Raw genomic sequence first — 228,917 nt, forward strand, 5'->3', positions numbered from 1 at the left:
GTTCTGTGCGGGCGGTGGTAGAAGATCACCCGTTCTACTGGATCTCCGTTCTCATGTGAGGACCTTCACGCCGATCCACCTCAACACACTTCGCAGGACCTTAACTACCCGGCATTGCGGCTAGCCGGCCGCCTACCGTCTGGCCGTGGCCTGCTCGCCCAGGGCGCTGATGCCGTACAGCAGGCCGCCCACCAGATCGCCGACGCTGAACGCGGTGGCCATCGACATCGCGGTCAGCCGGCAGGACGCATCGGTCAACCGGCGTCTGGTGCCGGCCCCGGTCACGATCTCCACGCCCCGCCCGGCGACGTCGACGAGGATGACGACGGCGTCGTCGGCCTCGTCCCCGAACACGGCGTGCAGCCGCTCGGCGAAGTGCCGCCGCGGACCCTCCGGCGGGCCGACGAAGAGGCCGAACCTCAGGCCGCTGCGGTGTTCGGCGACCAGGAGCGCCTTCCTGACGTCGTCGGCCTGTGCCGTGCTGAGCAGGCGCATCGTCACCACCCCGCCGAGGCGCCGCCGGTGCGGCCACCGGGCTCGGCCGTCCGGGCGGCGTCGAGCCAGTCGGACTCGGGGACCGGCGCCCAGCGCGGCACCTGGTCGTCCAGCACGAGGCCGGAGGTGCTCACGCCGTGCTCCCCGCGGCCGGGACCGCCCAGCCACACCGGGCCGGTCGTGGCCCGGTGGGACGGGCTCCTGCCAGGGGCCATCACGAGCAGGCTGATCAGCACGAACAGTCCCAGTGACATCCCGATGAGGAGGACCAGAGTCTCCTGCGCGCCGTTCACACCACGAACGTAATCCGGCTTCGCCCGTCCGGCCAGACCCGTCTGCGGGGAGCTACCAGACGGGTGGCCGCCGGTCGCCCCAGAATCCGCCCCTGGCGGCCTCCACCTGTGCCGACAGCGAGATCAGGGTGCCCTCGTCGCCGACCCGCCCGGCCAGCATGACGCCGATCGGCAGCCCTTCGGCCGTCCAGTGCAGCGGCAGGTTCACCGAGGGCTGGCCGGTGACGTTGTAGACGGCCGTGAACGTGGCGAACCTGCTCATGCGCTCGAGCGTCTCCTCGGCGTCCGCCACGTCCTCGAACCAGCCGACCGGCACGGGCGGCTGGGTGACCGTCGGGGTGAGCACGGCGTCGTAGCCGTCGGTCACCGCGACCCCCGCCCGGCAGGCGAGCTGGAGCGCGGCCTGGGCCTGCAGGAACGCCGGGGCGGGAGTGGCGAAGCCGCGCTCGCGCAGCCAGGCGGTGATCGGCCGCAGCAGGTCCGTCTGGTGGTCGGCGACGGGATGCATGCAGGCGAACGCGCACCACATGGTGATGAAGTGCGGCACCATGTCCGGCCCGTACGGCCGGGCGATGTCGACGACCTCGTGGCCCAGCGCGGCGAGCGTGTCGCTGGCCTCGTCGTAGGCGGCCAGCACGTCGGGGTGGACCTCGGCCCCCGGCACCACGGGGTCGGCGTAACGGGCGACGCGCAGCCGCCCGGGGTCGCGGCCGGCCCGCTCCAGGAAGGTGCCCTCGTGCCGCGGCGCGAGGAACGTGTCGCCGGGACTGTTGTGGGCCATCACGTCGAGCAGCGCCGCCGCGTCGGCGACCGTGCGCGCGATCGGGCCGTTGGTGGACAGTCCGGCGAGGTCGGGGATGATCGGCGCGAAGCTGATCCGGCCCCGGGTGGGCTTGATGCCGTACAGACCGCACACCGAGGCGGGGATGCGGATCGAGCCGGCGCCGTCACTCCCCTGGGCGGCGGGGGCGAGCCCGGCGGCCACGGCGGCCGCCGCTCCGCCGCTCGACCCGCCCGCGGATCGGCTGGTGTCCCAGGGCGAGCGGGCGGGCGGCGACAGGTCGGTCTCGGTGTAGCACGGCAGCCCGAACTCGGGGGTCGCGGTCTTGCCCAGCATGACGGTGCCGGCCTCGCGCAGCCGCTCCACCACCGTGTCGTCCAGGGGCGCGACGAACTCCCGGTAGGTGGCCGACCCGAACATGATCGGCACGTCCTTGACCAGGTTAAGATCCTTGACAGGGATCGGCACTCCGGCGAGCGGTCCGTCTGGCAGCTCCTTCGCCAGGCGGCGGGCCTGGTCGAGTGCCCTCTCCGCGGTCACGGTCACGTACGCGCCGACGTGCGGGTCGAGGCGCTCGATCCGATCGAGGTAGTGCTGGGTGAGCTCGACCGGCGAGATCTCCTGGTCACGGATCGCCTGCGCCTGCTCGAGAGCCGAAAGCTCGTGAAGGTCTCGCACGCTGCCTCAGCGTAGGGATCTCCGGCGAGGAACGTAATAGATACCCGGAAAACGGGCGTGGAACACAGTGAGCTGGGCCATAAAACTATGGACAGGGCAAGACTAGGAAACGACGAGAACCACGGGCTACGGTGATCTACGTGGACTCCGACCACCAGCGAGAAGACGGTCCCAACACCTCACCCATCTGGGTGAGCGACCGCCCCGAAGCGGACCAGACCACCGCGCGACCAGCGGCACCCGCCTCGACCTACGCGCCTGTCGAGCGCGCCTCACTGCGCAGCGTGCTCCAGCAACGCCGGTTCCGGCAGGTGCGCAACCGCGCGCTGCTGGCACTCGGGGCCGGCCTGGTCGTGGGATTCCTGGCGCTCGACTGGCGTGTGGGTGTGAGCGCGGGCGTGATCGCGGCCATCCTCGACGCCGTCTACCGCGCACGGTCCAACTCGACCGTGCCGGCCTGGCGTCGCGCCTCCGTCGCCGAGCGCCGTACCGAGGCCCAGCTCCGCAAGCTGGAACGCAACGGCTACCGCACCCTGCACGCCAGGGCGATCCCCGGCAGCGACGCCCAGATCGACCACCTGGTCGTGGGGCCGACCGGCGTCTACGCGGTCGACTCCGAGAAGTGGGACAAGCGGCTGCCGGTCCGTGTGCAGATGGGCAAGAAGCTCTTCCACGGTCCCTTCGACATGAAACCCCGCCTCACCGAGGCGAAGTGGGAGGCGACCCAGGCCAGCGAGCTGATCAGCAAGTCGTTCGGGCGGGAGATCTCGGTCGTGCCGTCGCTGGCCATCTACGGGCCCCCGGTACCGTGGAAGATCATGACGATCCGCGGCGTCGACGTCTACGAGGGCGCCCGCGCCCGCAAGTGGATCACCAAGCGCGAGCGGGCCCTCACCGATGCCGAGATCGAGCGGCTCCACGAGATCGCGGCTCAGGTGCTGCCCGCGCGATACGGCGAGGGTTGAGCCGACCGCCCGGCCCGCGCGGCCGGGCACGTCCTGAGGTCGCCCACCCACCCTGAGGTCGTCCAGTCTTCCGGCGGGCTTCCGCGCCAAGCGGGAGCCCGTCTGGCGTTCGCCCATGTTCTCGCGCGCGTCCTTTCTCCGGCTCGGGTCCATCCTCTGGCCCGCGTCCATGGAGCCGGCCCGGGCGCCGTGTCCACGCCGTGGACGGGCGTCTCAGCACCCGGGCGGTGGCCGTACCATGGGAAGACTCGCTAGCGATGGGAGAAGCTCAATGCCCGCCCTCAGGTCACGTACGGTCACCCACGGCAGGAACATGGTCGGCGCCCGGGCCCTGCTCCGGGCGACCGGCGTAGCGGGGAGCGACTTCGGCAAGCCCATCATCGCGGTGGCCAACAGCTTCACCCAGTTCGTCCCTGGCCACGTGCATCTGCGCGAGGTCGGCGACGTGGTGGCGAAGGCGATCCGCGAGGCGGGGGCGATCCCGCGCGAGTTCAACACGATCGCCGTCGACGACGGCATCGCGATGGGCCACGGCGGCATGCTCTACTCACTGCCGTCGCGCGAGCTGATCGCCGACGCCGTCGAGTACATGGTCAACGCCCACTGCGCCGACGCGCTGATCTGCGTGTCCAACTGCGACAAGATCACGCCTGGCATGCTGCTGGCCGCGTTCCGGCTGAACATCCCCACGATCTTCGTCTCCGGCGGGCCGATGGAGGCCGGCAAGACCCCGGGCCGCAAGCTCGACCTGATCGACCCGATGATCGCCGCGGCGGACGAGTCGGTGTCCGACGCCGACCTGCTGGAGATGGAGGAGAACGCCTGCCCGACCTGCGGGTCGTGCTCCGGCATGTTCACCGCCAACTCCATGAACTGCCTGGCCGAGGCGATCGGCCTGGCGCTGCCCGGCAACGGCACGATCCTGGCCACCCACAAGCGGCGAGAGCGGCTGTTCCAGGACGCCGGCCGCCAGGTGGTCGAGATCGCCCGGCGCTACTACGAGGACGACGACGAGTCGGTGCTGCCGCGCTCGATCGCCACCCACGAGGCGTTCGAGAACGCGATGGCGCTCGACGTGGCGATGGGCGGGTCCACCAACACGATCCTGCACATCCTGGCCGCGGCGCGCGAGGCGGGCGTCGACTTCGGGCTCAAGGAGATCAACGAGATCTCGCTGCGGGTGCCGTGCCTGTGCAAGGTGGCGCCCGCGACGAACAAGTACCACGTCGAGGACGTCCACCGGGCGGGCGGCATCCCCGCCATCCTGGGCGAGCTCGACCGGGCCGGGCTGCTCCACCGCGACGTGCCGACGGTCAACGGCGGCACGCTCGGCTCCCTGCTCGCCGAGTGGGACCCGTGCTCGCCCACCGTGCGGCCGGAGGCCGTCGAGTTGTGGCACGCGGCCCCGGGCAACGTCCGCACCGTGAAGCCCTACTCCCAGGACAACCGCTGGGACGACCTCGACCTCGACCGCGCCGAGGGCTGCGTCCGCGACCGCGAGCACGCCTACACGTCCGACGGCGGCCTCGCGGTCCTGTACGGCAACATCGCCCGCGACGGCGCCGTGGTCAAGACGGCCGGCGTGGACGAGTCGATCTGGAAGTTCAGCGGGCCGGCGGTGGTGTTCGAGTCGCAGGAGCAGGCGGTCGAGGGCATCCTCGGCGACCGCGTGCGCGAGGGCGACGTCGTGGTCATCCGTTACGAGGGGCCCAAGGGCGGGCCAGGCATGCAGGAGATGCTCTACCCGACCTCGTTCCTCAAGGGCAGAGGTCTCGGCAAGGCGTGCGCGCTGGTCACCGACGGGCGCTTCTCGGGCGGCACGTCCGGGCTGTCGATCGGCCACGCCTCTCCTGAGGCCGCCGAGGGCGGGATGATCGCGCTGGTCGAGGACGGCGACATCATCGACATCGACATCCCGTCGCGGACCCTTGAGCTGCGGGTGCCCGAGCCGGAGCTGGCCGCGCGCCGCGAGCGGCTGCTGGCCGACCTCGGCGGCTACCGTCCGCGTGACCGTCACCGGCCGGTGAGCGTGGCCCTGCAGGCCTACGCGGCCATGACCACGTCCGCCTCCACGGGCGCCTCACGCGATCTGACGCAGCTCTCCCGCTGACCGTCGGGCCCGCCGGCCCGGCCTTCTCCGCCCTCTCCGCCCTCTCCGCCCTCGCCGTCCGACCTGTACGGCGAGGGCAGGGTTACCTTGCTTGCCGTACACGTTTTCGAAAAATGTCAGTGGCCATCTCTATTGTGTGGGTATGGCTACAGTCGTGAAGCCCACCACCCGCCCGCTGACGACCGCCGAGATCGCCGCCCTCGCCCTCTCCCTGGCCCATCTGGGATCGGGCCCCCAGGCCGTCACCGCCCGGCGCGGCCTGCAGCACGTGTTCGAGCATCTGGACCTCGACGACGAGGTCATCGCCACCACCCTCGCGACGCTCACCGAGCCGCTGCCCGTGGAGATCGCCGCCCGGGCCAGGCTCATCGCCGACGCCATCACCAGCAGACTCATGATCCGTCTTCACTACCGCGACGCCTCCGGACAGGTCACCAGCCGTGACGTGGAGCCGGTGACCTGTCTGGTCCACCGCGAATACTGGTATCTGGTGGGGGTGTGCCGGATGCGCCGGGGCATCCGGGCGTTCAGGTTCGACCGGATCATCGCGGTGGAGCCCACGCTGTCTCCCTCCAGGCCCCACCTGGCCGACCGCTTTCTGCCGTTCCAGCGGCGCAAGCGCCCCAAGGCCCTCCAGCGCGCCATCTGAGCCCACCCCGGGGACACGCGCGTCGCCCTGCTCGGCGGTGAAGGGCGTCACTGCCGAGCAGGGCCAGAAACACCAGGTCAGGAGCAGCAGCCGCCGCCGCAGCAGCCGCCCCCGCCTCCCGCGGGCCGGGGCGCGGCGGCGCCACCGGTCATGGCGACCGTCGAGAGGAGCTTGACCGTGTCGTCATGGCCCTCCGGGCAGGAGGCCGGGTCGTCGGACGCCGACATGGGACGGGACACTTCGAACGTGGAGCCGCAGGCGCGGCAGCGGAAGTCGTAACGCGGCATGGGCACAGATTACGTCAGAGCGGGAACGTCGCCTGCGCGTAGTCGGCGACCGGCCGGTATCCGATCGACTGGTAGACGGCGTTGCTCGTCGGATTGGCCAGATCGGTGAAGAGCACCACCTCCTCGCACCGCTCGTCCAGCGCCGTCCGGCTCGCGAAGGCGGTCACCGCGGCGCCGTAGCCTCGCCTGCGGCTCGACGGCGGGGTGTAGACGGGCCCGATGCGGCAGACCCCGCCCGCCTGCGGCGACACCGCCGCCAGCGACACCGGCGCGTCGTCGTCCCACAGGAAGAGCTCCCCCGCGGCCATTCGCCGCTGGACCCTCGCGACCGTGTCGGCGCCGCCAGTCAGCCGCACCTCGGTCTCGAACGCCTGCATCCAGCTCACCAGCAGCGGGAAGTCGGCCGCCGTCGCCGGCCGGCCCCGGCCCGGCACGTCGGGCGGGGTCAGCGTCTCCAGACGGTAGAGGCGTTCGGCGCGGACGTCGCCGGTGCGGCCGAGCGCCTCGGTGACCGCGCCGACGAGATCGACCGGCCCGACGACCTCGGGGATCGCGCCGTCCAGCGCCGCCACCAGCGGTCCGATCGCCTCGACCGGCATGCGGGCGAGCCCGACCGGGTGCGGCGGGGTACGGAAGGCGGCGCCCCGGACCTCGCCCTCGTCGGTCCACCAGCCGAAGCAGGCCCCCTCGGCCGGCATGCCCGCCCGCACATTGGCCAGGACGGTGAGCAGCACCGTGTTGCGCACCGGGTCGGCCAGCAGGAACGGCTCGGCGGCTCGGGCATAGGCCTCGACGTCAGCGGTGAAGCTCCACATGCGTGGATCCTGCCAGCCGCCGGCTCGCGGCGGCAAACGTCATCGGGCCCGGATCCAGCCGGATCCGGGCCCGGAGGTCAGGCCGCCGCTTCGAGGTAGGGCGCCCATTGCGGGTCACCGATGAGTGAGGCACCGATCAGCCGCCAATGAGCGCCCCGTGGCACCGCCGGGGCGACGCGCAGCGTCCACCCCAGCTCCTCCAGGAACTTGTCGGCCTTGCGGTGGTTGCAGGTCGTGCACGAGGCCACGCAGTTCTCCCACGTGTGGGGACCGCCACGGGACCGGGGCACGACGTGGTCGATCGTCTCGGCCCGCTGGCCGCAGTAGGCGCAGCGGTAGTCGTCGCGCCGCATGAGCGCCGCCCTCGTCAGCGGGATGCGCGAGCGGTAGGGGATGCGGACGTATCTGCGCAGCCGGATCACCGAGGGGACGTCGAGCGTGCGGCTGGCCGAGCGCAGGACCGCGCCCCGGCCGTCACGGTGCACGACGTCGGCCTTCTCCCGCAGCACGAGCACGATCGCGCGGTGCAGCGAAAGCGTGGTGAGTGGCTCATAGGTGGCGTTGAGCAGCAGGACTTGGCGCATCATCGTGCCTCTTCCCGCTGCGGGCGTATCAAGGGGGACATGCCGCGGCATGTCCCGGCTGTCGGCCCCTCCTGGGGCATGGACGCTTCCGTCACGTGGACCTCCGCCGGACGGTCCAGCGGATCGACACCACGGCACCGTCCTTCTCACCAAGTCTGGCGTTTCGAGCGTGGTCCCCGCCACCCCATAACCTCCAGCCGGAATGACCAGAGGGACGCACGATACGTTTTATGCCCGTATCACCCAGGCTTTACGCGTCCCCGCTGCCAGTAGGGTTCGGGACATGACCCGTGAGCCTTACCCAACCGCACGCCGCGAGGAAACCGTCGAGCTCCTGCACGAGACCCCCGTGCCGGACCCGTACCGGTGGCTGGAGGATCCCGACAGTCCCGAGACGAAGGGCTGGCTGCTCGCGCAGGCCGATCTCTTCCGGCGGGAGTCCGGGCGACAGCGCTTCAAGGAGCGCATCGGCGAGCTGCTCAGGTCGGGCTCGGTGGGCACGCCGGTCTGGCGCGGCGACCGTCACTTCTTCAGCCGCCGCACTCCGGACCAGGAGCACGCGGTCTACTACGTCGTCGACCCCGACGGCACCGAGCGGGCGCTGATCGACCCGATGGCGATCGACCCGTCGGGCCTGACCACGCTCGACGCCGTGCAGCCCGACAAGGAGGGGCGCCTGCTCGCCTACCAGCTCTCGGTGGGGGGTGACGAGGAGTCGGTCCTCTACCTCCTGGACGTGGCCACGGGGGTCCGGATCGAGGGTCCGATCGACCGCTGCCGCTACTCCCCCATCGCCTGGCTGCCCGGGGGCGGGGCGTTCTACTACGTGCGCCGGCTCCCGCGCACCGAGGTGCCCGAGAACGAGGCGCAGTTCCACCGCCGCGTCTACCTGCACCGGGTCGGCACGTCCACCGAGGACGACGTGATGATCTTCGGCGAGGGCCTGAAGATGACCAACTACTACGGCGTCTCGGTGTCGCGTGACGGCCGCTGGCTGCAGATCTCCGCCAGCGAGGGCACCGCCCCACGCAACGACCTGTGGGTGGCCGACCTGGAGGCGTCGCCGGCCGACCGGCCCGAGCTGCGGGTCGTGCAGGAGGGCGTCGACGCCCAGACCGGCCTGGTGTTCGGCCGCGACGGCAGGCTCTACGTGCACACCGACCGTGACGCGTCGCGGGCCCGGGTCTGCGTCACCGACCCGGCGACGCCCGGCGCCGACGCCTGGCGTGACCTGATCCCCGAGGACCCCGAGGCGGTGCTGTCCGACTTCGCCATCCTCGACGACCTGGAGCGGCCGGTCATGCTGGTCGGCTGGACCCGCCACGCCATCAGCGAGATCACCGTCCACGATCTGGAGACGGGCGAGCGGCTCGGCGAGGTCCCCACGCCCGGCCTGGGCACCATCGGCGGCATCTCCGAGCGGCCCGAGGGCGGTCACGAGGCGTGGTTCGGCTACACCGACAACGTCACGCCGCCGACGATCCAGCGCTACGACGCCAGGACGGGCGAGACCACGCTCTGGGCCGCCTCACCGGGCGCCGTCGACGTGCCGCCGGTGCGCACCTCCCAGGTCGTCTACCGCTCCAAGGACGGCACGCCGGTGCGCATGCTGGTGATCGCGCCCGTCGACGCCGAGGGGCCGCGGCCGACCATCCTGTACGGCTACGGCGGTTTCGGCCTGTCGATGACCCCCGGCTACTCCGCGTCGATCCTGGCCTGGGTCGAGGCGGGCGGCGTCTACGCGATCGCCAACCTGCGCGGCGGCGGCGAGGAGGGCGAGGACTGGCACCGAGCGGGCATGCTGGCGCACAAGCAGAACGTGTTCGACGACTTCCACGCCGCGGCCGAGCACCTCATCGAGACCGGCGTCACCACGCCCGCCCAGCTGGGCATCTCCGGCGGCTCCAACGGCGGCCTGCTCGTGGGCGCCGCTCTGACGCAGCGCCCGGAGCTCTACGCCGCCGTCGCGTGCTCCGCGCCGCTGCTCGACATGATCAGGTTCGAGCTGTTCGGCCTGGGCGCCACCTGGAACGTCGAGTACGGCTCCGCCGCCGACCCCGAGCAGTTCGGCTGGCTGCGGGCCTACTCCCCCTATCACCACGTCCGCGAGGGGGTCGCCTACCCGGCGACGCTCTTCACCGTCTTCCAGTCCGACACCCGCGTGCATCCGTCGCACGCGTGGAAGATGTGCGCGGCGCTGCAGCACGCCTCCACGTCCGACCGGCCGATCCTGCTGCGCAACGAGACGGAGGTGGGCCACGGCGCCCGCTCGGTGAGCCGCACGGTCGACCTGTCGGCCGACACCCTCACCTTCCTGGCCAGGCACACCGGCCTATAGTCCAAGGCATGAACGCGCTGGGGCCGGCCATGGTCGAGGCCGCCCCCGGCCCGGCTCTGCGACCCTACGTCACCCGGCTGACCGCCTATCGCGAGCACTACGGGCGGCCGGTGACGCGGAGCGAGGCGGCCATGCCGGGGGCGGTGCTGATCCTGGGGTTCGGCGCGCCGACGGAGGTGGCCAGCCGGCTGTTCACCTCGTTCGCCGGCGGGCTCGGCGACCGGTTCACGGTGACCCGCACGAGCGAGCCGACCGAGGGCGTGCAGGTGTTCCTCACCCCGTTCGGGGCGCGGCGGCTGTTCGGCCTGCCGATGCGGCAGCTGGCCAACGTGGTGGTGCCGGCCGAGGACGTACTGGGACGGTGGGCCCGTGACGCCGTCACCCTGCTGGCCGAGACGCCGTCGTGGCGCGACCGGCTGGCGCTGGCCGACCGGCTGCTGACGCGGCGCATCCTGGCGGGCCCGGAGCTCGGTCCCGAGGTGCCGTGGGCGTGGGCGCGCTTGGTCGGCTCCGGCGGCGCCCTCAGGGTGTCGTCGCTGGCCGACTCGCTCGGCTGGAGCCATCGCCACCTCGTCGCCCGCTTCCACGACCAGGTCGGGCTGACGCCCAAGGCGGCTGCCCGGGTGATCCGCTTCGACCGGGCGGCCCGGCTGGTGCGGGCGGGCGTCCCCATCGCCGAGGTGGCCGCCTCGTGCGGCTTCTACGACCAGGCGCACCTGAACCGCGAGTTCAGGACGCTGGGCGGCCTGACCCCCGGTCAGATTCGTCCAAGACCCGGCAAGCCGCCGCGCGCAGACTGAGGTCATGCAGCGAACCGTCTACGCACTCGCCCGTTATCACGACTGTCCGGCCGCGCTCGACTTTCTGACCTCGGCGTTCGGCTTCCGGGCGCACGAGGTGACCAAGAACGACGAGGGGGTCGTCACCCACGCCGAGCTCCTCGTGGAGAACGACATGATCATGATCGGGGAGGGTGCTCCGGGCGGGCCCGGCGTCTACATCGCCGTGGCCGACCCGGACGCGCACCTGGACCGGGCCCGGGCCGCGGGGGCCGAGATCACCATGGATCTCGTCGACCAGCCCTACGGGTCACGGGAGTACGCCTGTAAGGACCCCTTCGGCAACGTCTGGTACTTCGGGACGTACCGGCCCTGAAGCGGGGCCCAGCGGCCGTCAGCGGGGGAAGACGATGGTCTTGTGGCCGTCGAGCAGCACCCGCTGCTCGCAGTGCCACCTGACGGCCCTGGCCAGCGCCACGCACTCCACGTCACGCCCGATGGCCGCGAGGTCGTCGGGCGAGTGGCTGTGGTTGACCCGGGCCACCTCCTGCTCGATGATCGGGCCCTCGTCCAGGTGGGACGTGACGTAGTGGGCCGTCGCGCCGATCAGCTTGACACCGCGGTTGTGGGCCTGGTGATAGGGCTTGGCCCCCTTGAACGACGGCAGGAACGAGTGGTGGATGTTGATCGCCCTGCCCGCCAGCTTCGCGCAGAGATCCTCCGACAGCACCTGCATGTAGCGGGCCAGCACCACCAGATCCACCTGGTAGTGCTCGACCAGCGCCAGCACCTCGGCCTCCTGCCTGGCCTTGGTCTCGGGGCTGATCGGCAGGTGGTGGTAGTCGACGCCGTACGACTGCGTGAGCGGACGCAGGTCGGGGTGGTTGGAGGCGACGGCGACGATCTCGATGTCGAGGCTGCCGGAGCGGACCCGGTAGAGCAGGTCGTTGAGGCAGTGGCCGAACCTGCTCACCATGATCAGCACCCGCGGCCTCCTGGCCACGTCGCGCAGCTCGAACTCCATGCCGAACTCCGGCGCGAGCGCGGCGAACGCGGCCCGGAGCTCGTCCTCCGACAGCGGCGAGGCGAACTGCACCCGCATGAAGAACCGCTGCTCGACCCGGTCGCCGAACTGCTGGCTCTCGATGATGTTGCCGCCGTGCCCGGCGAGCAGCCCGGAGACCGCGGCGACCACACCCGGCCGGTCGGGACAGGACAAGGTCAGGACGTACTCGGCTGAGGTCATGGTTCACTTTCGCGGACATGGATCGGAGGGGCGTCGCCCGGGCTGATCCGGGCAGGTTACCCGGCGTCACCACCGGGCCGCCGGTGAGTACGAGATTACCCGTCGCCTGTTCGATCCCGGCATGGGCCATGATGGGATGGTCGGCCGGGAGAGAGGAAGCGGGCGCCCGTGGACCTCGCCATACTGATCGCGGTCGCCTCCCTGTTCGCGTTCGTGTCAGGCATGAACGACGGGGGCGCGCTCCTGGCCACCGGGCTCAAGCTCCCGACAGTGCGTCCCGTGACCGGCATCGCCGCGCTCGTCGTGATGGTGGCGCTGGTGCCGCTGGCCACCCACGCGGTGGCCCTGACGTTCGTCAACAGGCTGGCCACGTTCGACGGGCCGGGCGGCAAGACGGCGATGACGATCGCGGTGCTGGCGTCGCTGGTCGTGGTGATGGTGCTGAGCTCCAGGGGCCGTCCGACCAGCCTCACCCTGGCCATCGTGGGCGGTCTCACCGGCGCGGGGCTGGGCTGGGGGCTGCCCGTGTCCGGCGGCTCCGTCGCGCTGGTGCTGTTCTTCGGGCTGGCCGCGCCTTTCGTCGGCGGGCTGCTGGCCTGGGTGATGACGCGGCTGCTGGTCCAGCTGACCTCGGCGCGCGGGCTGGGGCACTGGCACTGGGCGGGCTTCCTGCTGCAGACCGTGGCCTACGCCGCCAACGACGGGCAGAAGATGCTGGCCATCTTCATGATCGCGCTGGGCTTCTCGGACGCGCCGCTGCCGTACACGGCGCTGGTGGCGCTCCTGTTCGGGATCGGCACCCTGTACGGCCTGCCCAAGGCGGGACGCACGCTGAGCCGCGAGATCATCGTCTCCCGTCCCCTCCACGGCGTGGCGGCCGAGCTGGCCTCGGGCGTCGCGGTGATCGGCTGTGCCCTGATCGGCATGCCGGTGAGCATGACCCAGGCCGTCGCCGGCGGTCTGATCGGCGCCGGCGTGGCCCAGGGAGGTGGCCGGGTCCGCTGGTACGCCGCCGTGAAGATCGTCGTAGCCTGGATGCTGACGCTCCCCGCGAGCGCCCTGCTGGCCGGCCTCGTGGCCTTCATCCTGGCCAGGACATGAGCGGCGAAAGGAGCCCGATGAAGCGACTTCGACGCATCCGCGATCTGATGACCGGACGCATGGACAGCGCGCTGACCGAGGCCCTGCTGGGGCAGCTCGAAGCCACCAAGGAGGGCGCGTGGCTGGCCATGGCCATGATCGGTGGTGAGGTCGGCCGGACGGGCGCGCACGAGCAGATGCGCGCGATCGAGCACCTCGGCGACGAGGAGCGCCGCCGCCTGGTCGAGGAGTTGCGCACCGCGCTCGTCACCCCCATCGACCGCGAGGACCTGTTCCGGCTCTCGCGCTCGATCGACGACGTGCTCGACTCGCTGCGCGACTTCGTCCGCGAGTCGCATCTCTACCGGGTGCCCGACCAGATCCGGTTCACCCCACTGCTCGACCAGGTCATCACCGGCATCGACGCGCTGGAGAACGCCGTGCGCGACTTCGCCTCGCGCCCGTCGGCCGTGGTGCACGACGCCCTGGAGGCGAAGAAGACGGGCGGCGCGATCAGGCGGATGTACCAGTACGAGATCTCCCGCATCTTCTCCGGCGAGCTGACGGCCGACGCGATGAAGGAGCGTGAGCTGGTGCGGCGGCTGGAGATCGTCGGCATGGCCATCGGCGAGGCGGCCGACGCCATCGCTGATGGCGCCATGAAACGCTGACCCCGCGAAAGGTGAGATGGGTGGAGGATAACGATCGGCGCGCGGCGCGAGTGGTCTGCCTCGACGGGCAGGGCCGGGTGCTGCTGATGCACTGGCATGACCGGGTGAGCGGCGAGACCAGCTGGGAGCCGCCGGGGGGCGGGCTGGAGCCGGGTGAGACGGCGCTGGACGCGGCCAGGCGTGAGCTGACCGAGGAGACCGGGCTGTCCGGCTCGGCCGTGGAGGACGTCTGGGTCGAGGTGCGTCGCGATTTCCGGTGGCTCGGCGTGCGGTACGTGAAGACCGAGCCGTTCTATCTGGCGCGGTTCGAGGAGTCCAGCCCGGAGGTCGACCCGGGTGAGCTGACGCCGGAGGAGAGCGCGGCCTATCTCGGCTACGCGTGGCTGGAGAGCATGCCGGACCGGGTCGAGCCGCCCGAGCTGGCCGAGGTGGTGGCCGAGCTCACCGGCCGGCGCCGACCTGCCCGCCCGCCCGGACGGTGACCCGCGCATTGACCCGCGCGGTCGCCCCTGGTGGCTCGCCGTCGGCCCGTCATGACGCCCGCTGGCCCAGCTCGGCCAGGGTGGTGGCCATCAGCCGGCGCAGCAGGGGCCCCGCGACCGCCTCGTGCTCGGTCTCGACCGGCAATCCCTCGCCCACTCTGGCCTGGTAGATGTCACGCTCGCGCTCGTCGGTGTAGGGCTGGGCGGTCATGCCCACCACGACCGTGGCGCGGGTGCCGCCTCTCGGCAGCACGGCCACGGCGTGGGTGCGCAGGCAGCTCTCCTCGGGCGCGCCGTACCAGCCGCACTTGATCCCGGCCTCGGGGGCGGCCAGGGCCTCCCGGGTGCCGAAGGTCTGCGCGCCCTCGACCTGGCGCATCCACTCGAGCACGGTCGCCGCCACCGGGTCGCCCGCGACGGCCGACTGGGCGAGCGCGGCGTAGGCGGTGGCGACCTCGTCGGCGGCCACCTCGACGGAGCCGAATCTCGACGGGTCGCCGTTGGGCGGTGTCCAGACCACGCCGGTGCGCTGGTAGAGGTCGTCAAGGATGACGCGGGGGCCCACGGCGAGCCACAGGTTGAGGGTGTCGGTGTTGGAGGAGACCACCACCGCGGGCTCGGCGTGCCGCCGCCAGCGCTCGTCGTCGGGGATGTGGCCGGCCGTCACCCACGCGTACAGCGGTTTGAGCAGCGAGGCGCAGCGCAGCCGGGCCAGGCCGGATTTGACGCTCACGGAACGGGCGGGCGGCCCGCCGTAGCCGCGGCTGATGCCCGCGGCCTGGGCGCTGGCTCCCTGCTGGAGATCGCGTAGCAGCTCGTCGAAACCCACGCGTCCCACCGTAGTCCTACGTACCGGTCCGCCAGCGACCTTCGTACCAGTCGAGGTCCGGCGGGTCGTCCGGGAGCGGGGTGGCCCCGGGGGCGCGCAGGCCGTCGAGGGCGATGGTCAGCAGGCGCCGCTTGATGGGCCGGTGCCGCTCGCTGGGCGGGCCGGGCGCGGGGCGGCTGAACTGCTCGATGAGCAGCGAGATGTCCAGCGCGGTCACGTCGTCCCTGAGCACGCCGGCCTCGCGGGCCCGGCCCACCAGCCGGTCGGCCGTCTCGCTGGCCCGGCGGAAGGTGGCCCCCATCTCCTCGGTGACCTCGATGGTGCCGGCGACGGGGGCGAGCGCGCCCGATCCGAAGCCCACGCAGGTCCGTATGTAGTGCGCCAGCCCCTCCCAGGGCTCCGGGTGGGCCAGGCCGTCCTCGGCCGCCGACACGACGCGCTCCATGGCGATGACGCAGAGGCGCTGGAGCAGCTCCTCCTTGGTGCGGTAGCGGCGGTAGAGGCTGCCCATGCCGACGCCGGCGCGCCGGGCGATGGCCGACACGGGCGCGTCGAAGCCCTGCGTGGTGAACACCTCGTGGGCGGCCTCCAGCAGCCGGAGGTCGTTCCTGGCGGCCTCGGCCTGTCTGCCTCGCCTGCCCGCGCCTGGCGTACTCATGGGGTCAGGATAACCGCGTTGCGGAGCGAGACGCTCCGATATAGATTCCTATCGGAGCAGATCGCTCCGATTAAGGAGGTCTCATCGTGCGCGCGGTGGTGTTGAGGAAATACGGCGGACCTGAAGCGCTGCTCGTGGAGGAGGTGCCCGACCCGGTCCCGGGGCCCGGCCAGGTGCTGATCGAGGTGGCGGCGGCGGGCATCACGTTCGTCGAGACGCAGTTGCGGGCCGATCGCGGCCCGCGCCGCGTCGAGCTGCCGGTGATCCTGGGCAACGGGGTCGCGGGCGTCGTGCCCGGCACCGGCGCCCAGGTGGTGAGCACCCTGGGCGGCTCGGGCGGCTACGCGGACCTCGCGGTGGCCGACGCGGACGACCTGATCGCGATCCCCGAGGGCCTGTCACCGCGGCACGCGGTGGCGCTGCTGGCCGACGGGCGCACCGCCGTCGGCCTCATGCGCGCCGCCTCGCCACGGCCCGGCGAGTGGGTGCTGGTCGAGGCGGCCGCCGGGGGTGTCGGCGGCCTGCTCGTCCAGCTCGCCGCCGCCGCGGGAGCGCGCGTGGTGGGCGCGGCGAGCAGCCCGGCGAAGCGGCGGCTCGCCGAGGAGCTGGGGGCCGAGGTCACCGTCGACTACACCGACCCCGCCTGGGTCGACCGGGTACGTGCCGTGGCCGGGGAGCTCGACGTGGTGTTCGACGGTGTGGGCGGTGACATCGGCGCGGCGGCGCAGGGTCTGCTTCGCGACGGAGGCCGGCTGAGTGCGTACGGCATGGCGGGCGGCCCGATGACCACCCCTGCCCCCCGGGTGACCGAGGCGCCCTGGCCGGACGCCGACCTCCGCGAGCTGGCCCGGGAGGCGCTGACCGCGGCGGCCGAGGGGCGCCTGCGGCCCACGATCGGCCTCGTCCTGCCGCTGGAGTCGGCGGCCGAGGCTCACGCCGCCATCGAGGCGCGCACGGTGACCGGCAAGACCCTGCTCCTCCCCGGCACGCGCTGACCCGGCACGCGCTGACCCGGCACGCGCTGACCCGGCACGTCGTCAAGGCCGTCGCGACGCGCGTTCCTCGTCGGCGTCGGCCTCCGCCGTCCGGCCCAGCGCGCGCAGCGCGACCGCGCGGTTGGCGTACAGGTCCGGCATCGGTTCGAGGCCGATGGCCCGCGACAGATCCTCCAGCGCGCCCTCCGGATCCCCCTCCGCGAAGCGCAGCACGCCCCGGCTCCCCCAGGCCGACGCCAGAGACGGAGCCGCCTCGACGGCCCGGTCGAGCGCCCGGCGGGCCTCCTCCAGCCGCCCGGCGGCGGTCTCCAGCTGACCGAGCACCACCAGCAGGTGGGGGTCGCCGGGCGCCAGCGCCAGCCCGGCCGTCACCTCGGCCCTGGCCTCCTCGTCGCGGTCCAGCCCGGCCAGCAGTCCGGCCCGGTTGACGCGAGCGTCCAGGTAGCTCGGATCGAGGTCGATCACCCTGTCCAGGTCGGCCAGGGCGCCGTCGAGGTCACCTCGCGTGATCCGCAGCTCGGCCCGGTTGTAGTGGGCCTCGGGCAGCGGCGGGCCGGCCCGCATGGCGCACTCGTAGTCCTCCAGCGCCTCGTCGTGGCGGCCGAGCTTGACCAGCAGGTTGCCCCGGTCCAGGTGGTGGTCGGGGAACATCGGGTCGATCGCGATCGCCGCCGCGTAGTCGTCCAGCGCCTCCTTGACCCGCCCGAACCCGGCGAGCAACCGGGCGCGGTTGGCCAGCAGCACCATCCGGTGCACGGGATGCCGCTCTCCCAGCTCGCGGGCCAGCTCCAGGGCCGACTCCACCAGCGCGAGCGCGGCCGCCCGGCGGCCTTCGCGCAGCTCGATCAGCGCCAGCCCGTTGCGGTCGAAACCCAGCTTGAACGCCCGCTCCACCGGGTCGGGCAACAGCCCGGAGATGGCGATGGCCTCGTTGATCCAGCCCCGGGCCGCGGCGAGGTCGCGCCGCGCGGGGTCGGGGTGACGGGCTTCGAGCATCGCCATGCCGTACGCGGCGGCGGCGTGCATGGCCGGATCCTGGCTCGCCCGGCGTACGCGTCCCCACACCTCGCGGGCCTCGTGGACGCGGCCGAGCCCGCCGAGCGCGGTCGCGGTGCGCTGGGCGAAGCGCCACCACGGCGGGCCACCAGGCTCGGTGCGTGTCAGCCCACGCCTGCCCAGCTCCACCACCGCGTGCAGGAACCCCTCGCGCACACACCGGTCGACCAGCTCCCACAGCGTGCCGGCGTCGCGCGCGTCGTCGGGAGGTCGCGGCCCGTCCGGCTGGACCACGATCGTCAGCAGCCGTGGCGGGATCCTGCGCGCCATCACCTCCAGCAGCTCGGTGTCCGTCGGGTCGGCCTCGGCGCCGTTGCACACCACCAGCGTCCGGCCGGCGGGCACCACCGCGCGCACGAACTCCGTGACCCCGTTGGCCAGCCGCAGCGTACGCCGGGGCGCGGGCACGAGGATGCGCTCCTCGTCGGGCAGGTCCGCGTCGACGGTGACCCTCCGGACGGCCACCCGATCTCTCAGACCGGGCGCGACGGCCCGGATCTCGATGTCGTGCGCCGCCACCTCGCCGGGGGAACGTTCCAGAGCCGGGGGAACGAGGTGGTGCAGCAACGCCGATCCCACCGTGTAGGGGCCGCGCGGTCCCCGATGCCCGTCGATCATCGGCATCAGCAACCGCACGGCCCCGGATCGGGCGTCCGGCACGCCCTGAGCCTTGAGGTGAGACCCGCCCTCGGTCATCCCTTGTGGATGACGCTGGAGGTCCCGGTGAGCTTCGCCATGCCCGGCTTTCGAACGAGAATACGTTTCATGATGCGCCTTCCGCGCGGGGATAAGCCCCATTATTCGGACACTTCACCGATTATCAAGTTTCGCGACTAATAAGTGCGATGCTAAATGCCGAAAAGCGCCTACTATTCGGCCACGGCGAGCTGCCTACCGGAAACGAAACCAGCAGGGCTTCGCCGCCTGTCTGGCCTGCTCGGACTCCTCCAGGAGGTCGCAGAGACAACGCCCCAGGAGCGTGATCGACCGGCAGCAGCCGGGACCGGGCATGTTGCGCGCCCGGACGATGAGAGTGGCCCTTTCGATCAGCCTCTCCAGGCTGGGCTCTCTGGCGCCTTTGATCGAATGCGTGTCCCACTGGCACGGCCGGTCTTGCACACAGGCGCTCTTCGCGATGAACGGCGGAGGTTCGACGCCCAGCTTCAGCGGATCGGTCCGTTTGATCTTCAGGTCGGCCAGCCGTTTCGACGCCTGCCGCGACACGGCGAGCAGGTCGCGGTCGCGGGTGTCCGCGGGCTTGACCGGCGCCGAGGCGCCGACCGCCGGCACGGCCAGCAGCATCGCGCCCGCCATCAGCGTGCCGCCCACGATCATGCTCCAGCCGAGCGGCTCGTGGAACCAGATGACCGCGATGACCGTCACCCACAGCGGCTGCGACGACATCAGCACCGCGCTGGGCACGGCCGACACGTACGCCTGGGCGTACGAACGAGCCAGGAAGCCCAGGGCGCAGGACACGACCGACAGGTGCGCCAGGATGGCCCAGTCGGACCCCGTTTCCGGCAGGTCGACGCCGTCGCGGACCGCGAAGGCGCCGTTCATGATGCCGATGGTGGCCAACTGGATGACGGTCAGCGCGTACGCGTCGAAGGCCTTGCCCGAGCGCGAGAACCAGGCGAGCAGCAGCGTGTGCCCGGCGTAGAGCGCCGCCGCGCAGAGCGTCATGCCGAGCGCCAGCATCGAGATCTCCTGGTCGTCGACCCCGCGCAGCAGCGTGAACACCGTCATGCCCGCCAGCGCGAGCCCGACCCCCACCCAGACCCGGAACAGGAGCCGGGTCCGGAACAGGACCAGGGCCAGCAGCGGAGTGATCACCACGCTGCAACCGACGGCGAACCCCGACACCGCCGACGGCAGGTTCTCCAGCGCGATCGCCTGGGACGTCTGCCCGACGCCGAACATGACGCCAAGGAGCGCCCCGTTGCCCCACGTGCGCCATGGCAGCCTCCGCAGGCATCTGGGCCGGAGCGCGAGCAGCGTCAGCGCCGCGATCGTGTAGCGCTCGGCCAGCAGGTCCTCGACCGGTAACCGGAGGATGAGATCTTTCATCAGCGGGAACGCCGACCCCCAAGCGGCGCTGACGAACAACAGAAGCACGGCTCCCAGGAGGGGTCGGGGAGCGGGCACGACTGCCATGGCCGAAGCATCTCACTACAAAACGCAGCCAGGGATGTACAGCCAGCAGCCGGTGATGTTCCTCTACCACTCGGAGGTAAGTGCCTCACCCGCAGGTTCGTACATCCCTATCCGCGATCGTCGCCGAACCGGCCATTACTGTCGAATGTCCGCCATCGCTCCGGCTTTCCGCAGGTAACGCGGGCGGGAACCAAGGGGACCGTCAGTGGTCGACGGCGGCGGGCACGAGCCGCTTCGCCAGGTAGACCACGACGTTGTCACCCAACGGACACCTGGAGATCTCACGCCAGCCGTGCCGCTCGTAGAGCGCCAGGGCGGCCTCCTGCCGGGTCGTGGTGTCGCCGCGCAGGCCCTGGAAGCCGAGCTCCACCGCCCTGCTCTCGATGGCGGCGAGCATGGCGGTGCCGAAGCCGCGCCGCTGGAACGCCGGATGGACCCGGAGCCGGCACAGCTCGGCCGTCTCGGAGTCGATGGGCCGCAGCCCGACCATGGCCATGACCCGCCCGCCCACCTCGCCGACGAGAAAGTCACCGCCGCAGGCCAGGTAGAGCTCCTGGATGCGCGGGAAGTCGTCGTCATAGTAGACGCCGTCGCCGGGGGCGAGGCCCACCTCGGCGAGGCTGATCTGGTGCAGGGCGAGGATCGTGTCGAGGTCAGACCAGCGATAGCGCCGGATCGTCAGCGTCATGCACCGCCACTCCCCTCGCCGCGGGCGGCCACCGGCGGGCGGAGCTGGGCCTGGAAGGCGACCAGGCCGGGGTGGTGCTTGTCGCGCGCGAGAATGGCCTGCTCCAGCGCGAGGGCCGGGCGCATGATGAAGTCGGTGCGGTATTCGGGGCCGAGCATGGCCAGCGCCTTGGTGCCGATGTCGAGGGCGTCGGTGAGGTCGCCCTCGATCAGGCGGCACTGGGCGCGGTCGAGCCTGATCAGCGTCTGGTCGAGGATGTGGTCCTGGTATTTGTCGAGGGCCTGGTCGAGCACGACCTCGGCCTCCAGGGTCTGGCCCAGCTTGGTCAGCACGTCGCCCTGGTAGAAGTAGAGCTGGCGCTCGGTATAGCCGAAGGCCATGTCCTCCTGCTCGTTGCTCTTCATGTGGGTGAAGGCGTTGCGGGCGCGGGCGAGAGCGCGTTTGGCCTGGTCGACGACTTCTTTCTTGCTGTCGGTGCCCGACAGCATGGCCAGTGCGCGGGCCTCGACGACCGGGGCCATGGCCTGGGCGGCGCAGGGGGTCTGGCCGGCCAGGTCGCGGCTCTTCTTGGCGAGGTTGAGCGCCTCGCGGGCGTCTCCGTAGTAGAGCGGGACGAGCGCCTCGCGGGCGGTCACCCAGGCGCGCAGCGCGCGGTCGCCGGTCTCGTCGGCGGCGGTGCGGCCGGTACGGAAGAACGAGCGGGCCAGCCGGTGGTCACCCAGATTGATCATGATCATGCCGCTCAGCCCGGACAACTGGGCGCTCATCCGGCACAGGCGTTCCTGCAGGTCGATCGGCTGGCGGCAGGACATGGCGCTGCGCACGGCGCTCAGCTCCAGCAGCACGTCGCAGAGCAGGCGGAGAGGGGCGGTGGTCGAATACTGCCGGCCGAAGCTGAGGGTGGCCTCCTCCCACTGGTCGAGCATGGCGGCGGACACCGTGGCCGAGACGAGCGTGTCGTCCATCCGCCGCCTGATGCCCTCGATCGCGCCGAGCACCGGCCCGTCGAGCCTGGCGTCGGGGTTGTTGGCCAGGAGTTGCAGCAGGGTGCGCCGCAGGACGTTCTCGTCCTCCTCGTTGTCGGGCCGAGGCTCGTCGCGGTCGGGGGCCAGCAGGTCACGCACCGGCGTGGACGGGCCGGGCCGCTCGACGACGTCGCCGCCGACCACGCCGGGCATCCGGTGCCCGTGACCGCAGATGCACGGACCGTCGTAGCCGAGCACCGTGGGCTCGACGCGGTAGACGGAGCACAGGTAGTGGAGGTATTCGGGGCCCGGCCGCTTCAGACCGCTCTCGTAGGCCGACAACAGCGTCTCGCCGATGCCGGGCGGGCCCTTGGAGTCACGCTCGAACAGGGCTCTCACCTGCTCGATCACGTCAGCCAGCGCGATGCCGTGAGAGAGCCGATGACTCTTGATCTTCGTGGTGCCGAACTGCGGCGAGCACGCTTCGTGGATCTCTTCAGCGATCTGCGCGGCGGTGCGGCCGACGGCCAGGCCCCTGGCCCGGATCCGCCGTGCCATCTCAGTTTCCCTGTGCTGCCTGCCGGACATCCCGGCCCCTCTCACACACGTACCTACCGGTCCGCTACCGATGACTGAGCGTAGCCTGCACGTTGCGCTGTGACTACCTAAGACTATGAACCAGTGTTGACTGGAAGAAAACGCCCGCCAGAAGTTTACGGATAAGGATCGTCCTCCGGCGGACTGTTTCTTACATCCCATGAGGGAGATAGCGACTCCCTGTGCATACGGGGGCAGCATTGCGTAGCGAACCGAAGTGAGTCATCTTGGGCCCACCACTAGCGATTCAAGGGAGGGACGAAAGGTGGGGGACGACAATTTCGGGCACCTCGAGCGTCTGGTCTCAGAGCTCGGCGCACGCGGGTTGCTCGCACGGGTGGTCCGGACCCAGAGCGGACGGCTGTTCGTGCGGGTGATAAATCCGAACGCGACGAGCCTCTCCGAGAACGTCACCTGTCGGCCGACCGCGGTCTCCGACCTCCCCGACTGGTGGTACTGCTGGTCGTGGGGCGAGCGGATGCACACGGCCGACGACCCTGCCGGTGCCGCGACGAAGGTCGCGCGCGTGCTCGCCGCAGTGGGGGAATGACAGGGCGGTGACCCTGGTGGAGCGCAGCCACCACGGCTCACCGCGACCGCTGCGGCCCCAGGGAGCCGGCGGGGTGATCGGTGCGGAGGGCCTCCGGGGTCCTGGTCATCCCGCCGGTTCCGGCCCAGGAACCGATCAGAGGCGCGTACGGCCGGCGAGCCGTACGGAACGAGCCCGCCCTCCGGTGGGCGACCCACTCCCCAGAACGGCGCGGGACATGCTTCCGGGTGCGTGTCCCGTCCGAGCCGTACGTCACCGGAGCGTCAGGATCTCGCCCTCCGCGGCCACGAAACCCTGACGACCCCGTCTTCCCCGGCGTGATGTGACGGCGGCCGGTTCGGTCGGCGGTATTCCCTGGGCCAAAATAGGCCCAGAGAACCGCCGACCGAATCGCTTTACGGAGAGGGCTTCACCCCGTGATCATGCTGGCGACCGCCACCCCATCGCCGAGTCCGAGTCCGAGCCCGAGCCCAAGCCCGAGCGACGAGCTTCTCGACCTGGACAAGGTGGGCCAGCAGATGGCGACGATCTGTCAGGACGACACGCTCCTCTGCTCCACGTTCGCCAACCTGTTCAACGGCGCCACCTGGGCGCCCATCGCCGCCAGCGCCATCACGATCCTGCTGATCGTGGTCTTCGGGTTCGTCATCCGCAACATCGTGCACCGGCTGATCACCAAGGTGGTCAACCGCGCGGCCAACACCGGCTCGATCGCCACCCGCTGGCGCAAGGGCGCGGCCACCGAGGGCATCGACGCCCTGCTGCACGAACGCCGCAAGCAGCGAGCCGAGACGATGGGCTCGGTGCTCAGGCACGTCGCCACGATCGTCATCCTCGGCACCACGGTGCTGACCGTGCTCGACCGGCTGACGATCCCCATCGCTCCCCTGCTGACCAGTGTCGGCATCCTCGGCGTCGCCGTCGGCTTCGGCGCGCAGGAGCTGGTCAAGGACTTCATCGCGGGCATGTTCATGCTGATGGAGGACCAGTACGGCGTGGGCGACGTGGTCGACGTGGGCGCCGCGATCGGCACGGTGGAAGCGGTCACCCTGCGCGTCACCCGGCTGCGCGACTCCGACGGCCGCGTCTGGTACGTCCGCAACGGCACCATCACCCGGGTCGGCAACGAGTCGCAGGGCTGGTCGCGCGCCTACCTCGACGTGCCGGTCGGCTACGCCACCGACATCGCGGCGGTGCGCGACATGCTGGCGAAGGTGGCCGACGAGCTCTGGGACGACCCTGAGTTCCGCCAGACGGTGATCGTGGAGCGCCCCGACGTGTTCGGCGTGGAGCAGTTGTCCGACAGCAGGCTGGTGTTCCGCATCTCGGTCAAGACACTGCCCGCCAAGCAGGCCGAGGTGGCCCGGGAGCTCAGGTACCGGGTCAAGCTGGCGCTCGACTCCGCGGGCATCGCCATGGTCCCCAACGCATAGGCTTGGGGCGTGACTGAAACCTCCTTTTACGACGCTGTCGGGGGCGAGGAGACCTTCCGCCGCCTCGTTCACCGTTTCTACGAGGGCGTCGCGAAGGACCCGCTGCTGCGCCCGCTCTATCCGGAGGAAGACCTCACAGGTGCCGAGGACCGGCTTCGGGGTTTCCTGATCCAGTACTGGGGCGGCCCCAATACCTACAGCCAGGAGCGGGGCCATCCGAGGCTGCGCATGCGGCACGTGCCGTTCGTGATCGGCGAGGCCGAGCGCGAGGCGTGGCTCAAGCACATGCGTGACGGGGTCGACTCGCTGGACCTTCCCGAGGAGCTGGAGAGCCGGCTCTGGACCTATCTCGTCAACGCGGCCCACAGTTTGGTGAACTCCCCGACATAGCGGGCATGACCGCCACATGGTTATCCCCTGGTGGCGTGACGCAGTCGTCTATGAGATCTACGTTCGCAGCTTCGCCGACGCCTCGGGTGATGGCGTCGGCGACCTGGCCGGCATCCGGCAGCGCCTCCCCTACCTGCGCGAGCTAGGGGTCGACGCCATCTGGCTGACGCCCTTCTACCCGTCCCCGATGGCCGACGGCGGCTACGACGTCGCCGACTACCGCGACGTCGACCCGTTATTCGGGTCGCTGGCCGACTTCGAGGAGCTGGTCGCCGAGGCGCACGCGCACGAGCTGAAGGTGCTCGTGGACGTCGTGCCCAACCACAGCTCCGCCGAGCATCCCTGGTTCCAGGCGGCGCTGCGTGGCGAGGGCCGCGACCGCTACCTCTTCCGTGACGAGCCCAACAACTGGCAGTCCACGTTCAGCGGCCCGGCGTGGACCCGGCTGCCCGACGGGCAGTGGTACCTCCACCTGTTCGCCCCCGGGCAGCCCGACTTCAACTGGCGCAACCCCGAAGTCCACGACGAGTTCCTCGACGTCCTGCGGTTCTGGCTCGACAGAGGCGTCGACGGGTTCCGGATCGACGTGGCGATGGGCCTCTACAAGGAGGAGGGGCTGCCGGACGTCAAGGACCAGTCGTTCAAGGCGGTCTCGCCGATCTGGGGCCGGCCCGAGGTGCACGACGTCTACCGGGCCTGGCGCAAGCTGCTCGACGAGTATCCGGGCGAGCGGATGGCCGTGGGCGAGGTGTGGACCGACGACCTGGCCGACCTCGCGCTGTACGTCCGCCCGGACGAGCTGCACCAGAGCTTCAACTTCGCCTGGCTGCAGGCTCCCTGGTCGGCGACGGCGTTCCGGAAGGTGATCGACGACACCCTGGCGACCGTCCCGTTCGCCACCTGGGTGCTGTCCAACCACGATGTCGTACGGCACCGCACCCGTTACGAGGCGACCGAGCCCGGCCTCGGTCTCGCCAGGGCGAAGGCGGCGTTGCTCGCCATGCTGGCGCTGCCCGGCTCGGCCTACCTCTACCAGGGGGAGGAGCTGGGCCTGCCCGAGGTGCTGGATCTGCCGGCGGAGGCGCGCCAGGACCCGGTCTTCCTCCAGTCGGATGGCACGCTGCCCGGCCGCGACGGCTGCCGGGTGCCGTTGCCGTGGTCGTCCGGCGGGGCGTCCCACGGGTTCTCCCCCGACGGAGCGCGGCCCTGGCTGCCCCAGCCGCCGGACTTCGCGGCGCTCAGCGTCGAGGCCCAGACCGGCGACCCCGCGTCGACGCTGGAGTTCTACCGCAGGGCGCTGGCCTGCCGTCGCGAACTGGCGGGATCGATTCCTTACACCATCGAGTGGCTGGATTCCACCCCGGATGCGCTTTTCTTCACCCGTGGGCCGCTGACCTGCGCCATCAACTGCGGTGTGGAGCCCGTACGACTGCCGCCGCACGACCGGGCGCTGATCGCGAGCGGCCCGCTGGAAGGGAAGATGCTGCCGCCCGACACCGCGGTCTGGCTGCGCACCGGCTGATCACGGCGGCCGTGGCACGACATGGGCGTTCGGTTCGCCGCGGGCGGGGATGACGGGCAGCGAGAGCAGCGTGCAGGCCAGCCCCGCGGCGAACCCGGCCCAGTAGCCCACGCTCGTGATGAGCAGCCCGGCCAGCGGGGCGGCGGCCAGGGCGACGCTGTTCTGCAGCGTGTTGTGGGTGCCGAGCACCCGCCCGGCCCAGCCGGGCCCGGCCAGCTCCCCCGCGGCGAGGTAGGCCAGGCCGTTGCCGGCCACGGTCATCAGCGCGGCCAGGGCGAGCATGACGGGGCCGAGCCAGGACCGCGTGGCCGTGCCCAGCACGAGCAGCGCGAGCACGGCCAGCGATCCGCACGTCAGGATTCGCATGGGCGCCATCCGCAGGCCCGAGCGGTCGGACCAGCGGCCCACCGCGACGCGTGCCACCGCGCCGCCGATCGCGGCCACGCCGAACAGCTGTCCGGCGTGCACGACGTCCCAGTGGTAGACGCCGACCAGGCAGGTGACGCCGTACGTGCTGATCGCGATCTGCGGCACCACCTGCAGTGCGCTGGTGGCGTGCACCCGCCAGAGCGTGACCTGCCGGTACGGCGAGGCGGCCGGCGGCGGCCGGGTGCCGGAGACCGTGTGCGGCGGGTCGGCCAGGAACAGCCCGGCAAGCACGGCGGCCAGCAGGCTGACGGCGGCGCAGACGGCGAGCACGCCCGGGATGCCGTGGGCCCGCGAGACGGGCGGCAGGACGAACGCGGCCACGGCCATGCCGAGCGTGTAGGAGACCTGGCGCAGGCCCATGGCGACGCCGCGTTCGGGCGGCTGGAACCAGCCGAGCACGATCCGGCCGCCGCCCACCATCGCGGCCGAGCCCGCCGCTCCGGCCAGTGCCAGCAGGCCGATCACCGCCCACGTCGCGGTGACCTGGGTCAGGCAGGCGAGCAGCACGGCCGCCAGCCCGACGCCGAGGCCGAGCACGAGCCGTTCGCCGCGACGGTCGGCCAGCATGCCCCAGGGGACGAGGGCGAGCAGGATGCCGAGCGCGGGCGCGTTGCCGATGAAGCCGGCGACGGGCAGCGAGACGCCGAAGAAGCGCTGGATGTCGGGCATGACCAGGGGGAGGCCGAAGAGGCCGAGCGTGACGCTGGCGTGGGCGTTGACCCCCAGCGCGAGCATCAGCCAGCGCCGGCGGTGGGCGTCCTTCACGGCACGGCGGCTAGCCCGCGGCCTGAAAGCGCCTGAGGTAGGCGACCTCGTCGTCCGTCAGCCTGCGGGGAGCCGCGCGCTCCACGTCGTAGGCGACGATCACCGAGGTGGCGGTCACGAACACCTCGTCCTCGTCGCGGATCTCGTACTGGAGCGTGAACCTGACCGGCCGCAGCTCGGTCACCCAGGTCTCCACCAGAACCGGCTCGGCGCGGAAGCCGAGCGGGCGGCGGTAGTCGATCTCGTGCCGGGCGACGACGAGGCTCTTGAAGGGGGCGTCACCCGCTTTGTACGGGTCGATGTGGAGCATCCCGAGCCGGGCGTCCTCCAGATAGTCGAAGAACCGGACATTATTCACATGTCCCAGCGAATCGATGTCCGCGAACCGCACCATTCTGGGAAAGACATGCCGCTGAGCCAGGGAGTTTCGTGCCACTGCGCCACCGTACCGGTTGCGGTCGGGCGCCCTTACTCCGGGCGGTGCACGCCGGCACGTCGAGCGCCGAGACCACGACCGGGCCGCCCGCGGCTTCCTGAGGACGAGGAGCGGGAGGCCTGGCGCGAAGCCCGCCGGGCCGGTCAGGATCAGAGGAGGCCCTATTATTTCTAGATTTCAATACTAGAATCCAGTTCACATCAGCAACCGGTCAAGGATCGAGGTGTCAGATGAGCGGGATCGTCGAAGGTCGCGTGGTGATCGTCACGGGCGCGGCCAGGGGCATCGGGCGGGGGCACGCGCTCGAGTTCGCCCGCCAGGGCGCGAAGGTCGTGGTCAACGACCTCGGCGCGGAGGTCGACGGCACGGGATCGTCGGAGGCCGCGGCGGCCGTCGTCGAGGAGATCGAGGCACTGGGCGGGGAGGCGATCGTCAACGGCGAGGACGTCTCCGACTTCGACGGCGCGGCCCGGCTGGTCCAGTCGGCCGTCGACCACTTCGGCGACCTGCACGTGCTGGTCAACAACGCCGGCATCCTGCGCGACCGGATGCTGGTCAACATGACCGCCGAGGAGTGGGACGCGGTCATCAGGGTGCACCTGCGCGGCACGTTCGCGCCGCTGCGCCACGCCGCCGCCTACTGGCGGGGCCGGGCGAAGTCCGGCGAGCCGGTGGACGCGCGGATCATCAACACCACGTCCTCCTCCGGCATCTACGGCAATCCCGGGCAGGGCAACTACGGCGCGGCCAAGGCCGGCATCGCGGGCCTGACCGTCATCGCGGCCAAGGAACTGGCGAGGTACGGCGTGACGGTCAACGCCGTCGCCCCCGCCGCGCTCACCCGCATGACGGAGGGCCTCATCCCGAGCGGCGCCGCGGCCGACCCCGACGACATCGCCCCGCTGGTGGTCTGGCTGTCCAGCGCCGAGGCCCGGGGCGTGACCGGCCGGGTGTTCAACGTGCGGGCCGGGATGATCAGCGTGGCCGAGGGCTGGCACGCCGGCCCGGCCGTGGACAAGGGCGGCCGGTGGGACCCGGCCGAGCTGGGCGCGGTCATCCCCGCCCTGGTCGACAAGGCCGCGCCCAACGCGCTGACCAACGGCCAGATCCCCGGACGGGAGAGCTGACATGCCGCTCGACCACGGATCGATCGGCGTCGAGAGCCCACCGCACGAGCGCTCGTGGACCGCCAAGGACACCATGCTGTACGCCCTCGGGGTCGGCGCGGGCGTGCGCGAGACGGTCTTCAGCACGGAGAAGGACCAGCGGGTGCTGCCCACGTTCGCGGTGCTGGCCGCGCAGGCGCCGGGCGGGCGGCGGATCGGCGACTTCGACCCGGCCATGCTGGTCCACGCCGAGCAGGGCTTCGAGCTGCACCGCGAGCTGCCGCCGGCGGGCCGCGTGCGGACCACCTCGAAGGTCACCGGCATCTACGACAAGGGGTCCGGCGCGCTGGTCACCAGCGAGTCGCTCGCCGTCGACCCCGGCACCGGCGAGCCCGTGGTCACCTCTCGCAGTGCCGTCTTCATCAGGGGCGAAGGCGGATTCGGCGGCGACCGGGGCCCGCGTGACGACTGGTCCGTGCCGGAGCGGGCGCCCGACCACAAGGTGACCTATCCGACCACGCCCGACCAGGCGCTGATCTACCGGCTCTCCGGCGACTACAACCCGCTCCACTCCGACCCCGAGTTCGCCGCACGGGCCGGGTTCGACCGCCCGATCCTGCATGGTCTGTGCACCTACGGCGTGACCGGGCGGGCGCTGCTGCACGCCGTGGCGGGGTCGGATCCGGCCAGGTTCGGGGCGATGTCGGGCAGGTTCACCAGCCCGGTCTTCCCCGGCGAGTCGCTCACGGTGTCGATCTGGGTGGACGGCCCGGCCGTGCTCTTCAGGACGGCCAAGGACGACGGGACCGTGGTGATCGACAGGGGGCGGGCCGCGATCAGCGCCCGTCCAGCCCCCTGAGCGGGTCGAGGCGGCGGATCAGCGTCATCGCCGCCTCGATGATCTCCTGCGCCTCCTTCTCGGTGTCGCTGGTGGCGACCTCTCGGGCGGCCTCGGCGATGATGCTGGTCAGCACGGCCACGGTGAACCGGTCGAGCGGCTCTCCCCCGGCGCCGAGCAGCACGGCGTTCTGGCGTACCCACTCCCTGCCCCGGGTGCGGCGGATCAGCTCGAAGCCCGGCGGGCCGTCGCCGTTCATGAACAGTCTGACCAGATCGCGCCGGTCCCAGGCGCCGGCGAGGTAGGCCCGGGCGCCGGAGATCAGCAGCTCGACCGGGTCGTCGACGCCGGTCTGCCTGGCCCTGGCCACGCTGGAGGCCGAGGCCTCCTCGTGGGCGGCCTGGTGGTCCTCGTACAGCGCGAGGAACAGCTCCGTCTTGCCGCCGAAGTGATGGTAAAGGCTGCCCACGCTCGACCCGGCGCGGGCCACCACGTCGGCCACGTTGGCCTCCGCGAAGCCGTGCTCACTGAAGATCTCGCGGGCCGCCCTGAGCATGCTCTTGCGGGTCTCGGCCGTACGACTCCACTCCCACGAAGACTTGCGCGCCATCGGACCATCGTAGCCGAGCAAATTCTAGAATCGTGTTCTTGACAGCCCGCCGGGGCGACTCTTTGCTAGAAGCAAATTCTAAAATCTGGGAGGCGGCTGTGGACTTCTCGCTCAGCACCGAGGAACGGCAGATCCGCGACACGGTCCGGTCCTTCGTGGAGAAGGAGATCATGCCGCTGGAGCCCGGCGTCCTCCGCAACGAGCGTGAAGGCCGCCCCGGCCTCGACCCCGAAACCGTCCGCGACCTGCGCGCCAAGGCCAGGAAGAGCGGCTTCTGGGGCATCAACACCCCCGAGGAGTACGGCGGAGCCGCGCTCGGCCCCGTGATGTCCGCGATCATCGCCATGGAGGTCGGCAGGACGTTCGTCCCGTTCACCTTCGGCGGCAGCGCCGACAACATCCTCTATGCCGGCACCGAGGAGCAGAAGCGGCGCTACCTCGTCCCGACGATCGAAGGCGAGCGCCGCTCCTGCTTCGCGATCACCGAGCCGGGCGCGGGCTCCGACGCCCGCAACATCCGCACCCGCGCGGTCCGCGACGGCGCCGAATGGATCATCAACGGCGAGAAGACCTTCATCACCGGCGGCAACGAGGCCGACTTCGTGATGGTCTTCGCCGTGGCCGAGCCGTACGGCGTCACCTGCTTCCTGGCCGACCGCGACATGGGCTGGCGATCCGAGCCGATCCCGACCATGGGCCAGTGGGGCCCGGCCTCCCTGGTGTTCCAGGATGTACGGGTGCCGGAGGAGAACATCCTCGGCGAACTCGGCAAGGGCTTCGAACTGGCCATGCAGTGGATCGGCCAGGGCCGGTACATGATCCCGGCCAGGGCCATCGGGGCCGCCGAACGCATGCTCGGCATGGCGATCGACTACGCCAGGATCCGCGAGTCCATGGGCCGGAAGATCTCGGAGTACCAGGCGATCCAGTGGATGATCGCCGACTCCCAGGTGGAGATCGAAGCGGCCAAGTGGCTGACGCTGTACGCGGCCTGGCAGGTCCAGCAGGGCATGGACGCCCGGCACGCCTCGTCCATCGCCAAGCTCAACGGCGCCCTCATGGCCAACCAGGTCGTCGACCGGGTGCTGCAGATCCACGGCGGCATGGGCTACACCAAGGAGCTGCCGATCGAGCGGTGGTACCGCGAGCTGCGCCTGCTGCGCATCTTCGAGGGCACCGACGAGATCCAGCGCCGCACGATCGCCCGCAACCTGATCAAGGGCCACGCCCGCCTCGGCACCATCGGCGAGTGAACCGCGGCGGCGGCCGGGGGGAGAGATCGCCGCCGCCGCGGGGCTCTAGGGGAGCCGGTTCGCCAGGACGAGCGTGGCGGCCGAGGCGAACATTCCGCCGTTGCCCAGCACCACACTCACCTCGGCGTCCGGCACCTGGGCCGCCGCCTCGCCGCGGAGCTGCCGCACGGCCTCCTGGATGGCGAACATCCCGTACATCCCGGTGTGCGTGTACGAGAGGCCGCCACCGTTGGTGTTGAGCGGCAACCGGCCACCCGGCGACGTGTGGCCCTCGGCGATGAACGCCCCAGCCTCGCCCCGCCCGACGAACCCGAGGTCCTCCAGGCCGTAGATCGGCACGTGCGCGAAGGCGTCGTACACCATGAGATGGTCCACCTCGTCATGCGAGATCTTCGCCTCGGCGAACGCCGCCTCGCCCGACAGCCGGAACGCCTTTGAGGTGGTGAAGTCCTCCATCTGCGAGATGATCGGCGACTCGGCCGCCTCTCCGGACCCCAGCAGATGGACCGGGCTCCGGCGGGCCCGTTCGGCCGACGTCACGACCAACGCCCCGCCGCCGTCGGTCACCAGGCAGCACTCCAGCAGGTGGAACGGGTAGGCGACCAGCCGCGAGGCCAGCACGTCGTCCACCGTGATCAGGTCGCGGTACATCGCCCTCGGGTTGAGATGCGCCCACCGCCGCTGCGCCACGGCGACCTCGGCCAGCTGCTCGTGCGTGAGCCCCGTCGCCTTCATGTAGCGCAGCGCCGTCAGCGTGAACATCGTGGCGGGCCCCATCACGCCGTACGGCACCTCGAACTGCCCCGCCAGCGAGTCGGCCGCCATCCCGAACCTCGACGCGCCGACCCGCGACCTGCCCGACTCACCGTGGGTGATCAGCACCGTGTGGCACAGGCCGGCCCGGATGGCCGCCGCGGCGTGCCGTACGTGGAACAGGAAGGACGACCCGCCCACCGCCGTGCCGTCGAGCCAGGCGGGGGTGATGCCGAGCGCGTGCGCGAGCTGGATCGGGCCCGGGTTGCCTACGGTGGCGATGCCGTCGACGTCGTCCTTGGTCATGCCCGCGTCGGCGAGCGCGTTGCGGGCCGCCTCCAGGTGCAGCGCGGTGGTCGAGTGTCGCGGGAGCCGCCCCACCTCGTCGGTCTCGGCGGCGCCGGCGATCACGATGCTCACGCCGCTCCTCCCGCGGGCTCGAAGAGCGGCACGCTGACGTCGCCGCGCCGCTCGAAGACGACACGAAGCGGCAGGTCGAGCGGGAGGTTCTCGGGCGTGATCTCGACGCCCACGATGTTCGTCATCATCCGCACGCCCTCCTCCAGCTCCACCACGGCGATCGCGTACGGGCCGTCGTCCTCGAACCCGCGAGCGGGCCGATGGTTGATCACGTACGAGTAGAGGGTCGCGCGGCCGCTGGCCCGCACCCATTCGACCTCGTTGGCACCGCAGTGCGGGCAGCTCGGCCGGGGATAGAAGTAGTGCCGCGCGCACGCCTGGCAGCGCTGGATCCTGAGCTCGCCCGCCGCCGCGCCGTCCCAGAAGGGCTGCGTCTCCGGCGTGGGCTTCGGTACCGGCTTCATCGGCCTCCCCATCTTTCTAGAATCACACTCTAGAGTCAGATGCGGAACCACGGGAGACCTTTCCGGGGTCGTGGAGGTTCACGCCGGAATGCTCACGGGCTGGGGATGCTCACGGGCTGGGAATGCCGTCTCCGTTCCGGCCCCGTCCGGCCAGCACCTCCTCCAACGTCGCCCGCCAGTCGTCGGGGTCGCGCTTGCCGGGCTGGGCGAGCTGGATCAGCACACCCTGCGCCTCCTTGGGGTGCAGGAACACCTCCTTCCAGCGAACATCCCCGATGTTCAGGCCGTGCAGCCGGTAGCCGCGTCCGGCCAGCCGGGCCACGGCGGCCTCGATGTCGTTGACGTGGAAGTTCAGGTGGTGAACGCCGCCCCTGCCCCGGGTCAGCTCGAAGAACGTGTCGAAGAACGTCGATCCGGACAGCGGCTCCATGAGCTCGACCTTGCCGCCGTTGGCGTAGGTGAGTTGCAGGGTGCGGTAGCCGCTCACCCGGTTGTCTCCGCCGCCGCCGCGATGCTCGCCGCCCAGCAGGTCGCGGTAGATCGGGAGCAGGTCCCTGATCCTCGGCGCCGCCACGGCCGTGTGGTCGAAGGTCACTTCGAGTCCGTCCAGTTCCAGATCCACGCACGGCCCCTTCCGCCTCAATCCTAGAATTTGATTCTAGACGGAAGTCCTCCGCGTCGCACGCCCACTCACGCGACATCTCCCGAAGACGAACGCCGAAAGGTCAGGCGGTGGACACCCTCGACGCCCACCGCCTGACCTCCCTCACCTCGCCCGCCCGACTCGCCCCGCTCTCGCCGCGACCGGTCGGCCGTTACCTTCTAGCAGGAGGCCAGGCCCCACGACTGAGAGCCACTGACCTTCTTACTGTGCAGGATCGTGCTTTCCAGGCGGGGAACGGAAATGCACCATCCCCAACTGCCGCCGATGTGCGCCTTGAAGCGGACGATGCTGTTGCCGCAGTTGCGGTACGCGACGTACTGCGTGCCGCCGGAGGTGTAGCTACTGGCACCGCACGGGTCGGCCGAAGCGGCCCCCGCCGGAACAACCAGAGCGGACGAAATCACCGCCGCGACAAAAACACCCTTGAGAAAACGGGACATGGCCATCCTTTCCTCATAACTGTCGTCATGTAATGGCCGCCCCCGCCAGGCCTCAACGGCTTGACCTGGCCGCGGCCAGCGAACGTCGCTAGCTCGCAAACGCGTTGCGGCCGTTCCTCGGCTCCTCGTCGATGAGGCACTGGGCTATCGACGGGCCTGCGCCGACCCGCTTCCACACGCCGTATCTCGTGGTGTACGTCGACTTGCCGATCCGGTAGCAGTCGACGATCGCCCTGAAGGACCCCGTGCCCTTCGTGCAGTTGAACCAGTAGGCGTTGTCCTTGTACAGGCTGCTGCAGCTGGAGGGGGCGGCAGACGCCGCGCTCGCCGGCATGAGCATCGCCCCGGTCGCCAGCGCGCTGACCGCCATGAGCTTGACAGCCTTACTGAACATGTTGAGCAAACCAATCTCCTGACAGAGGATAGGGAACAACGTGCGGGCCGCATCGCGTCGCGCACTCCCGAATTCACGCACCACGAACCCGGGAAACGGCACTCGAAAGCAAGCCCGATCTCCAGGCACGCATGCGATGCGTTCGAACGGCTGTTTCCGTGAACGTGGTCACCGGGAACGGTGCCCCGTGAACAATGGAAGGCGAGGGCCCGAACACGGCCCGTTCACGCGGGGCCGATCAGCTGCGATCGGCCCGTCTCATGGGCTGTGCCGCCCGTCCGTGGCCGGCCTGTTCGCAGGCTTTCGGCCCATCTGTTGCGGATCTCGTCGCATGGTCGCCGCAGTCACCGTGCAGATGAGCGCGGCCCCACAGGGACGGCATCGCACCGGCGCCGAGGCCCCCTGAGGGAGATCGACGCCCACGAAAATCCGGGTGCGGGACGTGGTGTAACTGCCGGCAACCGCGATGCGGCCGACGACCTGGCCGCCTCGGCGAAAGCGCCCTTGAGCATGCGCGTCATGGCCATCCTTCCAGCTACCGCCGTAGCGGTTTCGGTGGTCACGAAGATCAGCCTGCCAGGTTCCTTCGCGGGGAACAACGCATGTTTCGGCCACACAACGGCTGATTCCGGCCAGCGAGGAGCACACGGCGCTGATCACGCCATTTCACGCCGGGACCTCGTCACGGCACCCCAACCTGGACTCACTCCGAATCGGCGCATGATGACGCGCACATCCGATAGGGACGCGTTGGCCATCGGTAATCGCCGCAGGATGCGCATCATTTTCCGCGTACCGAGTCGGCGAGATTCCCGCCACGACGTGTGCCCAGGTCTGGCTCATGCACCTGCGGTTGCACCGGTCCTTCTGCCGCACTGACGCGTCCGCGAATCGCGTCGAGCGGGGCCATGCGGCTTTGTCGGTAGATATCGCCTTGCCGGTTCCGTTAAGAATCTGAACAATCGCCTAGCGTGATGGGGATCTCCGGCTTCGAGCCGACCTTTCTTGTCGGGCTTGGAGCCGTCCGAAAGGAACATGGACCGGGCCTGGCCGCGCTTGCCGGCCGGCGTCTGACGGGGTTCGCGATCGTGTGTTTCGCCGAGGACGGGGACTGGTTCGCCGACTGTCCCGTCGTCTTGGACTTCGACGGTGTCCAGGCAGAGATCTGCCACTGGAAGCTCGATGAGCTGTCGATCGGCTGGAACAGCATCGACACGACGGGCGCGATCAGTGGCTGGGAGTGGTTCGAGCTGACTCCGGCATGGTCCAGCGCCGACGAACGGCTTGAGCCGTTCGTCGGCCAAGAACTGCGCCAAGTCGCTCTGCTCGAGTGGCGTCCTTCGGGTCATGACCTGGCGGACGGCAGCGTCGCGGTGGAGTTCGTCTTTGATGCAGGTCGTTTCCACATCTCCAACGCTCTTGATGAGAACAGCATCGATCTCGGCGACGCTCATCCAGAATTCGTGCGGCACCGGTTGGACTTCGGCGCGCAGCCTGATCAGGTCGCCTCCGGTTGATCTCGATGACCGGCAGAAGGGTCGCCCGACCCCGCGTGCTCATCCGGTGTGGGGCCCCAGCAGCGCTACGACCGCCGGGCCGTCCACCGCGACTCGGCTGGAACCTTGCCACCCTCGCCGGAAGATCATCAATTCCCTCAGGAGAGGATGCGTATGCCATGCACGCGGATCGTCACGTCCGTCGCGGCCGCCATCGGCGGAATTCTGGTCGCGCTCGCCCCAGGCTTCACGCAACCCGCCTGTGCCGCGCCCAAAAGGCGGGGCTCCAGGCTGCGTCGTCCGGGAAAGGAAACCGGGAGAAGTGCCGACTCACGGAATTCGCGATCCGGGATTCGAGCGGCGTTGACACTGCCGCACTTCGCTGAATCGGCCTCTCGTCCAGAAGGCCGAGCGTGCGTACACAGCTGAGTACATAGCGGAAAATGGGCGTATCCATGGCTGCGCTGTGGCCTGCAAGCGCAGGTCGGGGTAGTGCACACCGCATGACGAAGAAGCGGAAGGAAGACCCGTCGGTAGGCGACGAGGTCACCTGGCGAAGCCACGGATCAACCGCCCACGGCAAGGTCGAGAAGAAGATCACCGGCAGGCGGAAGGAAGCCGGTCGCACCGTGGCCGCCTCGCCCGACGACCCCCAGTACGTGGTGCGCAGCGAGAAAAGCGGCAAGCAGGCCGTGCACAAGCCGTCGGCCCTGCGCAAGGACAAGGGTTCGGATTGACCTCCTCCCGGCTCTGAAGATCCGGGATTCCAACCGTCGCCGGTTGGGCTTCCTGCTTCACCGCCGGTCGCCCGCCCGAGAGAGGACTCTCGTTGAGGTCTTACACCGGCTCCACAGGCGTTTCGCCTCTCCGCAAGCCCTGCGGCGAGGGCGTTTCCGATCGTTCGTCCGGTGGCTTGGGTGTCGCCACCGTCGAACACATTACCGAACCGTGCGGTGTCGTGCGGCGTTTTGATGGCGGTCCGCCTGGCGGCGAATCGCCTGCCCCTGCCCTGCTCCGCAGGGGTCCGATCCCTCCCCCGCCTGAACGCGGGGGTCTCCACGGAGGTTCCCGATGACCGAGGAGGAGCGGGCGGTCGCGGCCGAGTTCGACCAGGTGGTGAACATGACCGCCAAGGAGCTGGAACGCTGGCTCGCCACGGACGACTCCAAGACGGTGGGCCAGAAGAAGGACGGCGGCGGCGAATCCACCGGACACGAGTCCGGCCGCAAGATCGTCGGACTGCTCCAGGCGAAGAGGTCGTCCCTCACCGAGCAGGACTACGCACACATGCGCAAGGTGATCGGCTACATCCACCGGCACCTGGCGCAGCGCCCCTCCGGCGACGTCCGAGAGACCAAATGGCGTTATTCGCTGATGAACTGGGGCCACGATCCGCTCAAGTGAGCCCAGTCCGGCCGAGGACTTCGGCTCCCGACATTCCCGTCCGGCGGGCCGCCCGCGGCGATCCGCCCATGGCGCGATTCGAAGCCGGCCCGGGTGCGTGTTCACCCAGGTCACGTAGCGATACGGGTGCTCACTTCCCATCCGGAGATCGTCCTCCCCCAGTGAAAACCGGGTGACATTTCACAGCGCTTGCCGCAGTGTGGGGCGCGGTCGATGAGTTTTGTCGGTGGCGCCCGTCAGTCTGTCCATGACCACAAAGCCTTGGGCGACCGCGGGCCGTGACACCAGCCATGACCGCGTTCCGCCAGCCAATCCCGATCGAGGTACCGTGCCCAGCCCACAGCTCGACTCACTCCCCAAGCCCGCGGCCGCTGCTTCAGGTCGCACGCCGCCCGTGATCCGGCTGCTGGTGCTCGCCACATTCGTGGTCATCCTCAATGAGACGATCATGATCAATGCGATCCCGAGAATGATGGACGCGCTGCACATCACCGAGCAGACCGCGCAGTGGCTCTCCACCGCCTTCATGCTCACCATGGCCGCGGTCATCCCGACCACCGGGTGGTTCCTGCAGCGGGTGACCACCCGTCGCGCGTACGCCACCGCGATGGGTCTGTTCCTGATCGGCACGGCGTTGGCGATCGTGGCGCCGTCTTTCGAGGTGTTGCTGGGCGCCCGCATCATCCAGGCGTCCGGGACGGCGCTGATGATGCCCCTGCTGATGACCACGCTGATGCAGGTGGTGCCCGAGCAGGACCGGGGCCGGGTGATGGGCAATGTCACCCTTGCCATCTCGGTCGCGCCGGCGATGGGCCCGACGATCTCGGGAGTGATCCTCCAGTTCGGGTCCTGGCGCCTGTTGTTCGTCGTGGTGCTCCCCATCGCCGCCGTGATCACCTGGCGTGGCCTGAAGCGGCTCGAGAACATCGGCGAGCCTCAGTTCAGCAGCATCGACTGGCTCAGCGTGACAACGGCCGCCGCCGGCTTCGGCGGCCTCGTCTACGGGCTCAGCCAGTTCGAGGGCGGCGACGTCCGCGTCGCCGCCGCGATCGTGGCGGCCGGGCTGATCACCATCGCCGTCTTCGTCGTCCGCCAGCTGTCGTTGCAGAAGCGCGGCGTGCCGCTCCTGGACCTGCGCACCCTGCGCCATCGCACCTACACGGTCGCGCTGATCCTGATGGCGGTGGCCTTCATGGCGATGCTCGGCTCAATGATCTTGCTGCCGCTGTACCTGCAGAGCGTCCGCGAGCTCAATCCCCTGGAGACTGGGCTCCTCGTGATGCCGGGTGGCCTCGCGATGGGGCTGCTGGGTCCGGCCGTCGGCCGCCTGTTCGACAAGTTCGGCGGCCGGGTGCTGGTCATCCCCGGCGCGATCGGGATCATGTTCGCGCTCACCGGCTTCACCCAGGTATCGATGACCATGCCCTACTGGCAGATCCTCGGTCTGCACGCGCTGCTGATGGTGAGTCTGGCCGCGACCTTCACGCCGGTGTTCACCCTCGGGCTCGGAGCGGTCCCCCCACGGCTCTACTCCCATGGCAGCTCGATCCTGAGCACGCTGCAACAGGTCTCCGCGGCCTTCGGCACCGCACTCGTGATCACCGTCATGAGCGCGCGAGCCGATGCCCTGAGATCCGCCGGAGCCACCGAGGCGCTCGCCACCCTCGGCGGCATGCGGCTGGCCTTCATCATCGGCGCGGTGCTGTCCGTGATCGTGGTCGTCACCGCCCTGCTCCTACCGGCGCGGGCGGCCAACGCCGACGAACTCGAGGGCCCCCGGGCGGCCAACCCTGCATGACGGCGGCGCGACGCCGTAACGTCGGGATGCCCGAGATGGTCCGCCAACTGCCACGAGTTCGTGCGCCGTACATCGGCCAGCAGCCCACGGACCAGGCCCCCGAGGGTCGCCTTCGGCTCGGGCCGCTTCATCAAACGATCAGCGATCGCGCGGTCACCGCCGTGCGCCCGGCATCCCACGACACGACCAGCTCGTTAGGTGAGGCACGAGGCCACGCGCGGACCATCGCCGACACCACCACGCGGGTGAGCGGCTCAGAGATCTACCGGCGTAGTGCCGGAGCCCGGCATGACGTACCGGCTGGGATGACGCCGATCCAGCAGGCTGTCGTGGAAGGACCACACGATCCGCACCTGGCGGGAGAGCCGCGAAGCACTCACGGGCCGGGCGTCTGACCTGAGTGGCCGAGGCCGACGACGACCGTTCACGGTGGCCGGCCTGCCCCGCGCTGGGCAGCGGGGACGGCGGACCCTCCAGACGGCCAACCGTTCGTGTGGATCCACGGGCCGCCCGTCACAGCAGGCTGAACGGGTGATCCCGTGTGCCTCGGGAGGGTGCCGTCGCGGCGGCCGGCCACGTGAACCTCGTAAGCGTCACCCTGGACAGGCCCCGACCACGGGCGGCGGTTGGGCCTTCCCGTGCTTGCCGTACAAGCTGGAAACGGCGGCGAACGACGGGTACGCACGAGCCGGAACGGCGGCGAGAGACATGTCCCAAGCACGAGCCGGAACTGCGGTGAGACGCATGCCTCGCCAACGAGCCGGAACGGCGGTGAAAGACATACCTCTCCCACGAGCCTTGAAGGCGGTGAGAGGTATGCCTCGTCCACGAGCCGGAACGGCGGTGAGAATCACGCGCCGCCCAGCGGACGTGGACGGCGGCGGGACGGCGAGCGGCGGCTAGGAACGGAAGTCGCGTGCCGCCGAGCGAGACCGGCGGCACGCTGTCACGCTCAGGCGCGGTGGAGCTTGCGGTAGGTGACGCGGTGGGGCCGGGCGGCGTCGGCACCGAGACGCTCGATCTTGTTCTTCTCGTAGTCGGCGAAGTTGCCCTCGAACCAGAACCAGTTGGAGCCTTCCTCCCACGCCAGGATGTGGGTGGCGATCCGGTCGAGGAACCACCGGTCGTGGGATGTGATGACCGCGCAGCCCGGGAAGTCGAGCAGGGCGTTCTCCAGCGAGGAGAGCGTCTCGGTGTCGAGGTCGTTGGTGGGCTCGTCGAGCAGCAGCACGTTGCCGCCCTGCTTGAGGGTGAGCGCCAGGTTGAGCCGGTTGCGCTCGCCGCCCGACAGGACGCCGGCCTTCTTCTGCTGGTCGGGACCCCTGAAGCCGAACGCGGCGATGTAGGCCCGCGACGGCATCTCGACATTGCCGACCTTGATGTGGTCGAGGCCGTCGGAGATGACCTCCCACACGTTCTTGGCGGAGTCGATGCCGCCGCGGCTCTGGTCGGCGTAGGAGATCTTGACCGTGTCGCCCACCGTGATCGCCCCCTTGTCGGGCGTCTCACTCCCGGTGATCATGCGGAACAGGGTGGTCTTGCCGACGCCGTTGGGACCGATCACACCGACGATGCCGTTGCGCGGCAGGTCGAAGGTGAGGTCTTCCATGAGCAGCCGGTCGTCGAACCCCTTGGTCAGGCGCTCGGCCCTGATCACCGTGGTGCCGAGGCGGGGCCCCGGCGGGATCTGGATCTCGTCGAAGTCGAGCTTGCGATGCTTGTCGGCCTCGGCCGCCATCTCCTCGTAACGCTGGAGACGGGCCTTGCTCTTGGTCTGGCGGGCCTTGGGGTTGGACCGGACCCACTCGAGCTCGTCCTCAAGCCGCTTCTTGCGCTTGACGTCCTTCTGCCCCTCGACCTTGAGGCGCTGGGTCTTGGCCTCCAGGTAGGTGGAGTAGTTGCCCTCGTAGGCGTAGGCACGGCCTCGGTCGAGCTCGAGGATCCAGCCGGCCACGTTGTCGAGGAAGTAGCGGTCGTGGGTGACGGCCAGCACTGTGCCGGCGTACTTCTCCAGGTGCTGCTCCAGCCACTGGACGCTTTCGGCGTCGAGATGGTTGGTCGGCTCGTCGAGCAGCAGCAGGTCGGGCGCCTCCAGCAGCAGCTTGCACAGGGCGACCCGGCGGCGCTCACCACCGGAGAGCTTGCTCACCTCGGCGTCGGGCGGCGGGCAGCGCAGGGCGTCCATGGCCTGCTCCAGCTGGCTGTCGAGCTCCCACGCGTTGCGGTGCTCGAGCTGCTCCTGCAGCTTGCCCATCTCGTCGAGCAGCTCGTCGCTGTAGTCGGTGGCCATCTGCTCGGCGATCTCGTTGTAGCGCTCAAGCAGCGCCATCGTCTCGGCGACGCCTTCCTGAACGTTGCCGAGGACGGTCTTCTCCTCGTTGAGTGGAGGCTCCTGCTGGAGCATGCCGACCGAGAAGCCCGGCATGAGCTTGGCGTCACCATTGGACGGCTGCTCCAGACCGGCCATCATCCGGAGCAGCGTCGACTTTCCGGTGCCGTTAGGGCCCAGGACGCCGATCTTGGCACCTGGCAGAAACGACAGCGTGACGTCGTCAAGGACAACCTTGTCGCCGTGCGCCTTGCGCACGCGCTGCAACGTATAGATGTACTCCGGCATGGTATCTAGCTTAGGGGCTCCTGACCCGGGCTTCTGCCTCTGGGGCGACAGGGATGGATTCAGGCCGGGGAGGCGTCGGCCACCGGCGGCGGCGGTGCCTGGACGACGGGCACGCAGATGCGGTCACGGCCAAGCTCCTTGGCCCGGTAGAGGGCCAGATCGGCGGCGGCGAGCAACTCGATGAGATCGTCGCCGTGCAGGCTCATGACGGCGACGCCCGCCGAGATGGTGACGCTTATCATGACGTCGTCGGCGGCGATCGTCATCCGGCCGATGCGCCTGCGGAGCCGCTCGGCCACCTGGCGGGCCTCGTGGATGTCGGCGCCCGGGAGCAGCACCACGAACTCCTCGCCGCCGAAACGGCCGACGACATCGTATTCGCGCAGTTGGCCGCGGAGTGTGGTGGCGATGCTGACCAGCACCTGGTCGCCCACGAGATGGCCATGATTGTCGTTGACGCGCTTGAAGTGGTCGATGTCGATGATCAGCAGCGCCAGGGTGTCGCCGCTGCGCCGGGCCCGGACGATCTCGGTGTCGGCTTCGCGCTGCCAGGCCGCGGCGTTGAGCAGGCCGGTCTTGGAGTCGGTGCGGGCCGCCGCCTGGAGCTGGGCGTGCAGGAGGCTGCGCTGCAACAGCACCACCGGCGGCAGGGTGAGGACGAGCAGGGCGAGGTTGAGCCCGCAGGCGATCGCCACGATGACGCCCAGGCACAGCTCCACGACGTCCAGCAGCACACTCTCCCTGTCCCACAACACGTCGCGCCAGGGCCCCTCGGGATCGGCGGTGTGCGCCGCGATCGCGATGAGCCCGGTGTTGAGCAGCGCGAACACCACCGCCGCGCCCACCGCCAGCGCGATCGCGGACCCGCCACCCCGTGTCAACGCCGACGAGTCCGGGACCACCCGGTGGAACAGCACCGAAGCGGCGCACCCCGCCAGGCCGATGGCGGCCGAGCTGAACACCCTGCGGTAGAGCACCGTCGCCCGGACCCGCCACTGCAGCAGCGCCTGTAGCACGATCGGCGCGAACAGGGCGTAGACCGGCGGCAGCAGCAATGCCACCGGCAGCCACCACGCTGACAGCAGGTCACGCGCGACGCCCGCGGGCATGCCGAGCCGTCTGGTGGCCTCGATGCAGACCGCGCCGCACGCCATGAGGGCGGCGAAGGTCAGCAGGTGCGGCCAGCGGACGTCGGTGACCGTCGCGAGCAGCACCATCGCGGCGACATCGAGGGCCACGATGCCGCAGAGATAGACGACGAGCGGACGACGTTGCCCGAGCAGCGGCCAACGGCCGACCAGACTTGACACACCGTCGCGAGACTTGATCGAGGTGTGACTGGTCGCCGCCATACCGACTCCTCTCCGCCTAACGATGTGTAACACAATATTTGCGGAGTGTGCGTCGTGCGATGGGAACCGATACGTTGGCAGCCGGGGTCACATGTTCCATGTGGTCCGGGAATGTGGATGCGGTTCGCTCCGCCTGCGGGCCGTGCCGGAAAGGAGAAGCCATGGCGCGGGGCGTCACCTGGACCTGACAGGTGCACCAGCCACCCGTTCGACATGACATGCGCGGCGTCATCGGCCGCTTGCCGTTGCCGCGGCCTTCGGGGGACTCGCGGCATGCAAGGGTCAGTCCCCCTCCACCCCCACTCCCTCCTTTCTTTCAGCCTTCCTCTTCTCACGTCGGTGTCTCAGTCCCGATGTCTCAGCTCGGGCCTCTCAATTCCCGCCTCTCAGGTCCGGCCTCTCAGGTCCGGATGTCTTTCCGCCCGAGGTCGCTCGCCCTTCTGGATCTCCCCTCGCCGGTCAGCATCCATACGGCCCCATACGACTCCGGTGACGTCTGCCTCGGTATCCATCGAGCTTCTCCACCAGCGGCGCGGTCGGCACCTTGCCAGCCGGATGGTCTGCGGCCCCCCTGACGGTCGTCGTCTCGCGCTGTGCTCCGGCCTGACCTTCAGGCTTCCCCGTCATCAGGAAGCGGCCTGCCGCTCGGAACAGCGCCCGGCGGCTGCTTCCAACAGGTCGTCAGCCTCACGTCGCGCTCCGAAATGGGCCATCTCGAATCCCATCTAGTGCTCTGACCGGGAAGGTTCGCCGGGTCGCTGGTGCGGTGAAGAGCCGGGCCTGGCGAAGAAAATTGGTTGTGGGGGTGGGGCATGCCTGGCAGGGTGCGGGTCTCCGTAACTTCCGCGAGGGTTCCATGACGATCTACTTCTACGGCGCTGACGAAGTCCCTTACGGATGCTTCTCGAACTTTTCTGATCATGGCTTCGATCTCGACGGGGTTTATTGGCCAACCTCGGAGCACTACTTCCAGGCGCAGAAGTTCAAGGGAACTCGCCACGCGGATCTCGTCCGGCGTGCTCGCACGCCGCTGCGGGCGGCGGAGCTGGGACGTGACTCATCCAAACCTCTGCGGAGGGACTGGGAGCGGGTCAAGGACGACGCGATGCGCCGTGCGGTGGCAGCCAAGTTCCGCGCGCATGCCGATATCCGTGACATTCTGCTGTCCACCGGTGACGAAGAGATCGTCGAGGACACCACCACCGATCACTACTGGGGTCGGGGCAGGACCGGAACCGGCAAGAACATGCTCGGGCGGATTCTGGTCCGCACCCGTAGCCAACTGCGCGCCGAACTCGCCGAAGCTCTCGACAGTGATGGCCGCAGCCTGAGGCGGTGATCCGGGAAACGTGTGCGGTGTGCCGCATGTGTAGGACGGCTCAGGCCGCGGTCTCGAGGACGGAGCGTCCTCCCCAGCGGATGCCTTTCTCGCTGCGGATGCGGGCGCGTTCGCGGCGCTGCGCCGCGAGGACGTCGGGGTGGCGGGCGTTGACGTTGCGCCAGCGCAGGTAGGCGTGCAGGGCCCGGGTCTGCACGCTGTGGTTGCGGTGGTTGGAGTTGGCGATCGTGGACTGCCGCAGTGGCCCGAAATGGGCTTCGATCGGGTTGGCCCAGGAGGCGTAGGTCGGGGTGAAGCACAGCTCGACGCGGTTCTTCTTGGCCCAGCGACGGATCTTGTCGCCCTTGTGGGCGGACAGATTGTCCAGGATGACGTAGATCGGGGCGCCGTCCGGGCGCACGGCCCGGATCGACCTCAGTGCGGTCAGGGTGTTCACCGCACCCTTCTTGCGGCGGTTGACACCCCACAGCCGGTCGTCGCCGACGGAGTAGCAGCCGTGGAAGTACCGCACCCCGTGGGTGCGATGGTAGGTCGCGGGATGGCGCTCGGGGTGACTGGCGAGAGCCCAGCCAGCTCCGGCGGTGGGGCGGATGATGAGCGGGCCGAACTCGTCGAACGCGAACACGCGGCCCGGGAAGCGTTCCAACGACTCCTCGATGCGGTCGAGCTTGGTGTCGCGCTCGGGGTCGGGCGACTCCTTCCAAGTCTTGGTGCGTTGGAAGGTGATGCCGCGGCGGGCGAGCAGGCACCGTAATGCCTCGCGGCCGATCCGGATCACGCGGCCGTGGACTTTCCGCAGGTAGGCGGCGAGTTTACGGATGGACCAGTGGGTGAAGGGCTGGCCGAGGTTGGTCGGGCGGGTGGTGGCCGTCGCGGCGACGAAGTCCTCGTCGTCAGGACTGAGCAGGCGGGGACGGCCTCCCGCCCATCGAGGGTCCAGGCAGGCCAGGCCGATCTCGTTGAACCGGTGGATCACGTCCCGGACGGTGTCCTCGTCGGCCTGCACCAGCTTCGCGATCACCGGGACCCGGTTCCCGCCAGCCGAGGCCAGCAGCATCATCGCGCGCCGGTATCGCACCGAACTGGTGCTGCCACGACGCACGATCTGCTGCAGCTTCTGACCCTCTTGGTCGGTCAACCTGCGCACACGAACAGGCTCAGCCACCACACCCCAACGGTCGGATAGGACGCCTCCGGACATCCAACCGCCGGAACCAGCGACCCGGCGAACCTTCCCGATCAGAGCACTAGTTCCGTCGTGCGGTGGGCGGCACTCCGCTCAGGGCTGCACCCGAGGACAGCCTCCAACAGGTCGTCGGGCTCACCTCGCGCTCCAAAAGGGACCATGTCGAATCCCATCGAGCCCCGTCGAGCCTTAAGCGGCACTCCGCTCAGGACAGCGCCCGGCGACCGGTTTCGGTGAGCACGCCGGTGAATCTCCGAAGGGGGCCGGGCGCGGTCTTGTCAGGCGGCGGCGCGTTCCTCTGTGGGCCATTCGGCGTCATCGGCGTCGCTTTCGTTGTCGCCATCCCCGAGGATGCGGACGGTCGCGTGGTCGTCGAGCGCCCTGCCCTTCCCTACGTCGCCGTTCGCGGCGTCCGCGTTCACGGCGTGGCCCTTCGCGGCATCACCATGCGCGGCAACACCATGCGCAGCGTGGCCGTTCGCGGTGTCACCCTTCTCGGCATCACCATGCGCGGCAACGCCGTTCGCAGCATCACTGTTCGCGGGATCGGCGGAGCTCAGGGCTCGCAGAGGTGGGTCCTGCCGCGCGCCGGCGGTGAGCGGGAAAGGCTCCGCTCGATCCCGGCCCGGGCGCTCGGACGCGGCACCGCCCATGGCCCAGTCCTGGGTCTCCTCGTCGAGCCGGTCGCGCATCTCCCTGCTGACCAGGGCGGCACCGCCACCGCGGTCGGGCTTGGCGAAACTGCCCGTGCCCCACCTCAGGTCGTGGCCCACCGCGCTGGCCTCCACCTCGGGCATGAACCGGCGGTCGCCCTCGGGGCCGAACTCACGGATGCGCAACTTGCCGGACACCACGACGGGCTGCCCGACCTTGACCGACTGAGCCACGTTCTCGCCCAGGGTCCGCCAGCAGCGCACCGCGAAACACACCTTCTCGCCGTCGGTCCACTGCCCGGTCTTCCTGTCGAAGTAGCGGTGAGCGGTCAGCACCCGCAGTGAGGTCACCCTGGCGCCGTCTTCGAACGTGTGCTGCCTGGGCTCTGCCGCGACATTGCCGGTGAGCGTGATGTAGATGTCGTTCATCCCGTTGCCTCCCATGCGGCGGGCGGAATGCCCGCGCCCTGGGAACACGGTGCCGGAGCGGCCCTGACTCATGGGCGGCCGAACGGAGTTCTGTGGACAACGCCGACCGGCGGACGAATGCCTGTGGAAAGCTAACGCGCCAGGTTGTTCATGGCCGTGTAGAAGGCGTGGTGCCGGCCCAGCTCGCGCTCCACCGGCTCGACCACCATGGTCTCGGCGATCGCGGCCACCCTGCGGCGCATCTCCCGTTCGAGGCGTTCGCGCTCCCTCGACGCACCCAGCTCGACGAAGTTGCGCGACGCGATGCCCGAGAGCGCGCCGAGCCCCAGCACGGACGCCATCATCAACCCCACCCACGGCAACGCCGCCGTGTCGCCCAGCAACTGGATGCCCAGCGGCGCACGGCCGGGGAAGAAGACGCCCACGGCCAGCCAGGCCAGCCCGAGGACGAACGCCGCCACCAGCACGTACTGCCACACCTTGAGCAGCCACCACCAGCCCGGCACCCGGTCGAGGCGGGGCGCGACCTCGGCGAGGTCCTCTGTCAGCGCCTTTGGCAGCTGCGCCGCGCGGGAACGCGCCGCGTGATGCACCGACGTGCGCCACACCGGGTGCATCCCGGCCGACAGCCCGTCGGCGAGCGCCTGCACCGCGTTGACCGTCTCGGCCGTCTGGGCGCTGACCGAGCTGGTCGTGATGCCGTGGATCTCGTCGCTGACGTCTTCGAGGTGGAGGCTCCTGAGCGGGTCGGGCCGCAGCTTGGCGACCCAACGGGAGTAGGGCCAGCCCACCCAGCGCATGGACCGCTCGGCGTAGACGTTCTCCATCGCCTCTCCGACGGCCGGGACGCCCACGGCGTCGCAGAGCGCGTCGGTGAGCCCGAGCCTGCGAGCCTCGTCGACCGACGACGGCGCGGACAGGACCTCGCCCACCGGCATGGTCTCGGCCAGGCGTTGTTCGAGCCGGTGGAGGTCGGCCTCCAGCTTCTGGATGGCGGACCGGCGCCGGGAGACCGCTCCGGCGAGGACGCTCTTGAGGCTGTCGACGCCCCGGCCGGTCACCGCCGAGGTGGGCACCACGCTGGGGTGCTCGACGCCTTCGCGGCGGAGCAGGTCGTTGAGGTCGATGACCAGCTCGGCGAGCTCCTCGGTGCTCAGCAGGTCGGCCTGGTTGAGCGCGAACACGGTGACCGCTTCGTGCCCCGCCAGCTCGGTGACGTAGCGCCGGTGCGTGGAGGCGTCGGCGTACTTCTGCGGGTCGAGCACCCAGACCACGAGGTCGGCCTGACCGATGAGCCGGTCGGCCTCGGTGTCGGTGAGGGCCCTGATCGAGTCGTGGTCGGGCAGGTCGAGCAGGATCAGCCCGTGGAGCTGGCTCTCTCCCTTGTCGAGCGCGCTGGCCCGGGCGAACCGGTGACGCCACTGCACCTGCAGCCAGTCGAGCAGCGGAGCGGCGCCCTCCAGCCCCCACACGCAGGCGTGGGTGCGGGCCGTGGTGGGCCTGCGCACGCCGGTGGGCGAGAGCTCCAGCCCCGACAGCGCGTTGAACAGCGATGACTTGCCGCTGCCCGTGCCACCTGCCAGGGCGACCACGGTGTGCTCGGAGGACAGCTTGAGCCGCTCGCCTGCGCGGTTCAGCAGCGTGCTCGCCTCGGCGAGCAGCTTCGGTTCGAGCCGTCCAGGCCCGAGCTCGACGATCTTGGTGAGTGCGGCGAGCCGCTGCGCGAGGCCCGGCTTGGTGGTGACTGTGCTCATCGAGCGACCTCAAGGTTGTACGTCGCCTGGTAGAGACGCGTCGCCATGGACTCGTCCGGGATCCCGGCGGAGTCGAGCGCTTGCACGTAACGCATGGATTCCTCGTCGAACAGCATGCCGATGCGGGCTCTCAGGTCGCTCAGCGCCTTGGTGCCGATGCCGCGCAGCGACTCGGCGCCGAGCAGCGCGTTGACCAGCCGGTGCGGCACGCCCTCGGCCGCGCCGCCGGTGAACATGGCGACCATGAAGATCAACGACAGCGAGTCGGCGTCGAACGAGACCAGCTTCGACACCGAGCGCTTGGCCACTCCCTCGGTCCGCACCAGCTCGGTGACGTGCTCCTGCCAGGCGGCGATGGCCCTGCTCGCGTGCCGTACGAGATCGTCGGAGGGGCGGTCGAGGTCGGCTCCGAGCGCGGCGCCGAGCGGGGCGCGGCGGCGCCAGCGCGCGACCACCTCCTCGGCGGCGCGGCTGGCACCGATGACGATCACGGACTCGAGGCCGGCGCGCAGGGCCGCTCTGAACGCCATGATCCGTTCGGGGGCCTGCCTGGCCGACCTGCCGCGCTTGCGCAGCTGGATCGTGCGCATGAGGTCGCCGGATCCCACGAAGTCCTGCCAGCGGGCCAGCACCTCGCCGTGGATCAGCGAGCCGTTGCGGAACGCCTTGTCGATCTCGGTGAGCGCGCTCAGGTAGGCGGCCTCCACGTCCGTGCGCAGCTCGCCGCGGAAGTTCACCTGGCTCTCCATCTGCCGGGCGAGCGCGGGGACGCGGGTGCGGAAGCTGTCGAGCACGCCGTTGAGGGTCTCTCGTACGGCCAGTGCGCGGCGATCCTCGTCGACGGAGAGCTCGGCCAGCCACAGCCGCAGGTCGGTGACCTCGTGGTCGGGCAACCGGCCGTCCGTCACGTCGGTCTCTCCGATGACGAACCGGTCTATGTCACCCAGGCCGTATTCGGTGAGCATGCGGACGAAGTGCTTCAGCACCACCTCGCGCGCCTTGGGCTGCACCCGGGACAGCACGATGGCCAGCCGGGCGCCGCGCTCCTTGGCCAGCCTGAGCAGATTCCAGGCGGGAGCGTCGGCGTAGCGGGCGGCGGTGGTGACGAAGATCCACAGGTCGGCCGCGTCGAGCATGCGCTGCGCGATCGCGTGGTGCTTCTCGACGACCGAGTCGATGTCGGGGGTGTCGAGCAGCGCCACGCCCTGCGGCAGCTTCTCCGTGGGGACCACGATGAGGGTGTCGGGCCCGGCCTCGGGTGACGCCTTGTCGATCCGCCGGAGGCCGCTGAGCAGCTCTCCCTCGGCGAACCACTTGTGGTCGTCGGGGTGGCAGGCCAGGACGGGGATGCCCGTGGTGGGCCGCCGCACGCCGGTGCGCGAGACGTTCTTCTCCGCGAGCGAGTTGACCAGCGTCGACTTGCCCGCGCCGGTCGAACCGGCGATCACGATGAGGGCGGGCGCGGTGTTCGTCCGCACCCTGGGGAGTACGTAGTCCTGGAGCTGGGCGAGCAGGTCGGCCCGCGCCTGCCTGGCCTCGTCGGCGCCCGGCAGATCCAGGCCGAACCGCAGCTCGGCGACGCTCGCCCGCAGTGTGTCCAGTGCCGTCATGAGCGTCTTGGCCGCCTCGGCCGGCAACGCCGCGCCCTGTCCGGTCTTCTCTCCTGCCGGGGTGTGCGGGGTTCGCCCGCCGCTCTCCTCGTCCGCGCCGGAACCGTGCCGCTCATCCTGGCCCGGTGGTGCCTTCGGCCCCTGCTCGGCCCCTTCACCGGTCGACGCCTTGCGCTCCCACAGGGACGGCCGCTCCTGCTCGGACGGCTCGTCCTCGGCGGCCGCGGGCTCCTCGTCCGATGACGACCTGGTGTCCCACAAGGACGGGCGCTTCGGCTCCGCCTCGGGCTCCTCGTCCGGCGACGACTCGTCCTGCTCCTCTACCGGCGCGGACTCGCGAGCTTCCCACAGGGAGGGCCGCTCCGCGCCGGACGACGACTCGTCCGCACCGGGCACGCGGCCCTCGTCCGGTGACGATCTGGTGTCCCACAGGGACGGGCGCTTCGACTCCGGCTCGGGCACGCCGTCCTCGTCCGGCGCGGACCTGGTGTCCCACAGGGACGGGCGCTTCGGCTCCGGCTCGGGCGCGCCGTCCTCGTCCGGTGATGATCTGGTGTCCCACAAGGAGGGGCGCTTCGGCTCGGGCGCGTGGTCCTCGGCGAGCGAAGGGGGCCGCTCCCACAGGGAGGGGCGCTTGCGCTCCGGCTCGGGATCCGACGCCGGCCGATGGTTCTCATCCGGCCCGTCGGAGGCGGAGGGCGGGGCCTTCGAGGCTGCTGCGGAGGTGGAGGCCGGTTTTCTGGAGGTCGGCTTGCGGCGCGGCAGCGGCTCCACCGGGGCGGGACGCTCCTCGGGGGCGCGCTGCCGGGCGCGGTCGTCCGGGGTGTCGTCGGGTGGGACGACGTCCTCCTCCGTGATGGGGCGGAAGCTCAGGGTCTGCTCCCCTGGTGACTCCTGACGCCCGTCATCCTTGGCGGTGTTCACGGCAAGCGCTCCGCTCGAACCATCTCGACCTCCTGGCCGACCCTTACGACATCGCCGACGATGACGATCGCCGGCGGTCGTATCCCAGCCGCGGACACGCGATCGGCCACGGTGGAAAGTGGAGCGATAACCGCCCGCTGGGTCGGAAGGGTACCGTCCTGCACCACCATCACGGGAGTCTCCGGTGAACGTCCGTCTCGAAGGAGGGCTTCGGCCACCTTGGCCAGCCGTTCCAGGCCCATCAGGAGGACCAGAGTCCCCTGGGAGCGGGCCACCGAGGGCCAGTCGACGGTCGATTTCGGATCATCCGGCGCCACGTGCACGGATATGACGTGGAATTCCTGACTTATCCCCCGATGCGTCACTGGGACGCCGGCCGCGGCGGGCACCGCCACGGCACTGGTGATGCCCGGCACCACGAGCACCGGGATCCCGGCCCGGGCGCAGGCGATCATCTCCTCGCCACCCCGGCCGAAGACGAACGGGTCGCCGCCCTTGAGCCTGACCACGAACTTTCCCTGCCTGGCCCGATCGACCAGCACCTCGTTGATCGAGTCCTGCGACAGGGCCCTGCCGTAGGGCACCTTGGCGGCGTCGATCAGCTCGACATCCGGCGCCAGCTCGTCGAGGAGAGCGCGGGGCGCGAGGCGGTCGGCGACCACCACGTCGGCCTGCGCGAGCAGCTGCCGCCCACGCACGGTGATCAGGCCGGGATCGCCGGGCCCTCCACCGACCAGGGCGACGCCGACCGGTCTGGCGCGGTCGCGCCGGGCGTCGACGGTGCCGTCGCGGAGCGCGCCCACCACGGCGTCCCTGATGCCGGCCGCCCTGCGCGGGTCACCGCCCGCGGTGACGGCCACGATGATCTCGTCGACCCGCCCGGAGGCCGGGGTCCACGCGGCGGAGGCGTCCTTGTCGTCGGCCCGGACGCACCAGATGCGCTTGGCCTCGGCCTCCGCGGCCACGGCCGTGTTGACGCCCCGGTCGTCGGTGCACGCCTGGACGAGCCAGGCGCCGTCGCAGTCGCCCACTTCGTACGGTCTGGCCTGCCAGGCGACCCTGCCCGAGGCGATCAGGTCGTCGAGCGCCGGAGTCACCACCGGCGACACCAGGGTGACCACCGCACCGGCCTCGAGCAGGGCGGGCACCCGGCGCTGGGCGACGCGACCGCCGCCCACGACGAGCACCCGGCGGCCGGAAAGCCGCAGGCCGAGGAGGTAGGGGCCCATGCTGGGGAAGCTCCAGTCTGCGAAGATTGGTGTGTCTGGAGGTAAACCTACCGGTTCTTAACCCGGCAATTGCTTCGTGTGAGTTAACGCCCGTCAAGAAGGGGCTGGAGAGGATCCCAGCGAGGCCCGCCCTCGTCGTCCTTGCGGCGTCTGGCCATCGCTGACAGAGCCTCGAGGATAACGCGGTTTCCGAGGAACGCGGTGATGTCCGCGTGATCGTAGGGCGGAGCCACCTCGACCACCTCCATGCCTGCGACGGGCAACTCGTAGCAGATGCGGCGAACGGCATCGAGCAGTTGCCGGGCCGAGAGCCCGCCCGGCTCGGGGGTGCCGGTGCCGGGCGCGTGCCCGGGGTCGCACACGTCGATGTCGACGGACAGGAAGATCCGGTCGCACTCGTCGAGGGCGATCCGGAACGACTCGGTCAGGCACTCGTCGAGCCCCCGGGCCACGATCTCGGTCATCTCGTAGGAGCGCATCCGCTGCTCGGCCATCCAGGAGAGCGTCTCGGGCCCGGGCCAGTAGCCGCGCAGTCCGATCTGCAGGAACCGGTCGCCGCGGATCGCGCCCGACTCGATGAGCCGGCGCATCGGCTGGCCGTGGCCGTACAGGTGGCCGAACTCGATGTCGCCGGTATCGGCGTGGGCGTCGAAGTGGATCATCGAGACGCGGCCCGGTTCGTACGCACGGGCGGTGCCGCGCGCGTCGGGCAGCGCGACCGTGTGGTCGCCGCCGAGCACGAGAGGGATCGCACCGGAGGAGGCGACCCGGTGGACCGCGTCCTCGATGGCCGCCAGCGAGCCCTCGACGTCGCCGGAGTAGCACTCGACGTCGCCGGCGTCGAGCACCCGAAGATCGCGCAGGGCGTCGACGCGCAGCGCCAGGCTCGGCCGGGAGCCGTCGTGCGGCAGGTAGCAGGCCTGGCGCAGGGCCATCGGGCCGAACCTGGCGCCGGGCCGGTTGGAGGTGCCGCCGTCGAACGGCGCGCCGATGATCACCACGTCGGCGCCGGCGTAGGTCGCCGGATCGGCGACGTCGCACCGGTCGACGCCGAGAAACGTGATGTCAGGGCCGTACATCGGGCCGTACCTGGACACACTCACCTCACTCGCTGGTCAACGTGTCCCATCATCACACGGGCTTTTCCGTCACTCCCGCCGAGTCGAACGTCGCGACGTCGTGCATGACGCGTACGGCGGCGCAGACCAGCGGGTGGGCGAGCAGCCCGCCGGTGCCCTCGCCGACACGGAGTTCGAGCTCGACCAGGGGACGCAGCCCGAGGTGTTCGAGCGCGGCGGCGTGGCCGGGCTCGGCCGAGCGGTGGCCGGCGACGCAGTGGTCGGCGACGGCCGGGTCGAGGGCGGCGGCGACCAGGGCGGCGGCGCCCGCGATGACGCCGTCGAGGATCACCGGCACGCGGGCGCGGGCGCCGCCCAGGACGAATCCGGCGATCGCGGCATGCTCGAATCCGCCGACGCCGGCCAGGACGCGCAGCGCGTCGCTGGGCTGGGAGCCGACGGGCGTCGCGGAGTTGACGGCGAGCGCCTCGCGGACAATGGCGATCTTGTGGGTGTGCGTGTCGTCGTCGATGCCGGTGCCCCTGCCGGTCACCTCGGCGGGGTCGCGGCCGGTGAAGGCGGCGATCAGCGCGGCCGAGGCGGTGGTGTTGGCGATGCCCATGTCGCCGGTGATGAGGCAGCGGGCGCCCTCGGCGACCAGGTCCAGGGCCACCGAGATGCCGGCTTCCAGCGCCTGGACCGCCTGGTCGACGGTCATCGCGGGCCCGGCGGACAGGTCGGCCGTGCCGTACGCGATCTTGCGTTTGACCAGCCCCGGCGCGTCGGGCAGGTCGGCGGCGACGCCCACGTCGACCACGGTCACCGACGCCCCGGCCTGTGCGGCGAAGGCGTTGGCCACGGCGCCGCCGGCCAGGAAGTTGGCGACCATCTGGACCGTGACCTCCTGCGGCCACGGGGTGACGCCCCGCGCGTGGACGCCGTGGTCGGCCGCGAAGATGGCCAGCGCCGCCGGCACGGGCATGGGCGGCGGAACGGCGCCGGCCGCGCCCGCCAGGCGTACGGCGACGTCCTCGAGCGCGCCCAGCGAGCCCTTCGGCTTGGTGAGGCGGTCCTGGTAGGCGCGGGCCTCGGCGAGCGCCCGCGGGTCGGCGGGACGGATCGCGGCGAGCGTTTCAGCGAGCAAGTCGAACCTCCAGGGACGGATCAGGGGACCAGCCGGAGTGCTTCCTCATAGCGGTCGATCACGACGTCGGCCAGGGTCTCACAGTCACCGATCACCTCGGCGCACCGGATGTCGAGCTCGGGGTGGCCCGCGCCGTAGGCCAGAGCCTGCGCCCACACCCGTTCGAGCAGGCCGCCCGCGAACAGCAGGTAGGGCACCACGATCACGCGCTTGGCGCCCAGCCGGCGGCAGCGTTCGAGGCCGCCCGGCACGCCCGGCGGGGTGACGGAGACGAACGCGGTCTCGACGGTCATGAAGTCGTAGGCGTGCGTCTCCCAGAACAGCCGTGACACCCGGTGGACTTCGGCGTTGGCCGACGGGTCGGTGGAGCCCTCGCCGACCAGCACGACCGCGGTCTCTCCCGGCTCGACGTGCACCGGAAGGGTCTCGGCGAACGCCGCGTCGACGGCCCGCAGCCGGGGCCTCGCGCCGGCCAGCTCCAGCGGGCGCGGGCGGGGCATCTCGAGGGCGGCGTCGTTGAGGCGCTCGGCCAGCAGGGCGAGCACCCGGGGGTCGGGCCCGAGCGGGCGCCCGTAGTCGTACATGAGCGTGGGGTGTCGCTTCTGTTCGCGCGCCATGGCCTCGGGGTATTCCTCGCCCACCCGGTTGAGGCTCAGCGGGAGCGCCACCAGGCGGTGGTGCCCGCGGGCGACCAGGGAGGCGACGGACTCGCTCAGCCGTGGCGTGGCGCGTTCGAGGTAGCCACCGGAGACGTCCACGGCTGTGCGATCGAGGCGGCAGCGCAGCCGATGGACGAACCTGCCGAACTCCGCGGAGTCGGCGTCGTCGTTCGAGCCCTGCCCGATCAGCAGGAGCGGGGGCTTCATTTTGAGGGTTACTCCGGTACGTAGTCGGACACGCGAGGATAACCGATGCGTGCCGATAACGACAGGTCACATGGGATGAGCCAGGACGGCGTGGACGACGAAGACGGGGTCGGGCGCGGCCAGGCCGTGTGAACCGTCGGGCTGGATGGTGAGTTTGGAGGCGAGGATCTGGGTGCCCTCCGCACGATAGCCGTGCTCGCGCAGCCGGTCGAGCACGGCGGGCACCTGTTCCAGCGACTTGAGCGCGCACACCAGCGTCCGGGGACCGCGGGCGGCGCAGGCGACGATCACGTCGGGGCCGCCGCCGCCGACGAAGACGGCGTCGGGATCGGGCAGGGGTTCGAGGGCGGGCGGCGCCTGCCCCCGGGTCAGCGCGACCTTGACGCCGTGCTCCAGCACGGCGGCGCGGAGCCGGGCGCACGCCTCGTGATCGCGCTCGACAGCCATGACGGCCGCGCCGAGCCGGGCGCACTCGACCGCGATCTCGCCCGAACCGGCGCCCACGTCCCAGACCAGGTCACCGAGCCGGGGACCCAGTTTGGCCAGGATGTACGCCCGCACCTCGGCGGGGAGGTGGCTCTCGGACGGCAGCGCCCACTCGGCCGGCCCCGGCTGCGCGCCGGCCACCCAGCCGTGCTCGCGCGGCCGGTGCAGGGGGTCGATGACGAGCACCACGTCGGGGTCCTTCCACGGCCGGGTGGTGGCCTCGCCCATGCGGCTGTGGGTGACGCGTTCGTCGGGGCCGCCCAGGTCCTCGCAGACGATGAGCTCGCGCGGGGTGGTGGGGGCCAGCTCTCTGGCGATCTCGGCGGGGCCGACTCCCGGCGTGACGAGCAGGGCCACCTTGGGATGCGCCCGGCAGGCGTTGACCACCCGGTTGAGCTGGTGGACGCCGGCGGGGGCGACGACGAGCGCGTCCTCCCAGTTGAGGCCGGCGCGGGCGAAGGCACGGGTCACCAGGGAGGTCGCGGGGAGCACGTCGGGCTTGTGGCCGCGGGCGCGCAGGGCGCGGAGCACGCCGAAGAAACCGGGGTCGCCCTCGGCGATCACGACGGCCGGGCCGTCACCGTGTTCGAGGTGCTCGTCGAGGGCTTCGAACAGCCGGTCGTCGGCCACGGTCGACGCGGTGAGGCTGAGCCGCCCGAGCAACGCGCCGGGCCCGACGACGAGCGTCGCCGAGCGCAGCCGCTCGATCACCCCGCCCGGCAACTCTGAGCCGTCCCACCCGACCACCGTGATCATGGCACTCACCGTCCTCACCACCCAGGGTGACTGCTGCCGGAGTGTTTCACCAGTCAGTACGTCCTCCCCCTGGCGTTCGTCTCAGGCCAGGTCGGACGGGATGAGACTGTAGACCACGAGATCGTCCCCGTGCAGCGCGTTGCGGGCGACGCCCTCGCGGACGAAGCCGGCCTTCTCGGCGACGCGTTGCGAGGCCGTGTTGGGGACGGCGGTCCGGAGCGTCAGCCGCTGGAAGCCCTGGACGCCGAACAGCCAGCGGGCGATGGTCAGCACCGCCTCACCCGCGTAGCCGTTGCCGCGGGCCCAGGGGGCGGTCATGTAGCCGACCTCGGCCGTCCGGTTGACCCAGTCCAGGTCCCTGAGGTCGATGTTGGCCGCGAAGCGCCCGCCGTCGAGCTCCACCGCCGCCCAGGCGATGCCCTGGCCCCTGGTCCTGATCCGCTCGGCGAGGGCGACGAACGCCCGCGCGTCGGCCTGGGTGTAGCCGCGCGGGATCCCGGTCATGGCCTGGGTGAGCGGGTCGGCGCCGGTGGCGGCCAGGTCGGGCACGTCCTGTTCGACGAGCGGGCGCAGCAGCAGCCGAGGGGCGCGCAGCTCGGCCCGGGGCAGTTCCTCGGCGGGCACGCGGCTGTCGCCGCGCAGCAGGCCGAAGATCACCAGGTCGTGCGGGCCGTCGTCCTCCAGGCTGGCGTCACGGAGCACGCCCTCCCAGGTGAAGCCGGCTTTCTGCGCGACGCGCAAGGACGGGAGGTTGTCCAGGTTGGCCGTCAGGTCGATCCGGCGCAGCTCGGTGGTGGCGAAGACCCAGTCCACTAATCCCCGTACGGCTTCGGGCGCGAGGCCGCGGCCCCGGTAGAGGGGGTGCACGCCGTAGCCGATCTCGGTGGTGCCCGCGCCCCAGGAGGTCTTGAACAGGCTGATGGCGCCCACGATGTGGCCGTTCGCGTCGGTCATGGCGAGGTGCACGCCCTGGCCGCTGTGCCGTAGCTCGTGAACGCCGGTCGCGAGCCAGGTGGTGACGCCGGCCACATGGGTGGGAGCGCCGGGCGGCAGGAACCGGACACCCGACTCCACGATGGATCTGATCCGGGGCGCGTCCGCCGGTCCGAAGGGCCGGAGCAGGAGACGCTCGGTGACGACGCTCACGTCGGGATCGAACACGCTCGGCAGGCTACACACTTGCCATGTTTGTCCCAAAAAACGGGGGTAGAGAGCGCAATCGGTAAGGATGAGGGGCGGAGGTGGTGACCGGTGCGGCTCGACTTCATCCGGCCGCTCTACGAGCGCCGCGGGCCGTACGCGTCGGTCTACGTGGGGGAGCGGACCGGGACCGGGCGGACCAGCCACTGGCGCGGGGTGCGTGAGCGGATCCCCGACGCGGACCCGGCGACGTTGGACGCCCTGGAGAGGGCGGCGACCGGATCCTCGGCCCTGTTCGGCACCCACGGCGACGTGGTGATGGCCGAGCGCCTCGCCGAGCCGCCGCCGCGTGAGCTGGCCGCCTGGGCGCCGTTGCCGCACGTCACCCCCATGCTGATGCAGCGCGGCGAGAACCTGCCGCACCTGCGGGTCGTCGTGGACCAGGCGGGCGTGGAGCTGACAGTGGTCGGCGGCGGCTCGCCGCGCAGGGCCGCCGAGAGGGCCGAGCCGTGGCCGCTCGCCAAGACCGCGCAGGGCGGGTGGGCGCGGCGGCGTTACCGCGCCGCGCACGGCGTCTGGGACGCGGGGGCCGTCGCCCGGGAGATCGACGAGCAGGTGCGGCGGATCGGCACCGAGCTCATCCTGGTGGCGGGCGAGCCCCGGTCGTGCGCGCTGCTCTGCGACAGGCTAGGCACCAAGTCCGCGGACCGGGTGATGATGGTCGAGCACGCCAGCCGCGCGGACCACCAGCGCGACCTGGAACGAGCGCTCGACCTGTGGCTCGACGGCCGCCGGGCCGAGCTGCTCGATCGGCACCGTGACTCGGCGGGGCCCGTCGGGGTGGCCCGGGTCGCCCTTGCCCTGCGCGAGGGCCGGGCACAGGCGGTGCTGTCACCCGGCGAGCTGCCGCAGCCGGTGTGGATCGGCGGAGGCGGCACCCAGATGTCGGTCGACGCCGCCGAACTGCGCCGGTGGGGTGTCGAGGAGCCGATGCGCGACCGCGCCGACTCGGCCCTGGCCAGGGCGGCGGCGATGACGGACGCCGAGCTGTGGTTCACCGACGAGATCACCGACGTGGCGGCCGTGATCAGGAACTGATGATCACTTCGAGCGTCCTGGGGCCGTGGACGCCCTCGACGCGGTTCAGCTCGATGTCGCTGGTCGCCGAGGGACCGCTGATCCAGGTCAGCGGCCGGGCCGGGTCGAGCCTGGCGACCGCCTCGGGCACTCCGGGGACGATCTGGCCGGCCCGCACCACGCACAGGTGGTAGTCGGGCACCAGCGTCTGCGCCCTGTTCCCCTGCCCGGGACCGGAGTCGAGGACGATCGTGCCCGTCTCGGCGATCGCCACCGCGCAGCCGGTGACCACCCCGTCGGCGTCGTGCAGGCCGGCCGGGACGCCGGCGGCCCACTCCCGGGGCAGCCCGTCAGGGATGATCATGCGCCGGTCGCCCACGAGCCCGGCGATCCTGGCGGGCACCTCGGCCGCCGGGATCACGTGCACGATCGCCCGATAGTCGTCCACCCTCTCGGCGAACAGTCGCACCAGGTCGGCGACCTCGCTCGTGGTCCGGTAGGCGCGGAGGATCTCCACCTCCGGGGCGCCGTCGACGGCCCGCCTGATCCGGGCCAGGATCTCCTCACGCGCGCTCATCGCGTTCCCACCAGTCTCTGAAGGATTCGGCCGGGATCTCGGGCAGGTCCCTCGTGTCGGTCCACGCCGACGCCGGGCCCGGCAGGCGTCTGGGCACCAGCTTGCGGAGGCGGCCGGCCAGGCGTTGCGCCTTGGCCAGGCGTACGTGGTCGTTGAAGATCCAGCCCGCCACGCGCATGCCCGCGCGCTCGGCCGGCCTGTGCGGCGCCTTGGCGCGCAGGTCGACGAGCACCTCGGGGATGTCGATGGCGACCGGGCACACCTCGAAGCAGGCGCCGCACAGGCTCGACGCGTACGGCAGCGAGGCGTCCAGGGCCGACGACATGCCCCTGAGCTGCGGGGTGAGGATCGCGCCGATCGGGCCCGGATAGACCGACCCGTACGCGTGGCCGCCGGCGCGTTCGTAGACCGGGCACACGTTCAGGCAGGCCGAGCAGCGGATGCAGCGCAGCGCCTGGCGGCCGACCTCGTCGGCCAGCACGTCGGTGCGGCCGTTGTCGAGCAGCACCAGGTGGAAGTCCTGGCCTTCGACGGAGCCGGTCCACGTGCTGGTGTAGGGGTTCATCCGCTCGCCGGTGGAGCTCCTGGGCAGCAACTGGAGGAAGACCTCCAGGTCGCGCCAGCTCGGCAGCAGCTTCTCGATGCCGACGACGCTGATCAGGGTCTCGGGCAGCGTGAGGCACATGCGGCCGTTGCCCTCGGATTCGAGCACCACCAGCGTGCCGGTCTCGGCGACCATGAAGTTGGCCCCCGAGATCGCCACCTTGCTCCGCAGGAAGCGTTCGCGCAGGTGCAGCCGGGCGGCCTCGGCCAGCGCGGCGGGCTCGTCGGTGAGGTCCGGCGGGGCGTCGCCCATCCGGTCGAGGAAGATGTCGCGGATCTCCGCCCGGTTCCGGTGGATGGCGGGCACCAGGATGTGGCTCGGGAAGTCGTCGCCGAGCTGCACGATCAGCTCGGCCAGGTCGGTCTCGTAGGCGGTGATGCCCTGCTCGGCCAGCGCCTCGTTGAGCCCGATCTCCTGGGTGGCCATCGACTTGACCTTGACCACCTCGGTCTCGCCGGTGGCCTGGACCAGGCCGGCGACGATGCGGTTGGCCTCGGCGGCGTCCCGGGCCCAGTGGACGGTGCCGCCCGCCCGGGTGACGGCCTCCTCCAGCTGGATCAGGTAGCGGTCGAGGTGGCGCAGGGTCTCGTCCTTGATCGCTTTGCCGGCGGCCCGCAGTTCTGCCCAGTCCGGCAGCTCGCCGACGACCGTGGCGCGCTTGCCACGGATGGTGTGGGTGGCTTTGCGGAGGTTGTAGCGGAGCTGCGAGTCCTGCACGGCCAACGCCGAGTTCTGCGGGAAATTTCCGGGCATGCCGAGGAAGGTGGCGCTCATGTGGATGTGCCCTCCATGGCCGTTTCGGTCGCGGCGAGGATCTCGGCCAGATGCATGACGCGGACGCCGGTCCGCTGCCGGCCGAGCGTGCCGCCGATGTGCATGAGGCACGAGTTGTCGGCCGCACAGAGCACCTCGGCGCCGGTGTCGAGGACGTTGCGCACCTTGTCGGCGCCCATCGCGGCGGAGACGGCCGGGTTCTTGACCGCGAACGTGCCCCCGAAGCCGCAGCATTCGTCGGCCGCCGGGAGCGGGACCAGGTCGAGGCCGCGGACGTTCCGGAGCAGCCTGGTGGGCCGGTCCGCGAGGCGGAGGCCGCGGAGAGAGTGACACGTCGGGTGATATGTCACCCGGTGCGGGAAATATGCGCCTACGTCGTCGACCTGCAGGACGTCGATCAGGAACTCGGACAGCTCGAAGACCTTGGGCGTCACCTCGGCGATCGCCGCGGCTCCCCTGCTGCCCGGCCGTACCAGCTTGGGGTACTGCTCCCGGATCATGGCGGCGCACGAGCCCGACGGCGCGACGACGGCGTCGTACCCGGCGAACACCTCGGTTAAGTGGCGCGCGAGCCGTACCCCCTCCTCGCGGTAGCCGGTGTTGACGTGCATCTGGCCGCAGCAGGTCTGGGCGACGGGGAACTCCACGTCGCAGCCGAGCCTGCGCAGCAGCGAGACGGCGGCCTTGCCGGTGCCGGGGAAGAGCGTGTCGTTCACACAGGTGATGAACAGGGCGACTCGCACCGCTCTCCTTCCAGGGTTGCCGAGGTATGGTCAGACCACAATATGGTCAGACCATACCTAATCCACCACCTCGCCCCAAGAACCAGGGGGAAGCGTTGACCGACACCCACTGGCGGCCCGTCAAACGAACCCGCACGTTCGAGGACGTACTCGCACAGATCGAGCACCGCATCGCCGAGGACGGCCTGACCGCGGGTGACCGGCTCCCCGCCGAACGCCGGCTCGCCGAGCAGCTCGGGGTGAGCCGCTCGTCGGTGCGCGAGGCGATGCGCGTGCTGGAGACGCTCGGCGTGGTGTCGTCGCAGGCCGGGCGCGGCCCGGACGCCGGAGCCGTGCTCACCTCGCGCCCCGACAGCGCGCTCACCGACGTGCTCAGGCTGAACCTCGGCCTGGCCACGCTGGAGCTGCGCGAGGTGATCGACACCCGGCTGATGATCGAACGCTGGGCGGCCGCCCAGGCGGCGCGGGCAGGGGCCGGCACGTCCGCGCTGGCCGAGGCGCTGAAGGGGATGGACGAGGCCGGCTCGGCCGAGGAGTTCGTGGAGCACGACACCGCGTTCCACTGCGCGATCGCGGAGATCGCCGGCAACCGGCTGATCGCCGCCTTCATGCGCTCGCTGCGCGAGTCGATGAGCAGGTACGCGGTGGAGGCCGTGGAGCGCCTGGGCGACACGTCGGGACTCCAGGCCGACCACCGGCGCATCCTGCGAGCCGTCCAGGAGGGTGATCCGGAGGCGGCGGCCCAGGCGGTGACCGACCACCTGGCCCACGCCTACCCGGCGGAAGGCTGATGTCTCACATGAACGTGAAAGTCGCCCACATCGAACCGCGGATCCGGCTGACAAGGCGGGCAGGCAGGACGCGGTAAACATTTTCGTCGGCCCGGGCCGCCCGCAAGTGCGGATGGTGCCAACATGGGACCTGCTGTCTTTCCGAGAGCAGGGTATTCAATTGGCGAAACGTCCGAAATATCCACGGAATCGGCGTACGAGCCGACCGAGAAAGTGGTGGAATCGGCCGGGTGCGAAATGGGCCGGAAGTGCGATTGCTGCCCCGGTGCTCGTTGGTGTGCTCGTCTGGCTGATACAACGGCCTTTCACCCCGCCGACATCGCCCACCGCCACAGCCACGCCTCGCACTTTCACATCTCCCCCCAAACCGGCAGAAGGCTCACCGGTGGGAGTGGATCTTGTTCTGCTGGAACGCCCACGCGACGCCCCTACCTGGGCTTTCCCACACGCGGTGCGCCTCTCGGACGGCGAACTGGGCCGGCTCAACGAGATGTCCAGCTACTCCGAGGAACAGCACCAATGGCTCCGGCGGAAGGGCGCGGTCGATCCAGTCGACACGAACATCAAAATCGTCGTGCACGGCAACCGGGATCGGCCGGTGCGCATCGTGGACATGAAGGTCGTCCCGCGCTGCGGCGCGCCTCTCTCGGGCACCTTGTTCGAGAGCCCGACCGCCGGCAGCGAGGAAAGCGTCCAACTCGGGTTCGATCTGGACGAAGAAAGTCCGCGCGCGAGAACCATCGTCAACAAGTCGCGCTGGGGAGGCGACTACTTCCAGCGGAAGACCATCTCTCTCAAACGTGACGAGGAGATCGCCTTTCAAGTGCTCGCCAGAACGCTGAAGCACTACTGCGAATTCTCCCTGGCGCTGGAAATTCTCGATAACGGGACCCTGGTCCGGCAGGCCATCGACGATCACGGCAAGCCGTTCAAGGTCAGCGCTCTTCGTACCAGGCCGGACAAGTACGGCACTCCGGCCACCGACTACGCCGCCTACCAGGAGGTGTATGTGGGCGGGCTGATGAATCTGGAGAACGACGGCAAGTGGCGCAGAGAAGATCCCGGGGCCCGGCGTCCCGCGTGAGCCGGGCCATCAGTGCGGCGGGCCCGTGCCCGTCTCCAGATCGGGCGCGAGGTGAGACGTGGACCGCTCAGTGGGACAGCGCCGACTTCGCCACGAAACCGATCCTAGCCTGCGGCTATGACGTTGAACCTGGCGAACCTGTTCGAAGCCGTGGCCTCCGAGATTCCGCGACGGACGGCCCTGGTCTGCGGTGACCAGCGGCTGAGTTTCTCCGAACTGGACGAACGGGCCAACGCCCTGGCTCATCATCTGAGGTCGGCGGGGGTCGAGCCACACCAGCACGTGGGCATCCACCTGCTCAACGGGACCGAGTTCGTCGAATCACTCCTCGCCTGCCTGAAGATCCGGGCGGTGCCGATCACGATCAACTACCGCTACACCGACCGTGAGCTCCAGTACCTCTACAACGACGCGGATCTGGTGGCCCTGATCGTCGCCGACGAGTTCGAGCCGTCGGCCGCCGCCCCCGCCGACCAGTGCCCGAAACTGCGTCATGTCACGGTGCTCGGAGACCCGGGTTCCCACGGCACGGCATCCGGCGGCACGCAGGTGGCCTGGCCGGACCGGATCGAGGTCGTCTCCTACGAGGAGGCCCTCGCCGGGCGTCCGCGCACCGCGCCGCCGGCCGACGGCCGCGCCGCCGACGACCGATACATCCTCTACACCGGTGGCACCACCGGGATGCCCAAGGGCGTCGTGTGGCGGCACGAGGACTTCTACTTCGCGGCCCTGTCCGGCGCGAACCCCTATGGGGAGCCGTACCGGACGGCCAAGGAGCTCGCGGCGGCGGCGACCGCGAACCAGACGCCGATGAGCTACCTGATCACCGCTCCCCTCATGCACGGCGCCGCCGGGTACACGCTGTTCACCGCCCTGTTCTCCGGCTCCCCCGTGATCCTGATGCGGAGGTACGACCCCGTCGAGACGCTGCGGCTGGTCGAGCGGGAGTCCGCCGTGATCGTCACCGTCGTCGGGGACGCCATCGCCCGCCCGCTGGTCGACGCGGTACGGGAGCACGGCCCGAAGTACGACCTGAGCTCCTGGAAGATCCTCGGCTCCGGGGGCGCGCTGCTCTCGCGGAGCGTGCGGGAGGACCTGGCCGGGCTGATCCCCGGGATCTACGTCAGCGACGGGTTCGGCGCCTCAGAGTCCGGCGTGGACGGCAGGATCAGCGTGGGGCAGGACGGCCTGCTGCGCCTGGCCCCGAACCCGCGGGTCTCCGTCGTCGACACGACCTTCACCCCGCTCGCGCCGGGCTCCGGCGAGGTCGGATTCATCGCCCGCACCGGGCACGTCCCGCTCGGCTACTACAACGACAGCGCGAAGACGGCCAAGACGTTCCCTGTCGTCGACGGGGTCCGCTGGGTCGTGGGCGGGGACATGGCCTACGTCGAGGCGGACGGGACCGTGGTCCTGCTCGGCCGGGGCTCCAACTGCATCAACACCGGCGGGGAGAAGGTCTTTCCCGAGGAGGTCGAGCAGGCGCTCAAGTCCCATCCGGCGGTGATGGACGTGCTCGTCGCGGGAGTGCCCGACGAGAGGTACGGCGAGCGGGTCGCCGCCGTGGTCGAACTCCGCGCGGACGCCGCCCGTCCCACGGTCGAGGAGCTCCAGGCGCACTGCCGCGCGCAGATCGCCGGCTACAAGGTCCCGCGCTCGTTCACCTTCGTCGACGGCATCGTGCGCTCCCCCAGCGGCAAGGCCGACTACCGGTGGGCCAAGCGGGTGCTCTCCGGGGCGACCAGCTGACGGCCGGGCGCGTCAGCGGGAGTCGGCCTCCCGGCAGCCGGCCCCGGAGCAGGAGGCCATGGCCTGCAACCGCTGGTCCAGCCCCTGCATCAGCGCCGGGTCGGCGATCCGGGCCAGGTTGTGCAGCTGGTGGGGGTCGGTGACCACGTCGTAGAGCTGGAGCTCTCCGGTGTCGTACTTGACGTACGTGTACTGCTCGGTGCGCAGCGCGGTGTAGGGCGGCACGGGCGTCTGGGCGGCCGACGCCTGGTTGAGCGGCCTGACGAACTCGATCAGCGCGTTCTTGCGCCACGGGACCGGGCGCTGCCCCCGCAGCAGCGGCTCCAGCGAGCGTCCCTCGGCGAAGGACGGCGTCGAGGCCCCGCCGAGCGCGGCGAACGTGGGCGCCAGGTCGACCGTGGCCGCCATCTCGCGGATCACCGACCCCGGCGCCACGCCGGGCCCCCGCACCACGAGCGGCACTTTGATGGCCTCGTCGAACGGAGTGGTCTTGCCCTGCTTGAGGCGGTGCGTGCCGAGATGGAAGCCGTTGTCGGAGCTGAAGAAGATGTAGGTGTTGTCGAGCTTGCCCGTCTCGCGCAGCTTGTCGATGACCGACCCCACCAGGTCGTCGACGCCCAGCATGGACCGCAACCTGCTGCGGTAGCGCTCGTCGATCCGCTCGATGGCCTGCGCGGTCAGGGGTGGCCGGGCCTGCAGCCAGGCGGGCTCGCCGCTCACGTCGGCCTGGTCGAACGACGGGGTGCGCGGCGCGACGGCGTCGGAGAACGCGTCGGCGTGACGCACCGCCGGGTTGGCCGGATTGTGCGGGCCGGTCGGCGCGAGGTAGAGGAAGAACGGCTCCGAGCCGGCCGCGATGAAGTCGCCGGCCTTGCGGGCGAGCACATCGGACAGGTAGTCGCCCTCCGACCAGCCGTAGTCGACCAGGCCGCCGTTCTCGTTGAGGCGGTAGCCGTACTCGGTGTAGAGGTTGCGCACCGGCACGGCCCACTCGTTCCAGCCGGACGGCACGTACGTCTCCTCGGCGGTCTCGCCCGGGTAGTGGTTGAGGAACTTGCCCATCAGCCCGGTGCGATAGCCGGCCTGCTGCATCCAGGTGCCGACCGTGGAACGTTCCAGGGCCAGGTTGTTGAAGCGGTCGAAGCCGCCCTCGGGCGCGGTGTTGGTGAGCACGCCGTGGCTGTGGACGTACTGGGAACGCAGGATGGACGCCCGCGAGGGGCAGCACCACGAGTTGGTCACGAAGAACCGGTCGAACGAGGCCCCCTGCCTCACCAACTGCTGGGTGATGTTCGGGAAGTAGGGCAGTGTCCCGGATTCGAGGTCGTCGGCGAGCACGAAGACGATGTTGGGCGGGGACTTGCGCGCCTCTCCGGCGGCCACCGTGGGCCCGGCTGCGATGACGATGAGCAGCAGGATGCACACGAGACGGCAGAGACCTTTGACCACAGACTTCACGTCCCCGATAGCGGCGCATTGACACCATGAGCTTCTCATGACCGTATAGAACTTAATTCGGGAGGTGTCATGAAGCTCGGCTTGAACCTCGGCTACTGGCAGCGCAACGCCGACGACGCGACGGAGACCGTGCTGGCGGCCGAACGGCTCGGCTACGACTCGGTGTGGACCGCCGAGGCCTACGGCAGCGACGTCTTCACCCCCCTGGCGTGGTACGGGGCGCGCACGTCACGCATCAAACTCGGCACCTCGATCGCGCAGATCTCGGCCCGGCCGCCGGTCACGACGGCGATGACCGCGATGACGCTCGACCACCTCACGGGCGGGCGGCTGCTGCTCGGCGTCGGCGCCTCGGGGCCCCAGGTCGTCGAGGGCTGGTACGGCCAGCCGTTCGCCAGACCCCTGGCCAGGACCCGCGAGTACGTCGAGATCATGCGCAGGGTGTGGCGCCGCGAGGAGCCGGTGACCAGTGACGGCCCGCACTACCCGCTCCCCCTCCCCGACGGCCTGGGCAAACCGCTCAAGCTCATCACCCACCCGCTCCGCGCCGAGATCCCCGTCTACCTCGGCGCGGAGGGCCCGAAGAACGTCGCCCTGGCCGCCGAGCTCGCCCAGGGCTGGCTCCCGCTGTTCGCCTTCCCCACCAAGATCGAGGAGATGTACGGCGAGTCGCTCGCGGGCCGGGACCCGGACTTCGACATCGCCGCCATGGTCATGGTGATCGTCTCCGACGACGTCCAGGCCGCGCTGGACGGCGTCAAGATGATGCTCACCCTGTACATCGGCGGCATGGGAGCCCGGCAGCGCAACTTCCACGCCGACATCATCGGCCGGATGGGCTACGCCGAGGCGGCCGAGCACATCCAGGCCCTCTACCTGTCGGGCCGTAAGGACGAGGCGTTCCGGGCGATCCCTGACGAGCTGGCCGACGGCATCTCGCTCGTCGGACCGCCCGGCCGGATCAAGGAACGCCTGGAGCTGTGGCGCAAAAGCCCGGTGACGAGCCTGCTCGTCATGGGCCCGCGCGACGAGCCCACGCTGAAGCTGGTCCGCGACCTGGTCCTCGGCTAGCTTGTTCAGTCCGGACGGGGCGCGGGGTCGGCCGTGACCGACCTCAGCAGCGGCCGGCTCAGCGCCCCCGCCCCGATCACCCCGGCGAACCCGAGCACCACACAGACCACCAGCGTGACGACCCCGGCCACGCTGACCCCGCCGATCATGAACGGCGTCGCGCAGAACGCCCCCACCAGGATCGCGCCGCCGCCCATCACCCCCAGCGGGATCAGCGTCTCGGCCCGCCTGGCCCGGTCCAGCACCTCCAGCGGCGTCCCGGCCAGCCGAAGCAGCCCGTACGTCTGCCGCCGGTCGAGGACCGACGAGGCGGCCGTGATGCCCGCGCTGGCGATGGCCACCAGGAACGACACCGACAGCACCACGATCGTCCCCACCCGCACGTCGGCCAGCAGCTGATCGCCGAAGCCCCGCTCGTCGGCCTCGGTCGTCGGGGTGCGGCCTGGGACGAGCCCGGCGAGCGCCGTACGCGCCTGGTCCATGGCCGCGGCGTCGAGCGGGCCCGACGGCGCGGCGACGACGGTCCGCTTGACGACCGTGACCACGGCGGGCACCTGCGCCGCCGCCAGCCGCTCGCGGGCCTGCCTTGCCACCTGCTCGGTCTGCCCGGCGGGCGCGAGGACGCGCAGCTGAAGCGGCCCGTCGTCCCCCGCGAACGCGCCCGGGCTGAGCAGGCCGAGGAAGCCCGCCACGAACCCGGTCAGCGCCACGCCGCTCACCGTCCGCCAGGCCGAACGCGGATCGTCCACCAGCCTGCGCCCGGCCAGCAGCCGGGCGGGGCGGCGGGCCGTACCCGCCGTGATCCGGCCGATGAGGCCCACCACCCACGGCCCGGCCAGGTTCAGGCACAGGAACGCGAGCCCCAGCGCCACGGCCACGATCGCCACGCTGGTCCCCTGGGTCAGCATCGGGAACGCGGCCAGCACCACGAGCAGCGCGAGCACCCGGACGAAGCGCATGCCGGGCGGCGTCTCCCGCTTGGCCACGCCGAGCGGGCTCACCACGACCCGCCGCAGCCCCGCCACTGCCGACAGCCCCACCAGCAGCGGCACCGCCACCAGCACCCCGGCCAGCACCGCCAGGCCGGGGAACAGGTCCCCTGCGAACCAGGCGCCCCCCTGAATCTCGATCTGCGTCAGATGCGGCACGGCCAGCGCGAACGCCACCGCCCCCGCCAGTGCCCCGGCCAGCGCCACGAGCACCGCCTCGGCCACCGTCATCCGCACGACCTGCCCCGGCGTCGCGCCGACCAGCCGGAGCGCGGCCAGCCGCCGGTCCCGCCTGGCCACCGTGAGCCGGGCCGCCGCGCCCCCGAACACCAGCAGCGGCACCACCATGAGCACGCTCGCGATGACCGCGAGCACCTTGTACGCCTCCGCGTCCTCGCTCGGCGTCCCCGCCAGGCTCGCGACCCTGACCGGCGGCTTGCCCACGATCCAGTCGTCACTGCGCTCCGCGGTCATCGCCGGCGCGTCCGGCGCGTGGCCGACGACCGCGACCAGCTCTCCCGGATACACCAGGGCCTCGTCCCCGATGACGCCCGCCCGGCGCGGGTAACGGTCGCCCAGCTCGGCGGGAGGCAGCTCACGAGCCAGCTCCGCGAGTGCGGGCGACAGCCACGTCTCCCCCGGCTTCGGGAAGCGCGGCAGGCCGGGCGGCGGAGCGGCGTCGGGCCGGAGCGCGGCGAGGTCCACGACGGTGATCACCCGGTCGCGTACGTAGTCGAAGCGGGACGCCTCGACGGCGAGCGCGTCGTCGGCGGCCGGCACCGGGTTGCGCCAGGCGCCGCGCTCGGCGCGGGCGTCGAAGGCCAGGTTCGCGGCCACGGCGAACAGCAGCAGCGCCGTGGACACGGCGACGGCCCCCAGCGTCAGCCAGACGCCCAGCAGGCCCTTACGGCCACCGCCCTTGAGCAGCCGCCACGTCAGGTCCAGGTTCACGCCGTCGCTCCGCTCATCGCCACCAGGTGGCCGTCGCGGACCTCGACGGTGCGGTCGCACCAGGCGGCCACGTTCGGGTCGTGGGTGACGACGATCAGCGAGGCGTCGTTGTGCCGGGTCGCCTCCACCAGCAGCCGCATCGTGTCCTGCCCGGTCCGCTGGTCGAGCGCCCCGGTCGGCTCGTCGGCGAACACCACCGCCGGCCTGGCGACCAGCGCCCTCGCGATGGCCACCCGCTGCGCCTGCCCGCCGGACAGCTCGCCCGGCCGCCGCGCCTGCATGCCCTGCAGTCCGAGCGGCGCGAACCACTCGCGCGCCTGCCGGACCGCCTGCTGCCTGGGCATGCCGCCCAGCATGAGCGGCAGGGCCACGTTCTCCTCCGCCGGCAGCTCCGGCAGGAGCTGCCCGAACTGGAAGACGAAGCCGAACCGGGTACGCCGCAGCGCGCTGCGCCTACGCTCCCCCATCGCGTCGATGCGCTGCCCCAGCAGGTGCACCTCGCCCTCGTCCGGCCGCATGATGCCCGCCAGGCAGTGCAGCAGGGTGGACTTGCCGGAGCCGCTCGGCCCCATGATCGCCACCGCCTCGGCGGTCCGCACCGCGAGGTCCACGCCGTCCAGGGCGACCGTCTGCCCAAAGCGTTTGGTCAGGTTCCGTCCAACCAGCACGTCGTTCATGCCGAAAAGGGTCTCTCCGTCGGCCGGGGCGGCGGATCGGCCGTGCGTCCGGTCCGCCTCGGCCGAACGGCCGATCCTGGACGTGTGGCCGTGACTATCAGCGTGCTCATCGCCGACGACCAGGAGCTGGTGCGCACCGGCTTTCAGCGGTCAAGGCGGCCGCCGACGGCGAGGCGCTGGTGTCGCTGTCGGTGACCGTGCGGCTGGCCAGCGCACGCCCTACGGGTGGCCTACGGTCATTCCGCCGGCACCACCCCTCCCGCCCGTCCCGAGCGGGATGTCATGCGGGAAGGTACCAGCCCGGCCCACCAGGTTCCCCCAGCCATACGCGCTGACTATCCGTGCTGATGGTGAGACCAAAGCCCGACTGATGGGGGCTGCCCGCACCCTGCCACGTCAGAATCGCCTCCTCCACCGCATCCCAGAGCCGCACTGGGCCGTGTTGGTGTACCGTCCAGCCGCCTGCGAGGTCCGGCCTGGTGTCGGCCCGTGATCCCGTGCTGACATCGATCAAAATCGTGGTGTCCTCGCCCCAAGAACACTGCGCCTGAGGCGCGGCGAGCTGGGCGACCCACAGGGCGGTATCGTTCCGGAGAATCGCCGGATCAATTCTCGACGGGCGGGCCTGACCAATGCCCGTGACGATCGGCGGGCGTGGCGGTGCCAGATGAGCGCGGGCGGTCATGAAGGACAGATCCTCCTTCAGGAACCGGCCGCTGGCCGTAGCGCCATCGGCCACCGTGAGATGCGCGAAGGCGACCCCGCCCATCCAGCCCCACATCGGGGTGGTGATGGTCCCACCGCTGCGAGCCTGCCACAACCACGGCAGCGGAATGACCCGCACCGAGCAGGTAGAGATCACCTTGTCGTACGCAGCGTTCGCGGCATAGCCGTTCAGCCCGTCTCCCACTACACACGTGGGAGCGTATCCGGCAGCAGAGATCGCCTTCTCAGCCCTGGCCGCAACCTCGGGATCGTATTCGACCGAGGTCACCGCCCCCTCTCCGAGCCGGGCGCACATCAGCGCCGTCGAGTACCCGGTGCCAGTGCCGATCTCTAGCACGTTGCTACCTTCACTGATGCGAGCCGCTTCCAGCATCAGCACGACCAGGCTCGGAAGCGTGGAGGAAGAGCTAGGCGACCCGATCACGACACCGGGCGCGTCCTCCGCGAGGACTCCACCGACCTGTGTGACCCATGTCTGGTCGGTGTAGGCCAGGCTCAGCCAATCCTCCCGGCTCATCTCCGATCGCCGGATGGGAACCCACCGATCAGCAGGAACCCCATCGGCGCGATACACCGCCTCGCCGAGGAACAGTTCGCGGGGGACCTTCGTCAGTGCCTCGTGCCAACCTGTAGACCCTAGGCGGTCGGCCAGGGCGAGCCGTAGTTCCGTGGCCGTGTCAGTCATTACCGCCATCCTTCCGTGAGCACGTCGGCGAATGCATGCGCTATCGCGTCGGAATCAGGCAACCAGCCCCACTGCCCGTTGGGGTTGCACTCGATGAACGTCCACGCCCCCGCTGTATGATCATTCGGGTCGGGCTCCAGGGCGAAATCGAAACATCCGAACGCCAACCCGAAGCCGTTGAGGTAGGCGTGCAACGCCCTCGTGACCGCGTCGGGAACAGCGATGGGCTCGTGAATCAGTTCATCCCAATTCCCGCGCCGCCAGTCGAGAGCCCCATCAGGTGTGGTGATCCTGCTTGCGAATACAGATCGTCCGACCACGGTCACCCTAGCATCCGCTGTCTTGTTCACCTCCCGCTGAAACATATGGGCAGTCACGGTGACCGACTCATCAAGGTCTTCTTCTTTGATGCGCTGCGTCCATATGGCAGCCGTATTCCCGTCCGCTGGACGTGGTGCGCCTCGGAACGACTTGTAGATGACAGGCCCATGTTTCGCCGCGAACTTCCGTGCCCTTTCCGGATCATTTGTAATCAGGGTGGCTGGAACGGAAAGGCCGTGCTGGACGGCCATTTGGAGCTGAGCAGGCTTGTAATCCGCACGAGTGACGGAGATGGGATGATTGACATATGTTGCCTTGAGGAGGCTATTCAAAACGCCGCCGAGCCCGTATCGAGCCTCGGTAGCGGCGAAGTCACGCGCCTGCTGGGGCAGATGGGAAAAGCGGGCGAGGTACGGGGTGGGGCGGCGAAAGTACACCGCCCCGATCTCGCCCAAGGCGACGTCCCGGCTCGGCGTCTGAAGGCGGCCCGTCCATTCCGCCTGCCCGTCGATCAAATATGCGCCGAACATCAGACCAACGCCGACGCTGGCCGGATCAACACGCACGACACACACCTGCCGCTCGTTCAACGCGTCGATGACCAGGTTCGCGGTGACGTCTTGCGCCGATGTGACCACCAAGACCACGCTGGGCGAGTTACCCATCCCCCTGCTCGATCAGTTGTCGTTCTGGGAGTCGTCGGCGACCTCAGGAGACCCAGACGAGCCATCCCCACCGCCCCCCTTGGACATGGTGACGGTCTGACCCATCTGAATCGGGAGGACTTCCCCGTCCGCGTTGTAGAACCGAGTGATCTGGGTTGCGGGATCGAGGCATACGCTCTCGTACCATGGCTCTTCTGCGAGACCGCTTACCGTCATCCGCCCCAAACCCCAGGGCACACGAAGACCTTCACACGTGCTCATTCACTACCTCCATCGGACGATTTTCTCGCATGTACATACACGCGATTTTCCGTTCGCTTACACCTTGATCGGCGCCTTCCGGTGCGTCAACAAACCTTAGCGCTCCAACGCCGATACCGCTGCGCATTCGCTTCTTTCCTTGAGATGACATCTCTTGGGTCGCATTCGATATTCAAGCGCACGTCAATACTGCCCAGTATATGCAGCACCTTCCTTTGTACTACATATGCCAAGGCCGGTCTTTACGTATGCTCAGTAATTCGAGCCGGATCCCCTTCGGTCACTTCGCAGCGATACATCTCGCCATGGACACGCCTCTCGGCCTGTTGGCTAATTGAACGAAGGATGGAATAGGCGGCAACGCGGGCGCCAACTCTCTCCCAAGGAGTATCAACCGCGCGATGTCCATTCGACTATCGCACATGCCCAAAAAGCAGCGCATTCCACAGACCCTCCGCAACGCGGTCTATCCAGCGATCTGTCTCATGTATCACCCTCTTTCCCTTGAGAGTCTGGATACGGCGGATGTAACGCACCCCACCGAGCGTGACCAACTCGTACACGACCGGCTGACAGTCGCAGGTCCACCGCAATACCCGCACTTCAGGCTCACCCTCGCGCGGAGACATCCACGTCAGCGGTTCGTACTCCGCCGAGTCGGGAACGTGTGGCGATTCGCAGCGCGGCGGATACTGCGTGAATCGGATCATCCAGCCCGCCCCTCGATCTCTCGCGTCAGAGCGTTGCTGGTGGCCTCGCACAGATGCGCGGCGTGCATCACCATAGGAAACTCCGACCAGACCGTGAGTTGCCGACCGCCCAACGCGCGCACACCCCATGCGGTCGAGAGTCGCGCCACCAGCCGCAGGCCCCGCCCGCGTGAGTCCAGGTCATCAGACAGGCGCGGACGAGGAACGGTGTCCGCCCCGTCATCGGTCACCTCTATACGTGCCAACTGTCCGCCGACGCCGAGGACATCCACCGCGACGAGACCACCAGCGCACCCCGAAGCGGTGTGCTGGAGCGCGTTTGTGACCAACTCGCTAACGATCAACTGTGCGTTGTCCACGTCTTCCGGGCAACCGGCCCCGAGCAGGATCGACCCGACGCAACGACGAGCCACCGGCACCACCCACCTCTCTCCCGGGAAGACCATCTCGCTCAGAAACCGCTCGCTCACCGCGTCTCCTCCCAGACCCGTGTAACCGCGTCTTCTTCGAACGCGGCCACACACCGACCCCGACCATGACCCCACGTGAAGACCCAGTGCTCACCCCTCAGCACGGCCCGCACCCGCAACACCCCGCGCGCCCGAGGAACGGAGATGAACGGCTCTTCCCGCCGTGGCCACTGCACCGCCAGCCCCACCCCGAGTTCCGCCAGATCCCACGCCAATCGCACTAAGTGAATGAACTGCTCCTCATCGTGATCGAAGTAACGCAACGTGGTCCTCCCTTGGCCTGTCGGGGCAAGGGGCCGGTTTTCGGGACCTCTTCCGGCCGCTTGCCTTCAAGTGCCTCTCTGCCGGGGCGAGTGCGAAGCGGCCTGCGCTCGGAGCCTGGAGGGGTATCTTCGACGCGCTAGGGCAATGATGCATCTTGCTTCATCCAATTGGCAATATCCATTCTGGATGAAGCCGTTTGCTTGTTGCTCGCCGGTACGCGACCCTCATAGGGTTCGCGAGCTTGAGGCCTACGTCTGTGCACTTGAGGTGGACCAATGACAGGTGAAGGTGGAAGCAGCCCCACCGTGAGGCGACGCCGGTTGGCGGCCGAGTTGAAGCGTCTACGCAAGGAATCCACTCTCACCGCTGAGCAGGTTGCCGAGCGACTGGAGGTGTCACAGTCATCGATCAGTCGCATAGAGAGCGGCCGTCGAGGCATCAAAGCGTCCGATCTCCGGCTACTCCTGGAGATCTACGGCGTTGACAGCACCGAAGTAGAGGAACTACTCACGCTCGCCCGCCAATCCCGGCAGAAAGGTTGGTGGCAGACCTACGGAGACGTCCTTCCGGAGTGGCTCCAGGTCCTCATCGGGCTGGAAGTCGAGGCAGAAGGACGGCGATCGTACGACGTGGAATTGATTCCCGGCCTGCTCCAAACCGCCGACTACTACCGGGCATACCTCGCGACCCAGCCAACCAGCTACAGCGCGGCCGAGATAGATCGAAAGATCGCGTTCAGGATGGCCCGGCAAGAGCGGATGCTTCAAGACGAGACCCGCAAGCTCTCCTTTGTCCTCAACGAGGCAAGTCTGCGATGGGCGGCGGCAGCCGCCAGCGCAGGTCCCCAAGCCCAGCTCAAGCGGTTGATCGAACTGTCCCAGCTTCCGCATCTGACGTTGCGGATCCTCCCCTTCGGCGCAGCTATGCACGCTGGGATGGGCGGCGGCTTCGTCATCCTGAGCTTCACGCCACCCGATCCCGATGTCGTCTACATCGAGAACGAAGTCAGTGGCCTCTACCTTGAAGAACCGGCTGATATAGACAGGTATAACCTGGTCTATGACCATATAGCGGCAAAGGCTCTCAATCCGGGGCAGAGCCGGAGCTTCATCGCGAAGCTAGGTAAGGAAGCGCCATGAACGATACCCCCAGCATCGACGGTGACCCGCCGCCCCTCATTTGGCGCAAGTCCCGCGCGAGCAACGCCAGCGGCGACTGTGTAGAGATCGCATCGTTGCCCGATGGTGGAGTAGCCGTGCGGGACAGCAAGAACCCTCAAGGGCCACACCTTCGGTTCAGCGCATCCGAGTGGGGCGCGTTCATCGGGGGGGCGAAGGCAGGCGAGTTCGACTCGCCGTCCATGTAGACAGCGCGCCAGCCGAAAAGCGCTCGGGCGCCTGTACAGCGATCGGGCGTGTCCGTGCGCTTGAGAGAAGCCGTCCGAGGCTAAATCATGCCTTGGCCAGGGGCTCCGCTACGAAGTAATAGTTTCTCGCCACAGGCGGCGAAGCTGATCATTTCCGCTCGGCCCCATGATCGCCACTGCTTCGGCGGTCCGCACCGCGAGGTCCACGCCGTCCAGGGCGACCGTCCGCCCAAAGCGTTTGGTGAGGTTCCGTCCAACCAGCACGTCGTTCATGCCGAAAAGCGTCTCTCCCCCGGCCGGGGCGGCGGATCGGCCGTGCGTCCGGTCCGCCTCGGCCGAACGGCCGATCCTGGCCGGGCGAACCTAGAGTGTGGGCCGTGACTATCAGTGTGCTCATCGCCGATGACCAGGAGCTGGTGCGCACCGGCTTCCAGATGATCTTGGACGCCCAGCCGGACATGCGGGTCGTGGCCGCCGTCGCCGACGGGGCCGAAGCGGTCGCCGCGGCCAGGCGGCTCCGGCCGGACGTGTGCCTGCTCGACATCCGGATGCCGAAGCTCGACGGGCTGGAGGTGACCCGGCTGCTGGCCGGCCCGGGAGTGGAGGACCCGTTGCGGGTGGTCATCGTCACCACCTTCGACCTCGACGAGTACGTCTACGGCGCGCTCCGGTCGGGCGCCACCGGGTTCCTGCTCAAGGACAGCGGTCCCGCGCTGCTGATCGAGGCGGTCAAGGCCGCCGCCGACGGCGAGGCACTGGTGTCGCCGTCGGTGACCGTACGGCTGCTGCGGCAGCTGGTCCAGCCCCGGCGGAGCGCCGTCTCGGCGGACCCCTCGCTGACCGACCGGGAGCTCGACGTCGTGCGGCTGGTGGCCAGGGGGCGCACCAACCAGGAGGTGGCCGCCGAGCTGTTCGTGTCGCTGTCGACCGTGAAGACGCACCTCGGGAGCATCACGGCCAAACTCGGTGTCCGCAATCGGGTGGGAATAGCAGCGTGGGCGTGGGAAAGCGGGGTCGTGAGCTGATTAACAACGAGGTCGGCGGGATACAAGTGAGTCAGAACCTCAGCGCATGGCACGGGGGGAGAACAACGTGCGCTACGCCCAGGCCCCGCCCACCAAAGCCGCCTCCGCCGTCTACGTGACCCTGGTCGCGCAGGTGCTCTCCCTCGGCTCTCTCGTGATCTTCGAAGCGGTCCGCGGCCGGCGGCTCGCGGCCCAGCTCGCCTCCTTCGGCGGCCGGCCCCACGGAGCCGACGCCGAGGCCGTCGTGGGCGCCGTGACCGTCTTCGCCGTTCTGATGATGCTGGTCGCCGGCACCACCGTCGCCGCCGCGATCGCCTACCTCACCTGGCTCGTACGGGCCCGGCAGGTCAACGACCGGTCCGCCCACTCGCGTCCGGTCCTGACCGCGTGGCTCGTGCCGGGGCTCAACCTGGTGGCGCCGCCGGTGTTCGTGGACGAGGTCTGGCGCGGCTCCCATCCGCAGATCGATCGCCGGGTCCGCTGGCTCGCGCTGCTGGGGGCGTGGTGGGTGAGCTGGCTGGCGACGCTGGTGCTGGTCGGGTCGCGGCTGTTCGAGTCGTCGCCGGGCGACCTCACCGGGATCGGGGTGCCGGAGCTCGCCTGCCTGTCGCTGGCCGCGCTGCTCTGCGCGGCCACGGTCCGCACGATCACCGACATCCAGCGCCGCCCCGCGCCGCTCGCCGCCGTCCAGCCTGTCCGCCCGCTGGTGCCCCCCGCCCCGGAGTCGGCGCCGCTCGGGCAGACGGGCTGAAACCCGTCAGGCCGCCGTGGGGCCCGAGCTGCCCTGGCTGGCGTGCCACAGCAGGCGGGGCGCGGTGGTGACCGCTGGGGGGAGGTCGGAGTAGGGCGAGAGCCGGAACCCGTTGGCGTACTCGATCGGGTGCCCGCCGACCCCTTCCCGGTCATCATCAGTGCGGGCGAGGACCGCCCGGACCGCCTCGATGCCGCGCGAGCGCCAGAGCGCGTCGAGGTCGGCCAGGTCCCAGCAGTCGACGGCGCGCATCGAGATCGCCCGGATGCCCGTCCGCCTGACCACTCCCCTGGCGACCAGGAGCCAGGCGCCGAACACCGTCGCCGCGCACCTGCCCTGCACCGATTCGAAGAACGTCAGATCGACCGGCCCCGTCGAGTCGTCGAGGGTGGTGAAGATGACGCGCCGGCCCGAGCGGACGGCCGGCGTCTGGGTGGCCACCTTGACCCCGGCGACCAGCACCTCGGCGCCGTTGCGCTGGGCCGGCAGGTCCTTGGAGCGCACCACCCCGAGCGCGTCGAGCAGCTCGTCGTGGAAGCTGATGACGTGCCGGCTGACGTCGATGCCCAGGATCTCCAGCTCGGCCTCGACCATCTCGGCCTCGGTCATCTCGGGCAGCTCGCCCGGCGGGACGTGCTCGGTGAAGCCCAGGGGGAGCTGCACGGCATCGGCGCCGATCGCGGTGGTCTCGGGGCGGGCGGCGGTGTAGCGCTTCGACGATCGCGCCGTGGCCGCGACCCCGGAGGCGGAGGCTCGGTCGAGGGTGCCGACCTGGGCGATCAGGTCGCGGCGGGTGAGCCGGCCGGGGCGCCAGCGGGGGCCGCCGGGACGCAGGTCGTGGAGCTCGTCCAGGCCGCCGACCTGGACGATCCGCTCGATGGTGGGGCGCGACGGGCGGGCCCGGTCCCAGAAGTCGGCGAGCGACGTGTACGGCTGGCCGGCGACCATGCGCCCGACCTCCGCCTCGCTCACCCCCTTGATCGCCGAGAACGGCACCCGCAGCGCGTAGCCCCTGCCGAGCTGCCCGGCGTCGAAGTCGGCGATCCGGCGCGGCGGGTCGTCCTCGCCCAGGGCGGCGGGGGTGACCCGGATCCGGGCGGCGGGGCGTGGCCCGAACCGCTCCACCCGCCAGTCGCGGGCCGACTTGTTGATGTCCAGCGGCAGGATCGCGACCCCGCACTGCCGGGCCTCGTCGATGATGACGCGCTGCGGGTACATGCCGGGCTCGTGCGTGAGCACCCCGGCGAAGAACGCCGCCGCGTGGTGCCGCTTGAGCCACGCCGACTGGTAGGTGGGCAGCGCGAACGCGGCCGCGTGCGCCTTGCAGAAGCCGAACCCGCCGAACGCGTCGAGCACCTGCCAGGCTCGTTCCACGGAGGCGTCGTCGAACCCGTTGGCCCTGGCCAGCGGCACGAACGCATTGCGGACCCGCTCCCGCCCCTCGGGCGTGCCCAGCGCGCGCCGCAACATCTCGGCGAACGACAGGTCCCTGCCGGTCATCACCGAGATGATCTTGAGCACCTGCTCGTGGAAGACCACCACGCCGTGCGTCTCCTTCAGCGCCTCGCGCAGCCTCTCGTGCGGATAGCGTGGCCGGCGCCACCCGTGCCTGGCCTCCAGGTAGGGCGTGACCATGTCGGAGTTGACCGGTCCGGGCCGGAACAGTGAGATGTCCACGATCAGGTCGTGCATCCTGCGCGGCTCCAGCTTGGCGACGAGCTCACGCTGCCCCGGCGACTCGATCTGGAAGCAGCCGAGGGTACGGCCGGCGCAGATCATGTCGTAGGTGTCCTGGTCGTCGTGGGACACGTACTGGACGCCCGGCTCGGCGCCGCTCTGCCGGTCGAGGGCGACCACGACGTCGTCGACCCGCTCGATCTCGCCCAGCGTGTAGGCCATCGCCGACTGCATCCGCACGCCCAGCACGTCGAGCTTGAGCAGGCCGGCCTCCTCCACGTCCTCCTTGTCGAACTGCGACATCGGGAACTCCAGCAGGCTCCGCTCCACCGGGGTGCGGTCACGCAGGCCGGAGTTGCCGATCAGCACCCCGCACGGGTGCAGCGCGATGTGCCTGGGCAGCCCGTCGAGCTTCTCGGCCAGCCGGAACACCCGCTCCAGCCCCGCCTCGCCGAGCCGGCTCTCGCGCAGCTCGGGCAGGTCGGTCAGCGAGGCGGTGATCTGCGCGGCCCGGATGTGCGGGAACGCCTTGGCGATCGCGTCGATCTCGTGCGGCGGCAACCCCATCGCCCCCGCCACGTCGCGGATCGCGCTGCGCGCCCGGTAGGTCTCCATCATGGACACGCAGGCCACGCGGGCCTCGCCGTACCTGTCGAAGATCGCTTTGTAGCAGTCGAGCCGGCGCGCGGACTCGACGTCGACGTCGATGTCGGGCAGCCCGACGCGGCCCTCGGACAGGAAGCGCTCCATGAGCAGGCCGTGCCGGAGCGGGTCGACCTCGCCGATGCCGATGAGGTAGTTGACCAGGCTGCCCGCGCCCGAGCCGCGGATCGCGCAGCGGACGTCCATGCCGCGGATCATGTCGGTGATGCCGGCCACGGCGATGAAGTATCCGGACAGGCGCTTCTTCTCGATGATGTCCATCTCGGCCGTGAGCCGCTCCCTGGCCTCGCGGGAGCGGGCCAGGCCGCGGGAGACCAGGCCGTCCTCGACGCGGTGGCGCAGCAGCGGCACCGGGTCGCGGCCGATCTCAGGCAGGTGCAGGTTGGGCGGGTCGCGGCGCAGCGCGAGCAGCTCGACCGGGTCGATCACGCACTCCTCGGCGACGCGCCTGGTGGTGCGCAGCAGGTCGGCGATCCGGGTCTGGTCGGAGCCGCAGATCTTGGCGGCCACCTGCCGCATGTCCTTCGTGCTCTTGAGGTAGGCGTGGGACGTGGCACGTTCCAGGTGGCGGGGGTGCAGCGGGACCAGCTGGCGGGCCGCGTCGAGCACGTCGCCCACCTGGTGGTCGGCGGGGTCGAGGTATCTGACGGCGTTGGTCAGCACGGCGGGCACGCCGAGCGACTCGGCCAGGGCCAGCATGCGGACGGCGGTGATGGCGTCGCGGTAGCCGTACTGGTCGACCAGCTCGACCACCACGCCGCCGGGGACCGTGGAGCGCCACAGGTCGAGCAGCGCCCTGGCGCGGTCGTCGCGCCGCTCGGCCACCGCGCGGCCCACGTCGGAGCGCGGGCCCAGGAGCACCACCAGCCCATCGGCGCCCGAGCCCGCCCAGGTCGCGACCAGCTCGCGGGTGATCCGGGGCGCGCCGCGCTCGGCCGCGTAGTGGGCGGCCGTGACCAGGCGCGCCAGCCGGGACCAGCCGCCCGAACGCGCCAGCACGGTGACCCGGTCGGCCGAGTCGGGCCCCGTCCGGGGCCGCCCGCTCCGGGAGCCCGGCCCATGGCCACCCGACCGGCCCGACCCGCGACCGGCCCCCCGCCCTGACCCGCGACCGGACCCGCTGCCGGGCCCGCTGCCGGACCGGGGCGCGAACCCGGGCAGCAGGTCGGGATCGAGACCGGCTTCGGCACCGGGGACCGGGTCGAAGCCGGTGCCCTGGGCGGCGAGCGCCAGGCTGACGCCGAGGACCGGGCCGATCCCGGCGTCCGCGCAGGCATGCGCGTGCTTGACCGCTCCGTAGAGGCCGTCGCGGTCGGTCAGCGCGAGGATGTCCATCCCGTCCTCGGCCGCCCGCCGCGCCAGGGCCTGGGGGAAGGCGGTGCCGTAGCGCATCGAGTAGGCCGAGCACACGTTCAGGTGCGGGAACGGCGCGGCCATCAGTCCCACGCCCTCAGCAGCAGCCAGCCGCTGCTGGCGGTGTCGAACCTCAGCTCGTAGGAGCCGGGCTCACGCCCCGGACTGGCCTCGACCCGCCAGAACTGGCGCTCGCCGGGGTCTCCCTCGCTGGTCTTCCACCACTCGCGCGCGACCACCCAGTGGTCGAGGACGCGGCGGACGAGGTAGAGGCGATCGCGCCAGACGAACTGGGTGGGCTCCCCGTCCCTGGTCCACACCTCGATCGGATCGCCATAGAGTCTGCTCAAGTCGCTTCTCCCCGCGGCTCTTGGTGCCTGTGCTGAGCCACCCGGGGGAAGGCGGGCGCTATGTATCGAACATATGTTCTCAGCCTCCGAAGCGCAAGTCGCCCGCCTGCCGCGCCAGCGGATTGGCGCCGATCGAGTTGCGCACACTGAACTCCACGCTGCCCGCCCGGTAGCGGTCGTCCGACCACTCCACCGGCCTGCCCTCGTGCGTGGTGGTGATCCGGCGCTGCCGCAGGAGCGGGCTGCCGCGCCGTACCCCCAGCAGGCGGGCGTCGTGCGCGCCGGCCGGGACCGCGTCGATGAGGTGCTCGCCGTAGGCGAAGACCAGCCCGACCGAGGCGCGCAGCGCCTCGGTGACCGACTCGCAGTCGGCCGGCAGCCGTTCGACGGCGGCGGCCGTCCAGCCCGCGTAGGCGGTCCGCTCGACCAGCACCGGCTCGCCCTCCAGCGAGCGCACCCGCAGCACCTCCAGCACCTCCTCGCAGCCGAGCCGGGCGGACTCGGCCGGCGTCGCCGGCCTGCGACGCTGACTGATCACCTGGCCGCCGAAGCGGTAGCCGTTGGCGCGGGCCCACTGGGCGAAGCTGTGCAGCTCGGCGAAGCTCTGGCTGCGGGCGTGGCCCAGCACGATGCGCCTGGCCCCCTGGCGCGACCCGACCAGCCCTTCGGCGACGAGCAGGGCCACCGCCTGCCGTACCGTGCCGCGGGCGGCGGAGTAGCGCGCGGCCAGCTCCGACTCGGTGGGCAGCTGCGAGCCGACCGGACGGACGCCGCCGATGATCTCGTCGCGCAGCTCGGCGGCGATCCGTTCATAGCGGGCGACCATCCGCGACCTTTCCCGTTCATGAAAGAGCAATCTTTATGGGACTTACTGGTGCTGGCTTGTTTGTACAAGCTCCCTTAAATTCTTTCCACACCCCCCGGAGAGTGGAGACGACGTGTTCACATCTCGCGCCCGTGTGGCAGGCGTTGTAGCAGCACTTGCGGCAGTCACCGCGGCCTGCGGCGCCGCGCCCGGCACCGAACACCAGGCAGCGAAGGGCGGCGTCAGCGCGCGCACCGCCACCTCCGCCGCCGACTTCGGCGGCCTGGACAAGCTGGTGGAGGCGGCCAAGGAGGAAGGCAACCTGCACGTCATCGCGTTGCCGCCCGACTGGGCCAACTACGGCGAGATCATCAAGTCGTTCGAGGCCAAGTACGGCATCAAGATCGAGAGCGAGGATCCCGACGCCGCCAGCGCCGACGAGATCAACGCCGTCAAGACCCGCAAGGGCCAGGACCGGGCGCCCGACGTGCTCGACCTCGGCCAGTCGTTCGCGATCAGCGGCGCCGCCGAGGGCCTGTTCGCCCCGTACAAGGTGCAGACGTTCGACAAGATCCCCGAGGGCCAGAAGGAGCCCACCGGACTCTGGACCAACGACTACGGCGGCTACATCTCGATCGGCTGCGACGCCAAGAAGATCGCCACCTGCCCGACGAGCTTCGCCGACCTGCTCAAGCCCGAGTACAAGGGCAAGGTCGCGCTCAACGGCAACCCCACCAAGTCGGGCTCGGCGTTCGCCGGCGTCTACGCCGCGTCGATCGCGAACGGCGGCTCCTTCGACGACATCCAGCCGGGCCTCGACTTCTTCAAGAAGCTGAAGGACGCGGGCAACTTCAACCCGGTCGAGACCACGCCGGCGACGATCGAGAAGGGCGAGACCCAGATCAGCATCGACTGGGACTACAACAACGCCGCCTACGCGCCGCAGATGGCGGCCAAGGGTCTCGACTGGAAGGTCAACGTGCCGAGCGACGGCAAGTACTTCCAGATGTACGCGCAGGCCATCAACAAGGACGCCCCGCACCCGGCGGCGGCCCGCCTGTGGCAGGAGTACCTTTACAGCCCCGAAGGCCAGAACCTCTACCTGAAGGGCTTCGCCCGGCCGGTGCTGCTGCCCGCGATGGAGGCCGACGGCACGGTCGACAAGGTCGCGGCCGAGGCGCTGCCCAAGGTCGAGGGCACGCCCACCTTCCCGACGAGCGCCCAGGTCGACGCGGCCAAGGCCAAGCTGGCCAGCGGCTGGGACGCCGCCATCTCCGGATGACGACCAGGTCCAGGGGGTGGCTCGGCACGCTGCCCCTGTTCGCCTTCTACGCGTTCGTCTTCGGCGTCCCGCTGGTCGCGCTGCTGGTGGGCGCCTTCACCTCGCAGGGACGGCCGACGCTCGAGAACATGCGGCAGAGCCTGCAGGGCGGCAACCTGACCTCGATGGCCGGCAGCGTCCAGGTGTCGGCCGTCGTGGCGCTGCTGGGCGCCGTGCTCGGCACGTTCCTCGCCTACGCGGTCGTGACCTCCAGGTTCGCGGCGCTGCGGCAGTCGGTGCTGACGGCGTCCGGCGTGCTGGCCAACTTCGGCGGTGTCCCGCTGGCCTTCTTCTGGGTGGCCACGCTGGGCAACTCCGGCGTGGTCAGCGGGCTGCTGGGGCTGCCCTCGGGCGCGCTCTACACCTTCTGGGGCCTGGTCGTGGTCTATCTCTACTTCTCGGTCCCGTTGATGGTGCTGGTCATGGCGCCCGCCCTCGACGGGCTGCGGCCGCAGTGGCGCGAGGCGGCGGCCGGCAACGGCGCCACCGCCTGGCACTACTGGCGCTACGTCGGCCTGCCGGTGCTGACACCCGCGCTGCTCGGCGGCGTGGTGCTGCTGTTCGGGTCGGCGTTCGCGGCCTACGCCACGGCGGCGGCCATGGGCGCCGGCACGGTCGTGCCGCTGGTCACGCTGAAGATCGCGAACGCGCTGACCAGCGACGTGCTGATCGGCCAGGAGAACGTCGCGCTCGCGCTCAGCCTCGACATGATCGTGATCGCGGGCCTGGTCATGGCGGTCTACCTGCCGCTGCAGAAGAGGAGCACCCGATGGCTGCGGTGACCGGCCTGGAGCGAACGCCGGCCACGGCCGCGCCCCCGGCGGCCCGGCCGCGCGCCTGGCGGGCGCTGGTCCTCGTGCTGGCCGGGCTCTACTTCCTGGTGCCGCTCGGGGCGTCGCTCTGGTACACGATCTACACCCCGACCGCCGGGGTGTCGTTCGCCGCCTACGGCGAGCTGCTGACCGCCGAGGGCTTCGCCGGGAGCCTGGCCCTCTCGCTGGGGCTCGGGCTCGCCACGATCGCGCTCGCCCTGCTGCTCACGCTGCCCGCGATGCTGGCCGTACGGCTCTTCACGCCGCGGCTGCGGCCGGTCATGGAGGTGCTCTGCACGCTGCCGCTGGTGGTACCGCCGATCACGTTCGTGGCCGGGCTCGGCACCTCGCTGCGCGCCGGGGCCGACGTGCTGGCTCCGACGCCGTTCTGGGCCACGCTCATCGCGGTGCAGGATCCGGCGTTCCCGATCGTGCTGGTCCTGGCGTACGTGGTGCTGGTGCTGCCGTTCGTCTACCGGTCGCTGGACGCGGGGCTGCGCACGATGGACGTGCGGACCCTGGTCGAGGCGGCCCGCAACCTGGGCGCGTCGTGGCCGCACGTGGTGTTCCGGGTGATCATCCCCAACCTGCGCTCGGCCCTGGCCAGCGCGTCGTTCCTCACGCTCGCCCTGGTGTTCGGCGAGTTCACCGTGGCCAGGCTGCTCGGCTACCAGCCGTTCGCGGTGTGGATCGTGACGATCTCCGGCTCGCGAGGGCAGCTGTCGGTCGCGGTCTCGATCCTCAGCCTGCTGCTCATCTGGCTGCTGCTGCTCGCGGTCTCCAGCGCGTTCGGGAGGGAGAAGAAATGACGTCCAAGGTGGAGTTCCGCGGGCTACGGCGGATCTTCGGCAAGACGGTCGCGCTGGACGGGCTCGACCTGACCATCGAGCCGGGCGAGTTCGTCGCCCTGCTCGGCCCCTCGGGCTGCGGCAAGACGACCGCGCTGCGGTGCGTCGCCGGGTTCGAACGGCCCGACTCGGGAGCCGTGCTCGTCGACGGCAAGGACATCACCGACGTCCCGGCCAGCAAGCGCGACGCGGGCATGGTCTTCCAGTCCTACTCGCTCTTCCCCAACCTCAACGCCCGCGACAACGTCGCCTTCGGCCTGCGGGTCCGCCGGGTGCCCGTCGCCACCAGACGGGCCAAGGCCGCCGAGTTGCTGGAGCTGGTCGGGCTGCCCGACCACGCCGAGCGCTACCCTCATGAGCTGTCCGGCGGTCAGCAGCAGCGCGTCGCCCTGGCCCGCGCGCTGGCCCTGGAGCCGCGGGTCCTGCTGCTCGACGAGCCGCTGTCGGCGCTGGACGCGAAGGTACGCGTCTCGCTGCGCGAGGAGATCCGCCGCCTCCAGCTCGACCTCGGCATCACCACCGTCTTCGTCACCCACGACCAGGAGGAGGCCCTGTCGATCGCCGACCGGGTCGCGGTGCTGCGCGAGGGCCGGCTGGAGCAGGTCGGCCCGCCCGCCGAGGTGTACGACCGGCCGGCCACGCCGTTCGTCGCCGAGTTCGTCGGCACCATGAACCACCTGGCCGGGCGGGTCTCCGGCGACCAGGTGACGGTCCTCGGCCAGCTCCTGCCCGTCGACGGCACCGCCCCGGCCGACCCCGACGTGGACGTGCTGATCCGCCCGGAGGCGGTGCGGGTCACACCGGCCGCAGACGGCGCCGCCGAGGTGATCGCCGCGTCCTTCCGCGGCGCGTCCGTCCGGCTGCGGCTGGCCCTGGAAGGCGGCGAGGTGCTCGCCGACGTGCCCGGTCACGAGGCCGTGCGCCTGACGCCCGGCGCCCGGGTCGGCGTGCGGCTGGTCGAGCGGCCCGTCCTGGTGGCGGCCCGGACGGTCACGGTCCCGGCGCCCGCCACGGCCGATGCCGTCTGAGGTGCCCGCCCAGCCGCCTCCAGAGCCTGCTTCCGTGCCACCGCGGGCCGTCCTGTTCGACCTGGACGGCACCCTGGTGGACACCGAGACCCTCTGGTGGCAGGCCACGGAGGCGGTGGCCGGTTCGCTGGGCGTGACGCTCGGGCCCGCCGACGTGCCCCACGTCCTCGGCCGCATGATCGAGGACGTGGCGGCGTACTTGGTGGAGACCGCCGGCGCCGGTGAGCGGGCCGAGGTCGGCCGGCGCCTCACCGACGCCTTCGCCGACCGCGTCGGCCGGGGCGTCGACGTCGTGCCCGGCGCCGTCGACCTGCTCGCCGCGCTGTCCGCGCAGGGCATCCCCACCGCCCTGGTCAGCGCCTCGCCCCGGAGCATCGTCGAACTGGTGCTGCCCCGGCTCCGCCACGAGTTCGACCTGGTCATCGCCGCCGAGGACGCCGTCCGCGGCAAGCCGTCCCCTGACCCCTACCTGGAGGCGGCCCGCCGGCTCGGCGTGGACCCGCGCCGCTGCGTCGCCGTCGAGGACAGCCCGCCCGGCATCGCCGCCGCCACCGCCGCCGGCTGCCACGTCCTCATCGCCGACCCCGCCGGATTGCCATGGGTATGTGATTTCATGCTTCCTCGCGGGGAATCCCTTCACAAGCACGGTTGAATATGTAGTCTGGCCGCAGACTTGTGCAGGGAGAAGATCGTCATGTTGTTGCGCTTCAGAGTGGCCAATCATCGGTCCATCCGTGATGAGCAGACACTCTCCCTCGTCGCCGTTCCTCGCCGGGGTGAGACGAAGGATCTCGGCACGGTCCGAGTGGCCGGCATCTACGGAGCGAACGCCTCTGGCAAGTCCAACGTGCTCAGTGCCTTGATCTGGATGATCGACGCGATCCGATCGTCACATACCCGATGGGGGCCGGTCGGCGGAGTGCCCCGACAGGCGTTCAAGCTCTCGGAGACAGGCCTGGCGACCGCGTCGTTCTTCGAAGTGGACTTCCTGCACGACGAAACGCGGTATTCCTACGGCTTCGAAGTGGACGACACCCGGGTCTTGGGCGAATGGCTCTATACGTTCCCCCACGGCCGAAAGAAGAGGTTGTTCGAGCGATCCGCGGCCGACGACATGGCCTTCGGCCGCGGACTCACCGGCGAGATTCAGCGCATCCGGCGACTCACCCGACCCAATTCGCTCTACCTGTCCGCCGCGGCGTCCAACAACCACCCGTTGCTTGGCGATCTGTACGCGAGCCTGGTTGGGAAGGTGCTGTTCGCGCAGCATGGCGAGGAAGACCAGAAGCTGCGCCTTCACCTGGCGAAATTCCTGCTGAACGAAACGGACTTCGCCCCGGCCCTCAACAAACTCCTGCGCATCGCGGATCTCGGCGTGGAGCGAGCCGAGTTGGTCGAGACACCGGACGACCCCGTGCTGGATGAGTTCGCCAGGCTCTACCCGGAGGATTTCGCCGTACCGTCGTCAGAAGCCGCGTTGCGAGCGGTTCGGGCGCGGGTCGTGCTGCGCAGATCGACCGGTGGCGTGTCGCTCGGCCTTGACGAGGAAAGCGCCGGCACCAGGGCCTGGCTCTCCCTGCTCGGCCACGCGCTCATCACCCTCCGCGGAGACTGTGTGCTCATCACCGACGAGATCGACTCCAGCCTGCACCCCCTCCTCAGTTCCAGTCTGATCCGCATGTTCAAGGATCCAGAGATCAACAGACACGGAGCCCAGTTGGTCTTCGCCTCTCACGACACGACGTTGCTGGGCTCGATGCTCGAGGACGAGATCATGGCCAGGGACGAGGTCTGGTTCACCGAAAAGGACGACTCAGGCGCCACCAGCCTCTATGCCCTCTCCGAATTCCATCCGCGGCGCGACGAGAACGTCGAACGCGGCTACCTTCAGGGGCGCTACGGAGCGGTGCCCTACCTCAACTTCGACAGCATCCGCGAAGTCTTCCGGGAGAGGGACGACGAGACACGATGAGTCCCAGGCGTACCCCCCGCGCCTTGATCGCCCCACCGGCAGACGAGCACCGAAGAAGCGCGTCCTCATCGTCTGCGAAGGTCAGGTCACCGAGGTCGAGTACTTCGAAGGAGTTCGCGACCACTTTCGCTCCCTTCCCGTCGAAATCCGCAACTGCAAGGTGATCGGTCTCGGCCGCGACCCGGGTTCCTTGGTGGGCTACGCGATTCGCGAGCGCGACAGGAAAGACAGGGAGGCCCGTGCCCAGCGAGATGGCGACATCGCCTACGACGAGGTCTGGTGCGTAGTCGACGTCGACGACCACGACACGCTCGACCAAGCGCTGATCGCGGCGCGCAGGGAACAGATCAATCTGGTGGTCTCACTGCCGTGCTTCGAACTGTGGATCCTCTACCACTTCGAGTCGTGCGCCGCGGCGCACGACTCCGACCAGATCAGGCGCAAACTCCGAAGACACATCAAGGACTATGACAAACACCTGGGCCGAGACTTCCCTTTCGCCCGTCACGAGGCCGCCCGCGAGCGCGCCCAGCGCGTGGATCCGCAGCATTGCGAGCCCAACCGCCGGGGCCGAAATCCATCCACCAACGCGTGGCTGATCGTGGACGTCATACGCCAGTCGGGCAGGAATCGGTAAGCTAGCGCGCCGTGAGCCGTGAATCATCCCACATCGGGCGCTACAAGCTGTTGAGCGTGCTGGGCCGGGGCGGAATGGGCACGGTCTACCTTGCCGAGGACGCCACGGGGCAGCAGGTCGCCGTCAAGGTGATCAATCCCGAGCTCAGCCAGCACGAGCAGTTCAGGATGCGTTTTCGCAGGGAGGCCGACGCCGCCCGGCGAGTGCGCAGGTTCTGCACGGCCGCGGTGCTGGAGGCGGCGCTCGACGGCGACCAGCTCTACGTCGTCACCGAGTACGTCCCGGGGCCCAGCCTGGAGGACGCGGTGCGGCAGTCGGGGCCGCTCAAGGGGTCGAGCCTCGACGCGCTGGCCGTCAGCGTGGCGACCGGCCTGACCGCCATCCACGGGGCCGGGGTGGTGCACCGCGATCTCAAGCCGTCCAACGTGCTGCTGTCACCGGTCGGGCCGCGGGTCATCGACTTCGGCATCGCCAGGGCGCTCGACACGCTGGGCGGGGTCACCGGCACCGGGGAGCTCGTCGGCACGCCCCGGTACATGGCGCCCGAGGTGCTGCGCGGCATGCCGGTCTCGCCGGCCTGCGACGTGTTCTCGTGGGGCTGCCTGGTGGCCTTCGCCGCCAGCGGGAAGGCGCCGTTTCCCGGCGACTCGCTGCCCACGATCGTCTACCAGGTGCTCAACACCGAGCCCGACCTCGACGCCGTCGACCCGGCGATGCGCGACCTGGTCAGGGCCGCGCTGCACAAGGACCCGGCCAGGCGGCCGACCGCGCAGCAGTTGCTCGACCATCTCGTGGGCCGCTCGGCCGAGCCGGAGCAGGCCGCCAGAAACGTACAGGTGGCGTGGCAGCAGCACACCACTCCGCTGACCCAGATCGGCCCCTACCGTGCCGGCAGGGCCCGGCTCGTCATGGGGCTCGCCGTGGCCGCGGCTGTCGTCGTGGGCCTGGGCGTGGGGGCATGGGCGTTGCTCGCGCCCAGCGGCCCGCCCGAATTCCCGATGCTCTACCAGGAGGACTTCACGCAGACCTCCGGCGGCTGGAACGGCAGATACGACCCCGAGGACACGACCAGCTACGGCTATCGGACCGACGGCACCTACGGCCTCGACGTCGGGGAGAACCGCGAGGAGCGCTGGGCCCAGGCCCCGCTGCCATTCCTGTACGAAAAGCCCACGTCCTCCCCCAATCCGACGGCCAGCCCGACGCCGATGCTGCCCGAGACCGTGGTCGTAGCCGTCACCGCCGAGGTCAAGCACATCACCGGCAGCGGCGAGTACGGCGTCTACTGCCACGCCGTCGATGCCGACACCTACTACGAGTTCGGGCTCGACACGACGGGCAACGCCCGTATCCGGCGGGTCTTCGACGGCTCGGGCGGCACCCTGGCCCAGCCGGTCATGGTCGACGACCTGCCGGGCAGGGCCCGCATCGAGGCCGCCTGCGAGCGGCGCGGCAACGGCGTGCGGCTGACGATGTGGGTGAACGGCGACCGGATCCACCAGGTCGACGACCCCAACGGCATCGGCAACGGCGCCGTCGGGGTGTTCGCGCGCACGCCGAAGGGCGGCTCGTCACTGATGAAGACGGCGTTCGACGACTTCGAGCTGCGCGGCCAGAAGGACCCCTGATTCGCGGTGCCGTCGGTCGTGGCCGCCTGGTGGGAGATCGGGTGTTCCTGGTCGCCGCGCCGGCGGTGGCGTTCCCGCTGCCCGCCGGGCCGGTCTACCGCCCCCGCTTATTGGCTCGCGACCCCGGGCAGTACCAGCCTCATGTGCAAAACTCCCGGGTAGCGGGCCACCTGGTGGGCCTGTCCGGTCTTGACGTTGACCGCGTACGTGCGGACGTCGTCCCGGCTCTGGTAGACGACCGCGACCTCGGATCCGCTGGTCCACAGAGCGGTGCCCATCACAGCTCCGCCACGGCCTGCGGGCAGCCCGCGGATGGGCACTTTCCGAAGGGGCTGTCCGCTCTTGGCGTCGAGCACGGTGAGCCTGCGCTTGGCGTAGTCCGAGAACTCGAAGGCGGCCACCGTGCGGCCATCTGGGGCGATCTCGCTGAACATGATGAACTTCCCGTCGAAGCGCACCGGCCGGCCTCCGCCGGTGACCGGCATCCGCCACAGGTCGGTTTTGACGTAACGGACCAGCACGGCGACGCCGCCCTTGATGCTGACCACCTCGTAGTTGCCGTCCACCGGCCGGCTCTTGCCGGTGCGCACGTCGATCAGCAACCCGGGATCCTTGGTCCCCTCGCGCGGATCGAAGATCAGGTAGCGGCCGTCGTCGGAGAGCGCCAGCGTGGAGCCCATGCTGATCCGCTCCTCCTTCACGGTGACAGGCGAGGTCGCCTGCGTGCCGCCCACCAGGTCGCGGACCACGTGCGCCTGGGCCTGGCGGCTGTAGTAGGCGAGCATGCGCCCGTCCCGGCTGATCGCGACGGGCACCTTGTGGTCCTTGGCGGTGCTGACCAGCGCCTGCGGCACCCGATACGTCCTGCCGCTCCGGGTGACCACCCGCCACTCGACCGTGCCGCAGTCGATACGGACCGGATTTCTCTGTTTCTCGCAGGGCGTCTGGAACGCGTACGCGATCGGCCCCACCGCCCCGTCCGGCAGGTCGGGAACGGTGTCCACCCCCTGCGGCGTGGCCGTACGGTCGGCTCGCTGCCACGGCGGTGCGACGGCGATGCTCGCCGCGCCCACCACCGCGACCGTCGCGGCGGCGGCCAGCACGGCGGTGGCCCGCCGCCGGCGCCGGTGGCCCGCCACGGCCACGTCGGCCAGGTTCACCAGAGGCGCCTCCGCGGCGATGCCGTCCAGCGCCTCACGCAGCCTCGTCATCGGGCTACCTCCTCCATCTCCGAATCGTTCAGCAGACACGCCAGTTCGGGCGCGAACGCCCGCAGGCGGGCCAGCGCGTGATGGGCCTGGCTCTTGACGGTGCCGGGCGAGCAACCGAGCGCCTCGGCGGTCTGCGCTTCGGTCAGGTCCTCCCAGAACCGCAGCACGATCACGGCCCGCTGCCTGGGCGCCAGCCTGGCGAGAGCCTGGCGCAACACGATCCGATGGAGCGCGGCGTCGTCATGGGAGGCACCACGCTCTGGCAGCTCGGTGCTCGGCACCTCCGGCCGCGGCCGGCGCTTCCACGAGATGTACTGGTTGACGAGCGCCTTGCGGACGTACGCCTCGGGGTTGCCGCCGGACAGCTTGGGCCACTTGCCCGCGACCTTGATCAGGACGCTCTGCAGTAAGTCCTCGGCGAGGTGCGCGTCTCCCGTGAGCAAGTACGCCGTCCGCATCAAGACCTGCTGGCGGGCGAGCACGAACTCACGGAAGTCGTCGTGACGATCCAATGTGATCTCCTCTCACCCGTTCCAACGCGACCTTCCGGGCGAAAGGTTGTCGCCCATTTCCGAGGCGTACGGGGAGCCCCGTGGAATACGCGGTTATGGGCGGGGTTGACTAGAAGCATGCGTGCCATAGTCATCACCGCCCAGGGCGGTCCAGACGTCCTCGTATACGCCGAGCATCCCGACCCCGTGCCGGGAGAGGGTGAGGTGCTGGTCGACGTCGCGGCGAGCGGGGTCAACTTCATCGACATCTACCACCGCTCCGGGGCCTATCCCCTGTCCCTGCCGAGTCCCATCGGGACAGAGGGAGCCGGTGTCGTGTCCGCCGTGGGGCCGGGCGTGCGCGGCGTGGCCGTGGGCGACACCGTGGCCTGGGTGAACGTGCTCGGCAGCTACGCCGAGAAGGCCGTGGTGCCCGCGGCCCGGGTGGTGCCGGTGCCGGACGGGGTGCCGGCCGAGGTGGCCGCCGCCGCGATGCTCCAGGGGATGACGGCCCACTACCTCACGCACTCCACCCACGAGGTGCGCGAGGGCGACAACGTGCTCGTGCACGCCGCCGCCGGAGGCATGGGCCAGCTGCTCACCCAGCTGGCCAAGCTCAGGGGCGCCCGGGTGTTCGCGACGGTGTCGACCGAGGAGAAGGAGAAGCTGGCCCGCGAGGCGGGGGCCGACGAGGTGCTGCGCTACGACGACTTCGCCGAGGCGCTGCGCGACCGGATGGACGTCGTCTACGACGGCGTGGGGGCCACCACGTTCGACGGCGGGCTGGTGGCGCTCCGCCCGCGCGGGCTCATGGCGCTGTTCGGGGCGGCCAGCGGGCCGGTGCCGCCGGTCGATCCGCAGCGGCTCAACCAGAACGGGTCGCTCTTCCTCACCCGGCCGACCCTGGTCCACTACATCGCCGAGCGGGACGAACTGCTGCGGCGGTCCTCCGACGTGTTCGGCTGGATCGCCTCCGGCGAACTGAAGATCAACATCTCCCACCGCTACCCGCTGGTGGAGGCCGTACGGGCTCACGAGGACCTGGCCGCCCGCCGCACCACCGGCAAGCTGCTGCTGGTCCCGTAACCGATCGCCTGAGGCAGCAGCCGGGAACCCGCCCACGACGTCCGGCTGTCGTGGGCGGGTCCGGTCCGGGAGGTCCACCGCCGGCACCGTCCGGCCGGCGCGGGCACTACTTCTTGGGGCCGTGCTTGTAGTCGACCTTCCAGGTGATCGAGGTGGTCAGGGTGTCGGCGCGGTACCCGGGGTCGCGCACGAAGTCGGTGGAGTCGGAGACGGTGACGGTGTAGGCGCACTCGCCCTTCTTCCGCTCCAGGTCCTTACGGCCGCACCACGGGCCCTCGGGCTTCCCCTTCGGCTTCTTGGCCAGGACGTCGACCGAGGTGGCTCCGGCCCACTCGGCGATCTCCTCGCCGTTGACGAACCAGCGGGTGGACACGGTCGGGATGTCGACGTGCGTGACCGACAGCCTGGCGGGCGCCCGCACCGGCTTGTCGCTCGGGGTGGCCGCGTCGACGAGACCGGTCGTCTCGTAGAACCTGCGGGTCATCTCCTCGCTGCCGACCAGGTTGAACGGCTTGCGCAGGGACCGCATCAGCGAGTTGTCGCTGGGCCGGTAGATGCCGAGGTTGTTGTAGTACGCGCCCTCGAAGGTGCCGATGGCGCCGCCGTCCGGAGTCGGGGCGCCCAGCCAGCGCCACCACTTGGCCTGCTGGGCCGCCTGCCGCTCGGCGTTGTGGATCGAGATGTTGCGCTCCGCCGGCTCCGGGCCGGTGTAGGTGCTGCCGTCGTCGGGATAGGCCCAGTAGGGGTACTCGTCGGCCAGGTCGCCGAGGGAGTGGCCGAGCTCGTGCGGCAGGATCTCCGCGCCGGAGACATGGCCGCCGGAGAAGGTGACCAGCTCCTCGTCGGTGTAGCCGGCGCCGCCGTACGTGGTGCTGTTGATGACGACGGCGATCTGGTCGTAGGCCGGGGCGAGCGCGGCGTAGGACTGGGCGATGGGGACGTCGATGCAGATCAGACGGGCCAGGCCCTCGCAGTAATACTCGCCGTTGAGCGCCGTGTCCTTCCGCACGCCCTCGGTCGGGTCGTTGTCGGAGCCGGACTCGTTGGAGACGACGTTGACCTGCCAGACGTTGAACAGCTTGCGGTAGGTCTTGAACGGCTCGCGCTGCGCGAGCACCTCCCAGCTGTGCGCCACCTGGGAGGTGTAGAGGTCCTGCTCGGCCGCGGTGAAGCCGTCGCCGAGATAGACCAGGTCGATCCGCTTGTCGCTGGGACCGTTGACCTCGATGGGCGTCACGGTTCCGGTCGGCGCGGCCAGGCCCCTCCGGTTGGCGTCGGCCTTCGGGATCTCGACATAGCCCTGGGGCGCGTCCTCGCCGAAGACCTCGACCCGCCGGGTGTCCGGGTCGTCCGCGTACGCGGGTGCGGCCGACAGGCAGGTGGCCAGCAGAATGCTCCCGACAGCCAAGCTTAGTTTGCGCATGGAGTTCCTCCATTAGGGGGATATGGCGCAGATTGTTGGCGGTCGCGGATCACGGGGCGGTAACGCTGGGATGTCGAGCCGGTGGGCCGCAAAAGCACACTCCGCGAACACCCAGCTCAGGCCGGGAGATAACCCGGGAGTTATCCGTGTTCGGGATGAGGGCGACGCCCTCTGCCATAACCCGGTGGTTATGGCAGATCGGGAGCTATGCGACCGTCCGGCGAGGAGCGACGATGGCGGGGGCCGGGCTCACCGCCGCGCCATCGCGATGAGCCGGTCGAGGACGGCCACGTCCGCCTTCAGGCCGTCGTGGGCGTACTCGTTGGTGATCCACCAGGACAGGTCGCGCACCATGCCCGCCGTACGGAGGGAGTGGTCGCGGTCCACGTACATGTCGTCGTAGTAGATCACCGCGGACACGGGCACCTCGTTGCGGGCCAGCCGTTCCAGGTCGTACAGGGGCGGCCAGGATCGGCAGGCGGCCAGCTCCTCGGCGCAGGCGCGCAGCGGGACGAGCGCCGGATCCTCCTCGAAGTGCCACGGAAAGATCATCTCACCGAGGAACCGGACCTGCCCGCCCAGTTCCACGTCGAACTCCGGAAACTCGCCGAGCACGCGGTGCGCGGCCCAGCCGGAGGCGGCGCCCTGGCAGTAGGCGGCCTCGTGCAACAGCGCGTACAACGGATACTCCGTGTAGGACACCAACGCGTCCACCCGGCGCAGGAACACGTCGGACAGCGTCTTCTCGTCGGCGAACGCCTCCTCCAGCAGGTGGTGGAGCGTGTCGAAGGACGACTCCCCGCCGAAGGTGATGCCGAGGCTTTGGAAGCGCCGCGGGGTCAGCCGCCCGCCACCGGGCAGGAGCTCCTCGCATCGTGCGAGGTGGTCGGCCACCCGGCGGGCGATGGCCTGGTCCTCCGGGTAACGGGCGAAGAACCGGTCGTTGTGCGCCAGGACCCGGGGATAGGCGGCCCGGTACACCTCCTCGGGACCCGCCGTCAGGGAGGGCAGCCCGCCCGCGATCATGACTTCGCGCAGCCCCTCCGGGGCCAGGGACAGGTAGGTGAGCGCGCAGAAGCCGCCGAAGCTCTGCCCGAGCACGCTCCACGGACGGTCGCCGGCCAGGTGCCCCCGGAACAGCTCGGCGTCCCTGACGATGGAGTCGGCCCGGAAGTGCCGCAGGTGCGCGGCCGGGTCGTCGAGGCGGGCCAGCGACCTCCGGTTGGCGGGCGTGCTGCGTCCGGTGCCCCGCTGGTCCAGCAGCAGCACCCGGTAGTCGCGGGTGGCGCGGCGCACCCAGGCGGCCGGCGACCGCGGCGCGCTGTGGCCCGGACCGCCCTGCAGGTAGAGCAGCCAGGGCAGGTCCCTCCCACCGCGGTCCGCGGCGACCACCTCGCGCCCGAACACCTCGATCACCGGCCCGTCCGGGCGCGTGTGGTCGAGCGGGACGGTGATCGTGTGCTCGGTGAAGACGAGACCGGAGCGGTGGTACGTCACAGGCATGAAGATCCCTTCTGGGAATCGGCGGGTCACCCTGAACTCTGCGGCAGGCGAGCGGGCCGCGTCTTATCCCAGGGAGGGATAAATCATGCGTTATATCGCAGGCGATCTCGCACTAGGTTGAGAACATGCAGCTGGAGTTACGGCATCTGCGGACCTTGTGCGAGATCTCTGACGCGGGCAGCCTGAGCAAGGCCGCGGTCGCCCTGGGCGTCTCGCAGCCCGCCCTCACCGCCCAGTTGCAGCGGATCGAGTCGACGCTCGGCGGCCAGGTCTACCGGCGCAGCCGGCTGGGCGTGACGCCCACCCCGTTCGGGCAGTTCGTGCTCATCCGGGCGCGGTCGGCGTTGCAGACCGTCGACGAGCTGATGACGGGCGTCATGCCGTCGACCGGCCACGCGGCCCAGGCCCGGCTCGGTGGCTATGCCAATCCGGTGCTCAGCGGGCTGCTGCGGCGGCTGTTCGAGGTGCCGGGCGCCGCCATCACCGTGCACACCGAGCACTCCCCCCGGCTGCTGCTCGACCTGCTCGTCTCGCGGCGGCTGGACGCCGCCACCCTGGTCGACTATCCGGGCCACGAGCTGCCCATCCCCGCCTCGGTGGGCGCGCGTCCCGTCGCCGTGGAGCCGGTCTTCGTCGCCATGGCCGCCGCCCATCCCCTCGCCTCGCTGGACGAGGTGCCTCTCGCCCGGCTCGCCGACGACGACTGGGTGTTGTCGCCCCCGGACGGAGCCGGCTGGCCGGAGTGCTTCGTCGCGGCGTGCCGGGACGCCGGGTTCGCGCCGAACGTGCGGCACATCATGATCGAGGTGCCGATGATCCGCGTCCTCATCGCCGGCGGGCAGGCCGTCTCGCCCTGCCAGGCCACGTTCGCGCCCGGAGACGGCCTCGTGGTCCGCCCGCTGGCTGGGACGCCCCTGTGGATCCGGCACCTGGTGGCCTGGCGGCACGACGGCTCGCTCGCGCACCGCGCCGACGAGCTGGCGGCTCTGGCCGCCGAGGCCCACGAGGAGGCGCTGTCGGGTCACCCCGTCTACGCCTCCTGGCGGGCCCGCCGGTCCGGCGCGGCGCCCGGCCCGCAGCCTGCCCACCCGGCCTCCACCGCCCCTCCGGCCTTGAGCGGCCGGTGAGCCGGGGTCAGGGCCAGGGCCAGTCGAGCAACCGGGCGCCGAGAACGGCCGTCTCCAGCGTGAAGCGCTGCGTGGGGTCCTCGGGCGAGAAGCCGGTCAGGCGGCGGACGCGTTCGAGCCGGTAGGTGATGGCGCGCGTGCTGAGCCCGAGGCGGCGCGCGGCCGCCGCGTGGTTGCCGTGCGAGGCGAAGACCGCCTCCAGGGTCTCCAGCAGCGGCTCGTGCCCGCCCCGCGTGTGCAGCAACGGGCTCAGCACGCTGGTCACCAGGTCCTCCATGGCGACCCGGTCACGCAGCAGCACGGGGAAGACGAGCAGGTCGGCGGCCTTGACGACGTCGGACCGCAGGCCGAGCCGGTCGGCCAGGTCGAGCGCGCCCACGGCCTCCCGATAGGAGGCGACCACGCCGCCGGGGCCGCGCTGCGGGCGGCCGATCCCGACCCGCCAGCCGGGCGCGAACCGGGCCCGCACGTGGTGGGTGAACTCTCCCACCGCCGCCGGGAGCGTGGCCGGGACCACGCAGACCAGCCGGCCGTCGCGGACCGCGACCAGGACGTTGTGCGAGCCGAACCGGGCGATCAGGTCACGTTCGATCCGGTCCTGGTCGCCGTCCTCGAGACCGCCGGCCACCGCCACCACGTACGACTCAGCCAGCCGCAACCCGAAGTGCTCGGCCCGCTCGGCCAGCCGTTCGGCCCGGCCCAGGAGCAGGTCGTCGACGAACTCCCTGCGTGCCGCCTCCTCCTCTCGGAAGGCGACCAGCTGCGCCCGCTCGTACCCCTCCATCAGCGCCGAGACGGCGCGGCGCAGAGCGGGCAGGACCGCGTCGCCGGCCAGGCCCTCGGCCGCCGCGAGGGCGGCGTCGACCAGCGACCGCAGCGGCACCCCGAGCCGGGCGGCCCGGCCGCCGGCCTCGCGGTAGCGGTCGAGCGCCGCCCGGCCGGGCCGCCGTCCGGTGGCGGCCGCCTCGGCCAGCACCTGTAAGTGCTCGCCGAGCAGGTCGGCGGGCGCCTCTGAGGTCACCGTCAGACTCCTACGTCGCGCCTGTCGAAGGCGAGGACCGCCGTGAGCGCCAGCACGGCCGTCGCGGCCGCCAGCACCAGGTAGTCGCCGGCCGGGAGACCCTCGTACAGCGGCCTGCCCTCGGCGTAGTAGTGGAACGGCGAGACCCACTTGAGCCAGGCGATGGCCTCGACGTTCCGGCCGATCGTGACGACCATGTAGCCGAGCACGGCCCAGACGCCCATGACCGCCGAGCCTGCCGCCTTGCGGCCGGTGGCCGCGCCCACGGCCAGCGTCACCGTGCCGAAGAGCAGCGCGAGCAGGTAGACCCCGAGATGGGCGGCGAGGATCCGGTCGAAGCCGACGCCCATGCCGACGGCCTCCGCCATCGCCCAGGTCACCAGCAGGGTCACGGCGGCCACGGCGAGCAGGCCGAGCGCGATCGAGGCGAACCTCTCCAGCACCAGCCGCCTGCGGTCGACGGGCAGCGTGACGATCAGCTCTAGCGTGCCCGCCTCCTCGGGGCCGGCGAGCGCCCGGCCCGCCAGGACCATCGCGCAGACGATGAACAGGAGCGGCACGAAGAGCTGGTAGACCACCGACTGGAGGTAGCCGGTGCCGGAGGTGAAGTCCTCCAGGCCGCCCATGAGATCACGGAGCGCGCCGGGGAACTTGGCCAGGCCGGCCGGGCCGTAGATCTCCGGGGACTGCTTGATGCTCTGGTAGGTGCCGAGGTAGAGCGCCATGAAGGCGCCGATGCCGATCGTCCACCAGATGAGCGTCCTGCGCCAGTCACGCAGACACTTGGCGATCATGATCGTGGTCCTCCCCGCTGTAGTAGGTGAGGAAGATCTCCTCCAGGTCGGGCTCGGCGCTGACCATGTGCACGACGGTGAAGCGGGCGGCGGCCTTGATCAGGGGGTCCGGCCGGCCGTCGATGGTGCAGCGTACGCTGGCGCCCGCCACCCGCAGGTCGCGCACCCCCGGCAGGTGCTCGAACGCCTCGCGCGGCACGGGGGCGTCGAAGTGGAACTCCACGCGGCGCACCGCCTTCTCGCGCAGCGCGGCCACGTTCTCGACCGCGACCAGGCGGCCGGCCCGTACGATGCCCACCCGGTCGGAGACGTGCTCCACCTCGGCGAGCACGTGCGAGGACATCAGCACCGTGCGGCCGGAGGTGCGCACCTCGCGGACCATGGCGAGGAACTCCTGCTGCACCAGGGGGTCGAGCCCGCCGGTCGGCTCGTCCAGAATGAGGAACTCCGGCTCGTGCATGAACGCCTGGATCAGCCCGATCTTCTGCCTGTTGCCCTTGGAGAGCTTGCGCATGGGCACCGACAGGTCGGCGTCCAGCCGTTCGGCCAGCGCGTCGATCCGGCCGGCCGGCACTCCGCCGCGCACCTTGCCGAGAAACCGCAGGTAGGCGCGTCCCGGCTCACGTTCCTCCAGCGCCAGATCGCCCGGCAGGTAGCCGATCCGGCGCCGCACCGCGGCCTCCCGTGAGTCGGCGCCGAGGACGCGGACGTGGCCGCGGGTCGGCCTGATCACGTCGAGCAGTAACCGGATCGTGGTCGTCTTGCCCGCGCCGTTCGGCCCCAGGTAGCCGAAGATCTCGCCCGGCCGGATGTCGAGCGTGAGATCCTCCAGGCCCCTGCGCCTGCCGTAGTACTTCGTCAGCCCTTCGGCCCGCACCACTGCTGTCATGCCGACATGGTCCCGCTCTGGGGGCGGCGGCGTCACGGGCGCATCTCGGCAGCCGCCGGGGCGCTTGCCTTCCGGCATCCGGCAACGCCGCCGGCGTGGATGGGCGGGTGCCGTTCGTTTCACGAGTCACCCATTTACGAATCCTGTGACTTCTGCCACTCTGGCTAGAACGTTCACCTAGAACGAGATTCTAGAGTTGCCTCGTGAAAGGACTCGTATGGTCGGGACGTTCGGATCGCATCGCACGGGGGAGATCGACGCGGACAAACCCGCGCCATTCGGTTGGGCGCCGCTCGTCGTCCTGTTCATCGTCGGGCTCGTCGACCGCATCGAGTACAACCTGCTGTCCGGCGTGCTGCCGCTGGTGCAGCAGGAGTGGGGCTTCAGCGACACCGCCGCGGGCTCCATCCCCACGGCCGCCGCGCTCGCGGGCGCGCTGGTCGCGCTGCCCGCCGGCTACCTGGCCGACCGGCGCAACCGCACCCGCATCATCGCCACCGTGGTCGTCATCTGGGCCGTGGCGACGCTCGGCTCGGGCCTCGCGACGGGGTTCGCGATGTTCTACCTGATGCGCGTGCTGCTCGCCGCGGCCGAGAACATCGACAACCCCGCCTCGGGCAGCTTGCTCGCCGACTACTACCCCCCAGTCAGCCGGGCCAAGGCGTACGGGCTGACCCGGGTCACGACCTACCTGGGCGGTGTCGGCACCCTGCTCGGCGGTGTCCTCGGGCAGGCGTACGGCTGGCGCAGCGCGTTCCTCATCATGGTCGTCCCGGGGCTGGTGACGGCCTGGCTCGTCTGGCGACTGCGTGAACCCGGCCGAGGCGAGCTGGACCGGCTGGTCGCCAGGCTCGCCCCGGCCTCCGGCACGGCGACGCCGGGCGCGCCCCCCGTGACGCCGCCGACCGTACCGCCTGACGGGCACTCGGACGACGCCGTGCCCGCCGCGAAGCCGCCGTTCTGGCCGCAGATCCGCCAGGTGCTGTCCATCCCCACGCTGCTCTTCGTCTGCGCCGGGCTCAGCCTGCTCACGCTCGGCCTGGCCGGTGTCTTCTACTGGCTGCCGTCGCTGATGGTGCGCACCTTCGGCGTGGGCGCAGGCGCCGCCGGGTCGCTCAGCGGCCTGATCACCATCGCGGGCACGCTCGCGGGCACCCTGATCGGCTCCTGGCTGGGCCGCAGGTGGCACGGCACCCGCAAGGGCGGGCGGCTGCTCGCCGGTGGCGGCGGCATCACGATCGGCTCCGCCGTGCTGGCGCTCGCCCTCTCCGTGGACTCGATCGCCGGGCTCACGGTCCTGACCCTGCTGGCCTGCTCGCTCATGTCGATCGCCATCCCGAACATGATGGCCTGCGTCGCGGACGTCGTACCGGCCAGCGCGCGCGGGCTCGGCTTCGGCGTGCTGCAACTGCTGATCACAGCGGGCGGCGCGTTCGGCTCGCTGATCGTGGGCATCGTCTCCGACCGGATGGGCTCGCTGCTGTCCGGCATGTACATCCTGGTGCCGGCGATGGTGATCGGCGGCCTGCTCACCCTCGGCGCCCGCGCCTCCTTCGAGCGCGACGCCGCCAAGGTCCTGGACGCGGCACGCGGCTGACGGCCCCTGCCGGGGCGGTGGACGCGCTGCGCGACCGCCCCGGCAGCCGTGACTCAGGAAGAACGGTCACCCGCCGCCGGAGCCTTACGCCCGCGGCGAGGTGACCTCCCGCGTTCTCTCCTCGCCCCCCGCCGACCTCCGGCACGATCTTGCCCGCGTGACCTCATCGGGCCCTCGCGAGGGCCGAACTCCGGTCCAGGCAAGGGCTGGTACGCGGAGAGTCAGCGAAGTGGCGTGCTTTGCCGGATTTCAGGCCATGGACGCGGCCCTCAAAACGCGGTATTGGTAATGGACCCACTACTGAGAGTAATTAGGGCTTGTCAAGTTCGAAGCGGTGAATCCGAGACGGGGAGAACGTAGATGAAAGAGGCGCTCAAGGCCCGTACGGCACTGGCCGAGCACCGCCCCGTGCCCGACCGGCTCCTTCCCGTGCTCGGCGACAGGTGGATCCCGCGCGCCGACAGGTGCCTCTCCTCCGCCCGCCGGTTCGTGCGCGACGTGGCCCTCGACTGGCAGGCCGGGCAGGACGTCGCGGAGGTGGCCGAGCTCCTGGTCTCCGAGTTGGTCACCAACGCCATCACGCACGGGGGCGCGGGCGCCGTCCGCGTCTCGGTCCTGCGCGAGCGCGAGCTGATGGTGGTCGACGTGCACGACTCCTGCCCCACGCTCCCCTGCCTTCGCCTGGCCGGCCGGTTCGACGTCGGCGGCCGGGGGCTCGCCATCGTGCAGACCCTCTCCCACGACTGGGGCTGGACCGTCGCCCAGCAAGGCAAGTCCGTCTGGTTCCAGCTCATCGCCTGGCCCGAGTGCTCCTGACGGTCACGCGCGGGACAGCCGGCGCACGACCACGCCCACGAGCCGGTCCGGAGTCACGTAGCCCGACTGGCGCGAGTCGAAGGAACGGCTCGGGTTGTCGCCGAGCACGACCAGGTGCCCGGGCGGCACCGCCGCGTCGGCGACGGAACGCAGCGCCGGGCACCGCTCGCGCGGCACCGGGTCGCCGGGCACCGCGATGGCCCGCTTGAGCATCCACCGGGGAGCCACGGGAGTGTTCGCGTCAGCGTCATCACGAGCCTGGAGACCGGCGCCGTCCGGGTCGGCGGCGTGATGGGCCTCGAAGCCTTGCCAGGTGCCGGGTGGCGCGGCGGCGAAGACCACGACCTGGCCGGGCCGCACCCGGGTGACCGGGACGCGCCGGATCAGCACCCGCTCGCCGTGATCGTACGTGGGCCGCATGCTCAGGCCCGACACCGTGATCACGACGTACCTGCGACGCGCCCACAGCAGCACGCCTGCCGGCAGCGCCAGGGCGCAGGCCGCCGCCAGGGCGACATACCAGCCCGTCATCCCGGCTCCCCGGAGAGCGCGGCGTATCCGGCCGCCTGCAGGGTGAACATCCGGGCGTAGACGCCGTCGGCCGCCAGCAGGCGGGCGTGGTCGCCCTGCTCGACGATCTCGTCACCGGACAGGACGACGATGACGTCGGCCTCCCGGACGGCGCCGAGCCGGTGCGTGATGAGCACGTTGGTGCGCCCGGCCCGCAGCCGGCGCAGCCGGGTGTGGATGTCGTGCTCGGCCTCGGCGTCCAGCCCCGCGCTGGGCTCGTCGAGGATCATCAGGTCGCGCTCGTCGCGGACGAGCGCCCTGGCCAGGGCCAGGCGCTGCCACTGCCCGCCCGACAGTGTCACGCCCGTCTGCGGATCGCCGTCGATGGAGTCGCTCGAGAACATCCGGGTCAGCAGCGTGTCGTAGCCGCGTGGCAGCTCGGTGACCATGTCGTGGATCCCGGCGTGGCGGGCCGCGGCCTCGATCCGGCCCTGGTCGCCGCGCGCCGTCAGATCGCCGACGGCGATGTTGTCGGCGGCGCTGAAGTCGTACGCCATGAAGTCCTGGAAGACGGCGCCGATTCGGGCGCGCAGCCGGTCGATGGGCACGTCACGGATGTCGACGCCGTCCCACAGGATCGCCCCCTTGGTCGGGTCGTAGAACCGGCACAGCAGCTTGACCAGCGTGCTCTTGCCGGCCCCGTTGCGGCCGACGAGGGCCACCGTGGCGCCGCGCGGGATGGACAGGTTGATGCCGCGCAGCACCCAGGGATGGTCGTCGCTGTAGCGGAACCACACGTCGCGCAGCTCGATGCCGTCGCGCAGCGGCGCCAGCTCCCGTGGCGTCGCCGGGGACGGGAGATCGCGGCCGGCCCCGGTGACGGCCGTGTAGTGGCCGAACATCAGCAGCAGCCGGTGCGTCTCGGCGGTGGCGTGGACCAGCCCGTTGAGCGCGCCCTGCACACCCGCGACCGCGGCGACGAACACCGACACGTCGCCCACGGTGAACCCGCCCCTCCCGGCGGACACCAGGATCCAGATCAGCCCGCCGCCGGAGACGAGCGCCGCCAGCAGCGCGAGCGCCCCCTGCGCCCCGAGCTCGCGGCGGTCCAGGACCCGGTGGGCGTGGTTGGTCTGACGCAGCTGGGAGTTCATCCGGCCGCGCAGATAGCCGCCGAGGTCGAACAGCCGGATCTCCTTGGCCGCCTCCACCGTCGTCAGCAGCTCGCTGTAGAAGAACCGCCAGCGTTCGGCCGGCTCGATGCGCAGCATCGTCTCGGCCCGCTGCCGGGAGATGCGGAGCTCGATGACCAGGGCGGGGGCCGCCGCCACCAGCACGATGACGGTGAACAGCGGGCTGATCAGCGCCAGCGAGGCGACGAACCCGGCCAGGGTGACCGCGCCACGGCCCAGGCCGAACATCGCGCCGGCGATCTGCCCCGGCGACCGGGCGCTGTGCTGCGCGAGCCGCAGCCGGTCCAGGAACGCCGGCTCCTCGAACCGCCCCAGACCGACGAACCGCTCCACGGCGGCGAACAACTCGTCCTGGGCCCGCAGCCCGACGCGCCGGTCCACCTCGCTCTGGAGGTACTGGCCGAGTTGCGGGAGCACCGCGTTGACCACTCCTACGCAGGCCAGGCCGATCGCGAGCCCCACCACGGCGCCGATCGGGCCCGGCGCGACGAGCCGGTCGAGGACGATTTTGGTCAGCCAGGCCGCCACGACCGGGACGACGCCGCCCGCCAGCGTGATCGCCGAGAAGCCGGCCAGTTGCCCAGGCGCGGCCCGCCAGACCAGGCGGAGCGCCTTGGCGCCACTGACCAGCAGCTCGCGGCGGCCGGGCCGGGCATCGCCGGTGGCGGCCCGGCCCGCGCTCACGCCTCCGCCGAGACGAGGAGCTGGTCCAGGTCACCTCCGATGACGCGCACCACGCCCTCGGCGTCGACCACGCAGAAAGCCGGGAAGGCGTGCACCTTGAACGCGTTCGCCAGGGGATGGTCGGCGCTTTCCACGACGACCCGGGCGACGGTGGCCAGCGCCTCGGCCATCTCCTTCACGCCGGCCGCCTCGGGCTCACCCGACTCGTTGACGACGACGGCGAGCACCTGCTGCCGGTCGAAGTCCCGCGCCCGCGCCTGCTCGACGAACACCGGCATCTTCTCCCGGCAGGGGGCGCAACTCGGGCTGAAGAAGGCCACCACGGTCTCCCCGGCCAGCAGGGCCCGGGACACCGGCTCGCCGTCCGTGGTCGTGGCGGCGAACTCGCCGACCTGTTCGCCGAGCATCTGCAGCGCATCGTCACGACCGCCGCTGAGAACCTTCTCCAGCTGTGCCGTGTGCTCCTTGAGCCGGCGGATGACGCCGAACGTCAGGAGCAGGTTCAGCAGGCACAGCACTCCCACCAGGACCACTGCGGCGACGAGAAAGGGCATCGTGCTTTCCTCTCTGCGCTCCGCGGCCGACGGCGGCGGGAGGCGCGAACAGCTCGGCCAGATCATCAATGCGGGTCAACAACACGGCCACCACCAGAGCCGCCACGGCCGCGATCGCGATGCCGCCGGGATGCGGCGAGCCGAGCTGCCCGCCGGCGGTGACCAGGCCGGCGAGCGAGGCCGCCAGCAGCACTCCGTTGCGTACGAGGTGGCGGCCGGAGAGCGGCGCCGACGACGCGCCGAAACACCGGCAGGACGTGCTGACACCACGGCGCAAGGAGGCCGCGATGGCGACGCTGAAACCGGTCAGCAGCACGACGGCGAGGGCGAAGCCGGCCCGCGCGGTGTACGGCACTGCGACCAGCAGGGCCGTCGCCGCCTCCGCGACGACGACCACCAGTGCGGTTGTTCTGGCGACGGAATCACTTATCCCACGCGCCCGTACGGAGCCGGCGAGGACGCGCGTGGCGGCGGCGAACTCGCGGAACGCCGCGCGACCGCGCACCTTACTCCATGCCGACAGCGCGAAAACGAGAGCCACGAGACAGGCGCAGCCGATCGCCGGATAGTCCACTGCGTTCAGCAGCAGGCGGCCTTGTAGGAGCACTGCAGGCAGTTGCCGCCGGCCGTGCAGTCGGTGCAGCGGTAGCAGCGGGTGCACTCCCTGCAGGAGTACCAGTAGTTGTAGGCACAGTTGCACGTGCAGCTTCCGGCGGACGCCTCCGCCTTCGGCACGAACAACGTGAGCAACCGGTCGCTGATGCTTTGGATGGCCGACACCATGATTGTTCTCCTCGCGCCTTCAGGTGTGTGCTAGCGGATTCGTGCGTCAAGCTCGTCGGGGCGTCGGCATGGTCGACTCGCGGACGGAAATCCGTTTCCGACTCACTTGACCAGATCTCAACCACGAGGGTGACAAAGTCCCCTTTTTTCGGCATTTCCCCCTTTCTGGGACGTCAGGAAGATTATTAAGGGCGGCCCACTTCTCGATCAAGAGGACCGCCGCCATTGGTGCCGTTCTACCGCGCCGACCACCCCGCGCCGTTCGGATGTCTCAACACCTCGACCACCGCCACTTGTCGAAAGGCACCAGAGGCCGTCGCCTCACCCCTGCTGACGCTCCTTCATCTCCGCTTCGTAGATGTGCCGCACGCCTCCCGCCAGCTCGTCCCTGATCTTCCGCTCCAGCTCGGTGAAGTGCCGGTGGTAACCGTCGTCGTACTCCTCGACCACCTGGAACGTCCACCGGCCGGCCAGCACGTCGCGGCCGAGGAGTTCGGCGGTCAGCAGGTCGGCCTGCGCGTCGCGTCCCGCCGCGCGCAGCGCCTCAATGGCCTCTTCCAGCTCCCGATGGGCGGTCCCGGTCAGCTGGTGGAAGGCGTACAGGTGCCCGCGGGCCCGCTGGACCGTCTCCAGCGCGCACGACAGCATGCCCAGCGCGTCGACGGTCGCGTCGTCGAGTCCCCGGGGGCGGCGACCGCGCCAGTCGGCTGTTTCGTCACTCATGCGGGACCCGTTCCCCGCGCGCGTCACCCGTACCGTCGCCCCGCCGCGGCACCGCTCCGGCTCACGGAGCTCGCCGCGCGGCACTACCCTGGCGACCATGCCCAGCAACTCCCTGATCGACTGGCTCGCCACGCGCAGCCCCGAGCAGCTCGGGTTGATCGCCAACCGCGCCGCCCTGCGCCGTCGCGGTCGGGAAGTGTCGCTGCGCGACTTCGCTCATCTGCTCACCCAGGACCACGTGGCCGCCGAGCTGGTGAAGTTCTGCACGCTCCCGGACGTCCAGGCGCTGGGCGCCGTCTCGTGGCTGGCCGACCAACGGCACGGTCCCTTCCCCGAGGAGCGCTGGCGCTCCCCCGACCCCTACGATCGCGCGGTCCCCCGGAGCGCGGTGCTGGACCTGCTGGCCGGCGACGACCCCGGCCTGCGGGCCGATGCGGAGGCGACGCTGGACCGGCTGGCGGACCAGGCGCTCCTGCTGCCGCCACACGGCGAGCAGGTGGTGGCCCACACCTACGTCCACCGCTCGATGATGGGCGGCATGGCGCTGGGCCGGCCTGCCCATCAGCTCATCTCCCGCCACTTCAACGCGCCCGAGGTGCACCACGTGGCCGCCGGGCTGGGGCTGGAGAAGGCGGCCAACCGGTCGGCCGCCGAGCGGAACGTCGTGACGGTTCTCACCGATCCCGAGCGGCTGCGCGCGCTGCTCGACCGGGCGCCCGAGGCGGCCACGCGACTGCTGGAGCTGCTCGCGCACGACGGCCCTCTGCTGGAGACCCGCTGCTTCCACCCCGCGGGCGTCTACGGCTACAACTCCACCGGCAAGTACACCTTCTTCCCGGGCGGGTCCGGTCACCAGGGGGTCGACTGGCTGGCCGCCCGGGGCCTGCTCCTGCCCTCCGGTCTGCCCGGCGTGGCCGAGCTCCCGCTGGAGGTCGCGCTGGCGGTCCGCGGCGAGGTGCGGGCCACGTTCCATCCCCGGCCGCCCTCCCCGCCCGAGCTGCCGCCGGCCGAGCGGGCCGAGGCGGCCTCCCAGGGCGCGGTGGTCGCCGTGGCCTGGCAGCTCGAACGGCTGCTGGCCGCCTGCGCCGAGCGGCCACTCGCCGTGCGCAAGGCCGGCGGAGTGGCGGTGCGCGACACGAAGCGGCTGGCCAAGCAGGTCGGCCAGCCAGAGGAGACCGTCCGCTTCCTGCTCGAACTGTGCGTCCGGGCCGACCTGCTGGGCCCGCTGGCCGAGCCGGCCGAACGCCCCGCCAACCGCCGGGCCAAGGCTCCCGACCCTACCTACGTGGTGCTGCCCACCACGTCCTACGACCGGTGGCTGCCACGTCCTCCGGCCGAGCGGCTGGTGCCGGTGCTCGCCGCCTGGGCCACCTGCCGCGATATCCCGCTGTGGTGGCCCGACCCCGACCAGACCCCGGTCGCCCTGACCGGGGCGGACGATCCCGACGCCGTCGGCCTCCGCTACGCGCTGCTCGAGGCGCTCGCCGCCGCTCCGGGCCGCCGCGCCGCCGCGGCGCCCGAATATCTGGTGGCCGCCGCGACCTGGCACCGTCCCATGCGCGTCGCCGAGGGTCTGCCCGGAGCCGAGCGGATCGGCGCCACCGTGCGCGAGGCCCGGCTCCTCGGCGTCGTCGCCGACGACACCCTGACGGCCCTCGGCCACGCCCTGCTCGGCCTGCTCCGCACCGGCCGGGCCTGGCGCGAGCCGGAGCCGGTCCTCACCCCCGTGCTCACCGACCTGCTGCCGCCGCCGCAGACGACCGCCCGTTTCCAGACCGACCTGACCGCCGTGGTGAGCGGCACTCCGGAGGCGGGCCTGGCCGCCCTGCTCAACGCGGTGGGCGCGCGTGAGTCCGAGGGGCACGCGGTGGTGTGGCGGATCTCCCCCGCCTCCGTACGGCACGCGCTCGACGCGGGTCACGACGCCGAGGACCTGGTCAGGCGGTTGCGAGCCGTGGCCCAGGGCGATCTTCCGCAGCCCCTCGAATACCTGATCAAGGACGTCGGCCGGACCCACGGCCGGATGCGGGTGGTTCGCTCCGGTTGCTGCGTCCGATCCGAGGACGAGGCCCTCCTCGCGGAGCTCGCCGGCGCCAAGGCGCTGCGCGGACTCGGCCTGCGCCTGATCGCGCCGACCGTACTGATCAGCGCGAGCTCCGAGCGGGAGACGATGGACGCCCTGCGGGCCGCCGGTTACGCCCCGGCCCTGGAGGCCGAGACCGGCGTCACGCTGGTCGAGCAGCCCGCCGCCCGCCGCGCCAAACCGTCCGGCCAGACCTCCCGCCTCTGATCGGCCTCCCCGGACCACCAGGTGTCACGCCTTGGCACTCCTGGCCACGAGCGCCTCGACGGGCGCCCCGTTCGTCCCGCGCCGAACGGAAGCGCGCCGAGGGCGCCAGGAGGCGACGAGGGCCAGTGCCAGCAGCAGTTCGGCGAGGTCTCCGCCGTAGTACATGATCTCGGCCGCGCCGCGCCGCTGCTCCACGGGCACGGGCAGGTCCACCCAGAGCCCGGCGTACATCAACTGCGACAGCCCGGCGTGCACGGCGATCGCCACTCCGAGCACCACCAGCCGCGTCGGCACCGACGGGCGGCGGGGAGCGGGGTCCGGCCCGGCGATCACCCACGCGAACAGGCAGCCGGCGAGCAGGAAATGCGCGTGCACCCCTTCGTGCAGCCAGCCGTAGGAGGTGGTCAGCCGGTAGAGCGGCGTGCAGTACAGGGCCACCATGCCGCCCACGCTCAGCACCAGCGCGGTAACCGGATTGGCCAGCAGGTGCATGGCCCGCCCGCGCAGCAGCGCGCCGAGGCGGCGGCCGTGGGCGGCGGGCAGCGACCGTAGCAGCAGGGTCATCGGCGCGCCGAGCACCAGGCACAGCGGCGCCAGCATGCCGATGAGCAGGTGCTGCAGCATGTGGCCGCGGAAGTCGGTGCCGGCCAGCGCGGCGACCGGCCCCACGAGCCCGGCCGCCACCAGCGCGCCGCCCGCGAGGAACGACGTGAGACGCCACCGGCTCCATCCCCTGGGCTCCCGGCTCCGGCGCGCCGCCAGCAGCAGGTAACCGGCCGCGGCCAGGCCGGTCGCCGCCAGGATCAGTGCGCCGCCGGCGTGCGAGTGGGCACCGTGGACCATCATGTTCTGGCCGCGGGCGCATCACCGCCGCACAGGTCGAGCTCCCCGCCGGTGCGCTGCAGGCCCCATCCGGCGGCCACCAGGAGCGCGCCGAGGAGCAGGAAGCCGAGGTCCCACCAGAGCTGGTGCGGGCCGAGCAGGACGTGGTGGATGCCCAGCAGGTGGTGGTCGATCACACCCTCCACAAGGTTGAACGCTCCCCAGCCGACCAGAATCCATCCCCACAGCGTCCGCGACGTCCACACCCGGCCGCGCGAACCGGTGACGCGGGAGTAGAGCAGACCGAGCCCGATCAGCACCGCCAGCCAGGTGACGGCATGGAACAGCCCGTCCCACAGGGTGTTCATCCGCAGGCCCGGCACCGTGTCGGGCGGGTAGTACCGCACTCCGATGTTGTCGGTGTCGGTGCTGCTCAGCATGTGGTGCCACTGCAGGATCTGGTGGAGCAGGATGCCGTCAAGGAATCCGCCCAGCCCGATGCCGAGGATCACACCGGGCAGCCTGATCCGCTGTCTGTTGTCGGCCACCGCCATGGGCTCAGGGGTTCTTGCCCATGGCCTGGCGGATGACGTCGCGGGCCCGGTCCATCATCGCCACCGGCGTGCCGACCAGCACGTTCTTAATGGCCGACTCGGTGCCGGGATGCGGGTGGGTGGGGGCCATCGCCTCGGCGGCCTTGACCCCGACGGCCATGCCACGACGCTCGGCCTCGCTGGTGTGGCCACGCAGCTTGGTGAACTCGTAGCGCTCCTCGGCGCGGGCGTGCGCCTCCACCGCGCCGCGCAGCAGCGCCAGGTTCTGCGTGAAGTCCGCCGCCTCCGGCCCCGCCTCGTCCATGCGCATGAGGAGTTGCTTGGCCTCGTTCTCCTCCTCCAGGCGATCGTCGACCACGGCATCACCCCCGTCGATCTTGCGGCGGGCGTACGGGTGGACGATCTCCTCCTCCGCCGTCTCGTGCACGGCCAGCAGCCGCACCAGCCGGCTGAACGTCTCGCCCCGCTCCGCCGCGGGCGCCTGCTCGACCTCGTCGAACAGATCCCTGATCATCGCGTGCTGGGCCACGAGCAGATCGATGACGTCCGTCTCGCCCATCATCTCCGGTGCCGTGTGCTGGTCGGCCATGTGAACCTCCTCTGGGATATGGGCCCCTGCCTACCCATCGCGGGAGGTGACACACCGGCGTACGGAGAGGGCGGTGTGGTGTTTGCCCTCCTTGGACTCTTCAGGGGGTGACCGCGGAGATTGGGGCGGGAAGCCTCGGGTAGGACGCGCGGGCAGCTTGCTGCGCCGGCACATTCGACCAGCGCGAAGGAGCGCACGCACATGACCTTCAACCCACTGCGGGAGCGGGGCATCCCGCTGGACAAGCAGCTGCGCAACTGGCGCGAGCTGGACGTCATGCCGATCGATCCCGACCACGCCGACCCGTACACGCGGTGCCGGATCATCGCGATGAACGGGATCGAGGTGGAGGCGATCCTGTTCAGCCACCAGCTCGCCCGCCACTGTCCCGACATCGAGCTCAAGCAGCAGCTCGCCCGGGTGCGTTACATCGAGGCGCAGCAGCAGAAGGTCGTCAACTGGCTGCTGCCCGGCCTGGCCTCCGTGCTGGAGACCACGATCGCCTACGAGCAGGTGGCCGTCGACCTGACCGCGTGGGTGGCCAGGATGGAGCCGGACCCGTACCTGAAGCAGGCCTACCAGTTCGGGGTGCTGGAGGACTTCGACCATCTCTACCGCTACGCCAACCTGTACGAGATGATCGAGCACCGCAAGGCCGAGAAGATCGTCGACAACCTCACCGAGGTCATGCCCGGCCGCCCGACCTACCTGCACCACCGCAACCCGGTCGACAACGTGCGCGAGCCCTACGACAAGAGCACGGCCGCGCCCCTCTCCAAGCTGCACGCCCTCACCATCATGGCCGCCGAGCAGCAGACCATGAACTTCTACATGAACGTCGGCCCCACCTACATGGAGCCCATCGCCCGCCAGCTCTACCAGGAGATCGGCCTCGTCGAGGAAGAGCACGTCACCCACTACGAGTCGCTCGTCGACCCGGGTGAGAGCTGGTGGGAGATGCTGCTCAACCACGAGTACAACGAGTGCTACCTCTACCACTCGTTCATGGAGACCGAGTCCGACCCCAAGGTGAAGGCCATCTGGGAGCTGCACCTGAACATGGAGCTGGAGCACCTGCGGCTGGCCGCCGAACTGTTCAAGAAGCACGACGGCCGCGACCCCGAGCAGGTCTGCGCGCCCGAACTGCCCGCCCCGGTCACCTTCGAGCCGAACAAGGGCTACCTGCGTGAGCTGCTCGCCACCCAGATCGACTACACCACCCTGGGCACGGGCTACGTCCAGGAGGCCCACGAGCGGTTCGAGAAGATGCAGGAAGCGATCATGGGCGGCGAGAAGGCGCCCTCCGAACGCGTCATCGAGGACAACCGGGCCAAGTCCGGCCACGAGTACCGCCTGGAGACCGAGGGCGAACATCCGGTCGGCAGCTTGGCGCGGGAGCGCTGACAGCGGCCCAGCGCGTCCCGAGGGCAGGGAGTGTCGCGGGGGATCAGCCGTCTCGCGCGACCTCGGCCGCCAGTCCACACTCCTTCATTAGAGTCATTTCTAGTCAATGTACTTCTGAAATCATGGCTGGCGATGACTGAGCAGAAGAAGCGACGCCCCTACGCCAGCGCGCTGCGCCATGAACAGGCCCAGGCCACCCGGCAGAGGATCGCGACGGCGGCGCGGGAGTTGATGATCAGGAAGGGCTACGCCGACACCACCATGGCCGAAGTGGCACGTCAGGCCGGCGTGGCCGTTCAGACGCTGTACACGTCCTGCCCCGGCGGCAAACCCGCTCTGGCCAAGCTCGTCTACGACATCACCCTGGCCGGGGACTCCCAGGCCCTGCCACAGAGCGACCGCCCCGAGGTCCGGGCGATCATCGAGGAGCCGGACCCCGTGCGCAAGCTGGCCCTGCACGCCGCCACGGCCACCGCGATCCTCCGGCGCATCCAGCCGGTGCACCGCCTCCTCCGCGCGGCGGCCGCCGCGTCACCCACCGACGCGGGACTCCAGGACGTACTGGCCGACATCGAACGCGAAAGGCTGATGGGAAGCCGCGGACCGGCCGAACATCTCCACGCTCTCGGAGCGTTGCGCCCAGACCTTCCGCCGGCCAGAGCGGCTGAGCAGATCTATGTCCTCACCTCGACGGAGAACTTCGAGAAGCTCACCGAAGTGTGCGGATGGAGCGAAGGCGAGTACGAGGAGTGGCTCGCCGCGATGCTCGCGGCGGCCCTCCTCGAACACCATCACCCCGAGCAGGCTCACGGACGATGAGACCGGGCCCCTGCTCCCAGGCGTTCACGGTCTCATGCCGGCTCCACCGAGACGGTCGCCGAGCGGCCGAGGATCTGGCTGATCACTCCGCCGAGAACGGTGTCGGGGGCGGGGGCGGCGGCGGGTGAGCGCCAGGCGACGTAGCCGTCGGGGCGCACCAGGACGGCTCCGGTCGGCTCGATGCCGTAGAGGCTGGTGAACGCGTCGGCGTCGTCCTCGATCCCCGGGTCTCCGATGGCGAACGCGGCCAGCGGGACACCGTGCCGTTCGGCGGCGAGCGCGGCGCCGCGCCGCCAGTCGTCGCCTTCGCGGGTGGTCAGGAGGGTGAACCGGGGGCCGAACAGGTCCAGGGTGGACAGCCTGCCGTCGCCGCGTCCGAGCCAGAGATGAGGGGCCCGGCAGCCGGGGGTGGCGCTCTGCCGGTAGTCGGCGTAGGAGTCGTCGACCGCCGGGGGGACGGCGCCGTCCGGCACGACGGCGCCGGAGGCGTAGCGGGTGCCGAACTCGACGCCGAGGTGGTTGCCGTACCGGTGAGTCGCCTGAATGGCGTCCTCGGGGCTGAGCTGCTGGTCGAGGCCATACAGGATGGCGACGGAGATCTGCAGGACGTTGTGGAAGTTGGCCAGCGACTGCTCGACGGTGGTCTTGGCGGGCGGGCGGCGTTCGGCGTCGTAGGTGTCCAGGAGCGACCAGTCCGCGCTCCCCCGCGCGCAGAGGGCCAGCTTCCACATCACGTTGTGCATGCCCTGCAGGCCGGTGTTGACGCCGAGGCCGCCGGTGGGCGGGAACTGATGGGCGGCGTCGCCGCACAGCACGATCCGGCCCGCGACCAGCCGGTCGGCGACGGTGGCGTTCATCCTCCACCGCCCGACGGTGCGCACCTCCACCTCCAGGTCCTCGATCCCGGAGCCGGCGCGGATCCACCGCGCGCACCACTCCGGGGTGTGGATGCCGGCCTCCCACTCCTCGCGCTGCACCGGGATCTGGCAGAGCCAGCGACCCCGGGCGTCGAGCGGCTGGAACACCCCGGCGGCCTCGGATCCGCCGACGTAGAGCAGCACGCCGGTCCGGTCGCCGAGGTAGGACTCCAGGTCGGCGCGGAAGTAGCAGTTGACGAAGTGGCTGACCGCCTGGGCGCCGTCCAGGGCGATCCCCAGCTGCCGCCGGACGAGGCTGTCGACGCCGTCTGCGGCGACCAGGGCGCTGCCCGAGATCGTGTAGGCGGTGCCCGACCGCGGGTCGAGCACCTCCAGGGAGGCCTCGGTGTCCTCGGGGAGCCAGCCGGTCAGCACCCGCGTGACCTCGTGACCGAAGCGCAGGTCGACGAGCCCGGTGGCGGCGGCCGCGTCCCGGAGGATCTTCTCGATGAGGTCCTGGGACGACATCACGGGTAAGGCGGGACTGATCTCCGGTCCCGGACCGAGGAATCCCAGGGTCTCGATCTGCCCGGTCTCCGCACCGGTGAGGGTGTCGAAGAACCGGATCGGGCTCTTCCAGCCGGGCGGCGTGTCGATGCCGCGCAGCCGCTGGTAGACGGCGTGTCCCCAACCGCGCGCGATCTCCATCGTCCGGGTGTTGAAGTTGCGGGTCTTGGGGTGCAGGGACGTCTGCGCGCGCTGCTCCAGCACGACCGACGGGACACCGAAGCGGGCCAGTTCGAGGGCCGCGGCGAGACCGACGGGACCTCCTCCGACCACGAGGACGGGAGATGTTCTTGAGATGTGGATCACAGGCGCATGGTAACGGGACCGACGAAGCCTGCCGCCGTGCCCGAGCCCGGCCCTTCCGCCTGACCTGGGCGAACGCTCTTCCGGTCCAGCTTGTCACGTTAAAAGGTCAAAATTGTCATCGCCACCGGTTCGAGATGATCGCTACTCTGCGACAATGCTCACTTATCGATCGCCTGGCGCGATGGTCCTCGTGGCGGCTGCCACCCTCCTCACCACCACAGCCACAACGTCGAGCGCGCGGGCGTACGAAGCGCCCGCGACCACGGCGGATCGCGTGCTGCGCGTCTACAACAACAACATCGAGAACCTGGTGAGAAACAACGCCGACGGCACGTGCACCCGGATCTCAGGCCCGGACCACCTCACGTCGATGCTGGTCGACGACAACGGCAGGACGGGCACCTCCGGCGTACGGGCTCCCGATCTGCTGATCGTGCAACAGGTGCGCGGCACCGGGCAGACCACGGCCTACGCCGACCAGCTCTCGGCCAAGTTCGGATATCCGGCGGGCACCTACAAGGCGGTCGTGGCCTGGGACGACCCCGAAGCGTGGGGCAGCTCGCACAAGTGCAGTCAGCAGGCGCTCGGCGACCTGAAGAAGAAGCAGACCAACGCGATCGTCTACAACACCAGAACGCTGAGCCTGGCGTCGGGCGACGTCTCGAAGTACTGGAGCGCGGGCTGGTTAAAACCCGGGACACCGTACAACGGCGGGGCCGGGTGCACGCTGTACAAGCCGCCGAACAACGACAGCGGCACCACCAACGCGCACAAGTGGAAGCGCACCAGCGCCATCGCGGCGAGATTCACGATCAAGGAAACGGGGACGACGGTCTTCGCCGCGACCATGCACCTCCCCGAACAGAACGGCGCGAACGCCTGCGCGGGCGCGGGCACCGCGGGCATCGCCAACTCCGGCATCCATGTCGGCGCGGACGCCACGAGCCTGATGAACGCCTCCACGATCCGGGTGATCGGGATCGACGCCAATCGCACGAACATCGCCTCCTCGACGCTCGGCGGCTTCGGCATGACCGGCTACGGAGCGAAAGCGACCTCCGGTTCCAGAAAGATCGACTACCTGTTCGTCAGGGGCGCCGTGCAGCCGTCGAGCATCGATCACACGGTCAGCGGCACGAAGTCGAACCATCTGGCGCTGTACGGATTCATCACGTACTGAACCGCGCACTCCCTCAAGCGCACGCCGGCGCCACGCGGGATCGGCGAGGTCGGGAAGGCCGGCGGGCTCGGGGACACCACCCTCGAACCGATCGGCGAGGCGTCGGGCACCGCTCTGGTCACCCATCTGAAATGCCGTGCCGTCCGGTAGCTCGGCGATCAGGAGGCGGGAGAGCTTCGCGACCGTCCGGCTGGTAACCCGACGGGCGCACCAACCCCGTCTCGTAGGCGAAGACCGCCGCCTGGGTGCGGTCGCGCAGCCCCAACTTGACCAGGATCCGGCTCACATGGGTCTTGACGGTCTGCTCGGCGACCACGAGGCGCCCGGCGATCTCCGCGTTGGACAGACCCTGCGCGATCAGCGACAGCACCTCGGTCTCGCGTTCGGTCAGGTCGCCCACGCGCTCCTTCAGCGGGGCGCGCGGGGCGCCGCTCACCCGGGAGAACTCGGCGATCAGGCGCTTGGTGACGTTCGGCGCGAGCAGGGCGTCCCCGGCCGCCACCACCCGCACCGCGTGGGCCAGCTCGGCCGCCGACGCGTCCTTGAGCAGGAAGCCTGACGCGCCGGCCCGCAGCGCCTCGTAGACATAGTCGTCGAGGTCGAAGGTGGTCAGAACCAGGACCTTCACGGTCGTGTCCGGCTGCCCGGCGAGGCGGCGGGTCGCCTCGATGCCGCCCAGCTCGGGCATCCGCACGTCCATCAGCACGACGTCGGGGGCCAGCTCGGCGACCTTCGCGACGGCGTCGAGACCGTTCACGGCCTGGCCGACGACTTCTATGCCGGGCTCGGCGTTGAGCAGCACGGTGAAGCCCTGACGGACCATGATCTGGTCGTCGGCTATGAGCACGCGGATGCTCGTCATGGGGTGGCCTCGATGCCTTTCTGGGAGTCGATGGGCAGGAACACACTCACCTCGTAGCCGCCGCCGGGCGTGGGTCCCGTGACGAGGTCGCCGCCCAGCATGGCCGCGCGCTCGCGCATCCCCAGCAGCCCGTGCCCCGCGCCGGGTGCGGGCGCGGGCGCGGGCGGCGCGGCGGGCGCGGCGTTGACGACTCGGATCGTGAGGGCGTCGCTTCGATAGCGCAGCCGGACCGCGACGGGCGCGCCCGGCGCGTGCCGCATGGCGTTGCTGAGCGCCTCCTGCACGATCCTGAACGCCGACAACTCCACCCCGGGCGACAGCGGGCGCGGCTCCCCCAGGGTCTCGGCGGTGAGCGCGACGCCTGCGCCGCGTACGTTGGCGAGCAGTTCGCCGAGCCGGTCGAGGGTGGGCTGCGGAGCGTCCCCGGGTGTGTCCTGCGCGCGCAGGAGGCCCAGGACTCGGCGCAGCTCGGTCAGCGCCTCGACGGCGTTCTCGCGAATGCCCGCGAGGTTCTCCTTCAGCTCGTCGGACGGATTCGCCACCAGGTGCGGCGCCACCTGCGCCTGAATGGAGATCACCGACATGTGGTGCGCGACCACGTCGTGCAGTTCGCGGGCGATCCTGGCGCGCTCCTCCAGCAGCGTGCTGCGGGCCCGCTCCTCGGCTGTCAACTCCTCCTGGGCCTCCAGCCGGGTACGGGTCGTCCTGAGCGCGCGCTTCCCGGCCCCGATCACGACCGCGACCGCTTCGACCGCCACGGCCAGCAGCACCTCGCCGCTCCCGTTGCCCTCGGGCACGAACACCACGCATCCCGCTCCCACCAGCGTGGTGATCGCCAGCGCCGAGACCGCCACGCGGGGGCGGACCCGCAGAGCCAGCAGGAAGAGCACACCGGCCTGCAGCGCGATGCCCGAGCCCGTCCACGGGAAGGCCAGCGCGTCATGCGGGAGCGTCGGGAAGACCGGCCCCCTGGGCGTCCCCGTGTGCACCATCCAGGGGAAGCTCAGCCTCTGCGAGAGGTAGGTCATCCCCGTCCTCGCGCCGATCACCGTGGCAGCGATCGACGCCCACCAGGCGGGCAGCGGGCGCGACATCGCGAACACCAGGATCGCCGCCTGGATCATGGCGAGCAGCGGGACCGTCGAATCCGCACCCTCTCCACCGGAGAACATGCCCATGACCAGCGCGTACAGGATGACCAGAAGGTGCGGGAGCCGGGACAGCCGGCGCGGTCTCGCCATGCGGGGCAGCGGGTCGGCGGCGGTCGTCCACAGGTCGGAGCGTAAGGCGCCGAAGGCTCTTCGCAGCCTGCTCACCAGCCCTCGCCTCATGTCCCCTACGCCCCCTTTGTCGGGGCGCTCCAGCTTAGCGACGTGCCGCGACCGGCTTCGAGCGTGACGGTCCTCGCTCCGAACCGTGGAAGACGGCGCAGCACGCCAGCAGCGCCACCGCGAACAGCGGCAGCCAGGCCACCCGGGCGAGGACCCAGCCGGGCCCGTCGGGGACCGTACGCAGGCCGGGCAGCATCCCGTCACCGAGTAAACCGGCCCTCAGCATCGCGCTCTCGGCGAGCAGGCCGAAGGAGGTGACCGCGATCATCGCGGTCTGGTGCCAGAGGAAGATCGTCATCGCGGCGAGGTTCGTCAGCGCCACCGCGGCCCAGGCCGCCGGGCGGCGCAGCAGCCGCCTCAGCGGACCGAGCAGCAGCAGGGCCGCACCGCACTGGGCGAGGCCGAAGGTGACGGCGGCCAGGGAGGGCGGATCCAGGTTGGACAGCGACGCCCCCGGCACACCGACCATGGCGGCCGGGTAACCGGCCCAGGTGACGAGCGCGACGGTGACGACCGCGCCTCCGAGCAGCAGCGCCCACCCGGTCACGCGCCCACGCAGCCGGCCTCGCGCCCAGGCCGCCCCCAGGCAGTACGGCACCAGCCACCCGGCCGCCACGTTGACCCACCAGCCCAGCTCCTCTCCATGTCCGGCCACCGCGTCCACGAGCCCGCCCAAAGGACCCGCTCCCTCCGCGTGGGCGCCGACCGGGATGGCGCCGAACCTGACCAGATCGACACACACCACCACAGCGAGCGGCCACACCGGGTGCAGTCTCGACACCAGCGGGGTCGCCGCGGTCAGCGCCGCGAAGACCAGCAGGAACCACATCGGGGACAGCACGAGCTTGACCAACGCCTGGACGCTGTCCAGCCTGACCCCGGCGGCCAGCATCGCGAGGGCCGCCATGCCCCACACCACCACCACGGCCGCCGCCGGCCGGAACAGCCGGGCCGTCCGCCCCGCGAGCCACCGCCCGTACGGCACGCCTTCCGCCCGGGCACGCAGCCGGCTCCGCGTCCCCACCATCCCGCCCACCAGGAAGAAGACCGCAAGAGTCTGGAACACCCAGGAAACCGGGGTGAGCTGCGGCAGGTACCGCAGCGGGCTGGCGACCCGCACCGTCCCGCTGTCCACGACCAGCGCGGTCACCAGCCAATGCCCGGCCACCACGCCCAGAATGGCCAGCGCGCGCAGAGCGTCCACGGCACGGTCTCGATCGGGCGGCGTCTCGGCGTCGAGCCGGGCGACAAGGTCACGCATCGCCGTCAGCCCGTCCCGACGCGATCCACGCGATGCCGGCCAGCGCCGTGGATCCGGCCGTCAGGTAGTCGCTGTGCCCGCCGCCGCCCGCCGCGAAGATCCTGGCGCCGAATCCGGGCGAGACCGGATCACCGCCCAGCCCCACCGTGACGAACGGTAACTCGACCGACAGGTGCGGCAGCCCGCCGACCCAGTCCCCGTCCGTGCGCCCGGCCCACACCACGGCCGGGGTGCGCAGCGCGGCGGCGTCCGCCACGCCCGCGCCGGGGCTGCCGAACAGGACGATGTCGGCGACGTCCAGCCCCGGCGCGGCCCGGCCGCACACCACGGAGCCGTAGGAGTGGCACAGGAGCGAGACCCGTGCGCCCGGCCTGGCCGCGCGCAGCTCGCCCATGAAGGCACGCAGGCCGGGGGCGGCCCCGTCGGCGCGGCCGGGGGTCAGCGCCTGGAGGCTCACGCTGCTCGGCGTGGCGTACCCGAGCCAGGCGATCACGGCCGACCGGTCGCCCAGCGCGTCCCGAAGCCGCATCGAGCCGCCGCGCACCAGCCCGTACCTGTCCAGGTCGACGCCGGCTCCCGGAACCAGCACGGCGATCCGTTCGGCGCTGGACAGCTCGCCGAACACCTCCACGGCCCGGCCGCCGTCACGGCCGTCGAAGGACAGGAACCGCCGCGCGGGATCAGCCATCTCGCGCAACCTCGCGGCACGCCAGTGGTGGCCGTGCCGGGCCGCCGTCCGCGCGGCCGCCACGATCTCCGCGCGGACGGCCGCATACCGCTCGGCGAGCACGGCCGGGGTCGCGGCGGCCAGCGGTGGCGCGGGAGCTGGAACGGGGGCCGGTACCCGCCCGGGCATGGCCACGCCTGTCATCGGCCCAGCCAGCGCAGCGGCGACGAGCGTGGCGGGCAGGAGGCGGCGCAGGCGGCTGCCACGCGGGCGGGTCGTCATGGGCGGTGGTCCCTTCGTGCCGGAGATCGTGCTCGGGCTCGAAGGTATGGATCACCGCTGGTAGTCGGCGTCCCGCTGTGGAGTGCACATTTCGCGTAGCTCTGGCGTACTACGGGATGCAGACGGGTCTCGCACGCCGCGGTCTGGGCGGGGGTGTCACTTGGTCCAGATGGCGGCGTAGCGGCCCGTTTCCGCGTTGATGTGGATCGGGTAGAAGCCCTTGGCCTTGAGCTCGTCGAACCGGCTCTGGTAGCCCGCGGCGGTCATGCCGATGTAGGAATGCCAGGCGCCGGGCTTGTCGTCACGCCAGACGGTGGTGTAGCGGCCGGTGGCGCTCACCGCGACCGTGGTGGGGCGGAAGCCCTTCGCCACGTTCTTCCTGAACTCGGCCTCATGGCCCTCCTGGGCCAGGCTGACGTTGACATGCCAGCTCACCCGGCCTGGGTTGGCCGACCAGACCGCGACATAGCGCGGCGCGGAGGCGGTGCCGTAGGTGTCGACCGACGACAGCATCAGACCGTCCTGGCGGGCCGTGCCGCTCATCCGCAGGAGCTCGGCAGGAGTGATGCCGTGCTTGGCCACGTACCGGAAACCGGGGTTCTTCACGAAGATGGCCGCGAAACGAGCACGCTCACCCGAGCCGGTGGCGCTGACCACGGCCGGCTGATACCCCTGAGCGGTGAGCTGGTCGAAGCGCTGCTGATAACCATCTGCGGACATGTCCTGATACATCGCCCACGGCAGATCCCCACCCATGGCACGACCCGACACCGACCACATCCCGGCATACCGAGTGCGACCCGACAAGTCGGTGGACACGCTGACCGTGATGGGCCGATAACCCTGACCGCGCAGGGTGTCGAACCGCTCGGTCTGCTGCGCCGGGGTCAGGTTGTGGTAGGCCACGAACCTCGGCGCCGTGCTCACCCCCTCGTGCGCGGCCAGGATGTCCCCGGTGGACGTCGCCTGCGCGACCGCCGCCGACGGGAGAACGACGATCAGCGTGAGCGCACCCACGGTCGTGGCCAAGAACCTGCGCTTCCCTTTCATAGAACGGTCCTTTCGCTGGAAGGGGGTCGGGGCATCTCCGGCCGAGTGCCCGGCGGCGGGCCGGTGATCCGGTAACCATGGCGGGCGGCCACCTCGATCAGCCGGCCGGGGTCGGTGTCACCGGCGGCGACGTCGGCGGCGAAGTGCTCGAATCCGGCCGGCCAGGTCAGCTGGAGCAGGCGCAGCGGAGAGTCCTGGGCGTTGACGAAGGCGTGCGGCAGGTCGCGGGGCAGCAGGACGAAGGCACCGGCCCCGGCCTGCCACGTCCGCTCGCCGCAGTACACCTGGATCGTTCCCGACAGGACGTAGAACGCCTCGTCGTCGTGCTGGTGCACGTGCCAGGGGGTGGCGAAACCCGGCGGGCACTCCTGCTCGATCAGGGTCAGCGCCTCGCCGGTCTCCGATCCCCCCGCCTTCACGGTCATCGTGGTGCCGAGGAACAGCATCATGCCCCATCTTTTATAGTCTCACTCTAAAGTCGTACTCTAAAGTGATACTTTAAGTCGATGGAAGACGTCAAGAGTCCGAAGCGGCGCTCGGCACAGACCCGAAGCCGCATCGTGAAGGCCGCGCATGGGCTGTTCGTCGTGCGGGGCTACACCGGGACGACCTTCCAGCTGGTCGCCGACGCGGCCGAGGTGTCGGTGCAGACGGTCTACTTCCACTACGGGACCAAGAGCCAGCTGCTCAAGCACGTCGTCGACGTCGCCTCCGCCGGAGACGACGAGCCCGTGCCGCTCCTGCGACGGCCCTGGTTCGCCGCGTTGCGGGCGGCACAGGACCCCAACGAGGTCGTACGAGGATGGGTGCACCACAGCGGGGTCATCCTCGACCGGGTCGCCCCCGTCCTCGCGGTGGTCCGCGACGCGGCGGCCGGCGACCCCGACATGGCCGCCCAATGGGCCGCCAACAGCGAGCAGCGGCACGCCGCCCACGCGGAGGTCATCGCCATCCTGGCCCGCCTGCGGGCGCTGCGGACCGGCCTGACCGAGCGCCGGGCCACGGACATCACCGTCGGGATGTTGTCGCCGGATCTGTTTCTGGTGATGACGCGCGAATGCGCTTGGACCACCCCGGAGTGGGAGGACTGGACCGCCGACCAGCTCTCCCATGGCCTGCTGTCCCCCTGACGGTCAAGGGCGGTGCCGGGCCACGGATCCAGCGGCCGGCTCAGTCCACGGCGCCGGCCTGGGTGAGGAGGTTCTGGTACCAGGTGGCGTACGGGTGGTTGGTCGCCGGATAGTTGGCCAGCGGGTCGGTCGCCTGACTCGCCGCGTCGAAGTCCCAGCCCCGCACGAGCCGTCCCGCCCGCCGCGCGTCGGTGATGAACGACGACTCCCCCGCCTTCGCCGCGTAGAACAGCGCGCCCTGCCGGAGCTCGGCGCTGTCGCCCTGCTGGAACTCGTCGAAGGCGACCTGCGGATAACGGATGCGGTCGCCCGCGAACCTGTCGGTGTCCACGCGCAGGGTCTGGGACGGGGTCGGGCCGTCGGCGCCGGTCCATACGCGCACGCTCGACGTGCCGCTGGTCGAGGTGGCCTTGTCATAGCGGGCGTCGCCGGTGGTGGCGTTGCCGCTCCACGCGACGGTCTTCGCCGCGGCGTTGAGCGTGCCGGCCCACTGCCAGTTCTGGCTGTTGCTCTGGCTGCGGTGGATCTCGCGGAGCCGGGTGCCCGCCGCGTCGGTGAACCTGACCGTCGGCAGGACGCCGCGGTCGTACTGGCCGCTGGGCCCCCACGCGATCTCCCCGTCGGCGCCGAGGCGTCCCACGCGGTACCACAGCGTGGTGTTGTTCTGGGACTGGTGGACCTCGACCAGGTCACCGTTGTCGTTCAGCGCGACGGCCGGCGTCACACCGCTGTCGTACCTGCCGTGGCGCAGCCAGGTCACCCGGCCGTCGGCGCCGTACCTGCCGGTCCAGTACCACAGCGCGCCCGAGCCCGAGTCGTGCACCTCCACGACCTGGCCCCGCCCGTTGATCGCGACGGCCGGATTGACGCCGATGTCACGCTTGTACAGGGTGCGGGTCTCGGCGTGACCGGAGATGAGGGCGAGCACCCTACCGCGTAACGCGTCCACCGTCGGCGAGCCGGCCGGGTAGTCCTCGGCCCGGTACAGCCGCGCGCCGAAGACGGAAACGAGCTCCTCGTTGAGCGCGGCCAGGTTGCCCGCGGCGTAGGAGGTGTTGTCGGTCAGGTTGTCCTTGACGTCGAGCGCGACGACGATCGGCGCGGCGGTGGGATGCGCCGCGGACCAGGCGTTGATCGCGTTGAGCCAGTCGCGCAAGAGGTTCGACGCGGGGTTTCCCTTGTGGTCGACCTGATCGCCGGGAGAGTCGTGGCCGATCGAGTAGTCATTCGAGGTGGCGTACCCGTTGTCGTGAATGTCGAGTTCGATGAAGCGGACGCCATGGTCGAGCTGGGAGGCGATCGAGCCCCTCGCGCCGGCGACATTGCCCGAATAGCTGTTGTGCGTGGCGCGGAAGATCGCCGAGGGTAACGGCGGGTCGTCCAACGCCTCGGCGGATCCGCTGATCAGCAGGACGGACGCGGCGGCGGCGAGCACGGACAGGACAACTCTCGAACGGGGCATCTTGTGATCCTCATGTCGCGGAGTGTCTCCCCAGACAATACGATCACCCGCCTCCAGCCAACCCCTCAGGCCGGTTGTCGAACGATCACCGCAAGGGCTCACGCCGGAGAGTGGACGGCAGGGGGCTTTCGGTCCTGCCTTCAACGTACGGGCGGGCCGGCAGGTTTAGCGATCTCCGTGTATGTCAGGGGAAACGGCATGACGGATGACTTACAGCCCATGCCCGATGACTGGACGAGAGCCCTGGCCGTCGTGGCCCATCCCGACGACATGGAGTTCGGCAGCGCCGGCGCCGTGGCCGCCTGGACCGCGGCCGGCAAGGAGGTGGGGTATCTCCTGCTCACCCGAGGAGAGGCGGGCATCGACTCGATGCCGCCGGAGCAGGCACGGAAGGTGCGGGAGGAGGAGCAGCACGCCAGTGCCGCCATCGTCGGCGCCTCGCCGGTCGAGTTCCTCGACCATCCGGACGGCGGGATCGAGCGCTCGCCCCAACTGCGGCACGACCTGGTGGCCGCGCTCCGCCGTCACCGGCCCGAGCTGGTGATCACCTTCAACCACCACGACTTCACCTTCACCGGGAAGTGGAACAGCCCCGATCACCGCAACACCGGGCGGGCCGTGCTCGACGCGGTCCTCGACGCGGGCAACCGGTGGATCCTGCCCGACGCCGGCGCCGAGCCGTGGGGCGGTGTCAAGTACGTGGCGATCGCCGGCTCCGTCCAGCCGACGCACGCGGTGGACGTGACCGGGCGGCTGGACACGGCGCTGGCCTCGGTCGAGGCGCACGCCGTGTACCTGGCCGCGCTGGGTGTCCCCCCGGGTGGTGCGCGGGTGCCGCTGGAGGGCTTCGTGAACGCGGCCGGGCAGCGCTTCGGCGGGCGCCCGGCGGTTCCCTTCGAACTGATCACCTGCTGAGCGGCCGAACTGCTGAACGGGTGAACCCGCAGAACGGCTGAACCGGCAGAACGGCGACCGGCCCCCGCACCGGCCGGTCCAGCCGTTCCCGCTCAGTCGACCTCGCTCAGTCGACCTCGTCGACGTACTCGGCCAGGCGTTCCTCGTTCACCACGAGGAACGGGTCCGAGGTGGGCAGGACCAGACCGGCGTCCTTGAATCGCTTCAGAAAGAAGCCGACGCGAGATCTGGTGGTGCCGACCATGCCGGAGAGTTCTTCCTGGGTGATGCGTTCCTCAATGGCCCGCACATTCGGCGAGCGACGTTTGCCGATTTTACGGGATAACCGTAATAAGACCGAGGCGAGGCGCTGCTCACTGTCCATTGTCACCATTGTCGCGATGACTTCCTGCTGCTCCCGCAGTCGCAGCGCGAGATAGTCGACGAACCCGTCCATGAGCTCGTGGTCGGCCACCGCCGCGCGGAAGCGGGCGGCCGGGATGCGGCGGACCCAGGTGGTCCGCATGGCGGTCGCCGTCTCGCTGCGCTCGGCCCCGAGCAGCGAGGACTCCCCGAAGATGTCGCCGGCGGTGAAGATCGACAGCAGGCACTCCTTGCCGCAGCGGGCGTACATCTGGGTCTTGATCTGCCCGCTTTCGATCACGTAGATATTGCTGTCACGCTGCCCGCAGTTGTAGATGTTGGCACGCTTCGGCACTCTGATCGAACATGCTCCTGACGCATCGTGCGCAATGAAGGAGCGGAGGCCGTCCTTCAGTTGCGCGACATCCGACGACTTCATTTAGCTCGCCCCTCATGTGTATGCCGGGAATACACTAGCCCTACCCATCAAGCGACTGATTAACAGGATGTACCGGAATTTTCAGGCTCGATGAGAAAATCGATCGAGGAGCGAATTCACAACATTATCGGCCCGCCGCCGAATCAATGAAGTCGCGGGCCATGTTCATCAATTCAGGATCTCCCTTGAAGAGTGAAATGTGATCACCGTGCGGCCGGATGTGCAGCATGGCGTCGGGCAGCGATCCCGCGACCGCCTTCGACCCCTCCGGATGCGCGGTCTCGTCGTCACGGCTGGTGACCACGAGCGCGGGCCGGTCGATGCCGGCCAGCCAGGGGCTCACGTCGGTCTTCATGATCTCCCCGTTCAACCGGCAGTAGCGGTGCAGGAGATCTGCCGTCGCGTACGGATAGACCACCAGGTGCGCCAGATCCGGCGGCACCGAGGAGAGCATCGTCTGGCAGAGCACGGGATGGATGGCGGCGGCCCGGTCCGGGGCGGTCGCGCCCATCTCCATGAGCGCCACCAGGTTCTGCTGGTGGTAGGTCCGCTCGGCCCCCGCGACGGCGGCGAAGTCGCCGTGCCAGAGGCTGAGCGAGTCCACGCGGGTGAGGTCGCGGTGCGCCGCGGCCAGGCCGATGACGGCTCCGCCGCACAGGCACATCAGGTGCGCGCGCCGGACGCCGAAGTGGTCCATGACCGCGAAGAGGTCGCCGGCCTGCGCCGTCACCCCGGCCTCCGGGCAGCCGCCCGCGCCGGGGCCGAACAGGCCGCGGGTCTCCCACGTGACCACGTAATGGGTGCGGGACAGGAAGCGCGTCCACCGCTCGCACAGCCGGGCCGGCATGCCGCAGGCGGCCACGATCACGACGGCCGGGGCCGCCGGGTCGCCGGCCGCGTAGGCGGGCAGCGGCGCGCCACCGTCCGCCGGCTTGACCTCGTCGCGGACGCACAGCCCCTCGAAGCCGTCCTTCGCCGCGTCGTCCACGATCTCGTCGACGACGTCGGGCGGCAGGTCCTCCCCCATGCCCTCGCGCAGCGCGAGATGGTCACTGACCAGGCGTTCGAAGGTGTCGAGTGAGTCCTGGTCGTCGAGTGCGAACTCCGGTGCGCCCAGCCGTCGGGTCACACGGCCCACAAGGGAGGCGAGGCCAGGCGGGCCGGCCAGGCGCACCGGGTGTCGCAGGACGTCCACCAGTGGCCGCGCGTCCTGCACGGCCCGTGTCAGACGCCTGAGTTCGGCGGTCACGAGTTGATCACCGCGTTCCGTGGGTTGTGAGATGTCACGATCGCCTCACCGCGTCGTGAAGGCGTGCCCGGTGGTGGTCGCGGTCGCGATCCGGTTGCGCGGGTTGCCGTTCTGCCCGGCCACCAGGACCGCGCCGTACCTGTCCAGACTGACCCGGCCGCCGTACTCCTCGATCTCGTCCGTGTCGGGGTAGACGTCCACCTTGGTCGGCACGTAGCGCGAGGCGAAGCCGAGGCGCATCTCCTCGGTGCGGCCGTTGTGCGGCAGCGAGGCGTGCATGAGCGTCGACCAGAACAGGATGGCCTCGCCCGGCCTCATGACCATGGAGACGGCCTTCGACTCGTCGGGCTTCCATGCGGGGTCGATCTGCAGGTCGCGGTAGTCGTAGCCGAAGAAGCCGCGCCGGACGCCGTCCTTGTCCTCCTGGTTGATCTTGTTGGGGTCGTAGTGCATGCGCTTGGTCTCGTCGTAGAACATCGTCTCGTGCGTGCCGGGGATGAACTGCAGGCACCCGGTGTCCTCGTTCGCCTCGGTGAAGGCGGTCCAGACGGTGATGGTGCCGCCGAACTCCTCCGCCTCCGGCCAGACGATCTGCGGCTGGCCCGAGGCGTTGGCGAAGGTGTCCGCCTGGTGCCAGTCGGTGCCCTCGTCGCCGGGGTACTTGGGGAAGAACTCCGTGCGCCAGCAGAGCACATCCGGGCCGAGCACGCTGACCACCCGGTCCACGATCTGCGGCCGGCTGATGTGGTCGGCGAGGAAGGCCGAGTCCAGGTGCCGGTCGTAGTTGGAGATGTTGGTGTTGCCCGACGAGGCGGCGTCGTCCCGGTAGACGGCGTTGCCGCGGTCCATGAGACGCATCCGCTCGCGCCGCCAGTTCTGGCGCATCTCGTCGATCTCGTAGACCTTGAACGGCCCGAAGTAGCCCTGCGTGTGGAAGCTCTTCAGCTCCTCGGGGCTCATCGAGTACGCGCCGCGCACTGTGGTCTCTCCCATGGTCTATCCCCTCACGGTCAGTTGTTCCTCGACGCAGGAGGCCAGGCAGGCGACGGACGCCTCCTCCTCCAGCTCACGTCCCGTCAGCTCCAGGCCGAAGCGCTCGTTGACCTGGGCGATGATGCGGGTCATCGCCAGCGAGGTGGCGCCCAGGTCGAACAGGTCCACCCGGGGTGGCACCTCGTCGCGTTCGAGCACGTCCTCGGCGATGCGCTGCACGACCTTGGCGGCCGACGATGCCTGCGCGGACCTGGCCAGAGCGGCACGGTCCGCCTTTCCCTGCGGCGTCATGGGGATCTCCGACACGATGTGGTAGGTGGACGGGCGGGCGTGCGCCGGAAGCCGGTCCGCGGCCCGCCCGGTGAGCTGCTCGATCAGGTCGGGGCCTGGATCGCCGTCCACGACGACGAAAGCCAGCAGCCGGACGTCGCCCTCTCCGTAGTCGCGGTGGGCCACCACCGCGTGGGCGACCCGCGGGTGTCCCAGGAGGCACAGCTCGATCTCCCTGGGCTCCAGGCGGAACCCTCGGACCTTGATCTGGTCGTCGGACCGCCCCAGGTAGGCGTACTCGCCGCCGGGCAGCCGGGTGACGACGTCGCCCGAGTCGTAGCGGCGCCCGCCGTCCGGCAGGACCGCGAAGCGCTCGGCGGTCAGCTCGGGCCGGTCGAGGTAGCCGCGGGCCAGCCCGGGACCGGAGACGTGCAGGTTTCCGGTCGTGGCCGGGCGTCCGCGCTCGTCGAGCACGTCGAGACGGAGGTCCGGGATGGGCACGCCGATCGGGCTCAGCTCCGGGTGGTCGAGGTCGGCCGCGCGGACGCGGCGGTAGGTCACGTGGACGGTGGTCTCGGTGATTCCGTACATGTTGACGAGCCGCGGGCGGTCGTCGCCGTAGCGGGCGATCCACGGTTCGAGCAGCTCCACGTCCAGCCGCTCGCCGCCGAAGACGACCTGACGCAGCCGGTACGGCGCAGGGCGCTCCTGCCGGGCGTCGGCGGCCACCAGGTGCCGGAAGGCGGAGGGCGTCTGGTTCAGCACGGTGACGCCCTCGTCCAGCAGCAGGCGCCGCAGCGCCTCCGGCGACCTGGCCACCTCGGCCGGGACGATCACCAGCCGGCCGCCGTACAACAGCGCGCCCCAGAGCTCCCACACCGAGAAGTCGAAGCTGACGGAGTGGAAGAGCGTCCAGACGTCGCCGTCGCCGAAGCCGAACCAGTGCTCGGTCCGCTCGAAGAGGCGCACGACGTTGCGGTGCTCGACCAGCACCCCCTTGGGCGCGCCGGTCGAGCCCGAGGTGTAGATGACGTAGGCCAGGTCCTCCTCGGAGGCCGTGGCCGCCACGCGACCGTCGGCGTCGGCGTCGGCGTCGGCGTCGGCGTCGGCGTCGGCGAGCACGGTCTCGTCCGGCAGGGTGCCGTCGAGACGGGCCGCCACGTCCGACGTCGTCACGACCGTGCGGACACCGCTGTCGGCCAGCAGGTAGGCGATCCGCTCGGCCGGATAGGCCGGGTCGATCGGCACATACGCGCCGCCCGCCTTGAGTATCGCGAGCAGCCCCGCCACCAGGTCGACGCCGCGGTCCGCGCAGAGCCCCACCAGCACGCCGGGACCGGCGCCCGCGGCCCGCAACCGGCGGGCGAGCCGGTCGGCCCGGACGTCCAGGTCACCGTAGGAGATCTCCTCGGTGCCGCAGGTCACGGCGGTCCGCTCGGGGGCCTTCGCGGCCCGCTCGGCGAAGATCTCATGCAGGCAGCGGCCGGTCATGTGGCGTACATCCCCCAGTGGTGCGGGGTGAGGCCGGTGTCGGTCATGCTGCCGGGCGTGAACATCCTGGCCCAGGTGCCGCCGCCGCGCTCGGGCGCGATGCGCTCCTGGAAGTACAGCTCCCGCACCCTCTCGTCCTTCACGTGCAGCGCCAGCACCTTGTAGTAGGTGCTCAGCGACTTCAGGTGGATGAGCCAGTGGATGCGGTCGGCCGCGCCGAAGGCCTCCTCGTAGACGAAGACGGTCGCCTCGCCGGGCAGGTTCTCGTTGATGGACTCGGCGGCCTCGCGGGCGAACGTGCGCCCCTCGGACCGGAAGTCGTAGTCGAGCTGGGCGGCCCGGTGCAGCAGGAGACCGCAGTTGCCCGAGTGGACGAGCTGCTCGTAGGGCTGCGGCACCTGCTCGAGGGCGCCGGGCAGCCCGGTGATCTCACCCTGCTGCCGGTAGACCGCGGACTGCTTCTCGCGCTCACCGTCGACCTTGGTGCCGTACATGCCCCAGAACTGCGGCAGCAGCACGGTCTCCCGCATGCTGCCGTCGACGAAGATCTCGTCCCAGCCGCCGTCGGCGGTGTTGTCGCGGTACTCGTCGTCGGAGGTGCCCATGTGCACCATCTGCTCGTACGCGTGCAGCGAGCTGAGGTGGATGAGCCAGTGCAGCCGGTCCTTGGTTCCGAACGTCTCCTCGTACAGGAAGACGCTGGCGACTCCCACCTGCTTGGCGGTCACCATCTCCGCCATCATGCGGGCGAACTTGCGCCCCTTGGCGTGGAAGCCGTTCTTGACCTGTGCGGTCCGCTCGACGATCACGCCGGCCGTGGCCGAGTTGATCAGATCCGCCGCGGGCACCGAGGTCTGGTGCTCGGCGGGCGGGATGACGGGATTCGGGTTGGTCATCGCTCACTCCGTCTGGTCGGACTTGTTCGTCACGCTAATCAGGGGCCGCCGCGTTGCCTGCTCAATAGTGAGCAGGAGCTTCACAGCGGGATGTTCGTGTGGTTGCCGCGCAGCGGCACGGCCCGCAGCAGGGCGTCGGCGAGCCGGCGCCGGGTGTCGGCGGGCTCGATCACCTCGTCCACGACGCCGATCTCCACCGCCTTGCCGACGCCGCCGACCTCCTGCTCGTGTTCGGCGATGAGCCGGCGGCGCAACTCCTCGCGCCCGTCCTCCGGGCCGTCGCGCAGCTTCCTGCGGTGCAGGATGTCCACGGCCGCCTCGGCGCCCATGACGGCCACCTCGGCGGTGGGCCAGGCGAACACCGCGGAGGCGCCCAGAGCCCGGGAGTTCATGGCGACGTACGCGCCGCCGTACGACTTGCGGATCACCAGCGTCACCCGGGGCACCACGGCCTCGGCGAAGGCGTGCAGCAGCTTGGCGCCGCGCCGGACCACGCCGTCCCACTCCTGCCGGACGCCGGGCAGGTAGCCGGGCACGTCCACGAGCACGACGAGGGGGACGCCGAGGGAGTCGCACATGCGCACGAACCGCGCCGCCTTCTCGGCGGCGGCCGCGTCGAGGCAGCCGCCCTTGCGCAGGGGGTTGTTGGCGATGACGCCGACGGTCCTGCCGGTCAGCCGGCCGAGCGTGGTGACCAGGTTGGGCGCCCACTTCGGGTGCAGCTCCTCGCCGGGGCCGTCGAGCAGCCTGGCGACGATGCGGTGCACGTCGTAGGCGCGGTTGGCGCGTTCGGGGAGCAGCTCGCCGAGCCCGGCGTCGGCGCGGGCGTCGCAGGGGCGCAGCTCGCCCTGGCCGCCGAGCAGGGTGGTGACCCGGCGGGCGGCGTCGATGGCGGCTTCGTCGTCGGGCGCGGTGAGGTGCGCCAGGCCGCTGCGCCTGCTGTGCGGGTCGGGGCCGCCGAGGTGCTCCATGTCGACGTCCTCGCCGGTGACCTTGCGGACGACGTCCGGGCCGGTGACGAAGACGCGCCCGCTCTCGCTCATGATCACCACGTCGGTGAGCGCCGGACCGTAGGCCGCGCCGCCGGCGGCGGGGCCGAGCACGACGGAGATCTGCGGGACGGTGCCGGAGGCCCGGACCATCGCGGCGAACACCTGGCCGACGCCGTCGAGGGCGGTGACGCCCTCGCCCAGTCGCGCGCCGCCGGAGTGCCAGAGGCCTACGACGGGCATCCTCTCCCGGACGCCGAGGTCGATGGTGTCGACGATGCCGGCGCAGCCCTCGGCGCCCATCGCGCCGCCCATGCGGCCGGGGTCGGTCGCGTAGGCGACGGCCGGGCGACCGCCGATGCCGCCCCGCGCGGCGAGCACGCCGCAGCCGTCGTCGCCCGGCAGCGGCCGGACGGTCCCCGGGTCGAAGAGCGCGCGGAGCCGGTCCCGCGGGTCGCGGCTCATCCCCAGGTCACCGGGAGCGCGTGGACGCCGTACACGAACATGTCCGAGCGGAAGGGCACCTCGTCGAGGGGCACCGCGAGGCGCAGCCCCGGGAGCCGGTCGAACAGGGTGGACCAGGCGATCTCCAACTGGGCACGGGCCAGCAACTGGCCCATGCACTGGTGGATGCCGAAGCCGAAGGAGAGGTGCTCCTGCCGATCGGTGAGGTCGCCGAACCGGCTGAAGTCGAGCCGGTCGGGTTCGGCCCAGGCCTCCTCGTCGCGGTTGGCCGCGGCCAGCACCACCACCACGCCCTCGCCCTGTTTGATGGTCTGGCCGCCGACCTCGACGTCGGCGGTGGCGGCGCGGCGGGCGCCGTAGTCGATGACGGTCTGGTGGCGGATGATCTCCTCGACGGCGGCGGGCAGCGCCTCGGGCCGCTCGCGCAGCTCCGTCAGCCGGTCGGGGTTCTCCAGCAGCGCCACGGTGCCCACGCCGATCTGGTTGGCGATGGTCTCGTAGCCGGCCACCATCAGCAGCGTCGCGATGCCGACGACCTCCTCGCGGCTGACCTTGGCCGCCTCCCGGTGCGCGCCGAGGCGGCTGAGCAGATCGTCCACCGGCCGCTGCTCGCGCTCGGCCACCAGCCGCTCCAGGTAGTGCCGCAGATCCTCGCGGACCTTCATGCGCTGCTCGGGCTCCACGTTCCGATCACCGATGACCTTGGTGGTCTCGTGGAAGTAGTCGCGGTCCTCGTACGGCACCCCGAGCAGCTCGGTGATGACCTGGGACGGCAGCGGCAGGGCCAGCGCCTCGACCAGGTCCGCCGGCGGCCCCTGCGCGGCCAGCTCGTCGACCAGCGCCCCGGCGATGCGCCGGATCGCCGGACGCAGCGCCTCGACCCGCCTGCGGTTGAACTCCGGCAGCAGCAGGCGGCGCAGCCGCGAGTGGTCGGGCGGGTCCATCCTGATGAAGGTGCCCGGCCCTGGGGGCTGCGAGGTGAGCCGGGCCGGGAAGCCGGGGGTGGCGAAGTCGGAGCTGAACCTGGCGTCGCCGAGCACGGCGCGGGCGTCCTCGTACCGCGTCACCAGCCAGACCTCGCTCCCGTCGAAGTCCAGCCGCACGCGCCTGATGGGCCGCCCCGATCGCGGGTCCCGGTATTCGGACGGCGGATCCAGCGGGCACGTCCTGGGGATCGGGTAGGAGTTCATGCCAGCAAGCCTGGTCGGCGCGCCCGCGTCCGTCTGCTCAACTGTGAGCAGGCACGGCGATGGCGGGGCCGCGCACGGCCCCGCCACCGACGAACCGGATCACGCCCTGGCTGTACGGTCCTGCTGCTGAGAGGTTCGCTGATCCGGCTTACCCCCTGGCGACTTGCCCATGGACATGTCGCGCAGCGGGATCTCCTTCAGGAACAGGCTGGCCACCAGGCCGATGCCCACCGCGATCGCGCAGGCGAGGAACAGGTCGCCCAGCGCGTCGGCGAGCACCGGCGCGGACACCCCCTCGCCGCCCTGCGCGGCGACGCCGAGCCGGCTCGACATGATCGAGCCGAGGATCGCCAGCGAGACCGGTCCCGCGATCATCCGCCAGAACTGGATCTGGCTGGTGCCGACGCCCACCTGCTCCATCGGGATCGCGCTCTGCACGACGGCCGTGGCCATCGGGAAGGCGATGCCGATGCCGACGCCGATGAGCACCATGGCGGTGATCGGCAGGCCCTGGCCGCTGCCCGGCCCGACGGCCGACAGGATCAGCAGCCCGGCGACGATGGCGGCCATGGCGAACACGCCGAGGACGCGGTAGCGCGGCAGGGCCGTCATGGCCTTGCCGGCGATCGGCGCCATGAGCATCAGGCCGAGCATCATCGGGATGAGCAGGGTGCCGGAGTGGGTCGCGCTCACGCCGAGCACGCCCTGGTAGAGCAGCGGCACGTAGAAGGCCGTGCCCATCATGGCGAACGCGGAGAAGAAGGCCACCACGGCCATGACGGAGACCTGGTTGCTCCGGAACAGCCCGAACGGCACCAGCGGGTTCTTGGCCACCCGCGTCTCCACGAGGTAGAACGCCACGAGCAGCGCGGCGCCGCCGATCAGCAGCGCGAGAACCTCGGGCGAGGTCCAGGCGTGCCCGTCGCCGGTGAGGGTGAGCCCGATCAGGATCGGGACGAGCCCGGCCACGAGCGTGACGACGCCGGCGAAGTCGATGTCGCGCCAGCTCGCGCCGCTGCGCACGAACGGCACGCCGATCAGCACGGCGGCGATCGCGAGCAGGCCGATGGGCACGTTGACGTAGAAGACCCAGCGCCAGCTCCAGTTGTCGGTGATGACCCCGCCGAGCGGCGGCCCGATCACCATGCTGAGGCCGGAGAAGCCGAAGAAGACTCCCTGCATCTGGGTGCGGCGCTCCGGCGTGTAGATGTCGGCCAGCAGCGTGAAGACGTTGGCCATCAGCACACCGCCGAACAGCCCCGCCAGCCCTCGCGCGCCGACCAGCTGGGGCATCGTCTGGGCCGCGCCGCACAGCCACGACGCCACCAGGAAGCCCGCCAGGCCGACGAGGAGCACCGGTTTGCGGCCGAACATGTCGCCGAGCTTGCCGGCGATCGGCACGACGACGGCGGCCGCCACCGCGTAGGAGACCCCCACCCACGCGTACAGCGACAGGCCGTTCAGGTCGTCGGCGATCCGGGGCATGGCCGCCCCCACCACCGAGACGTCGATCGAGGCCAGGGCCAGGGCCAGGAGTGCGCCGATGGTGGCGAACAGCTGGCCGCGCGTACTCGAACCGGTTTGGTTCATGTCATCGCCTCCCTTGTTCTTGGCAGCCGTCCCACTTCTTCTCGGACCCATGCCGACTCCAGCCCACACGAAGCCGTCTCCCGGGTCTGCTCAACACTGAGCATCCGGGGAGCGGCCGGCTTCCTACGATCGGCCGCATGACGACGACCCCGGCAGACCTGGTCAGCGCCCGCCCGGGCGATCATGTAGCGCTCGTCGTGGACGGCGAGCGCGAGTTGAGCGTGGCGGACTGGACCGCCCGGTCACAGGAGCTGGCCGGACGGCTCGCCCCCGTCAGGACGGCGCTGCGGCACGACGACTGGATCGAGCACGCCGTGGCCGCTCTGGCCGTGCACCTGGCCGGCGGCACCGTGCTCGGCCTGCCGCCCGCGCTGCCGGACAAGGAGGTGCGCGCCCGGCTGGCCGAGTGCGGGGTGGGCCAGGTGCTGCCCGGCCCGATCGACGCCCACGCGGGCACGCGGAACGACTCACGGAACGGCGCGCGGAACGACTCGCGGAACGAGTCACGGGACGACCACCTGGCCGAGATCCTCTACACCTCGGGCACGACCGGCCGTCCCAAGGCCGTGGCGGTCCCCGTCGCGAACCTCACCTACGGCCACGAGGGCCGCGGGAAGCTGTTCACCGGCGTGGACGGGGTGCTCACCGCCGTCCCGCTGGGCACGAACGCCGGGCACAGCGCGCTGATGACGGCGATGACCGCCCCGGCCACCACGCACGTGCTGACCGACCTCGGGCCGGAGAACGTGGCCCGCATGCTGGAGAAACTGCGGGTGCCGATGGCGATCGTCCCGCCGTCCACGGCGACCCGCATGGTGGCGCACGGCTGGCACCAGCGCTTCGACCTGTCCGGCCTGCGGGCGCTCATGCTGGGCTCGGCGCCGGTGCCGATGGCGACGGTCGCCCGGCTCATGGAGGCCCTGCCGGGCGTCCGGATCGTCATCGGCTACGGCTCGACGGAGTCGGCGCCCGCCTTCGTGCACCGCCCGGTGGAGACGCCGCCCACCGAGGCGGACGAAGGGCTGCTGGGCCTGCCGAGCGCCGGCACCGACGTGCGGATCACCGAGGAGGGCGAGATCTGCCTGCGCTCGGCCGCCCCGCCCCGCTACTACCTGAACGACGTCGCCGCCGGCGAGCGGACCTTCCGCGACGGCTGGACGCACATGGGCGACCTGGGCGACCTGGACGGTGAGGGGCGGCTGCGCTTCTTCGACCGCGCCGCCGACGTCATCACGTCCGGCGGGCGCCGGATCTCCTCGCTGCGGGTCGAGCACGCGCTGCACTGGCATCCCGAGGTGATCGAGGCGGCCGCGTTCGAGGGGCCACGAGGCGTCACCGCGGCCGTCGTGCTGCGCTCCCCTGTGCCCGAGAGCGAGCTGAGCGCCTTCGCCGCCGACCGGCTCGACCCGGCCGAGCGGCCGGCGCGTTACGTCGTCACCGAAGCGCTGCCGCGCGGCCCGATCGGCAAGACCCTCAAGCGGCGGCTGGCCCGCGAGACCCGCGAGGCCCGCTAGCTCGCGATGGCCAGCTCGTGCAGCTTGGTGACGGTCTTCCAGTTCCGGGCGGTCGCGGTCAGACCGAGCTTCTTCTCCCAGAAGGAGTACGACAGCTTGGTGTTGCGCACCCCGTTGGGGCACCACACGTAGATCTCCTTGCCGACCTGCTTGAACACGTCCGGCTTGAAGACGTCGGGGTCGAGCTCCTTGATCGGCTTGCTCTCCGGCTTCCCGGACAGGAACGTGACCAGGTAGAGGGCGTGGTCGTCGGCCACGTCGCCGAGCGGGTCGGCCTTGAGGATCTCGCCGAGCTGGGTGCCCGTCCTGGCCAGGACGGGCACGTCGACTCCCAGGTCGCGGGCGAGCGCGGCCTGGATCTCGGCCGCCGCCTTGTCGGGGCTCTCGCCGCTGGTGTAGACGACGTTGCCGCTCTGCAGATGCGTCTTGACGTCCTCGAAGCCGAGGCCCTCCAGCAGCTCGCGGAGCCCCGCCATGCTCACCATGTTCCGGCCGCCGACGTTCACGCCGCGCAGCAACGCCACCTGCCTGGACATGTCCATCAACCCCTTCTGCCGGCCACCGCTTGGGGACGGAACTGCCTGATGCGCTCGACCAGATAGGCCGCGTCGTCCTTTACCCACCAGATGAGCGCCGAACCGTAGGAGTGCTGGCACTGCATGCCGAGGATGTAGAGCCCCGGGGCGGACGTCACGCCGCGCTCCTGCGCCGGGGCGCCGGCGTCGTCCAGCACCGGCACGCGCATCCAGGAGTAGTCGTAGCGGAAGCCGGTGGCCCAGACGACGGCGTCGACCTCGGCCGAGCGGCCGTCCTCGAAGCGCAGCGTGCGGCCGTCGGCGTCGACCGTGCGGCCGACGAGCTCGAAGCCGTGCCGCCGGGCCAGTTTCTTCAGGCTCGGCCCCACCAGGATCGTCTTCTTGTGCAGGCGGTCGCGCTCGCCCATCAGCGGCTTGGCGATCAGCCCGAACTTGTCGCCCCACCAGTGCAGGCCCTTGCCGAGGAAGCGGCGGCCGAAGTGCGGCAGCGGCGAGCCCTGCGACAGCAGGACGCGGCGACCGGCGGCCAGTTCGGGGGCGATCTGCGCGCCGGAGTTGGCGGCGCCGACCACGACGACCGTGCCGCCGGGCACCTGGGACGGGTTGCGGTAGCGGCCGGTGTGCACCTGGAAGACGTCCGGGTCCAGCCTGCTCGCGAGGTCCGGCAGCTTCGGCAGCCGGTAGGCGCCGGTCGCGACGATCACCTGAGGCGCCTCGAACGTGCCCTTCGTGGTCTCCAGCCGATAGCCGCCTTCGATGGGCTCCAGGGAGGTGACGCGGGTGCCGAGCCTGACCGGCAGGTCGAACTCCCTGCCGTACGCCTCCACGTAGTCGGCCATCTCCTCCTTGCCGGGGAAGCGGTTTTTCCTGCCGGGGAAGCGCAGGCCGGGCAGGGCGCAGTACTCGGCGATCGTGAAGAGCTCCAGCGAGTCCCAGCGCTGCCGCCACGCCTCGCCGAGCCGGGGCTCCTCGTCCAGGATGACGAAGGGGATGCCGGCCTGCTTCAGGTAGTAGCCCGCGACGAGCCCGCTCTGGCCGCCACCGACGACGATCACTTCAGTGTCCATGCGGCCATCGTTCCGCGAGGGCGCGGGCCGGTCTGCTCAACACTGAGCACTCCTGACATGCGGGTACGCGGGGCGCGTGGCCCCGCGTACCCGATGTGGGAAGCGCCTACTTGAGGGTGAAGTTGAGGGTGACCTCCGCCGAGCCGTCGCTCTTGGAGACGTAACCCCCCTTGCCGCTCAGCCCCTTCAGCTCGTCGGTGCCGGAGTCCGGCACGACGAACCAGTCGGCCTTGGCCTTGCCGCCGTCGAAGGTGCCCGTCGTCTGCAGCACGAAGGAACCCTTCTTGCCGCGGACGCTCCCGACGACCTTCTGCAGGCCGACGAAGCTGGCGTCGCTGTCGCTGGCGTAGGCCATGAGGTACTCGGCCCGGCCCTCTCCTTCGATGTCACCGCTGAAGGCGTTGGTGACGTGGGCCTGAGTGAGCTTGGGCTGGCCCTTCTTCTCCTCGTAGGGCTTCTCGTCCCATCCGGTGATCTGGTACGAGCCCTTGCCTTGGGTGGTCATGTCAGCTCCTTCTTTGCTCGGTGTTGCGCTACCCCTGACTCTGGGCGCTATGCGTTCACCGGCGATTCGCCGCCGGCTCAGCGCTCGCGCCCGAGGACTATGCACGTGTTGAAGCCGCCGAATCCGAAGCTGTTGGACAGCGCGTAGCGGATGTCGGCGTCGCGAAGTTTGCCCGGCGCCAGGCGGCAGTCGTCGTTGATCGGATGGCGCAGGTTCAGGTTGGGATGGACGAAGCCGCCGCGCATCTGCACCACGGTGGCGATCGCCTCCACCACGCCGGCCGCGCACATGCAGTGCCCGACCAGCCCCTTGGTGGAGTTGACCCACGGCCGGCCGAAGCTGTCGCCGAGCGCCCGGCGCAGCGCGGCCAGCTCGGCCAGGTCGCCGCTCGGCGTCGCGGTGGCGTGGGCGTTGACGTAGTCGATGTCGCGCGCCCCGACGCCCGCGTTGGCCATGGCGTTGACCATCACCTTGGCCTCGCCCTCCTCGCGCGGGTCGGGCAGGCTGTTGGCGTCCAGCTTCAGGTCGTAGCCGCACAGCTCGGCCAGGGTCGTCGCGCTGCGGGCGGCGGCCGAGCGGGCGCTCTCCAGCACGACGCAGCCGGCGCCCTGACCCGGCACGAACCCCTCGTGGTCCTCGTCGAACGGCCGGCACCTGGCCTTGTGCGGCTCCTCGACGCCGGCGACCGCGCCCAGCGTGGCCAGCCCGCGCTTCTCCATCGGCGACAGGTCGGTCATGGCGCCCACCACCAGACAGACGTCCACGGCTCCCGACTCCACCAGCCGGGCGGCGTTGATGATGCCCACGTTCCCGCTGGCCGAGGCGCCGCCCACGGTGTATCCCTCGCCCCTGATGCCGAAAACCTGGCTGAGCGTGCCGACCCGGTCGGTGTCCATGAAGTGCAGGGCGAACCTGGCCGGCAAGTGCGCCGGGTTGTCCTCGTACTTGGGGTGCAGGTCGTGCGCGTAGCCGGAGCTGAGGTTGTGCCCGGCCACGACCAGGCCCATCCGCTCCGGGTCGGCCTTCGCCTCGTGCAGCCCCGCCTGTTCGAACGCCTGCATGGCGGCGACCAGGTCCATCTGCAGCGGCCGCGGGGAGCGGCTCGCGGCTCGCAGCGCGCTGCGGCGCGTCTCCTCGGGCAGGCGATGGCGCGCCGCCACGGCGTCCCTGAAGCGGAAGCCCTTGACCAGGGCGGCCAGCCGCGGCCCGCCGTCGCCGGGATCGGGCACCGGGCCGATCCCGCACCGGCCCGCCCGCAGCGCCCTGGTGAACGACGGCACGGTGGAGGCGATCGAGCAGACGATGCCCATGCCGGTGACGACGACCCTCATGCGTGCCTCGCCAGCAGGTCGACCAGGGACCGGATGTCGTGCACCTCCTGGAACTCCGACACCGGCACGGTCAGCCCGAGGTCCTCCATGCTCATGGTGACCACGTCGGCCCTGTCGACGCTGTTGGCCCCCAGGTCGGTCAAGGTGCCCTCGGTCGTCACGTCGCCGGGCCGCAGGTCCGGCAGCACCTTCAGGACGTTCTGCTTGACGGTCTCGAAAATCTGCGCGTCGGTCATCGTGCCAGCCATTCGTAGGTTCGGTGATAGTCCTTCGTCCCGGTGTTCACCAGGAGGTCACGGTCGAAGCGGGCCCGGCCGAGCAGGTGCTCGTACGCGCCCACGTCGACCTCCCTGTCCCGCTCCGGCACGAGGCAGGTGAGCGTGGCGGGCAGCAGCGCCGCGTACTCGTCGAAGCCGAGCTCGCAGCGGCCGTCCAGATGGTCGCCGATCCGCATCGCGGCCAGCGTCCGCGCCGACTCCTCGTCCACCAGGCCGCTGAAGAACTCCGAGGAGCAGCCGGAGCCGTAGGAGTAGAGGCCGACCCTGGCCGCGCCGTCCAGGGCGGCGTGGTCGATCAGGCTGGCCAGCGCCAGGTAGACCGAGCCGGAGCAGAGGTTGCCCACCCGGCTCGGGTAGGCCAGCGACGGCAGCATCCGCCGCTCGAAGTCCTCCTCGACCGACGCCGTGCCGTTTCCTGGGCCGCTCTCCGACTCCCGCATCAGCTTGCGGTGCGCGGCCTTGACCATCCCGGCGAACGGGGTGTGCATGGCCAGGTAGTCGAAGGTGGTGGCGAAGTCGGCGTTGTCCACCTTGGCCTGGTAGCCCGCCAGGCAGCTCGTGAGGCAGTCGAGGTAGGCGAACAGCGAACGGTCGGAGTCGGCGATGTCGAACGTCGGCTCCGGCCGCGCCGAGTCCATGGTCTCGTAGCTGTGGTTGCCGAACGCCCCGAGGTCCAGGTCCAGGATGCGCGGCCGGTCACTGATCAGCACGGCAGCCGCCCCGGCACCCATCGCGGGCTCCGCGTAGGCGGCCCGCTCGTCCACCAGCGCCACGTCCGTCGCGATGACCAGCGCCTTCGCGCCGGGCGACACGCCCGAGGCGACGTACGCGGCGGCGAGCTGGACCGCGGCCGTCGCCGCGTAGCACGCCTGCTTGACCTCCACGACGCGGCAGCTCTTCGGCAGGCCGAGGTACTCGTGCGCGTAGGAGGCCACCGACTTGCTGTAGTCCAGGCCGGACTCGGTGGAGGTGATCAGGATCTCGATGCGGTCGTCGTCGGCGATCGGCCGGGCGGCGTTGACCGCGTTCGTCACCGGGTCCTCGAAGGGCAGGCCGACTGAGCGGTTGCGCATCATCAGGTTGCCCAGGCGCTCGGCGTCCAGCCCGCGCCCCTCGAACAGCGCCGGCACCGGGATCTGGGCCAGGCCGCAGTAGACGTTGAGTGCCTCGATGCCGACGTTCATCGAGCACCTACAGCGTGGATGCTCCGTCCTTCAGGGCGGGGAGGAAACGCGGAACGGTCGGACACTTCGGGCTCCCGGTTTTGTCGGTGCGGGTCGGTAGGTTGCTCGGCATGTCCCGCTACCGGCTCCAGCCGACACCTGCCCAGGAGGCGGCGCTGGCCGGGCATTACGGGCACGCCCGATACGTGTGGAACCTCGCGGTCGAGCAGCACGCGCACTGGAGGCCGGGCCGCAAGAGCGCGCCCGGATTCGCCGAGCAGTGCAGGCAGCTCACGCAGGCGCGTGCGGCGAATGAGTGGCTGCGCGGCGGGTCGATCGTGGTGCAGCAGCAGGCGCTCAAGGACTTCGCCCAAGACATGGCGAACTTCTTCGGCAAAACCCACCGCCGCCCGACGTGGCGCAAACGCGGCCAGGGTGAAGGGTTCCGCATCGTCGCGGTCAAGGCCGGAGATGTTCGCCGCCTGTCCCGCAAGGTGGGTGAGGTGAAGGTCCCGAAGGTGGGCTGGGTCCGCTTCCGCTGGTCCCGCACCGTCCCGGAAGGTGTGAAGTCGTTCCGGGTGACCCGCGACCGGGCGAACCGGCGCGCCAAGGTCAAGCAGGCGATCGCGAAGCTGAAGGCGCGCGAGGTCGATCGGCGCAAAGACTGGGTCGAAAAGACCTCCACCGATCTGGCCCGCCGTTTCGACATGATCGCGGTCGAGGACCTGAAGATCGGCAACATGACGCGGTCGGCGAAGGGCGCTCTCGAAGCGCCGGGCCGGAGCGTCCGGCAGAAAGCCGGCCTCAACCGGGGCATCCTCGCCGCCGGGTGGGGCCGGCTTGTAGAACGGCTGGAGCGCAAGGCTCCCGGCCGTGTCCAGAAGATCAACCCGCGTTGGACGTCGCAGACCTGCAACGCCTGCGGGCACCGCGCGGCCGAGTCGAGAGAGAGCCAATCTCGATTCCGCTGCGTCGCCTGCGGACACCAGGCGCACGCCGACGTCAACGCGGCCAAGAACATCCGCGATACGGCCGCAGGGCATGCGGTCGCTGCACGGGGAGGCCCGCCGTTGGGTGAGCCGATGAACCGTGAACCTCAACGCGCTCTCCTCCTCGCGGGGTAGGTGCTGTTGGAATCCCCCGCCTTCAGGCGGGTGGAGGATGTCAAACGCTCCCACAGGTAGTCGACCAGGGCGTCGATGCTGGGCACGCCGCCGAAGGAGGACAGCGGCTCGGAGACGCCGAGCCGGTCGAGCACGGCCAGGATGATCTCGACCCGGTCCACGGAGTCCGCGCCCAGGTCCTTCAGGTGCGCCCGGCCGTCGATCTCGACGCCGGGCAGGATCTCGTCGATCGCCTTGTGCACGACGCCTTCGACGTGTTCACGCGTCGCCATCGGTGTCTCCCCTCCTGAGCAGGTGCAGGGTGCTGACCGCGATCGTGCGGCCCCGGTCCTCCATGACGAGGTTGACGATCTCCTCGTTCTCGTTCTCGTTCTCGTTCGTGGCCGCAGGCCAGCACTCCAGGCGGAGGCGCAGCACCGAGTCGGCGTTCGCGTTGCCCAGGTAGCAGAGCCGCTGGTCGAGCACGACGCGGCCGAGGAAGTCCGCGACGCTGAAGCCCCGGTGCCGCCAGAAGCGCAGCAGCGCCCAGTCGATGATCGAGAAGTAGGAGGCGAAGTAGAGCAGGCCCACGCCGTTGAGGTCCCTGGACGGCTCCACCGGGTAGTCGGCGGTGAACGTGACCGGATCGTCCGGCTTGCGGTCCAGGAAGGTTCCGGTGCTCCTCGCGTGGCTGTAGACCCTCCTCGGCGAGTACGCCCCGGGCAGCGCCGGCAGGTGCTCGTGCCTGAAGTCCACCGGAGACGACTTGACCAGGCCCTCGTTGCTGCCCGGGGCGCTCCGCGCGATCCAGCGGTTGAAGGTCTCCACGTAGATGGAGCCGGGGTCGTCGAAGGCGTAGAAGCGGTCCGGGTCCAGCGGCCCGGCCTGGCCGCCGTCGCGGCCGATCCGGTGCAGCGCCAGCACCGACTCGCTGCCGAAGCCGAACAGCCTGGAGGTGACCTCCAGTTCGTCGCCGAACGTCAGCGCGTTGACGTGCAGGTCCCGGCTGCCCCGGACGTGGAAGTAGTAGAACGACAGGTACGTCGGATCGCCGGCCGCGTTCCTCGCGTCGAAGGCGTTCGTGCCGCACAGCGCGCTGACCGTGTCCCAGGTCCAGTCGCCGACCTCGCCCACGAACAGCGAGTTGGGCCCGCACATGCCGGGTTTCACCAGCGCGGTCCTGGTCACGGTGCTTTCGTCAATTCTGTTCATCGAGGAACTCGCAGATGAGCCGGTTGACGTGGCCAGGGCTGGTGAGCTGCGGGAAGTGCCCCGCGTCGGGGATCTCCTCGTAGCGGGCGTCGGGGATCAGACCGTGCAGCAGGTGCGCGGTCTTGGGCGGGATCACGGTGTCATGCCGGCCCTGGATGATCAGGGTGCGCGCCCGGACCTCCTCCAGCCGGTCGCCGAGGTCGGGACGCTCGGCGAACACGTCCAGGTACCGCAGGCCGACCTGCGGGGCCATGCTCTCCGCGCGCAGCAACAGCCGCATCAGCCCGGCCCGCCGCTCGCGCAGCCGCTTCGATCCGCTGCCCTCGATGACCCGGTCGAAGTCCTGGGTGGCCACCACCTCCAGCTTGTCGATGTCGCCCACGCGGTTGCCGATGCGGTAGGAGCTGCCGATCAGGATCAGCGACTCGGTGTCGTCCGGGTAGGCCAGCGCGTACGTCAGGGCGATCAGGCCGCCGAACGACGCCCCGGCCACGTGCGCTGGGCCTCCCGCGACGTCGTGGCAGAGCCGGGCCAGGCCGTCGAGCGACAGGTCGGCGGTGGCCGTGGTGTTGCCGACCCCCGGATGGTGCACGCTCGTCACCCGGTGGCGGTGCGCCAGGCCCTCGAACTGCCGGGCGTAGACGCCGGCGCCGATGTTGAACGGGTGCATGAGCAGGAGCGGCGGTCCCGAACCGGCGCTGAACACCTCGACGTCCCCGTCCGGGGTGTCCACGATCTCGTGGACGACGTCGGGGTTGTGCTCGCGCAGGATCGCCAGGTTGGGGTTGTCCGCGTCCTTGCTCCGTGGTCCGGTGTTCTTTCTGCGTGGTCCCGCGTTCTTGCTCCGCTGTCCGGCGCGCTTCCTGGGAGGGGCGTCGCCGCCGAGGACGGCGCCCAGGCGGGCGGCGGCGTCCTTGGCCTCCTCCACGCTCAGGCCGACCGGCACCGCCAGCCGCACCAGGCCCTCGCGGCCGAAGTGCGGAGCGCCCCGGATGCCCGTCTCCCGGAAGATCCGGACGTGGTCGGCGTCCTTGAGCAGGACGCAGTGGCCGCCGGCCGGGCCGTCCAGCGGCACGCCCGACTCCGACAGGCCCTGCCAGAGCGCCGCCACCGCGTCCATCCGGGCGCGCACCTGCTCGACGACCGTCTCGCGGTCCTCCAGAGCGGCCGCGATGATTCTGCGGTTGGCCAGGCCGACGTCCCTGCCCCATGTCTCCAGCCGCTCGGCGACCTGCCGCCGCAGCGCCTCGTCGCGGGTGGCGAGCAGCCCGCCGAACGGCACCCCGAAGTCCTTGGACAGGCTGATCGTCGCGCTGTCGGCCAGGTCCAGGATCTCGCGGACGACCTCCCACCCGTCCTGGCCGTCCGCGATCGCCACCGCGTTGTCCACGACGCGGGCACCGTCGATCACCAGCGGGACGCCGTGCCCGGCCGCGGCCTCCTTGACCGCGCGCAGGTTCGCCAGGGTGGTCGGCCGGCCGCCGGCCGCGTTGTTGCTCACCTCCACGCAGACGAACGACACCGGCTCGTCCCCGGCCAGCTCCGACCGGAGCGCCTCGACGTCGAGCTCCGCGAGCTCCGCGAGCTCCGCGCCACCGGGGATCTCGACCGGCTTGAACCCGTTGTCGGCCAGGCTCAGGAACCACGTCGGGAACAGGCCGTTGTGCAGCACCCGTCCTCTCCGCCCCGGCCACGACCGGCACAGCAGCGCCTCCGCCGACCGGCCGGATCCCGTCGGAACCACGAACGGGAACGGCAGGCCCTCGATCTCCGGCGCGTCCGGGCGGGCGGCCGACCGGTCCGTCAGCCGCCGCAGCCGCTCGGCGATCCAGGGGGCGTCCAGCTCGGCCCAGGAGTCGGTGATCAGGTCGGTGGTGATGTGGTGGGCGGGGACGCGGGCCGGCTCGTCGCCGTGCGCGGCCAGCAGCTCGCCCCTGGCGGCCCGCTGTTCGTCGGTGCTCCCGGAGCCCTTCCCGCCCGCGGCGGGCTTCCCGTCCACGGCGGGCTTCCCGTCCGCAGCGGGCTTCCCGTCCGCAGCGGGCTTCTCGTCCGCGGCGGATCTGACGTCCGGGTCCGCGATCATGAGGATGATCTCGGACACCGGGGTGCGGTCCGGCCCTTCCGGCTGGCACAGGTAGAGGGGGACGTTGACCGGCCGGAACTTGTTCTTGAACTGGAAGTTTCCCTCACCGAAGACGCCCATCGAGCGCAGCTCGTCCAGCGCCTCCCTGACGTCCGGGGCCGCGTTGGCCGACTCCTCGGTCTCCACGCCGAAGCTCGCGCCGAAGCTGAACATCGTGCGTCCCTCGTCCACGAGCTGCTCGATGACGCGCACGATCGCGAACTCCAGCCCGCCGAGCGGCATGCCCTTCGGGTAGAACTCGACGTCCAGCAGATAGCCGTTCTCCGACGGGATCTCCGTGATGACGACGGCGTTGGCCACCTCGTCGTCCAGATAGGTGACGAAGACGCGGTGCCTGCGGTCCAGGCGCCCCTCCTCGATCTCCCGCCGGACGACCGCCACGTACGGGTTGACCATCTGCTTTCCTTCGGCCCACTCGTCCACCAGCTCGGCCAGCCTGCGGTCCATCGCGGGGTCGTCCCCCGAGCGGTACTCGACCGTCCGGCACTCGCCCGCCTTGCGGAAGCGCCGCACCATGTAGCGCAGGCGCTCCATCCGCCCGCCCTTGAGGGTGAACGAGCCCAGGTCCTCAAGCCGCTGCACGGCCCCGAACGGCGTCGCGCTGTACGGCTGCCCGGCCACCTCGCGCACCGGGACGAGGGACAGGAAGTTGGGCCGCAGGCCGTTCGCCTTCGCGTAACCGGTGTACTCCTCGACCAGCTCGTGGAAGTACTCCTCCGAGCCCGCGTAGCTCCAGGCCAGCAGGTTGCCACCGTTCTCGGAGAAGTGCAGGTATCCCTTCCTGGCCGACCCGATGAAGGCCAGCGGCGCGATGTCGCGGCCGGCCAGGCCGCCCTCCTTGGCGTGACGGCGGTCGATGCCCTCCACCAGCTCGCGCAGCTCCGGATGCCGGGGCAGGTCCCGCTTCAGCAGCACGACCGGATCACCGTCGCGCGCCTCCGCCTGGTGCAGCGCGGGCCCGTCCGGCTCCGGCGGGCTCTGGACGGCGTCGGCGCCGCACTCGTCGCGCAGGTACGCGGCCAGCTCCGCGAGCGTGGGGTGGTCGAACAGGAGGGTCTTGTGCAACGCGCCGACCTGCTTCTCCAGGGCGCTCACCACGCGCAGCATCTCGAAGGAGGTGAGCCCGTTGTCGGCGAAGCCTCGGTCGCGGTCGAGCGGGCGCTCGATGATCGAGCCGATCAGCTCCGCGAGCTGCTCCTCCAGGCCGGTCGACGCCTTCACCCGCACGGACTCCCGCTCCCGCTCCGGCTCCGGCTCCGGCTCCGGCTTCCGGTCCGGCTCCGGCTTCCGGTCCGGCTCCGGCTTCCGGTCCGGCTCCGGCTTCCGGTCCGGCTCCGGCCTGGTCTTCAGCTCCGGCTCCGGGGCGGGCTCGGGACGGGGGGCGTCGGCGATCGCCGCCTCCACGGCACGGGCGAGCCGGTCCACCGTGTCGTACTCGTACAGCTCCGCCGCCTGCAGGTCGAGGGAGAAGGCGGTGTTGATCGCCTTGACCAGCTCCATTCTGAAGATGGAGTCGAGCCCCAGCTCCCCGAAGGGAGTGTCCACGTCCACGCCGGCCGGGTCGGTGTCCAGGATCGCGGAGAGCCGTTCGCGCAGCATCTCCTCCACCCCGGCGGGACCACCGGCGCTCCCGGCGGGCGCGACCGGCGTCTCGTCCAGCCGCACGGCCTCCGCCCGCTCGGCCGGACCGGTTCTGCCCGGCTGAGCGCGACCCGCCCGCCCGGCCGGGCCGGGCGCGCTCGGCGCCTGGCCGCCCTTGGCGGCGCGCAGGCGCACCTTCCCGTCGCTCGTCCGCCGGACGGCCCCGTTGGCCTGCGGGGCGGCGTCAGCCTGTGGGGAGGCGTCGGCCTGCGGGGCGGGCGGCGTCGGCGCGGGAACGGCGAACCAGTGCTCGGTGCGGGCGAAGGGCGGGCCGGGGAGCGAGACCCGCACCGGGGGCGGGTCCTGCCACAGCCGAGGCCAGTCCACCTCGCTGCCGGAGACCCACGCCTGCGCGATGTCCTCCAGCCCGGTCCCCCACGGCGCCGGGGCGTCCTTGCGGGCGGTGCCCCTGTGCACCTCGTCCAGTTCGCCGCTCAGCGCCCGGACCGCCTGCTCGCGATCCCGGACGACCACGGCGAGCCGCTCGGCCAAGGGGCGGCGTCCGATCTGCAGCGTGTAGGCGATGCGGTCGAGGCCGATCTCCGGATGTTCCCGGATGTGGCGGGCGACGTTCGCCGCGTACTCCTCCAGGGCCTCCCGGCCGGCCGCCGACAGGACCAGCAGCCGCGGCTCGCCCGCGGTGTCCGCCGGGATTTCCTGCCGGTACGCCTCCAGCACCACGTGCGCGTTGGTGCCGCCGAAGCCGAACGAGCTGAGCCCGGCCACCCGGTCCGCCGCGTCCCACGGCGTGAGCCGCGTGTTGATGGCGAACGGAGTGCCCTCCAGCCGCACGTACGGGTTGGGGCGCTCGTAGTGGATCGTCGGTGGCAGCGCCCCGTGACGCATGCAGAGCACCACCTTGAGCAGCCCGGCGATGCCGGCCGCCGCCTCCAGGTGCCCGATGTTGGTCTTGACGGAGGCGAGAGCGATGTGCGGGGCGTCCGGCGCGGGCAGCCCCCAATCGGCGTACAGCCGGGCGAACGCCTTCTTCATGCCCTCGATCTCGATCGGGTCGCCGAGTCTGGTGCCGGTGCCGTGCGCCTCGATGTAGCTGACCCGCGTGGGATCGACGTCCGCCTTGCGGTAGGCGTCGAGCAGCACGCGCGCCTGCGCCTCGGGGTTGGGCGCGGTGAGCGAGCTGGCCCGGCCCCCGTGGTTGACCGCGCTGCCCCTGACCACGGCGAGGATCTGGTCGCCGTCCGCCAGCGCCGCCTTCAGCGGCTTGAGCAGCACGGCGCCGCAGCCCTCGCCCCGGCCGTAGCCGTCGGCGCGCTCGTCGAACGTCTTGCAGACGCCGTCGTCGCTGATCATGCCGGACTTGGCGAACGCGATGTAGAGTCCCGGGCTCAGCGTCAGGTTGACGCCCCCGGCGATGGCCGTGTCGCATTCGCCGTCCTCGATAGCGCGCACCGCGTGGTGCAGGGCGACAAGGGAGCTGGAGCAGGCGGTGTCCACCGCCTCGCTCGGGCCGCGCAGGTCGAGCAGGTGCGAGACGCGGTTCGCCAGGATGCAGTCGGCCACGCCGCTGGCGGTGTGCGCCTCGACCGGCACCCCGTGCTCGCGCAGCAGGTCGTCGTAGTCGCACGCGGACACGCCCGCGAACAGGCCCGTCCTGGTCCCCGCCAGGTCGGAGGGCCGGTAGCCCGCGTCCTCGACGGCCCGCCAGACGGTCTGCAGGAACAGCCGCTGCTGCGGGTCCATCATCGCCGCCTCCTTGGGCGAGATGCCGAACAGCGCGGCGTCGAAGGAGCGCACGTCGTCGAGGAACCCGGCGCGGACGTTCGCCGTCTCGGGGTTCTCGCGCAGCTCGCGCCGGTCTTCGGGGACCGAGCGGGTGAGGTCGCGCCCTTCGGCCAGGTGCCGCCAGAAGTCGTCCAGATCGGAGGAGCCGGGCAGGCTGCCCGCCATGCCGACGATCGCGACGCCGCCGAGCACGGCCGGGGAGGTCCCGGCGCCGGGCCGTGGGGGCGAGTTCACGGTCTCCGGCGCCGGGCCTGGCTCGGCGTTCTCCCGCTGCCCGGCGGGCTCTTCGGCGGGCTCGGTGGCGGGCTCGGCGGGCTCGGCGGCGGGCCTTTCGGCAGGTCGGGGAGGCGTGTGGGCGGTGGCCACCTCGGCCGGGTGCTCCGCGAGCAGGTGGTCGCCGAAGGCGGCCAGGTTGGACGCCTCGAAGAGCACGGTCGGCAGCAGATCCAGCTGGTACCGCTCGTTGACCTGGTCCACCAGCTCGGCCAGGGAGATCGAGTCGAATCCCATCTCCATCAACTCGGCGTCGAGGTCCACGTGCTCCTCGCCCACCAGCAGGAACCCGGCCGCCGCCCGGCGCAGCTCCGCCCGGACCGCCTCGGCCAGATCGTTCGGATCGCCGCCGGACCTGGTCGGCTCCGGCGCGGACATGGGCTCGCTCATCTCCATAACCTCGGGTTCGGGGGTCGCGGGCGGCTGGGACTGTTCGGGTACGGGCCTGGAAGGGCCCTCGACCACGGCGAAGCTCGTCTCGGGGCCGGCGAGCCCTCTGGCGAAGGCGGTGAGCCCGGCGGCGGTGCCCATCGGGACGCTGCCCCAGCGGCGTTCGAACAGCCGGCGGGTGGCGTCGTCCACCGTCATGCCGCCCTCCTCCCACAGCGGCCAGCCGACGGCGAGCGTTCTGCCGTGCCCGAGCCGCTCGCGCAGCTCGGCGAAGTGGTTGAGGAAGGCGTTGGCGTAGGCGTAGTCGATCTGCCCGATGTTGCCGGTCTCGGCCGCCACGGACGAGAACAGCGCCAGGAAGTCCAGCGGCTGCCCGCGCAGGGCCTCGTCGAGCAGGGTGGTGCCGAGGATCTTGGGGCTCAGGACGGCCTGGGTGTCCTCGGGACGTTTGCGCACGGCCCGGGCGTCCCGGTGGATTCCGGCGGCGTGGATGACGCCGTGGAAGGGGCCGTGCCGGTCGAGCAGCTCGCGCAGGTCACCGGCCGAGCACACGTCGGCGCGCACGTAGACGGCGGGCAGGTCGGCGATCCGGCGTGCGACGTCGTCACTGGGCTCGGACCGTCCGGTCAGGACCAGCTTCGCCGCTCCCCGCTCGGCGAGGAATCGGGCGAAGGCCAGCCCGATGGCGCCGGCGCCGCCGGTGATCAGGTACGTGCCGTCCCGCCGGACGTCCAGACCCGGCGCGGGCGGCTCGTACGGCTCCATGTTCTTCAGCAGGCGGGTGCCGTCGCGGTAGGCGACCTCGCAGACCCGCCGCTCCGGACCGGTGTCGGCGCCGGGCGCACGCAGCTCGGCCGCGACCTGTGCCGGATCCGCTCCGGTGACGCAGACGCCGCCGAACCTGGTGTGCTCCAGGGCCAGCGTTCTCAGCGCGGCGGCCAGGGCGGTGTGGTGCGGCTCGCCGGTCGAGGCGGACACCACCACCCGCAGCGGGCCCCCTTCGCGCAGCACGGCCGTGGCCGTCCACAGCAGAGCGTGGAAGGCGGCGCTGCCGGGGAACGGGTCCGACGGGGCGATCACGAGCGCGTCCGGCGTCTCGTCCAGGTCGCTGAGGAGCAGGCCGGCGTGCTCAGGTTCGGCCGGGTCGATGGTGTACGCGCCCGCGTCCGAGGAGAACGCGTCTCCGAGCCGGACCCGGACGCCGCCGAGCGCCTCGGCGAGCCGGTCGTCCTCGGTGACCACCAGGAGCGTGCTCGGCTCCCAGGTCTCTTCGGGAAGCGGGGCGGGCGTCCAGACCGGCCGCAGGTAGGTACACCGCACGTCAGCGGCTCCCCCTCCCACCGGCCCGCCCTCGGCCGCCGACCCCACGGCCGACTCGGACACCGACTCCACGGCCGGCTCAGCGGTCGGGTCGGACGGCAGCCAGTAGCGGCGCCGGTCGAAGGGGTAGGGCGGCAGCGTGACACGGCTCGGGTGCGGTGCGGGCCACCTCGCTCCCCAGTCCACGCGGGCGCCCGCGACCCACCTCGCGGCAAGCCGCTCGACGCCGTCCGCCCCGGCCGCCGACGCGATCTCCCCCCGTCCGACCTCCGACGAGACCTTGTCCCGTCCAGCCTCCGACGGAACCGCGTCCGACCCGGTTTCCGCCGTCCCGGTTTCCGCCGTCCCGGCGGTGACTCCCTCGGCCTCCCCGGTGTCCGCGAAGGACCGCAGCCGGTCAGCGAGCTCGTCCAGGCCGGCGGCCCGCACGGCGAGCCGTTCGGACAGCTCCGCCCGGCCGACCTGGGTGGTGTAGGCCAGTTCGGCCAGCCCCGCCGTCCCGCGCGCGGCGAGGTCGGCGACCCCGCCCGCCATGGCGCGAAGCTGGGCGGGGGTGCGCGCCGAGAGCAGCACCACGTGCTCCCCCGCGTCCGCGGGCTCCGGCGGCGTCCCGGTGGAGGGCACGTACTCCTCCAGGACCACGTGCGCGTTGGCCCCGCCGGCCCCGAACGAGCTCACCCCCGCCCGGCGCGGGAACGTCTCGTCGTCCAGCACGAGCCGGCGCCAGTCGGTCAGCCGGTCCGGCGGCCGGAAGGGCGACGCGGCGAAGTCGATCTTCGTGTTGGGGGTCACCAGGTTCGCGCAGGGAGCCACCTGCCCGTGCTGGAACTGCAGCAGCACCTTCGTCAGCCCGGCGATGCCGGCCGCCCCCTCCAAGTGCCCGATGTTGGCCTTGACGGAGCCGACCATGCGGTCCACGCCGTCTCCCTGATCGGAGCCGAACGCCCTGGTCAGGCTGGCGATCTCGATGGGGTCGCCGAGCGCGGTGCCCGTACCGTGCGCCTCGACGTAGGAGACGGTCCGCGGGTCCATCCCGGCGCGCCGCACCGCTTCGGAGACCAGTTCGGCCTGGGCGCCCGGGTTCGGCACGGTGTAGCCGGCGGTCTTCCCACCGGCGTTGGCGAAGGCGCCCTTGATGACACCGTAGATCCGGTCGCCGTCCGCCTCGGCGTCGGCCAGGGGCTTGAGCAGCACCGCGCCGACGCCCTCACCTGGCACGAAGCCGTCCGCCGCCTCATCGAACACCTTGCAGGCGTCGTCGGCGGCGAGCATGTTCAGCGAGCAGAGCGAGACGAAGTGGGCGGGGTGCAGGATGAGGTTCACGCCGCCCGCGATGGCGTGCGCGCACTCGCCGCGCCGCAGGCTCTCGCAGGCGAGCTGGATCGCGGTCAGCGAGGACGAGCAGGCCGAGTCGACGGCGAAGCTCGGCCCGCGCAGGTCGAAGAAGTACGACACCCGGTTGGCGATCGACCAGTACGCCGAGTGCGCCCCGGCGAACCTGCCGCGCGGCCAGCCTTCGGCCGCCGCCATCCGGCCGTAGGAGCCGTACATGGTGCCGACGAACACGCCGGTGCGCGGCTGCCTGGTGTGCTCGCTCAGGTAGCCGGCGTCTTCGAGCAGGGTCCAGGCGGTCTCCAGGAACAGGCGCTCCTGCGGGTCGGTGATCTCGGCGTCTCGCGGGAGGATGCCGAAGAACGGCGCGTCGAACTCCTCCACGCCCTCGATGAAGCCGCCCCACCGGCTGTAGGTGCGCTGCTTGCGGCCTCGTTTGGGGTCGTACAGGGCGTCCAGGTCGAAGCGGTCCGCCTCGGTGACGCAGTTCGCCCCTTCCGCGAGGTTGCGCCAGAAGGCGTCCAGGTCGGGTGAGGCCGGGTAGCGGCCGGTCACCGCGACCACGGCGATGTCGAGGGCCTGCGAAGCGGGCTCCCGCCGCCGCGTGACCCGCGCCGGCTCCTCCCGCGCGGGCCGCTGTCCCAGGGCCGCGCGCAGGCGCTCGCCGTGCTCGGCCTCCAGGTGCGCGGCCAGCTCCTCGATGGTGAGGTTCTCGAACAGGAGGGTGGACGGCAGCGGGCCGAGGTCCTGCTCGAACCGGTGGATGACGTTCTGGCTCACCAGCGAGTCGATGCCGAACGTCTCGAACGTGGCGCGCTCGTCCAGGTCGGTCGTGCCGTACTTGAGCACCTCCGCGAACACCCGCCTGACGTAGTCGCGCGCGCCGCCGCCGGTGCCGGGGGAGGCCGCCTCGCCCACCAGGACGCACTGGTCGAGCTCCTCGACCGGCGTGCCGGGGATGCCCAGGGTGCGGGCAGGGGTGAGGCCGGCGTCCCTGAACGCCCGGTGCCACTGGACCGCACTGAGCAGCGGGCTGTGCGGCAGCCGCAGTTCCTCGTCCGTGAAGCGCCACCACCCCGTCGTCAGCCCGAAGGTGAGGGTCAGGAAATCGGCCGCCCGGGTCACCTCGTTGACCAGCAGCCGCCCGCCGGGGCTCAGCAGCGCCGCCGCGTTGCGCAGCGTCCGGCCGACGTCGGCGGTGGCGTGCAGCACGTTCGTGGCCAGCACGACGTCGTACACCCCGGTCTCGAAGCCCTGCTCGGACGGGTCCCGCTCCACGTCGAAGAGGGCGTAGACGAGGTCCGGTCGCCGCTCGCCGAACTCCCGCTCGCCATGGCGCAGGAACCCGGCCGAGATATCGGTGTAGGTGTATTCGATGTCCCGGCCTTCGAGGGCGTCCAGCACGAAGCCGGTGCTCGCGCCGGTGCCGGCCCCGATCTCCAGGACGCGTCCGGCCCCGCCACGGGCGACCTCCTCGCCGAGCAGCCGGTTGAAGTGGTCAGAGACCGCCTGCCCCTTGTAGACCTCTTCGACCAGGCTCATCGACCCGCCGGGGAACAGCACCTCCATGGGGTCGCGCTCACCCGACAGCACGCCGGGCAGCGCCTCGACGCACGCGGTCAGCAGCTTGACGTGCGGTTCCAGGTCGGGGAAGCGGGCCAGCACCTCTTCCGGCGACGGCTCGCGCGCCGGCCGGTCCAGCAGGTGGAGGACAGCGGCGCGCAGCCGCCCGCGGCCCTCCGGAACCTCCCGAACGGCGCGGATCCGGTCCGCCGAGCGGCGTAGCAGGCCGCGGGCCAGCTCGTCGAGCGCGGCGAACGCCGCCCGGCCCCGCTCCAGCGAGGCCCACTCGCCGGTGCCGGCGGCGCGCACGCCGATGCGGGCCAGCCCTTCCGGCTCCGCCTTGACCACGAGCGCCTGCCGCACACCCGCCTTCAGGAGGGTCGCCAGCGCCGCCATGCCCTCTTCGGGCTCGATCGAGGCGATGCCCAGCTCGGCGAACCTGCCGTCGTAGCCGCCGCCCGAGACCGCGCCGACGCTGCCCCAGTAGCCCCAGTTGATCACGCTTACCGGCCGGTCACGCAGACTCAGCGCGTAGGCGTCCTCGAACGTGCTGGCGGCCGCGTAGTTCGCCTGCCCGCCCACCTCGACGAACGAGGCCGCCGAGGAGAAGTAGGCCAGGAAGTCGAGCGGCTCGTCCGCGAGCGCCTCCGCGAAGACGACCGCTCCGGCCACCTTGGGCGCCAGCACCTCGGAGAAGGCGTCGTCGTCCATGTTGGCGAGCGTCTTGTCGCGCAGCACCAGGGCCGCGTGGAAGGCGCCGTGGATCTCGCCGAACCGCTCCCGCGCCGCCTCGACGGCCCTGCCGAACGCGGTCCGGTCGGCGACGTCGGCCGGCAGGTACACGGCCTGGCCTCCGAGCGCCTCGATCTCGGCGAGCTGCTCGTGGATCTCCGGCGTGGCCTCCCGGCGCCCGACCAGCGCGAGCCGCGCGCCGTGCTTGGCGGCCAGCTCCCTGCTCAGCGTGCGGCCGAGACCACCCGTTCCTCCCACGATCAGGTACGTCCCGCCGTCCCGGTACGGGCTGCCCTGGGCGTCCAGGGTCAGCGGCTCCAGGGTGCGGACGTACCGGCGCCCGCCGCGCAGGGCGACGAGGTCATCGGCGCAGCCCTCGGCGCGCACCAGGCGGGCGAGGTCCGCGGGACGCGGCGGCGTGGCGCCCACGTCGATGGTTGCGACGGTCCAGCGCGGGTGCTCGGCGGCCACCGCTCTGGTCAGGCCGATCACACCCGCCGCGTGCGGGACGGTCTCCTCGTCCCCGACTCGTACGGCTCCCGCGAGAACCACCTTCACCGTGGGCGCCCATCCGCCGCGCGCCCGCTCGGAAAGTCGTTTGACCAGGCGGAACACGTCGCGCGTTGTCGGATCGTCCGCCGGCGTCGAGGTGTTCCGGCCGGTCCCGGCGAGGACGTACACGGTGTCGTACCGCTCCTCCGGGAGGCCGGGGCCGTCCAACGGCGCCAGGCGGCCGCCCTCGTGCGCGGCCAGCAGGGCGCGAGCGAGCGGCTCGCTGGCGGGGGTGTGCAGCACGAGCGCCCGCCCGCCGCCCACGGCCGGTCCGGCGTTCTCCTCCTCGCGCCAGACCGGCGCGAAGATCATGCCTTCGGCTGTGGCGCGGGGCGGCCTGGTCCGCAGGACGACTCCCTGGAACTCGGCCCGGACCTGCCCGTCGGCGTCCGCGAGCCGGACCGTGTACCTGTCCCGGCCCTCCTCGATCACGTGCGCGTAGGCGGGACCGGTGACCGGCCCGTGCAGCTCGGCCACCTCCACGCTGAACGGCATCGCGGGTTCGGCGCCCTCCGGACGCAGCGCCACGATGCTCTGGAGGGCACCGTCCAGGAGCGCCTCCCAGCGCGCGCCGTCCCACAGGACGCCGAGGGCCTCGCCGGTGCCGACGCGGATCTCGCGGAGCACCCGGAACGCGGGCCCGTAGTGCAGCCCGGCGCGGTCGAAGGCGCGGTAGAGGTCCTCGGTGGGGCGGCGCCCCGGGCAGCGGGCCTCGATCTCGGCGACGTCCAGCCGCCGCCGCTCGCCGCTCGCGCGCCGCAGGCTGCCGTGGGCGTGCCCGCCCAGCTCGAATCCGCCGTCGTCGTGTATCACGACGTCCAGGGGACGCGCCTCACGCACCTCGAACGGGCGCAGCCAGCGGACCCGCTCGAACCGCACCGGAGCGGGCAGCCCGCTACGGTCGGCGGCGATCGTCAGGAAGGCCACGCCGGGCAGCACGGGAGTGCCGTCGATCCGATGATCGGCCACCAGGAGGTCATCGGGACGCACCCACGCTTCGCGACCTTGCGCCTCATAGGCGTTGTCTTCACGAGGGTTCGCTTCACGAGCGTTCTGAGCGGGCGCGGGCCGTGCCGGGCGCCCGTTGGAGCCATTGGGGCCGCCCCAGTGGCGCTGGTCGTCCGCGAACGGGTACGTCGGCAGCGGCACCCGCCGCCCGCCCGCGCTCAGGTCGCTCCAGTCCAGATCGTCCCCGGACGCGTACCGCTCGGCGAGGCGTCCCGCCTCGCCCCGCGCCGCGCGGGCGCCGTCGCGCAGTTGCCCGCGCAGATCCGCGAGATCCCTGGCCACGTACGCGCTCCGCGCCCCCGCCAGGTGCCGCCTGCCGACGGCGAGCGTGTGCGCGACGTCGCGCACGTCCAGCTCCGGGTGGTCGTCCAGGTGGGCGGCCAGCTCAGTGCGCAGCCGTGCCAGGGCCTGCTCGTCCGACGCCGACAAGGGCACGACGACGTCCGCGCCGTCGTGCGCGTCGGCGCGGGGTTCGCGGGAGGGCGCCTCGGAGACCACGAGGTGGCAGTTCGTCCCGCTGAAGCCGAAGCTGCTCACGGCCGCCACCCGCTCCCCGGAGCCGTCGGCCGTCCACTCCGACAGCTCGGTGACCACTTCGAGCGCGCCGTCCGCGAAGTCGATTTTCGGGTTGGCACGCACGAACCCCGGCGACGGCGGCAACCGACGGTGCCGCAGCGCCAGCAGCGTCTTCAGCAACCCGCCGATCCCGGCCGCCATCGTGGTGTGGCCCACGTTCGCCTTGAGCGACCCGATGCGGCACGGGCGCTCGCGGGCCTCATCCGTGCCGAACACCTTCGCCAGGGCCTTGACCTCGATCGGGTCGCCCAGCTCCGTCCCGGTGCCGTGCGTCTCGACGTAGTCGATCGCGCCGGGCCTGACGCCGGCCCGGCGGTGCACCTCGGTGAGCAGTTCCGCCTGCGAGGACGCGGAGGGGGCGGTGATGCCGTTCGACGCGCCGTCGCCGTTGACGCCGCCGGCCCGGATCACGCCGTGCACGTGGTCGCCGTCGGCCAGCGCCCGGTCCAGGCGCTTCAGCACGACCACGCCCACGCCCTCGCCCAGCACGATGCCGTCCGCCGACTCGTCGAAGGGCGCGCAGGTCCCAGTCGGCGAGAGCATCCCGGCCTTGCTGCACCAGACGTGCATCTTCGGGGTGTTCATCACGGCCACACCGCCCGCGAGCGCCGCCTCGCACTCCCCGCGCCGGATGCTCTCGCAGGCCAGATGCACGGCCACCAGCGAGGACGAGCACGCGGTGTCCACGGCCATGGTGGGCCCGCCGAAGTCCAGCAGGTACGCGATCCGCGCGGGCAGCACCGACGAGGCGTTGCCGAGGAAGGCGTGCCCGGTGTCGTCACGCCCGGCCTCGGCGAGCAGACTCGCGTAGTCGCCCGCCCCGCAGCCGACGAAGCACCCCCACGGCCTGCGGCCCGACCTGCCCGCGTACCCGGCGTCCTCCAGGGCGTGCCACGCCTCCTGCAGGAACAGCCGCTGCTGCGGGTCCATCGTCTCCGCCTCAAGCGGGGAGACGTTGAAGAAGCCCGCGTCGAAGGCGTCGATGTCGGCGAGCATGGCCGCCCACTTGCTGTACGTCCTGCCCGGCGCCATCCGATCGGCGTCGTACACCTCCGACACGTCGAACCGCTCGGGCGGGACCTCCCGGATGCTGCATCGCCCGGCCGCCAGGTTCTCCCAGAACGCCCGGAGGTCCGGCGCGTCCGGGAAGCGCCCGGCCATCCCGATGACGGCGATGTCCCCGTCACGTCCCGAGACCTCCGAGGTGGTCTCCACCGCCTCCAGCGTGACCTTGCCGGCCCGCGCGAACGTCTCCTCGACCTCGGCTCCCGGCTCGGCGCGGTCACCGTCGAGCGAGGGCAGCCGAACGCGACCTGTCCGCTCAGGCTCGGCGGATTTCACAGCCACGGCCCGCCCGGCCCCCTCGGCCCGCTCGGACTGCCCGACCCGCTCGGTCTGCCCAGACTGCCCGGCCTTCTGCGTCTGCTCGGCCTGTTGGGCGTGTTCGGCCTGCTGGGTCTGCTCGGTCGCGGCAGGTTCCTCCTCCGTGGTCTTTCGCCCGGGAGCGGGCCGTGGCGAAGGGGGATTCAGGCCGTCGGCGGTCGCGGCGTCGCGGACGGCGTCCACCAGCGCGGGGATGGTCGGATGGTCATAGACGGCGACGGAGTCCAGGTCGAGGCCGAAGCCTCGGTTCAGGTCGCGGACGATCTCCACGGCGCCGATCGAGTCCAACCCCATCTCGCTGAAGCTCAGCGAGTCGTCCACCTCGTGGGCCTCCAGGTAGAGGTGGTTCATGAGCGTTGCCTCGACAACGCGCCGCACCTCCGCCGGGTCGGGGCCGGCGTCCGTGGCGACCGGCTCGTCGCGGCGTCCGCTCTGCTCAGGACGTACAGGCTCAGGACGTACAGGCTCGTGACGTGCGGGTGCGGGGCGCTCGGTCCGGGGCTCGCCCTTGAAGGTGTCCACCTTGGCGAAGTACTCGTCGACCCGGGCCAGCGACTCCTCCCCCAGCACGCGCTCGTGCATCCCGGACTCCCCGGCGATCACACCGGACAGCCGGTCGAGTATCCGTCCGGCCAGCTCGGACTTGAGTGCCCGCAGGGCGGGCAGCGGCAGGGCGGCGATCGACCGGGCGTGCCTGAGCGCCGCCTTCAGCACGTCCCGCCGCGGCAACACGGTGACGCCGGCCCCTCGCCGGGCGAGTTCCTCTCCCGTGACGGAACGGCCGGTGTAGAGCATCTCGTGCGCCGGCGAGCGGCCGAGCCGTTCTTCGAGGATGTACGTGGCGCCCATGCCCGGCGTGAAGCCGAACTTCATGAAGTTGGCGCTGTAGACGCCTTCGGCGGCCATGATGACGAGGTCGGCGAACAGCCCGAAGGCCAGCCCGCCGCCCGACGCGTGCCCCTGAACGGCGGCGATGACCGGCCGGTCGCACCGCAGCAGTCCTTCGTACAGGAACGGCACGTCCGTGAAGCGCCCTTCGCCGCCCGCGAGAGTGCGCAGCGCCTCCGGTGTGGCGCCCATGCTGAAGACGTTGCCGCTGCCGGTGAGCACGACCGCCTTGACGTCCTCGCGTCCGGCGATCTCGGCGAACACGGCCCGCAGGTCGTCGATGAGCTCCCGGGTGAACATGGCCCCTTCCGAACCCATGACCACCAGCGCCACGCCTTCGGGCAGCACCTCGAACCGCACCCCTTCCCCGTCCGGCAGGACCTCCTCGGCCTCGCCCGGCTGCTCGACGGGCACGGACGCGACGGAGGGCTGCTCGACGGGCATGGAGGCGGCGGAGGGCGCGGGAGCCTCGTCGGCCGTGGCAGGCGTGCCGCGCTGCCAGCGGCCGACCCAGCAGCTCTCCTCCTGGAACGGGTAGAGCGGCAGCGACAGCAGCCGCCCGCCGTCGTGGCAGTCGCGCCACGGCACCTTGGCCCCCTCCGCCCAGGCCGCCGCCACCTCCTCCAGCCGTCCGGCCCGGAACAACCGCACGCATTCCTCACCTGTCGGCATCCCGTCCCCGCTGCCCGAGCCAGTGAAGGCTCCGGAGCCGAGGCTCTCGCCCCGTACGTACGCCTCCAGCCGGGTCCGCAGCTCGGCCAGGTCGTTCACGACCAGCGCCAGCCGTACCGCCATGCCGGTCCGTCCCACCTGGGAGGTGTAGGCGAGGTCGGCCAGGGCGGGGCCCGGCCCGGCCAGGTCGGCCACGGTGTCGTCGAGTGAGAGCCCGCGCCCCAGCTGGATCAGCGCGGCGGGATCGAGGCCGAGGTCGCCCAGCGAGTCGGCGGGGTCGAGCTGGTCGGCGGGGACGCCGATCAGCGCGGCCACCCGCTCCACGGCCGGGGCGGAGTCGGCCGACGACAGGAACCCGATGTAGGCGCGGGCATAGTCGCGCAGCGCCTCGGGCGTACGGGCGGAGAGCACGAACAGACAGGGCCCGTCCGCGCCGGCCTCGTCCGAGGTCCGCTCGGAAGCGGGTTCCGCGTGCTCCTCGACCAGGACGTGCGCGTTCGTGCCGCCCGCGCCGAACGCGCTGACCCCGGCCCGCCGGGGCGTGCCGTCCGCGCGGGCCCAGGGTTCGAGCGCGCGCTGCACGTGGAAGGGCGTGGCGTCAAAGTCGATCTTGGGGTTCAGTTCCTCCGCGTGCAGGGACGGCACCAGCTGCCCGTGCTGGAGCTGCAACAGCACCTTGGTGAGCCCGGCGATCCCTGCGGCGCCCTCCAGGTGGCCGATATTGGACTTGACCGAGCCGATCGCGCGGTCCGCGCCCTCCGGCAGGGCCTGGCGCATGCCCTCGACCTCGATCGGGTCGCCGAGCGAGGTGCCGGTGCCGTGCGCCTCGATGTAGCCGATGCTCGCCGGGTCCCAGCCGGACCGGCGGATCGCCGCGCCGATGAGCGCGGCCTGGGAGCGCGGGCTCGGGACGGTAGCGCCGCTGGTCTTGCCGGTGTGGTTGACGGCGGTGGCGGCGATCACGCCGTAGATGTGGTCGCCGTCCTCCCTGGCCCGCGACAGCGGCTTGAGCAGCACGGCCCCGACGCCCTCGCCGGGGACGTACCCGGTGCCACCTGCGCCGAAGGCGCGGCATCGGCCGTCCTCCGACAGCCAGTGCCCCTGGGCGAGCTGCAGGTACTTCTGCGGGTGCACGGTCGCGTTCACACCGCCGGCCAGGGCAAGGGTGCATTCACCGCGCCGCAGACTCTCGACGGCCAGGTGTACGGCGGTCAGCGAGGAGGAGCAGGCGGTGTCCAGCGCGAGGCTCGGCCCGTGCAGGTCGAAGGTGTAGGAGACGCGGTTGGCGATGGAGGCGTGCATGGCCGTGGGGGCGACGCCGCCCTCACCGCCCTCGACCAGCTGGTAGTGGTTCCACATGACGCCCGCGAACACGCCGACGCTCTCCTTCGACAGCGCGTCCGGCGGGTAGCCGGCGTCCTCCAGCGTGTGCCAGCAGGTCTGCAGGAACAGCCGCTCCTGTGGGTCCATGCGTTCGGCGTCGCGGCGGGAGATGCCGAAGAAGGCGGGGTCGAAGCGGTCTACGCCGTCGAGGAAACCGCCCCATTTGCCGTACGTCCTGCCCTCGCGGCCCTTCTCGGGGTCGAAGATCTCATGGTGATTCCAGCGGCCGTCCGGGATCTCCTCAATGCAGTCGCGTCCTTCGGCGAGGTTGCGCCAGAAGACCCGGAGGTCGGGCGCCTGGGGGTAGCGGCCCGCCATGCCGACGACGGCCACGGGCTCCTCACCACGTCCCGCCGGTCCCTCGCTGGAAGACCTGGCGACCGGACGCGCGCCCGTTGACGGCAGTGTCGTTGACGGCGGAATGGTCGACAGCGGGCGCGGCAGCAGGGTGGTGAGGCGTTCGGCATCGCCGTGCAGCACCGCCAGGACGTGCTCGGTGCCGCTCAGGGCACGGTCGAGCACCTCCAACGCGGCCTCGCTGGGCAACGGAACCATCCCGGTGGCCGTGCGGGCGCGCTCGATCGTGTCCGGCCCGACCCGCATCCCGCCCTCGGCCCAGTACGGCCACGCCACGGCCAGGGTCCGGCCGGGCCGGTCCGCCCGCTCCGCGCGCCGGCGCGCGAAGTCCTCCAGGTAGGCGTTCGCGAAGGCGTAGTCGGCCTGGCCTGGGTTCGGCAGGGACGCCGAGATGGACGAGAACACCACGAAGCAGTCAAGGTCGTCGTCCTTGGTCGCGGCGTCGAGGTTGCGCACGCTCAGCGCCTTGGCCGCCACCACGGCCTCGATGTCGGCGGCCCGCTTGCCGGGGTAGAGCCCGTCGCGGTTGACACCCGCGCAGTGGATGACGCCGTCGACGCGGCCGTGGCGCTCGCGCACCGTGGCGAGAGCGCGCTCGACCTCGTCCGGGCTGGTCAGGTCGGCCGCGACCGCCGCGCTCCTGCTGATCGGCACGGCGATGGCCTGGTGGTGGCATTCCAGGTGGTCGGCGAGGATCCGGCCGATCCCGCCCGTCCCGCCGGCGATCACGTACACGCCGCCCTTCCTGAACGGTACGGCGCCGCCCTCGTCACGCGGCTCGGCCGCAGTCCGGCCAGTGTCGCGTGGCTCGGCCGCAGTCCAGCCCGCCTCGCGTGGGTCGGCCGGAAGCCAGCGGCGCACCAGGCGCTCACCCCGCACATAGCGGATCTCGGACTCGCTGGAGGCGTCCCTGAGCGCGTCGGCCGGGGCCGCGCCGTCCAGGCGGATGCTCCGGCAGCGGATCAGCGGAGTCTCCGCCGTGATCGTCCTGGCCAGCGCGCCGACGGCCTCGTGGGAGGGGTCGTCGCCGGTGTGCGCCCACGTGATGGTGACCGGCCGCTCCGGCTTCGTGGCGAGGACGGCCCGAGCCAGCTCCCAGACGGCCAGGCAGGGGTCGGCGGGCTCCCCGGCCTTGGCGCGGAGCAGGAAATGCCGGGAATCGTCGGGCTGGGTGCCGGGGGTGATCTCGCGGTACTCGCCGGGATCGTCGCCGTCCGGCGGCATCGGCACCCACACGTCACGGAAGCACCGTGTCTCGCCCCCGCCCGGCACCGGCTCCTGCACCGGCCCTGGCAGCGGCTTTGGCTCCAGCCCCAGCTCCTGCCCCGCCCCCGACTCCGACCCTGACCCCGGCTCCGGCTCCGGCTCCGGCTCCGGCTCCGGCAGCGAGATGTCGTAGGCCGAGGACAGGTGGGCGGCGAGCGTGTCGATGTCGCCGTACTCGAAGAGCAGCGTCGGATAGAGCCGCCGCCCGACGATCTGCTCCAGTTGCTCGCCGATGTCCACGAGCGTGACCGAGTCCAGGCCGAGGTCGTAGAAGCCGATGTCGGTGGGCACCTCGCCGGGAGAGCGGCCGAGCGGCCCCGCGACGAGGGCGCGCAGGTGGCCGACCAGGTCACCTGCACCGTTGTGGCCCACGGCGGGCCGCTCCGGCGGCCCGGAGTCGTCCAGCAGCCGCTCGATCAGCCGCGGCGACCTGATGCGCTTGCACGACAGCCCGCCGAACCTCGCGACGAAGCGTCCCCGCTCGTCGTAGAGCCCGAAGTCGTTGGTGATCACGTCCCCGGACGGCGCGATGGTCTCCGGCCGCGGCGCGTACACGTAGAAGGCGGCCCCCAGCCTCTCGGGCGCGCGGAACTCGGCGATGTACACCGGGATGAACGGCTCCTCCCCCGACGCCTGCGTCTGCCCGAGCCCGGCCAGCGTGGCCGCGTCCAGCCGGGCGGGGTGCAGGTGGAAGCCCTCGTGGCCCGGAGCCGGCGACTCCTGCCGCAGCTCGGCGAGCAGGTAGCCGTCGCCGCGGTGCAGCCGCCCGGCGCACTTCATCGGCTCGCCGTGGCTGATGTCCTCGGCTCTGGCGCGGGCGTACAGCTCCTCCATGTCGCCCTGCCGTCGCGCGCCCCTCCTGAGCGCGTCCACGTCGATCGGGCCGGGCACGGGGCCTTCGGGCGTGCCCACCTTGCCGGTGAAGTTCCGCCGCCAGCCGGACAGCGGCGTCCCGTCCCTGCTCCAGCGGCTCTCCGCCTGAACGTCCTCACCGTCCACGGTGACGCGGATCTCGCGGTCGGCCTCCGGCTTGGTGACGATCGCCTCGGTGAACAGCACCTCGCGCAGGACGATCTCTCCCGGGTCGCGCCCGGTCGCGATCAGCGTCCGGAACACGAGATCGAGGAACGTCACCCCGGGCATGACGGAAACGTCGTGCACCCGGTGGTTCCGCATGATGAAGTCCGTGTGCTTCAGCGTGGTGTGGCACTCGATGGCGGGCATGGAGTCAGCGCCTCCCCGTGGTGATGTTCAGGTCGAGCAGCGAGCTCGCGTCGTCCGGCGAGCTGAGATCGTGGCCAGGATCCAGGCCGGGGTCGCGGTCCAGCCACAGCCGCCTGCGCCGGAAGACCGGCGCGGAGACGGGCTCGCGCTCCGGCTTCGCGCGTAGCCGCGGATCGAGCTCGCTGAGCACGAGATGCGCGTTGGTGCCGCCGAGCCCGAATGAGCTCACGCCCGCGACCCGCGGCGAGGGCCAGTCCCGCGGCTCGGTGGCGGGCTCGAAGGGCGAGGCGCCGAAGTCGAAGCGCGGGTTGGGCCGCTCGCAGGACAGCGTCGGCGGGATCTGCCCGTGCTCCACAGCCAGCGCCGCCTTGAGCAGCCCGGCGATCCCGGCCGCGCTCAGCGTGTGCCCGATGTTGGTCTTCACGCTGCCGATCGCGCACGTCCCCGCGTCGCCGCCCTCGCCGAACACGCGCGTCAGGGCGCGCAACTCGATGGGGTCGCCGATGAGCGTGCCGGTGCCGTGCGCCTCGACCAGGCCGATCTCACGCGGCGTGCGCCCCGCCGCCGCCAGGGCCCGGCGGACCACGTCGGCCTGCGCTTCGGGGTTGGGCGTGGTGACGCCCATGGTGCGGCCGTCGTTGTTCACGGCGACCGCCTCGATGACCGCGTGCACCCGGTCGCCGTCGGCCAGGGCCGCGCGCAGCGGCTTGAGCAGGACGACCCCGCACCCCTCGCCGGGGACGAACCCGTCGGCACGCTCGTCGAAGGTGTGGCACCGGCCGGTGGGCGACAACGCCTTGGCCGCGCTGAGCTGCAGGTAGTCGTTCTCGTCGAGGAGCACCTCCACCCCGCCCGCCAGGGCGACTTCCGCCTCTCCGGCGAGCAGGCTCTGCCCGGCCAGTTGGACGCCGACCAGGGAGGACGAGCAGGCGCTGTCCACGACGAGGTTGGGGCCGCGCAGATCGAAGTGGTGGGCGACCCGGGCCGCGATGAAGTTCTGGTCGGAGGCGAGCCCGCCCGGCCGGACGCCGACCCGCCGCCCGTAGTCGGACATGCGAGCCCCCGCGAACACGCCGACCCGCCGTCCACGCAGCTCGCCGGGCTGGTAACCGGCGTCGGCGAGGCAGACGGCGCAGCATTCCAGGAACATGCGGATGGCCGGGTCCAGGGCCCGGGCCTCGTCCTCGCCCATCTCGAAGTAGTCGTTGTCGAAGTACTCGATGTCGTCGACGAACCCGCCCCACTTGCTGATGGTGCGCCCCAGCGCGGGCTCGGGCCGGTACAGCTCGCGGTGGTCCCAGCGGGAGGCGGGCACCTCACCCACGTCGCACCGGCCCGTGATCAGGTTCCGCCAGAAGGCGGCCACGTCGGGGGCGCCGGGCAGCCGGCAGGCCATCCCGATGATCGCGATCCTGCGGTCCTCGCCCACGGGCCGCTCACGTACCTCGACGGGCCCAGCGGAAACGGCCCCCGCAACAGGCTCAGGCACGGGCTCCCGAACGGCCCCCTGCACAGACTCCCGAACGGATTCCGCCACGGGCTTCAACCCAGGCTCCGGGATGGACTCCGCAGCGTCCCGGACGGCCTCCTCGGGGACGCCGAGCCGCTCGCGGAGCTGCTCCAGCGTCGGATAGTCCAGCAGCAAGGACGGTTCGAGACTCTCCCCGAGCCGCTCCTCGATCCGCTGCACCAGCTCGGCCAGCATCACCGACTCGACGCCGAGTTCCCCGAACTCCGCCGTCGGGTCCAGCACGTCCACGGGGATGCCGATCGTCTCGGAGAACAGTACGGCCAGCCAGTCGGGCCCCTCAGCCTGCGCGGGTTCGGCGACCGGACGGCGTTCCTCCCGCTCGGGGACCGAACGCCGTTCCCCCTGCTCGGGCAGCCTGATCAGCGCCGGAACGTCCACGGCCACGTCCGTCGGCGGGCACGGCAGCACGGTCGCGCCGCGCGCGAGCCCGATGACCCGGTCCAGCACCCGCAGCCCGTCCCGGTCGCCGAGCGGCGCGATCCCGACGGGCTCGCAGACGTTCGGCTTCCCGCGCGCCCCGCCGGACTCCCGCCACTGCGGCCAGTTGACCGAGCGGAACTCGGGTCGTCCGGCCCGCCGCCTGACCCCGGTGTACAGGTCGAGGAAGGTGTTGGCGGCCGCGTAGTCCGCCACCCCGGCGGCCAGCGCGGGCACGGCGGCGCAGACGGAGGAGAAGGTGACGAAGAAGGCGGGGCGGTCCTCGGCGCACGCCTCGTCCAGCGCCTCGAGGCCGTCGGCCTTGGGCGCGAGCACCGCGCTGAGGTCGTCCTGGCTCTTGTGCGCCAGCGACGGACGGCCTTGGCTGGAGCGTCCGGCGCAGTGCACGACGCCGCCGATCGGTCCCAGCTCGCGCCGCACACCGTCCAGGAAGGAGGTCAGGTCGGTACGTTCGGACAGCGGCCCGCTGTGCACGGCCACCCGGGCGCCCATGCGCTCCAGGTCCAGGACGGTGGCGACCGCCTCCTGGCCGGGCCCGTCCGCTTGGTCCCATTGGTCGCGCGGCGGCAGTGGCCGCAGGCCGAGGAGGGCGAGCCGGCGTGCGCCGTGATCGGCCAGGTGGCGGGCCACCAGCGCGCCCAGTCCTCTGGTGCCGCCGCTCACGACGTAGACGGCCTCGGGGTCGAGGTCCGGCTCCGCGTACGGTGCGGGCAGCTCGCGCAGGGCGGGACGGTACCGCCCGCCGTCGCGGTAGCAGATTTCGCCGTAGGGCTCGGTGGCCGCCCACTCGGCGCGGATCTGTTGCGCGCAGGGACGGTCGCTGTCCAGCACGGTGGCCGTGACCGCCGGGTACTCGGCGGCGAGCATCCGCACGAAGCCCGCCATTCGCGCCCCGGCCAGGCTCGGCCGGGCTCCGTCGAGGTCCAGTAGACCGCTGGTGACGTGCAGGATCGTCAGCGGGCGGCGTCGGGCCAGGGCGTCCTGAAGGGACGCGAGCCGTTCCAGCTCGCTGGCTGGGCGCGCCTCGCCCAGGTCGCACAGGTCGATCCAGCCGGCGAACTCCTCCGGTGTTGCCTCCCCTTCGCGTACGAGCACGACCTGCTCGCCGAGTGACCGCGCGAGCGCTTCGGAGGCGTCGTTGAACAGGCACACCACTGTCCCGCCGCCGAGCGTTCCCGGATCGTGGGCGGGACGCTCGCACGCGGTCCAGGTCCGCTCGAAGAGCGGCATCTCGGCCACAGCCGACTCAGAGACGGCCCCGGTGACGGCCTCGGAGACGGTCCCGTCGGTGGCGGCGGGCCGCCCGGCGCCGGGGGCCACCAAGACGCCGGAGTCCTCAGGTGCGGCCGGGGCCTCGAAGGGCCAGCACCGCATCCGGTCGAACGGGTACGACGGCAGTCCCACCAGACGCGCGCCCTCGACAGGCGCCCAGGCCACGTGCTCCCCGTTCACCCAGCGCCGCCCCAACTCCGCCAGGTCGCCGGACCGCGCACCCCGCGCGTTGCCCGCCAGATCGCCCGACGCGAGGTCGTGGGACGCCAGGTCGTGGGGCGGCAAATCGCCGGGTGGCAGGCTGCCCGCCCGGACCCGGCCCCGCAGCACGTCGGCGGGCTCCGACCGGGCGAACCGCTCCAGCCGCTCGCACAGCTCCCCCACCTCGGAGACGACCAGCGCGAGCCGCTCGCGCAGCGGCTCCCGCCCGGTCTGAAGCGTGTAGGCGACGTCGGCCAGGCTCTCGGGCGTCGCGCGCAGGTGCCCGGCCAGCCGACCGGCCATGACGCGCAGCCGCTTCTCGTCGTGCGCCGACAACACGATCAGCCGCGGTCCTCCGGCGGGCGCGCCGGTCCCGGCGGGCGGGGGTTCTTCGAGCACCGCGTGCGCGATCGTCCCTCCGGCGCCGAACGAGCTGATGCCCGCCCGCCGGGGCGCGCCGCCGGGCCCCTCGGGCCAGTCGGCCGCCTCGCGCTGCACGCGGAAGGGGATCTCGTCCCAGTCGATGTTCGGGTTGAGCTCGTCGGCGTGCAGGGAGGGCACGAGCCGCCGGTGCCGCAACTGCAGCACGACCTTGGTGAGCCCGGCGATGCCGGCGCCCGACTCGACGTGCCCGAGGTTGGACTTGACCGACCCGATCGGGATGCTCCCCGGAGCCAGCCCTGCCTGCCCGAACACCCGCATGAGGGCGTTGATCTCGATGGGGTCACCGAGCGCGGTGCCCGCGCCGTGGCATTCCAGGTAGCCGATGTCGGCGGGGTCCACTCCCGCGTCGGCCAGCGCGCGAGCCACGAGGTCGCCCTCCTCGACCGGGCTGGGCACCACCCAGCCGTTGGTCCGGCCGGAGTGCACCACGGCGGTGCCCCTGATCACGGCGTGGATCCGGTCGCCGTCCGCCTTCGCCCTGGACAGCGGCTTGAGCAGGACGACCCCTGCGCCCTCGGCCGGCACGAAGCCGTCGCCGCCCGCTCCGAAGCTGTGGCAGCGCCGGTCGCCGGCGGTCAGCCGCATCCGGGCGTGCTGGATGAACTTGTTCGGGTGCAGGTTGAGGTTGACTCCGCCGGCGATCGCCAGCTCGCACTCCCCCTGGCGCAGCGACCGGACCGCGAGGTGCAGCGCGGCCAGCGAGGACGAGCACATCGTGTCGATCGACATGCTGGGCCCCTTGAGGTCCAGGTGATAGGAGACGCGGTTGGCCACGCCGCCGAGGGTCGCGCCGGTGTCCTGGGGCGTGCCGCGCACGCCCTCCTCGACGCCGAAGAAGGGGTACTCGTTGTACATCACGCCCGCGTAGACGGCCACGCTCGATCCGTGCCGGTCGCGCAGCCGGGTGCGCGGGTAGCCCGCGTCCTCCAGCGCCTCCCAGGTGACCTCGAGAAAGACGCGCTCCTGCGGGTCCATGAGGGCCGCGTCGCGCGGCGTGATGCCGAACAGCAGCGGGTCGAAGTCGGTCACGCCGTCGAGGAAGCCGCCCCACATCAGGTCCACCGGCCAGCCATCGCGGGTCCGGCCGTCCGGGACACGGGAGAGCGAGTGCCGCCCGGCGGCCAGGTTCTCCCAGAACGCCGCCAGATCGGGGGCATCCGGGTACCGCCCGGCGATCCCGATCACGGCGATCGCGTCGTCGTCCTCCGGGTCGGGCCGTACGGGCTCGGCGCGGGCCGGACGCCCGCTGCTGGCCGGCAGCGTGGCGCTGGCGGGCGTCGCCCGTGGAGCGGGCGCCTTGGCGGACAGCGCGGCGGCGACGCCGGCGAGGTCCCGGTGCTCGAAGAAGAGCGTCCGCGACCGCTCGCCCAGGTCCCGCTCCAGCCGCTCGTTGAGCTGCACGATCTGGTACGAGGTCAGCCCGTACTGCTCCAACGGCACCCGCAGGCCCAACCGGTCCGCGTCGATGCCCGAGACCTCGGCGTAGACGCTCTTGAGGTACTCCTCCATCTCGTCCGTGGCGACCTGAGCCACGGCCGGCTCCGTCCGTTCGATCCAGTACGGCTCCGCCGCGAATGGGTAGGCGGGCAGCGCCACCCGCCCGGGGACCTCCGGCCAGAACCGCTCCCACTCCACCTCCTGCCCGGTCACCCAGGCAACGGCCGCCTCGGCCTCCGTCCGGAGGTCCTGCGAGTCGGCGGCATGGGGGCGGTCGGCGTCACCGGTGAGCACGGACCCGTGCGCCCTGCCCGCCGCGAACGCCTCCAGCCCCTCCCGCAGCCCCTCCAGGTCGCGGCATACGACGGCGAGCCGGTGCGCGAGGGCGGCGCGCCCGGTCTGGGTGGTGTAGGCGACGCGGCTCAGTCCCAACTCCCCAGCGGCCCCCGCCCCGGCGGCCCCGGCCACCCCGGCGACCTCGGCCGCCCCGGCGACCTCGGCGGCTCCGGCGACCTCGGCGGCTCCGGCGACCTCGGCGGCGAGTCGGCGCGCGGCGGTTACGAGCTGCTCACCGGTCGCGGCGGACACCAGGACCGCGTGCTCCCGGCCGTCGTCGGGCGCGGCCCTCTGGGACTCCTCGGGAAGGGGCGCGCGCACGACGGCGTGCGCGTGCGTCCCGGTCGCCCCGAAGGCGTTGATCAGTGCCCGCCGCTCGCCCGTCCACGGCCGAGGCTGTTCGGGCACGGTCACCGCGTCGGTGGGCGGTTCCGCGAGAAGGGTGGGCGCCAGCAGTCCGTGCCGGATCTGCAGCAGCACCTTGGCGAGCTGGGAGGCGCCCGAGGCGGCTTCGAGGTGGCCGATGTTCGGCTTGAGCGTGCCCGCCGCGACGGGCTCGGTCCGCCTGGCGAAGACCTCGGTGAGCGCCTCCGCCTCGGCCGCGTCGGCCAGGGCGGCGCCGGCCGCGGCGCTCTCGACGTAGCCGACGTCGTCGGGCCCGGCCCCGGCCCGCTCCAGGGTGCGGCGCATGGACTCGGCCATGGCATCGGCGCTCGGCGCGGTGAAGCGTCCGCTGCGACCGGTGTGCGCGACCCAGGTGGCCTCGACCACGCCGTGGACGGCGTCGCCCTCCCGTACGGCGTCCGCGACGGGCCGCAGCAGGAAGGAGCCGACGCCCTCGCCCACGGTCCAGCCCGATCGGTCGGCGTCGAAGGCGGCGCCGCCGGCCTCGTCGGCCAGCAGGCCGAGCCCGGCCAGCAGCCCGGCGTGATAGGGGTCGGCGAGCACGTTGACGCCCGCGACCACGGCCGCGTCGCAGTCTCCCGCGCGAATGGCCTGGGCGGCCAGGTGCAGGGCGGTCAGCGTGGAGGAGCACGAGGTGTCCACGGCGATGCTCGGCCCGGTGAAACCGAAGAAGTAGGAGACGCGGTTGACCATGTCGGAGGCTGTCGCCGAGACCACCGCCGGGCCGCCCTCGCGCCAGGCCGCGGCGCCCGCGTGCTGGTAGTCGTGCCACATCGAGCCGACGAAGACGCCCACCCTGGGCGCGCCCCTGTGCAGCGAGGCGGGGGTGTGCCCGGCGTGCTCCAGACACTCCCAGACGCTGTGCAGCAGCAGCCGGAGCTGCGGGTCCAGCGTCGCGGCCTCCTTCGGAGAGACGTGGAAGAGCAGGCTGTCGAAGCGGTCGATGTGCTCCAGGTAGCCGCCGGGCCGCTCGCCTCTGGCGTTCGGACCGACGCTGCGGGTGCCGGTGCGCAGGTTGTGCCAGAAACGGTCCAGGTCGTCAGCGCCGGGGTAGCGCCCGGCCATGCCGATCACCGCGAGGCCGGCCTGCTCCGCCCCGGCCGCCGACTCCATTCGCGGTACGGAGGACACGGGCGCGGCAGACACCGGTGCGGCAGACACGGATGCGACAGACACGGATGCGACAGACACGGGCGCGGTGGACACGGGCGCGGTGGACACGGGCGCGGTGGACACCGGTGCGGAGTACACGGGCGCGGCGTCGCGGGTCGCGCACTCGGCTGGACCGCCCAGGAACGCCTGCAGGAAGTGGTGCCCGTCGTCGAGGTCGAACTGGTCGCGGAGGCGGTCGAAGGCCACCTCTCCGATGGGGCAGAGCCCGATGCCGCAGGCCGCCTGGCCGGTCATCAGCAGCTGCCCGAGGTAGCCCGCCTCCAGGGTCAGGTAGCGCAGGCTCTGCTCGCCGTACAACGGCTCGATGCCCTTGACCTGGCCGATCAGATAGAGGCTGAAACCGGCGCGGTCGTACAGGTCGCGGTTGTAGACGAAGTGCGCCGAGCGGTCGATCTCCGGACGGCCGTTCACCAGCTGGAGCGCGTGCTCGCTCGGGTTGTAGTAGTAGATCCCCTCGGCGACGCCGTCGATCGCGCCCCTGGTGACGTGCAGGTACGCCTGCACCGCGTAGGTGTCTCCGGCCGACGGGTACAGGTGGCGCTCGCGGTCGCCGAGCCTTCGCTCGCGCAGCAGGCTGAGCAGCCGGCACAGCGACCGGTACGGCAGGGAGCCGGGCTCGAAGTCGCGCACGCTGGCCCGCCACGCGAAGTGCTCCTCGGGCACGTCGATCCGGTCCAGCCGGATGAGGCTGGCGTCCGGCTCCAGCGGGCGCAGGTTCCACCGGCCGGCTTTGAACGCCTCCCGGTCCTCGGCCGAGAAGAAGTCGACCTCGCCCGGCTCGCCCACCTCGGCGGGCCGCACGGGCACCTCGGCGGGGGGCCGCTCCTCGCCAGGCCGCTCCGGCCCAGGCCGCTCCACACCAGGCGGTTCACCAGCAGGCCGCACCTCGGCGGGCGGTTCGTCGGTGCCGCCCGTCATCGCGGCGATGCCGGTGACGGTCGGGTTCTCCAGCAGCAGCGCGACGGGGACGCGCCTGCCGTACCGCTTCCGCAGCGCCTTGGAGACCTGGACCATGGTGAAGGAGGTGACGCCCTGGTCCCAGAGGTCCTGCCCGACATCGACCTCGTCGACCCCGAGTAGCTCGGCGAACAGCTCCGCGATCTCCGTCACCGCCGAGGCCGCCACCTCCGCGGCGCGCTCGGACACGGGCTCGGACACGGGCTCGGGAACGGGCTCGGAGACACGCTCCGGGACGCGCTCGGAGGCCGGCTCGGAGACAAGCTCCGGGGCAGGCGCTGCGACGGGCTCGGAGGCGCGCTCGCCGAGCGGCCATGGGAGCGCGTCACGGTCCAGCTTGCCGTTGGACGTGGCCGGGAACGTGGTCACGAACGCCACGTGGTTGGGCACCATGTACGCCGGCAGCGTCTCGGCCGCGTGCCCGCGCAGTTCACCCACGTCGGGCTTCTCGCCCTCGGCCACCACGTACGCGACCAGCTTCCGCTCGCCGGAGCGGTCGTCGCGGGCCAGGACGACGACGTCCCGCACGCCCGGGTGCTGCCGCAGCCGGTGCTCGATCTCGCCCAGCTCGACCCGGAAACCGCGGATCTTGACCTGGTTGTCGGCCCGGCCGAGGAAGGTGATGTTCCCGTCGGGCAGCAGGGCGGCCCGGTCGCCGGTCATGTACATGCGGCCGCCCGCGAACGGGTCGGGCACGAACCGCTCGGCGGTCAGCTCCGGCTGGTTGCGGTAGCCGAGGCTCAGGCAGCCGCCGCCGATGAACAGGTCGCCTTCGACGCCTTCGGGGCAGGGCCGCCGGTTCTCGTCGAGGATGTAGTAGAGGGCGTCGTCGATCGGCCGGCCGTACGGGATGCTCCGCCACGACGGGTCGATCTCCGCCACCTCGAACCAGTTCGACCAGACGGTGGCCTCGGTGGCGCCGCCCAGGCTGACCACCCGCGCCCGCGGGAAGGTCGCGCGCACGGCGTCCGGCAGTGGCAGCGGCGTGTAGTCGCCGCTGAGGAAGACCAGCCGCAGGTCGCCGGTGCCCTCGTGGCCCTGGCGGTCGGCGAGCAGCGGGGCGAGCTGGTTGAGCGTGGTGGGCGCGGAGTTCCAGAACGTGATGGGCTCGTCGAGCAGGATGTTCAGCAGCAGCTCGGGGTCGCGCTGCTGGTCCTCGTCGGCGATGTAGAGCGAGGCGCCCCGGCCGAGCAGGCCGAAGATGTCGAAGACCGACAGGTCGAAGCCGAGCGAGGTGACGCAGAGCCCGACGTCGGAGGCGTCGAACTCGAAGGTGCGGTAACACCAGTCGAGCAGGTTGAGCAGCGGCCGGTGGCTGACCTCGACGCCCTTGGGCTTGCCCGTGCTGCCTGAGGTGAAGATCACGTAGGCGAGGTCGTCCACGGTGTTCACCAGGGGCGGGTCACCGCGGTCGTCGCCGTCCGCGTCGAGCTCGACGGTGCGCACGCCCTCGGGCACCGCCCAGCCGGGCGTCCGCGGGCAGGTGAGCACGATCCCGGCGGCGGCGTCGTCCAGCATGACGGCGGCCCGCTCGTCCGGCAGCGACGGCTCGACGGGCAGGTAGGCGCCGCCCGCCTTGAGTATCCCGAGGACGGCGGCCACCATGTCCGGCCCACGGCACAGGCGCACGCCGACCACCGTCCCCGGCCCCACGCCCAGCTCCTTCAGCCGCCAGGCGGCGGCGTTGGCCCGGCGGTTCAGCTCGCCGTACGTCATGGTCCCGCCGGCGTGCCGCAGCGCGACCGCGTCAGGCCGGGCGGCGGCCTGCCGTTCGAACAGCTGGTGCGCGGGGCGCAGCCGGTCCTCGAAGGCCGCGAACAGCTCGGCGAGGTCGGGGAACTCCGGCTCCAGCGCGTCCCAGTGGTACTGCAGCCGGTCGCCTTCCCTGATGACGATGCAGTCGAGCGCGACGTCCGGCGTGTAGGTCATCCACGGCCCTGCCTCCACGCCGTCCGGCAGCGGATGCGCGGTCAGGTCGAGGGTGCTGGTGTAGACGACGGGGAAGGCGTAGGCGCGGCGGCGGCGCTCCTTCATGACGTGGCCGCGCAGCGTGGCCAGGCCGGTCAGAGCGCCGTTCGCGGCGTCGGCCCCGATCCGGTCCTGGTAGGACTCCGCATTGGTGACCCAGCTCAGCGCGGTGAACTCGCCGGGGCGCAGCGGCTCGGACTCGGCGGTCCAGCGCACCACGGACACGCTGAACGGGTCGGGGAAGCGCCTGCCCAGCGCGCCGGTCAGGGCGGCGAAGACGGTCTCGTCGGAGACCGCGGCGACGCTGCCGCTCAGCCGGACGCGGCGGGCGGGCGTGGTGGCCACCTCGGGTCCGGGCGGCAGGTCACGGAACCGCTCGGTCCAGTAGCCGGCCTCGCCCGAGTCCTCAAGGGCGTGCTCCTGCGGCGGGCGCGGCTCGGCGGACGGGTCGGCGTACAGCCGGAACAGCTCGCGCAGCACGAGGTGGATGCTCCGCCCGTCGAGCACGGTGAGGTCGACGGCCGCGTGCACCGTCTCGCCGGTGACCCGCAGCTCCCACTGCGGCCAGCGGCCCAGCGGGAAGGCCCGCCCCGCCATCTCCTCGACCTCGACCTCGGTGGTCTCGGGGATGCTCCAGTTCCGCGGCGCGTGCGGCCTGATCCGCAGCGTGCCGTCGTGCGTGACCTCCGAACGCAGCGCGTCGTAGGCGGCCACCAGGCGCAGCCAGGCGCGTTCGAGCCGGTCCCGGTCCAGATCGCGGACGTGGAAGCAGTGGTAGACCTGGCAGCCGTCGTATCGGCACGAACCGGCCGCGCGGGCCACGTAGTACGCCTTCTGCAGCTCGTTGAGCGGCCGGATCTCCGCTTCTCCGGCGTCGGAGCACAGGGCGCGCAGCGCGTTGGTGAAACGGGCGAACAGCGTCTCCGGCTCGCCGGGCGCGAAGCAGCCGGGCACGAGGTCCCAGCGGATCCGCAGCTCGCCGTCGAGCTCCCACATCTGGTGGTCGAGCGCGACGCCGGAGGTCTGGCTGAGGGCGTACGACACCGGCGGCACGGCCTCGTCGGGCCGGGCGTCGAGCAGGCTGGTGAAGACGACGGGCAGCGGCGTCCGCTCGCGCAGCTCCCGCATGACGGTCACGCCGGGGACGGCCGCGTGGCCGAGATCCCGCCACAGCCGCCGGTGCACCTCCTGGACCGCCTCCTCCAGCGGCTCGCCCGACGTGCTCTCGGCGGCGAACACGGCCGTGCCGGTGAACGGCCCGACGACCTCGTCCACCTCGCGCGGCAGCCACGCCCGGCCGGTCGTGGTGACGGCCAGGGAGCAGTCCTCGCCCCTGCCGACCGTCTCGGCGAACAGGGTCAGCACCAGGGCGGTCGGCGAGACGTCCAGCTCGGCGGCTCTGGCGCGCAGGGCGCTCCACTGGGCGGCGCTCAGCGAGCCGGTCAGCGCGGAGCGCGGCGACCCGTCCGGCACACCGGCGGCGGGGCCGGGCGGCAGGTCCGCCAGGCGTCCCCGCCAGTAGTCCAGGTCCTCCTGGAGGCGGGGGCCCTGCCGGTACGCCTCCAGCGCCCGCAGGCAGTCGCGGAGGGAGGGGGCGGCGTCGCCGAGCCGGTGGCCGGGGTCGCGGTAGCAGCGCCACCAGTCGCGCAGGAGCACGTCGAGCCCGCGCCCGTCGGTCACGCTCGCGTCGATGCCGAAGTGCACGGTGCCGGGGGTGGTGACCTCGACGGCGAACGGCGGCCAGACGCCGGGCTCGTAGCGCCGGTGCGCGAGGCGCTCGCGGGCGCCGGGCCGGTCCACCGGCAGCTCCCACGACGGGGCCCGCTCCAGCACCCGCTGGGTGCCGTCCTCGTCCAGCCGCAGGCGCAGCGCGTCGTGGTGGTCGACGACGCGCTGCCAGGCTTCGCGCAGGCGTCCGGCGTCGACGTCGGGCACCTCGAACTCCCGGTAGACCTGGCAGCCGACCGGGTCGGGGGTGACGTCCTCGTCCGCGCCCATGACGTAGGCCTGCTGCAGGGGCGTCAGGGCGAACGGCTCGTGCCGCTCGCCGGGGGCCGCGCCGATCACCGGGCCGGCCGGGGCGGCGGGGGCGGCAGGGGCGGCCCCGCCGGCGTTCCGCTCCGGCCCGGCCAGCTCGGCGATCCGCTCGGCCAGCCGCGCCGGCGTCGCGCACTCGCCCAGCCACTCGACGGGGAAGTCCAGCGCGAACTCCCGCTGGATCTCGAACCACACCCGTACCGCGGAGATCGAGTCGAGTCCGCTGTCCTTGAGTGACGCGTCGGGGGTCAGGTCCGCGCCGCCGGGCAGCGCCTCGGCCAGCAGGCGGACGACCGCCTCGGTCACGCGCTCGTTGTGCTCCATAAGCCTCCTCCGTCTCTGCGACGCTAGTGAGGAGGCCGCGCCCTGCCTGCTCAAGACTGAGCAGTCACCGAGAGGCGTCCGGCCGTAGCTTTCGGACCATGCCTGATTCCTGGATTGCGGGCGGAGAGCCCAGGGCCGACGCTCGGATCAGACTGTTCTGCTTCGCGCACGCGGGAGGCGGGTCGGCGCTGTTCCGCAAGTGGGACGAGCACCTGTCGCCGGAGATCGACGTCTGCCCCGTGGTGCTGCCGGGGCGCGAGTCGCGCATCCGCGAGCGGCCCTACGACCGCATGGAGCGGCTCGTGGGCCCGCTGTCGGAGGCCATCGAGCCGTACACCGACCGGCCCTTCGCGCTGTTCGGGCACAGCATGGGCGCCGCCGTGGCCTGGGAGACGGCCCGCCGGTTTCCCCCTGTCGTGCTGTTCGTGTCGGGGCGGCGCGCGCCGCAGCTGCCGACGCGGCGCCGCCGCTTCAGCGACCTGTCCGAGGACGAGCTGCTGGCCGAGCTGGGCAAGCTGAACGGCACGCCGTCCGAGGTGATGGGCCAGCGCAGCCTGCTGGAGCTGTTCCTGCCGAGCCTGCGCGCCGACTTCGAGCTGAACGAGTCGTACACGCCGCTGCCCGGCACGCGGCCGGGCTGCCCGATCTCGGCGCTGCTCGGCGACGCCGACCCCGAGGTCGACCCGGACGAGATCGCCGCCTGGGCCGACGCCACCGGCGGCGGCTTCACGCTGCGCGTGTTCGGCGGCGACCACTTCTACCTCAAGGGCCCGCGGCCCGAGGTGCTGGCGGCGATCCAGGAGGACCTGGACCGCCACCTTCTGAACGTCTCCTGACCGGCCTGGCCGTCAACCGTCCTTGGACAGGTCACGCAGCCGGGCTTCGAGCAGCCCGGCCGCGGCCTCCATCAGCCGGTCGGCGATGACGTCCACGTGCCTGGCCCGCCAGTCGGCCAGCTCGGTGCCCGCGACCCACCGGTTGAACGCGCCCATCGCCGGGCCGCAGTGGACCTGGTAGTCCACCTCCCGCCCGGCCTCGCCGCGCAGCGCCAGCCTGATCGTGTGCACGAAGTACCAGCGGAAGACGAGCGCCATCCGGTGCTTGGGGTCCCGCTCGGCGCGGGCCAGCTCGCCCGGTCTGCGCGCGGCCAGGAACGCCCGCGTCTCCTCCCAGACCTCGTCGAAGGATCGGCGGAAGAACTTGTCCTGGATCGTCCGCCTGGTCTTCTCGTCGATCTCCTCCAGCGAGCCGTACTGCCGGTAGAGCTGGTAGAGCTTGTTGGCCCGCGCCGGGAAGAGCGTGCCCTTCCTGGCCACCTGCACCTGCGCGCCCAGCTCGAACATGTCGCCCGCCGGGGCGTAGGCGGTGTCCTGCACGTCGAGCCCGGCGAGCAGGTCCTTGACGGCGTCGGACGTCCCCGCCTCCGGCGTGCACTGGTTGACGCTGCCGGTGACGATGAAGTCGGCGCCGAGCACGAACGCGGCGGCGGCCGCCTCCGGGGAGCCGATCCCGCCCGACGCGCCGACCCTGATGCGCCTGCCGTAGCCGTGCGCGGCCATCTCCTCATCGCGCAGCCGCACGATCGCGGGCATCAGCGCGTACGGTGAGCGCCCGTCGGTGTGCCCCGCCGAGTCGGCCTCGACGCAGATGTCCGCGCTGACCGGCAGCTCCGCGGCGACCTCCGCCTCGGCCGCGCTCAGCACCCCCTCCCGTACGAGCCTGTCCAGGACGGCGCGCGGCGCGGGCCGCATGAAGGCGCTCGCGACCTCGGGCCTGGAGACCTTGGCCAGCACGTGCCGGACGGCGACCGGCCGGCCGGAGGCGTCACGGTGGGCGCCGCTGTAGCGGTAGCGCACGAGGGGCGCGGTGACGCGCGAGTAGGCGGCGGCCTCGACGTGGCGGACGTCGCGCCGCAGCAGCAGGTCCACCGTCTCGCGCTCCAGGCCCTCCTCGTCGAAGCCGTAGAGCAGGTTCACGCCGTACACGCCGTCCGGCCCGAGGCCACGCTCGATCCGGTCGAGCGCCTGGCCGATCTCGTCCAGGGTGAGCCCGCCCGCGCCGAAGAAGCCCATCAGCCCGGCCCGGCCCATCCTGATCACGAGGTCGGCCGACGCGATGCCCTTGAACATCGACCCGGCCAGGTAGGCGTGGCGGACGCGGTAGTCCGCGCGGAACTCGGCGGAGCCGAGCGCGACCACGGAGTCGCGGCCCGGGACTCCGGAGCGGAGCGCGACCCCGGAGTTCCGGTCCGGCGGCGTCTCGACGGGATGGCGCAGGGTGACCTCCCAGAGCTTGCCGAGCACGTCGCCGGGGCCGATCTCCTCCAGCTCGCGCACGCCCTGGCCCATCAGGTAGCGCAGGCCGTCCAGCCACCGCACCGGGTTGCAGATCTGGCGGCGCAGCAGGTCGGCCGCCTCCCCCGCCTGGTACGGGCGCGCGGTCACGTTGGAGATGACGGGCACCCGCGGCTCGGCGATGCGGACGCCGTCCAGCGCCTCGGCGAAGGCGGCGGCGGCCGGCTCCATGTAGCGCGAGTGCGAGGGGACGCTCACGCTCAGCGGCACCCACTTGCCGGGGACACGACCGCTGAGCGAGTCGAGCTCGTCCTTGGGCCCGGCGAGCACCACCTGTTCCGGGGAGTTGTAGTTGGCGATGTCGACGCCGGTGCCCGCCAGCAGTTCTTCCAGCTGTTCCGGCTCGGCCCCGAGCACCGCCGCCATGGTGCCGCCGGACGCCCCGGACATCAGCTCGCCCCGCCGCTTGACCAGGGCCAGCCCGGTCTCGAAGTCGAAGCAGCCGGCCGCGAACAGCGCCGTGTACTCGCCCAGGCTGTGCCCGGCCAGGTAGTCCGGCCGGCCGCCCTCGTCCTGCCGGGCCAGGAAGCTCAGGGCGTTGACCGTGAAGAGCGCCGGCTGCGCGTAGCGGGTCTCACGCAGCCGCACCGGGTCGTCGCACAGCTCGGCGACGGAGTAGCCGAGGATCTCGTCGGCGCGGGCGCACAGCTCGGGGTACCTCTCCAGGACGCCCGCCCCCATGCCCTTGCGCTGCGACCCCTGCCCGGGGAAAACCCACACGACGGACATCAGGCGTGTTCCTCTCTAGCGTTCCCAGGGGAATCTCTTCTCGGTCGCGTAGTCGACGAGCCGCCGGCGCACCTCGGGGCTGGACATGAGCCTGCCGAACTCCTCGACCGCCACCCGCTCGGTCTCGTCCGAGACGATCCACAGCTCGCGGAAGTAGCGCTTCATGTCCGTGACGATCGACCGGTCCAGCTTCGTCAGCCGGTACGCCAGCCGCCGCACGAGCGCCTCGGAGTCGTCCGACACCTCGTCCACCAGATGGAAGGCGGCGGCCTCCGTGGCGCTCACCGGCTGAGTGCTCAGCGTCATCGCGTACGCCTTCTGGAAGCCGGTGCGCCGGATCAGGAACGGCAGCACGCAGCACGGCAGCAGCCCCCACAACGCCTCGGGGAGGCTGAACGTGCTGCGCTCGCTGGCGAAGACGAAGTCGCTGGCCGCGGCCAGCCCCACGCCGCCGCCCGCCGCCCGGCCGTCCACCCGCGCGACCACCGTCACCGGCGTCTCGGTGAAGCGCCGCAGCAGCCCGTAGAACGCCCGGCCGCCGTCCGCGACGTCCCCGACCGCCGCCTCCTCCAGGTCCATGCCGGTGCAGAAGACGCCGTCGCCGCCGCCCTCCAGCAGGAGGATGCGGCAGCCGGGAGCGCGCTCGGCCTCGTCCAGGGCGGCGCCGATCTCCTTGACGACACGGTCGTCGATCGTGCCGCGCCGCAGCCTGTGCCGCATCGTCGCCGACGTCAGCTCCATCTGTACTCCCGGTGGAAGTCCGCGATGCGGTCCAGCACCAGCAGGCCGCGCCCGCCGAAAGCCTCCTCGTACAGGTCGCCGTACGGCTTGGGGTCCAGCACCGCGTCCCGCACCCCGAACGCGCGGTCGGCGCTCAGCTCGGTGAGCGCGTCCAGCTCCTCGACGGTGATCCCGCGCCGGTCGTCCAGCGCCTCGGCGATGCCGCTGCGCCCCTGGGCGGGGATCACGCCGCTGAAGAACTCCGACGCGCAGCCCGACCCGTACGAGAACAGCCCCGCCCGCTTCGGCGCGTCGAAGCCGCCGTGGTCGATGAGCGAGCACAGCGCCAGATAGAGCGCGGCCGAGTAGGTGTTGCCCACCCGCACCCCGTAAGCCAGGGACGGCGCGACCCGCGCCTCGAAGTCGGCCTCGATCTCACGCGGCCCCAGCCCTTTGAGCTTGCGCAGCAGCATCCGGTGCGCGCCCTTCACCATTCCGGCGAACGGCGTGTGCAGCGCCAGGTAGTCGAAGGTGTCCACGATGTCGGCCCCGGTCACCCGCCGCTCGTAGACCGCGAAGCACTCCTCGACGCAGCGCATGTACGCCAGCAGCGACAGGTCGGGATCGACCGCGTCCGTGTCGTGCCGCGGCCGGGCCGTGTCCATCACCTCGAAGGTGTGGTAGCCGTTGGCGCCCGGATCGAGCCGCAGCACCCGCGCGTCCTCGCCGACCAGCATCGCCACCGCCCCGGCGCCCTCCGACGGCTCCCAGTAGGTGGACTTCGCCGTGCCGCTGGCCGCGTCCGTGGCGATGGCCAGCGCCTTCACCCCGGGGATCGGGCTCGCGCCGACGACGGCGGCCGCGCTCTGCAGCGCGGCCGTCCCGCCGTAACAGGCGTGCTTGACCTCGAACGACCGGCAGGCCGGGTTCAGCCCCAGATGGTGGTGGATGTACGTGCTGATCGGCTTGCCGAAGTCGAGCCCCGACTCCGTGCCGACGACCAGCAGCTCGATCCGGTCCCTCTCCTCCGGGGTGAGCGCGTCCACCAGCGGCCTGGCGGCGTTCACCGCGTTGGTGACCGGGTCCTCGCAGGGCAGGTTGACCGAGCGCTGCTCCATCATCAGGTTGCCGAAGCGGTTCACGTCCAGGCCGCGCGCGTCGAACAGCGCGCGCACGTCCGTGTACGCCCGGCCGACGTACGCGTTGATCGCCTCGATCCCGAGAGCCATGGGCTAGGGCACCATCAGGACGTCGTTGATGCTGGTCGGCACGAACAGCCGGTCCCACTGCCCGCCGCCGTGCCGCTCCGGCACCCGCTCCACGCCGTAGACCTCTTCGCGCATGCCGTCGCCCCGGTCCACCTCCTGCACCGCCTGGTAGTCGTCCAGCTCGCGCAGGTGGATGAGGGCGTGGATGCGGTCCTGCTGCCCCCACGTCTGCTCGTAGATGTAGGCCGTGGCCCGGCCTTCGAGGCTGTTGTTGACGTACTGCGACCAGTCGTAGAGGAACTGCCGTCCCTCCTCGCGCAGCTCGTAGCGCACGTCGGCGCTGCGCAGCACGATCGCCCCGGCGGTCGCCGAGTTGAGCTGCTCCTTCTGCGTGGTCTGGTGCGTCGCGGGCGGCACGAACGTGCCCGGCACGTCGTGCACGTCGTCGGTGAACCCGTGCTGCGGGCACATGATCGTCTCGCGCAGGCTGCCGTAGACGAACATCTTCTCCCAGTTGCCGCCGCCCTTCTTGGGCAGCCGGTCCTTGAGCGAGATCTGCTGGAACGCCTCGTCGTGGTCGACCATGTCGAGGAGCTTGCTGTACTTCTCGGGGGACTTCATGTGCACGAACCAGTGCAGCCGCTCGCGTACGCCGAAGATCTCCTCGTAGCAGAAGGTCGTGGCGACGCCGGCCTGAGCGCGGTTCATGTAGTCGAGCAGGTCGACGCTGAAGTCGCGGCCCTCGCGGGCCATGCCGTACTCCAGCATCCCCACACGATGGATGATCAAGCCCGCGTTGCCCGAGTGCAGCAGCTGCTCGGGGGGCAGGGTGGTCTGATACTGCGCCGACTTCGTCATGCCCCGAATGTCACCCACGGGCGCGGGGACGTCCGCTCAATATTGAGCAGGCCCCTTGCAGGCGTCCACCCCTGGCAGGAGCGCCGGGCTCAATATTGAGCAGCAGGACGCACACCCGATCGGCTTAGCCTCTCCTGTGCCTGACATGCCTCTGGGAGCCCACGAACTGCTGGTCTTCATGCTGCAGCTGGGCCTGCTCCTCGGTCTCGCCGTCCTTCTCGGCCGGCTGTCCGTACGCCTGCGCATGCCCGCCATCGTCGGCGAGCTGACCGTGGGCGTGCTCCTGGGCCCTTCCCTGCTCAACCAGCTGGCCCCCGGCCTGAAGTTCACCCAGCTCCACCTGCTGGACGCGGTCGGCCAGGTCGGCGTGCTGCTGCTCGTCGCCATCACCGGCATCCAGCTCGACTTCGGCCTCGTCCGCCGCCGCGGCTCCACCGCCGCCAAAGTGAGCATCGCCGGCCTGGTCGTCCCGCTGGCACTCGGCGTGGCCACCGGCTACCTGCTGCCCGCTTCCCTCCTCGCCGAGGGCACGAGCGTCACCGTCTTCGCCCTGTTCCTCGGGGTGGCCACCTGCGTCAGTGCCATCCCGGTGATCGCCAAGACGCTGACGGACATGAAACTCCTGCACCGCAACGTCGGCCAGCTCTGCCTGACCGCCGGGATGGTGGACGACGCGTTCGGCTGGTTCATGCTCTCGATCGTCTCCGCCATGGCGACCACCGGCGTACGCACCGGCCAGGTCGTGCTGTCGCTGATCTCCCTCGTCGCCCTCGTGCCGTTCGCCGTCTGGATCGGCCGCCCGCTCGTCCGCTGGACGATGGCCGCCGCCACCCGATCCGCGGAGCCCGGCCCGGCCGTGGCCGTCGCCGTGGTCCTCGTGCTCCTGTCGGCCGCCGCCACGCACGCGCTCGGCCTGGAGGCCATCCTGGGGGCGTTCGTCTGCGGCATCCTCATCGGCCGCTCGGGCCAGGCCGACGCCGAATGGCTGGCCCCGCTGCGCACGATCGTCCTCAGCGTCCTCGCGCCCCTCTTCTTCGCGACGGCCGGCCTGCGCATGGACCTCACCCTGCTGGCCCAGCCCGCCGTCCTGGCCGCGTCCGGCATCGTCCTCGGCGTGGCCGTCGTCGGCAAGTTCCTCGGCGCCTACCTGGGGGCCCTGCTGAGCCGGATGAGCGGCTGGGAGGCCCTCGCGCTCGGGGCCGGCATGAACGCGCGCGGGGTCATCGAGGTCATCGTGGCGATGGTCGGCCTGCGTCTCGGCATCATCAACACGGAGATGTACACCATTGTGATCGTCGTCGCGATCGTCACCTCCCTCATGGCTCCGCCGCTCCTGCGCATCGCGATGAGACGCGTCGAGATCACGAGCGAGGAACGCCTCCGCCGAGCCGCACAGGACCAGCTCGTCCAGCCCTGACCCACGGCCGCACCCACCCCGCACGCCCAAGAGCCCGAAGCACCGCCAGCTATTCGGTGTTGCTAGGTACTGGTAGTCAGTGTTACTTTGTACCAGTAGCTAGCGACACCAAGTAGCTGAAGGGAGGTGCCTATGGGCAAGCTCGTGACGGAGATGCTCAAGGGAACGTTGGAGGGCATCGTCCTGGCGATCCTGTCCGTCCGTCCCGCCTACGGCTACGAGATCACGGCGTGGCTGCGCGACCAGGGCTTCTCCGACATCGCCGAAGGCACCATCTACGCCCTGCTGGTCCGGGTCGAGCAGCGCGGCCTGGTCGACGTGGAGAAGGTCCCGTCCGAGAAGGGGCCACCGCGCAAGGTCTACACGCTCAACGATCAGGGCCGGGAGTACCTCGAAGAGTTCTGGAGGACCTGGAGCTTCCTCGCAGAACGGCTCGAACAGCTCCGCGAGGGAGGCAAGCAGTCATGACGACCGGGTCCAACAAGCCGAAGAGCCGCTACCTGCAGTACCTGGAGATCGTCACCGGGTCACTGGAGGAGAAGAAGCGCTGGCGGCAGTACAAGGCGCGCATCAAGCAGCTTCCTGACAACTACCGCACGGCCGTCGAAGCGCTGGAGCGGTACCTGATGCACTTCGGGCCGGCGGACGGCGCCGGTGCGATGGCGATGTTCGAGGATCTGGCCGATCTGTTCGAGCAGAGCGTGGCCGACGGCACCCCGATCCGCGACATCTTCGGGAACGACCCGGTGGAGTTCGTCGAGGCGTTCGTGGCCAACTACCCGATCGGCCAGTACAGGGTCCGCGAGCGCAGCCGCTTCACCGGCGCCATCGCGCGCGCCGCCGGCGAGAACACCGCGACAGAGGACAGGACGGACCGATGACGACACAGCAGACCCCGGCGATCCACGTGCATGGCCTGGAAAAGTCGTACAAGGAGCTGCGGGTGCTGCGCGGCGTGGACTTCACCGTGGCGCGGGGCAGCATCTTCGCCCTGCTCGGCACCAACGGGGCGGGCAAGACCACGGTCGTGAAGATCCTGTCCACGCTGCTCAAGGCCGACGCGGGGACGGCCCGCGTGCACGGCTTCGACGTCGCCACGCAGGCCGCGGACGTACGCGAGTCCATCAGCCTCACCGGGCAGTTCGCCGCCGTCGACGAGATCCTCAGCGGGCGGGAGAACCTCGTGCTGGTCGCCCGGCTGCGGCATCTCAAGGATCCGGGCGCGATCGCGGACGAGCTGCTCGCCCGCTTCTCGCTCACCGACGCGGGCGGACGGAGGGTCGCGACGTACTCCGGCGGCATGCGCCGCCGCCTGGACATCGCGATGAGCCTCATCGGCAACCCGCCGATCATCTTCCTCGACGAGCCGACGACCGGGCTCGACCCGCAGGCGCGCATCGAGGTGTGGCAGGCCGTCAAGGAGCTCGCCGCCCAGGGCACCACGGTGCTGCTCACCACGCAGTACCTGGACGAGGCCGAACAACTCGCCGACCGGATCGCGATCCTCCACGAGGGCCGGATCATCGTCGACGGCACCCTGGCCGAGCTCAAGCAACTGCTCCCGCCCGCCAAGGTCGAATACATCGAAAAGCAGCCGACCCTCGAGGACGTCTTCCTCACCCTCGTCGGCACGAAGGCATAAGGAGCAATGATGAGCAAGCACTTCTTCGGCGACACCGCCGTCCTGCTGGGACGGTCCCTGCGCCACATCACGCGCAGCCCGGACACCATCATCACGACCGCGATCATGCCGATCGCCATGCTGCTGCTGTTCGTCTACGTGTTCGGCGGCGCGATCAGGACAGACTCGGATTCGTATGTGAACTACATGCTGCCCGGCATCCTGCTCATCACGGTCGCCTCGGGCATCGCCTACACCGCGTACCGGCTGTTCATGGACCTGAAGGGCGGCATCTTCGAGCGCTTCCAGTCGATGCCGACCGCGCGGTCGGCGGTGCTGTGGGCGCACGTGCTGACCTCGCTGGTCGCCAATCTGGTCTCGCTCGTGGTCGTGATGTTCGTGGCCCTGCTCATGGGCTTCCGCTCGGGGGCGGGAGTGCCGGCGTGGCTCGCGGTCGCTGGCATCCTGATCCTGTTCACCCTGGCGTTGACCTGGATCGCCGTGATCCCCGGCCTGACCGCCACGACCCTGGAAGGCGCGAGCGCGTTCTCCTACCCGCTCATCTTCCTGCCCTTCCTCAGCTCGGCCTTCGTGCCCACCGACACCATGCCCGGCCCGCTGCGCGTCTTCGCCGAGAACCAGCCGGTGACCTCCATCGTCAACGCCATCCGCGACCTGTTCGCCCAGCAGCCGGTCGGCAACGACCTCTGGATCGCCCTCGCCTGGTGTGTCGGCATCCTGATCGTCGCGTACGGCTTCGCCATGAACACCTACCGCCGCAAGATCTCCTAGGGCGTCTCGATCAAGCAGGTCCTGATCCCGATGAGCATGAAGGAAAGATCATGACTGAATCTCCCCACACCGTCACGACGATGCCGACCGAGCGTCAGCCCGGCTGTCCCTTCGACCCGCCCAAGGAGCTGATCGAGGCCCGCGAGCAGAGCCCGATCAGCCGCTTCCCCTTCCCCGACGGGCACCAAGGCTGGCTGGTCACCGGCTACGACCTGGTCCGATCGATCCTGGCAGACTCGCGGTTCAGCTCCCGCAAGGAGCTCATGCGCCACCACCCGACCATCGACTACGGCGACCTCGAGGTCCCCCCGGCGCCGCCCGGCGAGTTCCTGCTCATGGACGAGCCCCAGCACGGCCGCTACCGCAAACCACTGGTCGGCAAGTTCACCGTCCGCCGGATGCGGCAGCTCACCGAACGCGTCGAGCAGGTCACCGCCGAGCACCTGGACGCCATGGAGCAGGCCGGCCCGACGGCCGACCTGGTGACCGCGTTCGCCAAGCCCATCCCCGCCGTCATCATCTGTGAGCTGCTGGGCGTGCCGTACGAGGACCGGGGCCGCTTCCAGGAGAACATCGACATGTTCCTCGGCGGCGAGGCCGGCGACGAGGAGCTGATCGCGGCCTACCTCGCGACCCAGCAGTATCTCGCCGAGCTGGTGACGGCCAAGCGCGCCGACCCCACCGACGACGTGCTCAGCGACCTGCTCGACAGCGACCTCACCGACGAGGAGCTGCAGGGGATGGCCCTGATCCTGCTGTCGGCCGGGTTCGACACCACCGCCAACATGCTGGCACTGGGCACCTTCGCGCTGCTGCGGAACCCGGAGCAGCTCGCCGCGCTGCGCACCGACCCCACCCTCACCGACCAGGCCGTGGAAGAGCTGCTGCGCTACCTGAGCGTCGCCAAGCAGTTCCACAGGGTCGCGCTGGAGGACGTCGAGCTGGACGGCCACACCATCACGGCCGGCACGACGGTCATCCTGTCCCTCAACACCGCCAACCGCGACCCTGACCGCTTCCCTGACCCCCACGTCCTCGACCTGCGCCGGCAGGACGGCGGCCACCTGGCCTTCAGCCACGGCATCCACCAGTGCCTGGGTCAGCAGCTCGCCCGTGTCGAGTTGCGGGTCGCGCTTCCCGCGCTGCTCAACCGCTTCCCCACGCTCCGCCTGGCCGTACCGGCCGACGAGGTCGCCCTGCGCCCGGAGGCCGCCGACATCTACGGGGTCAAGAGCCTCCCGGTCACCTGGGACGCGTACACGATTGACAGGCGAGGATGATCTCCCTGGCAGGGCCGAGGCTCGGGCGAGAGGCTGGTTGTTCACCATCAAGGTCCAAACCAGCGCCTGGTCGCCGCCGGCTACGTATGGGCCTTCGCCTCCCTGCGAGCACTCGGTCCTCGGGCCCACTACGACCGCCGCCGGCGCGAAGGCGACGGCACCCCAGCACGCTCCGCAACACCTTCGACCGAATGCTCGGCTGCCTCTATCGCTGCCTAGGAAGGCAAGGTCTACGACCTCGCAGCGTTCCCGGCATCAAGCTCAAAGTCGGCGACATCAAGCCCCGCCGCCTGCTCATCCATCGATACCGGCCTGCTCAGCCGTACCTCCTCCTCCGCATATCCCAGCGCCCGATAGAAGCTCCGGGCGGCGACGTTGGCCGCTCCGGTCTCCAGCGTGATGCGCCGCAGACCGCGTTCACGTGCCCATGATTCGGCGGCGTTCACCAGAGCACGCCCGATGCCCATGCGCTCCGCCTCGGCGCAGACGACGAGTTCGCCGATGTAGGCGTCCACCTGGCCGGTGAAGTGCCGCTGGGTGGTCAACGTGACAAAGCCCGCGACACAGCCGTCGCGGACCGCCACGAGCACCCCGTGACCATCGCTGCCGTCCCGGTCCAAGGAACCGGTGACCCAGCCGCGCACGGCGTCGGCGACCGCATCGGCATCCCGCCATGCCGCGACGCCCTCGGTCAGGCGCGGAGCCAGCGCGGCGACGGCATCGCGGTCTTCATCTCGGTACGGCCGGATCACGACAGACGCCTGTTCACCACTCATGATCGGCAGTCTGACACCGAACACCCTCATGAAAAAACAGTCATCGACCCACAAGTGACGATCGACACGTTAGGCAAATCGGATGACTACAAGCGTCGGATCAGTCTCCGTTCTCCCCCGGCGGAGGCCCGTTCCGGGCTGAAATCGGGGAGGAGATCATTGAACGGTTCGCGGCGCTGGACATCGGCAAGGCCACGCTGATGTGCTGCGTGAAAGTGCCGGATGAAGCACGACCCGGGCGCGGACTGCAAGAGGTGCAGTCGTATTCGACCATGACCCGCGATCATCGCCGAGATCGGGCTGGACATTCAACCAGCTAAGCGAGGCGTCGAGGTCGATCAACGGCGAAGATCATCCCGCACGTATCCCGCAGAGCTACCGACCGGTTGCCTGATGCCTGGCCCACTCTCGTAGCCGACGTCGCCGACGTTCGTACTGGCCCGCATACGACCTCTGGGCCTTGTCGACAGCGCGGATCAAGGGGTCTGAGGAATGCTCATAGAGCTCCACCTCGAACGCGTCACCGTCGTAGTCGATGAGCTGGGCCAGTGTTTCACGGTCCTGTTCGACAGAGCCACGCCTGCGAACGCCTTCGCGCCAGCTTTCCGCGCTCGCCTGGGCCTCATCCACATTCTTACCGTGGTTGCGAGCGGGCACGACCTGCAGACAGAGTGAAATGGGCGCCATCAGCCTGGAAGGTCTCTGACGCACCTGATTCGATCCAACTCGCCAGCGCTTCCAGGAAACGGTTTAGGCGATCGTTCTCCCAGACCGCGCCGCTGACCGGTTCAGCGTGAAGGGCCTCAACGTAGCGGGCAAGATCTTCACGGGTCGCGACCGCTTCAGCGGCGCTGGGTGAGGTGTTGTTTTGTCCCATAGCTCCATGGTGGAGTCTCACCACGGACATGCGCCTCCCCGCCGAACCTTCCCGTTTGCCTCGTCCCACCCAGAGGGGCAACAGCTCGGGGACGGAGGAGCAAAGGCCGTCACTGTGGACGTCATGCTCTGCGTCTACGCCAAGTGCATCGACGGGCAACGCGACGTGGCCAACCAGCGGATCCTGGACGCTCTCGCCGCATGACACTGTCAGTCTCCGTCAAGATGAAGTTGCAGCATCGGGTTCGTCGCACACGCCCGCCCTGCTGATCCGCTTTTCGGCTGCCGGCAGGCATCTGGTGTTCGCGCGTGCGCGGCCTACCGCTGCATAGCTCTATAACGCTTGAGCAGGGCCGTGATTTTGTCGTAGTTACGCGCGCCGTTCAGCTCGTCGAGCAGGTCGTCAGGGCATAACTCGTAGAGGTCGCCCCACCAGCGGCGCGACTTGTTGTCCCAGATCCGGTAACCGCCGGGAACGCCTCTGGCGACGTAGCGTCGGACGAACCCACGCCCGAACCCACGTCATCCTTCTCATCGACGACCAGCACGTCCGCGTCGTCAACGCCATCACCGGAGAACTCCTACGCGAGCTGACCATCGACCCCACCCGCGACTACCAACCCCAGGCAAACCTTAACAAGACGAAACCCCCGAACCCGTAGGTTCGGGGGTTTCCGATGTCCTGAGACATCACAGAAGCGCGCCCTGCAGGATTCGAACCTGCGACCGTCGGATTAGAAGTCCGGTGCTCTATCCAGCTGAGCTAAGGGCGCCTGATGGAGTTGTGAAGGCGGACGACCAGGCGGGGACCCCGCACGGAAACGTCACGCGCACGCTAAGGGTAAAGCATGCGATGCCAGGCATGCGCGCACCCCAAACAGGATAGATCACCACAACCCTGACGGCCCACTCGATTACCGTCTCTGGCCTGGGAGTCGCCGACCGGCTCCGGACGCCACTGCGCGCCTACCGGGAACATCATTCCACGTCCCACCTTCGCGACACGCACCCCCGCCGGGGCAGGCCCAGAGGGCTCGGGAAGCCGCGAAGGGATGGCCGAAACTCCAGGCGGGAGCGGTACAAATAGGTCTAAGCTCTCGTCCCATGGTCGCGACGCTCCTGCATGAGATCCCCCTGCAGGGCGGGGACGTGACAGACGGTGTGGTGCGCGTGGGTGACACCGTGCGCCGGCCCGTCAGCCCGTCCACCCCCGCCGTGCACGCCCTGCTCCGCCACCTCGAAGCCGCGGGCTTCGAGGGCGCGCCACGCGTAGTGGGCATGGACGGGCTCGGACGCGAGGTCCTCACCTACCTCCCCGGCACGACGGGGGTCACCCGCACGACCGTCACGGACGAGGCGCTGGCGGAGCTGGCCGGGCTGCTGCGCGACTTCCACGACGCGACGGCCGGCTTTCCGCTCGGCGGCGACGGCTGGGAGGGCGGGTCGAACGACGACGCGCCGCCCGAGGTCATCGGTCACTGCGATCTGACCCCGGACAACGTCGTGTTCGAGGGGGCGACGCCGCGCGCGCTGATCGACTTCGATCTGGCGCGGCCGACGACCAGGCTGTTCGACATAGTCACGACGCTGCGGCACTGGGCGCCGATCGCCGATCCGGTCGACCTGCACCCGTTGCAGCGCGGCCTGGACGTGGGGGCGCGGGTGCGGCTGTTCTGCGACGCGTACGGCCTGCCGCCCCGCGAGCGGCGGCGGTTCGTGGAGCTGTCCAGGCTCCGCCTCCACCGCTCCTACGCGGTCATGCGCGACCGGGCGGCGGCGGGCGGCGGCTGGGGCAGGATGTGGGCGCAGGGCGCGGGCCAGCGCATCCGCCGGGCGGCCGCGTGGCTGGACACGCACGAAGATGAGCTGCATGCCCATCTGGTCTGATCATCCCCGCGCGCTCGGCCTCGCGATGGGCGTGGCGCTCGACGCGCTCGTCGCCGACCCGCGCGCCGGGCATCCGGTCGCGCTGTTCGGCCGGGCCGCCTCCCGGGTCGAGGAGTTCCTGTACGGCGACGCGCGGCCGAACGGAGTCGTGCACGTGCTCCTGTGCGTGGGCGGCGCGGCCGGGATCGGCGTCGCGGCCGAGCGCGTGGCCCATTCGGCCGGGCGGGCGGCGCTGACGGCGGTCGCCACCTGGGCCGTGCTCGGCGGCACCACGCTGGCCCGTGAGGGCGCCTACCTGGCCGGGGCGCTGGAGGCCGGCGACCTCGACCGGGCGCGGGCCCGGCTGCCCCACCTGTGCGGTCGCGACCCCTCGGGGCTGGAGGCCGCCGAGATGGCCAGGGCGACGGTCGAGTCGCTGGCCGAGAACACCTCCGACGCCGTCGTGGCGCCCCTCTTCTGGGGGGCGGTGGCGGGTGTGCCGGGGTTGCTGGCGTATCGGGCGATCAACACGCTGGACGCGATGGTCGGGCACCGGTCGGCCCGGTACGAGCGGTTCGGCTGGGCCGCGGCGCGGCTCGACGACGTGGCCAACTATGTCCCGGCCCGGCTCACCGGGCTGCTCGCCGCCGTGGCCGGGCCCGATCCGCGCCGCGCGCTGGCCGTGCTCGCCAGGGACGGCCACCGGCATCCCAGCCCCAACGCGGGGCGGTGCGAGGCGGCGTTCGCCGGAGCGCTGGACGTCACGCTCGGCGGCACGAACGTCTACGGCGGCCGGACCGAGCACCGCCCCGTCATGGGCGACGGCCCCGCGCCCGCGGTGCGGGACATCCGCCGGGCCGTGCGCCTCACGAGGGCGGTGGGGCTGGCCGCCGCCGCCATCGCGGTGGTCGCGGCCTGGCGGCTGCGGCGCTGAAAGAGCCCCGAACGCGAGTGAAGCCCGAACCGCGCGCGGGTGGAGCTAAAGTCACCGATCATGCATATAAGTCATGGCAGGCGCGGTCTCGGCTTAACGATGGCCGTCGTGTTGGCCGCCACGATGGTCTTCATAACGGCACGGCGCGCGGAAGCCGTCAGCACCTGGGTGGAGAGTCGGTCCAGCGGTCCGACCACCTGGGAGCTGACCTGGTCGGACGAGTTCTCCGGGGCGGCGGGGACACTGCCCCGGGCCGACAAGTGGAACTTCTACGAGGGCGGCGTCGGCAACAACGAGCTTGAGCGCTACGTGAAGCTCGGCGATCCCGACGGCGCCGCCCAGAAACACGCCTCACTGGACGGCGACGGCCACCTCGTCATCACGGCGTACAAGAACACCGATCCGAACCTGCGCTGCCCCAACCAGGAGAGCCCGACCGTCTGCGCCGCCACCTCGGCGCGGCTGGACACCTTCGGCAAGTTCTCCCAGCAGGGCGGGCGGTTCGAAGCCCGGATCAAGGTGCCGGACGGACGGGGGCTCTGGCCCGCGTTCTGGGCCAAGGGCACCGGGACCCGGGTGAACGAGATCGACGTCATGGAGCAGATCGGCAACCGCGGCAGCGAGGCCGGCCGGGCCCACAGCGCGCTGCACGGGACCGACGACCTCCACCTGAACGGCACCTACACCCTGCCCAGCGGGAAGTTCGCCGACGAGTATCACCTGTTCGCGGCCGACTGGTATCCCGACCACATCAACTATTCGGTCGACGGCGTTTCCTACCACACCATCTACAGGAACGCCGTCGAGCAGTCGGGACGGAAGTGGCCGCTGGTCGAGGACTTCTACCTGATCCTCAACCTCGCCGTGGGCGGTGACTGGCCGGGCCCGCCGGACGAGACCACACCGTTCCCCAGCAGGATGTACATCGACTACGTGCGGGTGTTCAAGGCGACCACTCCCCTCGTCGACGCGATCGGCGCGATCACCAACCACAACGACCAGTGCGTGGACGTCGCGGCCGCCGGCACCGCCGACGGAACCGCCGTCCAGCAGTACGCCTGCAACCGCACCGGCGCCCAGACCTGGACCCTGGCCACCGACGGCACCGTCCGGGCGCTCGGCAAGTGCCTCACCGTGCTCGGCGGCGCGGCGGGGAGCGGAGCCGAGCTGCGCACCTGCGCGAGCGGCGCGGACACCCAGCAGTGGCGGGTGGAGGCCGCCGCCCAGTCCGCCACCGTGAAGATGGCCCAGCTCTACCACCTCGCGAGCGCCAAGTGCCTGCAGGTCCCCTCGACGGGCAGCCGGCTCGAAGTCCGGGAGTGCGGCCCGGCCCTGGCGCAGGGCTGGAGTCTCCCGACCGCCCCGACCGGCCGGTGGAAGCTCGACGACGGCGCCGGGACCACGGTGAAGGACGCTTCCAGAAACGCCGCCCACGCCACCTGCGCCTCCGGCGTGACGTGGGCGAACGACGCGGCCCGGGGGACCGTGGCCCAGTTCGACGGCAGCCGGTCCTGCGCGACCGCGACCGGGCCCGTCGTCGACACCTCCAAGAGCTTCACCGTGTCCGCCTGGGTCAAACTCACCGCCACGCCCACCCGGAATGTCACCGCGGTGAGCCAGGACGGCGTTCAGCAGAGCGGCTTCTACCTTCAGTACTCCAGGAGCATGAACGCCTGGGGGTTCACCCGCATGAGCGCCGACGTCGCCAACCCCGCCAACAACACCAGCACGTACGGGACATCCCCTCCGACCACCGGCTGGACGCATCTCGCCGGTGTCTACAACGCCACCGACAGGACCGTCCGCCTCTATGTGGACGGTGCGCCCGCCGGCACCCCGGTCACCGTCGCCAACGCGTGGAGCGCCACCGGCCCTCTGGCCATCGGGCACGGGAAGTGGAACGGGGCCAGGACCGATTTCTTCCCCGGCCAGATCAGTGACGTCCAGGCCTGGCCCGTCGCCCTCGGCCCCGAGGAGGTCAGGGCCCTCCGGCGGTGACGCCCGGACCGGTGGGCCCCTGCGCGGGCCTCGCCACGGCCCTCCCCGCGTTGACGCGGGCCCACCGGTCTTCTATGGTTCATTAGTAGAGTAATGAACCATAGAAGTAGGTGTGATGTTCGACGACCGGAGCCCCATCTACCGGCAGATCGCGGAACGGATCAAGGCCGACATCCTGAGCGAGACGCTGAAGGGCGACGAGCAGGTGATGTCGACCACCCAGTACGCCGCCTTCTACCGGATCAACCCGGCCACCGCGGCCAAGGCGTTCCAGCACCTCGTCGACGAGGGCGTGCTCTACAAGAAGCGAGGTATCGGCATGTTCGTCAGCCCCGACGCCAGAGACGCGCTCAGGACCGAGCGCAGGCGGTCGTTCTTCACCGACGTGGTCGACCCGATGGTGGCCGAGGCCAGGACCATCGGCATCCCGCTGGACGACGTCATCCGGCGCATCGAGGAGCTGAAGGCATGAGGGTCGAGGTCGAGGACCTGGTCCTGCGCTACGGCGACGTCACGGCGCTCGACCGGCTCAGCTTCACGCTGGAGGGCGAGAAGATCCACGGGTTACTCGGCAGGAACGGCTCGGGCAAGACGAGCCTGCTGTCGGTGCTGGCCGCCTTCCGCAGGCAGTCGGCGGGCACCGTACGGATCGGCGGCCGGCCGGTGTTCGAGAACGGCGCCGTCACCCGCGACGTCAGCCTGATCCGTGACGCCGGGGAGACCGTCGATCTGGGCACCGCCGAGGACGCCCTCTACTTCGCCGAATGGCTGCGTCCCCGCTGGGACGCGGGCTACGCCCGGTCGCTGATGGACCTGTTCGGGCTCAGGCCCAAGATGAGCGTCAAGGCCATGTCCAAGGGGCAACGCTCGGCCATGGGCGTGGTGGTCGGGCTGGCCGGCCGGGCGCCGCTGACCATGTTCGACGAGTCCTACCTGGGCATGGACGCCCCGTCCCGCCGGGCGTTCTACGACGCGCTGCTGGCCGACTACCTGGCGCACCCGCGCACGATCATCATGTCGACCCACCTCATCCAGGAGTTCGGCCCGCTGTTCGAAGACGTGCTGATCATCGACCAGGGGCGGCTCGTGGCCCACGAGGACAGCGAGACGCTGCTGTCCCGAGGCACCGAGGTCATCGGCCCGGCAGCCCACGTCGAGGCGTTCACCACCGGGCTGACCGTGCTCGATCAGAGGCGGCTCGGCCCGACCTCCTCGGCCATGGTGTACGGCGAGCTCGACGAGGCCCAGCGTGCGAAGGCCGCGGCGGCCGGCCTGGAGCTCGGCCCCGTCGGCATGCAGGAGTTGTTCATCCACCTGACCGGAGGCTCCCGATGAGGTTCCCCACCCGCCTGCTGACGGCGTTGTCGTTCTTCGGGGCGATGGTCTGGGCGGGCTTCTACGTCCTGGTCGTCGTGATCACCGTGACCATCGCGACCTTCGGGACGCTCACGCAGAGCGTGTGGGAGCAGGCCATGCAGGTGCCCCGCTGGTTCGTGCTGTCCGTCGGGGTGTCGCTGGTGACCCGGTTCATGCCGATGTACATCGCGAACGGGCAGACCCGGCGCGTCTTCGGCCTGCACGCCGCCGTCACCGCGCTGCTGCTCTCCGGGTTCTACGCGCTGCTCATGGTCGTGGGCTATCTGCTGGAGTGGCTCCTGTACGACCTGGCCGGCTGGACGCAGGCGCTCGACCGGCCCCACCTCTTCACCGAGCCCACACAGGTGCCGCTGGTCCTCGTCGAGTACCTGACGGAGTTCCTGGCCTGGACCGGCGCCGGGATCCTCATCGCGTCCGCGTACTACCGCTGGCGGGCCGGCGGCTTGCTGCTGTCGATCCCGCTCGGCGTCGGCCTGATCGCTCTCGCCGCGGAGGGGCTGGGCACCTACTACGGTCTGCCCTTGAACAACTTCAGGTTCGGGCTGAACCTCTCGCCCGCGCCCGCGGAGGCGATCGGGGCCGGATGCGTGGCGTTCGCCCTTGGGCTGGCGCTCAGCTGGCCGATCATCCGCGACGTGCCGCTGCGCGACAAGCTCACCTAGCCCGCTCGACGCCCACGGTGATCTCGTTGCCCAGCTTGTGGTCGCCCAGCAGGCCGAGGTCGTCGCCGCTCCAGAACCTGCCCGGGTCGTACCAGTTGGGGCGGCGGCCGGCCGGCAGCAGCCCCATCTCCTCGTAGGTGACGGCCACGACCTCGGCGCAGTAGGCGCGCTCCAGCGTGTGCTCGCTGATGCGGTGGCGCATGCGGGGGACGCGGCCGCGGGCCCAGCGCGCCGCCAGCCGTGCCGTGCTGGGGAACGGGGTGCCGTCGAGCCGAGCCACCGTGCGCAGGGCGGCGTCCTCCATCTCGGCCGTCGCCTGCGGCTCCAGCTGGCGCAGCCAGGCGCGCTGGCCGTAGCGGTTGGCCCAGACGGTGACCGCGTCGCGCAGGTCGTGCAGCTGGACCCCGCGGTGGTGGTCGCCGGACCACAGGTCGGGCAGCGACCTGCCGAGCTCGGCGTGCCACATCATCGGCGGCAGATCCTCGATCACGATCGCCATGCCCACATGGTTGACCGGGCTGTTGGTCATCGTCTGGATGGCGCGGTCGGGCACCGAGCGCCCCCGGAAGACCCACAGATCGCCGGTCCGGGTCAGGTTGACGGCCTCGTCGAGAGTCAGCACACCGCTAGCCTAGGCACATGCGCTGGTGGAAGATACTCGGTCTGGCCGGGATGGCGGGGGTCGCGGCCACGGGCGTGGCGATCGCGCGAGCCGAACGCCGCCGCCGGGCCTACACGCCCGAAGAGATCAGGCAGCGGCTGCGCAGCCGCGTCGAGCCGCCTCAGCCCGATCAGCCCGATCAGCCCGAGGGCCGCAGATCGTAGACGAAGACCACGTCCGGGTAGGCCGGGTTGTCGTCGTAGCCCTGTACACCGCCGAGGAACGCCCGGTGATAGTTGACCACCCAGGGCAGGGCCGCGGCGGCCTTCTGGTCGAGCACCCGGGTCGTGGCCCTGACGAAGCCGCGCTGCGCCGCGGCCCGGTCGGTCACCGAGAGCTGGGGCAGCGTGTCCAGCAGCTTGTCCGTGGCCGGGTCGTTGAGATAGGCCAGGTTGAAGACGGTCGGCGACTCGCTGTGGAAGACGTTGCCGAACCACGAGTAGCCGTCGGCGTAGTCGGGCCACCAGTACATGAGGAAGATGTCCTGCCCGCGCTTCTTGCCGAGGTCCCACTGTTCGAGCCAGGGCATCGCCCGGGCCTCCAGCGTGACGTTCAGCTCCTTGAGCGTCTCCGTCAGCAGGGTGGCCAGCACCTCCTGGTCGGCGTCGCCCTCGGCGTAGGTGAGGCTGAGCCGTAGCGGCCGTCCGGCGGGGCCGTAACCGGCCCGCTCCAGCAGCCGGGTCGCGGCCGCCAGGTCCTGCTTCGGCGCCCGGTCGGGCACGTGCCCGAACAGACCCTCCGGGATGACACCGCTGATCGGCGCCGCCGCGCCCCGGAGCGCCTTGATGACACCCCGGTAGTCGATGGCCTTCTGCACGGCCCGCCGTACCCGGAGGTCGGCCATCGGCCCGCTCTCGGTGTTGAACAGCAGCATCGCGGTCTGAAACGACGGGCGCCGTGAGGTCCGCACGCCGGGGTTGGCCTCGGCCTTGGCCTGCAGTCGCGGGCTGAGCCGGTCCACGAAGCTGACCTCGCCGCGCAGCAGGAGGCGCCAGGCCCGGTCCTCGTCGGGCACGACGCGGTACTTCACCGTGCCGTAGTGCGGGCGCTCCCACCCTCCCCAGTAGTCCTGGTACGAGGTGAGCGTGAGCTCCTCCTCCTTGCCCTTGGCCCAGGAGGCGACGGTGTAGGGACCCGTGCCGGCGTCCCGGCCGGCCTTGAACCACGTGCTCAGGTCGGCGGCGGCCTGGGTGTCGTAGATGTAGGCGGCGTAGCCGGCGGAGGCGACCAGATCCAGGGGGACCGGATACTTCAGGGTGAACGTCACGGTCAGCGGGTCGTCGGCCTTGATGTCGGACACGGCGTCCCAGATGTAGGCGGCGCCCTCGCCGAGCTTCATCGTGCGTTCGATCGACGACTTCACCGCCGCCGAGTCGAAGGGCCTGCCGGTGTGGAAGGTCACACCGGGGCGCAGGGTGAACATCCAGACCTTGCCGTCGCCGGACGAGCGCCACGAGGTGGCCAGGCGGGGGCTCGCCTTCTTGGTCACCGGGTTCCAGACGGTCAGGGTCTCGTAGATGTTCTGGTGGGCGATGATCTCGTTGGAGTAGGAGGTGGCGGGGTCCCAGTCGGTGATGACGTCGAGATTCTGCACGATGACGAACGCCGACTCCGCCTTCGGCGCCTGCGCGACCTCTGCGGGGGCTGAGCACGCCGCGATGGAGAGCGCCAGCGCGGCAACCGCTACGAGACGACGGCGCAACGCAACTCCCTCTGTGACGGATGTAGGCGAAACCTACTGCAAGATCATATTGGAGTGCTCAAAAGTCCTGAAAAATTAGGACTTCCGGAGATCGAATTGCTATTCTCGTCCCGCTAGCCGAGATCGTCCCGTCCGGGGTTCACGTGCAGGGGACCGACCGGAAGAGGTGCCATGGGTCGCAGCCGCACGATCCGCATGAAGATCATCGGCCTCCTGCTGGTCCCACTGGCCTCGATGGTGGTGCTTTGGGGGGTTCTCACAGTCGTCACGGCAGGTGAGGGCCTTGAATTACGCCAGTACAAGACATTCTGGACCAATCTTCGTCATCCCGCCTACCAGCTCACCGCCGAACTCCAGCGCGAACGTCTGGGCTCCGTCCAGCTGCTCCGCTCCGGCGGCTCGACCGGCGAGTCGGCCCTCACCGCGCAGCGCTCCCGCACCAACACGGCCGTCGATCGGTTCCGGCAGCTCTCCAGCCGCTCCATGAACACCTCCGAGGAGATCGGCACCTCGGTGGAAGCGGTGCTCACGCAGCTCAACCGCCTCGACGTGTTCAGAGGCGAGATCGACGCGGGCCTGTCCGACCGCATGCACGCGATCGAGGCGTACAACGGCATCACCGACGCGCTGTTCGGCCTGCACCGGCACGTCGCGTTCATCGACGACATCCCGATCTACGAGCAGTCACGCGTCGTGATCGACCTCAGCTACGCCAGAGAGCTGCTGACCCGGGAGCAGGCCCTCGCCGCGGGGCCCACCACGGAGGTCGAGCGCCGCCTGTTCACCCAGCTGGTCGGCAACCGCCGATTCCTCATCGACCAGGCGTTGACCGAGCTCGACCCCGGCCTGCGCAACACCCAGGTCTCGATCATCACCTCGCCCGCCTACCAACGCATGCGGTTGATGGAGGACCAGATCAGCGCGGGCGGCACTCCGCGCGCCTGGCTCAGCACGACCGAGGAGCTCAGCAAGGCGTTCCTGGAGGCCCAGATGCGGGCCAGCGCGCTGCTGTCCGAGCGGGCCGAGCCGGTGGCCGACTCGGTGCTCACGCGCGCCTTCGTGCTGGCCGGCACCTGTTTCGTGCTGGTGATCGTGTCGATCGTGTTCTCGCTGCGGATGGGCACCCGGCTGTCGAAGGAGCTGGGCGCGCTGCGGCTGGCCGCGCTCGAGGTGGCCGAGAAGCGCCTGCCGCAGGTCGTGGCGAAGCTGCGCAGGGGCGAGGCCGTCGAGGTGCCCGAGCTGTCGGTGGCCAGCACCACGGCCGAGATCGACGACGTGGGCAAGGCCTTCTCCACCGTCCAGCAGACCGCCGTCGAGGCCGCGGTCGGCCAGGCGCAGCTGCGCGAGGGCGTCGGCCACGTCTTCCGCAACCTGGCCAGGCGGAGCCAGACCCTGCTGCACCGCCAGCGCATCCAGCTGGAGGGGATGCAGCACCGGGCCACGGACCCGCACGACCTCGACGACCTGTTCCGCCTGGATCACCTGACCACCCGGATGCGCCGCCACGCCGAAGGTCTGATCATCCTGTCCGGCGCCACACCTGGCCGGGGCTGGAGCAAGCCCGTGTCGCTGCTCGACGTGGCGCGCGGCGCGACCGCCGAGGTCGAGGACTACCAGCGGGTCGTCATCGAACCGATGCCCGGCCACCGTTTGGCCGGACCGGTCGTAGGTGACATGATCCATCTGATCGCCGAGCTCATCGAGAACGCCACCGTCTACTCGCCGCCGCACACCACGGTCCACGTGCGCGGCGAGGTGGCGGCCCGCGGCTTCGCCTTCGAGGTCGAGGATCGCGGGCTCGGAATGAGCTCTGAGGAGCTGGCCGACTTCAACGAGCGGCTGGTCAGCCCACCGGAGTTCGACCTGGCCGACAGTGACCGGCTCGGCCTTTTCGTCGTCTCCCGCCTGGCCGCCAGGCATGACATCCGCGTAACGTTGCGCGGTTCACCATATGGAGGGACCACCGCCATCGTGCTGATCCCGGCAGAACACGTGAGCGCTCCGCCTGCCGAGCCGACGGAGCCCGCCAAGGAGCCCGGCCGTCCCATGCGGGTGGTGCAGGGTGAATGACGAGCGCTGGCTGGACGAGGCCGCGGGGCCGATCGTCCCCGCCTACCTGCTGACCAAGGGCCGTACCATCCCCGCGAGCGAGTCGATCGACCTCATCGCGGTGATCATCACGTCCGGCGGGCTCACCCCGCCGGTCGGCCTCGGCCCCGAACATCTGATCATCATGCAGAAGTGCACGAAACCGACCCGGCTCGTCGACGTGGCGGCCGAGCTCAACCTGCCGATCGGCGTGGTGCGGGTGCTGGTCGGCGACCTGCACGCGCAGAAGCTCGTCCAGGTCGAGCTGCCGCCGCCCGCGCCCGACGCCACCGTGCTGCTCGAGGTGATCAACGGGCTGAAGGCCCTCTGAGCGCCGCTCACCCCTCCGGCACGTCCTCCCGTTCCCGAACGCCGCTCAAGCCGCCGAGTACGTCCTCCGCGCGGTGGCAGGCCACCTGACGGTCCGCCACCTCCCGGAGGGCGGGCGCCCGCTCGCAGGCCGCCGCGGCCAGCGGGCAGCGCAGCCGGAACGCGCAGCCCGTCTCGGCCGGCCTGGCCTCCGTCCGGCCCCGCGCCACGGGCGGCGGCCCGCCCAGCTTCGGTACGGCGTCGCGGAGCGCGAGCGTGTAGGGATGGGCCGGCCGGTCGAGCAGCTCGGCCGTGGGCCCGGCCTCGACGACGTGCCCCGCGAACAGGACGTGCGAGGTGCGGCAGAGCCGGCCGACCACGGCCAGGTTGTGCGTGATGAGCAGGCGTTCGGTTTTCAGCGAGGCGAGCAGGTCGAGGATCCGCGCCTGGACGGTGACGTCGAGCGCGCTGGTGGGCTCGTCCAGGATGAGCAGCCGTGGGCCGACCGCGAGCGCCCTGGCGATCACCACGCGCTGACGCTGGCCGCCGGACAGCTGGTGGGGCCTGCGCTCGGCCAGCTCGGGAGCCAGGCCGACCTGGCGGAGCAGCTCGGGCACCCGGTGCCGCTCGCCTCTGGGCAGGCCCTCGGCGACCGAGCCGCCTATCCGCATCCTGGGGTCGAGGGCCTCGGCCTGGAAGACGGGCTGAACGTCCTTGCGGAACCGCCTTTGGTCAACTTTTTTCAGCGTTTGATCGCCGTACCAGATATTTCCGGACATGGGGGTGAGGAGGCCGAGGAAGGCGCGCGCCAGCGTGGTCTTGCCCGAGCCGCTCTCACCGATCAGGCCCACGCCGCCCTCGGTGATGTCGAGGGTGACGTCGTGGACGACGGGGGTCCTGCCGTAGCCGAGTGTCACGCCCTCCGCCCTGAGCATCGTCACGGCAGCGCCTCCAGCAGCTCGCGGGTGTAGGGGTGGGACGGCTCCGCGAGCACGACGGCCGCCTCGCCGGCCTCCACGACCTCGCCGTCCTTCATGACCAGCACCCGGTCGGCGATCGTCGAGACGAGCGCCAGGTCGTGCGAGACGAGCAGCAGGGCCAGCCCGCGTTCCTCGCGCAGCCGCCGCAGCACGCCCACCACCTCGGCCTGCACGGTCACGTCGAGCGCGCTGGTGGGTTCGTCGGCCAGGATCACCTCGGCGCCGAGCGCGATGGCCAGCGCGATGGCGAACCGCTGCGCCTGCCCGCCGGAGATCTCGTGCGGATAGCGGCGCAGGATCCGGTGCTCCAGCATGACCGTCTCCATGGCGTCCCGCATGACCTGCTCGATCAGCCCGCCGCCGACGCCGTGCAGCTTGAGCGCGCGCCGCATCAGGGTGCCGAGGCGGGTCGCCGGGCTGAGCGCGGCCTGGGGGGACTGCATGACCAGGGCGACCCGGGCGCCGCGGATCTCGCGCAGCCGGCGCGGAGCGGCCTGGAGCACGTCGACGCCGCAGACCCGGACGTGTCCCGAGACGTGGGCGCCCTCGGTGAGGCCCAGCAGCGACAGCAGGGTGGTCGACTTGCCCGAGCCGCTCTCCCCCACGATCGCCACGCACTCCCCCTCACGCACGTCCAGTTCGGGGACCCGGGCGACCGTCCGCTCGCCGTACCTCACCTGGAGGTCGCGCACCTCGATCATGTCCGTACGCTCCGGGGGTCCAGGGCGCCCCGCAGTCCCTCGCCCAGCACGTTGAACGCGAACGCCGTCACCAGGATGGCCAGGCCGGGGAAGGTGACGGCCCACCAGTTCGTGGTGAACAGCGTCTGGCTCTGAACCACCATCAGCCCCCACTCCGCCGTCGGCTCCTGGGCCCCCACCCCCAGGTACGACAGCGCGGCCGCGATCAGGATGACGCCGCCCGCGTCCAGTGAGATCTGGACCAGCACGGGGGTGAGCGCGTTGGGCAGCACGTGCCTGAGGATGATCATCGGGGCGGGCACGCCCAGGCAGCGCGCGGCGTCCACGTAGCCGCGGGTGGCGATCGAGGCGGCCGTCGACGCGGCCAGCCGGGCATACCAGGGCCACCAGGTGACCGCGATGGCCACGATCACGGTGGTGACGCTCGGCCCGAGCACCACGGCCAGCGCCACCGAGAGCAGCAGCGCGGGGAACGCCAGGAACACGTCCGTGATCCGCATGATCACGTCGCGGATCCAGCCGCCCGCGTATCCGGCGACGACTCCCAGCGTGACGCCGACGCCGGCCGACAGGGCGAGCGTCGCCACGGCGATGATCAGCGAGGTCCGCCCGCCGTGCATGACCCTGGTGAGCAGGTCGCGGCCCAGGCTGTCGGTGCCGAACCAGTGCTCGGCGCTCGGCGGCGACAGCCCGAGGACCGGATCCAGCCGGTCGGCGGGATAGGGGGCGAGCCACGGCGCGAGGACGGCGGCCAGCGTGATGAGCACGATGAGCACCGCGCCGAGCAGCGCCAGCCGATCGGTGATCCTCGGCAGTGTACGGCGCAGCGGCACGTCCAGCGCCGGCCCGAGCGCCCCCCTCACCGGGCCCTCGCTCTCGGGTCCACCACGCCCTGCAGGACGTCGACCACCAGGTTGGCCAGCACGTACATCACCGCGACGAGCAGCGTGACGCCCGCGATCGCCGGTGTGTCCGCGTGGCTGATCGACTGGACGGCGTACCTGCCGAGCCCCGGCCAGTTGAACACCGCCTCAACCAGGAACCCGTTGACGATCGCGTACGCGAAGACCAGGGCGATCAGCGACAGCACCGGGCTGAGGGCGGGCCGCAGCGAGAACCTGGTCAGGATCGACGTCTCGGTGAAGCCGAGGGCGCGCTCCAGCCGGGTGTGGTCCTGGCCGGCCTCCTCGATGAGCGCGGCCCTGGTCATCTGCGCGATCACGCCCATGGGGTAGGCCGCGACGACCAGGGTGGGCAGCACCAGATGTTCGAGGGTGCTGGTGAAGATGGGCCAGTTGCCGGTGATGAGCGCGTCCACGATGGTGATGTTGGTCCACAGGGTGAGCGGGCTCGTGGTGTCGAGGGCGCGGTCGTACTCCCCGGCGACGGGAAACCAGTCGAGGTGGCCGGCGAACACCGTCTGCAGGGTCAGGGCCAGCCAGAACACCGGTACGGAGACGACCAGCATGCTGGTGACCCGTACCCCAAAGTCCGGAAATTTCGCCTTATAGCGGGCGGCGAGCACCCCGACCGGAACGCCCACCACGATCGCGAGGAGCAGGGCCGCGCCGACCAGCTCCAGTGAGGCCGGGAACGCCTGGAACAGGTCGTCCAGGACCGGCTGCCGGGTCCGCAGGCTGGTGCCCCAGTCGCCGGTCACGAGATCGCGGACGTAGTTCCAGAGCTGCACCGGCAGCGGGTCGTCCAGCCCGAACCTCTCCCGCGCGGCGGCGAGCTGCTCGGGCGTGGCCTTCGGCCCGGCGAAGGCCACCGCCGGATCGCCCGGCACCACCCGCATGATGACGAAGGTGAGCGCGACCACGCCGGCCACGACCAGGAACGCCTGGCCGAGCCGACGGGTCAGGTAACGCGGCATCGGTCAGCCGGCGGACGAGAGCTCGTGGAAGAAGACCACGTTGGGGTAGGCCGGATTGTCGGTGTACCCCTGCACGTCCGCCGACAGCGCGCGCTGGTAGGTCTGCACGTACGGCACCGCCACGGCGGCCTCGTCCTGGATGATCTTCTTCTGCAGGTCCGTGTACGCCTGGCTCGCGGCCAGCGGGTCCGTGGCCGACAGCTCCGGCAGCGCGTCGATCGCCTTGTCGATCGCGGCGTTCTTCAGGTAGGAGAGGTTGAACTGCGGCTTGTCCGCGCTCCTGAAGACGTTGAAGAACCACGAGAAGGCGTCGGCGTAGTCCGGATACCAGTACATGACGAACACGTCCTGGCCCTGCTTCTTGCCGAGGTCCCACTGCGCGTTCCAGGCCATCGGCTTGGCCTGCAGGGTCACGTTGAGCTGCTTGAGCGTCGTGCTGAGCAACGTCACCAGCAGCTTCTGGTCCTCGTCGCCCTGGGCGTAGGTGAGGGTCAGCTTCAGCTCCTTGAGATCGGGACCGTAGCCCGCCTCGGCGAGCAGCTCCTGCGCCCTGGCCAGGTCCTGCTTGGGCTCCAGGCCCGAGGAGTGGCCGAGCAGCCCCTGCGGCACCAGGCCGGAGCCCTTCTGCCCGGCGCCCTTGAGCGCCGCCGTCAGTCCGTCGTAGTCGACCGCGAGCTGCAGCGCCTGCCGCACCTTGACGTCCTTGGCCGGGCCTGCCGCCGTGTTGAACAGCATCAGCAGGTTCTGGAACGACGGCCGCTGCGCGGTGCGCACGCCCTCGGTCATGCCGGCCTGCTCGAACAGCTGCGGGTTGAGCCGCTGGACGAAGTTCACCTCGCCCTTCTGCAGCAGCTGCCAGGCGGTGGTGATCTCCGGAGTGACACGGAAGGCCACCTTCCTGTACTGCTCGGGCTTCCAGCCGCCCCAGTAGTCCTCGTACGCCTTCAGCGTGAGCTCGGTCTCCTTGCCCTTCTGCCAGCTGTCGATGGTGTACGGGCCGGTGCCGGCGTCGATCTCGCCCTTCTCCAGTTTGTCGGCGACCGCGGTGTCGTAGATGTAGGCCGCGTAGCCGGAGGAGGCGATCAGGTCGAGCGGGACGGCGTACTTGAGGGTGAACTTGAGCGTCGAGGCGTCGACGGCGTCGATCTTGTCGACCGCGGCCCAGATGTAGGCGGCGCCCGCGTTCGTCTTGATGGTGCGTTCGATGGCCTTCTTGGCCGCCTCGGCGTCGAGCTTCGCGCCCGTGTGGAACGTGACCCCCTCGCGCAGCTTGAACGTCCACTCCTTGCCGCCGGCGGCCGACGACCACTCGGTGGCCAGGCGCGGCTCGGGCTTCTGCGACTCGGCGTTGTACCTGGTCAGGCCCTCGTAGATGTTGGACATGGCGACGATCTCGTTGGAGTACGAGCTCGCCGGGTCCCAGTCGGTCACGACGTCGAGGTTCGGCGCGTAGACGAACGTGGCGTCGTTGGCCTGCGCGGCCGCGGACTGCGTGGTGCTGCCGCTCGGCTGGGGTGTGCCGCCGGCGCCCCGGACCTGGCCGCCCGCGCACGCGGAGGCTGCCAGAACCACGGCCCCGGTCACTCCGGCTACGAGCAGACGCTTGTGCCAGCGCATGGTGGGGGGATCCTTTCGATTCGTCACCGGGCGAGAGGTCCGGCGGCTTTGACGTGTACCCGCACGGCGGGTTCCGAGAGGTAGCTCAGCGGCACCTCGAGCAGGTCGACGATCTCGACCTGGCCGGGGTCCGCGCCCGCGGCGACCGCTCGGGCCGCCGCCTCCTCCTTGACCCTTTCGATCGCCTTCGACCGGCTTTCGCCCGCAGGCAAGATCGTATCGATTCTGCCGCTCGCCAGCGCGATCGCGGCCCCCACGGCATTGGCCACCTCGGCGTGCTCCGGCCGGACGACGCGGCTCGCGCCGGGGAGCTCCGCGGGCAGCAGGAAGGCCCCGCCCCCCACCGCCACCAGCGGCCGGTCGGCCCGGCGCAGGGCCATGCGGTCCACCGCGTCGCCGACCATGGCGTCGGCGATCGCGATCGCCCTTTCCACAGTGTCTCTGAATATTTCCGACATGTCGGATATCTGGTCAGTCGGGGCACCGCCGGTGGCCGTCCTGGCGGCCACCGGCAGGCGCTCACGCCAGCCGGACGTGCCGGGAGGGGTACGGCCGGCGGCCACGGCCACGTCCGTCATCGTGATCGTCGTCCCGCCGAACACCAGCGCCTCCTCGGCGATCCGGTAGCCCACGGAGTCAGGGCCGACGCCCTCCGGCCTGACCACGGTGCCGCCTCCCAGCGCGATGGCCAGGATGTCCGGCATGCGGAAGTTGGTGAGCACCCCGCCGATCTCCACCGCCGCCGCCGACTCTCTCGGGAACCCGCCGACCAGCACGCCCAGGTCGGTGGACGTCCCGCCCACGTCGGCCACGATCGCGTCGCCCACGCCCGACAGGAACGCCGCGCCGCGCAACGAGTTGGCCGGGCCGGAACCGATGGTCGACACCGGCAGCCGCGCCGCGTGCTCCACCGTCATCAGCGTGCCGTCGTTCTGCGCGAGGTACGGCCGCGCCGCCAGCCCGCGTTCGGCCAGCGCGGTGACCAGGGCCTCGGTGACGTGGGCCGCCACGCCGTACAGGGCCGCGTTGAGCACCGTCGCGTTCTCGCGCTCCAGCAGGCCGAGCGAGCCGATCTCGTGACTCACCGAGACGGGCAACCCGTACTCCCGCCTGACCAGCTCCTCGACGGCCCGCTCGTGCTCCGCGCTCGCCGGGCTGAACACGCTGGTCACCGCGACCGCGTCCGCCTCCAGGCCGTCCAGGAACCGGCGGATCGCGCCGAGGTCGAGCGGCCCGATCTCGCGGCCGTCGACGTAGTGGCCGCCGGGGACGATCGCCTCCCCCGCCGACACCGCCGCGCGGAGGTCAGCCGGCCAGTCGCAGAGCGGCGGCACGGCCGTGGTGGCGGGGGCGCCGAGCCTCAGCACGGCCACCCGGCCCAGGTTCCGCCGCTCCAGGATCGCGTTGGTCGCGTGCGTGGTGCCCAACATGACCCGCGAGACCCGCCCCCAGGAGCCGCGCGGATCCGAGGCAGACTGCCCAGACCTGAGCGGGTCTAGGGCGGCCCGTCCGGACACGAGCGGATCCGAGGCGGCCCGTCCGGGCAGTTCCGCGAGTACGGCGTCCAGTGCGGCCCGCAGCCCCTCGGTCACGTCCGGGGTGGTCGGCCGCTTGGCCTTGGCCACCACCCGGTCGGCGGCGTCGAGGATCACCGCGTCGGTGTTCGTGCCGCCGACGTCGATCCCGATGCGCAGCGCCCCCTCAGCCACCCGACTCCTCCTTGGCCAGTTCCTCGATCGGCACGTAGTCCAGGTCGTAGCCGAACGCCCTCGGCCCGGCCGTGTCGAGGCCCTTCGGCGTGCGCCAGAGCGGATCGCAGGGCCAGGCGAGCACCGTGACGCGCTGGCCGTACCTGAGCCCCTCGGTCGGGACGGCGGCGGCCGTCTCGGTGTCGACCACCGTGATCAGGTCCGGCACCATGGCCTTGACCTGGCCGTCCTCCAGGGCGACGAGGTTCTCGTTCTGGAGTTCCAGGGTGAGGACGCGGTCGCGGTCGTCGCCGGTGCCGTCGATCGTGGCCGTGCCTCTGACGAACCCGCCGGCGGTGCGGCGCTCGACGTCGGTCAGCTTTCCGGTGATCAACCTGACGGCGCCGAGTTCGGCGCGCAGCGCGCGCAGCGGCTCCGCCGTACGCTCCGTGGATCTGCCGATGGCGATCGCGCGCGAGACCGTGCCCTCGATGACCGCGCCGCGTGCTCCGGCGGCGGTGAGCACGTAGTCGGCCATCAGCGCGTGCGAACCGGCGGCCACGCAGACGGCCCGCGCCAGCCGTTCCGACCAGAGACCGTCGATGGGGCGGATCGTCACGACGTTCCCCACGATGTCCGACATGATGACGAGGTCGGCGGGGAGCCCGGCCACGTACATCGACACCATCTGTACCTCGGGGAAGGCCCGCCCCATGCCGTCGGCGTCCAGCAGCGGCAGGCCGAGTTGCGCGGCCCAGGCGACGGGCGCGACACCGTTCGAGCCACCGATCTCCGACGACATGACCGCGCTCGGCGGCCGGCCGAAGATCCGCTCGACCTCCTCGGCGATCCGCCGGGGCTCGTCCTCGCCGTGGATCATCTCCTGGCTGACGGTCGGCGCGCCGATGCCGGACAGCGGCACGACCAGCGCGTCGTCGGGCAGCTCCGCCAGCGCGACGAGCGGCACCTCCCCGTACGCCTGGATCGCCCGTTTCGCCGCCAGCGCTCCGGTGCGAACGTCTCCCCCGCCTCCGGTGCCCAGCACGGCGCATCCTCGGGCGAGCGCCGGAATGTCATCCACATCAATGGTGCTCATATGGCGACACAACCAAGCACAAACCAACTCATTACGCCAGTCGGGCAATCGTCCCCGGAGCCGACTTAAGCCCGTGAACTCCCGTTTCTCCGTCTGGGATGACCACCGGCTGGGACTCTTGTCAGGCCATGTCCGAAGCCAGTGACGCGTTCCGCCGGGTCGTGCTGCTCGCCGCCCACCACCACACCGATCTCGACGCCGCGGCCCGGCTCATGACCGCGCACGCCTGGGTCGGAGGCGGTGCGCCGCGCTTCGCCGCCTCCCTCGCCACCCACCGCGGCTCCGTCCAGTCGGCGCTCACCCTCGCGCTCTCCTCCCTGTCCCAGGCAGTGACGCGAGCGGGCGCGCCGGCGCCCGCGATCCCGCACCTCGTCACCCGGCCGCCCCAGGTGGCGGTCGCCCCCGCCGTGCACGGGCCGTTCCGCGGCATCGACACCCGGGCCATGTCCGGCCTGGTCAGCGCGCTCGACTCCGCCGCCGATCGCCTCACTGCGGCGGGCGAGCGCCTCCGGGCCGAACTGACCGCCCTCGCCCTTCCCGCCTCCCCCGCCTGGACCGTCCTGCGGGCCGCCGAGTGGTCGGCCACCCAGTCTCCCGACCTGCGCCGCCGCCTGGCGAAGATTCAGCGCACCCACCCCTGGATTCCCTCCGGCGTGGCCGCCCACGACCTCTTCGGCTCCCCCTCCCTCCCCTGCGACGCCCTCCTGGCCAGGCTGGCGGCGGGAGACCCGGCGTCCCTGTCCGAGTTGCTCGCCCTCCGCGACGCCGCACTGCCCGCCCGGGTCAACGCCTGGTGGCACGCGCTCGCCCCCGGCACGCGGCTACGGCTCACCACCCTGCCCAGCTTCGGCTCGCTCGACGGCCTGCCGGCCGCCGTACGCGACCAGGCCAACCGCCACCGGCTCGCCGCCGAGAAGGCCCGGCTCACGGCCCTGCTGGACACCGTCTACGGCCCGGCCGCCTTCGCCTCGATCGCCGCCGACCTGCGTGCCTTGGCCCCGCCCCGCGCCCTGCTGGCCCACGAGGAGGCGGCGCGGCGCCTGGCGAGCATCTCCATGATCGAACACGCCTTCGCGGTGGCCGGCACCTCCGGCCATCCTCCCGCCTACCTGCTCTCCTTCGACCTCACCGGCACCGGCCGGCTCGTGGTCTCCTGGGGCGACCCCGACGCCGCCGACATCACCGTCACGTACGTGCCCGGCCTCAACAGCAGGCTGAGCGGCTTCGCCGGCGACATCGACCGCGCCCGCCTGCTGTGGCAGCAGTCCCAGGCCACCGCCGGCGCCCGTACGATCGCCTCGATCGCCTGGCTCGGCTACGACGCCCCCCAGCTCGCCGGCACCTTCACCCCGGGCGCCTCGGTGGCCGGCGACGCCCCGGCCGCACGCGGCGCCGTCGAACTGGCCGCGTTCGCCGACGGTCTGACGGCGGCACGCACCTCCCCCGGCCGACACGTCGTCCTCGGCCACAGCTACGGCTCCCTCGTCACCGGCAAGGCCGCCCGGCTCCGGCCCGGCAAGCTGGCCGACGAGCTCATCTTCGTCGGCAGCCCGGGCGTGGGCGTCGACCACGCCGGCGAGCTGGGCGTGCCCCGCGGGCACGTATGGGTCGGCGAAGACGCCAACGACCCCGTCGCCAAACTCGGCCGTTTCGGCCGAGACCCCGGCTCCGCGGCCTTCGGCGCCCGCCACTTCCCGGTAGGCCGCAACCTCCTCCAAGACGCCCACTCCTCCTACTGGAACCCCCATTCCGCATCTCTGCGTAATTTGGCACGTATCACGACTGGCGCTTATCACGAGATCGAGTCTGTGGAGCGGGCGATCCAGCCTCAAGCACTACTTCCATATTTTCTAGCGCCTGAAGGATGATTCGATGCTTCGTTTCGTCATTCCAATGATCATCCTTCTCGCAGCATGTTCAGGGCGAGCGACAAACAAAACCATCACTCAAGAGCAGGCCATTTCTCGAGTCGAAGAGCTCATCCGCGATACCGTTGAAAGCCTGAACCCTAAACCAGACCTCGAGCTCATTCCATACTCAGCCGTACCGAATCCATGTAGTTACTCCAAGGACGGACAGCCACAAAAATACACAAGTACTCGCGCATACTGGCTTCGCTATAAGGCGAAATCCGCGCCCCTCACTATCGCTCAGCAAGTGATGCGCCACTGGCAGGATCAAGGACACCTCATCACCTCTACCGGAGGATTCGAGGTGAGTCATCCCAGTGTGGGCGGCAAGTCTCAGCCGGACGGCTACACGCTGGCTCTGGTCTGGACCGAAGGGGATGGGCTTTATCTTGCCGCCACGTCTCCCTGCCTGTGGCCGGACGGCAAGGCACCGGACCCGGCGGGATAAACCCGTTGCCCCGCCCAGCCCAGGCCCGGCAAGCTGAAGAGCACCAGCCCCCCGAAAGGACCCCGTCATGACCGAGCGGCGAATGCGACGACGCACCGCCGCACCGGCGTGCCTGGAGAGCACTCGAAGCTGAAGTATCCAGGGACCCAGCGGGTGGGGGCGCTGGCGTGCCCGGCGGTTTCATAAGCCGCTCCAGGCGGGTTCGATTCCCGCACCCGCCACCAGGCCTTCGTGGCGCAGTGGATAGCGTGCCTGCTTGCGGAGCAGGAGGTCGCTGGTTCGATTCCAGCCGGAGGCGCAGGGAAGGGAAGACAGGCATGCGGATCGCGGTGGCAGCCGACAGTGTGGACGGTGTCGCGCGGCGGGTGGTCGAGAGGCTGCGCGACGGCGGGCACGAAGTGATCACCCATGGGGCGCTCAACGCCGACGAGCGTGACGACTGGGCGTGGGCTTCCGAGGCGGCGGCCCGCGACGTGAGCGAGGGACGGGCCGATCAGGCGGTCGTGTGCTGCTGGACCGGCACGGGGGCGTCGATCGCGGCGAACAAGGTGCCCGGAGTGCGAGCCGCCCTCTGTGTCGACGCCTATTCGGCGGGCGGCGCGCGCAAGTGGAACGACGCCAACGTGCTGGCGCTCAGCCTGCGGCTCACCTCGGAGGTCGTGCTCGACGAGATCCTCGACGCGTGGCTCGCCGGCCGCCCGAGCACGGACGACGCCGATCGGGCGAACGTCTCCCACCTCGACGAGATCTGAGCCGTCCCCGGCGCTCCCATGTGGGCGGGTCTATGCTCGTCCAGTGGCTGACCTACGGTGCACACACTGCGGCGCGAACGGCCTTGAGGCCGGGTTCATCATGGACTCGGGGGAGCATGGCAAGGGCTTCTCCCGATGGGTCGAGGGCCGGTTGGAGCGGGGCATCTTCGGCGGCGCCAAGCTGCTGGGTCGGACGAAGCGGGAGATAACCGCTTATAGGTGCTCGCATTGCTTCCATCTCGAGCTGTTCGCGGACGATCCGTCCTGAGCGATGGCCGACACGGCCGGCCGTGTTTCGCGCCCAGCGACGCGGGAGGCCGGCAGGCAACCTGGATCCGGCTCGGCGGGGCATCGGAAATCGTCGGTGGCGCCCTTTAGGGTTCTCGGCATGACCGATGTGCTGCTGCGGGGCGGTCGCCCCTGGGGGCGGGAGTCCTCTGCCGACATCCTGATCCGTGGCGGGCAGATCGACCACGTGGGCTCCGGCGTGGACGCTCCCGACGCGAGCGTCATCGACATCACCGGCCAACTGGTCCTGCCCGGCCTGGTCGAGGCCCACTGTCACCTTGACAAGACCCTCTACGGCGGGCCATGGGTGCCACACTCCGCCGACGACACGCTGGCAGGCCGCATCGGCAACGATCTGAGCCGCCGGGCCGAGCTGGGCGTGCCCAGCGTCGAGCGCGTCACCGCGCTGCTGCGGCGGATGAGCGCCTATGGCACCACGCAGGTGCGCACGCACACCGACATCGATCCGCTGGTGGGTCTGCGCGGAGTGGAGGCCGTCCGCGAGGCGGCGGCGGGCGTTCCGGTCGACGTGCGTCAGGTGGCGTTTCCCCAGCACGGCCTGCTCACCAATCCCGGCACCGCGGAGTTGCTGGAGGAGGCGCTGAAGGGCGGCGTCGAGGCGGTCGGCGGCCTCGATCCCGCGGGGATCGACCGTGACCCCGTCCGCCATCTCGACCTGATCTTCGGCCTGGCCGAGAGATACGGCGCCCACCTCGACATTCACCTGCACGACGGCGGCTCCCTCGGCGGCTGGGAGCTGGAGCTCATCACCGAGCGCACCAGGGTCCTCGGTCTGGGGGGCAGGGTGACGGTCAGTCACGCCTACGCGCTCGGCCAGCTCGACGACGCCCATCTCGACCGGTTGGCGCACGGCTTCGCCGAAGCCGGGGTGGCCCTGGCCACCGCCGCCGTCTACAGCTTTCCCGTGCCCCCGCTCAAGAGGTTGCGCGCGGCGGGGGTCACGGTGGCCTGCGGCCACGACGGCGTCCGCGACCTGTGGGGGCCCTACGGCAGCGGCGACATGCTGGAGCGGGCCATGCACCTCGCCTATCGCAGCACGTTCCGCGCCGATGACGACATCGAGCTGGCTCTGGAGGCCGCCACCTACGGGGGCGCGCGTGTCCTCGGACTGGAGGGCTACGGGCTCGCCCCGGGCGATCGGGCCGATCTCGTCGTGGTGCCGGCGAGCGGGCCGGCGGAGGCGGTGGTCGTTCACCCAGCGCGCACTCTGGTCATGAAGGACGGCACTGTCCTGCACAATTGACCGGCGGGACCATCGAAAGGCAGGCAAGTGCTCTCTATTCACCAGCGGATCGCGGAAGAGCTCGGCGTACGCGAGGGGCAGGTGCGCTCGGCGGTCGAGCTGCTCGACGGCGGGGCCACGGTTCCGTTCATCGCCCGCTACCGCAAGGAAGCCACCGACGCCCTCGACGACGCGCAACTGCGCACCCTTGAGGAACGGCTGCGCTACCTACGCGAGCTGGACGAACGCAGGGCGGCGATCCTCGAGTCGATCGAGTCCCAGGGCAAGCTCGACGATGAGCTGCGCGCGCAGATCATGGCGGCCGAGACCAAGGCCCGCCTCGAGGACATCTACCTGCCGTACAAACCCAAGCGGCGCACCAAGGCGCAGATCGCCCGTGAGCTGGGGCTGGAGCCGCTGGCCGACCAGTTGCTCGCCGATCCCTCGCTCGACCCGGCGACGGTGGCCGAGGGGTTCGTCGCCGAGGGCGTGGCCGACGCCGGGGCGGCGCTGGAGGGCGCGCGGGCGATCCTGATCGAGCGGTTCGCCGAAGACGCCGACCTCATCGGCGGCCTTCGCGAGCAGCTGTGGAGCCGTGGGCGGCTGGTCTCCAAGGTGCGCGAGGGCAAGGAGGAGGCGGGGGCCAAGTTCTCCGACTACTTCGAGTTCGGTGAGCCGTTCACCAAGCTGCCGTCGCACCGCGTCCTGGCGATGTTCCGGGGCGAGAAGGAAGAGGTTCTGAGCGTCACGCTGGAGCCCGACGACAGCCCCGAGTACGAGATGCGCATCGCGTCCCGCTTCGGCGTCTCCGATCAGGGCCGCCCCGCCGACCGCTGGCTCAACGAGACCGTCCGCTGGGCCTGGCGCACCCGCATCCTGGTGCACCTCGGCATCGACCTGCGGATGCGCCTGTGGCAGGCCGCCGAGGACGAGGCGGTGCGGGTGTTCGCCACCAACCTGCGCGACCTGCTCCTCGCCGCTCCCGCCGGCACGCGCGCCACCATGGGGCTCGACCCGGGCCTGCGCACCGGCGTGAAGGTGGCCGTGGTCGACGCGACGGGCAAGGTCGTCGACACGGCCACCATCTATCCGCACGAGCCCAAGCGGCAGTGGGACCAGTCGCTGGCCGTGCTCGGCGCGCTGGCGCAGAGGCACGGGGTCGAGCTGATCGCGATCGGCAACGGCACGGCTTCGCGCGAGACCGACAAGCTCGCGGCCGAGCTGGTCACGAAGATGCCGTCGATCACCAAGGTCGTGGTCTCCGAGGCGGGTGCCTCGGTCTACTCCGCTTCGGCCTACGCCTCGCAGGAGTTGCCCGAGCTCGACGTCTCGCTGCGCGGCGCGGTCTCCATCGCGCGCCGCCTGCAGGATCCGCTGGCCGAGTTGGTCAAGATCGACCCCAAGTCGATCGGCGTCGGCCAATACCAGCACGACCTGGCCGAGACCAAGCTGTCGCGGTCGCTCGACGCGGTGGTCGAAGACTGCGTCAACGCCGTCGGCGTCGACGTCAACACGGCCAGCGCCCCGCTGCTCACACGCGTGTCGGGCATCGGCTCCACGCTGGCGGAGAGCATCGTGCGGCACCGCGACGGCAACGGCCCGTTCCGGTCGCGCACGGCGTTGAAGGAGGTGCCGCGGCTCGGGCCCAAGGCGTTCGAGCAGTGCGCGGGGTTCCTGCGCATCCCTGACGGCGACGACCCGCTCGACGCGTCCAGCGTGCACCCCGAGGCCTACCCGGTGGTCCGCCGCATCCTGGGCTCGGTCAAGGCCGACCTCAAGTCGCTGATCGGCAACACGGCGACGCTGCGCTCGATCAAGCCGCAGGAGTTCACCGACGACACGTTCGGCCTCCCCACGGTCACCGACATCCTGCGCGAGCTGGAGAAGCCCGGCCGTGACCCGCGCCCCGCCTTCAAGACGGCCACCTTCAAGGAGGGCGTGGAGAAGATCTCGGATCTGGAGCCCGGGATGATCCTGGAGGGCGTGGTCACCAACGTGGCGGCGTTCGGCGCGTTCGTGGACATCGGCGTGCACCAGGACGGCCTGGTCCACGTTTCGGCCATGTCCCGAAATTTCGTCCAGGACCCGCGAGAAGTCGCGAAGCCTGGCGACATCGTCCGGGTCAAGGTTCTCGGCGTCGACATCCCGCGCAAGCGCATCTCTCTCACCCTGCGGCTGGACGACGAGATCGCCCAGTCCTCCGACGGCCGTCCTGAGCGAGGCGGCCAGCGCACCCGGCCGGAGGGCGGCCGGGGCCAGGCGAATCAGCGTGGCGAGCGTGCTCGGGGTGACGGCCGGCGCGGCAGCGGCGCGGCCGGCCAGCGGGCGGACGGCCAGGGGGCAGGCGGCCAGCGGGCAGGCGGCCAGCGGGCAGGCGGCCAGCGGGCAGGCGGCCAGCGGGCGGACGGCGGTGAGAGCCGGAGCGGGCGTGCTGACGGTGACCGGCGCGCACAGGGTGACAGCGGCCGGCGCGGCCGAGGCGACGGCACGCAAGGTGGGCGGGGCGAGGGCGGCCAGCGCCGCCAGGACCGTCCGGCTCCCGGTGGCGCCATGGCCGAAGCCCTCCGCAAGGCGGGTCTCACCGGCGACGGCAGGTAACGCTCGACCAGCTTGGCCTGGCTCCGGAGCCGGGCCAAGCAGCCTCCTCTTCCCGGCAGACCCGCCCAAGTGGGGAGCAGACCCGCCCAGGCGGGGAGCGCCATGCACCATCCTCCGTGCTGGGACTCCCCCACCACCGATCCATCGGCGACGGATCCACATTTCCAAACGATCCAGACGGCAACGGGACTGCGCTTCCAAACGATCCCTGCGGCAACGAGTCTGGACCTCCAAACGATCCGTGCGGGGACCGGACTGCGCTTCCAGCGGAACGTCAGCCCAGGGGCAGCGTCCCCGGGAGCGATACGGTCGAAGGGTGAGCACAACAGCGTTTACCACGGCGATCACCCAGGCCCGCGACCTGCTCCGGTGGCGCTCACCGTTGCGCACCGAGTTGTGGGCGGCCCGGCTCGCGGCCGGGCTGGAGCCGGATGAGGCGGCGCTGTTCGCGCGAGAGCTGGTCAATGACGGCACTCCCGAGGCGCGGCTCACCCTGGCCGCATTGTCCGTTGTCGACATGGCACCGCTCGCGGACCCGGACGACGTCGACACGGGTGACGTTTTCGCCGACCCGGACATCCTGCCCGACAGGCTCCGCGCCCTCGGCCAGCCCGACATGCTGTCCGAGGCGTCCGAAGGCCGCGACGGGCCGGACAACTCCGAGGCCCCCGGCGAGGCACTCGGCGAAATCGACGATGTCGGTGAGGCGCTCGGCAAGAGCGAGGATGTCGGTGAGGCACTCGGCGAGACGGAGGATCTCGGTGACCGTGGCGAGGCGAGCGCGTACACGACAATGGGACGGGCGGCGATGCGCACCCTGCCCGCGTGGGTGGCACGCATGGGGCGGGTGACCTGCGATGGCGCCTGGTACGGCAGTGCCGACAGGTATGGGCAGCAGACTCTCGCCGCGCTGCGGTTCCGCTACGACAACGGCAAGGAGCCCCACCTGCTGGTCGTGGGCATCGACCAGGTCAACGGCGGCTTGGCGGTCGACGCGCTGGTCGAGGAGGTGAAGTTCCTCGACGATCTGGATCTTCAGCCGGCGGATCCGGCAGTGGTGGCGGGGCGGGTCCTGGACGCGTTCGAGCTGACGGGGCGGGTCATGGGCGCGTTGGTCGCCGACACCCTGCCGGCCGTCCGCCCCTTGGCGCTGGCGCGTGCGCGCGTCGTCCCCCATCCGGTACGGCAGGCCCCCGACGAGACCGTCACCGCCTTCCAGGACCTGCCGGACCTGCCGGGAGCACGGGAGGCGTTCGAGAAGCTGGTGGAGTTCGTAGGCGATCGTCCTCGGTGGTGGAGTCCGGGCAGAGTGTCCACGTTCCTCACGTCGTGGCTGCCCCGCGAGGCCGTCCTCTCGGACGAGGCGATCGCGGCCATGCCTGCCGTGGCGCGTGCCTGGACCCGGTTCCACGGTGACCATCCGGAGGTGCTCGCCCAGGTCGACGCCGACGCCCCGCGTCTGCCCGCCCTGATGGCCGACGATTCTCTGGCCGGTCTGGCCAAGCGCATCGCCCTGACCCAGCGCCCCTCCGCACCCGACCGGTAGCAGGGTGGCGGGGTGGCGGGACGGTGCGCTGGGTGGGTGCGGCTATGCTGCGCAGTGACGTGTACGCCGCCCCCGCGACGGGCGTGACGAGGGAGATCTGCGCAAATGTACAAGGAGTTCGCCGCCGAAGCCGTGGTCTGGCTGGTGCCGATCGTGGTTCTCATCGGACTTGCCCTGCTGGTCACGGCCTGACACGTCCAGGGGCCGAGCACGGCTCGTCCCCTGGCGTTCGATCAGCGGTAGTACTCGTAGTGCACGGTCGTGTTGACCTTGCGGTCCCAGCGGATCTCACCGTCGAGCCAGCGATTCCACATCTTCGCCAGTGTGCTGGAGCGGACGGTGCAGCCCGCCCAGCGGTGGCGCTTCGCGCGGATGGTGCCCACGTGGTCGTAGCATGATCCGACGTTGCGTTTGTTGACCTTCAGCCGCGCGTTGAGGCTCACCGCATAGAGATTTCTGCGGGAGACGTTCGTGATACGGACCTTGATGCGGCACGTGTCCTTGCACCGGCCCCAATAAATCTTGTAGCGGACCAGGTGCGGAGCGGTCGACGAGACTGTCGTGGCGCTCGTGCCGACGGCCGCCCGGTACGTGACCGTGGCCGCCTGGTGAGTGGATGTCGCGTGGGCAGCGAGCGGGGCCGTGACCACACAGGCGGTCGTGACCGAGGTTAATAAGAGCATGCCAGCGAGACGGTTGCCCATGGTGCCCCCAGAGCGATGAGCGGTCGCTTCCCCCGTTGAAAGCGATCCCCGGATTTATGATCTATCACCAGAAAGGCAGATAGGTCAATAAATCAACGGACATATCGACATGTGGTTATGATGCCCAGGCAAACAGCCGACTTCTCCGCCTGAGCCGCTTCAACGCCTGTTTCTCCAGCTGCCTAATGCGTTCCCTGGTAAGTCCCAGACGTTCGGCTATTTCGGCATAAGTCCTCGTTTCCAGGCCCGCCAAGCCGTACCGGTGCCTGATGACGAAGGCCTCTCGTGGCGGCAGTGACGTGAGCACCTCGTGCACCTGGTCGCTCATCGCGCGGCGTTCGGCCACTTCCTGCACCTGCGGGCCGTCCTCGTCGGCCAACACGTCGCCGATGCTGCCCTCGCCGTTCGCTCCGACGGGGATGTCCAGGCTGACCGTGTCGAGGGCCAGCCGGCGCAGCCCGCTCACTTCGGCGGCGGTGCGTTCGGCGGCCGCGGCGAGCTCTCCGATCCGTGGCTCGCGTCCCAGGTCGACGGAGAGTTGCCGCTCGATCCTGGCCAGCCGAGCCAGTTCCTCCCCGATGTGCGTGGGCAGGCGTACGGTGCGACTCTTGTCGTGGATGCCCCGCTCGATGGCCTGCCGGATCCACCACATCCCGTACGTCGAGAACTTGTAACCGCGCTTGTAGTCAAACTTCTCCACCGCCCGCATGAGCCCCAGGTTGCCCTCCTGGATGAGGTCGAGCAGCGGCAGCCCGCGGTGGGCGTAGCGTCTGGCGGCGGCCACCACCAGCCGGAGGTTGGACCTGATCAGCAGGTCCAAGGCGCGCTGCCCTTCGCGGCGGACGTGCGGAAGCTCGGGCATGGCCGCGCCGCGATCGATCAGGTGGCCCGCGTACAGGCCGGCCTCGATCCGCTTGGCGAGGTCCACTTCGTCCGCGGCGGAGAGCAAGGGGGTTCTGCCGATCTGCTCGAGGTACATGCCGAGCAGATCAGGCTCTTCAGCCGACATGCCACGGCGACTACCCGGTGAACGGCGGCGAATTCCCGGCGTCGTTGAGTTCGGCGATGGCGAGCTCGGCCGTGGTGCGGATATCGAAGAACTTGTCCAGAGCGGTGATCGCGAACAGGTGCTTGCACCTGCCGTTGAGCCCGGATAGCAGCAGCCGGCCGCCGGACGCGGTCACCGCCTTGTGCAGGTAGACGAGCACCGACAGGCCGGACGAGTCGCACACGCTGACGGCCTGCATGTCGATGACGAGCAGCGGAGGCTGGGTCAGGTCCAGTGCTTTGGTGACGCGATCACGCACCTCGGCCGCGGATCCGAAGTCGAAGTCCCCCGTGAGCCTCGCGATGACGCAGGGCCCCTGGAGCCCCAGACTGATCGACAAGGCCTGCTCCGCAGTCACCCAGCTCCACCTGCCCGCATTGCCGTTTCGATCCCCCCACTTTACGCAAAGTGGTTTCTGGGGTTGAACACCAGCATCCGCTCAATGTGATCTTCGCTCACACCCGCGTCACGCAGTGCGGCCAAGACGTCGTCGTGGATGTGATCGTAGCGCCAGTTGGGCGCCAGCGTGCCGAGGGCTTCGTCCCAGGCGCCGCCGAAGTAGTCCATGAAGCAGGCGGCGTCGTGGCTGAGCACCAGCCGGTCGGCGTATCCGCGCTGACAGAGGGCGGCGATGGTGGCCACCCGCTGAGCGGTCGGATTGTAGACATCCAGCCCGAAACGATCCATGCCGAGCGTCGCACCGGTGTCGGCCAGCCTCATCAGGTAGTCGAGATCGTTGCTGTCCCCCGCGTGCCCGACGACCACCTTGGCCAGATCGACGCCCTCCTTGGCGAAGAAGTCGAGTGCGATTAGCCCGCTCTGCGTGAACGAGTTCGTGTGCACGGTGATCGGCGCACCCGTGCGCAGGTGCGCCTGGGCGACCGACCGGCAGATGCGTTCGACGCCGGGCGTCAGGCCCTTCTGCTCGACCACGCACTTGAGGAACGCCGCCTTGACCCCGGTGTCGGCGATGCCGACGGTCAGGTCACGGACGAAGTCGTCGATCATCGGATCGGGAACGTCCATCAACAGGCCCGGACCGCGATGCTCGTACTGGTGGGGCAGCTCCTCGAAGCTGTAGATGCCGGTGGCGACGATGATGTTCAGGTCGGGCACCTCGGCGGCGATGCGCTGGACGCGCGGAATGTACCTGCCGAGCCCCCACACCGTCGGGTCCACGATCGTCCGGACCCCCTTGGCCGCCACCGCGTTGAGCTTCCTGATGGCGTCGGCGACCCTGAACTCCTCGTCCCACCAGGCGCCCCTGCCGTAGTTGTCCAGGTGTTCGGTGGCGACGACGAACACATGCTCGTGCATCAGGGTCTGACCGAGTTCATCGAGATCGACGGGACCGCGGACGGTGTTGACGGTGGGCATGCGCGCCTCCATACCGACTGGTCTGCTCGCGCCAACCTAGGCCGCGCCCAGACCTCCGTCAACCACCCGGACCAGGGAGCCGGGCGCGCTCGCCCAGGCGCGAGGCGGCCGGTCATCCCCGCGGGCGGCGCGCCGCGTACACGGCGAGACCTGCGGCGAAGACGGCGAGGCCGGCCAGTACGGACGTCACCGGCAGGGTGGCCGCGAGGACCAGGCAGAGGGCGAGGCCGAGCGCCGGAACCACTCTGGCCGGCGCGCCCTCGTCGCGGGACAGGGTGAGCGCGGCGGCGTTGGCGATGGCGTAGTAGACGAGCACACCGAACGACGAGAACCCGATCGCGCCTCGCAGGTCGGCCACCAGCAGCAGCACGATCACCGCCGCGCCCACGGCCAGCTCGGCCCGGCGCGGCACCTGCCGGACAGGATCGACCGCGGCGAGCGCGGCGGGCAGGTCACGCTCCCGCGCCATGGCGAGGACCGTACGGGAGACGCCGAGGACCAGGGAGAGCAGGGCGCCGAGCGCCGCCACGGCCGCGCCCGCGCCGACGACCGGCCCGAGCCACCCGAAGCCGGACTCCGTGACCACGTCGGCGAGCGGAGCCGGCGACGCGGCGAGCCCCGTGGAGCCCAGCACACGCAGGCCGGTGGCGGCCACCGCCGCGTACACCACCAGCGTGATCCCCAGCGCGATGCCGATCGCTCGCGGGATCGTCCTGGCCGGATCGCGGACCTCCTCGCCGAGCGTCGCGATCCTGGCGTATCCGGCGAACGCGAAGAACAGCAGACCCGCCCCCTGCAGCACCCCCCACAGATCGACGTGTCCCAGCCGGTCCGCGCCGAGAGCGGGTCCGGACTCCGGGGCGCCCGACAGGCCCGCCACCACGACCAGGGCCAGCACGGCCAGTACGAAGGACACCGTGATCCGGGCCGCCATGGCCGAGCGATGCACGCCGTAGAGGTTGAGCACGGTCAGCGCCACCACTGCGGCGATGGCGAGCGGCCTGGCCGCCCCGGGAGCCACGTAGGCGCCGAAGGTCAGCGCCATCGCGGCGCACGAGGCCGTCTTGCCCACCGTGAAGCCCCAGCCGGCCAGGTAACCCCAGAGCGGGCCGAGGCGCCGCCTGCCGTACACGTAGGTGCCACCGGACTCCGGGTAGAGCGCGGCGAGGCGGGCGGAGGAGGTGGCGTTGCAGTAGGCGACGACGGTGGCCAGGGCGAGGGCGGCGAGCAGCCACGAACCGGCGGCCGCGGCGGCGGGGGCGAACGCGGCGAACACGCCGGCGCCGATCATCGCGCTCAGTCCGACGACGACCGCGTCGGTCGTGCCCAGCCTCCTGGCCAGCCCTTCGCTCACCAACCGCGCCCTTCCGCCGGCGCCCCGGCCCATCAGAGAAGAACCCCCGCCAAGCTCAGGAAGTCTCCGGGGAGGGGACGACCAGGACGGGGCGGCCGGCGTGGTGGAGGACCCTGTCCGAGGTGCTGCCGAGGAGCAGCGACCGGACCCCGCCCAGCCCACGGGTGCCGGTCACGATCAGCGCCGCGTCGAGCTGCGCGGCCACGTCCACGATAGTGGACCACACGGCGACGGAGTCGATCTCGACCCGGGGAACGGCCTCCAGGCCGGCCTGCCTGGCCAGGGCGGCCCCCTCCTCGGCCAGCTCGGTCATGGCCTTCCCGATCGCCTCGTCCTCGATCGCGGAGTTGTCGATGGTCATCAGCAGACCCGCCGACGAGCGGGCCGCGGTCAGTGCCAGACGTTCCCACACGGTGAGTACGACGGCCGGCCGCGCCTTCAGGACGGTGGCCGCGAAGGCGATCGCCGCCTTGGCATCATCCGAACCGTCATAGGCGATCAGAACGGTCATAACCTGCTACCCCCTAGTCAGCTTTCCCCCTTTTCTACCTACGCCCCTTGGTTTCAGTCCTGGCGCGGGGTATCCGGACAGTGGTCCCGCGCGCCGTCTTCTCGGCAGCCGCGATCATGGACGGCACGAGGGGGGCATCGACCTCCCGGAGGGCGACGTCGCGGGCGTCAAGGACCACCTGGCGCGCTACTACGCCAAGATGGGCGAGGCCCCGCCCTGGGAGCGCTGAAGCGAGGGCCTGAGCAGCGACAGACCGGCCAGCGCCAGCACGCCCAGTTCGGTGATCACCACGACCCGCTGGGTCAGCCCGGCCGGGATGTCGTCGTTGGTCAGCGGGATGCCGAACATACGCAGCACGTACGGGACGACGACGAGCAGCAGCGCGCCGAGCGCCACCGCGCTCAGGACCCGTACGGTCCGGGCGTACCTGGCCTGGTCGCGGGCCAGCAGCATGCCCGCCGCGGGCATCACCAGGAACGCGGCGAAGGCGGCGTAGCGGTGGATGCCTCCGGACATGGACAACGGCACGCCCGGCCGGTCCGTGGGGAACGCGCCGATCAGGAACATGCTCACCGCCCAGGCCACCAGCAGCATCACGATCCAGCGGCCGGCGCCCGCCCTGCGCAGCGCCTCCGCGGTCAGCACCCCGCCGGCCGCGAACAGCGTCAGCGCGGTGGGCAGCAGCCAGCCGTCGGAGTGGAAGGCGTACTCGCTGATCACGGTGTGCATGGGGTCGAGCCCGGCCCGGGCGTGCAGGATGAGCATGGCGCCGGTGCCGGCGCCGGTGGCCGTGAGTCCGCTGACGAGCAGTGCCTTCATGCTCCAAAACTGCTGGAACACGGTCTCGCGGAATATCGGAGATCGGCCCGAAGGAGCCCTGAACGACCCCTTACTACCTTGGTCGTACGACTTCGGACTCGACCGGGCTGACCTGGTCGGACACGACCCCGGGTAGGGCCTGCCCTCTCAGGGTGGATCCCGCGCGCGCTACGCGGGCATGACGGGCATCGAGGCGCGGGCCGGGAGGTCGAAGTAGGTGCGGATCGCGGTGCCGCCCGCGCGGGTGTGCACCCGGACCAGGTCGCTGACCAGGTTGACGATCAGCAGCCCGCGTGAGCCCGCGATGCCCGCGTCGACGGGCTGGCGCCCGGCCAGCGGGTCGGTGATGTGACCGGTGTCGCTGACCTCGCAGACCAGCCGGCCGGCCTCGGTCCAGATCCTGATCAGGCCGCTGCCTCCGCCGTGGTCGAGGCTGTTGGCGCCGAGCTCGGCGATCACCAGGCGGATGTCGTCGAGCCGGTCGCCGCCGAAGCCGAGCTCGATGGCCCGCTCGGCGGCCAGCCCGCGCGCCCCGGCCAGGTTGGTGCGGTCGAACCGGAGCGAGACGAACGCGCCGGGCTCGCCGAGGGGCTGGTTGTGGCGGTCGACGACCTGGTCGGGCGCGTAGCCGTGGCTGCGCCGCTCATCGCCGCCGCCGTCGCGGAGCACCGGGTGGGTCAGCTCCGCGTCGTGGAGGACATCAGGACCGAGCCGCGCGGCGTCGTAGGGGCACAGGATCGTGGCGGCGCGGCCGGAGAACGCGTGGTTGATCAGCGCCTCGTGCTGCACGCACGCGGGGTATTCGGTCGTCGTGCGGCCGGGCCAGATGGGCTCGCCGACGATCCGGACGTGGTCGCCGGGGTGCCGGTCGGCGAAGTCACGCAGCACGCCGGGGATGATGCGGCCGGGGTTGCGGCCGGCCCGCGTCATGTCGAGCAGGTGGACACGGGCGGCCTCGTCGCCCAGCTCCGCCTCGATCAGCTTGAGGTTGGCCTCGGGCACCGCCACCGCCGTCGGGTCACCGGACTCCAGTCCTTCGCGGACGAAAGCGGTGACGGCACTCGTGTACTCCCGCTCCCCCTGGTAGAAGAGGGCGGTGTGCACGAAAGGATCTTCCGACATCGGTTTCCACCGTACCCTCTCGTGAGGACTTCCCTGCCATTCGTTGGGTATCTGTCTGCTGTGACCAGACTCCAGATCGTTCGCCGTCCCCAGCCGGTTCGACGTCCGCTCCCCCTCGATCTGCGCACCCCCTCCGGACGGCGCCTGCCGTTCTGATCCTCGCGAACTATGCTCATGACATGTCGGATTTGGAAATGCGCGTCTCCGACGAGGATCGGGAGCGCGCCGCGCAGCAGTTGCAACGCGCATTCACCGAGGGTCGTCTCAACCAACTGGAACTGGAGGACCGGCTCGAGGTGGCCCTCACCGCCAAGACCTACGGCGATCTGGCCGGGCTCATCGCCGACCTCCCCCACGAGTCGCCCGTCGTCGACGACGCGGTCCTGCTGGAGTCGAAGAGCGGCCACATCAAGCGGTCCGGCGACTGGGCGGTGCCGCGGCACCTGCGGGTGGTGTCCAAGTACGCCAGCGTCGAGCTCGACTTCTCGCAGGCCGGCATTCCGCATCCGGTCGTCGACCTGGACCTGGACCTCAAGTACGGCTCCGCCACGATCGTGCTGCCCGAGGGCGGCGCCGCGAACGTGGACCGGTTCCAGAACACGTGGGGCAGCACGAGCACCACGAACGTCCCGGGCAGGCCCCGCCCCGGAGCCCTCTACGTCGTGGTGACCGGGGAGAGCAAGTACGGCCAGCTGGTGGTCCGCTATCCGCGCAGGCGCTGGTTCACCCATTGATGGAAGATCGAGATGTGGTGCTCGCTCGGCACCAGCACGCCGCCCCGGCGGTAGGCACGTGACGACATGCCGGGCTGCGTGCGCTCGCAGGCGTCGAAGTCCTGGAGGTTGACCCGGTGGAACAACTCCACCGACCGTGACAGGTCGGCGCCCGCGGCCACCACGTCGGGGTGGTAGAGCCAGTCGCACTCCACCACCGTGCGGTCGGCCGCCAGCGGGAACATCCGGTGCAGGATCACGTGGTCGGGCACCAGGTTGACGAACACCTGCGGCTTGACGGTGATCGCGTAGTAGCGCCGGTCCTGCTCGGCCGGCACGTCGGGCAGTTTGCCGAAGCCGGGGCCGCCGTCCACGGTGAACCCCTCGGCCTTCTGGGCGAACTCCGCGCCGTGGCCCACGTAGTACTGCGCCGCGAAGCCCCCGGCGAACTCCGGCAGCACGGCCGTGAGCTCCGGGTGGATGGTGGCGCAGTGATAGCACTCCATGAAGTTCTCGACGATGAGCTTCCAGTTGGCCTGGACGTCGTAGACGACGCGGCGGCCGAGGGCGAGCCGGTCGACCTGGTAGTGCTCGATCGCTGCCGGGTCTCCCAGCCGTTCGGTGGCGGCGTGGATCACCGTCTCCTCGAACGAGGGCGGCTCGTCGGCCAGGCAGACCCAGGCGTATCCGAGCCATTCGCGCAGCCGTACCGGGATCAGCCCGTACTCGGTCCGGTCGATGTCGGGCATCTTCGCCAGGTTGGGCGCGGCGGCCAGCCGCCCGTCAAGGTCGTAGGACCAGGCGTGATAGGCGCACCTGATCGTCCGCTTCACCTCGCCGGACTCCTCCGGGCACAGGCGGGCGCCGCGGTGCCTGCAGACGTTGAGGAAGGCCCGCAGCGCGCCGTCGCGCCCCCGGACCACGATCACGTTCTCCCTGCCGACCTGGACGGTCCTGAACGCGCCCGGCGCGCGGAGGTCGTCGGACCGGACCGCGCAGAACCACAGGGACTCGAAGATCTTCGCCTGCTCCTCCTCGAACACCGCGGGATCGGTGTAGGAGGGGCCGGAGAGCGTGGGGATCAAGCTCGACGTACTGGCCAATCGACACCTCTTGTTGCGTAATACGCACCGAGTTGCCTACATGCGCCATGGTCAGGTCGGGCTCACGAGGCTGTCAAGAGGCCGCCGAGGATCGGCTGGACGCCTGGTCGCGTGCGGTTGATCACAGTTCATAAGGAAGTTGTTAGTTTCGTGCAAGCGGCCAGCAAGAGGAGATCCATAATGTCCCCTTCATTCCATCCCAACGAAGGGCATGACCATGACTCCCCCTCGTCGTCGGATCGCGCTGACGATCGCGACGTTCGCTCTCGCCGGCCTCACCACCGCGTGTGGCGCCATCGGCAACGCGGTCGACTGCAACGCGGTCGCCCAGGAGATCACCGCGATCTCCAACGAGTTCAGCACCTCTCTGGGCAGCGCGGCCACGGACCCCGACGCGCTGAAGAACGCCGCCACCGTCGCCTCCGACAAGGCCAACGCGCTGGCGGGCAAGTACGACGGTGAGCTCGGCTCCTCACTCAAGGAGTTCGCCGGGATATTCGACAGCTTCAAGAGCAACGACGTCAGCGAGATGACGGCCGCGACGTCCAAGCTCTCCAGCTTCCAGACCAAGATCACGAGCGCCTGCTCCTGATCGGATAGCCGGCCGTCGCGTCGCATGTGGTCTGTGTGGGGGGCACAGCGACGCGGCGGTCATGACACGCTCCAGGGCAAATCGGTCTACTCTTGCTGCCCGTGACGGGCGAGATCATGGCGGCCGAGACGGGGACCACCACCGCTGCCGACCCACCCCGGAAGGTCGCGGTGCGCGGTCGTCGGCCGTGGATCGCGGTGCGCGGACATCGGCTGTGGGTCGGGCTGATCGCGCTGACCGCCGCCACGGCGTACGCGGTGCTCGGCCTGGTGAAGCTCGCCACCTTCCGCGCCTCCACCTTCGACCTGGTCATCGTCGACCAGGCGGTGCGCAACTACGCCCGGTTCCGCCCGCCGTACGTCCCGGTGATGGGGGCCTGGCACGACCGGGGGCTCGACTACGTCCAGCTGGCCGACCACTTCTCGCCGATCTACGCGCTGCTCGCGCCGTTCTACTGGATCCACGACGGCCCGGCGACGCTGGTGGTGGCCCAGGCGCTGCTGTTCGCCGCGGCCATCCCGTTCATCTGGCTGTTCACCCGGCGCGTGCTGGGCACGGTCCCGGCCTACCTGGTCGCGGTGGCGTACGCGCTGTCGTGGCCGGTCGCGCAGGCGGTCGCGTTCGACGCGCACGAGGTGATGTTCGTGCCCGTGCTCACCGCGATCATGATCGAGCGCTACCACGCGGACCGCCCGCTGCCCGCCTTCGTGGCGATGTTCGCGCTCCTCCTGATCAAGGAGGACATGGGGCTGATGGTGATCGGTTTCGGGCTCTACCTGCTGCTCACCGGCGACCGGTTGCGCGGGCTCTGCTGTGCGGCGGTGGGCGTCGGCGGGGTGCTGCTCACCCGGGGCGCGCTCATCCCGATGCTGGGCGGCGACACCGGTGACTTCTGGGCCTACGGCCACCTGGGCCCCGACCTGCCCGGCGCCGCCCTGGGGCTGCTGTCCGACCCGCTCGGCTCGCTGCTGTTGCCGTTCAGCGACGAGGCCAAGGTCGACACGTTGTTCCTGCTGGTGTGGCCGACGTTGCTGCTCTGCCTGCTGTCGCCGCTGTCGTTGGTCGCGCTGCCGCACGTGCTCGAACGCATGCTGTCCGACCGCGCCCTGTGGTGGCAGGCCGACTTCCAGTACAACGCGTTCACCGTGGTGATCCTGCTCCTGGCCGGGGTGGACGGCCTGGCCCGGCTGCTGCGCCGGATCAGACGGCCGGACGACCGTTCGTTGAAGCTGGTCTGGTCGGCGGCCGTCTGCGTGGTCGCGCTGACGCTCGTGCCGAGGTTCGCCCTGGACCAGCTCTACCACCCGGACTTCTACAAGGGCGACGAGGTCAAGATCGCCGCCGCCCGCGAGGCCGTGGCCCAGGTGCCGTCCGGCGTCACGGTGGAGGCGGTCAACTCGCTCGGCCCCGCGCTGACCTCACGGACCACGGTCCTGCTGTGGACCGGCGAGTCTCACGGCGCGCCCTGGGTGGTGGCCGACACGGCGCGCTGGGAGTTCCCGTTCGGCTCGGCCGAGGACCAGGCGGCC

General features: G+C 70.9%; 188 protein-coding genes, 3 tRNA genes and 2 pseudogenes (1 of these 193 running past the window's edge). 78 read left to right on the forward strand and 115 right to left on the reverse strand.

Features of this window, described 5'->3' with window-relative positions:
* Window positions 1–132 precede the first annotated feature (132 nt).
* The 3 genes from AC5L3X_RS03170 to AC5L3X_RS03180 are packed head-to-tail and all read right to left on the reverse strand — an operon-like array spanning window position 133 to window position 2,247.
* Window positions 133–495, reverse strand: coding sequence for a TPM domain-containing protein (locus AC5L3X_RS03170; protein WP_494854965.1), 363 nt, complete (start codon window positions 493–495; stop codon window positions 133–135).
* 2 nt (window positions 496–497) lie between these two features.
* The gene (locus tag AC5L3X_RS03175) at window positions 498–788 is read right to left on the reverse strand and encodes a hypothetical protein (protein ID WP_494854966.1); all 291 of its coding nucleotides are present in this window, start codon (window positions 786–788) and stop codon (window positions 498–500) included.
* 52 nt (window positions 789–840) lie between these two features.
* Window positions 841–2,247, reverse strand: coding sequence for an amidase (locus tag AC5L3X_RS03180; protein ID WP_494854967.1), 1,407 nt, complete (start codon window positions 2,245–2,247; stop codon window positions 841–843).
* 140 nt (window positions 2,248–2,387) lie between these two features.
* Here AC5L3X_RS03180 and AC5L3X_RS03185 point away from each other — a divergent pair, with 140 nt between their 5' ends.
* The 3 genes from AC5L3X_RS03185 (at window position 2,388) to AC5L3X_RS03195 (ending at window position 5,971) form a co-directional block, all read left to right on the forward strand.
* Window positions 2,388–3,212, forward strand: coding sequence for a nuclease-related domain-containing protein (locus tag AC5L3X_RS03185; RefSeq protein ID WP_494854969.1), 825 nt, complete (start codon window positions 2,388–2,390; stop codon window positions 3,210–3,212).
* Window positions 3,213–3,483: 271 nt separating this feature from the next.
* Window positions 3,484–5,322, forward strand: a complete 1,839-nt coding sequence (gene ilvD / locus AC5L3X_RS03190; RefSeq protein ID WP_189127695.1) for a dihydroxy-acid dehydratase — start codon at window positions 3,484–3,486, stop codon at window positions 5,320–5,322.
* 142 nt (window positions 5,323–5,464) lie between these two features.
* Complete coding sequence (locus AC5L3X_RS03195; RefSeq protein WP_494854970.1) at window positions 5,465–5,971, forward strand: helix-turn-helix transcriptional regulator; 507 nt, start codon at window positions 5,465–5,467, stop codon at window positions 5,969–5,971.
* Between the two features lie 77 nt (window positions 5,972–6,048).
* Here AC5L3X_RS03195 and AC5L3X_RS03200 read toward each other — a convergent pair whose 3' ends face one another.
* The 3 genes from AC5L3X_RS03200 to AC5L3X_RS03210 form a co-directional block, all read right to left on the reverse strand.
* Window positions 6,049–6,258, reverse strand: a complete 210-nt coding sequence (locus AC5L3X_RS03200; protein ID WP_189127697.1) for an FmdB family zinc ribbon protein — start codon at window positions 6,256–6,258, stop codon at window positions 6,049–6,051.
* A 14-nt stretch (window positions 6,259–6,272) separates the two neighbouring features.
* Complete coding sequence (locus AC5L3X_RS03205) at window positions 6,273–7,073, reverse strand: GNAT family N-acetyltransferase (protein ID WP_494854972.1); 801 nt, start codon at window positions 7,071–7,073, stop codon at window positions 6,273–6,275.
* A gap of 77 nt (window positions 7,074–7,150) precedes the next feature.
* On the reverse strand, window positions 7,151–7,657 hold the full coding sequence (locus AC5L3X_RS03210; protein WP_189127750.1) for an HNH endonuclease: 507 nt from the start codon (window positions 7,655–7,657) through the stop codon (window positions 7,151–7,153).
* A gap of 283 nt (window positions 7,658–7,940) precedes the next feature.
* Between AC5L3X_RS03210 and AC5L3X_RS03215 the strand changes: the two genes are divergently transcribed.
* Genes AC5L3X_RS03215 through AC5L3X_RS03225 form a run of 3 tightly spaced genes read left to right on the forward strand, consistent with a single transcriptional unit; the run spans window position 7,941 to window position 11,150 of the window.
* Entirely contained in the window at window positions 7,941–9,995 is a 2,055-nt protein-coding gene (locus AC5L3X_RS03215) for a prolyl oligopeptidase family serine peptidase (protein ID WP_494854974.1), read from the forward strand.
* An 8-nt stretch (window positions 9,996–10,003) separates the two neighbouring features.
* A complete protein-coding gene (locus tag AC5L3X_RS03220) occupies window positions 10,004–10,795 on the forward strand; it encodes a helix-turn-helix domain-containing protein (protein WP_494854976.1) in 792 nt (263 codons plus the stop codon).
* Between the two features lie 4 nt (window positions 10,796–10,799).
* Window positions 10,800–11,150 carry a VOC family protein gene (locus AC5L3X_RS03225; RefSeq protein ID WP_189127701.1) on the forward strand — a complete coding sequence of 117 codons (351 nt, stop codon included), beginning with the start codon at window positions 10,800–10,802 and terminating at the stop codon, window positions 11,148–11,150.
* 18 nt (window positions 11,151–11,168) lie between these two features.
* Here the strand turns inward: AC5L3X_RS03225 and purU are convergent, their stop codons facing one another.
* Window positions 11,169–12,020, reverse strand: a complete 852-nt coding sequence (purU, locus tag AC5L3X_RS03230; protein WP_189127702.1) for a formyltetrahydrofolate deformylase — start codon at window positions 12,018–12,020, stop codon at window positions 11,169–11,171.
* Window positions 12,021–12,188: 168 nt separating this feature from the next.
* Here purU and AC5L3X_RS03235 point away from each other — a divergent pair, with 168 nt between their 5' ends.
* Genes AC5L3X_RS03235 through AC5L3X_RS03245 form a run of 3 tightly spaced genes read left to right on the forward strand, consistent with a single transcriptional unit; the run spans window position 12,189 to window position 14,253 of the window.
* On the forward strand, window positions 12,189–13,121 hold the full coding sequence (locus AC5L3X_RS03235) for an inorganic phosphate transporter (RefSeq protein WP_494854978.1): 933 nt from the start codon (window positions 12,189–12,191) through the stop codon (window positions 13,119–13,121).
* Between the two features lie 17 nt (window positions 13,122–13,138).
* Window positions 13,139–13,771, forward strand: a complete 633-nt coding sequence (locus tag AC5L3X_RS03240; RefSeq protein WP_189127704.1) for a DUF47 domain-containing protein — start codon at window positions 13,139–13,141, stop codon at window positions 13,769–13,771.
* A 20-nt stretch (window positions 13,772–13,791) separates the two neighbouring features.
* Window positions 13,792–14,253 (forward strand): NUDIX hydrolase, encoded by a 462-nt coding sequence (locus AC5L3X_RS03245; protein WP_494854980.1) that lies wholly within the window; start codon window positions 13,792–13,794, stop codon window positions 14,251–14,253.
* Between the two features lie 49 nt (window positions 14,254–14,302).
* Here the strand turns inward: AC5L3X_RS03245 and AC5L3X_RS03250 are convergent, their stop codons facing one another.
* Window positions 14,303–15,082, reverse strand: a complete 780-nt coding sequence (locus tag AC5L3X_RS03250; protein WP_494854982.1) for a hypothetical protein — start codon at window positions 15,080–15,082, stop codon at window positions 14,303–14,305.
* A gap of 16 nt (window positions 15,083–15,098) precedes the next feature.
* Window positions 15,099–15,740 carry a TetR/AcrR family transcriptional regulator gene (locus AC5L3X_RS03255; RefSeq protein WP_494854983.1) on the reverse strand — a complete coding sequence of 214 codons (642 nt, stop codon included), beginning with the start codon at window positions 15,738–15,740 and terminating at the stop codon, window positions 15,099–15,101.
* 86 nt (window positions 15,741–15,826) lie between these two features.
* On the opposite strand from AC5L3X_RS03255, the gene AC5L3X_RS03260 reads away from it, so the two are divergent.
* Window positions 15,827–16,735, forward strand: coding sequence for a zinc-binding dehydrogenase (locus AC5L3X_RS03260; protein ID WP_494854984.1), 909 nt, complete (start codon window positions 15,827–15,829; stop codon window positions 16,733–16,735).
* A gap of 42 nt (window positions 16,736–16,777) precedes the next feature.
* Here the strand turns inward: AC5L3X_RS03260 and AC5L3X_RS03265 are convergent, their stop codons facing one another.
* From AC5L3X_RS03265 to AC5L3X_RS03280, 4 genes are all read right to left on the reverse strand, one after another.
* Window positions 16,778–18,451: a tetratricopeptide repeat protein gene (locus AC5L3X_RS03265; RefSeq protein WP_494854986.1), complete on the reverse strand. Its 1,674-nt coding sequence runs from the start codon at window positions 18,449–18,451 to the stop codon at window positions 16,778–16,780.
* Between the two features lie 231 nt (window positions 18,452–18,682).
* Complete coding sequence (locus tag AC5L3X_RS03270; protein ID WP_494854988.1) at window positions 18,683–19,948, reverse strand: DMT family transporter; 1,266 nt, start codon at window positions 19,946–19,948, stop codon at window positions 18,683–18,685.
* Window positions 19,949–20,150: 202 nt separating this feature from the next.
* Complete coding sequence (locus AC5L3X_RS03275) at window positions 20,151–20,636, reverse strand: GNAT family N-acetyltransferase (protein WP_494854990.1); 486 nt, start codon at window positions 20,634–20,636, stop codon at window positions 20,151–20,153.
* On the reverse strand, window positions 20,633–22,159 hold the full coding sequence (locus tag AC5L3X_RS03280; protein ID WP_494854992.1) for an NsdA family TPR-like regulatory protein: 1,527 nt from the start codon (window positions 22,157–22,159) through the stop codon (window positions 20,633–20,635). Before AC5L3X_RS03280 ends, AC5L3X_RS03275 begins: the two co-directional genes overlap by 4 nt.
* 304 nt (window positions 22,160–22,463) lie before the next feature.
* On the opposite strand from AC5L3X_RS03280, the gene AC5L3X_RS03285 reads away from it, so the two are divergent.
* The 4 genes from AC5L3X_RS03285 to AC5L3X_RS03300 all read left to right on the forward strand — a co-directional run bounded on the left by AC5L3X_RS03285 (window position 22,464) and on the right by AC5L3X_RS03300 (window position 26,093).
* Window positions 22,464–22,748, forward strand: coding sequence for a hypothetical protein (locus AC5L3X_RS03285; RefSeq protein WP_189127712.1), 285 nt, complete (start codon window positions 22,464–22,466; stop codon window positions 22,746–22,748).
* Window positions 22,749–23,266: 518 nt separating this feature from the next.
* Window positions 23,267–24,181 (forward strand): mechanosensitive ion channel family protein, encoded by a 915-nt coding sequence (locus tag AC5L3X_RS03290; protein WP_494854994.1) that lies wholly within the window; start codon window positions 23,267–23,269, stop codon window positions 24,179–24,181.
* A gap of 9 nt (window positions 24,182–24,190) precedes the next feature.
* Window positions 24,191–24,571 (forward strand): globin, encoded by a 381-nt coding sequence (locus AC5L3X_RS03295; protein ID WP_189127714.1) that lies wholly within the window; start codon window positions 24,191–24,193, stop codon window positions 24,569–24,571.
* A gap of 16 nt (window positions 24,572–24,587) precedes the next feature.
* Complete coding sequence (locus AC5L3X_RS03300; RefSeq protein WP_494854995.1) at window positions 24,588–26,093, forward strand: glycoside hydrolase family 13 protein; 1,506 nt, start codon at window positions 24,588–24,590, stop codon at window positions 26,091–26,093.
* On the opposite strand, the gene AC5L3X_RS03305 is transcribed toward AC5L3X_RS03300, so the two are convergent.
* Both AC5L3X_RS03305 and AC5L3X_RS03310 read right to left on the reverse strand, forming a co-directional pair.
* Entirely contained in the window at window positions 26,094–27,287 is a 1,194-nt protein-coding gene (locus tag AC5L3X_RS03305) for an MFS transporter (protein WP_494854997.1), read from the reverse strand.
* Window positions 27,288–27,297: 10 nt separating this feature from the next.
* Window positions 27,298–27,681 (reverse strand): acyl-CoA thioesterase, encoded by a 384-nt coding sequence (locus AC5L3X_RS03310; RefSeq protein ID WP_189127752.1) that lies wholly within the window; start codon window positions 27,679–27,681, stop codon window positions 27,298–27,300.
* A 272-nt stretch (window positions 27,682–27,953) separates the two neighbouring features.
* Between AC5L3X_RS03310 and AC5L3X_RS03315 the strand changes: the two genes are divergently transcribed.
* Together AC5L3X_RS03315 and AC5L3X_RS03320 are read left to right on the forward strand one after the other, a co-directional pair.
* Complete coding sequence (locus AC5L3X_RS03315) at window positions 27,954–28,850, forward strand: SDR family oxidoreductase (protein WP_494854999.1); 897 nt, start codon at window positions 27,954–27,956, stop codon at window positions 28,848–28,850.
* A 1-nt stretch (window position 28,851) separates the two neighbouring features.
* Window positions 28,852–29,688: a MaoC/PaaZ C-terminal domain-containing protein gene (locus AC5L3X_RS03320; protein WP_494855000.1), complete on the forward strand. Its 837-nt coding sequence runs from the start codon at window positions 28,852–28,854 to the stop codon at window positions 29,686–29,688.
* Here the strand turns inward: AC5L3X_RS03320 and AC5L3X_RS03325 are convergent.
* On the reverse strand, window positions 29,666–30,277 hold the full coding sequence (locus AC5L3X_RS03325; protein WP_494855001.1) for a TetR/AcrR family transcriptional regulator: 612 nt from the start codon (window positions 30,275–30,277) through the stop codon (window positions 29,666–29,668). The two genes, AC5L3X_RS03320 and AC5L3X_RS03325, sit on opposite strands and share 23 nt — an antisense overlap.
* A 98-nt stretch (window positions 30,278–30,375) precedes the next feature.
* On the opposite strand from AC5L3X_RS03325, the gene AC5L3X_RS03330 reads away from it, so the two are divergent.
* A complete protein-coding gene (locus AC5L3X_RS03330; RefSeq protein ID WP_189127720.1) occupies window positions 30,376–31,530 on the forward strand; it encodes an acyl-CoA dehydrogenase family protein in 1,155 nt (384 codons plus the stop codon).
* A 45-nt stretch (window positions 31,531–31,575) separates the two neighbouring features.
* On the opposite strand, the gene AC5L3X_RS03335 is transcribed toward AC5L3X_RS03330, so the two are convergent.
* The 5 genes from AC5L3X_RS03335 to AC5L3X_RS03355 all read right to left on the reverse strand — a co-directional run bounded on the left by AC5L3X_RS03335 (window position 31,576) and on the right by AC5L3X_RS03355 (window position 34,605).
* A complete protein-coding gene (locus AC5L3X_RS03335; RefSeq protein ID WP_189127721.1) occupies window positions 31,576–32,703 on the reverse strand; it encodes a thiolase C-terminal domain-containing protein in 1,128 nt (375 codons plus the stop codon).
* Window positions 32,700–33,107: a Zn-ribbon domain-containing OB-fold protein gene (locus tag AC5L3X_RS03340; RefSeq protein ID WP_494855004.1), complete on the reverse strand. Its 408-nt coding sequence runs from the start codon at window positions 33,105–33,107 to the stop codon at window positions 32,700–32,702. Before AC5L3X_RS03340 ends, AC5L3X_RS03335 begins: the two co-directional genes overlap by 4 nt.
* A 109-nt stretch (window positions 33,108–33,216) precedes the next feature.
* Entirely contained in the window at window positions 33,217–33,729 is a 513-nt protein-coding gene (locus tag AC5L3X_RS03345) for a VOC family protein (RefSeq protein ID WP_494855006.1), read from the reverse strand.
* A gap of 200 nt (window positions 33,730–33,929) precedes the next feature.
* Window positions 33,930–34,211, reverse strand: a complete 282-nt coding sequence (locus AC5L3X_RS03350) for a hypothetical protein (RefSeq protein ID WP_494855007.1) — start codon at window positions 34,209–34,211, stop codon at window positions 33,930–33,932.
* An 88-nt stretch (window positions 34,212–34,299) separates the two neighbouring features.
* Window positions 34,300–34,605, reverse strand: a complete 306-nt coding sequence (locus tag AC5L3X_RS03355; RefSeq protein WP_494855008.1) for a hypothetical protein — start codon at window positions 34,603–34,605, stop codon at window positions 34,300–34,302.
* A 971-nt stretch (window positions 34,606–35,576) separates the two neighbouring features.
* Here AC5L3X_RS03355 and AC5L3X_RS03360 point away from each other — a divergent pair.
* The 4 genes from AC5L3X_RS03360 to AC5L3X_RS03375 all read left to right on the forward strand — a co-directional run bounded on the left by AC5L3X_RS03360 (window position 35,577) and on the right by AC5L3X_RS03375 (window position 39,303).
* Window positions 35,577–36,122, forward strand: a complete 546-nt coding sequence (locus AC5L3X_RS03360; protein WP_494855010.1) for a hypothetical protein — start codon at window positions 35,577–35,579, stop codon at window positions 36,120–36,122.
* 482 nt (window positions 36,123–36,604) lie between these two features.
* Window positions 36,605–36,838 (forward strand): hypervirulence associated TUDOR domain-containing protein, encoded by a 234-nt coding sequence (locus AC5L3X_RS03365; RefSeq protein ID WP_494855011.1) that lies wholly within the window; start codon window positions 36,605–36,607, stop codon window positions 36,836–36,838.
* A gap of 334 nt (window positions 36,839–37,172) precedes the next feature.
* The gene (locus tag AC5L3X_RS03370; protein ID WP_494855012.1) at window positions 37,173–37,505 is read left to right on the forward strand and encodes a DUF3140 domain-containing protein; all 333 of its coding nucleotides are present in this window, start codon (window positions 37,173–37,175) and stop codon (window positions 37,503–37,505) included.
* Between the two features lie 328 nt (window positions 37,506–37,833).
* Complete coding sequence (locus AC5L3X_RS03375) at window positions 37,834–39,303, forward strand: MDR family MFS transporter (protein WP_494855014.1); 1,470 nt, start codon at window positions 37,834–37,836, stop codon at window positions 39,301–39,303.
* Window positions 39,304–39,329: 26 nt separating this feature from the next.
* Here the strand turns inward: AC5L3X_RS03375 and AC5L3X_RS03380 are convergent.
* The 3 genes and pseudogenes from AC5L3X_RS03380 to AC5L3X_RS03390 form a co-directional block, all read right to left on the reverse strand.
* Window positions 39,330–39,529 (reverse strand): annotated as a pseudogene (locus tag AC5L3X_RS03380) (hypothetical protein); the annotation flags it as partial.
* 726 nt (window positions 39,530–40,255) lie between these two features.
* Complete coding sequence (gene ettA, locus AC5L3X_RS03385; protein WP_189127728.1) at window positions 40,256–41,920, reverse strand: energy-dependent translational throttle protein EttA; 1,665 nt, start codon at window positions 41,918–41,920, stop codon at window positions 40,256–40,258.
* Window positions 41,921–41,979: 59 nt separating this feature from the next.
* A complete protein-coding gene (locus tag AC5L3X_RS03390) occupies window positions 41,980–43,272 on the reverse strand; it encodes a GGDEF domain-containing protein (RefSeq protein WP_494855016.1) in 1,293 nt (430 codons plus the stop codon).
* Window positions 43,273–44,128: 856 nt separating this feature from the next.
* Here AC5L3X_RS03390 and ybiA point away from each other — a divergent pair.
* Window positions 44,129–44,611: a riboflavin biosynthesis intermediates N-glycosidase gene (ybiA, locus tag AC5L3X_RS03395; RefSeq protein WP_494855017.1), complete on the forward strand. Its 483-nt coding sequence runs from the start codon at window positions 44,129–44,131 to the stop codon at window positions 44,609–44,611.
* A 40-nt stretch (window positions 44,612–44,651) separates the two neighbouring features.
* Here ybiA and AC5L3X_RS03400 read toward each other — a convergent pair whose 3' ends face one another.
* The 10 genes from AC5L3X_RS03400 to AC5L3X_RS03445 all read right to left on the reverse strand — a co-directional run bounded on the left by AC5L3X_RS03400 (window position 44,652) and on the right by AC5L3X_RS03445 (window position 57,867).
* The gene (locus tag AC5L3X_RS03400) at window positions 44,652–45,812 is read right to left on the reverse strand and encodes an IS630 family transposase (protein WP_494855019.1); all 1,161 of its coding nucleotides are present in this window, start codon (window positions 45,810–45,812) and stop codon (window positions 44,652–44,654) included.
* 263 nt (window positions 45,813–46,075) lie between these two features.
* A complete protein-coding gene (locus tag AC5L3X_RS03405; RefSeq protein WP_494855021.1) occupies window positions 46,076–46,879 on the reverse strand; it encodes a single-stranded DNA-binding protein in 804 nt (267 codons plus the stop codon).
* Window positions 46,880–47,010: 131 nt separating this feature from the next.
* A complete protein-coding gene (locus AC5L3X_RS03410; protein WP_494855023.1) occupies window positions 47,011–48,633 on the reverse strand; it encodes a GTP-binding protein in 1,623 nt (540 codons plus the stop codon).
* Window positions 48,630–51,167 (reverse strand): dynamin family protein, encoded by a 2,538-nt coding sequence (locus AC5L3X_RS03415; RefSeq protein ID WP_494855025.1) that lies wholly within the window; start codon window positions 51,165–51,167, stop codon window positions 48,630–48,632. The genes AC5L3X_RS03410 and AC5L3X_RS03415 overlap by 4 nt, the downstream gene beginning before the upstream one ends.
* A complete protein-coding gene (cobA, locus tag AC5L3X_RS03420) occupies window positions 51,164–52,396 on the reverse strand; it encodes a uroporphyrinogen-III C-methyltransferase (protein WP_494855026.1) in 1,233 nt (410 codons plus the stop codon). Before cobA ends, AC5L3X_RS03415 begins: the two co-directional genes overlap by 4 nt.
* A gap of 83 nt (window positions 52,397–52,479) precedes the next feature.
* Window positions 52,480–53,493, reverse strand: a complete 1,014-nt coding sequence (gene speB / locus AC5L3X_RS03425) for an agmatinase (RefSeq protein ID WP_189127734.1) — start codon at window positions 53,491–53,493, stop codon at window positions 52,480–52,482.
* A 34-nt stretch (window positions 53,494–53,527) separates the two neighbouring features.
* Window positions 53,528–54,598, reverse strand: coding sequence for a nicotinate-nucleotide--dimethylbenzimidazole phosphoribosyltransferase (cobT, locus tag AC5L3X_RS03430; protein ID WP_494855027.1), 1,071 nt, complete (start codon window positions 54,596–54,598; stop codon window positions 53,528–53,530).
* A gap of 20 nt (window positions 54,599–54,618) precedes the next feature.
* On the reverse strand, window positions 54,619–55,464 hold the full coding sequence (locus AC5L3X_RS03435) for a sirohydrochlorin chelatase (RefSeq protein WP_189127736.1): 846 nt from the start codon (window positions 55,462–55,464) through the stop codon (window positions 54,619–54,621).
* Between the two features lie 66 nt (window positions 55,465–55,530).
* Window positions 55,531–56,706, reverse strand: a complete 1,176-nt coding sequence (cbiE, locus tag AC5L3X_RS03440) for a precorrin-6y C5,15-methyltransferase (decarboxylating) subunit CbiE (RefSeq protein ID WP_494855029.1) — start codon at window positions 56,704–56,706, stop codon at window positions 55,531–55,533.
* Window positions 56,707–56,787: 81 nt separating this feature from the next.
* Window positions 56,788–57,867 (reverse strand): GNAT family N-acetyltransferase, encoded by a 1,080-nt coding sequence (locus AC5L3X_RS03445; protein WP_494855030.1) that lies wholly within the window; start codon window positions 57,865–57,867, stop codon window positions 56,788–56,790.
* 90 nt (window positions 57,868–57,957) lie between these two features.
* Here AC5L3X_RS03445 and AC5L3X_RS03450 point away from each other — a divergent pair, with 90 nt between their 5' ends.
* Complete coding sequence (locus tag AC5L3X_RS03450; RefSeq protein WP_189127739.1) at window positions 57,958–58,944, forward strand: baeRF2 domain-containing protein; 987 nt, start codon at window positions 57,958–57,960, stop codon at window positions 58,942–58,944.
* On the opposite strand, the gene AC5L3X_RS03455 is transcribed toward AC5L3X_RS03450, so the two are convergent.
* From AC5L3X_RS03455 to AC5L3X_RS03465, 3 genes are read right to left on the reverse strand one after another with little or no spacing between them, the layout of a single operon-like run.
* Complete coding sequence (locus tag AC5L3X_RS03455; RefSeq protein WP_494855033.1) at window positions 58,934–59,500, reverse strand: LutC/YkgG family protein; 567 nt, start codon at window positions 59,498–59,500, stop codon at window positions 58,934–58,936. The genes AC5L3X_RS03450 and AC5L3X_RS03455 overlap by 11 nt on opposite strands.
* On the reverse strand, window positions 59,487–60,878 hold the full coding sequence (locus AC5L3X_RS03460; RefSeq protein ID WP_494855035.1) for a lactate utilization protein B: 1,392 nt from the start codon (window positions 60,876–60,878) through the stop codon (window positions 59,487–59,489). The genes AC5L3X_RS03455 and AC5L3X_RS03460 overlap by 14 nt, the downstream gene beginning before the upstream one ends.
* Window positions 60,875–61,621, reverse strand: a complete 747-nt coding sequence (locus AC5L3X_RS03465) for a (Fe-S)-binding protein (protein WP_494855037.1) — start codon at window positions 61,619–61,621, stop codon at window positions 60,875–60,877. Before AC5L3X_RS03465 ends, AC5L3X_RS03460 begins: the two co-directional genes overlap by 4 nt.
* A 95-nt stretch (window positions 61,622–61,716) precedes the next feature.
* Between AC5L3X_RS03465 and AC5L3X_RS03470 the strand changes: the two genes are divergently transcribed.
* From AC5L3X_RS03470 to AC5L3X_RS03480, 3 genes are all read left to right on the forward strand, one after another.
* On the forward strand, window positions 61,717–62,412 hold the full coding sequence (locus tag AC5L3X_RS03470) for a FadR/GntR family transcriptional regulator (protein ID WP_494855038.1): 696 nt from the start codon (window positions 61,717–61,719) through the stop codon (window positions 62,410–62,412).
* Between the two features lie 391 nt (window positions 62,413–62,803).
* Window positions 62,804–63,496 (forward strand): hypothetical protein, encoded by a 693-nt coding sequence (locus AC5L3X_RS03475; RefSeq protein WP_494855040.1) that lies wholly within the window; start codon window positions 62,804–62,806, stop codon window positions 63,494–63,496.
* Between the two features lie 117 nt (window positions 63,497–63,613).
* The gene (locus tag AC5L3X_RS03480) at window positions 63,614–65,245 is read left to right on the forward strand and encodes an acyl-CoA synthetase (RefSeq protein ID WP_494855041.1); all 1,632 of its coding nucleotides are present in this window, start codon (window positions 63,614–63,616) and stop codon (window positions 65,243–65,245) included.
* Window positions 65,246–65,257: 12 nt separating this feature from the next.
* Here AC5L3X_RS03480 and AC5L3X_RS03485 read toward each other — a convergent pair whose 3' ends face one another.
* Complete coding sequence (locus AC5L3X_RS03485) at window positions 65,258–66,703, reverse strand: sulfatase family protein (RefSeq protein ID WP_494855042.1); 1,446 nt, start codon at window positions 66,701–66,703, stop codon at window positions 65,258–65,260.
* A gap of 69 nt (window positions 66,704–66,772) precedes the next feature.
* On the opposite strand from AC5L3X_RS03485, the gene AC5L3X_RS03490 reads away from it, so the two are divergent.
* A complete protein-coding gene (locus AC5L3X_RS03490; RefSeq protein ID WP_494855043.1) occupies window positions 66,773–67,774 on the forward strand; it encodes an LLM class F420-dependent oxidoreductase in 1,002 nt (333 codons plus the stop codon).
* 5 nt (window positions 67,775–67,779) lie between these two features.
* On the opposite strand, the gene AC5L3X_RS03495 is transcribed toward AC5L3X_RS03490, so the two are convergent.
* The 6 genes from AC5L3X_RS03495 to AC5L3X_RS03520 form a co-directional block, all read right to left on the reverse strand.
* Window positions 67,780–69,714, reverse strand: coding sequence for an FtsX-like permease family protein (locus AC5L3X_RS03495; protein WP_494855044.1), 1,935 nt, complete (start codon window positions 69,712–69,714; stop codon window positions 67,780–67,782).
* Complete coding sequence (locus AC5L3X_RS03500) at window positions 69,711–70,391, reverse strand: ABC transporter ATP-binding protein (RefSeq protein ID WP_494855045.1); 681 nt, start codon at window positions 70,389–70,391, stop codon at window positions 69,711–69,713. The genes AC5L3X_RS03495 and AC5L3X_RS03500 overlap by 4 nt, the downstream gene beginning before the upstream one ends.
* A 280-nt stretch (window positions 70,392–70,671) precedes the next feature.
* Window positions 70,672–71,802 carry an ATP-grasp peptide maturase system methyltransferase gene (gene tgmC, locus AC5L3X_RS03505; protein WP_189127749.1) on the reverse strand — a complete coding sequence of 377 codons (1,131 nt, stop codon included), beginning with the start codon at window positions 71,800–71,802 and terminating at the stop codon, window positions 70,672–70,674.
* Window positions 71,802–72,770, reverse strand: coding sequence for an ATP-grasp ribosomal peptide maturase (gene tgmB, locus AC5L3X_RS03510; protein WP_494855046.1), 969 nt, complete (start codon window positions 72,768–72,770; stop codon window positions 71,802–71,804). Before tgmB ends, tgmC begins: the two co-directional genes overlap by 1 nt.
* A gap of 30 nt (window positions 72,771–72,800) precedes the next feature.
* The gene (gene tgmA / locus AC5L3X_RS03515) at window positions 72,801–73,049 is read right to left on the reverse strand and encodes a putative ATP-grasp-modified RiPP (RefSeq protein ID WP_358470079.1); all 249 of its coding nucleotides are present in this window, start codon (window positions 73,047–73,049) and stop codon (window positions 72,801–72,803) included.
* 706 nt (window positions 73,050–73,755) lie between these two features.
* Window positions 73,756–74,229, reverse strand: coding sequence for an ATP-binding protein (locus tag AC5L3X_RS03520; protein ID WP_494855048.1), 474 nt, complete (start codon window positions 74,227–74,229; stop codon window positions 73,756–73,758).
* 539 nt (window positions 74,230–74,768) lie between these two features.
* Between AC5L3X_RS03520 and AC5L3X_RS03525 the strand changes: the two genes are divergently transcribed.
* Together AC5L3X_RS03525 and AC5L3X_RS03530 are read left to right on the forward strand one after the other, a co-directional pair.
* On the forward strand, window positions 74,769–75,632 hold the full coding sequence (locus AC5L3X_RS03525) for a helix-turn-helix domain-containing protein (protein WP_494855049.1): 864 nt from the start codon (window positions 74,769–74,771) through the stop codon (window positions 75,630–75,632).
* Window positions 75,629–75,859: a DUF397 domain-containing protein gene (locus AC5L3X_RS03530; RefSeq protein ID WP_189127534.1), complete on the forward strand. Its 231-nt coding sequence runs from the start codon at window positions 75,629–75,631 to the stop codon at window positions 75,857–75,859. Before AC5L3X_RS03525 ends, AC5L3X_RS03530 begins: the two co-directional genes overlap by 4 nt.
* Before the next feature lie 108 nt (window positions 75,860–75,967).
* On the opposite strand, the gene AC5L3X_RS03535 is transcribed toward AC5L3X_RS03530, so the two are convergent.
* On the reverse strand, window positions 75,968–76,132 hold the full coding sequence (locus AC5L3X_RS03535) for a hypothetical protein (protein ID WP_494855051.1): 165 nt from the start codon (window positions 76,130–76,132) through the stop codon (window positions 75,968–75,970).
* 104 nt (window positions 76,133–76,236) lie between these two features.
* Between AC5L3X_RS03535 and AC5L3X_RS03540 the strand changes: the two genes are divergently transcribed.
* Window positions 76,237–76,884, forward strand: coding sequence for a response regulator (locus tag AC5L3X_RS03540; RefSeq protein WP_494855053.1), 648 nt, complete (start codon window positions 76,237–76,239; stop codon window positions 76,882–76,884).
* Between the two features lie 46 nt (window positions 76,885–76,930).
* Window positions 76,931–77,635: a DUF4328 domain-containing protein gene (locus tag AC5L3X_RS03545; RefSeq protein WP_494855054.1), complete on the forward strand. Its 705-nt coding sequence runs from the start codon at window positions 76,931–76,933 to the stop codon at window positions 77,633–77,635.
* Between the two features lie 6 nt (window positions 77,636–77,641).
* On the opposite strand, the gene AC5L3X_RS03550 is transcribed toward AC5L3X_RS03545, so the two are convergent.
* From AC5L3X_RS03550 to AC5L3X_RS03560, 3 genes are all read right to left on the reverse strand, one after another.
* Window positions 77,642–81,412 (reverse strand): DNA polymerase III subunit alpha, encoded by a 3,771-nt coding sequence (locus AC5L3X_RS03550; RefSeq protein WP_494855055.1) that lies wholly within the window; start codon window positions 81,410–81,412, stop codon window positions 77,642–77,644.
* Window positions 81,412–81,678: a DUF6504 family protein gene (locus AC5L3X_RS03555; RefSeq protein ID WP_189127530.1), complete on the reverse strand. Its 267-nt coding sequence runs from the start codon at window positions 81,676–81,678 to the stop codon at window positions 81,412–81,414. Before AC5L3X_RS03555 ends, AC5L3X_RS03550 begins: the two co-directional genes overlap by 1 nt.
* Before the next feature lie 79 nt (window positions 81,679–81,757).
* Window positions 81,758–82,504: a GntR family transcriptional regulator gene (locus tag AC5L3X_RS03560; RefSeq protein WP_189127529.1), complete on the reverse strand. Its 747-nt coding sequence runs from the start codon at window positions 82,502–82,504 to the stop codon at window positions 81,758–81,760.
* Window positions 82,505–82,616: 112 nt separating this feature from the next.
* Here AC5L3X_RS03560 and AC5L3X_RS03565 point away from each other — a divergent pair, with 112 nt between their 5' ends.
* From AC5L3X_RS03565 to AC5L3X_RS03600, 8 genes are all read left to right on the forward strand, one after another.
* Window positions 82,617–83,765, forward strand: coding sequence for an ABC transporter substrate-binding protein (locus AC5L3X_RS03565; RefSeq protein WP_494855056.1), 1,149 nt, complete (start codon window positions 82,617–82,619; stop codon window positions 83,763–83,765).
* Window positions 83,762–84,586, forward strand: a complete 825-nt coding sequence (locus AC5L3X_RS03570; RefSeq protein WP_189127527.1) for an ABC transporter permease — start codon at window positions 83,762–83,764, stop codon at window positions 84,584–84,586. The genes AC5L3X_RS03565 and AC5L3X_RS03570 overlap by 4 nt, the downstream gene beginning before the upstream one ends.
* On the forward strand, window positions 84,574–85,425 hold the full coding sequence (locus AC5L3X_RS03575) for an ABC transporter permease (RefSeq protein ID WP_494855058.1): 852 nt from the start codon (window positions 84,574–84,576) through the stop codon (window positions 85,423–85,425). Before AC5L3X_RS03570 ends, AC5L3X_RS03575 begins: the two co-directional genes overlap by 13 nt.
* The gene (locus AC5L3X_RS03580) at window positions 85,422–86,492 is read left to right on the forward strand and encodes an ABC transporter ATP-binding protein (RefSeq protein WP_494855059.1); all 1,071 of its coding nucleotides are present in this window, start codon (window positions 85,422–85,424) and stop codon (window positions 86,490–86,492) included. Before AC5L3X_RS03575 ends, AC5L3X_RS03580 begins: the two co-directional genes overlap by 4 nt.
* A gap of 34 nt (window positions 86,493–86,526) precedes the next feature.
* On the forward strand, window positions 86,527–87,144 hold the full coding sequence (locus tag AC5L3X_RS03585) for an HAD family hydrolase (protein ID WP_494855060.1): 618 nt from the start codon (window positions 86,527–86,529) through the stop codon (window positions 87,142–87,144).
* 42 nt (window positions 87,145–87,186) lie between these two features.
* On the forward strand, window positions 87,187–88,464 hold the full coding sequence (locus AC5L3X_RS03590) for an AAA family ATPase (RefSeq protein ID WP_494855062.1): 1,278 nt from the start codon (window positions 87,187–87,189) through the stop codon (window positions 88,462–88,464).
* A gap of 67 nt (window positions 88,465–88,531) precedes the next feature.
* The gene (locus AC5L3X_RS03595) at window positions 88,532–89,101 is read left to right on the forward strand and encodes an RloB family protein (protein WP_494855561.1); all 570 of its coding nucleotides are present in this window, start codon (window positions 88,532–88,534) and stop codon (window positions 89,099–89,101) included.
* Between the two features lie 11 nt (window positions 89,102–89,112).
* Window positions 89,113–90,729 (forward strand): serine/threonine-protein kinase, encoded by a 1,617-nt coding sequence (locus AC5L3X_RS03600; protein ID WP_494855064.1) that lies wholly within the window; start codon window positions 89,113–89,115, stop codon window positions 90,727–90,729.
* Between the two features lie 107 nt (window positions 90,730–90,836).
* Here the strand turns inward: AC5L3X_RS03600 and AC5L3X_RS03605 are convergent, their stop codons facing one another.
* Complete coding sequence (locus AC5L3X_RS03605; protein ID WP_494855065.1) at window positions 90,837–91,940, reverse strand: hypothetical protein; 1,104 nt, start codon at window positions 91,938–91,940, stop codon at window positions 90,837–90,839.
* Window positions 91,937–92,452 carry a SigE family RNA polymerase sigma factor gene (locus AC5L3X_RS03610; RefSeq protein WP_494855066.1) on the reverse strand — a complete coding sequence of 172 codons (516 nt, stop codon included), beginning with the start codon at window positions 92,450–92,452 and terminating at the stop codon, window positions 91,937–91,939. Before AC5L3X_RS03610 ends, AC5L3X_RS03605 begins: the two co-directional genes overlap by 4 nt.
* Window positions 92,453–92,569: 117 nt before the next feature.
* On the opposite strand from AC5L3X_RS03610, the gene AC5L3X_RS03615 reads away from it, so the two are divergent.
* Complete coding sequence (locus tag AC5L3X_RS03615) at window positions 92,570–93,517, forward strand: quinone oxidoreductase family protein (RefSeq protein ID WP_494855068.1); 948 nt, start codon at window positions 92,570–92,572, stop codon at window positions 93,515–93,517.
* Window positions 93,518–93,623: 106 nt separating this feature from the next.
* On the opposite strand, the gene AC5L3X_RS03620 is transcribed toward AC5L3X_RS03615, so the two are convergent.
* Together AC5L3X_RS03620 and AC5L3X_RS03625 are read right to left on the reverse strand one after the other, a co-directional pair.
* Window positions 93,624–94,940: a M64 family metallopeptidase gene (locus AC5L3X_RS03620; protein ID WP_494855070.1), complete on the reverse strand. Its 1,317-nt coding sequence runs from the start codon at window positions 94,938–94,940 to the stop codon at window positions 93,624–93,626.
* A gap of 249 nt (window positions 94,941–95,189) precedes the next feature.
* Window positions 95,190–96,443 (reverse strand): alpha/beta fold hydrolase, encoded by a 1,254-nt coding sequence (locus AC5L3X_RS03625; protein WP_494855071.1) that lies wholly within the window; start codon window positions 96,441–96,443, stop codon window positions 95,190–95,192.
* A 125-nt stretch (window positions 96,444–96,568) separates the two neighbouring features.
* Here AC5L3X_RS03625 and AC5L3X_RS03630 point away from each other — a divergent pair, with 125 nt between their 5' ends.
* Window positions 96,569–97,570 (forward strand): LysR family transcriptional regulator, encoded by a 1,002-nt coding sequence (locus tag AC5L3X_RS03630; RefSeq protein WP_494855073.1) that lies wholly within the window; start codon window positions 96,569–96,571, stop codon window positions 97,568–97,570.
* A gap of 7 nt (window positions 97,571–97,577) precedes the next feature.
* Here the strand turns inward: AC5L3X_RS03630 and AC5L3X_RS03635 are convergent, their stop codons facing one another.
* The 3 genes from AC5L3X_RS03635 to AC5L3X_RS03645 are packed head-to-tail and all read right to left on the reverse strand — an operon-like array spanning window position 97,578 to window position 100,274.
* Entirely contained in the window at window positions 97,578–98,591 is a 1,014-nt protein-coding gene (locus tag AC5L3X_RS03635) for a PucR family transcriptional regulator (RefSeq protein WP_494855074.1), read from the reverse strand.
* Between the two features lie 2 nt (window positions 98,592–98,593).
* Window positions 98,594–99,385, reverse strand: a complete 792-nt coding sequence (locus AC5L3X_RS03640) for an ABC transporter permease (RefSeq protein ID WP_494855076.1) — start codon at window positions 99,383–99,385, stop codon at window positions 98,594–98,596.
* Window positions 99,363–100,274: an ABC transporter ATP-binding protein gene (locus AC5L3X_RS03645; RefSeq protein ID WP_494855078.1), complete on the reverse strand. Its 912-nt coding sequence runs from the start codon at window positions 100,272–100,274 to the stop codon at window positions 99,363–99,365. Before AC5L3X_RS03645 ends, AC5L3X_RS03640 begins: the two co-directional genes overlap by 23 nt.
* Before the next feature lie 217 nt (window positions 100,275–100,491).
* On the opposite strand from AC5L3X_RS03645, the gene AC5L3X_RS03650 reads away from it, so the two are divergent.
* Together AC5L3X_RS03650 and AC5L3X_RS03655 are read left to right on the forward strand one after the other, a co-directional pair.
* On the forward strand, window positions 100,492–101,871 hold the full coding sequence (locus AC5L3X_RS03650; protein WP_494855079.1) for an MFS transporter: 1,380 nt from the start codon (window positions 100,492–100,494) through the stop codon (window positions 101,869–101,871).
* 360 nt (window positions 101,872–102,231) lie between these two features.
* Window positions 102,232–102,687: an ATP-binding protein gene (locus tag AC5L3X_RS03655; RefSeq protein WP_494855080.1), complete on the forward strand. Its 456-nt coding sequence runs from the start codon at window positions 102,232–102,234 to the stop codon at window positions 102,685–102,687.
* A gap of 3 nt (window positions 102,688–102,690) precedes the next feature.
* Here AC5L3X_RS03655 and AC5L3X_RS03660 read toward each other — a convergent pair whose 3' ends face one another.
* From AC5L3X_RS03660 to AC5L3X_RS03685, 6 genes and pseudogenes are all read right to left on the reverse strand, one after another.
* A complete protein-coding gene (locus tag AC5L3X_RS03660; RefSeq protein WP_494855082.1) occupies window positions 102,691–103,218 on the reverse strand; it encodes a S26 family signal peptidase in 528 nt (175 codons plus the stop codon).
* A complete protein-coding gene (locus tag AC5L3X_RS03665; protein WP_494855083.1) occupies window positions 103,215–105,074 on the reverse strand; it encodes an ABC transporter ATP-binding protein in 1,860 nt (619 codons plus the stop codon). Before AC5L3X_RS03665 ends, AC5L3X_RS03660 begins: the two co-directional genes overlap by 4 nt.
* A complete protein-coding gene (locus AC5L3X_RS03670; protein ID WP_494855084.1) occupies window positions 105,071–105,628 on the reverse strand; it encodes a TlpA disulfide reductase family protein in 558 nt (185 codons plus the stop codon). The genes AC5L3X_RS03665 and AC5L3X_RS03670 overlap by 4 nt, the downstream gene beginning before the upstream one ends.
* A 220-nt stretch (window positions 105,629–105,848) precedes the next feature.
* Window positions 105,849–106,289, reverse strand: a pseudogene (locus AC5L3X_RS03675) (MauE/DoxX family redox-associated membrane protein); the annotation flags it as partial.
* Window positions 106,208–106,411 (reverse strand): hypothetical protein, encoded by a 204-nt coding sequence (locus AC5L3X_RS03680; protein ID WP_189127506.1) that lies wholly within the window; start codon window positions 106,409–106,411, stop codon window positions 106,208–106,210. The gene AC5L3X_RS03680 and the pseudogene AC5L3X_RS03675, both read right to left, overlap by 82 nt.
* A gap of 321 nt (window positions 106,412–106,732) precedes the next feature.
* Window positions 106,733–107,134: a hypothetical protein gene (locus AC5L3X_RS03685; protein ID WP_494855085.1), complete on the reverse strand. Its 402-nt coding sequence runs from the start codon at window positions 107,132–107,134 to the stop codon at window positions 106,733–106,735.
* Window positions 107,135–107,231: 97 nt separating this feature from the next.
* On the opposite strand from AC5L3X_RS03685, the gene AC5L3X_RS03690 reads away from it, so the two are divergent.
* Window positions 107,232–109,424, forward strand: coding sequence for a helicase-associated domain-containing protein (locus AC5L3X_RS03690; protein WP_494855086.1), 2,193 nt, complete (start codon window positions 107,232–107,234; stop codon window positions 109,422–109,424).
* A 24-nt stretch (window positions 109,425–109,448) separates the two neighbouring features.
* Here the strand turns inward: AC5L3X_RS03690 and AC5L3X_RS03695 are convergent, their stop codons facing one another.
* The 3 genes from AC5L3X_RS03695 to AC5L3X_RS03705 are packed head-to-tail and all read right to left on the reverse strand — an operon-like array spanning window position 109,449 to window position 111,389.
* The gene (locus AC5L3X_RS03695) at window positions 109,449–110,270 is read right to left on the reverse strand and encodes a cytochrome c oxidase assembly protein (RefSeq protein WP_494855087.1); all 822 of its coding nucleotides are present in this window, start codon (window positions 110,268–110,270) and stop codon (window positions 109,449–109,451) included.
* Window positions 110,267–110,800 carry a DUF2243 domain-containing protein gene (locus AC5L3X_RS03700; RefSeq protein ID WP_494855088.1) on the reverse strand — a complete coding sequence of 178 codons (534 nt, stop codon included), beginning with the start codon at window positions 110,798–110,800 and terminating at the stop codon, window positions 110,267–110,269. The genes AC5L3X_RS03695 and AC5L3X_RS03700 overlap by 4 nt, the downstream gene beginning before the upstream one ends.
* Window positions 110,801–110,804: 4 nt before the next feature.
* Entirely contained in the window at window positions 110,805–111,389 is a 585-nt protein-coding gene (locus AC5L3X_RS03705) for a hemerythrin domain-containing protein (protein ID WP_494855090.1), read from the reverse strand.
* Between the two features lie 201 nt (window positions 111,390–111,590).
* Between AC5L3X_RS03705 and AC5L3X_RS03710 the strand changes: the two genes are divergently transcribed.
* Both AC5L3X_RS03710 and AC5L3X_RS03715 read left to right on the forward strand, forming a co-directional pair.
* Window positions 111,591–112,793, forward strand: coding sequence for a hypothetical protein (locus AC5L3X_RS03710; protein WP_494855091.1), 1,203 nt, complete (start codon window positions 111,591–111,593; stop codon window positions 112,791–112,793).
* Window positions 112,794–112,925: 132 nt separating this feature from the next.
* Window positions 112,926–113,612, forward strand: coding sequence for a TetR/AcrR family transcriptional regulator (locus AC5L3X_RS03715; RefSeq protein WP_494855093.1), 687 nt, complete (start codon window positions 112,926–112,928; stop codon window positions 113,610–113,612).
* A 32-nt stretch (window positions 113,613–113,644) separates the two neighbouring features.
* Here AC5L3X_RS03715 and AC5L3X_RS03720 read toward each other — a convergent pair whose 3' ends face one another.
* The gene (locus tag AC5L3X_RS03720) at window positions 113,645–115,342 is read right to left on the reverse strand and encodes an FAD-dependent monooxygenase (RefSeq protein ID WP_494855095.1); all 1,698 of its coding nucleotides are present in this window, start codon (window positions 115,340–115,342) and stop codon (window positions 113,645–113,647) included.
* A 154-nt stretch (window positions 115,343–115,496) separates the two neighbouring features.
* Here AC5L3X_RS03720 and AC5L3X_RS03725 point away from each other — a divergent pair, with 154 nt between their 5' ends.
* On the forward strand, window positions 115,497–116,522 hold the full coding sequence (locus tag AC5L3X_RS03725) for a hypothetical protein (protein WP_494855096.1): 1,026 nt from the start codon (window positions 115,497–115,499) through the stop codon (window positions 116,520–116,522).
* 118 nt (window positions 116,523–116,640) lie between these two features.
* Here the strand turns inward: AC5L3X_RS03725 and AC5L3X_RS03730 are convergent, their stop codons facing one another.
* The 6 genes from AC5L3X_RS03730 to AC5L3X_RS03755 form a co-directional block, all read right to left on the reverse strand.
* Window positions 116,641–117,384 (reverse strand): response regulator, encoded by a 744-nt coding sequence (locus AC5L3X_RS03730; protein WP_494855098.1) that lies wholly within the window; start codon window positions 117,382–117,384, stop codon window positions 116,641–116,643.
* A complete protein-coding gene (locus AC5L3X_RS03735; RefSeq protein WP_494855100.1) occupies window positions 117,381–118,700 on the reverse strand; it encodes a sensor histidine kinase in 1,320 nt (439 codons plus the stop codon). Before AC5L3X_RS03735 ends, AC5L3X_RS03730 begins: the two co-directional genes overlap by 4 nt.
* 49 nt (window positions 118,701–118,749) lie before the next feature.
* Window positions 118,750–119,976: an acyltransferase family protein gene (locus AC5L3X_RS03740; RefSeq protein ID WP_494855102.1), complete on the reverse strand. Its 1,227-nt coding sequence runs from the start codon at window positions 119,974–119,976 to the stop codon at window positions 118,750–118,752.
* The gene (locus AC5L3X_RS03745; RefSeq protein WP_494855103.1) at window positions 119,969–120,925 is read right to left on the reverse strand and encodes an alpha/beta hydrolase; all 957 of its coding nucleotides are present in this window, start codon (window positions 120,923–120,925) and stop codon (window positions 119,969–119,971) included. The genes AC5L3X_RS03740 and AC5L3X_RS03745 overlap by 8 nt, the downstream gene beginning before the upstream one ends.
* Before the next feature lie 156 nt (window positions 120,926–121,081).
* A complete protein-coding gene (locus tag AC5L3X_RS03750) occupies window positions 121,082–121,975 on the reverse strand; it encodes a hypothetical protein (RefSeq protein WP_494855105.1) in 894 nt (297 codons plus the stop codon).
* The gene (locus tag AC5L3X_RS03755) at window positions 121,972–122,424 is read right to left on the reverse strand and encodes a cupin domain-containing protein (RefSeq protein ID WP_494855107.1); all 453 of its coding nucleotides are present in this window, start codon (window positions 122,422–122,424) and stop codon (window positions 121,972–121,974) included. Before AC5L3X_RS03755 ends, AC5L3X_RS03750 begins: the two co-directional genes overlap by 4 nt.
* Before the next feature lie 57 nt (window positions 122,425–122,481).
* On the opposite strand from AC5L3X_RS03755, the gene AC5L3X_RS03760 reads away from it, so the two are divergent.
* Window positions 122,482–123,105: a TetR/AcrR family transcriptional regulator gene (locus tag AC5L3X_RS03760; protein WP_494855109.1), complete on the forward strand. Its 624-nt coding sequence runs from the start codon at window positions 122,482–122,484 to the stop codon at window positions 123,103–123,105.
* Between the two features lie 40 nt (window positions 123,106–123,145).
* On the opposite strand, the gene AC5L3X_RS03765 is transcribed toward AC5L3X_RS03760, so the two are convergent.
* Window positions 123,146–124,567, reverse strand: coding sequence for a phosphatidylinositol-specific phospholipase C domain-containing protein (locus tag AC5L3X_RS03765; protein WP_494855111.1), 1,422 nt, complete (start codon window positions 124,565–124,567; stop codon window positions 123,146–123,148).
* Between the two features lie 198 nt (window positions 124,568–124,765).
* Between AC5L3X_RS03765 and AC5L3X_RS03770 the strand changes: the two genes are divergently transcribed.
* Entirely contained in the window at window positions 124,766–125,482 is a 717-nt protein-coding gene (locus AC5L3X_RS03770) for a PIG-L deacetylase family protein (protein WP_494855112.1), read from the forward strand.
* Between the two features lie 106 nt (window positions 125,483–125,588).
* Here AC5L3X_RS03770 and AC5L3X_RS03775 read toward each other — a convergent pair whose 3' ends face one another.
* The 8 genes from AC5L3X_RS03775 to AC5L3X_RS03810 form a co-directional block, all read right to left on the reverse strand.
* The gene (locus AC5L3X_RS03775; RefSeq protein ID WP_189127492.1) at window positions 125,589–126,263 is read right to left on the reverse strand and encodes a Crp/Fnr family transcriptional regulator; all 675 of its coding nucleotides are present in this window, start codon (window positions 126,261–126,263) and stop codon (window positions 125,589–125,591) included.
* A 124-nt stretch (window positions 126,264–126,387) separates the two neighbouring features.
* Window positions 126,388–127,392, reverse strand: a complete 1,005-nt coding sequence (locus AC5L3X_RS03780) for an alpha/beta fold hydrolase (protein WP_494855113.1) — start codon at window positions 127,390–127,392, stop codon at window positions 126,388–126,390.
* A gap of 165 nt (window positions 127,393–127,557) precedes the next feature.
* Window positions 127,558–128,505 (reverse strand): chlorinating enzyme, encoded by a 948-nt coding sequence (locus tag AC5L3X_RS03785; protein ID WP_494855115.1) that lies wholly within the window; start codon window positions 128,503–128,505, stop codon window positions 127,558–127,560.
* 3 nt (window positions 128,506–128,508) lie between these two features.
* Window positions 128,509–130,266: an amino acid adenylation domain-containing protein gene (locus AC5L3X_RS03790; protein ID WP_494855116.1), complete on the reverse strand. Its 1,758-nt coding sequence runs from the start codon at window positions 130,264–130,266 to the stop codon at window positions 128,509–128,511.
* Window positions 130,263–131,162: a DUF6039 family protein gene (locus tag AC5L3X_RS03795; protein WP_494855117.1), complete on the reverse strand. Its 900-nt coding sequence runs from the start codon at window positions 131,160–131,162 to the stop codon at window positions 130,263–130,265. Before AC5L3X_RS03795 ends, AC5L3X_RS03790 begins: the two co-directional genes overlap by 4 nt.
* Window positions 131,163–131,242: 80 nt before the next feature.
* Complete coding sequence (locus AC5L3X_RS03800) at window positions 131,243–132,616, reverse strand: acyl-CoA carboxylase subunit beta (protein WP_494855119.1); 1,374 nt, start codon at window positions 132,614–132,616, stop codon at window positions 131,243–131,245.
* Complete coding sequence (locus AC5L3X_RS03805) at window positions 132,613–133,806, reverse strand: cytochrome P450 (RefSeq protein WP_494855121.1); 1,194 nt, start codon at window positions 133,804–133,806, stop codon at window positions 132,613–132,615. The genes AC5L3X_RS03800 and AC5L3X_RS03805 overlap by 4 nt, the downstream gene beginning before the upstream one ends.
* A 99-nt stretch (window positions 133,807–133,905) precedes the next feature.
* A complete protein-coding gene (locus tag AC5L3X_RS03810) occupies window positions 133,906–135,396 on the reverse strand; it encodes an MFS transporter (RefSeq protein ID WP_494855122.1) in 1,491 nt (496 codons plus the stop codon).
* 137 nt (window positions 135,397–135,533) lie between these two features.
* On the opposite strand from AC5L3X_RS03810, the gene AC5L3X_RS03815 reads away from it, so the two are divergent.
* Window positions 135,534–136,910 (forward strand): class I adenylate-forming enzyme family protein, encoded by a 1,377-nt coding sequence (locus tag AC5L3X_RS03815; RefSeq protein ID WP_494855124.1) that lies wholly within the window; start codon window positions 135,534–135,536, stop codon window positions 136,908–136,910.
* Here the strand turns inward: AC5L3X_RS03815 and AC5L3X_RS03820 are convergent.
* The 6 genes from AC5L3X_RS03820 to AC5L3X_RS03845 form a co-directional block, all read right to left on the reverse strand.
* Complete coding sequence (locus AC5L3X_RS03820) at window positions 136,907–137,446, reverse strand: DUF1697 domain-containing protein (RefSeq protein ID WP_189127484.1); 540 nt, start codon at window positions 137,444–137,446, stop codon at window positions 136,907–136,909. The genes AC5L3X_RS03815 and AC5L3X_RS03820 overlap by 4 nt on opposite strands.
* A 5-nt stretch (window positions 137,447–137,451) precedes the next feature.
* On the reverse strand, window positions 137,452–138,513 hold the full coding sequence (locus AC5L3X_RS03825) for a flavin-containing monooxygenase (protein ID WP_189127483.1): 1,062 nt from the start codon (window positions 138,511–138,513) through the stop codon (window positions 137,452–137,454).
* A gap of 106 nt (window positions 138,514–138,619) precedes the next feature.
* Window positions 138,620–139,018, reverse strand: coding sequence for a DUF3224 domain-containing protein (locus AC5L3X_RS03830; RefSeq protein ID WP_494855125.1), 399 nt, complete (start codon window positions 139,016–139,018; stop codon window positions 138,620–138,622).
* 77 nt (window positions 139,019–139,095) lie between these two features.
* Window positions 139,096–140,349 (reverse strand): beta-ketoacyl synthase N-terminal-like domain-containing protein, encoded by a 1,254-nt coding sequence (locus tag AC5L3X_RS03835; RefSeq protein ID WP_494855127.1) that lies wholly within the window; start codon window positions 140,347–140,349, stop codon window positions 139,096–139,098.
* Window positions 140,346–140,585, reverse strand: coding sequence for a phosphopantetheine-binding protein (locus AC5L3X_RS03840; RefSeq protein WP_225262636.1), 240 nt, complete (start codon window positions 140,583–140,585; stop codon window positions 140,346–140,348). Before AC5L3X_RS03840 ends, AC5L3X_RS03835 begins: the two co-directional genes overlap by 4 nt.
* Window positions 140,582–141,811: a hydroxymethylglutaryl-CoA synthase family protein gene (locus AC5L3X_RS03845; RefSeq protein ID WP_494855129.1), complete on the reverse strand. Its 1,230-nt coding sequence runs from the start codon at window positions 141,809–141,811 to the stop codon at window positions 140,582–140,584. Before AC5L3X_RS03845 ends, AC5L3X_RS03840 begins: the two co-directional genes overlap by 4 nt.
* Before the next feature lie 110 nt (window positions 141,812–141,921).
* On the opposite strand from AC5L3X_RS03845, the gene AC5L3X_RS03850 reads away from it, so the two are divergent.
* Window positions 141,922–142,914, forward strand: coding sequence for an RNA-guided endonuclease InsQ/TnpB family protein (locus AC5L3X_RS03850; protein ID WP_494855132.1), 993 nt, complete (start codon window positions 141,922–141,924; stop codon window positions 142,912–142,914).
* On the opposite strand, the gene AC5L3X_RS03855 is transcribed toward AC5L3X_RS03850, so the two are convergent.
* The 4 genes from AC5L3X_RS03855 to AC5L3X_RS03870 are packed head-to-tail and all read right to left on the reverse strand — an operon-like array spanning window position 142,887 to window position 177,074.
* A complete protein-coding gene (locus tag AC5L3X_RS03855) occupies window positions 142,887–143,186 on the reverse strand; it encodes a phosphopantetheine-binding protein (protein ID WP_358470264.1) in 300 nt (99 codons plus the stop codon). The genes AC5L3X_RS03850 and AC5L3X_RS03855 overlap by 28 nt on opposite strands.
* Window positions 143,173–144,105, reverse strand: coding sequence for an LnmK family bifunctional acyltransferase/decarboxylase (locus AC5L3X_RS03860; protein ID WP_494855134.1), 933 nt, complete (start codon window positions 144,103–144,105; stop codon window positions 143,173–143,175). Before AC5L3X_RS03860 ends, AC5L3X_RS03855 begins: the two co-directional genes overlap by 14 nt.
* On the reverse strand, window positions 144,092–164,551 hold the full coding sequence (locus AC5L3X_RS03865) for an SDR family NAD(P)-dependent oxidoreductase (RefSeq protein ID WP_494855136.1): 20,460 nt from the start codon (window positions 164,549–164,551) through the stop codon (window positions 144,092–144,094). The genes AC5L3X_RS03860 and AC5L3X_RS03865 overlap by 14 nt, the downstream gene beginning before the upstream one ends.
* 4 nt (window positions 164,552–164,555) lie before the next feature.
* Complete coding sequence (locus tag AC5L3X_RS03870) at window positions 164,556–177,074, reverse strand: amino acid adenylation domain-containing protein (protein WP_494855138.1); 12,519 nt, start codon at window positions 177,072–177,074, stop codon at window positions 164,556–164,558.
* Window positions 177,075–177,172: 98 nt separating this feature from the next.
* Here AC5L3X_RS03870 and AC5L3X_RS03875 point away from each other — a divergent pair, with 98 nt between their 5' ends.
* Complete coding sequence (locus tag AC5L3X_RS03875) at window positions 177,173–177,910, forward strand: thioesterase II family protein (RefSeq protein WP_189127475.1); 738 nt, start codon at window positions 177,173–177,175, stop codon at window positions 177,908–177,910.
* Window positions 177,911–177,922: 12 nt separating this feature from the next.
* On the opposite strand, the gene fabD is transcribed toward AC5L3X_RS03875, so the two are convergent.
* From fabD to AC5L3X_RS03895, 4 genes are read right to left on the reverse strand one after another with little or no spacing between them, the layout of a single operon-like run.
* Complete coding sequence (fabD, locus tag AC5L3X_RS03880) at window positions 177,923–180,157, reverse strand: ACP S-malonyltransferase (RefSeq protein WP_494855139.1); 2,235 nt, start codon at window positions 180,155–180,157, stop codon at window positions 177,923–177,925.
* A gap of 15 nt (window positions 180,158–180,172) precedes the next feature.
* Window positions 180,173–180,898 (reverse strand): enoyl-CoA hydratase-related protein, encoded by a 726-nt coding sequence (locus AC5L3X_RS03885; protein WP_494855141.1) that lies wholly within the window; start codon window positions 180,896–180,898, stop codon window positions 180,173–180,175.
* Entirely contained in the window at window positions 180,889–182,106 is a 1,218-nt protein-coding gene (locus AC5L3X_RS03890) for a hydroxymethylglutaryl-CoA synthase family protein (protein WP_189127472.1), read from the reverse strand. Before AC5L3X_RS03890 ends, AC5L3X_RS03885 begins: the two co-directional genes overlap by 10 nt.
* 3 nt (window positions 182,107–182,109) lie before the next feature.
* Window positions 182,110–182,943: a DUF6039 family protein gene (locus AC5L3X_RS03895; protein ID WP_494855142.1), complete on the reverse strand. Its 834-nt coding sequence runs from the start codon at window positions 182,941–182,943 to the stop codon at window positions 182,110–182,112.
* Window positions 182,944–183,088: 145 nt separating this feature from the next.
* Between AC5L3X_RS03895 and AC5L3X_RS03900 the strand changes: the two genes are divergently transcribed.
* From AC5L3X_RS03900 to AC5L3X_RS03925, 6 genes are all read left to right on the forward strand, one after another.
* Entirely contained in the window at window positions 183,089–184,360 is a 1,272-nt protein-coding gene (locus AC5L3X_RS03900) for a cation:proton antiporter (RefSeq protein ID WP_494855143.1), read from the forward strand.
* A 132-nt stretch (window positions 184,361–184,492) separates the two neighbouring features.
* The gene (locus tag AC5L3X_RS03905) at window positions 184,493–184,828 is read left to right on the forward strand and encodes a PadR family transcriptional regulator (RefSeq protein ID WP_494855144.1); all 336 of its coding nucleotides are present in this window, start codon (window positions 184,493–184,495) and stop codon (window positions 184,826–184,828) included.
* On the forward strand, window positions 184,825–185,241 hold the full coding sequence (locus AC5L3X_RS03910) for a DUF1048 domain-containing protein (protein WP_494855145.1): 417 nt from the start codon (window positions 184,825–184,827) through the stop codon (window positions 185,239–185,241). Before AC5L3X_RS03905 ends, AC5L3X_RS03910 begins: the two co-directional genes overlap by 4 nt.
* Window positions 185,238–186,002, forward strand: a complete 765-nt coding sequence (locus AC5L3X_RS03915; protein WP_494855147.1) for an ABC transporter ATP-binding protein — start codon at window positions 185,238–185,240, stop codon at window positions 186,000–186,002. Before AC5L3X_RS03910 ends, AC5L3X_RS03915 begins: the two co-directional genes overlap by 4 nt.
* A 9-nt stretch (window positions 186,003–186,011) precedes the next feature.
* Window positions 186,012–186,773: an ABC transporter permease gene (locus AC5L3X_RS03920; RefSeq protein ID WP_494855149.1), complete on the forward strand. Its 762-nt coding sequence runs from the start codon at window positions 186,012–186,014 to the stop codon at window positions 186,771–186,773.
* Window positions 186,774–186,823: 50 nt separating this feature from the next.
* Window positions 186,824–188,053, forward strand: coding sequence for a cytochrome P450 (locus tag AC5L3X_RS03925; RefSeq protein ID WP_494855150.1), 1,230 nt, complete (start codon window positions 186,824–186,826; stop codon window positions 188,051–188,053).
* Between the two features lie 230 nt (window positions 188,054–188,283).
* Here AC5L3X_RS03925 and AC5L3X_RS03930 read toward each other — a convergent pair whose 3' ends face one another.
* From AC5L3X_RS03930 to AC5L3X_RS03940, 3 genes are all read right to left on the reverse strand, one after another.
* Window positions 188,284–188,829 carry a GNAT family N-acetyltransferase gene (locus AC5L3X_RS03930; RefSeq protein WP_494855151.1) on the reverse strand — a complete coding sequence of 182 codons (546 nt, stop codon included), beginning with the start codon at window positions 188,827–188,829 and terminating at the stop codon, window positions 188,284–188,286.
* 634 nt (window positions 188,830–189,463) lie between these two features.
* Complete coding sequence (locus AC5L3X_RS03935; protein WP_494855153.1) at window positions 189,464–189,706, reverse strand: DUF7660 family protein; 243 nt, start codon at window positions 189,704–189,706, stop codon at window positions 189,464–189,466.
* Window positions 189,707–190,404: 698 nt separating this feature from the next.
* Window positions 190,405–190,478: transfer RNA gene (locus AC5L3X_RS03940), tRNA-Arg, on the reverse strand.
* 331 nt (window positions 190,479–190,809) lie between these two features.
* Here AC5L3X_RS03940 and AC5L3X_RS03945 point away from each other — a divergent pair.
* The 6 genes from AC5L3X_RS03945 to AC5L3X_RS03970 all read left to right on the forward strand — a co-directional run bounded on the left by AC5L3X_RS03945 (window position 190,810) and on the right by AC5L3X_RS03970 (window position 196,542).
* Window positions 190,810–191,592 carry a phosphotransferase gene (locus AC5L3X_RS03945; RefSeq protein ID WP_494855155.1) on the forward strand — a complete coding sequence of 261 codons (783 nt, stop codon included), beginning with the start codon at window positions 190,810–190,812 and terminating at the stop codon, window positions 191,590–191,592.
* A complete protein-coding gene (locus AC5L3X_RS03950) occupies window positions 191,576–192,505 on the forward strand; it encodes a cobalamin biosynthesis protein (RefSeq protein WP_494855157.1) in 930 nt (309 codons plus the stop codon). The genes AC5L3X_RS03945 and AC5L3X_RS03950 overlap by 17 nt, the downstream gene beginning before the upstream one ends.
* 99 nt (window positions 192,506–192,604) lie before the next feature.
* Window positions 192,605–194,503, forward strand: coding sequence for a LamG-like jellyroll fold domain-containing protein (locus tag AC5L3X_RS03955; protein ID WP_494855159.1), 1,899 nt, complete (start codon window positions 192,605–192,607; stop codon window positions 194,501–194,503).
* A gap of 115 nt (window positions 194,504–194,618) precedes the next feature.
* Entirely contained in the window at window positions 194,619–194,975 is a 357-nt protein-coding gene (locus AC5L3X_RS03960) for a GntR family transcriptional regulator (RefSeq protein WP_189123558.1), read from the forward strand.
* Window positions 194,972–195,838 (forward strand): ATP-binding cassette domain-containing protein, encoded by an 867-nt coding sequence (locus AC5L3X_RS03965; RefSeq protein ID WP_189123557.1) that lies wholly within the window; start codon window positions 194,972–194,974, stop codon window positions 195,836–195,838. Before AC5L3X_RS03960 ends, AC5L3X_RS03965 begins: the two co-directional genes overlap by 4 nt.
* On the forward strand, window positions 195,835–196,542 hold the full coding sequence (locus AC5L3X_RS03970; RefSeq protein WP_494855162.1) for a hypothetical protein: 708 nt from the start codon (window positions 195,835–195,837) through the stop codon (window positions 196,540–196,542). The genes AC5L3X_RS03965 and AC5L3X_RS03970 overlap by 4 nt, the downstream gene beginning before the upstream one ends.
* Here the strand turns inward: AC5L3X_RS03970 and AC5L3X_RS03975 are convergent.
* Window positions 196,535–197,161, reverse strand: a complete 627-nt coding sequence (locus AC5L3X_RS03975; RefSeq protein WP_494855563.1) for a hypothetical protein — start codon at window positions 197,159–197,161, stop codon at window positions 196,535–196,537. The two genes, AC5L3X_RS03970 and AC5L3X_RS03975, sit on opposite strands and share 8 nt — an antisense overlap.
* A 20-nt stretch (window positions 197,162–197,181) precedes the next feature.
* Here AC5L3X_RS03975 and AC5L3X_RS03980 point away from each other — a divergent pair, with 20 nt between their 5' ends.
* Window positions 197,182–197,367, forward strand: coding sequence for a hypothetical protein (locus tag AC5L3X_RS03980; RefSeq protein ID WP_189123554.1), 186 nt, complete (start codon window positions 197,182–197,184; stop codon window positions 197,365–197,367).
* Here AC5L3X_RS03980 and AC5L3X_RS03985 read toward each other — a convergent pair.
* Window positions 197,343–198,905, reverse strand: a complete 1,563-nt coding sequence (locus tag AC5L3X_RS03985) for an ABC transporter substrate-binding protein (RefSeq protein ID WP_189123553.1) — start codon at window positions 198,903–198,905, stop codon at window positions 197,343–197,345. The genes AC5L3X_RS03980 and AC5L3X_RS03985 overlap by 25 nt on opposite strands.
* A gap of 171 nt (window positions 198,906–199,076) precedes the next feature.
* On the opposite strand from AC5L3X_RS03985, the gene AC5L3X_RS03990 reads away from it, so the two are divergent.
* Both AC5L3X_RS03990 and AC5L3X_RS03995 read left to right on the forward strand, forming a co-directional pair.
* Window positions 199,077–200,975: a sensor histidine kinase gene (locus tag AC5L3X_RS03990; protein ID WP_225262482.1), complete on the forward strand. Its 1,899-nt coding sequence runs from the start codon at window positions 199,077–199,079 to the stop codon at window positions 200,973–200,975.
* A complete protein-coding gene (locus tag AC5L3X_RS03995; protein ID WP_189123552.1) occupies window positions 200,968–201,324 on the forward strand; it encodes a DUF742 domain-containing protein in 357 nt (118 codons plus the stop codon). The genes AC5L3X_RS03990 and AC5L3X_RS03995 overlap by 8 nt, the downstream gene beginning before the upstream one ends.
* Window positions 201,325–201,331: 7 nt before the next feature.
* On the opposite strand, the gene AC5L3X_RS04000 is transcribed toward AC5L3X_RS03995, so the two are convergent.
* From AC5L3X_RS04000 to AC5L3X_RS04030, 7 genes are read right to left on the reverse strand one after another with little or no spacing between them, the layout of a single operon-like run.
* Entirely contained in the window at window positions 201,332–202,237 is a 906-nt protein-coding gene (locus tag AC5L3X_RS04000) for an ABC transporter ATP-binding protein (protein ID WP_494855565.1), read from the reverse strand.
* Window positions 202,238–202,239: 2 nt separating this feature from the next.
* Window positions 202,240–202,983, reverse strand: coding sequence for an ATP-binding cassette domain-containing protein (locus AC5L3X_RS04005; RefSeq protein WP_494855165.1), 744 nt, complete (start codon window positions 202,981–202,983; stop codon window positions 202,240–202,242).
* Window positions 202,980–203,846: an ABC transporter permease gene (locus tag AC5L3X_RS04010; protein ID WP_494855167.1), complete on the reverse strand. Its 867-nt coding sequence runs from the start codon at window positions 203,844–203,846 to the stop codon at window positions 202,980–202,982. The genes AC5L3X_RS04005 and AC5L3X_RS04010 overlap by 4 nt, the downstream gene beginning before the upstream one ends.
* Entirely contained in the window at window positions 203,843–204,859 is a 1,017-nt protein-coding gene (locus tag AC5L3X_RS04015) for an ABC transporter permease (protein WP_494855169.1), read from the reverse strand. The genes AC5L3X_RS04010 and AC5L3X_RS04015 overlap by 4 nt, the downstream gene beginning before the upstream one ends.
* Window positions 204,860–204,862: 3 nt before the next feature.
* The gene (locus tag AC5L3X_RS04020) at window positions 204,863–206,476 is read right to left on the reverse strand and encodes an ABC transporter substrate-binding protein (protein WP_189123547.1); all 1,614 of its coding nucleotides are present in this window, start codon (window positions 206,474–206,476) and stop codon (window positions 204,863–204,865) included.
* A 23-nt stretch (window positions 206,477–206,499) separates the two neighbouring features.
* Window positions 206,500–208,185: a hydantoinase/oxoprolinase N-terminal domain-containing protein gene (locus AC5L3X_RS04025; protein WP_494855171.1), complete on the reverse strand. Its 1,686-nt coding sequence runs from the start codon at window positions 208,183–208,185 to the stop codon at window positions 206,500–206,502.
* A complete protein-coding gene (locus AC5L3X_RS04030; protein ID WP_189123545.1) occupies window positions 208,178–209,260 on the reverse strand; it encodes an S-methyl thiohydantoin desulfurase family protein in 1,083 nt (360 codons plus the stop codon). Before AC5L3X_RS04030 ends, AC5L3X_RS04025 begins: the two co-directional genes overlap by 8 nt.
* 128 nt (window positions 209,261–209,388) lie before the next feature.
* Here AC5L3X_RS04030 and AC5L3X_RS04035 point away from each other — a divergent pair, with 128 nt between their 5' ends.
* From AC5L3X_RS04035 to AC5L3X_RS04070, 8 genes are all read left to right on the forward strand, one after another.
* Window positions 209,389–211,128, forward strand: coding sequence for an alpha/beta hydrolase (locus AC5L3X_RS04035; RefSeq protein WP_494855174.1), 1,740 nt, complete (start codon window positions 209,389–209,391; stop codon window positions 211,126–211,128).
* 4 nt (window positions 211,129–211,132) lie between these two features.
* Window positions 211,133–211,618 (forward strand): hypothetical protein, encoded by a 486-nt coding sequence (locus AC5L3X_RS04040; RefSeq protein ID WP_494855176.1) that lies wholly within the window; start codon window positions 211,133–211,135, stop codon window positions 211,616–211,618.
* A gap of 148 nt (window positions 211,619–211,766) precedes the next feature.
* A tRNA-Met gene (locus AC5L3X_RS04045) sits at window positions 211,767–211,842 on the forward strand.
* 1 nt (window position 211,843) lies between these two features.
* Window positions 211,844–211,916 (forward strand) — tRNA-Arg (locus AC5L3X_RS04050).
* A 19-nt stretch (window positions 211,917–211,935) separates the two neighbouring features.
* Window positions 211,936–212,370 carry an RpiB/LacA/LacB family sugar-phosphate isomerase gene (locus AC5L3X_RS04055; protein WP_494855177.1) on the forward strand — a complete coding sequence of 145 codons (435 nt, stop codon included), beginning with the start codon at window positions 211,936–211,938 and terminating at the stop codon, window positions 212,368–212,370.
* A 388-nt stretch (window positions 212,371–212,758) separates the two neighbouring features.
* Complete coding sequence (locus AC5L3X_RS04060; RefSeq protein WP_494855178.1) at window positions 212,759–213,922, forward strand: amidohydrolase; 1,164 nt, start codon at window positions 212,759–212,761, stop codon at window positions 213,920–213,922.
* 27 nt (window positions 213,923–213,949) lie between these two features.
* Window positions 213,950–216,499 (forward strand): Tex family protein, encoded by a 2,550-nt coding sequence (locus AC5L3X_RS04065; RefSeq protein WP_494855179.1) that lies wholly within the window; start codon window positions 213,950–213,952, stop codon window positions 216,497–216,499.
* 316 nt (window positions 216,500–216,815) lie between these two features.
* A complete protein-coding gene (locus tag AC5L3X_RS04070; RefSeq protein ID WP_494855180.1) occupies window positions 216,816–218,045 on the forward strand; it encodes a hypothetical protein in 1,230 nt (409 codons plus the stop codon).
* Between the two features lie 233 nt (window positions 218,046–218,278).
* Here the strand turns inward: AC5L3X_RS04070 and AC5L3X_RS04075 are convergent, their stop codons facing one another.
* The 8 genes from AC5L3X_RS04075 to AC5L3X_RS04110 all read right to left on the reverse strand — a co-directional run bounded on the left by AC5L3X_RS04075 (window position 218,279) and on the right by AC5L3X_RS04110 (window position 224,980).
* Window positions 218,279–218,749 carry a hypothetical protein gene (locus tag AC5L3X_RS04075; protein WP_494855182.1) on the reverse strand — a complete coding sequence of 157 codons (471 nt, stop codon included), beginning with the start codon at window positions 218,747–218,749 and terminating at the stop codon, window positions 218,279–218,281.
* Window positions 218,750–218,864: 115 nt separating this feature from the next.
* Window positions 218,865–219,758, reverse strand: a complete 894-nt coding sequence (locus tag AC5L3X_RS04080; protein ID WP_189123537.1) for a sigma-70 family RNA polymerase sigma factor — start codon at window positions 219,756–219,758, stop codon at window positions 218,865–218,867.
* Window positions 219,759–219,768: 10 nt separating this feature from the next.
* The gene (locus AC5L3X_RS04085; RefSeq protein WP_189123536.1) at window positions 219,769–220,155 is read right to left on the reverse strand and encodes an STAS domain-containing protein; all 387 of its coding nucleotides are present in this window, start codon (window positions 220,153–220,155) and stop codon (window positions 219,769–219,771) included.
* Window positions 220,156–220,196: 41 nt separating this feature from the next.
* Window positions 220,197–221,174: a phosphotriesterase family protein gene (locus tag AC5L3X_RS04090; RefSeq protein WP_494855183.1), complete on the reverse strand. Its 978-nt coding sequence runs from the start codon at window positions 221,172–221,174 to the stop codon at window positions 220,197–220,199.
* A 112-nt stretch (window positions 221,175–221,286) separates the two neighbouring features.
* Window positions 221,287–222,561, reverse strand: coding sequence for an APC family permease (locus AC5L3X_RS04095; protein ID WP_494855185.1), 1,275 nt, complete (start codon window positions 222,559–222,561; stop codon window positions 221,287–221,289).
* 22 nt (window positions 222,562–222,583) lie between these two features.
* The gene (locus AC5L3X_RS04100; RefSeq protein ID WP_494855187.1) at window positions 222,584–223,039 is read right to left on the reverse strand and encodes a universal stress protein; all 456 of its coding nucleotides are present in this window, start codon (window positions 223,037–223,039) and stop codon (window positions 222,584–222,586) included.
* A gap of 189 nt (window positions 223,040–223,228) precedes the next feature.
* Complete coding sequence (locus AC5L3X_RS04105) at window positions 223,229–223,858, reverse strand: DUF998 domain-containing protein (RefSeq protein WP_189123531.1); 630 nt, start codon at window positions 223,856–223,858, stop codon at window positions 223,229–223,231.
* 168 nt (window positions 223,859–224,026) lie between these two features.
* Window positions 224,027–224,980, reverse strand: coding sequence for an anti-sigma factor RsbA family regulatory protein (locus tag AC5L3X_RS04110; RefSeq protein WP_494855189.1), 954 nt, complete (start codon window positions 224,978–224,980; stop codon window positions 224,027–224,029).
* Window positions 224,981–225,159: 179 nt separating this feature from the next.
* On the opposite strand from AC5L3X_RS04110, the gene AC5L3X_RS04115 reads away from it, so the two are divergent.
* Window positions 225,160–225,714: a DUF1707 SHOCT-like domain-containing protein gene (locus tag AC5L3X_RS04115; protein WP_494855191.1), complete on the forward strand. Its 555-nt coding sequence runs from the start codon at window positions 225,160–225,162 to the stop codon at window positions 225,712–225,714.
* On the opposite strand, the gene AC5L3X_RS04120 is transcribed toward AC5L3X_RS04115, so the two are convergent.
* Window positions 225,684–226,778, reverse strand: a complete 1,095-nt coding sequence (locus AC5L3X_RS04120) for an aromatic ring-hydroxylating oxygenase subunit alpha (protein WP_494855193.1) — start codon at window positions 226,776–226,778, stop codon at window positions 225,684–225,686. The two genes, AC5L3X_RS04115 and AC5L3X_RS04120, sit on opposite strands and share 31 nt — an antisense overlap.
* Before the next feature lie 235 nt (window positions 226,779–227,013).
* Here AC5L3X_RS04120 and AC5L3X_RS04125 point away from each other — a divergent pair, with 235 nt between their 5' ends.
* Window positions 227,014–227,388, forward strand: coding sequence for a hypothetical protein (locus AC5L3X_RS04125; protein ID WP_494855195.1), 375 nt, complete (start codon window positions 227,014–227,016; stop codon window positions 227,386–227,388).
* Window positions 227,389–227,489: 101 nt separating this feature from the next.
* Window positions 227,490–228,917, forward strand: the 5' portion of a protein-coding gene (locus AC5L3X_RS04130) for a DUF2079 domain-containing protein (RefSeq protein ID WP_494855197.1). Its footprint extends 75 nt past the window's final position; the window shows 1,428 of its 1,503 coding nt (coding positions 1–1,428); its start codon is at window positions 227,490–227,492; the stop codon falls past the right edge of the window.

The sequence above is a fragment of the Nonomuraea sp. CX421 genome, from assembly GCF_059358955.1.

Excerpts from the sequence above, each read along its gene's own strand:
- AC5L3X_RS03810 (WP_494855122.1), bottom strand. The coding sequence starts at position 135,396 with ATGAACCAAACCGGTTCGAGTACGCGCGGCCAGCTGTTCGCCACCATC.
- AC5L3X_RS03275 (WP_494854990.1), bottom strand. The coding sequence starts at position 20,636 with ATGACGCTGACGATCCGGCGCTATCGCTGGTCTGACCTCGACACGATC.
- AC5L3X_RS03575 (WP_494855058.1), top strand. The coding sequence starts at position 84,574 with ATGGCTGCGGTGACCGGCCTGGAGCGAACGCCGGCCACGGCCGCGCCC.
- AC5L3X_RS04055 (WP_494855177.1), top strand. The coding sequence starts at position 211,936 with ATGCGGATCGCGGTGGCAGCCGACAGTGTGGACGGTGTCGCGCGGCGG.
- AC5L3X_RS03860 (WP_494855134.1), bottom strand. The coding sequence starts at position 144,105 with ATGAACAGAATTGACGAAAGCACCGTGACCAGGACCGCGCTGGTGAAA.
- AC5L3X_RS03900 (WP_494855143.1), top strand. The coding sequence starts at position 183,089 with ATGCCTCTGGGAGCCCACGAACTGCTGGTCTTCATGCTGCAGCTGGGC.
- AC5L3X_RS03695 (WP_494855087.1), bottom strand. The coding sequence starts at position 110,270 with ATGATGGTCCACGGTGCCCACTCGCACGCCGGCGGCGCACTGATCCTG.
- AC5L3X_RS03775 (WP_189127492.1), bottom strand. The coding sequence starts at position 126,263 with ATGAAGTCGTCGGATGTCGCGCAACTGAAGGACGGCCTCCGCTCCTTC.
- AC5L3X_RS03760 (WP_494855109.1), top strand. The coding sequence starts at position 122,482 with ATGGAAGACGTCAAGAGTCCGAAGCGGCGCTCGGCACAGACCCGAAGC.
- AC5L3X_RS04090 (WP_494855183.1), bottom strand. The coding sequence starts at position 221,174 with ATGCCCACCGTCAACACCGTCCGCGGTCCCGTCGATCTCGATGAACTC.
- AC5L3X_RS03970 (WP_494855162.1), top strand. The coding sequence starts at position 195,835 with ATGAGGTTCCCCACCCGCCTGCTGACGGCGTTGTCGTTCTTCGGGGCG.
- AC5L3X_RS03535 (WP_494855051.1), bottom strand. The coding sequence starts at position 76,132 with ATGAACGACGTGCTGGTTGGACGGAACCTCACCAAACGCTTTGGGCGG.
- AC5L3X_RS03690 (WP_494855086.1), top strand. The coding sequence starts at position 107,232 with ATGCCCAGCAACTCCCTGATCGACTGGCTCGCCACGCGCAGCCCCGAG.
- AC5L3X_RS03455 (WP_494855033.1), bottom strand. The coding sequence starts at position 59,500 with ATGAGCGCGCGTGAGGAGATCCTGGCCCGGATCAGGCGGGCCGTCGAC.
- AC5L3X_RS03705 (WP_494855090.1), bottom strand. The coding sequence starts at position 111,389 with ATGGCCGACCAGCACACGGCACCGGAGATGATGGGCGAGACGGACGTC.
- AC5L3X_RS03815 (WP_494855124.1), top strand. The coding sequence starts at position 135,534 with ATGACGACGACCCCGGCAGACCTGGTCAGCGCCCGCCCGGGCGATCAT.
- AC5L3X_RS03950 (WP_494855157.1), top strand. The coding sequence starts at position 191,576 with ATGCCCATCTGGTCTGATCATCCCCGCGCGCTCGGCCTCGCGATGGGC.
- AC5L3X_RS04000 (WP_494855565.1), bottom strand. The coding sequence starts at position 202,237 with ATGCTCAGGGCGGAGGGCGTGACACTCGGCTACGGCAGGACCCCCGTC.
- AC5L3X_RS03945 (WP_494855155.1), top strand. The coding sequence starts at position 190,810 with ATGGTCGCGACGCTCCTGCATGAGATCCCCCTGCAGGGCGGGGACGTG.
- AC5L3X_RS03215 (WP_494854974.1), top strand. The coding sequence starts at position 7,941 with ATGACCCGTGAGCCTTACCCAACCGCACGCCGCGAGGAAACCGTCGAG.
- AC5L3X_RS03350 (WP_494855007.1), bottom strand. The coding sequence starts at position 34,211 with ATGTCCCGTTTTCTCAAGGGTGTTTTTGTCGCGGCGGTGATTTCGTCC.
- AC5L3X_RS03745 (WP_494855103.1), bottom strand. The coding sequence starts at position 120,925 with ATGACGACCCGCCCGCGTGGCAGCCGCCTGCGCCGCCTCCTGCCCGCC.
- AC5L3X_RS03680 (WP_189127506.1), bottom strand. The coding sequence starts at position 106,411 with ATGGTGTCGGCCATCCAAAGCATCAGCGACCGGTTGCTCACGTTGTTC.
- AC5L3X_RS03915 (WP_494855147.1), top strand. The coding sequence starts at position 185,238 with ATGACGACACAGCAGACCCCGGCGATCCACGTGCATGGCCTGGAAAAG.
- AC5L3X_RS03955 (WP_494855159.1), top strand. The coding sequence starts at position 192,605 with ATGGCCGTCGTGTTGGCCGCCACGATGGTCTTCATAACGGCACGGCGC.
- AC5L3X_RS04060 (WP_494855178.1), top strand. The coding sequence starts at position 212,759 with ATGACCGATGTGCTGCTGCGGGGCGGTCGCCCCTGGGGGCGGGAGTCC.
- AC5L3X_RS03755 (WP_494855107.1), bottom strand. The coding sequence starts at position 122,424 with ATGATGCTGTTCCTCGGCACCACGATGACCGTGAAGGCGGGGGGATCG.
- AC5L3X_RS03590 (WP_494855062.1), top strand. The coding sequence starts at position 87,187 with ATGTTGTTGCGCTTCAGAGTGGCCAATCATCGGTCCATCCGTGATGAG.
- AC5L3X_RS03205 (WP_494854972.1), bottom strand. The coding sequence starts at position 7,073 with ATGTGGAGCTTCACCGCTGACGTCGAGGCCTATGCCCGAGCCGCCGAG.
- AC5L3X_RS03640 (WP_494855076.1), bottom strand. The coding sequence starts at position 99,385 with ATGATCGCCAAGTGTCTGCGTGACTGGCGCAGGACGCTCATCTGGTGG.
- AC5L3X_RS03895 (WP_494855142.1), bottom strand. The coding sequence starts at position 182,943 with ATGACGAAGTCGGCGCAGTATCAGACCACCCTGCCCCCCGAGCAGCTG.
- AC5L3X_RS03650 (WP_494855079.1), top strand. The coding sequence starts at position 100,492 with ATGGTCGGGACGTTCGGATCGCATCGCACGGGGGAGATCGACGCGGAC.
- AC5L3X_RS03200 (WP_189127697.1), bottom strand. The coding sequence starts at position 6,258 with ATGCCGCGTTACGACTTCCGCTGCCGCGCCTGCGGCTCCACGTTCGAA.
- AC5L3X_RS04110 (WP_494855189.1), bottom strand. The coding sequence starts at position 224,980 with ATGTCGGAAGATCCTTTCGTGCACACCGCCCTCTTCTACCAGGGGGAG.
- AC5L3X_RS03365 (WP_494855011.1), top strand. The coding sequence starts at position 36,605 with ATGACGAAGAAGCGGAAGGAAGACCCGTCGGTAGGCGACGAGGTCACC.
- AC5L3X_RS03750 (WP_494855105.1), bottom strand. The coding sequence starts at position 121,975 with ATGAAAGGGAAGCGCAGGTTCTTGGCCACGACCGTGGGTGCGCTCACG.
- AC5L3X_RS03715 (WP_494855093.1), top strand. The coding sequence starts at position 112,926 with ATGACTGAGCAGAAGAAGCGACGCCCCTACGCCAGCGCGCTGCGCCAT.
- AC5L3X_RS04105 (WP_189123531.1), bottom strand. The coding sequence starts at position 223,858 with ATGAAGGCACTGCTCGTCAGCGGACTCACGGCCACCGGCGCCGGCACC.
- AC5L3X_RS03740 (WP_494855102.1), bottom strand. The coding sequence starts at position 119,976 with ATGCGTGACCTTGTCGCCCGGCTCGACGCCGAGACGCCGCCCGATCGA.
- AC5L3X_RS03320 (WP_494855000.1), top strand. The coding sequence starts at position 28,852 with ATGCCGCTCGACCACGGATCGATCGGCGTCGAGAGCCCACCGCACGAG.
- AC5L3X_RS03885 (WP_494855141.1), bottom strand. The coding sequence starts at position 180,898 with ATGGAGCTGACGTCGGCGACGATGCGGCACAGGCTGCGGCGCGGCACG.
- AC5L3X_RS03480 (WP_494855041.1), top strand. The coding sequence starts at position 63,614 with ATGACGTTGAACCTGGCGAACCTGTTCGAAGCCGTGGCCTCCGAGATT.
- ettA (WP_189127728.1), bottom strand. The coding sequence starts at position 41,920 with ATGCCGGAGTACATCTATACGTTGCAGCGCGTGCGCAAGGCGCACGGC.
- AC5L3X_RS03530 (WP_189127534.1), top strand. The coding sequence starts at position 75,629 with ATGAACGATACCCCCAGCATCGACGGTGACCCGCCGCCCCTCATTTGG.
- tgmA (WP_358470079.1), bottom strand. The coding sequence starts at position 73,049 with ATGAGCACGTGTGAAGGTCTTCGTGTGCCCTGGGGTTTGGGGCGGATG.
- AC5L3X_RS03210 (WP_189127750.1), bottom strand. The coding sequence starts at position 7,657 with ATGCGCCAAGTCCTGCTGCTCAACGCCACCTATGAGCCACTCACCACG.
- AC5L3X_RS03655 (WP_494855080.1), top strand. The coding sequence starts at position 102,232 with ATGAAAGAGGCGCTCAAGGCCCGTACGGCACTGGCCGAGCACCGCCCC.
- AC5L3X_RS03855 (WP_358470264.1), bottom strand. The coding sequence starts at position 143,186 with ATGGCGACGCGTGAACACGTCGAAGGCGTCGTGCACAAGGCGATCGAC.
- AC5L3X_RS03410 (WP_494855023.1), bottom strand. The coding sequence starts at position 48,633 with ATGAGCACAGTCACCACCAAGCCGGGCCTCGCGCAGCGGCTCGCCGCA.
- AC5L3X_RS03500 (WP_494855045.1), bottom strand. The coding sequence starts at position 70,391 with ATGAACGACGTGCTGGTTGGACGGAACCTGACCAAACGCTTTGGGCAG.
- AC5L3X_RS04080 (WP_189123537.1), bottom strand. The coding sequence starts at position 219,758 with ATGTCGGCTGAAGAGCCTGATCTGCTCGGCATGTACCTCGAGCAGATC.
- tgmC (WP_189127749.1), bottom strand. The coding sequence starts at position 71,802 with ATGACTGACACGGCCACGGAACTACGGCTCGCCCTGGCCGACCGCCTA.
- AC5L3X_RS04095 (WP_494855185.1), bottom strand. The coding sequence starts at position 222,561 with ATGGGCCGGGGCGCCGGCGGAAGGGCGCGGTTGGTGAGCGAAGGGCTG.
- AC5L3X_RS03170 (WP_494854965.1), bottom strand. The coding sequence starts at position 495 with ATGCGCCTGCTCAGCACGGCACAGGCCGACGACGTCAGGAAGGCGCTC.
- AC5L3X_RS03340 (WP_494855004.1), bottom strand. The coding sequence starts at position 33,107 with ATGAAGCCGGTACCGAAGCCCACGCCGGAGACGCAGCCCTTCTGGGAC.
- AC5L3X_RS03460 (WP_494855035.1), bottom strand. The coding sequence starts at position 60,878 with ATGAGCGCCACCTTCCTCGGCATGCCCGGAAATTTCCCGCAGAACTCG.
- AC5L3X_RS03625 (WP_494855071.1), bottom strand. The coding sequence starts at position 96,443 with ATGCCTGTGACGTACCACCGCTCCGGTCTCGTCTTCACCGAGCACACG.
- AC5L3X_RS03925 (WP_494855150.1), top strand. The coding sequence starts at position 186,824 with ATGACTGAATCTCCCCACACCGTCACGACGATGCCGACCGAGCGTCAG.
- AC5L3X_RS03825 (WP_189127483.1), bottom strand. The coding sequence starts at position 138,513 with ATGGACACTGAAGTGATCGTCGTCGGTGGCGGCCAGAGCGGGCTCGTC.
- AC5L3X_RS03845 (WP_494855129.1), bottom strand. The coding sequence starts at position 141,811 with ATGAACGTCGGCATCGAGGCACTCAACGTCTACTGCGGCCTGGCCCAG.
- AC5L3X_RS03315 (WP_494854999.1), top strand. The coding sequence starts at position 27,954 with ATGAGCGGGATCGTCGAAGGTCGCGTGGTGATCGTCACGGGCGCGGCC.
- AC5L3X_RS03920 (WP_494855149.1), top strand. The coding sequence starts at position 186,012 with ATGAGCAAGCACTTCTTCGGCGACACCGCCGTCCTGCTGGGACGGTCC.
- AC5L3X_RS03805 (WP_494855121.1), bottom strand. The coding sequence starts at position 133,806 with ATGAACTCCTACCCGATCCCCAGGACGTGCCCGCTGGATCCGCCGTCC.
- AC5L3X_RS04030 (WP_189123545.1), bottom strand. The coding sequence starts at position 209,260 with ATGAGCACCATTGATGTGGATGACATTCCGGCGCTCGCCCGAGGATGC.
- purU (WP_189127702.1), bottom strand. The coding sequence starts at position 12,020 with ATGACCTCAGCCGAGTACGTCCTGACCTTGTCCTGTCCCGACCGGCCG.
- AC5L3X_RS03965 (WP_189123557.1), top strand. The coding sequence starts at position 194,972 with ATGAGGGTCGAGGTCGAGGACCTGGTCCTGCGCTACGGCGACGTCACG.
- cobA (WP_494855026.1), bottom strand. The coding sequence starts at position 52,396 with ATGGGCCCCTACCTCCTCGGCCTGCGGCTTTCCGGCCGCCGGGTGCTC.
- AC5L3X_RS03730 (WP_494855098.1), bottom strand. The coding sequence starts at position 117,384 with ATGACGAGCATCCGCGTGCTCATAGCCGACGACCAGATCATGGTCCGT.
- AC5L3X_RS04100 (WP_494855187.1), bottom strand. The coding sequence starts at position 223,039 with ATGACCGTTCTGATCGCCTATGACGGTTCGGATGATGCCAAGGCGGCG.
- AC5L3X_RS03685 (WP_494855085.1), bottom strand. The coding sequence starts at position 107,134 with ATGAGTGACGAAACAGCCGACTGGCGCGGTCGCCGCCCCCGGGGACTC.
- AC5L3X_RS03225 (WP_189127701.1), top strand. The coding sequence starts at position 10,800 with ATGCAGCGAACCGTCTACGCACTCGCCCGTTATCACGACTGTCCGGCC.
- AC5L3X_RS03435 (WP_189127736.1), bottom strand. The coding sequence starts at position 55,464 with ATGAAGCCCCCGCTCCTGCTGATCGGGCAGGGCTCGAACGACGACGCC.
- AC5L3X_RS03490 (WP_494855043.1), top strand. The coding sequence starts at position 66,773 with ATGAAGCTCGGCTTGAACCTCGGCTACTGGCAGCGCAACGCCGACGAC.
- AC5L3X_RS04005 (WP_494855165.1), bottom strand. The coding sequence starts at position 202,983 with ATGATCGAGGTGCGCGACCTCCAGGTGAGGTACGGCGAGCGGACGGTC.
- AC5L3X_RS03370 (WP_494855012.1), top strand. The coding sequence starts at position 37,173 with ATGACCGAGGAGGAGCGGGCGGTCGCGGCCGAGTTCGACCAGGTGGTG.
- AC5L3X_RS03325 (WP_494855001.1), bottom strand. The coding sequence starts at position 30,277 with ATGGCGCGCAAGTCTTCGTGGGAGTGGAGTCGTACGGCCGAGACCCGC.
- AC5L3X_RS03935 (WP_494855153.1), bottom strand. The coding sequence starts at position 189,706 with ATGGGACAAAACAACACCTCACCCAGCGCCGCTGAAGCGGTCGCGACC.
- AC5L3X_RS03290 (WP_494854994.1), top strand. The coding sequence starts at position 23,267 with ATGGCGACGATCTGTCAGGACGACACGCTCCTCTGCTCCACGTTCGCC.
- AC5L3X_RS04020 (WP_189123547.1), bottom strand. The coding sequence starts at position 206,476 with ATGCGCTGGCACAAGCGTCTGCTCGTAGCCGGAGTGACCGGGGCCGTG.
- AC5L3X_RS03910 (WP_494855145.1), top strand. The coding sequence starts at position 184,825 with ATGACGACCGGGTCCAACAAGCCGAAGAGCCGCTACCTGCAGTACCTG.
- AC5L3X_RS04115 (WP_494855191.1), top strand. The coding sequence starts at position 225,160 with ATGTCGGATTTGGAAATGCGCGTCTCCGACGAGGATCGGGAGCGCGCC.
- AC5L3X_RS03710 (WP_494855091.1), top strand. The coding sequence starts at position 111,591 with ATGACCTTCAACCCACTGCGGGAGCGGGGCATCCCGCTGGACAAGCAG.
- AC5L3X_RS03550 (WP_494855055.1), bottom strand. The coding sequence starts at position 81,412 with ATGGCCGCGCCGTTCCCGCACCTGAACGTGTGCTCGGCCTACTCGATG.
- AC5L3X_RS03850 (WP_494855132.1), top strand. The coding sequence starts at position 141,922 with ATGTCCCGCTACCGGCTCCAGCCGACACCTGCCCAGGAGGCGGCGCTG.
- AC5L3X_RS04040 (WP_494855176.1), top strand. The coding sequence starts at position 211,133 with ATGCTTCGTTTCGTCATTCCAATGATCATCCTTCTCGCAGCATGTTCA.
- AC5L3X_RS03400 (WP_494855019.1), bottom strand. The coding sequence starts at position 45,812 with ATGTCCGGAGGCGTCCTATCCGACCGTTGGGGTGTGGTGGCTGAGCCT.
- AC5L3X_RS03545 (WP_494855054.1), top strand. The coding sequence starts at position 76,931 with ATGGCACGGGGGGAGAACAACGTGCGCTACGCCCAGGCCCCGCCCACC.
- AC5L3X_RS03195 (WP_494854970.1), top strand. The coding sequence starts at position 5,465 with ATGGCTACAGTCGTGAAGCCCACCACCCGCCCGCTGACGACCGCCGAG.
- AC5L3X_RS03645 (WP_494855078.1), bottom strand. The coding sequence starts at position 100,274 with ATGACAGCAGTGGTGCGGGCCGAAGGGCTGACGAAGTACTACGGCAGG.
- AC5L3X_RS03300 (WP_494854995.1), top strand. The coding sequence starts at position 24,588 with ATGGTTATCCCCTGGTGGCGTGACGCAGTCGTCTATGAGATCTACGTT.
- AC5L3X_RS03390 (WP_494855016.1), bottom strand. The coding sequence starts at position 43,272 with ATGGCGGCGACCAGTCACACCTCGATCAAGTCTCGCGACGGTGTGTCA.
- AC5L3X_RS03660 (WP_494855082.1), bottom strand. The coding sequence starts at position 103,218 with ATGACGGGCTGGTATGTCGCCCTGGCGGCGGCCTGCGCCCTGGCGCTG.
- AC5L3X_RS03960 (WP_189123558.1), top strand. The coding sequence starts at position 194,619 with ATGTTCGACGACCGGAGCCCCATCTACCGGCAGATCGCGGAACGGATC.
- AC5L3X_RS03355 (WP_494855008.1), bottom strand. The coding sequence starts at position 34,605 with ATGTTCAGTAAGGCTGTCAAGCTCATGGCGGTCAGCGCGCTGGCGACC.
- AC5L3X_RS03605 (WP_494855065.1), bottom strand. The coding sequence starts at position 91,940 with ATGACGAGGCTGCGTGAGGCGCTGGACGGCATCGCCGCGGAGGCGCCT.
- AC5L3X_RS03770 (WP_494855112.1), top strand. The coding sequence starts at position 124,766 with ATGACGGATGACTTACAGCCCATGCCCGATGACTGGACGAGAGCCCTG.
- AC5L3X_RS03930 (WP_494855151.1), bottom strand. The coding sequence starts at position 188,829 with ATGAGTGGTGAACAGGCGTCTGTCGTGATCCGGCCGTACCGAGATGAA.
- AC5L3X_RS03865 (WP_494855136.1), bottom strand. The coding sequence starts at position 164,551 with ATGCCCGCCATCGAGTGCCACACCACGCTGAAGCACACGGACTTCATC.
- AC5L3X_RS03620 (WP_494855070.1), bottom strand. The coding sequence starts at position 94,940 with ATGCGCAAACTAAGCTTGGCTGTCGGGAGCATTCTGCTGGCCACCTGC.
- AC5L3X_RS03790 (WP_494855116.1), bottom strand. The coding sequence starts at position 130,266 with ATGACCGGCCGCTGCCTGCATGAGATCTTCGCCGAGCGGGCCGCGAAG.
- AC5L3X_RS04015 (WP_494855169.1), bottom strand. The coding sequence starts at position 204,859 with ATGCCGCGTTACCTGACCCGTCGGCTCGGCCAGGCGTTCCTGGTCGTG.
- AC5L3X_RS03795 (WP_494855117.1), bottom strand. The coding sequence starts at position 131,162 with ATGACCAACCCGAATCCCGTCATCCCGCCCGCCGAGCACCAGACCTCG.
- AC5L3X_RS03890 (WP_189127472.1), bottom strand. The coding sequence starts at position 182,106 with ATGGCTCTCGGGATCGAGGCGATCAACGCGTACGTCGGCCGGGCGTAC.
- cbiE (WP_494855029.1), bottom strand. The coding sequence starts at position 56,706 with ATGATCACGGTGGTCGGGTGGGACGGCTCAGAGTTGCCGGGCGGGGTG.
- AC5L3X_RS03670 (WP_494855084.1), bottom strand. The coding sequence starts at position 105,628 with ATGCCCTTTCTCGTCGCCGCAGTGGTCCTGGTGGGAGTGCTGTGCCTG.
- AC5L3X_RS03280 (WP_494854992.1), bottom strand. The coding sequence starts at position 22,159 with ATGGCACGGCGGATCCGGGCCAGGGGCCTGGCCGTCGGCCGCACCGCC.
- AC5L3X_RS03405 (WP_494855021.1), bottom strand. The coding sequence starts at position 46,879 with ATGAACGACATCTACATCACGCTCACCGGCAATGTCGCGGCAGAGCCC.
- AC5L3X_RS03580 (WP_494855059.1), top strand. The coding sequence starts at position 85,422 with ATGACGTCCAAGGTGGAGTTCCGCGGGCTACGGCGGATCTTCGGCAAG.
- AC5L3X_RS03630 (WP_494855073.1), top strand. The coding sequence starts at position 96,569 with ATGCAGCTGGAGTTACGGCATCTGCGGACCTTGTGCGAGATCTCTGAC.
- AC5L3X_RS04125 (WP_494855195.1), top strand. The coding sequence starts at position 227,014 with ATGACTCCCCCTCGTCGTCGGATCGCGCTGACGATCGCGACGTTCGCT.
- ilvD (WP_189127695.1), top strand. The coding sequence starts at position 3,484 with ATGCCCGCCCTCAGGTCACGTACGGTCACCCACGGCAGGAACATGGTC.
- AC5L3X_RS03875 (WP_189127475.1), top strand. The coding sequence starts at position 177,173 with ATGCCTGATTCCTGGATTGCGGGCGGAGAGCCCAGGGCCGACGCTCGG.
- AC5L3X_RS03255 (WP_494854983.1), bottom strand. The coding sequence starts at position 15,740 with ATGAGTACGCCAGGCGCGGGCAGGCGAGGCAGACAGGCCGAGGCCGCC.
- AC5L3X_RS03785 (WP_494855115.1), bottom strand. The coding sequence starts at position 128,505 with ATGGGAGAGACCACAGTGCGCGGCGCGTACTCGATGAGCCCCGAGGAG.
- AC5L3X_RS03560 (WP_189127529.1), bottom strand. The coding sequence starts at position 82,504 with ATGGTCGCCCGCTATGAACGGATCGCCGCCGAGCTGCGCGACGAGATC.
- AC5L3X_RS03220 (WP_494854976.1), top strand. The coding sequence starts at position 10,004 with ATGAACGCGCTGGGGCCGGCCATGGTCGAGGCCGCCCCCGGCCCGGCT.
- AC5L3X_RS03870 (WP_494855138.1), bottom strand. The coding sequence starts at position 177,074 with ATGGAGCACAACGAGCGCGTGACCGAGGCGGTCGTCCGCCTGCTGGCC.
- AC5L3X_RS04075 (WP_494855182.1), bottom strand. The coding sequence starts at position 218,749 with ATGGGCAACCGTCTCGCTGGCATGCTCTTATTAACCTCGGTCACGACC.
- AC5L3X_RS03725 (WP_494855096.1), top strand. The coding sequence starts at position 115,497 with ATGCTCACTTATCGATCGCCTGGCGCGATGGTCCTCGTGGCGGCTGCC.
- AC5L3X_RS03270 (WP_494854988.1), bottom strand. The coding sequence starts at position 19,948 with ATGGCAGTCGTGCCCGCTCCCCGACCCCTCCTGGGAGCCGTGCTTCTG.
- AC5L3X_RS03980 (WP_189123554.1), top strand. The coding sequence starts at position 197,182 with ATGCGCTGGTGGAAGATACTCGGTCTGGCCGGGATGGCGGGGGTCGCG.
- fabD (WP_494855139.1), bottom strand. The coding sequence starts at position 180,157 with ATGTCCGTCGTGTGGGTTTTCCCCGGGCAGGGGTCGCAGCGCAAGGGC.
- AC5L3X_RS03240 (WP_189127704.1), top strand. The coding sequence starts at position 13,139 with ATGAAGCGACTTCGACGCATCCGCGATCTGATGACCGGACGCATGGAC.
- ybiA (WP_494855017.1), top strand. The coding sequence starts at position 44,129 with ATGACGATCTACTTCTACGGCGCTGACGAAGTCCCTTACGGATGCTTC.
- AC5L3X_RS03700 (WP_494855088.1), bottom strand. The coding sequence starts at position 110,800 with ATGGCGGTGGCCGACAACAGACAGCGGATCAGGCTGCCCGGTGTGATC.
- AC5L3X_RS03835 (WP_494855127.1), bottom strand. The coding sequence starts at position 140,349 with ATGAGGGTCGTCGTCACCGGCATGGGCATCGTCTGCTCGATCGCCTCC.
- AC5L3X_RS03840 (WP_225262636.1), bottom strand. The coding sequence starts at position 140,585 with ATGACCGACGCGCAGATTTTCGAGACCGTCAAGCAGAACGTCCTGAAG.
- AC5L3X_RS03820 (WP_189127484.1), bottom strand. The coding sequence starts at position 137,446 with ATGTCCAGGCAGGTGGCGTTGCTGCGCGGCGTGAACGTCGGCGGCCGG.
- AC5L3X_RS03570 (WP_189127527.1), top strand. The coding sequence starts at position 83,762 with ATGACGACCAGGTCCAGGGGGTGGCTCGGCACGCTGCCCCTGTTCGCC.
- AC5L3X_RS03800 (WP_494855119.1), bottom strand. The coding sequence starts at position 132,616 with ATGAGCCGCGACCCGCGGGACCGGCTCCGCGCGCTCTTCGACCCGGGG.
- AC5L3X_RS03990 (WP_225262482.1), top strand. The coding sequence starts at position 199,077 with ATGGGTCGCAGCCGCACGATCCGCATGAAGATCATCGGCCTCCTGCTG.
- AC5L3X_RS03615 (WP_494855068.1), top strand. The coding sequence starts at position 92,570 with ATGCGTGCCATAGTCATCACCGCCCAGGGCGGTCCAGACGTCCTCGTA.
- AC5L3X_RS03765 (WP_494855111.1), bottom strand. The coding sequence starts at position 124,567 with ATGCCCCGTTCGAGAGTTGTCCTGTCCGTGCTCGCCGCCGCCGCGTCC.
- AC5L3X_RS03525 (WP_494855049.1), top strand. The coding sequence starts at position 74,769 with ATGACAGGTGAAGGTGGAAGCAGCCCCACCGTGAGGCGACGCCGGTTG.
- AC5L3X_RS04035 (WP_494855174.1), top strand. The coding sequence starts at position 209,389 with ATGTCCGAAGCCAGTGACGCGTTCCGCCGGGTCGTGCTGCTCGCCGCC.
- AC5L3X_RS03830 (WP_494855125.1), bottom strand. The coding sequence starts at position 139,018 with ATGACCACCCAAGGCAAGGGCTCGTACCAGATCACCGGATGGGACGAG.
- AC5L3X_RS03905 (WP_494855144.1), top strand. The coding sequence starts at position 184,493 with ATGGGCAAGCTCGTGACGGAGATGCTCAAGGGAACGTTGGAGGGCATC.
- AC5L3X_RS03310 (WP_189127752.1), bottom strand. The coding sequence starts at position 27,681 with ATGGTGCGGTTCGCGGACATCGATTCGCTGGGACATGTGAATAATGTC.